229 protein-coding genes, 4 pseudogenes and 2 riboswitches (1 of these 235 cut by a window edge) are annotated in these 230,686 nt (G+C 41.4%); of the genes and pseudogenes, 78 read left to right on the top strand and 155 right to left on the bottom strand.

Annotation, left to right across the window (positions count from 1 at the left end; genetic code table 11):
- The 3 genes in view from ACPUYX_RS07640 to ACPUYX_RS07630 are tightly spaced (at most 16 nt apart) and all read right to left on the bottom strand, a layout consistent with a single transcriptional unit that may run on beyond the window.
- Positions 1 to 637, bottom strand: partial view of a hypothetical protein gene (locus ACPUYX_RS07640; RefSeq protein WP_426379135.1) — the 5' portion only. Its footprint begins 221 nt before the window's first position; 637 of the gene's 858 nt are visible here — the first part of the coding sequence; its start codon is at positions 635 to 637; its stop codon lies off the left edge, out of view.
- Positions 634 to 1,134, bottom strand: a complete 501-nt coding sequence (locus ACPUYX_RS07635) for a zf-HC2 domain-containing protein (RefSeq protein ID WP_426379134.1) — start codon at positions 1,132 to 1,134, stop codon at positions 634 to 636. Before ACPUYX_RS07635 ends, ACPUYX_RS07640 begins: the two co-directional genes overlap by 4 nt.
- Before the next feature lie 16 nt (positions 1,135 to 1,150).
- Positions 1,151 to 1,672: an RNA polymerase sigma factor gene (locus ACPUYX_RS07630; RefSeq protein ID WP_426379133.1), complete on the bottom strand. Its 522-nt coding sequence runs from the start codon at positions 1,670 to 1,672 to the stop codon at positions 1,151 to 1,153.
- 196 nt (positions 1,673 to 1,868) lie between these two features.
- Here ACPUYX_RS07630 and ACPUYX_RS07625 point away from each other — a divergent pair, with 196 nt between their 5' ends.
- Complete coding sequence (locus tag ACPUYX_RS07625) at positions 1,869 to 2,483, top strand: undecaprenyl-diphosphatase (protein ID WP_426379132.1); 615 nt, start codon at positions 1,869 to 1,871, stop codon at positions 2,481 to 2,483.
- A gap of 171 nt (positions 2,484 to 2,654) precedes the next feature.
- Positions 2,655 to 3,152 (top strand): GNAT family N-acetyltransferase, encoded by a 498-nt coding sequence (locus ACPUYX_RS07620; protein ID WP_426379131.1) that lies wholly within the window; start codon positions 2,655 to 2,657, stop codon positions 3,150 to 3,152.
- Positions 3,153 to 3,187: 35 nt separating this feature from the next.
- On the opposite strand, the gene nagA is transcribed toward ACPUYX_RS07620, so the two are convergent.
- The 6 genes from nagA to ACPUYX_RS07590 all read right to left on the bottom strand — a co-directional run bounded on the left by nagA (position 3,188) and on the right by ACPUYX_RS07590 (position 7,993).
- A complete protein-coding gene (nagA, locus tag ACPUYX_RS07615) occupies positions 3,188 to 4,342 on the bottom strand; it encodes an N-acetylglucosamine-6-phosphate deacetylase (RefSeq protein ID WP_426379130.1) in 1,155 nt (384 codons plus the stop codon).
- A 107-nt stretch (positions 4,343 to 4,449) separates the two neighbouring features.
- Complete coding sequence (locus ACPUYX_RS07610) at positions 4,450 to 4,944, bottom strand: rubrerythrin family protein (RefSeq protein ID WP_426379129.1); 495 nt, start codon at positions 4,942 to 4,944, stop codon at positions 4,450 to 4,452.
- Between the two features lie 154 nt (positions 4,945 to 5,098).
- On the bottom strand, positions 5,099 to 5,308 hold the full coding sequence (locus tag ACPUYX_RS07605) for a DUF3006 domain-containing protein (RefSeq protein WP_088228236.1): 210 nt from the start codon (positions 5,306 to 5,308) through the stop codon (positions 5,099 to 5,101).
- 55 nt (positions 5,309 to 5,363) lie between these two features.
- Positions 5,364 to 6,284, bottom strand: a complete 921-nt coding sequence (locus ACPUYX_RS07600) for a ComEC/Rec2 family competence protein (RefSeq protein ID WP_426379128.1) — start codon at positions 6,282 to 6,284, stop codon at positions 5,364 to 5,366.
- Positions 6,285 to 6,630: 346 nt separating this feature from the next.
- Positions 6,631 to 7,305, bottom strand: a complete 675-nt coding sequence (locus tag ACPUYX_RS07595) for an SOS response-associated peptidase (protein ID WP_426379127.1) — start codon at positions 7,303 to 7,305, stop codon at positions 6,631 to 6,633.
- A 139-nt stretch (positions 7,306 to 7,444) separates the two neighbouring features.
- Positions 7,445 to 7,993 carry an isochorismatase family protein gene (locus ACPUYX_RS07590; protein ID WP_426379126.1) on the bottom strand — a complete coding sequence of 183 codons (549 nt, stop codon included), beginning with the start codon at positions 7,991 to 7,993 and terminating at the stop codon, positions 7,445 to 7,447.
- 401 nt (positions 7,994 to 8,394) lie between these two features.
- Here ACPUYX_RS07590 and ACPUYX_RS07585 point away from each other — a divergent pair, with 401 nt between their 5' ends.
- From ACPUYX_RS07585 to ACPUYX_RS07555, 7 genes are all read left to right on the top strand, one after another.
- Positions 8,395 to 8,616 (top strand): hypothetical protein, encoded by a 222-nt coding sequence (locus ACPUYX_RS07585; protein WP_047808549.1) that lies wholly within the window; start codon positions 8,395 to 8,397, stop codon positions 8,614 to 8,616.
- Positions 8,617 to 8,899: 283 nt separating this feature from the next.
- Positions 8,900 to 10,249, top strand: coding sequence for a YeiH family protein (locus ACPUYX_RS07580; protein ID WP_426379125.1), 1,350 nt, complete (start codon positions 8,900 to 8,902; stop codon positions 10,247 to 10,249).
- A 665-nt stretch (positions 10,250 to 10,914) separates the two neighbouring features.
- On the top strand, positions 10,915 to 12,264 hold the full coding sequence (locus tag ACPUYX_RS07575; RefSeq protein WP_426379124.1) for a YeiH family protein: 1,350 nt from the start codon (positions 10,915 to 10,917) through the stop codon (positions 12,262 to 12,264).
- A gap of 183 nt (positions 12,265 to 12,447) precedes the next feature.
- Positions 12,448 to 12,816 (top strand): hypothetical protein, encoded by a 369-nt coding sequence (locus tag ACPUYX_RS07570; RefSeq protein WP_426379123.1) that lies wholly within the window; start codon positions 12,448 to 12,450, stop codon positions 12,814 to 12,816.
- A 223-nt stretch (positions 12,817 to 13,039) separates the two neighbouring features.
- On the top strand, positions 13,040 to 15,175 hold the full coding sequence (locus ACPUYX_RS07565) for an ATP-binding protein (protein ID WP_426379122.1): 2,136 nt from the start codon (positions 13,040 to 13,042) through the stop codon (positions 15,173 to 15,175).
- A gap of 5 nt (positions 15,176 to 15,180) precedes the next feature.
- Entirely contained in the window at positions 15,181 to 16,578 is a 1,398-nt protein-coding gene (locus ACPUYX_RS07560; protein WP_426379121.1) for a sigma-54-dependent transcriptional regulator, read from the top strand.
- Between the two features lie 245 nt (positions 16,579 to 16,823).
- Positions 16,824 to 17,681 (top strand): pyridoxamine kinase, encoded by an 858-nt coding sequence (locus tag ACPUYX_RS07555; protein WP_426379120.1) that lies wholly within the window; start codon positions 16,824 to 16,826, stop codon positions 17,679 to 17,681.
- Positions 17,682 to 17,765: 84 nt separating this feature from the next.
- On the opposite strand, the gene ACPUYX_RS07550 is transcribed toward ACPUYX_RS07555, so the two are convergent.
- Together ACPUYX_RS07550 and ACPUYX_RS07545 are read right to left on the bottom strand one after the other, a co-directional pair.
- On the bottom strand, positions 17,766 to 17,930 hold the full coding sequence (locus ACPUYX_RS07550) for a hypothetical protein (protein ID WP_161796410.1): 165 nt from the start codon (positions 17,928 to 17,930) through the stop codon (positions 17,766 to 17,768).
- Between the two features lie 200 nt (positions 17,931 to 18,130).
- On the bottom strand, positions 18,131 to 18,688 hold the full coding sequence (locus tag ACPUYX_RS07545) for a DJ-1/PfpI family protein (RefSeq protein WP_426379119.1): 558 nt from the start codon (positions 18,686 to 18,688) through the stop codon (positions 18,131 to 18,133).
- Between the two features lie 333 nt (positions 18,689 to 19,021).
- On the opposite strand from ACPUYX_RS07545, the gene ACPUYX_RS07540 reads away from it, so the two are divergent.
- Genes ACPUYX_RS07540 through ACPUYX_RS07530 form a run of 3 tightly spaced genes read left to right on the top strand, consistent with a single transcriptional unit; the run spans position 19,022 to position 20,879 of the window.
- Positions 19,022 to 19,390: a GntR family transcriptional regulator gene (locus ACPUYX_RS07540; RefSeq protein ID WP_426379118.1), complete on the top strand. Its 369-nt coding sequence runs from the start codon at positions 19,022 to 19,024 to the stop codon at positions 19,388 to 19,390.
- Complete coding sequence (locus tag ACPUYX_RS07535; RefSeq protein WP_426379117.1) at positions 19,390 to 20,088, top strand: ABC transporter ATP-binding protein; 699 nt, start codon at positions 19,390 to 19,392, stop codon at positions 20,086 to 20,088. The genes ACPUYX_RS07540 and ACPUYX_RS07535 overlap by 1 nt, the downstream gene beginning before the upstream one ends.
- Positions 20,082 to 20,879: a hypothetical protein gene (locus tag ACPUYX_RS07530; RefSeq protein ID WP_426379116.1), complete on the top strand. Its 798-nt coding sequence runs from the start codon at positions 20,082 to 20,084 to the stop codon at positions 20,877 to 20,879. Before ACPUYX_RS07535 ends, ACPUYX_RS07530 begins: the two co-directional genes overlap by 7 nt.
- 181 nt (positions 20,880 to 21,060) lie before the next feature.
- Here ACPUYX_RS07530 and ACPUYX_RS07525 read toward each other — a convergent pair whose 3' ends face one another.
- The 3 genes from ACPUYX_RS07525 to ACPUYX_RS07515 are packed head-to-tail and all read right to left on the bottom strand — an operon-like array spanning position 21,061 to position 23,798.
- Complete coding sequence (locus ACPUYX_RS07525; protein ID WP_426379115.1) at positions 21,061 to 22,542, bottom strand: SPFH domain-containing protein; 1,482 nt, start codon at positions 22,540 to 22,542, stop codon at positions 21,061 to 21,063.
- 17 nt (positions 22,543 to 22,559) lie between these two features.
- Entirely contained in the window at positions 22,560 to 23,084 is a 525-nt protein-coding gene (locus tag ACPUYX_RS07520; RefSeq protein WP_426379114.1) for a protease, read from the bottom strand.
- 39 nt (positions 23,085 to 23,123) lie between these two features.
- Entirely contained in the window at positions 23,124 to 23,798 is a 675-nt protein-coding gene (locus ACPUYX_RS07515) for a PspA/IM30 family protein (RefSeq protein WP_426379113.1), read from the bottom strand.
- Between the two features lie 269 nt (positions 23,799 to 24,067).
- Here ACPUYX_RS07515 and ACPUYX_RS07510 point away from each other — a divergent pair, with 269 nt between their 5' ends.
- Positions 24,068 to 24,676 (top strand): DUF1836 domain-containing protein, encoded by a 609-nt coding sequence (locus ACPUYX_RS07510; protein WP_426379112.1) that lies wholly within the window; start codon positions 24,068 to 24,070, stop codon positions 24,674 to 24,676.
- A 1,032-nt stretch (positions 24,677 to 25,708) separates the two neighbouring features.
- Here the strand turns inward: ACPUYX_RS07510 and ACPUYX_RS07505 are convergent.
- From ACPUYX_RS07505 to trmB, 3 genes are all read right to left on the bottom strand, one after another.
- Positions 25,709 to 26,188, bottom strand: a complete 480-nt coding sequence (locus ACPUYX_RS07505; RefSeq protein WP_426379111.1) for a hypothetical protein — start codon at positions 26,186 to 26,188, stop codon at positions 25,709 to 25,711.
- Between the two features lie 150 nt (positions 26,189 to 26,338).
- Positions 26,339 to 26,761, bottom strand: a complete 423-nt coding sequence (locus ACPUYX_RS07500) for a hypothetical protein (RefSeq protein ID WP_426379110.1) — start codon at positions 26,759 to 26,761, stop codon at positions 26,339 to 26,341.
- Between the two features lie 11 nt (positions 26,762 to 26,772).
- Positions 26,773 to 27,411, bottom strand: a complete 639-nt coding sequence (trmB, locus tag ACPUYX_RS07495; protein ID WP_426379109.1) for a tRNA (guanosine(46)-N7)-methyltransferase TrmB — start codon at positions 27,409 to 27,411, stop codon at positions 26,773 to 26,775.
- A 119-nt stretch (positions 27,412 to 27,530) separates the two neighbouring features.
- On the opposite strand from trmB, the gene ACPUYX_RS07490 reads away from it, so the two are divergent.
- Positions 27,531 to 27,785, top strand: coding sequence for a hypothetical protein (locus tag ACPUYX_RS07490; protein WP_426379108.1), 255 nt, complete (start codon positions 27,531 to 27,533; stop codon positions 27,783 to 27,785).
- 79 nt (positions 27,786 to 27,864) lie between these two features.
- Here ACPUYX_RS07490 and ACPUYX_RS07485 read toward each other — a convergent pair whose 3' ends face one another.
- Positions 27,865 to 28,482: a TetR/AcrR family transcriptional regulator gene (locus ACPUYX_RS07485; protein ID WP_426379107.1), complete on the bottom strand. Its 618-nt coding sequence runs from the start codon at positions 28,480 to 28,482 to the stop codon at positions 27,865 to 27,867.
- A gap of 115 nt (positions 28,483 to 28,597) precedes the next feature.
- On the opposite strand from ACPUYX_RS07485, the gene ACPUYX_RS07480 reads away from it, so the two are divergent.
- Complete coding sequence (locus ACPUYX_RS07480; protein ID WP_426379106.1) at positions 28,598 to 29,167, top strand: cysteine hydrolase family protein; 570 nt, start codon at positions 28,598 to 28,600, stop codon at positions 29,165 to 29,167.
- 5 nt (positions 29,168 to 29,172) lie between these two features.
- On the opposite strand, the gene ACPUYX_RS07475 is transcribed toward ACPUYX_RS07480, so the two are convergent.
- The 9 genes from ACPUYX_RS07475 to ACPUYX_RS07435 all read right to left on the bottom strand — a co-directional run bounded on the left by ACPUYX_RS07475 (position 29,173) and on the right by ACPUYX_RS07435 (position 38,282).
- Positions 29,173 to 30,165: an ABC transporter ATP-binding protein gene (locus ACPUYX_RS07475; RefSeq protein WP_426379105.1), complete on the bottom strand. Its 993-nt coding sequence runs from the start codon at positions 30,163 to 30,165 to the stop codon at positions 29,173 to 29,175.
- Between the two features lie 35 nt (positions 30,166 to 30,200).
- A complete protein-coding gene (locus tag ACPUYX_RS07470; protein WP_426379104.1) occupies positions 30,201 to 31,013 on the bottom strand; it encodes an ABC transporter permease in 813 nt (270 codons plus the stop codon).
- 2 nt (positions 31,014 to 31,015) lie between these two features.
- On the bottom strand, positions 31,016 to 31,822 hold the full coding sequence (locus tag ACPUYX_RS07465; RefSeq protein ID WP_426379103.1) for an ABC transporter permease: 807 nt from the start codon (positions 31,820 to 31,822) through the stop codon (positions 31,016 to 31,018).
- Positions 31,823 to 31,873: 51 nt separating this feature from the next.
- Positions 31,874 to 32,731: a damage-control phosphatase ARMT1 family protein gene (locus ACPUYX_RS07460; protein WP_426379102.1), complete on the bottom strand. Its 858-nt coding sequence runs from the start codon at positions 32,729 to 32,731 to the stop codon at positions 31,874 to 31,876.
- Positions 32,732 to 33,033: 302 nt separating this feature from the next.
- Positions 33,034 to 34,593: a DUF4153 domain-containing protein gene (locus tag ACPUYX_RS07455; RefSeq protein ID WP_426379101.1), complete on the bottom strand. Its 1,560-nt coding sequence runs from the start codon at positions 34,591 to 34,593 to the stop codon at positions 33,034 to 33,036.
- Positions 34,580 to 34,819, bottom strand: coding sequence for a helix-turn-helix domain-containing protein (locus ACPUYX_RS07450; protein WP_426379100.1), 240 nt, complete (start codon positions 34,817 to 34,819; stop codon positions 34,580 to 34,582). Before ACPUYX_RS07450 ends, ACPUYX_RS07455 begins: the two co-directional genes overlap by 14 nt.
- 16 nt (positions 34,820 to 34,835) lie before the next feature.
- On the bottom strand, positions 34,836 to 35,297 hold the full coding sequence (locus ACPUYX_RS07445; protein ID WP_426379099.1) for a DUF2975 domain-containing protein: 462 nt from the start codon (positions 35,295 to 35,297) through the stop codon (positions 34,836 to 34,838).
- Between the two features lie 337 nt (positions 35,298 to 35,634).
- Positions 35,635 to 37,575: an endonuclease MutS2 gene (locus ACPUYX_RS07440; protein ID WP_426379098.1), complete on the bottom strand. Its 1,941-nt coding sequence runs from the start codon at positions 37,573 to 37,575 to the stop codon at positions 35,635 to 35,637.
- Positions 37,576 to 38,033: 458 nt separating this feature from the next.
- A complete protein-coding gene (locus ACPUYX_RS07435) occupies positions 38,034 to 38,282 on the bottom strand; it encodes an AAA family ATPase (RefSeq protein WP_426379097.1) in 249 nt (82 codons plus the stop codon).
- 117 nt (positions 38,283 to 38,399) lie between these two features.
- On the opposite strand from ACPUYX_RS07435, the gene ACPUYX_RS07430 reads away from it, so the two are divergent.
- The 3 genes from ACPUYX_RS07430 to ACPUYX_RS07420 all read left to right on the top strand — a co-directional run bounded on the left by ACPUYX_RS07430 (position 38,400) and on the right by ACPUYX_RS07420 (position 41,848).
- Entirely contained in the window at positions 38,400 to 39,476 is a 1,077-nt protein-coding gene (locus ACPUYX_RS07430; protein ID WP_426379096.1) for a GTP pyrophosphokinase, read from the top strand.
- 339 nt (positions 39,477 to 39,815) lie between these two features.
- Positions 39,816 to 41,567: a hypothetical protein gene (locus ACPUYX_RS07425; protein ID WP_426379095.1), complete on the top strand. Its 1,752-nt coding sequence runs from the start codon at positions 39,816 to 39,818 to the stop codon at positions 41,565 to 41,567.
- A complete protein-coding gene (locus ACPUYX_RS07420; protein WP_426379094.1) occupies positions 41,564 to 41,848 on the top strand; it encodes an EscU/YscU/HrcU family type III secretion system export apparatus switch protein in 285 nt (94 codons plus the stop codon). Before ACPUYX_RS07425 ends, ACPUYX_RS07420 begins: the two co-directional genes overlap by 4 nt.
- An 81-nt stretch (positions 41,849 to 41,929) precedes the next feature.
- On the opposite strand, the gene ACPUYX_RS07415 is transcribed toward ACPUYX_RS07420, so the two are convergent.
- From ACPUYX_RS07415 to ACPUYX_RS07395, 5 genes and pseudogenes are all read right to left on the bottom strand, one after another.
- The gene (locus ACPUYX_RS07415; RefSeq protein ID WP_426379093.1) at positions 41,930 to 42,343 is read right to left on the bottom strand and encodes a type II toxin-antitoxin system VapC family toxin; all 414 of its coding nucleotides are present in this window, start codon (positions 42,341 to 42,343) and stop codon (positions 41,930 to 41,932) included.
- The gene (locus ACPUYX_RS07410; RefSeq protein WP_426379092.1) at positions 42,327 to 42,554 is read right to left on the bottom strand and encodes a type II toxin-antitoxin system Phd/YefM family antitoxin; all 228 of its coding nucleotides are present in this window, start codon (positions 42,552 to 42,554) and stop codon (positions 42,327 to 42,329) included. Before ACPUYX_RS07410 ends, ACPUYX_RS07415 begins: the two co-directional genes overlap by 17 nt.
- Positions 42,555 to 42,702: 148 nt before the next feature.
- Positions 42,703 to 43,314 carry a 3'-5' exonuclease gene (locus ACPUYX_RS07405; RefSeq protein WP_426379091.1) on the bottom strand — a complete coding sequence of 204 codons (612 nt, stop codon included), beginning with the start codon at positions 43,312 to 43,314 and terminating at the stop codon, positions 42,703 to 42,705.
- Between the two features lie 273 nt (positions 43,315 to 43,587).
- A pseudogene (locus tag ACPUYX_RS07400) lies at positions 43,588 to 43,791 on the bottom strand (hypothetical protein); the annotation flags it as partial.
- Complete coding sequence (locus ACPUYX_RS07395; protein ID WP_426379090.1) at positions 43,755 to 44,195, bottom strand: hypothetical protein; 441 nt, start codon at positions 44,193 to 44,195, stop codon at positions 43,755 to 43,757. The pseudogene ACPUYX_RS07400 and the gene ACPUYX_RS07395, both read right to left, overlap by 37 nt.
- A gap of 400 nt (positions 44,196 to 44,595) precedes the next feature.
- Here ACPUYX_RS07395 and ACPUYX_RS07390 point away from each other — a divergent pair, with 400 nt between their 5' ends.
- Positions 44,596 to 44,865, top strand: coding sequence for a type II toxin-antitoxin system RelB/DinJ family antitoxin (locus ACPUYX_RS07390; protein ID WP_426379089.1), 270 nt, complete (start codon positions 44,596 to 44,598; stop codon positions 44,863 to 44,865).
- Positions 44,858 to 45,130 carry a type II toxin-antitoxin system YafQ family toxin gene (locus ACPUYX_RS07385; protein ID WP_426379088.1) on the top strand — a complete coding sequence of 91 codons (273 nt, stop codon included), beginning with the start codon at positions 44,858 to 44,860 and terminating at the stop codon, positions 45,128 to 45,130. Before ACPUYX_RS07390 ends, ACPUYX_RS07385 begins: the two co-directional genes overlap by 8 nt.
- A 5-nt stretch (positions 45,131 to 45,135) precedes the next feature.
- Here the strand turns inward: ACPUYX_RS07385 and ACPUYX_RS07380 are convergent, their stop codons facing one another.
- Both ACPUYX_RS07380 and ACPUYX_RS07375 read right to left on the bottom strand, forming a co-directional pair.
- Positions 45,136 to 45,291 (bottom strand): hypothetical protein, encoded by a 156-nt coding sequence (locus ACPUYX_RS07380; RefSeq protein WP_426379087.1) that lies wholly within the window; start codon positions 45,289 to 45,291, stop codon positions 45,136 to 45,138.
- A 274-nt stretch (positions 45,292 to 45,565) separates the two neighbouring features.
- Positions 45,566 to 45,733, bottom strand: a complete 168-nt coding sequence (locus ACPUYX_RS07375) for a threonine/serine exporter family protein (RefSeq protein WP_426379086.1) — start codon at positions 45,731 to 45,733, stop codon at positions 45,566 to 45,568.
- Positions 45,734 to 45,957: 224 nt separating this feature from the next.
- On the opposite strand from ACPUYX_RS07375, the gene ACPUYX_RS07370 reads away from it, so the two are divergent.
- Positions 45,958 to 48,129, top strand: coding sequence for an ATP-dependent helicase (locus tag ACPUYX_RS07370; protein ID WP_426379085.1), 2,172 nt, complete (start codon positions 45,958 to 45,960; stop codon positions 48,127 to 48,129).
- Here ACPUYX_RS07370 and ACPUYX_RS07365 read toward each other — a convergent pair.
- From ACPUYX_RS07365 to ACPUYX_RS07330, 8 genes and pseudogenes are all read right to left on the bottom strand, one after another.
- Positions 48,109 to 48,396 (bottom strand): annotated as a pseudogene (locus ACPUYX_RS07365) (Rossmann-like domain-containing protein); the annotation flags it as partial. The gene ACPUYX_RS07370 and the pseudogene ACPUYX_RS07365 sit on opposite strands and share 21 nt — an antisense overlap.
- 37 nt (positions 48,397 to 48,433) lie before the next feature.
- The gene (locus ACPUYX_RS07360) at positions 48,434 to 49,831 is read right to left on the bottom strand and encodes a S26 family signal peptidase (RefSeq protein WP_426379084.1); all 1,398 of its coding nucleotides are present in this window, start codon (positions 49,829 to 49,831) and stop codon (positions 48,434 to 48,436) included.
- Entirely contained in the window at positions 49,815 to 50,786 is a 972-nt protein-coding gene (locus ACPUYX_RS07355) for a hypothetical protein (protein ID WP_426379083.1), read from the bottom strand. Before ACPUYX_RS07355 ends, ACPUYX_RS07360 begins: the two co-directional genes overlap by 17 nt.
- Positions 50,787 to 50,811: 25 nt before the next feature.
- A complete protein-coding gene (locus tag ACPUYX_RS07350; protein WP_426379082.1) occupies positions 50,812 to 51,351 on the bottom strand; it encodes a signal peptidase I in 540 nt (179 codons plus the stop codon).
- Positions 51,352 to 51,517: 166 nt separating this feature from the next.
- On the bottom strand, positions 51,518 to 52,048 hold the full coding sequence (locus ACPUYX_RS07345; RefSeq protein WP_426379081.1) for a hypothetical protein: 531 nt from the start codon (positions 52,046 to 52,048) through the stop codon (positions 51,518 to 51,520).
- Between the two features lie 233 nt (positions 52,049 to 52,281).
- Positions 52,282 to 53,235, bottom strand: coding sequence for a cellulose binding domain-containing protein (locus ACPUYX_RS07340; RefSeq protein WP_426379080.1), 954 nt, complete (start codon positions 53,233 to 53,235; stop codon positions 52,282 to 52,284).
- A 458-nt stretch (positions 53,236 to 53,693) separates the two neighbouring features.
- On the bottom strand, positions 53,694 to 53,873 hold the full coding sequence (locus ACPUYX_RS07335) for a Spo0E family sporulation regulatory protein-aspartic acid phosphatase (RefSeq protein WP_426379079.1): 180 nt from the start codon (positions 53,871 to 53,873) through the stop codon (positions 53,694 to 53,696).
- A 185-nt stretch (positions 53,874 to 54,058) separates the two neighbouring features.
- Positions 54,059 to 54,259, bottom strand: coding sequence for a helix-turn-helix domain-containing protein (locus ACPUYX_RS07330; RefSeq protein ID WP_088228301.1), 201 nt, complete (start codon positions 54,257 to 54,259; stop codon positions 54,059 to 54,061).
- Positions 54,260 to 54,408: 149 nt separating this feature from the next.
- Here ACPUYX_RS07330 and ACPUYX_RS07325 point away from each other — a divergent pair, with 149 nt between their 5' ends.
- Entirely contained in the window at positions 54,409 to 54,984 is a 576-nt protein-coding gene (locus ACPUYX_RS07325; RefSeq protein WP_426379078.1) for a helix-turn-helix domain-containing protein, read from the top strand.
- A gap of 41 nt (positions 54,985 to 55,025) precedes the next feature.
- Here ACPUYX_RS07325 and ACPUYX_RS07320 read toward each other — a convergent pair whose 3' ends face one another.
- A complete protein-coding gene (locus ACPUYX_RS07320) occupies positions 55,026 to 55,367 on the bottom strand; it encodes a winged helix-turn-helix transcriptional regulator (RefSeq protein ID WP_426379077.1) in 342 nt (113 codons plus the stop codon).
- A gap of 112 nt (positions 55,368 to 55,479) precedes the next feature.
- On the opposite strand from ACPUYX_RS07320, the gene ACPUYX_RS07315 reads away from it, so the two are divergent.
- Positions 55,480 to 55,872 carry a pyridoxamine 5'-phosphate oxidase family protein gene (locus ACPUYX_RS07315; protein ID WP_426379076.1) on the top strand — a complete coding sequence of 131 codons (393 nt, stop codon included), beginning with the start codon at positions 55,480 to 55,482 and terminating at the stop codon, positions 55,870 to 55,872.
- Between the two features lie 66 nt (positions 55,873 to 55,938).
- On the opposite strand, the gene ACPUYX_RS07310 is transcribed toward ACPUYX_RS07315, so the two are convergent.
- The 10 genes and pseudogenes from ACPUYX_RS07310 to ACPUYX_RS07265 all read right to left on the bottom strand — a co-directional run bounded on the left by ACPUYX_RS07310 (position 55,939) and on the right by ACPUYX_RS07265 (position 65,180).
- A complete protein-coding gene (locus tag ACPUYX_RS07310; protein WP_426379075.1) occupies positions 55,939 to 56,442 on the bottom strand; it encodes a PaaI family thioesterase in 504 nt (167 codons plus the stop codon).
- Positions 56,443 to 56,693: 251 nt separating this feature from the next.
- Positions 56,694 to 57,017, bottom strand: a complete 324-nt coding sequence (locus tag ACPUYX_RS07305; protein ID WP_426379074.1) for a thioredoxin family protein — start codon at positions 57,015 to 57,017, stop codon at positions 56,694 to 56,696.
- A 155-nt stretch (positions 57,018 to 57,172) separates the two neighbouring features.
- Positions 57,173 to 57,988, bottom strand: coding sequence for a nitroreductase family protein (locus ACPUYX_RS07300; RefSeq protein WP_426379073.1), 816 nt, complete (start codon positions 57,986 to 57,988; stop codon positions 57,173 to 57,175).
- A gap of 150 nt (positions 57,989 to 58,138) precedes the next feature.
- On the bottom strand, positions 58,139 to 58,744 hold the full coding sequence (locus ACPUYX_RS07295; protein WP_426379072.1) for a TetR family transcriptional regulator C-terminal domain-containing protein: 606 nt from the start codon (positions 58,742 to 58,744) through the stop codon (positions 58,139 to 58,141).
- Between the two features lie 52 nt (positions 58,745 to 58,796).
- Positions 58,797 to 58,992 (bottom strand): annotated as a pseudogene (locus ACPUYX_RS07290) (Uma2 family endonuclease); the annotation flags it as partial.
- A 93-nt stretch (positions 58,993 to 59,085) separates the two neighbouring features.
- Complete coding sequence (locus tag ACPUYX_RS07285; protein ID WP_426379071.1) at positions 59,086 to 59,484, bottom strand: rhodanese-like domain-containing protein; 399 nt, start codon at positions 59,482 to 59,484, stop codon at positions 59,086 to 59,088.
- Positions 59,485 to 60,025: 541 nt separating this feature from the next.
- Entirely contained in the window at positions 60,026 to 60,628 is a 603-nt protein-coding gene (locus tag ACPUYX_RS07280; protein WP_426379070.1) for a flavodoxin family protein, read from the bottom strand.
- Between the two features lie 267 nt (positions 60,629 to 60,895).
- Positions 60,896 to 61,462, bottom strand: a complete 567-nt coding sequence (locus ACPUYX_RS07275; protein ID WP_426379069.1) for a hypothetical protein — start codon at positions 61,460 to 61,462, stop codon at positions 60,896 to 60,898.
- A gap of 95 nt (positions 61,463 to 61,557) precedes the next feature.
- The gene (locus ACPUYX_RS07270; RefSeq protein ID WP_426379068.1) at positions 61,558 to 61,941 is read right to left on the bottom strand and encodes a hypothetical protein; all 384 of its coding nucleotides are present in this window, start codon (positions 61,939 to 61,941) and stop codon (positions 61,558 to 61,560) included.
- 791 nt (positions 61,942 to 62,732) lie between these two features.
- Positions 62,733 to 65,180: a DsrE/DsrF/DrsH-like family protein gene (locus ACPUYX_RS07265; protein WP_426379067.1), complete on the bottom strand. Its 2,448-nt coding sequence runs from the start codon at positions 65,178 to 65,180 to the stop codon at positions 62,733 to 62,735.
- 389 nt (positions 65,181 to 65,569) lie between these two features.
- Between ACPUYX_RS07265 and ACPUYX_RS07260 the strand changes: the two genes are divergently transcribed.
- Positions 65,570 to 65,995 (top strand): MarR family winged helix-turn-helix transcriptional regulator, encoded by a 426-nt coding sequence (locus tag ACPUYX_RS07260; RefSeq protein WP_426379066.1) that lies wholly within the window; start codon positions 65,570 to 65,572, stop codon positions 65,993 to 65,995.
- 224 nt (positions 65,996 to 66,219) lie between these two features.
- Complete coding sequence (locus ACPUYX_RS07255) at positions 66,220 to 66,939, top strand: DUF169 domain-containing protein (protein ID WP_426379065.1); 720 nt, start codon at positions 66,220 to 66,222, stop codon at positions 66,937 to 66,939.
- A 233-nt stretch (positions 66,940 to 67,172) separates the two neighbouring features.
- On the opposite strand, the gene ACPUYX_RS07250 is transcribed toward ACPUYX_RS07255, so the two are convergent.
- The 4 genes from ACPUYX_RS07250 to crcB form a co-directional block, all read right to left on the bottom strand.
- Positions 67,173 to 67,343 carry a hypothetical protein gene (locus ACPUYX_RS07250; protein WP_426379064.1) on the bottom strand — a complete coding sequence of 57 codons (171 nt, stop codon included), beginning with the start codon at positions 67,341 to 67,343 and terminating at the stop codon, positions 67,173 to 67,175.
- 584 nt (positions 67,344 to 67,927) lie between these two features.
- Complete coding sequence (locus ACPUYX_RS07245) at positions 67,928 to 69,040, bottom strand: MFS transporter (RefSeq protein ID WP_426379283.1); 1,113 nt, start codon at positions 69,038 to 69,040, stop codon at positions 67,928 to 67,930.
- A gap of 175 nt (positions 69,041 to 69,215) precedes the next feature.
- Entirely contained in the window at positions 69,216 to 69,545 is a 330-nt protein-coding gene (locus ACPUYX_RS07240; protein WP_088228320.1) for a DUF190 domain-containing protein, read from the bottom strand.
- Positions 69,546 to 69,613: 68 nt separating this feature from the next.
- Positions 69,614 to 69,985, bottom strand: coding sequence for a fluoride efflux transporter CrcB (gene crcB / locus ACPUYX_RS07235; protein ID WP_426379063.1), 372 nt, complete (start codon positions 69,983 to 69,985; stop codon positions 69,614 to 69,616).
- A gap of 287 nt (positions 69,986 to 70,272) precedes the next feature.
- Between crcB and ACPUYX_RS07230 the strand changes: the two genes are divergently transcribed.
- Entirely contained in the window at positions 70,273 to 70,425 is a 153-nt protein-coding gene (locus ACPUYX_RS07230; RefSeq protein WP_426379062.1) for an RAxF-45 family protein, read from the top strand.
- 94 nt (positions 70,426 to 70,519) lie between these two features.
- Positions 70,520 to 71,176, top strand: a complete 657-nt coding sequence (locus ACPUYX_RS07225) for an ATP-binding cassette domain-containing protein (protein ID WP_426379061.1) — start codon at positions 70,520 to 70,522, stop codon at positions 71,174 to 71,176.
- 398 nt (positions 71,177 to 71,574) lie between these two features.
- Here the strand turns inward: ACPUYX_RS07225 and ACPUYX_RS07220 are convergent, their stop codons facing one another.
- Positions 71,575 to 71,988, bottom strand: coding sequence for an Lrp/AsnC family transcriptional regulator (locus ACPUYX_RS07220; protein ID WP_426379060.1), 414 nt, complete (start codon positions 71,986 to 71,988; stop codon positions 71,575 to 71,577).
- A 148-nt stretch (positions 71,989 to 72,136) separates the two neighbouring features.
- Between ACPUYX_RS07220 and ACPUYX_RS07215 the strand changes: the two genes are divergently transcribed.
- Positions 72,137 to 72,691, top strand: coding sequence for a cysteine hydrolase family protein (locus tag ACPUYX_RS07215; RefSeq protein WP_426379059.1), 555 nt, complete (start codon positions 72,137 to 72,139; stop codon positions 72,689 to 72,691).
- A gap of 526 nt (positions 72,692 to 73,217) precedes the next feature.
- Here ACPUYX_RS07215 and ACPUYX_RS07210 read toward each other — a convergent pair.
- From ACPUYX_RS07210 to ACPUYX_RS07185, 6 genes are all read right to left on the bottom strand, one after another.
- Positions 73,218 to 75,002: a methyl-accepting chemotaxis protein gene (locus tag ACPUYX_RS07210; protein ID WP_426379058.1), complete on the bottom strand. Its 1,785-nt coding sequence runs from the start codon at positions 75,000 to 75,002 to the stop codon at positions 73,218 to 73,220.
- Positions 75,003 to 75,331: 329 nt separating this feature from the next.
- Positions 75,332 to 75,865 (bottom strand): rubrerythrin, encoded by a 534-nt coding sequence (gene rbr / locus ACPUYX_RS07205; protein ID WP_426379057.1) that lies wholly within the window; start codon positions 75,863 to 75,865, stop codon positions 75,332 to 75,334.
- A gap of 262 nt (positions 75,866 to 76,127) precedes the next feature.
- A complete protein-coding gene (locus tag ACPUYX_RS07200) occupies positions 76,128 to 76,292 on the bottom strand; it encodes a hypothetical protein (protein WP_426379056.1) in 165 nt (54 codons plus the stop codon).
- Positions 76,293 to 76,744: 452 nt separating this feature from the next.
- A complete protein-coding gene (locus ACPUYX_RS07195) occupies positions 76,745 to 77,335 on the bottom strand; it encodes a hypothetical protein (RefSeq protein WP_426379055.1) in 591 nt (196 codons plus the stop codon).
- Positions 77,336 to 78,012: 677 nt separating this feature from the next.
- Entirely contained in the window at positions 78,013 to 78,651 is a 639-nt protein-coding gene (locus ACPUYX_RS07190) for a nitroreductase family protein (RefSeq protein ID WP_426379054.1), read from the bottom strand.
- 19 nt (positions 78,652 to 78,670) lie between these two features.
- Complete coding sequence (locus ACPUYX_RS07185) at positions 78,671 to 79,363, bottom strand: DNA alkylation repair protein (protein WP_426379053.1); 693 nt, start codon at positions 79,361 to 79,363, stop codon at positions 78,671 to 78,673.
- A gap of 295 nt (positions 79,364 to 79,658) precedes the next feature.
- On the opposite strand from ACPUYX_RS07185, the gene ACPUYX_RS07180 reads away from it, so the two are divergent.
- Positions 79,659 to 79,970, top strand: coding sequence for an MGMT family protein (locus ACPUYX_RS07180; RefSeq protein WP_426379052.1), 312 nt, complete (start codon positions 79,659 to 79,661; stop codon positions 79,968 to 79,970).
- A gap of 175 nt (positions 79,971 to 80,145) precedes the next feature.
- Here ACPUYX_RS07180 and ACPUYX_RS07175 read toward each other — a convergent pair whose 3' ends face one another.
- Both ACPUYX_RS07175 and ACPUYX_RS07170 read right to left on the bottom strand, forming a co-directional pair.
- Positions 80,146 to 81,489 (bottom strand): VWA domain-containing protein, encoded by a 1,344-nt coding sequence (locus ACPUYX_RS07175; protein ID WP_426379051.1) that lies wholly within the window; start codon positions 81,487 to 81,489, stop codon positions 80,146 to 80,148.
- A gap of 65 nt (positions 81,490 to 81,554) precedes the next feature.
- Positions 81,555 to 82,082: a DUF1456 family protein gene (locus tag ACPUYX_RS07170; protein WP_426379050.1), complete on the bottom strand. Its 528-nt coding sequence runs from the start codon at positions 82,080 to 82,082 to the stop codon at positions 81,555 to 81,557.
- A 256-nt stretch (positions 82,083 to 82,338) separates the two neighbouring features.
- On the opposite strand from ACPUYX_RS07170, the gene ACPUYX_RS07165 reads away from it, so the two are divergent.
- Both ACPUYX_RS07165 and ACPUYX_RS07160 read left to right on the top strand, forming a co-directional pair.
- Positions 82,339 to 82,707 carry a hypothetical protein gene (locus tag ACPUYX_RS07165; protein WP_426379049.1) on the top strand — a complete coding sequence of 123 codons (369 nt, stop codon included), beginning with the start codon at positions 82,339 to 82,341 and terminating at the stop codon, positions 82,705 to 82,707.
- Between the two features lie 332 nt (positions 82,708 to 83,039).
- Complete coding sequence (locus ACPUYX_RS07160; protein WP_426379048.1) at positions 83,040 to 83,312, top strand: hypothetical protein; 273 nt, start codon at positions 83,040 to 83,042, stop codon at positions 83,310 to 83,312.
- A gap of 125 nt (positions 83,313 to 83,437) precedes the next feature.
- On the opposite strand, the gene ACPUYX_RS07155 is transcribed toward ACPUYX_RS07160, so the two are convergent.
- The 4 genes from ACPUYX_RS07155 to ACPUYX_RS07140 all read right to left on the bottom strand — a co-directional run bounded on the left by ACPUYX_RS07155 (position 83,438) and on the right by ACPUYX_RS07140 (position 88,176).
- A complete protein-coding gene (locus ACPUYX_RS07155) occupies positions 83,438 to 84,280 on the bottom strand; it encodes a site-2 protease family protein (protein WP_426379047.1) in 843 nt (280 codons plus the stop codon).
- Positions 84,281 to 84,550: 270 nt separating this feature from the next.
- A complete protein-coding gene (locus ACPUYX_RS07150) occupies positions 84,551 to 85,468 on the bottom strand; it encodes a ketopantoate reductase family protein (RefSeq protein WP_426379282.1) in 918 nt (305 codons plus the stop codon).
- 140 nt (positions 85,469 to 85,608) lie between these two features.
- The gene (locus ACPUYX_RS07145) at positions 85,609 to 87,234 is read right to left on the bottom strand and encodes a PstS family phosphate ABC transporter substrate-binding protein (protein ID WP_426379046.1); all 1,626 of its coding nucleotides are present in this window, start codon (positions 87,232 to 87,234) and stop codon (positions 85,609 to 85,611) included.
- Positions 87,235 to 87,528: 294 nt separating this feature from the next.
- Positions 87,529 to 88,176: a flavodoxin family protein gene (locus ACPUYX_RS07140; RefSeq protein WP_426379045.1), complete on the bottom strand. Its 648-nt coding sequence runs from the start codon at positions 88,174 to 88,176 to the stop codon at positions 87,529 to 87,531.
- A gap of 223 nt (positions 88,177 to 88,399) precedes the next feature.
- On the opposite strand from ACPUYX_RS07140, the gene ACPUYX_RS07135 reads away from it, so the two are divergent.
- Positions 88,400 to 89,338 (top strand): DMT family transporter, encoded by a 939-nt coding sequence (locus ACPUYX_RS07135; RefSeq protein ID WP_426379044.1) that lies wholly within the window; start codon positions 88,400 to 88,402, stop codon positions 89,336 to 89,338.
- A 76-nt stretch (positions 89,339 to 89,414) separates the two neighbouring features.
- Positions 89,415 to 90,239: a hypothetical protein gene (locus ACPUYX_RS07130; protein WP_426379043.1), complete on the top strand. Its 825-nt coding sequence runs from the start codon at positions 89,415 to 89,417 to the stop codon at positions 90,237 to 90,239.
- Positions 90,240 to 90,678: 439 nt separating this feature from the next.
- Here the strand turns inward: ACPUYX_RS07130 and nuoB are convergent, their stop codons facing one another.
- The 7 genes from nuoB to ACPUYX_RS07095 form a co-directional block, all read right to left on the bottom strand.
- Positions 90,679 to 91,539 carry an NADH-quinone oxidoreductase subunit NuoB gene (gene nuoB, locus ACPUYX_RS07125; RefSeq protein ID WP_426379042.1) on the bottom strand — a complete coding sequence of 287 codons (861 nt, stop codon included), beginning with the start codon at positions 91,537 to 91,539 and terminating at the stop codon, positions 90,679 to 90,681.
- Positions 91,540 to 91,585: 46 nt separating this feature from the next.
- Positions 91,586 to 93,295, bottom strand: coding sequence for an NADH-quinone oxidoreductase subunit C (locus ACPUYX_RS07120; RefSeq protein WP_426379041.1), 1,710 nt, complete (start codon positions 93,293 to 93,295; stop codon positions 91,586 to 91,588).
- 66 nt (positions 93,296 to 93,361) lie between these two features.
- Positions 93,362 to 94,831, bottom strand: coding sequence for a hydrogenase 4 subunit F (locus tag ACPUYX_RS07115; protein ID WP_426379040.1), 1,470 nt, complete (start codon positions 94,829 to 94,831; stop codon positions 93,362 to 93,364).
- 9 nt (positions 94,832 to 94,840) lie between these two features.
- The gene (locus ACPUYX_RS07110; RefSeq protein WP_426379039.1) at positions 94,841 to 95,515 is read right to left on the bottom strand and encodes a hydrogenase; all 675 of its coding nucleotides are present in this window, start codon (positions 95,513 to 95,515) and stop codon (positions 94,841 to 94,843) included.
- Positions 95,508 to 96,464, bottom strand: a complete 957-nt coding sequence (locus ACPUYX_RS07105) for a respiratory chain complex I subunit 1 family protein (RefSeq protein ID WP_426379038.1) — start codon at positions 96,462 to 96,464, stop codon at positions 95,508 to 95,510. Before ACPUYX_RS07105 ends, ACPUYX_RS07110 begins: the two co-directional genes overlap by 8 nt.
- Positions 96,465 to 96,499: 35 nt before the next feature.
- A complete protein-coding gene (locus ACPUYX_RS07100) occupies positions 96,500 to 98,557 on the bottom strand; it encodes a proton-conducting transporter membrane subunit (protein WP_426379037.1) in 2,058 nt (685 codons plus the stop codon).
- A gap of 43 nt (positions 98,558 to 98,600) precedes the next feature.
- Positions 98,601 to 99,149, bottom strand: coding sequence for a TetR/AcrR family transcriptional regulator (locus tag ACPUYX_RS07095; RefSeq protein WP_088228341.1), 549 nt, complete (start codon positions 99,147 to 99,149; stop codon positions 98,601 to 98,603).
- A 338-nt stretch (positions 99,150 to 99,487) separates the two neighbouring features.
- Here ACPUYX_RS07095 and ACPUYX_RS07090 point away from each other — a divergent pair, with 338 nt between their 5' ends.
- Both ACPUYX_RS07090 and ACPUYX_RS07085 read left to right on the top strand, forming a co-directional pair.
- Entirely contained in the window at positions 99,488 to 99,796 is a 309-nt protein-coding gene (locus ACPUYX_RS07090) for a carboxymuconolactone decarboxylase family protein (RefSeq protein ID WP_426379036.1), read from the top strand.
- Positions 99,797 to 100,206: 410 nt separating this feature from the next.
- Positions 100,207 to 101,499, top strand: a complete 1,293-nt coding sequence (locus ACPUYX_RS07085; RefSeq protein ID WP_426379035.1) for a homocysteine S-methyltransferase family protein — start codon at positions 100,207 to 100,209, stop codon at positions 101,497 to 101,499.
- Positions 101,500 to 101,663: 164 nt separating this feature from the next.
- Here the strand turns inward: ACPUYX_RS07085 and ACPUYX_RS07080 are convergent, their stop codons facing one another.
- Entirely contained in the window at positions 101,664 to 102,548 is an 885-nt protein-coding gene (locus ACPUYX_RS07080) for a LysR family transcriptional regulator (RefSeq protein WP_426379034.1), read from the bottom strand.
- Positions 102,549 to 102,692: 144 nt separating this feature from the next.
- Between ACPUYX_RS07080 and ACPUYX_RS07075 the strand changes: the two genes are divergently transcribed.
- Both ACPUYX_RS07075 and ACPUYX_RS07070 read left to right on the top strand, forming a co-directional pair.
- Positions 102,693 to 103,937, top strand: a complete 1,245-nt coding sequence (locus ACPUYX_RS07075; protein WP_426379033.1) for an MFS transporter — start codon at positions 102,693 to 102,695, stop codon at positions 103,935 to 103,937.
- 71 nt (positions 103,938 to 104,008) lie between these two features.
- The gene (locus ACPUYX_RS07070) at positions 104,009 to 104,260 is read left to right on the top strand and encodes a hypothetical protein (protein WP_426379032.1); all 252 of its coding nucleotides are present in this window, start codon (positions 104,009 to 104,011) and stop codon (positions 104,258 to 104,260) included.
- 163 nt (positions 104,261 to 104,423) lie between these two features.
- Here ACPUYX_RS07070 and ACPUYX_RS07065 read toward each other — a convergent pair whose 3' ends face one another.
- The 4 genes from ACPUYX_RS07065 to ACPUYX_RS07050 all read right to left on the bottom strand — a co-directional run bounded on the left by ACPUYX_RS07065 (position 104,424) and on the right by ACPUYX_RS07050 (position 107,608).
- Entirely contained in the window at positions 104,424 to 105,092 is a 669-nt protein-coding gene (locus tag ACPUYX_RS07065; protein ID WP_426379031.1) for a hypothetical protein, read from the bottom strand.
- A complete protein-coding gene (locus ACPUYX_RS07060) occupies positions 105,073 to 105,615 on the bottom strand; it encodes a flavodoxin family protein (RefSeq protein ID WP_426379030.1) in 543 nt (180 codons plus the stop codon). Before ACPUYX_RS07060 ends, ACPUYX_RS07065 begins: the two co-directional genes overlap by 20 nt.
- 88 nt (positions 105,616 to 105,703) lie before the next feature.
- Positions 105,704 to 106,267 (bottom strand): PadR family transcriptional regulator, encoded by a 564-nt coding sequence (locus ACPUYX_RS07055; RefSeq protein ID WP_426379029.1) that lies wholly within the window; start codon positions 106,265 to 106,267, stop codon positions 105,704 to 105,706.
- A 513-nt stretch (positions 106,268 to 106,780) separates the two neighbouring features.
- Entirely contained in the window at positions 106,781 to 107,608 is an 828-nt protein-coding gene (locus ACPUYX_RS07050; protein WP_426379028.1) for a DUF1906 domain-containing protein, read from the bottom strand.
- Positions 107,609 to 107,996: 388 nt separating this feature from the next.
- On the opposite strand from ACPUYX_RS07050, the gene ACPUYX_RS07045 reads away from it, so the two are divergent.
- Genes ACPUYX_RS07045 through ACPUYX_RS07035 form a run of 3 tightly spaced genes read left to right on the top strand, consistent with a single transcriptional unit; the run spans position 107,997 to position 110,723 of the window.
- Entirely contained in the window at positions 107,997 to 108,557 is a 561-nt protein-coding gene (locus tag ACPUYX_RS07045) for a ubiquitin (RefSeq protein WP_426379027.1), read from the top strand.
- A 35-nt stretch (positions 108,558 to 108,592) separates the two neighbouring features.
- Entirely contained in the window at positions 108,593 to 109,270 is a 678-nt protein-coding gene (locus ACPUYX_RS07040) for a response regulator transcription factor (protein ID WP_426379026.1), read from the top strand.
- On the top strand, positions 109,260 to 110,723 hold the full coding sequence (locus ACPUYX_RS07035) for a sensor histidine kinase (RefSeq protein WP_426379025.1): 1,464 nt from the start codon (positions 109,260 to 109,262) through the stop codon (positions 110,721 to 110,723). The genes ACPUYX_RS07040 and ACPUYX_RS07035 overlap by 11 nt, the downstream gene beginning before the upstream one ends.
- Before the next feature lie 113 nt (positions 110,724 to 110,836).
- Here ACPUYX_RS07035 and hydE read toward each other — a convergent pair whose 3' ends face one another.
- From hydE to ACPUYX_RS06980, 11 genes are all read right to left on the bottom strand, one after another.
- A complete protein-coding gene (hydE, locus tag ACPUYX_RS07030; protein WP_426379281.1) occupies positions 110,837 to 111,913 on the bottom strand; it encodes a [FeFe] hydrogenase H-cluster radical SAM maturase HydE in 1,077 nt (358 codons plus the stop codon).
- A 73-nt stretch (positions 111,914 to 111,986) separates the two neighbouring features.
- The gene (gene hydF, locus ACPUYX_RS07025) at positions 111,987 to 113,231 is read right to left on the bottom strand and encodes a [FeFe] hydrogenase H-cluster maturation GTPase HydF (RefSeq protein ID WP_426379024.1); all 1,245 of its coding nucleotides are present in this window, start codon (positions 113,229 to 113,231) and stop codon (positions 111,987 to 111,989) included.
- Positions 113,232 to 113,250: 19 nt separating this feature from the next.
- Positions 113,251 to 114,657, bottom strand: coding sequence for an aspartate ammonia-lyase (locus tag ACPUYX_RS07020; RefSeq protein ID WP_426379023.1), 1,407 nt, complete (start codon positions 114,655 to 114,657; stop codon positions 113,251 to 113,253).
- Between the two features lie 17 nt (positions 114,658 to 114,674).
- Entirely contained in the window at positions 114,675 to 116,093 is a 1,419-nt protein-coding gene (gene hydG, locus ACPUYX_RS07015; protein ID WP_426379022.1) for a [FeFe] hydrogenase H-cluster radical SAM maturase HydG, read from the bottom strand.
- A gap of 101 nt (positions 116,094 to 116,194) precedes the next feature.
- Positions 116,195 to 116,449 carry a TM1266 family iron-only hydrogenase system putative regulator gene (locus ACPUYX_RS07010; RefSeq protein WP_426379021.1) on the bottom strand — a complete coding sequence of 85 codons (255 nt, stop codon included), beginning with the start codon at positions 116,447 to 116,449 and terminating at the stop codon, positions 116,195 to 116,197.
- 253 nt (positions 116,450 to 116,702) lie between these two features.
- Positions 116,703 to 118,445, bottom strand: coding sequence for an NADH-dependent [FeFe] hydrogenase, group A6 (locus tag ACPUYX_RS07005; RefSeq protein WP_426379020.1), 1,743 nt, complete (start codon positions 118,443 to 118,445; stop codon positions 116,703 to 116,705).
- Positions 118,446 to 118,467: 22 nt separating this feature from the next.
- Entirely contained in the window at positions 118,468 to 120,354 is a 1,887-nt protein-coding gene (locus ACPUYX_RS07000) for an NADH-ubiquinone oxidoreductase-F iron-sulfur binding region domain-containing protein (RefSeq protein WP_426379019.1), read from the bottom strand.
- An 84-nt stretch (positions 120,355 to 120,438) separates the two neighbouring features.
- Positions 120,439 to 120,927 carry an NADH-quinone oxidoreductase subunit NuoE gene (nuoE, locus tag ACPUYX_RS06995; RefSeq protein WP_047808484.1) on the bottom strand — a complete coding sequence of 163 codons (489 nt, stop codon included), beginning with the start codon at positions 120,925 to 120,927 and terminating at the stop codon, positions 120,439 to 120,441.
- Between the two features lie 445 nt (positions 120,928 to 121,372).
- The gene (locus ACPUYX_RS06990) at positions 121,373 to 122,536 is read right to left on the bottom strand and encodes a cache domain-containing protein (protein ID WP_426379018.1); all 1,164 of its coding nucleotides are present in this window, start codon (positions 122,534 to 122,536) and stop codon (positions 121,373 to 121,375) included.
- A gap of 383 nt (positions 122,537 to 122,919) precedes the next feature.
- Entirely contained in the window at positions 122,920 to 123,345 is a 426-nt protein-coding gene (locus ACPUYX_RS06985; protein ID WP_426379017.1) for a hypothetical protein, read from the bottom strand.
- Positions 123,342 to 124,451 carry a ParM/StbA family protein gene (locus ACPUYX_RS06980; RefSeq protein ID WP_426379016.1) on the bottom strand — a complete coding sequence of 370 codons (1,110 nt, stop codon included), beginning with the start codon at positions 124,449 to 124,451 and terminating at the stop codon, positions 123,342 to 123,344. Before ACPUYX_RS06980 ends, ACPUYX_RS06985 begins: the two co-directional genes overlap by 4 nt.
- Positions 124,452 to 124,626: 175 nt before the next feature.
- Here ACPUYX_RS06980 and ACPUYX_RS06975 point away from each other — a divergent pair, with 175 nt between their 5' ends.
- Positions 124,627 to 125,019, top strand: coding sequence for a hypothetical protein (locus ACPUYX_RS06975; RefSeq protein ID WP_426379015.1), 393 nt, complete (start codon positions 124,627 to 124,629; stop codon positions 125,017 to 125,019).
- A 61-nt stretch (positions 125,020 to 125,080) separates the two neighbouring features.
- Here ACPUYX_RS06975 and ACPUYX_RS06970 read toward each other — a convergent pair whose 3' ends face one another.
- Both ACPUYX_RS06970 and ACPUYX_RS06965 read right to left on the bottom strand, forming a co-directional pair.
- On the bottom strand, positions 125,081 to 125,914 hold the full coding sequence (locus ACPUYX_RS06970; protein ID WP_426379014.1) for a deoxyribonuclease IV: 834 nt from the start codon (positions 125,912 to 125,914) through the stop codon (positions 125,081 to 125,083).
- A gap of 2 nt (positions 125,915 to 125,916) precedes the next feature.
- Complete coding sequence (locus ACPUYX_RS06965) at positions 125,917 to 126,657, bottom strand: metallophosphoesterase family protein (RefSeq protein WP_426379013.1); 741 nt, start codon at positions 126,655 to 126,657, stop codon at positions 125,917 to 125,919.
- Between the two features lie 276 nt (positions 126,658 to 126,933).
- On the opposite strand from ACPUYX_RS06965, the gene yyaC reads away from it, so the two are divergent.
- The gene (gene yyaC / locus ACPUYX_RS06960) at positions 126,934 to 127,542 is read left to right on the top strand and encodes a spore protease YyaC (RefSeq protein WP_426379012.1); all 609 of its coding nucleotides are present in this window, start codon (positions 126,934 to 126,936) and stop codon (positions 127,540 to 127,542) included.
- 71 nt (positions 127,543 to 127,613) lie between these two features.
- On the opposite strand, the gene ACPUYX_RS06955 is transcribed toward yyaC, so the two are convergent.
- Entirely contained in the window at positions 127,614 to 127,835 is a 222-nt protein-coding gene (locus ACPUYX_RS06955; protein ID WP_426379011.1) for a hypothetical protein, read from the bottom strand.
- A 402-nt stretch (positions 127,836 to 128,237) separates the two neighbouring features.
- On the opposite strand from ACPUYX_RS06955, the gene ACPUYX_RS06950 reads away from it, so the two are divergent.
- Together ACPUYX_RS06950 and ACPUYX_RS06945 are read left to right on the top strand one after the other, a co-directional pair.
- Positions 128,238 to 128,609, top strand: coding sequence for an Hpt domain-containing protein (locus tag ACPUYX_RS06950; protein ID WP_426379010.1), 372 nt, complete (start codon positions 128,238 to 128,240; stop codon positions 128,607 to 128,609).
- A 73-nt stretch (positions 128,610 to 128,682) separates the two neighbouring features.
- Entirely contained in the window at positions 128,683 to 129,342 is a 660-nt protein-coding gene (locus ACPUYX_RS06945; protein WP_426379009.1) for a response regulator transcription factor, read from the top strand.
- Between the two features lie 118 nt (positions 129,343 to 129,460).
- On the opposite strand, the gene ACPUYX_RS06940 is transcribed toward ACPUYX_RS06945, so the two are convergent.
- Entirely contained in the window at positions 129,461 to 132,208 is a 2,748-nt protein-coding gene (locus ACPUYX_RS06940) for a response regulator (RefSeq protein ID WP_426379008.1), read from the bottom strand.
- A 204-nt stretch (positions 132,209 to 132,412) separates the two neighbouring features.
- Here ACPUYX_RS06940 and ACPUYX_RS06935 point away from each other — a divergent pair, with 204 nt between their 5' ends.
- From ACPUYX_RS06935 to ACPUYX_RS06905, 7 genes are all read left to right on the top strand, one after another.
- Positions 132,413 to 133,345: a dimethylarginine dimethylaminohydrolase family protein gene (locus tag ACPUYX_RS06935; RefSeq protein ID WP_426379007.1), complete on the top strand. Its 933-nt coding sequence runs from the start codon at positions 132,413 to 132,415 to the stop codon at positions 133,343 to 133,345.
- 187 nt (positions 133,346 to 133,532) lie between these two features.
- On the top strand, positions 133,533 to 133,883 hold the full coding sequence (locus ACPUYX_RS06930) for a YojF family protein (RefSeq protein WP_426379006.1): 351 nt from the start codon (positions 133,533 to 133,535) through the stop codon (positions 133,881 to 133,883).
- A 75-nt stretch (positions 133,884 to 133,958) separates the two neighbouring features.
- Positions 133,959 to 134,627, top strand: coding sequence for a bacillithiol biosynthesis deacetylase BshB2 (bshB2, locus tag ACPUYX_RS06925; protein WP_426379005.1), 669 nt, complete (start codon positions 133,959 to 133,961; stop codon positions 134,625 to 134,627).
- 273 nt (positions 134,628 to 134,900) lie between these two features.
- Complete coding sequence (locus ACPUYX_RS06920; protein ID WP_426379004.1) at positions 134,901 to 136,649, top strand: ABC transporter ATP-binding protein; 1,749 nt, start codon at positions 134,901 to 134,903, stop codon at positions 136,647 to 136,649.
- A gap of 104 nt (positions 136,650 to 136,753) precedes the next feature.
- Positions 136,754 to 137,356: an FMN-dependent NADH-azoreductase gene (locus tag ACPUYX_RS06915; RefSeq protein WP_426379003.1), complete on the top strand. Its 603-nt coding sequence runs from the start codon at positions 136,754 to 136,756 to the stop codon at positions 137,354 to 137,356.
- A 196-nt stretch (positions 137,357 to 137,552) separates the two neighbouring features.
- Entirely contained in the window at positions 137,553 to 137,831 is a 279-nt protein-coding gene (locus ACPUYX_RS06910; protein ID WP_426379002.1) for a hypothetical protein, read from the top strand.
- Positions 137,832 to 138,330: 499 nt separating this feature from the next.
- On the top strand, positions 138,331 to 139,947 hold the full coding sequence (locus ACPUYX_RS06905) for a (Fe-S)-binding protein (protein ID WP_426379001.1): 1,617 nt from the start codon (positions 138,331 to 138,333) through the stop codon (positions 139,945 to 139,947).
- 198 nt (positions 139,948 to 140,145) lie between these two features.
- Here ACPUYX_RS06905 and ACPUYX_RS06900 read toward each other — a convergent pair whose 3' ends face one another.
- The 10 genes from ACPUYX_RS06900 to ACPUYX_RS06855 all read right to left on the bottom strand — a co-directional run bounded on the left by ACPUYX_RS06900 (position 140,146) and on the right by ACPUYX_RS06855 (position 148,603).
- A complete protein-coding gene (locus ACPUYX_RS06900; protein WP_426379000.1) occupies positions 140,146 to 141,000 on the bottom strand; it encodes an ATP-binding protein in 855 nt (284 codons plus the stop codon).
- Positions 140,978 to 141,835, bottom strand: coding sequence for a 4Fe-4S dicluster domain-containing protein (locus ACPUYX_RS06895; RefSeq protein WP_426378999.1), 858 nt, complete (start codon positions 141,833 to 141,835; stop codon positions 140,978 to 140,980). Before ACPUYX_RS06895 ends, ACPUYX_RS06900 begins: the two co-directional genes overlap by 23 nt.
- Before the next feature lies 1 nt (position 141,836).
- Positions 141,837 to 142,205 (bottom strand): NifB/NifX family molybdenum-iron cluster-binding protein, encoded by a 369-nt coding sequence (locus tag ACPUYX_RS06890; protein WP_426378998.1) that lies wholly within the window; start codon positions 142,203 to 142,205, stop codon positions 141,837 to 141,839.
- A 151-nt stretch (positions 142,206 to 142,356) separates the two neighbouring features.
- Positions 142,357 to 142,719 carry a DUF134 domain-containing protein gene (locus tag ACPUYX_RS06885; protein WP_426378997.1) on the bottom strand — a complete coding sequence of 121 codons (363 nt, stop codon included), beginning with the start codon at positions 142,717 to 142,719 and terminating at the stop codon, positions 142,357 to 142,359.
- Between the two features lie 358 nt (positions 142,720 to 143,077).
- On the bottom strand, positions 143,078 to 143,545 hold the full coding sequence (locus ACPUYX_RS06880) for a DUF892 family protein (RefSeq protein ID WP_426378996.1): 468 nt from the start codon (positions 143,543 to 143,545) through the stop codon (positions 143,078 to 143,080).
- A 107-nt stretch (positions 143,546 to 143,652) separates the two neighbouring features.
- On the bottom strand, positions 143,653 to 144,354 hold the full coding sequence (locus ACPUYX_RS06875; RefSeq protein ID WP_426378995.1) for a response regulator transcription factor: 702 nt from the start codon (positions 144,352 to 144,354) through the stop codon (positions 143,653 to 143,655).
- A gap of 15 nt (positions 144,355 to 144,369) precedes the next feature.
- Positions 144,370 to 145,794 (bottom strand): ATP-binding protein, encoded by a 1,425-nt coding sequence (locus ACPUYX_RS06870; RefSeq protein WP_426378994.1) that lies wholly within the window; start codon positions 145,792 to 145,794, stop codon positions 144,370 to 144,372.
- An 11-nt stretch (positions 145,795 to 145,805) separates the two neighbouring features.
- On the bottom strand, positions 145,806 to 146,558 hold the full coding sequence (locus ACPUYX_RS06865; RefSeq protein ID WP_426378993.1) for an ABC transporter permease: 753 nt from the start codon (positions 146,556 to 146,558) through the stop codon (positions 145,806 to 145,808).
- Positions 146,530 to 147,270, bottom strand: coding sequence for an ABC transporter ATP-binding protein (locus ACPUYX_RS06860; protein WP_426378992.1), 741 nt, complete (start codon positions 147,268 to 147,270; stop codon positions 146,530 to 146,532). The genes ACPUYX_RS06865 and ACPUYX_RS06860 overlap by 29 nt, the downstream gene beginning before the upstream one ends.
- Positions 147,271 to 147,352: 82 nt before the next feature.
- On the bottom strand, positions 147,353 to 148,603 hold the full coding sequence (locus tag ACPUYX_RS06855) for a hypothetical protein (protein WP_426378991.1): 1,251 nt from the start codon (positions 148,601 to 148,603) through the stop codon (positions 147,353 to 147,355).
- 806 nt (positions 148,604 to 149,409) lie between these two features.
- On the opposite strand from ACPUYX_RS06855, the gene ACPUYX_RS06850 reads away from it, so the two are divergent.
- The 4 genes from ACPUYX_RS06850 to ACPUYX_RS06835 all read left to right on the top strand — a co-directional run bounded on the left by ACPUYX_RS06850 (position 149,410) and on the right by ACPUYX_RS06835 (position 153,684).
- Positions 149,410 to 150,198: an electron transfer flavoprotein subunit beta/FixA family protein gene (locus ACPUYX_RS06850; RefSeq protein ID WP_426378990.1), complete on the top strand. Its 789-nt coding sequence runs from the start codon at positions 149,410 to 149,412 to the stop codon at positions 150,196 to 150,198.
- A gap of 13 nt (positions 150,199 to 150,211) precedes the next feature.
- A complete protein-coding gene (locus tag ACPUYX_RS06845; RefSeq protein ID WP_426378989.1) occupies positions 150,212 to 151,420 on the top strand; it encodes an FAD-binding protein in 1,209 nt (402 codons plus the stop codon).
- 185 nt (positions 151,421 to 151,605) lie between these two features.
- Complete coding sequence (locus ACPUYX_RS06840) at positions 151,606 to 153,006, top strand: FAD-binding oxidoreductase (RefSeq protein ID WP_426378988.1); 1,401 nt, start codon at positions 151,606 to 151,608, stop codon at positions 153,004 to 153,006.
- A 303-nt stretch (positions 153,007 to 153,309) separates the two neighbouring features.
- The gene (locus ACPUYX_RS06835) at positions 153,310 to 153,684 is read left to right on the top strand and encodes a response regulator (protein ID WP_426378987.1); all 375 of its coding nucleotides are present in this window, start codon (positions 153,310 to 153,312) and stop codon (positions 153,682 to 153,684) included.
- Between the two features lie 18 nt (positions 153,685 to 153,702).
- Here ACPUYX_RS06835 and ACPUYX_RS06830 read toward each other — a convergent pair whose 3' ends face one another.
- On the bottom strand, positions 153,703 to 153,882 hold the full coding sequence (locus ACPUYX_RS06830) for a hypothetical protein (RefSeq protein ID WP_426378986.1): 180 nt from the start codon (positions 153,880 to 153,882) through the stop codon (positions 153,703 to 153,705).
- 258 nt (positions 153,883 to 154,140) lie between these two features.
- On the opposite strand from ACPUYX_RS06830, the gene ACPUYX_RS06825 reads away from it, so the two are divergent.
- The 4 genes from ACPUYX_RS06825 (at position 154,141) to ACPUYX_RS06810 (ending at position 158,300) form a co-directional block, all read left to right on the top strand.
- Positions 154,141 to 154,464, top strand: a complete 324-nt coding sequence (locus tag ACPUYX_RS06825) for a DUF2680 domain-containing protein (RefSeq protein WP_426378985.1) — start codon at positions 154,141 to 154,143, stop codon at positions 154,462 to 154,464.
- A 168-nt stretch (positions 154,465 to 154,632) separates the two neighbouring features.
- Positions 154,633 to 155,127: a 4Fe-4S dicluster domain-containing protein gene (locus tag ACPUYX_RS06820; RefSeq protein ID WP_426378984.1), complete on the top strand. Its 495-nt coding sequence runs from the start codon at positions 154,633 to 154,635 to the stop codon at positions 155,125 to 155,127.
- Between the two features lies 1 nt (position 155,128).
- Positions 155,129 to 157,036: an anaerobic carbon-monoxide dehydrogenase catalytic subunit gene (gene cooS / locus ACPUYX_RS06815; RefSeq protein ID WP_426378983.1), complete on the top strand. Its 1,908-nt coding sequence runs from the start codon at positions 155,129 to 155,131 to the stop codon at positions 157,034 to 157,036.
- A gap of 13 nt (positions 157,037 to 157,049) precedes the next feature.
- Positions 157,050 to 158,300 (top strand): NAD(P)/FAD-dependent oxidoreductase, encoded by a 1,251-nt coding sequence (locus ACPUYX_RS06810; protein WP_426378982.1) that lies wholly within the window; start codon positions 157,050 to 157,052, stop codon positions 158,298 to 158,300.
- A gap of 287 nt (positions 158,301 to 158,587) precedes the next feature.
- Here the strand turns inward: ACPUYX_RS06810 and ACPUYX_RS06805 are convergent, their stop codons facing one another.
- The 5 genes from ACPUYX_RS06805 to ACPUYX_RS06785 form a co-directional block, all read right to left on the bottom strand.
- Complete coding sequence (locus ACPUYX_RS06805; protein ID WP_426378981.1) at positions 158,588 to 159,154, bottom strand: NUDIX hydrolase; 567 nt, start codon at positions 159,152 to 159,154, stop codon at positions 158,588 to 158,590.
- 399 nt (positions 159,155 to 159,553) lie between these two features.
- Positions 159,554 to 160,315, bottom strand: a complete 762-nt coding sequence (locus ACPUYX_RS06800; RefSeq protein ID WP_426378980.1) for an ABC transporter ATP-binding protein — start codon at positions 160,313 to 160,315, stop codon at positions 159,554 to 159,556.
- Positions 160,316 to 160,318: 3 nt separating this feature from the next.
- Entirely contained in the window at positions 160,319 to 161,401 is a 1,083-nt protein-coding gene (locus ACPUYX_RS06795) for an ABC transporter substrate-binding protein (protein WP_426378978.1), read from the bottom strand.
- 66 nt (positions 161,402 to 161,467) lie between these two features.
- Positions 161,468 to 162,250, bottom strand: coding sequence for an ABC transporter permease (locus ACPUYX_RS06790; RefSeq protein WP_426378977.1), 783 nt, complete (start codon positions 162,248 to 162,250; stop codon positions 161,468 to 161,470).
- Between the two features lie 4 nt (positions 162,251 to 162,254).
- Positions 162,255 to 162,548, bottom strand: coding sequence for a thiamine-binding protein (locus tag ACPUYX_RS06785; RefSeq protein WP_088228399.1), 294 nt, complete (start codon positions 162,546 to 162,548; stop codon positions 162,255 to 162,257).
- A 154-nt stretch (positions 162,549 to 162,702) separates the two neighbouring features.
- Positions 162,703 to 162,812, bottom strand: a riboswitch (TPP riboswitch).
- Positions 162,813 to 163,031: 219 nt separating this feature from the next.
- On the opposite strand from ACPUYX_RS06785, the gene ACPUYX_RS06780 reads away from it, so the two are divergent.
- Together ACPUYX_RS06780 and ACPUYX_RS06775 are read left to right on the top strand one after the other, a co-directional pair.
- Positions 163,032 to 164,528, top strand: a complete 1,497-nt coding sequence (locus tag ACPUYX_RS06780; protein ID WP_426378976.1) for an IMP dehydrogenase — start codon at positions 163,032 to 163,034, stop codon at positions 164,526 to 164,528.
- Positions 164,529 to 164,796: 268 nt separating this feature from the next.
- Complete coding sequence (locus ACPUYX_RS06775; protein WP_426378975.1) at positions 164,797 to 166,671, top strand: hypothetical protein; 1,875 nt, start codon at positions 164,797 to 164,799, stop codon at positions 166,669 to 166,671.
- Between the two features lie 60 nt (positions 166,672 to 166,731).
- On the opposite strand, the gene ACPUYX_RS06770 is transcribed toward ACPUYX_RS06775, so the two are convergent.
- Complete coding sequence (locus tag ACPUYX_RS06770) at positions 166,732 to 167,601, bottom strand: DMT family transporter (protein WP_426378974.1); 870 nt, start codon at positions 167,599 to 167,601, stop codon at positions 166,732 to 166,734.
- 295 nt (positions 167,602 to 167,896) lie between these two features.
- Entirely contained in the window at positions 167,897 to 169,261 is a 1,365-nt protein-coding gene (locus tag ACPUYX_RS06765) for a citrate/2-methylcitrate synthase (RefSeq protein WP_426378973.1), read from the bottom strand.
- Between the two features lie 111 nt (positions 169,262 to 169,372).
- Positions 169,373 to 169,517: riboswitch (cyclic di-AMP (ydaO/yuaA leader) on the bottom strand.
- A gap of 262 nt (positions 169,518 to 169,779) precedes the next feature.
- Between ACPUYX_RS06765 and ACPUYX_RS06760 the strand changes: the two genes are divergently transcribed.
- A complete protein-coding gene (locus tag ACPUYX_RS06760) occupies positions 169,780 to 171,546 on the top strand; it encodes an ATP-binding protein (RefSeq protein ID WP_426378971.1) in 1,767 nt (588 codons plus the stop codon).
- 97 nt (positions 171,547 to 171,643) lie between these two features.
- On the opposite strand, the gene ACPUYX_RS06755 is transcribed toward ACPUYX_RS06760, so the two are convergent.
- From ACPUYX_RS06755 to ACPUYX_RS06700, 12 genes are all read right to left on the bottom strand, one after another.
- A complete protein-coding gene (locus tag ACPUYX_RS06755; protein WP_426378970.1) occupies positions 171,644 to 171,823 on the bottom strand; it encodes a rubredoxin in 180 nt (59 codons plus the stop codon).
- A gap of 277 nt (positions 171,824 to 172,100) precedes the next feature.
- Positions 172,101 to 172,841: an acyl-CoA dehydratase activase gene (locus tag ACPUYX_RS06750; protein ID WP_426378968.1), complete on the bottom strand. Its 741-nt coding sequence runs from the start codon at positions 172,839 to 172,841 to the stop codon at positions 172,101 to 172,103.
- Positions 172,838 to 174,106 (bottom strand): double-cubane-cluster-containing anaerobic reductase, encoded by a 1,269-nt coding sequence (locus ACPUYX_RS06745; protein ID WP_426378966.1) that lies wholly within the window; start codon positions 174,104 to 174,106, stop codon positions 172,838 to 172,840. The genes ACPUYX_RS06750 and ACPUYX_RS06745 overlap by 4 nt, the downstream gene beginning before the upstream one ends.
- Positions 174,107 to 174,142: 36 nt before the next feature.
- A complete protein-coding gene (locus ACPUYX_RS06740; protein ID WP_426378965.1) occupies positions 174,143 to 174,481 on the bottom strand; it encodes a DsrE family protein in 339 nt (112 codons plus the stop codon).
- Between the two features lie 200 nt (positions 174,482 to 174,681).
- Complete coding sequence (radA, locus tag ACPUYX_RS06735) at positions 174,682 to 176,094, bottom strand: DNA repair protein RadA (protein ID WP_426378964.1); 1,413 nt, start codon at positions 176,092 to 176,094, stop codon at positions 174,682 to 174,684.
- Between the two features lie 240 nt (positions 176,095 to 176,334).
- Positions 176,335 to 176,925, bottom strand: coding sequence for a DUF6789 family protein (locus ACPUYX_RS06730; RefSeq protein ID WP_426378963.1), 591 nt, complete (start codon positions 176,923 to 176,925; stop codon positions 176,335 to 176,337).
- Between the two features lie 236 nt (positions 176,926 to 177,161).
- Positions 177,162 to 179,603, bottom strand: coding sequence for an ATP-dependent Clp protease ATP-binding subunit (locus ACPUYX_RS06725; RefSeq protein ID WP_426378962.1), 2,442 nt, complete (start codon positions 179,601 to 179,603; stop codon positions 177,162 to 177,164).
- Positions 179,604 to 179,681: 78 nt separating this feature from the next.
- The gene (locus ACPUYX_RS06720) at positions 179,682 to 180,722 is read right to left on the bottom strand and encodes a protein arginine kinase (RefSeq protein WP_426378961.1); all 1,041 of its coding nucleotides are present in this window, start codon (positions 180,720 to 180,722) and stop codon (positions 179,682 to 179,684) included.
- Complete coding sequence (locus ACPUYX_RS06715; protein WP_426378960.1) at positions 180,712 to 181,227, bottom strand: UvrB/UvrC motif-containing protein; 516 nt, start codon at positions 181,225 to 181,227, stop codon at positions 180,712 to 180,714. The genes ACPUYX_RS06720 and ACPUYX_RS06715 overlap by 11 nt, the downstream gene beginning before the upstream one ends.
- 13 nt (positions 181,228 to 181,240) lie before the next feature.
- Positions 181,241 to 181,711: a CtsR family transcriptional regulator gene (locus tag ACPUYX_RS06710; RefSeq protein WP_088224739.1), complete on the bottom strand. Its 471-nt coding sequence runs from the start codon at positions 181,709 to 181,711 to the stop codon at positions 181,241 to 181,243.
- A gap of 236 nt (positions 181,712 to 181,947) precedes the next feature.
- Positions 181,948 to 182,250: a hypothetical protein gene (locus ACPUYX_RS06705; RefSeq protein WP_426378959.1), complete on the bottom strand. Its 303-nt coding sequence runs from the start codon at positions 182,248 to 182,250 to the stop codon at positions 181,948 to 181,950.
- Between the two features lie 222 nt (positions 182,251 to 182,472).
- Positions 182,473 to 182,901, bottom strand: a complete 429-nt coding sequence (locus ACPUYX_RS06700) for a universal stress protein (protein WP_426378958.1) — start codon at positions 182,899 to 182,901, stop codon at positions 182,473 to 182,475.
- A 186-nt stretch (positions 182,902 to 183,087) separates the two neighbouring features.
- Here ACPUYX_RS06700 and ACPUYX_RS06695 point away from each other — a divergent pair, with 186 nt between their 5' ends.
- Entirely contained in the window at positions 183,088 to 184,296 is a 1,209-nt protein-coding gene (locus ACPUYX_RS06695) for an MDR family MFS transporter (protein WP_426378957.1), read from the top strand.
- Here ACPUYX_RS06695 and ACPUYX_RS06690 read toward each other — a convergent pair.
- The 10 genes from ACPUYX_RS06690 to ACPUYX_RS06645 all read right to left on the bottom strand — a co-directional run bounded on the left by ACPUYX_RS06690 (position 184,288) and on the right by ACPUYX_RS06645 (position 198,710).
- Positions 184,288 to 184,608 (bottom strand): nitrous oxide-stimulated promoter family protein, encoded by a 321-nt coding sequence (locus tag ACPUYX_RS06690; protein WP_426378956.1) that lies wholly within the window; start codon positions 184,606 to 184,608, stop codon positions 184,288 to 184,290. The genes ACPUYX_RS06695 and ACPUYX_RS06690 overlap by 9 nt on opposite strands.
- A gap of 102 nt (positions 184,609 to 184,710) precedes the next feature.
- Positions 184,711 to 185,214: a DinB family protein gene (locus ACPUYX_RS06685; protein ID WP_426378955.1), complete on the bottom strand. Its 504-nt coding sequence runs from the start codon at positions 185,212 to 185,214 to the stop codon at positions 184,711 to 184,713.
- A 216-nt stretch (positions 185,215 to 185,430) separates the two neighbouring features.
- Positions 185,431 to 186,660, bottom strand: coding sequence for an NAD(P)-dependent malic enzyme (locus tag ACPUYX_RS06680; RefSeq protein ID WP_088224730.1), 1,230 nt, complete (start codon positions 186,658 to 186,660; stop codon positions 185,431 to 185,433).
- A 248-nt stretch (positions 186,661 to 186,908) separates the two neighbouring features.
- Complete coding sequence (locus tag ACPUYX_RS06675; protein WP_088224729.1) at positions 186,909 to 187,802, bottom strand: HpcH/HpaI aldolase/citrate lyase family protein; 894 nt, start codon at positions 187,800 to 187,802, stop codon at positions 186,909 to 186,911.
- 591 nt (positions 187,803 to 188,393) lie between these two features.
- Positions 188,394 to 189,770, bottom strand: coding sequence for an FAD-binding oxidoreductase (locus tag ACPUYX_RS06670; protein ID WP_426378954.1), 1,377 nt, complete (start codon positions 189,768 to 189,770; stop codon positions 188,394 to 188,396).
- 18 nt (positions 189,771 to 189,788) lie between these two features.
- The gene (locus ACPUYX_RS06665) at positions 189,789 to 191,093 is read right to left on the bottom strand and encodes an FAD-binding oxidoreductase (protein WP_426378953.1); all 1,305 of its coding nucleotides are present in this window, start codon (positions 191,091 to 191,093) and stop codon (positions 189,789 to 189,791) included.
- 86 nt (positions 191,094 to 191,179) lie between these two features.
- Positions 191,180 to 192,430, bottom strand: coding sequence for a (Fe-S)-binding protein (locus ACPUYX_RS06660; protein ID WP_426378952.1), 1,251 nt, complete (start codon positions 192,428 to 192,430; stop codon positions 191,180 to 191,182).
- Between the two features lie 225 nt (positions 192,431 to 192,655).
- On the bottom strand, positions 192,656 to 193,432 hold the full coding sequence (locus ACPUYX_RS06655; protein ID WP_088224725.1) for an IclR family transcriptional regulator: 777 nt from the start codon (positions 193,430 to 193,432) through the stop codon (positions 192,656 to 192,658).
- A 323-nt stretch (positions 193,433 to 193,755) separates the two neighbouring features.
- A complete protein-coding gene (locus ACPUYX_RS06650) occupies positions 193,756 to 197,370 on the bottom strand; it encodes an AAA family ATPase (RefSeq protein WP_426378951.1) in 3,615 nt (1,204 codons plus the stop codon).
- Positions 197,367 to 198,710, bottom strand: coding sequence for an exonuclease SbcCD subunit D (locus tag ACPUYX_RS06645; RefSeq protein WP_426378950.1), 1,344 nt, complete (start codon positions 198,708 to 198,710; stop codon positions 197,367 to 197,369). Before ACPUYX_RS06645 ends, ACPUYX_RS06650 begins: the two co-directional genes overlap by 4 nt.
- A 479-nt stretch (positions 198,711 to 199,189) precedes the next feature.
- Here ACPUYX_RS06645 and ACPUYX_RS06640 point away from each other — a divergent pair, with 479 nt between their 5' ends.
- Positions 199,190 to 199,855, top strand: a complete 666-nt coding sequence (locus ACPUYX_RS06640) for a uracil-DNA glycosylase (protein WP_426378949.1) — start codon at positions 199,190 to 199,192, stop codon at positions 199,853 to 199,855.
- A gap of 124 nt (positions 199,856 to 199,979) precedes the next feature.
- On the opposite strand, the gene ACPUYX_RS06635 is transcribed toward ACPUYX_RS06640, so the two are convergent.
- From ACPUYX_RS06635 to ACPUYX_RS06620, 4 genes are all read right to left on the bottom strand, one after another.
- Positions 199,980 to 200,534, bottom strand: a complete 555-nt coding sequence (locus tag ACPUYX_RS06635; RefSeq protein WP_426378948.1) for a chromate transporter — start codon at positions 200,532 to 200,534, stop codon at positions 199,980 to 199,982.
- On the bottom strand, positions 200,518 to 201,084 hold the full coding sequence (locus tag ACPUYX_RS06630; RefSeq protein WP_426378947.1) for a chromate transporter: 567 nt from the start codon (positions 201,082 to 201,084) through the stop codon (positions 200,518 to 200,520). Before ACPUYX_RS06630 ends, ACPUYX_RS06635 begins: the two co-directional genes overlap by 17 nt.
- A gap of 104 nt (positions 201,085 to 201,188) precedes the next feature.
- Positions 201,189 to 201,896, bottom strand: coding sequence for a GntR family transcriptional regulator (locus ACPUYX_RS06625; RefSeq protein WP_426378946.1), 708 nt, complete (start codon positions 201,894 to 201,896; stop codon positions 201,189 to 201,191).
- A gap of 308 nt (positions 201,897 to 202,204) precedes the next feature.
- On the bottom strand, positions 202,205 to 202,780 hold the full coding sequence (locus ACPUYX_RS06620) for a class I SAM-dependent methyltransferase (protein ID WP_426378945.1): 576 nt from the start codon (positions 202,778 to 202,780) through the stop codon (positions 202,205 to 202,207).
- A 236-nt stretch (positions 202,781 to 203,016) separates the two neighbouring features.
- Between ACPUYX_RS06620 and ACPUYX_RS06615 the strand changes: the two genes are divergently transcribed.
- The 3 genes from ACPUYX_RS06615 to ACPUYX_RS06605 all read left to right on the top strand — a co-directional run bounded on the left by ACPUYX_RS06615 (position 203,017) and on the right by ACPUYX_RS06605 (position 205,105).
- Positions 203,017 to 203,202, top strand: coding sequence for a ferredoxin (locus tag ACPUYX_RS06615; protein ID WP_426378944.1), 186 nt, complete (start codon positions 203,017 to 203,019; stop codon positions 203,200 to 203,202).
- A gap of 359 nt (positions 203,203 to 203,561) precedes the next feature.
- Positions 203,562 to 203,852: a PadR family transcriptional regulator gene (locus ACPUYX_RS06610; protein ID WP_426378943.1), complete on the top strand. Its 291-nt coding sequence runs from the start codon at positions 203,562 to 203,564 to the stop codon at positions 203,850 to 203,852.
- A 65-nt stretch (positions 203,853 to 203,917) separates the two neighbouring features.
- Positions 203,918 to 205,105 (top strand): MFS transporter, encoded by a 1,188-nt coding sequence (locus ACPUYX_RS06605; protein ID WP_426378942.1) that lies wholly within the window; start codon positions 203,918 to 203,920, stop codon positions 205,103 to 205,105.
- A 5-nt stretch (positions 205,106 to 205,110) separates the two neighbouring features.
- On the opposite strand, the gene cbiM is transcribed toward ACPUYX_RS06605, so the two are convergent.
- From cbiM to ACPUYX_RS06580, 5 genes are all read right to left on the bottom strand, one after another.
- Entirely contained in the window at positions 205,111 to 206,136 is a 1,026-nt protein-coding gene (cbiM, locus tag ACPUYX_RS06600) for a cobalt transporter CbiM (RefSeq protein ID WP_426378941.1), read from the bottom strand.
- A 49-nt stretch (positions 206,137 to 206,185) separates the two neighbouring features.
- Positions 206,186 to 206,968, bottom strand: a complete 783-nt coding sequence (locus ACPUYX_RS06595; protein WP_426378940.1) for an energy-coupling factor ABC transporter ATP-binding protein — start codon at positions 206,966 to 206,968, stop codon at positions 206,186 to 206,188.
- A 17-nt stretch (positions 206,969 to 206,985) separates the two neighbouring features.
- Positions 206,986 to 207,921, bottom strand: coding sequence for a cobalt ECF transporter T component CbiQ (gene cbiQ, locus ACPUYX_RS06590; RefSeq protein ID WP_426378939.1), 936 nt, complete (start codon positions 207,919 to 207,921; stop codon positions 206,986 to 206,988).
- Positions 207,922 to 207,969: 48 nt separating this feature from the next.
- Positions 207,970 to 208,182: a CooT family nickel-binding protein gene (locus tag ACPUYX_RS06585; RefSeq protein ID WP_426378938.1), complete on the bottom strand. Its 213-nt coding sequence runs from the start codon at positions 208,180 to 208,182 to the stop codon at positions 207,970 to 207,972.
- Positions 208,183 to 208,436: 254 nt separating this feature from the next.
- Positions 208,437 to 208,967: a hypothetical protein gene (locus ACPUYX_RS06580; RefSeq protein ID WP_426378937.1), complete on the bottom strand. Its 531-nt coding sequence runs from the start codon at positions 208,965 to 208,967 to the stop codon at positions 208,437 to 208,439.
- 518 nt (positions 208,968 to 209,485) lie between these two features.
- On the opposite strand from ACPUYX_RS06580, the gene ACPUYX_RS06575 reads away from it, so the two are divergent.
- Entirely contained in the window at positions 209,486 to 209,854 is a 369-nt protein-coding gene (locus tag ACPUYX_RS06575) for a hypothetical protein (RefSeq protein WP_426378936.1), read from the top strand.
- A gap of 129 nt (positions 209,855 to 209,983) precedes the next feature.
- Here ACPUYX_RS06575 and ACPUYX_RS06570 read toward each other — a convergent pair whose 3' ends face one another.
- Entirely contained in the window at positions 209,984 to 211,495 is a 1,512-nt protein-coding gene (locus ACPUYX_RS06570; RefSeq protein WP_426378935.1) for a PLP-dependent aminotransferase family protein, read from the bottom strand.
- A gap of 118 nt (positions 211,496 to 211,613) precedes the next feature.
- Between ACPUYX_RS06570 and ACPUYX_RS06565 the strand changes: the two genes are divergently transcribed.
- Both ACPUYX_RS06565 and ACPUYX_RS06560 read left to right on the top strand, forming a co-directional pair.
- A complete protein-coding gene (locus tag ACPUYX_RS06565) occupies positions 211,614 to 212,339 on the top strand; it encodes an AzlC family ABC transporter permease (RefSeq protein ID WP_426378934.1) in 726 nt (241 codons plus the stop codon).
- The gene (locus ACPUYX_RS06560) at positions 212,329 to 212,646 is read left to right on the top strand and encodes an AzlD domain-containing protein (RefSeq protein WP_426378933.1); all 318 of its coding nucleotides are present in this window, start codon (positions 212,329 to 212,331) and stop codon (positions 212,644 to 212,646) included. The genes ACPUYX_RS06565 and ACPUYX_RS06560 overlap by 11 nt, the downstream gene beginning before the upstream one ends.
- Positions 212,647 to 212,778: 132 nt before the next feature.
- Here the strand turns inward: ACPUYX_RS06560 and ACPUYX_RS06555 are convergent, their stop codons facing one another.
- The 5 genes from ACPUYX_RS06555 to ACPUYX_RS06535 form a co-directional block, all read right to left on the bottom strand.
- Positions 212,779 to 213,465, bottom strand: a complete 687-nt coding sequence (locus tag ACPUYX_RS06555) for an alpha/beta hydrolase-fold protein (RefSeq protein ID WP_426378932.1) — start codon at positions 213,463 to 213,465, stop codon at positions 212,779 to 212,781.
- A gap of 505 nt (positions 213,466 to 213,970) precedes the next feature.
- Complete coding sequence (locus ACPUYX_RS06550) at positions 213,971 to 214,390, bottom strand: hypothetical protein (RefSeq protein WP_426378931.1); 420 nt, start codon at positions 214,388 to 214,390, stop codon at positions 213,971 to 213,973.
- Between the two features lie 687 nt (positions 214,391 to 215,077).
- Positions 215,078 to 216,166: a cell wall-binding repeat-containing protein gene (locus ACPUYX_RS06545; RefSeq protein WP_426378930.1), complete on the bottom strand. Its 1,089-nt coding sequence runs from the start codon at positions 216,164 to 216,166 to the stop codon at positions 215,078 to 215,080.
- 927 nt (positions 216,167 to 217,093) lie between these two features.
- The gene (locus ACPUYX_RS06540; RefSeq protein ID WP_426378929.1) at positions 217,094 to 217,330 is read right to left on the bottom strand and encodes a phosphopantetheine-binding protein; all 237 of its coding nucleotides are present in this window, start codon (positions 217,328 to 217,330) and stop codon (positions 217,094 to 217,096) included.
- 115 nt (positions 217,331 to 217,445) lie between these two features.
- The gene (locus ACPUYX_RS06535) at positions 217,446 to 219,590 is read right to left on the bottom strand and encodes an ATP-dependent helicase (RefSeq protein ID WP_426378928.1); all 2,145 of its coding nucleotides are present in this window, start codon (positions 219,588 to 219,590) and stop codon (positions 217,446 to 217,448) included.
- Between the two features lie 145 nt (positions 219,591 to 219,735).
- On the opposite strand from ACPUYX_RS06535, the pseudogene ACPUYX_RS06530 reads away from it, so the two are divergent.
- A pseudogene (locus ACPUYX_RS06530) lies at positions 219,736 to 219,878 on the top strand (ABC transporter ATP-binding protein); the annotation flags it as partial.
- Between the two features lie 88 nt (positions 219,879 to 219,966).
- Complete coding sequence (locus ACPUYX_RS06525; protein ID WP_426378927.1) at positions 219,967 to 220,941, top strand: leucine-rich repeat domain-containing protein; 975 nt, start codon at positions 219,967 to 219,969, stop codon at positions 220,939 to 220,941.
- 299 nt (positions 220,942 to 221,240) lie between these two features.
- Here ACPUYX_RS06525 and ACPUYX_RS06520 read toward each other — a convergent pair whose 3' ends face one another.
- From ACPUYX_RS06520 to nrdR, 3 genes are all read right to left on the bottom strand, one after another.
- The gene (locus ACPUYX_RS06520) at positions 221,241 to 221,558 is read right to left on the bottom strand and encodes a hypothetical protein (RefSeq protein ID WP_426378926.1); all 318 of its coding nucleotides are present in this window, start codon (positions 221,556 to 221,558) and stop codon (positions 221,241 to 221,243) included.
- A 637-nt stretch (positions 221,559 to 222,195) separates the two neighbouring features.
- A complete protein-coding gene (locus ACPUYX_RS06515) occupies positions 222,196 to 224,592 on the bottom strand; it encodes a vitamin B12-dependent ribonucleotide reductase (protein ID WP_426378925.1) in 2,397 nt (798 codons plus the stop codon).
- Positions 224,593 to 224,612: 20 nt separating this feature from the next.
- A complete protein-coding gene (nrdR, locus tag ACPUYX_RS06510; protein ID WP_088224690.1) occupies positions 224,613 to 225,101 on the bottom strand; it encodes a transcriptional regulator NrdR in 489 nt (162 codons plus the stop codon).
- A gap of 221 nt (positions 225,102 to 225,322) precedes the next feature.
- On the opposite strand from nrdR, the gene ACPUYX_RS06505 reads away from it, so the two are divergent.
- The 6 genes from ACPUYX_RS06505 to ACPUYX_RS06480 form a co-directional block, all read left to right on the top strand.
- Positions 225,323 to 225,457, top strand: a complete 135-nt coding sequence (locus ACPUYX_RS06505) for a hypothetical protein (RefSeq protein WP_282432738.1) — start codon at positions 225,323 to 225,325, stop codon at positions 225,455 to 225,457.
- A gap of 215 nt (positions 225,458 to 225,672) precedes the next feature.
- Positions 225,673 to 227,250: a spore germination protein gene (locus tag ACPUYX_RS06500; protein WP_426378924.1), complete on the top strand. Its 1,578-nt coding sequence runs from the start codon at positions 225,673 to 225,675 to the stop codon at positions 227,248 to 227,250.
- 40 nt (positions 227,251 to 227,290) lie between these two features.
- Positions 227,291 to 228,391: a GerAB/ArcD/ProY family transporter gene (locus ACPUYX_RS06495; RefSeq protein WP_426378923.1), complete on the top strand. Its 1,101-nt coding sequence runs from the start codon at positions 227,291 to 227,293 to the stop codon at positions 228,389 to 228,391.
- On the top strand, positions 228,388 to 229,560 hold the full coding sequence (locus tag ACPUYX_RS06490; RefSeq protein WP_426378922.1) for a Ger(x)C family spore germination protein: 1,173 nt from the start codon (positions 228,388 to 228,390) through the stop codon (positions 229,558 to 229,560). Before ACPUYX_RS06495 ends, ACPUYX_RS06490 begins: the two co-directional genes overlap by 4 nt.
- A 430-nt stretch (positions 229,561 to 229,990) precedes the next feature.
- A complete protein-coding gene (locus ACPUYX_RS06485) occupies positions 229,991 to 230,185 on the top strand; it encodes a hypothetical protein (protein WP_426378921.1) in 195 nt (64 codons plus the stop codon).
- 291 nt (positions 230,186 to 230,476) lie between these two features.
- Positions 230,477 to 230,686: hypothetical protein (locus ACPUYX_RS06480; protein WP_426378920.1), on the top strand; the 210-nt coding region annotated here is incomplete at its 3' end.

Here is a 230,686-nt window from a genome sequence, read left to right as displayed (position 1 = left end):
GTACAGGTAGTATTCCCAATAAGACAGCTCCTGTTGCAATAATTAAAATTAAAATTGCCAACGGAATACCAATAACAGTCAGAGAAAGAGTAATAACCAGCCCCAGGATAATAAAAAATGCTGCCAACCCGATACTCATTAGTCTTAAGGGGGAAGTTGTTAGAAGGCTTTCTCCTCGTTTCAAGTGGTTACGGGATAAAAAACCTAATCCGGTAAGTAATACAATACCAAATATACTGACGATCAAGCGCACGAGCCAAAGGCCTAAAACCATTGCAAAACCGATAAATAACTCATTCATAAACTTTGTCGTTAAACTGAGCCGAAATATTCCCGTTTTGACTACGACATTGGAAGGGTTAATAACCTGCCCCCCCAAGTCGATAACGAGATCAGTCTGAGCCGTAGGTTCAAGATAGACGTCGCCATTGATGACTAAAACAATATCTTTGACGGCCCCGGCAATATGAGCGTCTGTGCCGAGAACCAAAACAGAATCAACAAAATGTCCAGTCGGAACAGTTAACGGGGTAGTACCGCCAAATTGGGAAGATAGTTCATCCGCCAGGGCATTTCTAGGCAAGAAAAGGAGCAACGCAAGGATTAAAACGATACTGAATTTATAGCTCCTCTTCATTGGAACACCTCGTTTAACTGAAAATCATGGATTAGCTTTTTTATGACGAAGGCACTAGTGATTACGACGATCACCGAGAAAATTCCCAGAGAAAGAATGAACCATGGAGATACAACGCTAAATAATGTCATTAAGGACCGCCCGATTGCGGTACCGATAACGTATAGCAAATAAAAAACTCTGGAAAAGGCGCGTGTGAGCAACAGCAGAAGAGGACTTGAGAGGAGAAGTAAAAAAATTGCAGTAAGCCATTGATTTTTAGATGTCCTCTGTTTTTCCGCTTGAATACTTAGGATAATTTTATCTGTTAAGCCTAATGGGACAGGGATACTTTCAATACTCAGCCTTGTTGCCTCGCATAAAGTATTAAGCTCATTTTTTAGATTTAGGCAATCAGAACATTCCACAAAATGATCTTCTATATCTTCGCATTCGGTCATTGAAAGCTCATGATCAAGATATTCTGATATTCGTTCCATACATTGCAGGCATTCCATGGGTAACCCTCCTTCTTTAAGTCTCATCAGACAGGATTTTTTTCAAATGTAGTCTTGCTGCATGGATTCGAGATTTAACCGTTCCTAGTGGAATCTTTAAGATAGCTGCGATCTCCTGGTAATTATAGCCTTGCCAATCGACCATCAGAACAAGTTCACGTTCCTCTGAGCTAAGCAGACCGAGAGCCTCGCGAAGCTCAATTCGAATATCTCTTGGATCGTTGAAGGACGAGCTTAGTGATTCAATCTGTGATTCAGGTACAATATCAAGTTTTTTGAGTTTGATTCGATCGAGACAGACAGACGTTATAACTTTTTTAAACCAGGCAGGAAACATATGAACATCTTTAAGATGATGGATTGATCGGTATACTTTTAAGAAGATTTCCTGAGATGCATCCTCCGCCTCCGACTTATCATGAAGAAAAGCAAATGCTGTACGGTAAACGTAAGCGCTGTAGTTCTGTACAAGTCGGTTAAACGCTTCTGTATTCCCAGATAGAACCTGCTCTATGAGAGAAATGTCGAGTTCCGCCACAGCATTCTCCCTTCTTCTTTCTTGGTGAATTCCGCGATATCCTCCCTATAGTTCTAATTTGAACTCTCTAATATTAAGACGATGCTCCAAAGAAAAAGTTCATTTAAAAAAATATTTTTCAGACGTGAACTTTTAACATCTTCTCTCGTCTTATCAATTAGACAGTTTAAACGAACGACAGGAGGATAATAATTCGATGAATTCATTTGATCGTTTCGGCTACCATTTTATTAATCAGTGGGCGGGCCACCACCCAGTATTGGATAAACTGATGGCTTTCTTTGCCCAATATGCCTTAGAGTTATATGCTGTTTTATTTTTAATCGCTTGGTTTACTTTGGCTAAGTCTGATTCAGATCGGCGACACGCCTTAGTCGTCGCCGGTTTTTCAGGCGTATTAGCATTGATCTTTAATGTTATCATAGGCCATTTTTTCTTCCGGCCCAGACCTTTTGTTACGCTCTCTAAGGGAACCTTTACCCAACTTATTCCTCATTCGCTGGATTCATCGTTTCCAAGTGATCATACTTCGGGGAGTTTTGGTTTTGCCGCCGGATCATGGGGTAAAGCTTCTATTTGGGTAAGATGGTGTTTTACACTCTTGGCCATTATCGTAGCATTTGCCCGTATATATTGTGGCGTGCATTGGCCTACTGATGTGATTGCCGGTGTTATAATCGGAATTGCAAGTTCTAGGATTGTCTGGCTTATTAATCCGGTCTTAAGGCCCTTAACAAACTTGGGACTACGGTTATTTCGATATGGAAGATACTCAGAAGGACATATAGAACTAGTTGGAAAAATGAGGTAATTAGATTCGAGTTAGTTAATGTAAAGAGGACAGCAAGAGGCTGTCCTCTTTACATTTTATGGTATAATATAGCAATAATAAGAATCTTATAAGGATATTTTCTATACCGAACCTATTTAGTAAAGGAACACGCAAGTCACCAAATAATCTAGAGAAGGGTTGTTCATTACATTGAATGAAAATTCGATAAACCTGTTGCCGTTGGTTGAATTCCAACCGGTCACTTCGAATCGTCTTGAACTATTAAAACAAATCGTTAACTCAAATAAAGATTATAACCTATTGTCCAAAAGTCATGCTGAACTTACTGATGCAGAAATCCTAGAGATGTACGAATCATCTAAAAGAATCGGCGCAGTCATGAGTTATATCATGGTTAATGGTTCCCCTGTAGGAGTGATTGATTACCTCATCGAGAATCCATCGGATAAGCTGCCTTGGCTTGGGTTATTAATGATACATACCCAGAATCATGGCAAAGGGTATGCCTTGGCCTCACTGGAAAACTATGAGTTTTTGATGAGACAAGAAGGTTTAAAAAAGGTACGCCTTGGCGTTATTAAGGGAAATGACCACGCTTTAAAGTTCTGGGTTAAGAGGGGATTCACCTTTTACCAGCAGAAACTAAGCGATAAATTAACGATCATGTGTTTCGAAAAAGAGCTGTAATAACACCCAGTATTTGTTCGGTACTGTTAAAGCGTCTATCGTTGGTAAACTATTTTGCCGCCGACTATTGTCATCTCAACTCTGAGCAGCTCATCAAGGACGACGAGATCGGCATCTTTGCCTATCTGAATAGAGCCCTTATGCTGTTCCAGATTCAACATTGATGCAGGATTTGCTGTCAGCAGCAAAATAACCTCTTCTAATTTTCGACCGGTATAATTCATCAGATTTCTTAAAGCAATTGATGTGGTAAGAGTACTTCCCGCTCGCGTGCCGTCGCTGATAAGTCTGGCATCCCCGTCCCTGACCTGGACTCTGCTGACTCCAAGATTATAAAATCCATCAGGCAATCCGGCAGCCATGATGCTGTCTGTGATGGCCACAATTCTATTGAGGCCCTTCGTTTTGAGGAGCAATCTTATTATTCCCGGATGAAGATGTTTTCCATCACAAATAGCTTCGCAATAAACATCCGTCTCTAGTACAGCTCCGCAAATTCCGGGAGCATGATGATCCAATAATCTCATAGCATTGAACGTGTGAGTCGCGCTCCTCGCTCCATTGCGAATACAAGCTAAGGCAGTCTCATAATCTGCCCCCGAATGACCAATTGAGACAATGACCCCTTTCGCCGATAGTTCTTTAACCAACTCGGGCGCTCCCTCCACTTCGGGGGAAACCGTTATATAGTTAATCAAACCTGCCGCTGACTTCTGATAGGTTTCAAACAAGGAGCTGTCGGCTTTTCGCAGCCAACGCCTATTCATTGCTCCCTTATAAGCCTCGCTGAGAAAGGGTCCCTCCAAATGAATGCCCAGGATTCGGGCCCCGTCCTTTATCTCCGCTTTAGCCCGGCAAACCTGTTCTATACACTGGACGGTCCTTTCATAGGTATCGGTGAGGATCGAGGCAAGCCATCCGGTTGTCCCTTGAGTGGCAAAATAACGACTGAGCCGAAGCAGATCTTTCGTCGTTGCATTGTTAATATCGACTCCATTTCCTCCGTGAGTATGAACATCAATAAAGCCAGGAACTATTCTTTTACCGGCAGCATTCCAACGCTTAAAGGCTTTCTGATCAGAACTGTTCTTCTCTAAACTTACGATTTTTCCATTGCTGATACCGATATCGCATGTTTCAAAACGACCGTTTATAAAGACGTTACCCTTCTCAATAAGGAGATCCTGCATAAACCTAACCACCTTAATTCAACAACATTGACCTGATAGCAAAAAGCTGCTGCAAAACAAACCTATTCGGCTCATTCGGCAGCAGCTCTTGCTTTCTAAAGGATATTCTAATACTTAATAAATTTAGATCCCGGAACCCCACAGATCGGACATTTTTCCGGAACGAACTTTTCAATGTTTCCACAAACGGGGCAGAGATAATAAAAGACTTCTTCCTCCTGCTCCAAGTTATCTAAGGCTTCTTGATAGAGTTTAGCATGGGCTTCTTCAGCTTTAAGAGCATAGGAAAATGTTCTTATGGCAGCTTGGTTACCCTCTTCTTGAGCAACTTTCAAAAATTCCGGATACATAGTTTGAAATTCATAGTTCTCACCCTTAACCGCATCATTTAAGTTTTCCGTAGTTGACTTAATCTTTTCGGCGACCTCAAAATGTTTTAAAGCATGAATTGTTTCTGCATCTGAGGCAGCCTTAAAAAGTTTCGCAGCATTCTTTTTCCCTTCAGACTCTGCTTTTTTGGCATAAGCCAGATATTTCCGATTGGCTTGAGATTCTCCGGCAAAAGCGCTCATCAAGTTTTCCAATGTTTTTTGGCTATTCATATACGTTCCCTCCCATTTCACTAAGCATCATGATTGGCCGCTTAACATAAGACCATTACAAAAGCACGCAAGAATATATATATCACTACTTCTACTGTTTTATGACAACTCCTGCCGTATGGGGTTAAAAAATAATTACAGTTCACAGGTTATATCACCACAAATCTTGGGTGAGTTTGGCAGCCTCGTCCCTAAGCCGTTTCGTTTCCTCACTATCAATTTCATACTTGCCGTTGACAGGCCGAAGTACATCGCCTTCTCTAGCCCCAGCGGGAATATCGGATTTAGGGATATTTTCCATAGATCGTCCATCAACTTCAACGACTGCAAAATCGCCCTCAAAACGATCGATGATCATTGCCATAATATGATCCTCCCTCAACAATTTAAGGTTTCCTCAATAGTTCCGACTCGTTTTTCTAATCTGCAGCTTTAAGAGGCGGGGTATTCGATGGAATTGTTTCTCCAGTTTTAGTAAATGTTATGGTGTCTCCGTTGCTTGTTGCTATGATTGTTCCATCTTGATCTGTTCGATATACTTGAACCCCGGCACCCGCTAATTTTTTTAACGTCGTCTGAGCGGGATGACCATAATCATTATTAACCCCCACAGATATAACAGCATATTGCGGAGAAACTGCTTTTAGAAAAGCTTTGGAAGTTGAACTGCTGCTGCCATGGTGTCCAACTTTGAGCACTGTTGCCCTTAAATCTTCCCCGTTTTTTAACATCTCTGCCTCGGAAATAGATTCAGCATCTCCTGTGAACAGGAAGGAAACCTTACCATAAGTTAGCTTTAAAACAGCACTATAGTTGTTAAGATCTTCATAATGTTCACTATATGGTGCCAGAAATAAACCTGTGATCCCGGAAACATCGAGCTGAGTATTCGCCTTAACTCGAATTTTCTTGGCCCCGCTGTTATTGACAGAAGTCATAAAATCTTTAAAAGCTTGAGTGGTTGCCGTTCCATTGCTTAGATAAACTTGTTGGGGCGGAAAACTGCGAATGACAGCAGCAAGTCCGCCAATATGATCTTCATGGGGATGAGTGGCAACAATCGCAGTAAGTTGTTTGACTCCCTGAGATTTCAGATAACTGATAACCCCAGGTCCATCCTCAACATTTCCCCCATCAATAAGAATTGTCTGACCGTTAGGTACCATCACCAAAATACTGTCTGCCTGGCCGACATTAAGAAAATGAACCTGTAACAAGCCGCCCTGTTTTGTTTGAATGTCTGAAGGATTTGGCTTTGTTACCGCAGGGCTGCACCCGGAAAAAACCATCAACATGAGGATAACCAAAGGGATGATAAAAAGTTTTCTGCGAGATAACAATTAAGGTAACTCCTCTCACTATTTAGTCTTTTGACTCATTTGACTCTAATTATGCTTTTCTTTTTAATCGTTTGCTTTGGGGTTCATATTTAGTATAACATTTACCTTCGACAAAAAGTTTTTGCTTGTGAACTCGTTCGGCTAAAACTGACCATCGGGGCTGTGCAAAACAGCCTTCAGAAAATAATATGCAAAAAAATAAGGCCCATAAGGACGCTTTAACGCCTTTTTGGCCCCTTCTTTTACCATATTCTAAAATGCTTGAGCAAATTGCTATTGCAAGTTTTATTTTGCAACAGCCCCTGGAACGAACAACTGCCGCGATACCGATAGCTTCTAGGATACTCTAAAATAGTTTATTTACCGGTATTACACACTCAGGGCCTTCATAACTCGGCGAATTAACGTAGGGCAACACTTCGTAGGCAACCATCTCTTCTGACGGATACGGCGTCAGAAGACCCTGAACATCGTGACTGGAACATGACTCAACATTGAGCCAAAGGGATTCCTTGTCTGCCGGCAAGATCACAGGCATACGCTGATGTATGGTCTCCATAAGCCTGTTTGAAGCCGTAGTAATGATGGTACACGAGTTTATCTTCTGTCCCGATGGTGACAGCCAAGTATCCCAAAGGCCAGCAAAGGTAAAGGGTTTACCGTCTTGCAAGGTAATCCGGTAAGGCTCTTTAATTCGTCCTGCCTTTTTCCACTCGTAGAAACCATCAGCTAAAACCAGGCAGCGTTTTTGCTCGAGGGATTTGCGAAAGCTTGGCTTTTCGCCTAAAGTCTCTCCTCGAGCATTGATCATCTTACTTCCCAAATGTTCATCCTTAGCCCAAGAGGGTATAAGACCCCAGCGAAACATCCGGAGATGGTTGCAGTCGTTGTCTCGTACAATTACAGGAACCAGCTGAGACGGTGCTATATTGAAGCGCGGCTCAAACTCAAATTCGAGTTGGACAAAATCAAAACGTTTTTCAAGGTCTTTGACCTGGATCAAGTAAAATCGGCCGCACATCCTGACATTCAACCTTTCTAATCTAACAGGATCCTTCAATATTCTTAGGAAAGCCACATACCACTCTTGTCCAAACTTATTTTAACCCACATCGTAAGACTCCCACTTACAAGAAGTGGGAGTTGTTTCTTTAATCCCCTTATTTAATCAGCTTAGAGAGTTCCTTGAAAAGAGGCGTCCCCGATTGCTTCAAGATATCAAAAAGCAGGGTTTCCGTATTTGATATAACTGCTCCCATATCTGACATAAGTGATAGTCCGTTGCGGTAATTTTCTTTAGTTCTCGAGCATACGGCATCACTAGCTACAAAAACCTGATAACCTTGAGATAATAAATCCCTTACAGTTTGAAATACGCAAACATGAGTTTCCATTCCGGTAATGATGATCTTTTTTCTTCCAAGAACTTGGAGAGCAGAAGTCACTTCGCTGGTACAGCCACTAAACGTACTCTTTTCGAAGGTTGAGGAACCATCTAGATTGCTGCTTACATCAGAAACTGTTTTCCCCAAACCCTTAGGATATTGTTCTGTTGCAATGATTGGCGCTCCAATTTTTTTCATAATCGAAATTAAGATATTCGTGTTTTGAATAACCTTTTCTCCATATTTCATCGAAGGTACCAATCGTTCTTGAATATCAATAGCCATCAACACTGCTTCTTCTCCGTTTAAACAGTACTTTTCCATTAAATCACTCCCCATTAATAGTAATAGTAACTATAAAGAATATCGCCATCCTTGGCTTCTGGGACATTCGGCCAATCCACACTGCAAGAACATGCGTAATGAGCTGCAGTATGGCGATAAGCTCGTCCGCTTATCGTTATTGGCCAGCGGTTCACATTAGGTATTACCTGGAGATTTGGAGGAGCACTTATATACGTTTCATTCTAACCTTACGTGCTTTCATGTCTTTTCAGTATTAACCTGCTCGTAAAGTTTTATTAATATTGCGTTAATACTCAACGTATATAATTAAGGAAGGGTAGCACTCAGGAAAAGAGGTGAGGCTATTACTGCGTATTGGGTCCGAGACGTCGTTACTTAAAATGAGCTGTTTATTTTAGCTTATAAAGGAGGCTGTATCAATGACCCCGCAATACAGGTATTCTCTCTTAAATACGACGGAAGCTACATATTACCTTGAAGTATCAAGGTTCAAATTTAAGAAACTCATTAAAGAAGGACATTTAAACCCCCAAATTTGGACCATCCGAAACGGAAAAGAACTTCAGTTTTTTGATCCGCTGGAATTAACTAAGGTCAAAAAGATGCTCAAAAAGGAAGGATACCACTACCTTAACGCCTAAAAAGTCAGCTCTCCTCTCTTAAAAGAATATCACAATGCAGGCTTTCCATAAATCCTGGAAGCCTGTTTCTTTTTATGATTTTTCTTAATAGTCACTCCAAGTAAACTCGTTCAGCTAAAGCTGAACATCGGGGCCACTCCCACTTGTAGAAGTGGGAGTCTCACGATTAGATAAATTCATTAAATTTATCTAAGCCAAAAGATTATGTCCATATAAGCCCCAGACTTAGTATATAATGATATTAAGTTAAAATTCAGGTCGGTTGAGAAAGGGAGGGATGCTATTGGGCTATGTATCAGCCAAAAAACCAACTGCTCCGTCCGGAGGTTGGTCCGACCTTTGGAAACAGGAAGATTATTGGGCAATGTGGTTGGGTCTTACAATTGTAGTATTAGCCATCGCGTTTTGGAGTCTAGGAAATAACTTTCTGAACCGGATTGTCCTTAAAGTACCAAACTATAGTGATTATAGAACTGCTGTTGCTTACATCAGCAGTCATAAAAGTGCTCTTTTTACCCTCTACTTATTTTTTCTTGGTTTATTTTCAATTGCCGTTAAGGCGCTCACTGGAGAAGTTAAACGCTTTATAGTAGGATTCAGCTTTCTTTTTTTGTTGAGTGTTCTTGTTTCGGTTTGGGGTTCTTGGGATGTGATGAAGCGCTATAACTTTGAAACTCCCCTTCTCGCCCTCGTCGTAGGCCTTATCATTAGTAATTTTCTAAAGATACCTTATTGGTTAAGTACGGCACTCCAGACTCAGTTTTATGTAAAAATCGGGATTGTGTTAATGGGAGCTTCCCTGCCGTTTATTTTAATTCTTCAAGCCGGTTCCACCGCTTTTGCTCAGGCAACAATCATTGCTGTTGCTACCTTCCTCACCATATACTGGACTGGGACACGCCTTTTCTCCCTTGATAAACGCTTCGCTGCAACGCTGGCAGCAGGAGGCTCTATCTGTGGCGTTTCTGCTTCTATTGCCATGGGAGGAACTGTTAAAGCTGAAAAGCAACATGTATCAATGGCAATTTCATTGGTAATTCTTTGCTCCATCATCATGATTTTCATTCTTCCCCTGGCCATTAAAGCCTTGAATATTTTGCCCGGTCCGGCAGGAGCTTTGATCGGAACCGCAGAATTTGCTGATGCCCCCGGCATGGCAGCAGCGGCAGCCATTAATGAACAAGCCATCAAAACCTTCACACTCATGAAAGTCGTGGGCCGTGATATGTTTATTGGGATCTGGTGTTTTATTATGGCTCTTACGTCGATCACAAGATGGGATAAACGGTATCGTAACACAAACCCAAATGCTCTTGATATTTGGATTCGCTTCCCAAAATTCGTTTTAGGATTCATTATTGCCTCGATTATCATAACCTTTTTAGCAGCGTCTTCTAATGTAATGACTGCCAAAACCCTTGATGAAACTATTATTAGTCCGATTATCGAATTACGAAATTGGACATTTATCTTTACTTTTCTCTCAATCGGTTTGTCCAGTCGCCTGAAAGAACTTGCTTCCGTTGGCTGGAAACCGTTTGCAGCGTTCACCGCCGGTGTATTGGTGAATATTCCTCTAGGCTACTTGTTGTCGGTGGTAATCATGGGGAATTATTGGACAACTATTAAATAATAATTAGTGGCCATAACATAAAGAATAGTTAAAAAAGATACTTGATGTTAAAACATCGACTTTTGCTTGAAACTCTCTGCAGATACTTATCTGCGGGAGTTTTTTTTATCCAATCGTAAGACTCCCACTTCAAATGTTAATCATTACCATATTTCGCTTCGGTGGGAGTGGAGTCCATCCTTCAGCGCGATAGCATTTGTTATGGGCAAGGTGCTTTCGGCGAAAGTGTCCACAAGACGCTTTCGTCACCGAAACCCCAATGTTCAGCTTTAGCTGAACGAGTTCACTACTACTATAAGACATTTTGACAGGACATTTTGGCACAAGTGACAAATTGTCACGATTCCAGCAAATCAAAAGCTTCCATACTAAAGCAATAAGAGGCCTATCTAGGCGAATCTTTCTCCAGAAGAAACTTGGCATAATTATTGCTTATATGATTATATCGAAATCAAACTAATAGATTTCATGTATCCAGTAATCGTTTTAAACCACTTCAGAGAACAGTCCTCATTATTCTTTATGAAATGAAGCTTTGAACGATGGGAAAGTATTACAGTTTCTGGATACAAAAAATGCAAAGGGAGTGATTTTTAAAATTCCACGACAATCTAACTCAATGATAATTAAAAGATCATACCAAAAGCAAAAGGAGTGAAGAACCAATGAGTACTAATATGAAGACCCAAACAAGGCCATCAGGCGGATTGGGGGATTTATTTAAGAAAGAGGATTATTGGGCAGTATGGTTAGGCCTCGGTATCGTCGTCGTTGCTCTTTTATTATGGACCTCCGGCAACACCTTTATTAAATCCATCTCTGTAAATTTCCCGGGAAACTGGACAGATTTTAGTAAAATAGCTGCCTTCCTTTCAGCCAATCTCATGAATCTTTTCCTGTTATGGTTAGTATTTACCGTGATTTTCACCGTTGCCATTAAAACCCTGGGACATAAAGTTGGGGAATTTATCTTCGGTTTTACAATTATCTTTATTGCCAGTATCGTCATCTATATTCTAGGAGCAAGCAAATTTTCCAATCACTATAATCTGGAGGCTCCCCTTTGGGCTTTGGTCATCGGAATGATTATAGCTAATCTGTTTAAACTGCCGGAATGGTTTAATACCTCATTAAGAACGGAATTCTATGTCAAGACAGGGATTGTTCTCTTAGGAGCAACTCTTCCTTTTACAATGATTGTGCAAGCCGGACCGGCCGCCTTTCTGCAAGCAACGGTTATCGCTGTGTCTACTTATTTAACGATTTATTTTGTGGGAACACGCGTTTTGAAACTCGATCACCGTTTTGCTGCCACCTTAGCTGCCGGCGGATCAATCTGTGGTGTTTCGGCTTCTATTGCCATCGGCAGTGCAGTCAAATCTGAAAAGCAGCATGTTTCTGTGGCTATTTCCTTGGTTGTTGTCTGGGCTATCGTTATGGTTATTGGCCTGCCTTTTGTCATTAAAGCCTTTGGAATTCCTGATGGCCCCGGTGGAGCATGGATTGGAACCTCCGAATTTGCTGATGCCGCCGGAATGGCTGCGGCTGCGGCCATCAGTGAACAAGCTATCAGAACCTTTACGCTTATGAAAGTCGTAGGCCGTGATATGTGGATTGGAATCTGGTGCTTCATTATGGCTTTGATTTCCGTAACAAAATGGGAAAAAGACGAAAGTGGTGCCAAACCCCAAGCCGGTGAAATCTGGTACCGTTTCCCCAAATTTGTTATTGGTTTCTTCATAGCGTCTATACTATTAACAATTATTGTTGCAACATCCAGCCCTCATGCAGCCGCCTCTGTAACGGCGGATGTTATAAACCCCATAAAAGTATTAAGAAGTTGGACCTTCATTTTCACCTTCCTTTGCATCGGTTTAACAACTCGTTTTCGCGATTTAACATCCGTAGGCTGGAAGCCTTTTGCAGCTTTTACAGCCGGCGTTTGTGTCAACGTTCCTTTAGGATTCATCTTCTCCACCATCATTCTTGGTGGTTTCTGGCAATTAGTTAAGTAATTGCACTGATGCTAGAGGCAAATATTCAGCCGAAGGTTATAGTTCGATAGGGCAAAAAAACATTCGCAAAGGTCTTTTTGCCCTATACCTATGTTCGGAAAAACGTTAAAATAAACAGAGAGCAAGCTTGTTTACAGGTTCAGTGTAACGATATAGATTGATTGGGGAATAGGAGTCAGACCAATGAATATTAACAACGAGACCTGTGTACAACGAGTAATTATCCAATTCTATCATCAAAATTTCCCCAAACTAAAGAACAAAGAAAACAAACTTATAACCGAAGTGACACTGGGGAAAGACATCGGTCCGGAGGATATCAGATTATGGAAGAACTATTTGACGGAACGCTTAGAACGAATTGCCCAGATGATGGAAGTACTCCTGGAAGCTCATGAAGATTGGGCCATCACCGGAAGGAAAGGCTTTGTCCAAATGGAAACCCAATCCTTTGAGGTTAATAAAGTCATTAATGTTTTGAGCAGCCATGGCTTCCACAACGATGAGTACATCATTAAGTTGGAGTATACCCGCAAATGGGGAGTCCTTTAAGCCTTGTTCTGAAAATCAATTATGTCTTACCTATAATGCGAATAATTGTTCTTACCTGCTGAAACGGCTATGGGTGTTGACTGAAAAAGGTCTGCATCCTTTTTTAATGACTTGTTCTTTTTTTCTTAAAACTCATGGCAGGGAGACAAAACTATCCGGACTCGTGCTACACTAGAAGCAGATAGTCATTGTGGGAATTAAGACAGCGGATGGGGGCCAAAGGATGAAAAACAGCTCAATTCCTTGGTGGATGCGGATCAAAGTTCACTTTTTGTTATTTGGTGTTACCATGTCCATTCTCCCACTATTCTTTCTCGGGTATTTAGGTTTTACATCCGTAAGTCAAAATCTTGAAAAAGATATTTACGCGCAGAATTTTGAACAGGTGACAGTCCTGGCACATGAAATAAAAGATACGTTTACAAATCTCGAAAACAGTCTTATCCTTACCAAAACAACAAGCGCCTATGCCCTCGTCGGAAACGATAAAACGTCACGGCAGATCATTCTAGAAACTCTTTTGCAAAAGGAACCCTTGATTGAAGAGATAAAGGTTGCCGACGCAAATGATAAGGTCATTGATCAAATTTCTTTTCACGGAGGAATAACACAGCCTTCTCCTGCGCTTAAACTTGAGAACCCCATTTCTCCGGAAATGTTTTCGAACATCAGTAACGTGTTTTTCTCTAATGACAAGCGCCCGAAAATCTATTTAACAGTAACCGTTCAGGATCCTGCAACAAAGCGAAAAATCGGCTATCTCCAAGCCAAAATTGACGTTACAACCATTATCAACAACTACCACAATCTCCAATTAGGTAACGGCGAATACATATTTTTAGTTGATCAGACCGGAAATTTAATTGGAACGACAGATTCAGCACGCATGTCGCATCCCGAAAAAATCCGCGAAAATCCCGCTGTCCAAAGCTTTATAGAGGGAAAAACCTATTCTCAGGGAAGCGAGTATAAAAATCTCAGCGGTGTTCCTGTTGTTGGAGCCTATGCCTCCGTGGGGATACCAAATTGGGCAGTGGTTATTGAACAACCCACTCAAGAAGCTAATAAACCAATTTATGATTTTGCCTTACGTCTCATCATGATCGCCATCCTGATCATGGCTTTAGTCATGATTTTAAGTATTGCCTTTGGCTTACAGGTCGTTCATCCCATTGAAAACCTTGAAGCCCAAGTCCAGCAGATCATTTCAACCGGAAACTTAGAGTCCCATATTCCAATAGAAAGTTGGGATGAAATCGGAAGATTGGTTAAATCCTTTAACCAGTTGTTAAACTCTCTTGATGAGAAAAACGAAAACTTAAAAAATGAAAAGGAACTTTTGACTACCGTTGTCGACGGAATTGGCGCCGGGATGGTTCTCTTGAACCCGGAGAAAAAGATTATATGGTGGAATACGAAGTTTGCTGAATGGTTCGGAGAACATTTAGCAAACCTTCCCTGTGACCAAGTTGTTAACAGTCAAAGTATACAGGACGTCCAACCGGAAAACGGCCGTACTCTTTCTGTGTTTGTGCACGAAGAACGCCGGCATTTTCGTCAAATGTATTACAATTTATTACCGGATAATCCGGAGAATGCAGCTTACTTATTATTGCTTGAAGACGTTACTCAGGAAGTGGAAATGGAAGCCCGCATGATTGAAACCGACAAAATGGCCGCCATTGGGTTATTGGCCTCAGGGGTAGCTCATGAGATTAACAATCCTCTGGCAATTGTCGCTGCCCATTGTGAAGACTTGCTGGACCGTATGACTGAAGATGACCAGGAACCAACTTATGAGGAAATTAAAACCGGCTTCAACATCGTCTTAGAGCAAATCGTTCGCTGCAAACAGATTACAGATCGTTTGCTTGGGTTTGCCCGTAAACGCAATGAAAATGCCACTGACCTCATTGATATAGCCGCCGCCAGCCTTCAGGCATTGGAACTTATAGCCCATAAAGCGAAGCAAAAACAACTGAAAATCAAACTCCAAATAGAAAATAGCCTTTACTCCCTAGGCAATGCAAATGAATGGCAGCAAGTTGTCCTCAATCTGCTTACCAATGCCTTGGATGCTTCTTCTGAAGGCGGAATAATCGAGGTCAAAGGCTGCCGCGCAGGGGAAACTATCAATTTCATGGTACAGGATTATGGCGAAGGAATCTCTCAAACCAATCTGAAGAAAGCCTTTGACCCCTTCTTTACAACGAAATCCGTTGGCCAAGGAACGGGGTTAGGGTTATATGTCAGCTACGGAATTGTTCTGAAAATGCAAGGTAAAATGTCATTAGAAAGTACAGAAGGTCAAGGAACATGTGTGAGAATAACCTTGCCCTTCCATAAGGCGGGTGATTAAAACCGATGAAATTTCGGCAAAAAGTACTGATCTTAGACGATGAGGAAGCATTGCGAAGGATAATAGCTCAGCGCTTAAAACGTAAAGGCTACGAAATATTGGAAGCCGGCACCGCTCAAGAAGGCATATCATTTCTTAAGGATACTCTGCTTGATGCTGTCCTTCTGGATATCAAGCTGCCGGATGGCGATGGACTTACCCTTATACCGACCTTTAAACAAATCCAACCTGATCTTCAGGTCGTTATGTTAACCGGGAATGGTACGATTGAATCGGCCATCGAAGCGATGAAGCTGGGAGCATATGATTACCTGACCAAACCTTGTAACTTGTCCGAACTTGAAATTACGCTGCAAAAAGCTCTTGAAAAGCGAGAGTTATTGCGTGAAAATAAAGGATTGAGACAAGCAGTAAACCGTCAAACTCCGGAGCTGAAAATAATCGCCGAAAGCGCACCCATGACGGCGCTTCTTGAAATGACCGAAAAGGTTGCTCAAACCGATGCCTCCGTCCTCATTCAGGGAGAAAGCGGGGTAGGCAAGGAGTTAATCGCTAAAACCATCCATCTCTGCAGCTCACGAGTCAACATGTCTTTCATTCCGGTAAACTCAGGGGCCATTCCAGAGTCTTTAATTGAGAGTGAACTTTTCGGGCATGAAAAGGGAGCTTTTACCGGTGCAGGAACTCAGAAAATTGGTTTAGTTGAAATGGCCGATAAAGGAACCCTCTTTCTCGATGAAATCGGGGAAATGCCTTTATCCATTCAGATTAAATTATTAAGGTTCTTAGAAAGCGGTGAATTCCGGCGGGTCGGAGATACTCGTCTGCGGCAGGTAAACGTCAGGATTGTTGCGGCAACCAATCGAGACCTTCGCCAAGAAGTCAGTCAAGGAAGGTTTCGCGAAGATTTGTTTTACCGTCTAAACGGTTTAACCTTAATTGTTCCTCCTTTGCGTGAACGCCGAGACGATATTCTTCCTCTGGCAAACTATTTTCTTGAGAACCAAAGCAAAAAATCCCGCCAACCTGCTTATAGCTTGTTACCTGAAACCAAGGAACAGCTTCTCAATTATAGTTTTCCCGGTAATGTTCGTGAACTCTTCCATCTCATTGAACGCGGACGAATTTTAGCCGCCGACGGAACGATAGCCTCTAAAGACATTTGGGGGGACTCAGAACAAATTGTGCAAACTTCTTCTTCCTTAGATTCGGATGAAGAATTTTTCAATCTTTTCCGTAATAATCATTATCCAACTTTAGAAGAAGTTGAAAAGCACTACATCGCTGCAGCTCTCAAAAAGACCAAAGGCAATAAAACTCAAACAGCCGGCTTATTAGGCATCAGTGTACGAAACCTGTATCGAAAGTTACAGAGTTATGAGAGTGAGCCATCTAACCATTAAGTATGATTCAATTTAAACTTCTCGAGAACATTAACTTTATTTGAAGCCGCTTGAGAGGGAGATAAATGAACTCGTTCAGCTAAAGCTGAACATCGAGGCTTCGGTGACGAAAGTGTAAGGTATGGGTATGGGAACCAATCCCACTTGTAGAAGAAACAGGAGTCATACAATTGGATTAATATTTGGGACTAAAACAAACTTTGCTTTAATTATGGCATTAATACAAAGGAGGATTTAATCAACAGATGAACAAACAAAAAAGAGTCGCGGCAATTCATGATATCTCTTGTGTCGGTAGGTGTTCACTAACAGTAGCTCTGCCAATTCTTTCGGCAGCCGGGTTTGATACCGGAGTCTTGCCAACAGCGATCTTATCCACCCATACCGGAGGTTTCGAAGGTTTTACCTATAGAGATTTAACAAATGATATTGAGCCAATTTCCAAACATTGGCAGTCGCTTAATCTAAAATTTGACGCTTTATACAGCGGATTTTTAGGTTCCTTTGAGCAAATTGATTTAGTGGCTGGCCTCTTTGACACATTTAGAAGCAACGAAACTCTAGTCATGGTCGATCCGGTTATGGCGGACAATGGAATCTTATATTCCATTTACTCGCCGGAAATGGCCAAGGGAATGAGCAAATTATGTGCTAAGGCAGATATTATCGTGCCGAATCTAACGGAAGCTGCTTTTCTTTTAGAAGAGGAATACATCGGGGAGGATTACTCTCAGGAGTATATTGAAGCACTATTAAAAAGACTCTCCGCTCTGGGAGCGAAAAAGGTTGTTCTAACGGGTGTTTCCTTTGAAAAGAGCAAATTAGGAGCCGCCTCCTTTGATAGCGACACAGGAAAAATCAGCTATGCCTTCAATGAAAAAGTTGACGGCTACTTCCACGGCACAGGAGATATTTTCAGCAGTGCCTTATTATCGGGGCTGTTAAATGATTTTCCCCTTAAAGATGCCTTGCAAATTGCCGTGAACTATACTCTTAAGTGTATACGCTTGACGGAAAATTTAGGGCTGGAGAAACGCTACGGCGTATGCTTTGAAAGAGCCATCCCCTATCTTATCCAACAATTGGGACTGCATGCAGACTAATCTCTTCTCTTATTCTCATGACAAAACCCATTCAGCGCCTTCGTCCATAATGACGAAGGCGCTTTCTATCTTGCAATGTCTATTTTAAATGTTTCCTTCAAACGCATCCAACAAACATTCACATTCTAATTTACGTCCTATCGCTTGTTCTTTCAGTTTCCCTCTTAATTCACTAGCCCTCTTTTCCCATGCTGCAATTTCCTCTTTTAGCAAGATTTTGAATTGTTCCTTAGTCGGTCCTTTTGCCATTCCTTTTAACCTCCCAATAGTATTGGTAAAATATGGTTTGTTGTATTGCTAATTAGACATCACCTAAGCAATTTCCTGCTTTGAGAAAAATTCTATATAAGCCATTAGAATTAATAAACACTAAAAAATAGCTCTCCATGCAGTGGAGAGCTTCTTTGATCAGTTTACATTCAGTAGAAACGTCCTTGACCTTTATCACTTTATTTCCTTACTAACTTAAGAAATTCCCTCATAAAGCCAGGTAGATCAGGCCAAGCGTGACCGGAAACGATATTGTTGTCAACATGAAGTGTTTCTTTAGTATACGTTGCACCTAAACTTTCTACATCAAGGCTGCAAGCCGTGTAAGCCGTCATGGTACGCCCTTGGAAATACTTTTTATCGTTTAAAGCACTCAGTACAAGAGCTGCGTGACAGATTACCCCTACTGGCTTGCCAGCCTCCAAGAAATGCCCAACAATACGGGGAATATTCTCATCAAGTCGAATATACTCCGGAGCGCGGCCGCCGGGAATAATCAAACCATCATATTGGGTTGGAACAACATCAACAAAAGAAATATGAGATTCCAGCTGATATCCAGGTTTCTCAGTATATGTTTCCCAGCCCTCAAAATCATGGACAACGGTATGCAGCACTTTCTTGTTCGGTGAAGCAATAACAGCTTCAAATCCTTCTTCTAAAACGCGAAAATAGGGATAGTAAACTTCGAGAGCTTCTACCGCATCACCGGCAATGATTAGAATTTTTTTAGACATCTAAAATCCTCCTTCAGTAAGATATATCATACATTTCCATTATATAACATAAGGGCTGAACCTAGGACACAACCATGTGCGAATTTATCCAATCGTAAGACCTGTTGCAAAATGCATAAACGCCCCTCATTAAAGAAAACCTGCATAAATAGTGGTTTAAATCCTCCACTGATATGCAAGGTTTTGTTTATAAAAACGGATATATATTTATTATGCAACGGCCTTACCATACCTTGCTTCACATTATTCTAGAGAATCTTATATCTTGACAGCAGTTCAAAAAGGTGTATTATTGTATTAAGCGCTTAATACAATAATACACGAGGTGATCGCATGCCATGGGATTTGAAATCTGACAGACCCATTTATACCCAGCTTGTCGAACAAATCAAGCTGATGGTGTTTTCCGGAACTTATCCGCCAGGGTCAAAACTGCCTTCAGTACGGGATATGGCACAAGAAGCTGCGGTAAATCCCAATACCATGCAAAGAGCTCTGGCAAAATTAGAGGAAGACGGCCTCATAATAACCCACCGCACCAGCGGTCGGTCGATAACGGAGGATGCGAGTATGATTGAACTTGCTAAAACTAAGCTAGCCCGGGATCAAATCTTTGAGTTTTTAGAAAAAATGCGGCTAATGGGCTTTGAGCAAAAAGAGATTTTAACCATTATCACCACTATGGCAAAGGAGCTGAAGTAATGAGCACGATTTTTGAATGCAGCGGCCTGACAAAGAAATTCGGCAGCAAAACCGCCTTATCTGGCGTTGATCTAAAAATTGAACGTGGGCAAATAGTAGGACTTCTTGGCCCCAACGGCAGCGGAAAAAGTACCCTCATTAAACTTGCAAATGAGCTCTTAACTCCCACTTCCGGAAAGATCCTCATTGGCGGCCAACAACCTGGCATTGAAACCAAGAAGATTGTGTCATACCTACCGGAAAGAACTTATCTAAATGATTGGATGCGCGTTCAGCAAATCATTGAATTTTTCTCAGATTTCTATGATAATTTCAAACCCGAAAAGGCTTATGATATGCTTAAACGTCTGAATATCAGCCCTGATGATCGGCTGAAAACCATGTCTAAAGGAACGAAGGAGAAAGTACAGCTGATTCTTGTTATGAGCAGAGAAGCAGAGCTTTACTTTTTAGATGAACCCATAGGCGGGGTTGACCCGGCGGCAAGGGATTATATTCTGGAAACAATTCTAAGTAATTATAATGAAAATGCTACGGTGATTATCTCCTCCCACCTTATATCGGATATTGAAAAAATATTAGACTATGTCATCTTTCTCAATCAAGGCAAAGTTGTTTTGACATCCACAGTCGACGATATCCGCGATGCCAAAGGAAAATCTGTAGATCTCTTGTTCAGGGAGGTATTCAAATGCTAATCAAACTTTTAAAATACGAGGTTAAGGCAACAGGAAGACTATTCCTTCCTATATTTCTTTCTCTGCTGGTCTTAGCCGCCATTAATAAAATTCTTTCTGCTTTTAACCATCCAACATGGACCACTCCTGCAGTTATAACCATGATCATTTATAGTATTATTATGGCTGGAATGTTCGTAATGACCTTTACCGTCATGATTCAACGTTTCCATAAAAACCTGTTAACCGATGAAGGTTATTTGATGTATACGCTTCCCGTAAAGTCCTGGCAGCATATTATCAGTAAACTTCTGGTATCTCTGATGTGGATCATTGCCAGCGCCCTCACAGCCATGCTTTCAACTGAAATAATCGCTTACAAGCCAGGAACTCTCGGCAAAATCCTGCAGGCTTTAGCCACGATTCATAACCAAATAATCGGAAACTTTGGAGTTTCAGCCTACCTTTTGCTGCTTGAGATGATCTTAGGTGGTCTGATAACCTTAGCTTCGGGTATTTTAATTGTTTACGCTTCCATAGCTATCGGACATCTGTTCAATCGCCATAAAATACTGTCATCTTTCGGAGCCTTTATTGGTCTCACTACACTAAGTCAAATCTATCTCGTCGTTGCCTTTCAGATTACGAGAATAGCCCATTTCGCTAATTTTTCGCTCTATAATATTACTTCCAATGAGTTCGTCCGCTCCGAACTAATCTTTGCTAGTGGATTCATTCTGATCGCAATTCCTTGTGCAGCCTACTTTGCGGTAACTAACTACATTTTGAGCAGACGACTAAATCTGGAGTGAACTCGTTCAGCTAAAGCTGAACGTCGGGGCTTCAGATGGGGACTCTACCCCACCTGAAGTTAACGAAGTACCCACCCCCACTTATAGAAGTGGGGGTCTTAAAAACCGGATAAATATTCAAATGATACAAAACCCTCCCGCAGCTTTTTTCGGCGGCGGGAGGGTTTTCTTTATTGAGCTATTAAACTTCTGACCCCTTCGTGAGTTGTTTCACCATTTTTTCCAGATCAATCCCGGATACATTCTTTAACATCTCCGGAGCGGTTGCCATGATTGAAGTGACATAATTGCTGACCCTGGCAGCGCCTTCGCCGTGGCCTGTATCAACAACTGTCAGTTTGTCAATGGCTTTCAGCGGTTCGGCAACCTTGCCGGCCAATTCAGGCAGCATTTTAACGATAATGTCAAGTACAGCGGCCTGGCCGAATTTTTCGAAGGCTTCGGCCAATTTCTCCTTAGCCTCTGCTTCAGCTAACCCTTTGAGCCTCACAACTTCAGCTTCAGCAGTACCTTTAGCCTTTTCGGCTTCAGCAATTGCCAGACCTTCAAGACGTTTCTGTTCAGCATTTGCTTTAGCTTCAGCCTCAATTTTATACTTAAGAGCATCAGCTTCCCTCATCATTTTAGCCTTTTCTGCTTCGGCGGTCTGTTCTACCGCATATCTGTCAGCATCGGCTTTTTTCTTAACTTCTGCATCATATTGTTTTTCACGGCGCAGGATTTCTTTCTCTTCAATTTCGATTTCTTTTTCTTTCTTGACAAGAGTAACTTTCATTTGTTCTTCCGTCACCAACTGTTGAGAGCGAGCTTCCTGAATATGATAGGCCTGATCAGCCTCAGCCATCGCCGTATCTTGGTCTTTCTTAAAGGAGGCTACTTTTAGTTCCTTTTCCTTGGTTGCTTCAGCAATATTGGTATCTCTAAGCAACTCAGCTTTCTGTCCTTCTTCATGGGCTTTCGCTTTCTGAATACGGGCATCGCGGAGGGCTTCAGCCTCCGCAACCTCTGCATCCCGTTTCACAGCGGCAATTCTCGGTTTACCTAAGGCTTCCAAATAACCGTTTTTATCCCTAATATCTTTAATAGTGAAAGATACGATCTGCAGTCCCATTTTCTTGAGATCCTTAGCAGCAACTCCCTGGACTTCCTGAGCAAATTTATCTCGGTTGCGATAAACTTCCTCGACAGTCATAGTCCCCAAAATCGCTCTCAGATGTCCCTCCAGGACTTCCTGAGCTTCCTGCTGCAAGGCTTCAGTGGGTTTACCCATAAATTGCTCCGCAGCCGTAGCCACATCTTCTACGGAACCGCCAATTTTAATAATCGCTACTCCATCAGCCATAACCGGAACGCCTTGTTCTGTATAAACTTCCGGTGTTGTTACCTCAAGCTTGTGAGATAGTAAGGAAATATACTCAGCCTGCTGAAAAATAGGCAGAATAAACGCTCCGCCGCCACGAACAATTTTAATTTTCCGCCCTGACTCGTCGGTATGGACATTTTTGCTGCCCAAATAAGAACCGGTGACAATCATCGCCTCATCAGGTCCCACGGTTTTATAACGAGCCCAAAATGCCAAACCAAGAACAACAATAACACCCAACACAATTATAGGAATAACCAGAATTCCCAAGCCAAAATTACCCAGCATAACTTCCGGCATAAAACTCCCCCCTTTTCTTATTCATAACGGAATACAAAAAGTATGCTGTCAATTTCTTTTCCAACCACAACCCGAGTTCCGGACGGTATTTCTACCGAATCGAGATTGCCGGCTATTTGGTTGGTATTACCCGCTCCGACTTTAAGGACAACCTCTCCATAGCCTTCGACAGGGATTGGTACCGTGACCACAGCGATTTTACCGACAAGGTCTTTCATCGAGAACCCTGTGGAGTTTTCACTATTCTTCATGGGCTTTATATAGGAGAAATAAACCCCGATTGAAACTAAACTTGAAATCACTAACGAAACAATAGCGGCTGATACGGGCTCCAGATGTGTATATTGATTTAACATGATCCCGGAGCCTCCAAAAACAGTGATTCCCCCAACCAAAACCATGGGCTGCAGCACATCAAGATGATCCATGGAGAGGGAGTGAAAAAAGCCGCCTAAAAAGTCTCCTAGAATATCCCCAACAATTAAGGTAACCAACGCAAACAACACACCACCACTGAAACAAATCCAATAAACCTCAAGCATTCTATCTCCCCCTCCAATGGATATACCCCTATTGAGGTCCTATTCCGTTTTTGCTAATTCCTCCTTTAATTTAGCTAATTCCTTTTCAATGTCATTTTCTTCACTGCCCAAGTCTTCTAATTCCTGATCAAGGCTTTTATCCGTCCTGCCTAATTCTCCTGACGCCTTAACTTCGGCTTCCATACGCAAAACCTTATCCACCATTCTGTCAAAATTCCAGCGGGCACTGCTTGACCCAAATCCGCTTTTTACGTCGTTGATTTCTTTTTGAGCCTTGGCAGATTGAAGCCTGGCCTCTAAATCATCCCGTTTAAAACGCAATTTTTCGTACTCAGTTTTCATTTCTTGCAGCTGGGACCTTAATTTTCCCGCTGCTTCGTTACATACTTCATACTGCCTGCGGTAGTCCTCGGCCTTGGACCTATGAAGTTTCTTGTCTTTAAGAGCCTTACGGGCCAGATCCTCACGATTCCTCTTTAAAGCTTCAAGGGCCTGATAGTCACGTTTCTCGGCCATGGCGAGACTATCGCTCAGCTGAGCTCTGAATTTCCAGGCAACAGCCAGCTGCCTTGCTACAGCGGCCTCGGCATCTGCTATATCCTCTTCCATATCCCGCAAGTATTGATCCAGCATTTTTTCAGGGTCCTCTGCTTTATCCAGCAAGGAATTTAAATTGGCTCTGATATTATCACTGACTCTCTTAAATAAACCCATAAAACCTCCTCCTTAAATATTAATGGATAACGGTATTTATGTACCTCCTTTCCAACAACACCAAGGTTTATTTAATAAAAATATATCATGAGGTTAATATATCTACAAATAGTAGTTTTTATTACTACGTTTATTTTGGCTTTAGATTCCATCTCTTTCCTAAGGATTTCTATGCCTCTCGCAATCTGGCTTTTAATACCACGTGTAAATGCTATACTATATTGAATACTAGAAATCGATACTATATAATAAAGATGAGGTGAATAACTATGCAGCAATTCAATGAAGATGAGCTCAAACAACTTATTGATGAACTCTCTTTAAACCAGGACATCAAGATTACAGAGATTCCTGATATCGATCTCTACATGGAACAGCTGACTTCTTTTATGGACAGTAGTCTGAAAAGCCAAAAGCGAGATGACCAGGACAAAATCCTTACTAAGACAATGATCAACAATTATACGAAAGCAGGGCTTCTGATGCCTCCCATCAAAAAGAAATACAATAAGCGTCATATAATCCTCTTGACCCTAATCTATTATCTGAAAAATATACTGTCCATTAACGACATTAAACGTTTGTTTGAACCCGTTCTTAACAATATAGCCACACCTGAAGATGATCTGATTTCCCTTGAAGATATTTATTCGACGTTTCTCGATGTAAAAAACATTGAATTATCTTCTTTTCATGAGCACTTAATTGAAAAATCAACAATGATTAAAGAAAAAACCAGTATTATGGACAAGGATGGTAAAGATACCGCCGAGTTGTTCTTAATTGTAATCATGTTAATAGCCCAAGCAAATGCCCAAAAAAGACTTGCCGAAAAAATAATAGATACATATTTTCATAAACCGGAGAACCCCGCTTAAATACTAACCCTCCCTTTCTCTGTCTCTCCACTTTTCTCAAGGTTAATATCTCCATCACCTCTCTATGCAAGGAAAGACTATTTATTACCGATTAATCCTTAAGTTTAAGTCCCAGGGATTTTCATAATTCGCAATACCCCCCTCGCTCGTTACTCATGTGACGAATAAGCTTGGCGTTACCTTGAGCAACAGAATTCTTGAGAAAAATCAAATTATTATTCCCTATTCATTTAGAGGCTCAAAGTCAACTAGGAATCTATCGTTCTCTCGAACCACACCAGAGTTAATCCCCATGTAGTTTGGATTCACTAATTCCTTTGAAAGAGGGGCAAACCCTAGTTCCTTGCATCTGTATAGATATAAAGCCAGTTCGGAGTCATTGGCCCTTTGGGCATACAAGTGACATAATAGTCGCTTTGTCCTGTGGTGTTAGAGCTGATAATAATTAGCTGGGTGTTAATTCTCCAGTGCTTTTCCCTACTACAGATAAAGCTGCTTGTGTCATAAATTTCGCCCAGCTAAGTTTTAGCCAGACTCCCTCCTTTTTTATAAACACAAAAAGGGACACGCTTACCTCATTTTGGCAATACGTGTCCCTTTAATATTACTCATTTACTGTACATCCGTTGTGGTATGTACGAATTACTACGCCCTCCTCCACAAATAATATGTTGCTTCATCAATGCTTAAGCCGTCATTTCCATATTATTAATTTTTTCTTGTTTTGCTTCTACTTTTAAGTTTGTCGGATTCGGATTTGCCATTACTGAAGATGTGAACGCTAACGTAATCATACATGTTGGGGTAGTGGTAGCATCTGTGTCATGTACTCCTCCTTGCTCTTGTCAGGGACCTTGGCATAACGAAAAAGGATAATTCATCATACTTTTTCTATTTTATAGAATATGTACCATCCGTTATTATTTAAAATATTCCGAGTAAGCCCACAATAAAAGCCATATTCTTTTTTATAATAAATCATCTTCCAATTAATTATTTTGTCTCCATTAGGGGTAGGCAAATATGGTAAAATTAAATCATTTTTTTGATAATTACAGCCTTTAATTCTAAGCCAATAAATAACAAGAAAGACGGTATAAATGAGAAAATGGATGCTACGTTTGCATTATAAAACGAGCTGGTATTGTTAAAGAAACCAACCATCCAAATTGAGTCGCATGTGTAGAGAGCATACGCCAGTGGCCATCCTGATGGATGAGCGTTGTTATTAAAATTGTCCGGCCAATTGACATAACAATAAAGCCATACCAAAAAACCAATAATGGCTGGTAATGTACATGATAAAAATTCCTTATATTTTGTATCTTGTGAAGTTAACAATAATCCTAAGCAAATACATAACACTATAGATAATAGTCCAAATAATCTTTGTACCACTGTGGACCAAGGCATTGGGTCAAAAAACTTGCCCATAATAGGAGAAAGGAGGAACAGTACCATGCCGTCTAAGCCTAAATGGAGAAAAAAAGCTTTTATATTATTTAGAACCATTCATTTCCCCCCTAGTAAGCGTTGCAATTATCTCAATAGGAATTCTTTCTATCCTCGACCTTTTGTACACTCATTATCAATCGAGAAAACTTAAAATAAAGGTAAAATCCCCTCAAACTATTTATAAGTTTTACCAAAACTACAAGATAATTAGTTATTGTTTTCAGCCAATAACGATTTTGAAAGTATATCAAAATGTGGAGATCCTAGACCAGAAACATAATCATACCCATCCTTTGCAAAAAACTCACCATTGTTTTCTTTAACTATATCATTAAAATTAGTATGTTTCTTGTCATTTTTCGCTATATCATATAATTTCTCATGAATATTTCTAATCCTCATACCAGCAGCTTCATCAAGGATAGCTATAAAAGCGGACCAACATGGTGCCCCCAAGCTAGTGCCTGCTAAATTAGACCAGCCATTCTCTTTTATTAATGGATTACTACAATATATAGCTACACCATTTGATATATCACCAAAAAACGAAACATCTGGTACTGATCTATAAAGAGAAAACGATGATCGCTTCTTTATAATCTTTATAAAAATGTCGAGGTGCGCCAGCATCTCGACATTTTCTATTTAGAATTTTTAAACCTGCCAAATTTAATTTTAATTCCTTGAGTGCAAAATTTCTCTTCATATTCAGTCATAACGTTGCCCTGGAAATCGCTCTGATGTAAATCGGAGGTCTTATAAAGTTCTTTAAACCCCGCGGCTGCAAAATATTCAAGACTATCCGTGAAAAGAAATTCGCTATCAGTTTTAAACCAGATTTCCGATCCACTTTTTAAAAATGTTTGATATAATCCTAAAAAATTGGGATGAGTTAATCTTCGTTTATGATGTCGTTTATTAGGCCAAGGATTACAAAAATTAATATAGAGTTTCTCAATTTCATCTTGAGCAAAGATGTCTCCAAGATTCTGAGCATTTATGGAGATCACTTTAAGATTATCTAAGCGGCTTTCATTGGCTTTTCTCAGAACATAAACTAAAAGCTCATCATAAACATCAATAGCAAGGTAATTTATATGCGAATTCATCTTAGCTAGTTCATTGATAAAACGTCCCCGCCCGCAGCCTAATTCCAGATGAATCGGACGGTCGCTGCCAAAAAGTTCTTTCCATGTTCCTTTATAACGCATAGGATCAAAGACAGCCTTATCATCCTTTTCTAATTCAGGCCTTGCCCACCACTTTCTTCTAAGCCGCATTAACTTTTCTCTCCTATAAATAGATCAATGAGTTTAAACCAAATCAGATAAACACATAATAACAGCATCGTAAAACCCAGACAACGATCAGTTTACAATTAAACACTGGAGGTATTTACATGAATATCACCGCTGAAAATCAAAGGGCAGTTTTTGAATTACTATATAAATATTGGGTTGATCAGGAATCCTATTCAAATTTAGAACAAGAAATCTCCTATTTTGACCCCCGACATTTAGGTTATTATGACAATAATGCCGAAGCTATTGATATCGCCAAAGATATTGCTCAAACTGACCCAGTTCTCTTTCAGGATAACCTTGCTCAGGAATGGCAAAAATTTGTTGATGACCGTCTTTCCGGAATCGAATAATAAGGATTAACCTAAGGGACATACACAGGTAAGCAAGGTGTTTTGTGAAGGCCGTCAAAACACCTTGCTTTTATATACTTCAATTGTCTCTTTCAGGTGGGATAAAGGTTAAACAGATCTGTTCCAAGATCGTCTCCGGAGAATAACCTCGCTCTTCTCTCTGAAATAAATAGGCATCTCTGCTTAAAGCCATTAAAAGCATATCGGCTCTAAAAGCACTCTCAGGATGAACTGTCTCTCTTTTATTCATCTCATCGAAGAGCTGAACCAATAGCTGATGCAATTCGTCATGAATTGGACTTCGCGTTCGAGCCTTGGATTGACTTGATGATGAAGCTTCGACACCTGTAAGCAATTGCGCTTTCTTTTCTCTGAAACGGATAAATACACTAAGAACTCCCTTCAAGCGCTGACTTGGTGGTTCAGAACGATTCTGTTCCAGGTAGGTTTCAATATCCTCGAAGAGCAGAACGACGTTATCTTTTATCAAATCAAGACACAATTCACTTTTATTTCTATATCGGCGATAAAGGGTTCCTGATCCAATCTGTGCTTCCGCGGCGATTTGATTCATACTGACATGTTCAACCCCATGCTGTTCAAAGAGCCTAATAGCCACATTCAAGATACGTTGCCGATTCTCGGCGGCATCACGCCGTTCAGAACGAACGCTGCCTGCCTCTGCATCCTTAACCATACCATCACCTCCTAAAATAACTTCAAAAACCATCTTGACAAGTGGAGACTACTCCACTTAATATAAGAGGAGGGTTCTCCACTTAATAGTAACATACTAAAAAGGAGTGTACAACATGCCAGATCGTTCCAATAAGCCTGCCTTGTTGATTATGGATGTGCAAAACGGCATTGTCTCGCGTTTTGCGGAAAAAGAAGAAATACTGCGTCCCTTCATAAAAGCTGCGGAAGCCGCTCGTCAACACAATATTCCGGTAATTTTCGTACGGGTCGCCTTTCGCGATGGTTATCCTGAAGTAAGCCCCCTTAATAAGGCCTTCTCAGCAATTTCCGGATACGGCGGAATGACGGTTGCCGACACGGCAACACAAATTCATGAATCCCTCAATCATCAACCTAATGAACCCATCGTCACAAAACTTCGCATTAGTGCCTTTGCAGGAAGCGATCTTGAAGTTATTCTTCGGTCCCGCCAAATTGACACACTGATTCTTTGCGGTATTTCCACAAGCGGGGTTGTTCTCTCAACCTTGCGCCAAGCGGCCGATATGGATTTTGCCCTGACCGTCCTTTCCGACGCCTGCCTCGATCCTGATCCGGATGTTCAACGCGTTCTTACGGAGAAGGTGTTCCCTCGTCAAGCCGAAGTAGTGACGGTTGACGCTTGGATCAATACAATAGATTGAAGTAATTAGGTGGTTTCATCAAGTCCATGTTCATAGATATTACGGATCATGACCTCGATTTCCGGGTCTTGGATTGTTAAATCCTTGATTTCCCAAGACTCGGAAATCCGGCTAATCAATTGGGAGGCACTCATCACATCACGGTTAAATTGCAGCCATTTTCGATTGCCTTCAGTTTTGATAACTTCGGCCCCCTCGACGGAAAACTCAGGAGTTTGCTCTTCCAGATCAATGATTAAAACCCGCTCCTTACCGAACCGTTCTTTAATCTTGGCAATATCTCCATCATACATCACTTGCCCATGATCAATTAAAATCATCCTCTGGCAGAGCTTTTCAATATCAGACATATCATGAGTCGTAAGAATTACCGTGACCCCTCTCTCCCGGTTAATTTCCCGGATAAAGCTGCGCATCCGTTCTTTTGCCACCACGTCTAAGCCAATGGTCGGTTCATCAAGAAAGAGGATTACCGGATCATGGAGAAGAGAAGCTGCAATATCTGCCCTCATTCGTTGGCCCAAAGACAATTGCCGAACAGGGGTTTGCAGGAATTCCTCAAGGCCTAAGATATCGGAGAAGCGAGCCATATTCTTCCGATACTGTTCAGCGGAAATTTGAAACACCTGCTTTAGCAGTTCAAAGGATTCAATGGTCGGCAAATCCCACCACAATTGTGTTCGCTGTCCAAAGACAACCCCAATTTGACGCGCATTTTTTTGACGTTCTTTAAAGGGTATTATCCCGTTAACTAGGATATCACCGGAGGACGGCACAAGAATTCCCGTCAGCATCTTAATCGTGGTAGATTTTCCGGCGCCGTTGGGGCCGATGTAGCCAACAATTTCCCCTGAGTTGATCGCGAAGGAAATATCCTGGACAGCCAATTTTGTTGTATATTCTCTGTGAAAGAGACTCCTCAGTGCTCCCTTGACTCCCTCTTGTCGTTTAGCAATTTGAAACTCTTTCGAGAGATGGTTAACTTCAATTAAACTCATGAACTAGATAATCCTCCCTATCTAAGATCCAAACCTTAGGAACCAGCGCTCTTATACCGATTTAAACCCAACATCCAAAATTGAAAACAGAGCCAAAAGAAAATAATTCCTACCAGAATACTGAAGAGGCCCAAGTAAGCCGGATAACTATCACTTGTTTTCCCTAACAAAATAAGGGAGGGCAGGTAATTAACAAAGGCAAAGGGCAAAACGAAAGTCACCAATAATTGAACGACCTTCGGGTAAATGGAGAGAGGATAGTTCATAAGGCTTTTAGCCGGCCACATAACTACCCAATAAACTTGTTCCGAGCGCGTGGTCCAAAAGGCTAAGGCCGAAATTGCAATAATAAGCCCCCCTTGGATAAGCGTTCCTCCGACTACAGCCCCGAAGAAAACAAGCCATTGCCCTATATACCAATGAAGATTAAGCTTGTTGTAAGCCAGAGCGACGGCAGCAATACTAAAAAGAAATTGTCCAAAAGCACCCACATCAAACTTCATGGACATATAGTGAAAAAAGGGATGGATGGGCCGCACTAAGAAACGATCAAACGTTCCTTGAACAATAAATTGATCCAAGGTTCGAAAATGGAAAAAGAAAACGACACAGACTCCCCAGGATAGCACCGAAAGGGCAAAGAGAAAGAGGACTTCCCAAAAGCCCCAGCCCCCGATAGCTCCAAAAGAATAAAGCAAGACCCACATGGTAATCGCTGTTCCGGCGTAAGTCATAGCCCAACCTAAAATATTCATGACGAAGGCATAGCGATATTGCAATTGGGTCCGAATACTAACCCCAATCATGTAAAAGTACATTCTCATTCCTCTAAGCCAAGCCTTAAGCACAACTATCCCCCCTGAACAACAATTCTCTTGGACGCTTTAACCCAAACAAACCGAAGTAAGGCATAACATAGTACCAACCAAAGAACCTGGGTAAAGAGCCCCGCCCAAAGAGCATGTCCGCTTAATTGTCCTACAAAGATGGAATTAGGCACAAAGTAAATTCCTTGAAAAGGTAAGTACAGAGCCACATGTTCCAGCCAATTGGGGAAAAACCACAAAGGTACTACCGAGCCCGAAAATAATGAGATGGAGAAATAGAAAACGTCCTCCACTCCGCCCGTTTCAACCAGCCAGAAAGTAAACAAGCCAAAGGTCAGCTCAATACTGTAACGAATGAGATAACCTAGTATTACGGAAACAATAAACAAAACCCCTTGGGAAAAGGTTGAGGGCATTATGGGCTTAAAAACAAGAAAAATAATCGTATAAATTGGCAGTATAGCCGTTAAAAAATAAAAAAGGATACTTCCAAGGTCAGTAAAAAGCATACGCAGAGGATAATCATAAGGTCTGAGCATCTCCATAGCGATATCGCCGGTACGTACCCGTTCCTGGATCTCCCACAGCGGAGTACCAGCCCCGTGAATTCCTTGGAGGGCCTGGCTTATAAGGATATAGCTTAACATCGAATGAAAGGGAACATTTTCAACCGAACCTTTCCCTCGATAAAGAGCATACCAAATTACCCCCCAAAGAAAAAGCATAATGACATTGCCCAGAATTCTTGTCCAGGCATCAAAACGGTAAGCCGCAGCCCTTTGGAAGGATTTACAAGTAAACACCCCGTACATTCTCAAGGTTCCAATCATATCTATCTTCCCCGCCCATTTATAACCGAAATTATGTAAATTCTTACCCCTTTAGCTGCAGCAAAATACCATTTCGCCAAGTTGAACCCCCAAATTCTTCGCCACAATTTCACACTTTGCCCGCAGCAGAAAATACAGTCGTTGGTCCTCTTTACCCAGGGACTCCAGTGATTCGTAATTGGCCTGCCCTTTACAGATTATTAAGTCGGCCATTTTATAGGCCTCCAGGAACTCATCTGAACAATCTTTGATAATGGTCCCCAAAAAGATGCTGCCATTAGAAATAACGCGGGCTTGTTCTGTCATGCCTACATATTCCGCGTCCTCCATCGTAGCATCATTCAAGATCGGCTGATCCTTAACGGCGTAGGTTACCTTAGCCCCCAATTCGGACAGCTGTTCAGCCAAAAGACGGTCAAAGGCAATTTCACCGCTGTTATCTCCCAGAATTAGGATTTTCTTGGCATCGTTTAATTTTCTTTGGAACGATGAATAATCGTCCCGGGCAAAATTCTTCTCCATAGCCTCCCGAATGCTTCCTTCGACGTCAAAGTCCTTGAGAATGCCCATATCGATAATATTTCCGGCAACAGCGATTTTCAAAGACATCAAGAGGGGATCTGAACTTTGCTTAATTCTCTCCTTTAGCTGGGGAAGAAGTCTAAGCGCCAATTCATTGGACTCCTTCTTAGCCTTATGAAAGGGATCTTTGTTTCCCAATAACTCATTGACTTTTCTCAGAACAATCGTCGAATTCTCAGCGGGAGTTCCTTGAGGATCTAATTGCGGCAAGAGAGGCAGCGTCTGATGAATAATTTCTCGCATTTCGTCCTCAGAAATATCAATTTGGGCTAAGGTATTAATGGTTTGTTTGATATAACAGGGAATACAATCCAAGACAACGTTCAATGTGGGAGCCTCCTTGATATTTAGCTTTAAATTGGTTATTTGACTTTAAATTATTATTTATCCATTACAATAAAGCGATTCTCAATTTAAGTTATCCCATTTCAGGTAAATATATTGTGTTAATCTATAATTTTGCTTCGTTGTACAGAAGTATAAAATCTACCTCTGGTTCAATTTTTTTCTAAATCATTATAATTATATCTATTTAATCGGTTTATGTGGCTCACAAAATATAGTACACCCTTTAAAAGAAAATAAATACTATTGCAGTATCGACTGCAGTAGCGTTGAGAGTTTCTAAGTCAGTGCCGAGCATATTGCTGTGATAAGACGTTACTTGCCCTATACATTGAAATATTAAACGACTGCCAGGGCCTCGGTTGAGCCAACACTTGCTTTTTATGGGTAAGCCCTTTCTCCAGCTGGTCAGCCAACACCTGATCAGAAGTGCTGTTGGCAAGGTCCACAAGCTTGGGCACAACATCATAGGAAAGGGTGGTTAAATATATAATGTCTATTGGATTTCCCTTGTTGTAACGTTCAATATTATTTTTGACAATGATATTGTCGATATTAACATAATTAATCAGTGTATAGGCAACCACTGATATTATTAAGTAAGATTTAAGCAATTGCGTCCTTTGGCGCCATATTTTGCATAAGGTAACAACTAACAAGACAAACAGATATCCCATGAAAGCGTGGGTTAGGACTCTCAGATAAGTAAAACCGTACACCTCTTCATATAAAGACATTCTAAAATGGGCCGATAACAATATAATGAGGGTACAAGCCACCAAAATTGTGTTTAATAGTTTTACAACCTTATCTAGTTTAGTACCCGACGACTTCAGAAAATTCATGTTCCCCAAGAGAATTATCAGATTGATTAACGTGATTACTACCAGTTCAAAGAATCCTTTTCTTGCATATTGGGCGTATGTGAAATTTTGCGGAAGGCCAAATCTCAAACTGCCAAAAAGGTAGGAAAACTGAATTGCTATAAAAACGGCATAAAGTAAGTCAATCAGCACCAGCATCGATGTAACCGTAATAGGATCAAGAAATGCTCTGGATTTTTGCCGACTGTCAGTCTCTGAAGCTCCCTCGCTTAACGTGTTTGATGATCCCTTGTTTAATCTTACTTTAGAAATTAATATACTCCAAAGATAGCTGAACACAAGGCATGTAACCAGTGTGACGACAATCAATCTGGGAATAACATCATCAATGTTTACGAACTTGAAAACGTTGGGAATTCGTTCAATTAACTGACGAAATATATCATCTGCAGAAGCTAAAAGTGGAATGATTATAATTAGCAATGCTGTTGCAGACAATAAACCTATAAATATCTTGCTGGCAACACTATACTTATCTGGATTTACCCCACGCCTTGCAAAGGCTAAGATCACGAAGAAAGGCTTGAGGAAGTTCTCCAGAGGACGGACAACCATACCATAAATTATTTCCCCCAAAAATTGAGATTTGAACCACTCGTATCGGTTGTTTGCAGTCAGAAGCAGTGTATGGGCAACTACGAGAATAGGAATTACAAAGAAATTCAGAACAGCGAAAACCTGATTGGAATATAGGACATAAGAAAACGAAAGAAAAATAATCGGGATACCCATAAGCAAGTTCTGATCAAATTTAAAGGGTCGCTTATTTCGCATATTCCAAAATAATACGAGATATAGAGCTATTATGTATAACGGATAAGATACTCCTAGAGGTTTTCCATAGAAAAAAAGATCAAACAGTAAACCCAAGCCTAGAGCAGAAATTAAAAGAATGCTATTCTCCCTCTTGGCAAGGAGTTCATCCTTACATACGGATGGATAAACATTAATTTCGCTCATCTTCAATGTCTCCAATCTGCCCTTCCGGCGTGAATTCTAAAATATCTCCTGGCTGGCAGTCTAAAGCACGGCAAATCGCTTCCAAGGTCGTAAACCGAATGGCCTTGGCCTTATTATTTTTTAAGATTGAGAGATTCGCTAAAGTAATATCCATTTTAGCTGCTAATTCGGATAAACTTATTTTTCTTTTTGCCATTACTACATCTAAGTTCACAACTATAGCCATCTCAAGCATCCTTTCATCATACTGTCAGATCATTTTCTTCCTTAACGGCAATTGCTTGTCTAAAAACTTCTGCCAGAACTACGGCAAACAGTCCTGCAATAATAAACACCATTGTAATAATCGCAGTTAGGACTGAATTATAGAAAAAAATCTTAATGAGATAAGCCGCGGCAATGATAAAACAAGACCCTCCAACTCGGTTCAGACTTTTTACATTATCCATCATAAAAGGGTTTCTTCTGTTGAGGGTTTTAAATATCTTTCTCATCTCGTTAACCAACCCAAGGCATACCAGTCCTGTTATGTATAGAAATCCAAGCAGAAAATAATAATTTTCCGTGCTCGTGCGGTAAATTACATTCATATACCATCTCAGGGCATAGGGAAGAGTAACAAAGATTCCAAGCCCTCCCAGGAAAATAAAATCCAGAATTCGTTTTGTAAAGCCCGACAAGCCATTTTTGTCCAAAATAACCATGATCCACTAAATCCTCCTTTATAACATCTTCTGCTGTCTTATAACGTTCCCTTACCATAAGAGTATAAATGAGATCTGTACATTTATCAATAAATTCTTATTAATAAACGCTAAATATTTATTGTTTTTCAATAAATATTTGCATCCCGCAACTTAATTGAAAGGTGAGATGCCATTTTGTAAACGAAACGCAGTTTTGGTAGCTGAAAATCCTGTTTTGGAAACCAAATGCAGCTTTCCGATGAGGGCAAAAGAGCCGGATCACCTTGTGATCCGGCCACTTAAGAAGGGACTTGCATTCAGCAATGATTGCATCACTGCACTTCGTTAATTTCTTTTAATCCTCATCATATTCAATCACTACATCGTGCCCTTTTTCTAATTGGTGTCTGGCCTTTCGGTTTTCCACCGTATCAAAAATAATCGAAAAATCATAATCCTCAGGGTAAAGTTCACTTGCAGGAATAAAAAGCTTAATCCGCTTGTGATTGATAAGCTGTTTCTTATCTTTTATCTGTACTCCCAGTTCGCCCTTTTCATTGGCCCTCTTGTAAATAATACCAAGCAGCTTTTGCGGGTAAACCGTTACACAATCACCTATATTAAAGCTTTCACTCCGTGAGGGCGATTTTTCTTTCGGAACTTCTTTTTGAATTTTACTATAGGAAACGGTATCAGCATCCATCTTAGTCTTGTCCTCGTCAAACAGAATAGTATTTCTGTCGCCTGACCCCGAAGATCTGCTTCGATATGCTTCCATTTGGGCCCGCTTTAGCATATGCCCCGGGAATCCTAATCTTTGGGCAATAAATAAGGCACAGCTTTCTCCAGCCTCGCCGATCTGCAGCTTGTATAAAGGCTGTAAGTTTTCACGATCAAACTCCATGCGTGCATTCATAAGTCCTTTAGTATGCTTGGCAAAATCCTTTATTTCCGGGTAATGGGTGGTCGCAACAAAAAGACAGCCTCTCTGAATTAATTCGTCTAAAATTGCAATTGCCAGTCCCATTCCCTCAGCAGGATCTGTACCGGAACCTAACTCATCAAGCAAAACAAGACTTTCGCTGGATACACCTTTAAGAATAGAAACGATGTTTTTAATATGGGCCGAAAAAGTGGATAGATTCTCGGAAAGGCTTTGCCCATCACCAATATCGCAGAAAATACTATTGTGCATACATAAGACGCTGCCCTGGGACACAGGAACATGAAGTCCGCTTTGAGCCATCAATGACAGCAAACCAATTGTTTTTAAGGCCACGGTCTTACCGCCTGTATTGGGCCCGGTAATCACAACACCGTTAATTACTTCATCGCGAATATCCCCTCCTAGTTCAAAATCAAGAGGGACGCATTGATCTTGCCTCAATAGTGGGTGCTTTCCCTGCTTTATGACAATTTTCCGTTCTGTTGTCATGGAGACGGGAATTGCTTTCATTTCCACAGACAGCTTGGCCTTAGCAAATATGAAGTCCAATGTTTCCATGCAGTCCTTGTTGATTTTCAGCTCATTCATATGCTCATCAACGAGGACAGTAAGGGTATATAATATTTTTCGAATCTCATTCTCTTCATCAATTCTTAAAATGGCCAGTTCTTCCTGAAGTTTTCTAACTGCTGTAGGTTCAATAAAATACGTGCCGCCTGAACTTGAAGTATCAACGACTGTGCCGCTTAACTGATTTTTATAGCCCTTTTTAACCGGCAAGACAAACCGTCCGTTACGGATGGTGACATATCCATCGGTGAACCATTCCTTTTTACTGTGAAGGATAGCGTCAAGCTTTAGATTAACGGCAGATTTTGTATTCTCTATTTTTCTGCGTATATCCCGAAGAGCAGGAGAAGCGTTATCGTCAACCGCTTCATTTCTGATGCAGCGCTCAATCTCCTCAAAAAGCACCTCGAGCGAACTTAAAGACTGACCATAAAAGGCGATCCCCGTATTGAACGCTTCAGCCTTTTTAAGATATTTCTTCATTCTTTTGCAGGAAGAAATAAAATCACAGATACCTGTAAACTGTTCTGGAGTCAGCATAGAGCCCTTCACGGTTAAATCTAAACTTTTATCAAGCTCTTTCATGACTGCAAGCGGCGGCGTGCCAATGCCCTCTAACATTTTCTTAGCCTCTGTCGTTTCCTGCATTTTAGATTTGCACTCCCGCTCACTTAAAAATGGCTTTAGGGAGAGCAATTTTTCTTGTGCCCTTTGAGAAAGTGCGTATTTCGCCAAAGTTTCAAGTATAATATTAAATTCCAGCGTACTATCGGTATTCATCAATAAATCCTCCTTATAACAATGAAATTGCCCACAAAAGAGACTGCCTTATTTCAAAGATCTTTAAGATCCCTAAAATACGCAGACTACTCCTGTGGGCAATGATTTTATCTGACGTCTAAAATCACATAACAATCTTGAGAAAATAAATAAAGTGCAGCAGGACATGCCTGTTACACTCTACATTCTATAACGATATCTTCGCCATAGTTTCAATGTCAGCTTGCTTGACCCTATCATCAAAGGCTGACACTGTTATAACTCAAATGGTTATTGTAGGCAGTAATCTGTAAGGCGTTATCCAAAAGCGCAAACGTTGCGCTTTCAGAAAGGCACACTTAAAAATGTGGGTGCAACACCCACGATTTATAAGGCAGCCTCTCTCAACTGTTTAGTTGAAAATCACCATTACAGACACATTTAACAAACAAACCATCCTCTCGTTTTTAAGGTATAACCTAGTTTATTACATTTCTATGGCAAATGTCAATTATACCACAATATGGACAATGATCAGCTATTGATTCTAAGATCGTTGACTTCCCGGAACCATTTTCCCCCACAATAAATGTAACCTGCGGATGAAATGATAACCTCTGCAGATTCTTGATTGCCGGCAGGTTAAAAGGATATTCCGAGAATGATGGGACTCTTTCTCTATCTAATTCAATATATCTTATGTACTGTTTAACACTATTTGCGTCCATTACATCATCTCCTTAATTTCCTGTACATTCTGAGTGATGACGAGACGTATATATGGCAAAATAAATATGATAACATAATAACTAAAATAAGATTAAGGAATCGAAGGGAAATTTAAGATGGCCAATCAAAATTCAGCCGACATTATCGCTAAATTTGATCAAGTTTATCCAGTATATTCTGATTTTACAAATGTCACCGAAAACTTGTTAAAAGGAATACTTCAGCTTAAGGGCATCAACGTTCACTCAATCACTTCCCGGGTAAAAAGCCGGGAAAGCTTAAAGAGAAAAGCAAATCGGGAAGATGATAAATACTCAAAACTAGAAGACATCACCGATTTAGCCGGAATCCGGATTATTACCTATTTTGCTGACCAAGTGGACCTTATCGCAAGTTTCGTGGAGGAGGAATTTGAGGTAGACCGGTCAAATTCCGTGGACAAGCGAGAGCTGATTGACCCTGAGAAATTTGGCTATCTATCCCTTCATTATGTCGTCAAACTTCCCTCCTTCAGACTTCAGCTTATTGAGTACCAACGCTTTGAAGATTGTAAAGTGGAAATTCAAATTCGCTCCATTCTTCAACATACATGGGCTGAAATCGAACATGACTTGGGTTACAAAAATGAACACGCCGTTCCCAGAGAAATCCGGAGAAGCTTCTCGCGACTGGCTGGATTACTGGAATTGGCGGACGAAGAGTTTATTAAAATTCGTTCCAACCTCGCTAATTACGAAGCTGAAGTTGAAGCTCAAATCGAGAATACTCCCACTATGGTACTTATCAATCAGGCATCGCTAAAATCCTATGTTCAGAAATCCCAACACATCCGCAGCCTCGACCAGAAGATTAGTCATATCGTCAACGCTGATCTGGAATTAAAGGACCGTTTTTTTGGCTATCTCACGACAGTCTTTAGTTACCTGGGAGTGAAGACCATTGGGGAACTCGATGAAATCGTTAAAGACATTGGCGATGATCTCTTAAACTTCCCTCGCAATGGACTCAAAAACAAACAGGGCGAGAAAGTCAATTGGGGCACCTCTTTATTCTACTTAGCTTATGCAATCGTCGGTCGAAGAGGTTCTCCCAAGCAAGTATCTGATTATCTTGAACACTTCAAAATCGAAACCCCTGAAAGCCGGCAAGAGCTCGTCCAACAAATCCTGGCAGCCTATTCCACGAAATCTTAAAGAACGTTCACAGCCGAAAATTGGCGGTACTTCATTAATAGTCCAAAACCATCGCTCTACCTTTTAGGCTTACTTCATATGCAGATTTTTCAGGACACGATCTGTAGTCTCAATCTTTTAGCACTTTAACTTCGTCTTCCGTCATACCTGTTGCTTTAGCTACCTTCGAAACGACCCTACGCAAGTTTAGATGGAGCCCCCAAAAAAACGGCGGCCGCGTGGCCGCCACTTCTAGACCTAATTGTAGAGACCACGGTAAAAACGAGGTCTAAATTTGTCTAAAAGGGAATCAAAAACTGGTATAATTAAAAGTAAATGTATAAGTTTCGAGGTGTTAACGTGCAAATCGGATCAATTCCTAACGCTATTGTAGCAATGCCTGGTAATGATTTGTATCAAATAGGGCAAAAGATAATCATTGAAATATTAAGCCAGTTAGAAGATGGCAAAGCGTCTATTTTGGCTAATGGAAAATCAGTTCAAGCTTTTTTAGATTTCCAAGCAAAACCTGGGGATAAATTTCAGGCTGTTATTAAAAGCTTTGTGAACAATACCTTAGTTTTAAGCCGAGATACTGAAGTTCAGAAACCTATTATAGCTATGCCTGACAAGGACACATTTCAAATAGGGCAAAAGATAATAGTTGAAATGTTAAGCCAGATAGAAGATGGCAAAACGTCTATTTTGGCTGATGGAAAACCAGTTCAAGCCTTTTTAGATTTTGAAGCCAAACCTGGGGACAAATTTCAGGCTGTTGTTAAAAACTTTGTGGGCAATACGTTAGTTCTAAGCCGGGATACTGACGTTCAGAAACCTATGGCAGCTATGCCTGGCAAGGACGCGTTTCAAATAGGACATAAGATAATAGTTGAAATGTTAAGCCAGGAAGATGATGGCAAGGCGTCCATTTTAGTTAATGGAAAATCAGTTCAAGCCTTTTTAGATTTTGAAGCAAAACCTGGGGACAAATTTCAGGCTGTTGTTAAAAACTTTATGAACAACACGTTAGTTCTAAGCCGGGATACTGACGTTCAGAAACCTATGGCAGCTATGCCCGGCAAAGGCACGTTTCAAATAGTCCAAAAGATAATAGTTGAAATGTTAAGCCAGTTAGAAGATGGCAAAGTGTCTATTTTAGCTAATGGAAAATCCGTTCAAGCCTTTTTAGATTTCGAAGCCAAACCCGAGGATAAATTTCAGGCTGTTGTTAAAAGCTTTATGGACAACACGTTAGTTCTAAGCCGGGATACTGACGTTCAGAAACCGGTGGAATCCGCTCTATCAAACACGTCAAACACGTCAAACATGGTATTGGCTAATCGAGGTTTACCTAATAATGAGTTATTTGCTTATTTATTAAACGATGCGCAGACCGCTTCCTATCCAGAAATCCTCAGAAATTCTGATCTTCCGGAAGAATTAGTACAAAAATTTAATGATTTAATACCCAGCTTAAAAGGGCTGTCAACTCAAGAAACAGCAGAACAATTAAAATCCTTTTTAAAACAACTTGGGATAAATTATGAGCACCGATTGTTTGGTAGTTTAATCAAAGGACAAGGGGGAGATTCTGAGGAACTTACTCAGTTAAAAGATACCCTAAAAGCCCAGCTTCTTAGCCTGACGAACACTCATTCCTCTTCATCGGTTATTAATCAATTATTAGATAAGATCACAGGCCAGCAATTATGGCACGATACAGGTGTGGATGGTAATGGTTATATGTTAGCCGAAATTCCTATTAGACAAGACCAGAAAATCAAATCAATTAAACTTGCCATTCAGGGAAGTCGTAAAAATGGTAAGCTTGATCCCAACCATTGTCGCATCGCATTACAAACTGAAACACCTAATCTCGGCCCGATTGGCATTGATGCTTTCTTTTCTATGAATCAACTTTCGTTAAGTCTATTAACGAAAAATTCGGACACTTTATCAGTACTTATGGATGGTCTGATGGCCGAAGTAAAAAGAGACTTTCATAGGATAGGCGTTAGCTTAACCTCTATTCACCTCAAACCTTTAGATAATTCGGAATTCCATACATTGCTCAAAGGAGAAGCAAAAAACGGAGTGGATGTATTGACATGAAAGAAAAAGCAGTGGCATTAGCTTACGATCAGATCGGGGCCACGAAGATAGTAGCCTCCGGACAAGGTGAAGTTGCACGTTATTTGATCGAAGCTGCTCAGGAACTAGGTATTCCCATACAATCGGATGCCCAATTAGTCGAAGCTTTAATTAAAATTGATATTGGTCAAGAGATCCCACCAGAACTCTATAAAGCCGTGGCTGAAATTCTTGTGTTCATTTATAGATTGGATTCTGAATGGAGTGTATATTACGATTCGACGGAACCACTAATTCGATAATGATCTATAGAGCTTTTGTATCCTCGCTGTTCAACTTGATGTGGCATCACTGTTTTGCTAATAACAAGATGTACTTTCCAACTAAAAGTAGTTATTAAAGAAATCATCAGGTGTAATAACAGTTATTGGAGCATTTTTAAAATCTGAAGGATTACGCGTAATAATAAGTTCAGCTTTTCTACGCTTAGCACATGTTACAATAAGTGCATCTTCATAATCACCTAAAGGCAAAGTAAGTGCTTTTTCACAGTCTGTTTGAGTAACATCTAGTATCTCAAACAGACTAAATAAATTCGATAAAGCTTCTCTGGCCTTAACAGTATCATGAATATGTTTATTAAATAAATAATAAATATCAGTTACAGAACTGGCTGTAATACTGCCTTTTAGCTTGTCCTCCGCCACCGCTAAAAAAAGTCGCTCTGCAAGCACATTGAATGGAGTTCGTCTCATTAGCGCATCGAGTATAACATTCGTATCAATCAACACGTTCATGCTTACTAAGACGTTCCTTTCTTGCTTCTTCTAAAGATGCGTCACTTGGGAGAATTCCAAATAACGATTTTGCAATTTCTACCTTGTCTTCTTTGGCTGGTATAAGTTTGGCGACTTTCTTACCGTTTTTTACTATAATGATTTCTTCTTCAGCAGCCATTTCCAAATACTTTCCCATCTTGCTTTTTAACTCAGTCGCGGTGATATACATAATGGTCTGCCTCCTCATAAAAATAAATTGTACAATCTCATTATATCACAATCGAACGAAATCATTTAATTGTTCCGTACGAAATCTCAAGAAAGAGTCAACACTTTGGACGTCCAAGAACTTAATCCTATATCTATTAGACGAGATTCTAAGCCTTTTTAGATGTGCGCTTCGCTATGCTGCACGGTTTATATCCTCCTGTGTACAATTTACCAAGCCTCATTCCCACAAGAGCCGCGAGCTCTTTTACTGTGGTCACTCCCCTGGCAGATAAGGCTGATAATAGAACATTGCCACAAGCTACGGCATCTTCTAAAGCGTTATGATGGGCAAAATCATGGTTTAGAAATTTGCAAACCGTATCAAGTTTATAGTTATCTAAGCCACTCCACGTCTTAAGTGCCGTTTTATAGGTACATAAATAGTCTACTTCAGGATAAGGAATTTCGTACAGGTTCAAAACATGACGCAGCACCGACATGTCAAAGGAAGCGTTGTGAGCAATAACATAGGCATTCTCAAAGAGAGGACTAATCTGACCATAAATAAGATCGAATTCCGGAGCGTCCTTTACATCTTGCGCTTTAATTCCATGGATTGAGACATTCAAAGGGTCAAAGTAATTATACCGGGGATGAGGTTTTATAAGCCAATAGTTAGTATCGACAATATGTCCTTCTTCTAAAACTGCAATTCCAACCGAGCAGGCACTGCCAATAAATCCATTCGCAGTTTCAAAATCTATGCAAACGGCTCTCATTAAACTCTCCTCCTATTTCTCTGGATCTTTGAGCAAGCCAATCAGAAAATTGTCTTTTGCACAGGTTTTTAGCACTGTTTACTCATACATAATTTCTGCTTTTCTCTACTAAACCCTGCTGCTATTTCTTACAGAATGCATAATAAACGACTTAAAGATAACCTAAGAAAAGCTGTAAAACAAAAGGACTGACGTGTTGCTTGCACGCCAGCCCAGCAGATTGTCTAACCAAGCGGTTAGTGCGTTATTAACTCAGTGTGCTGCGCCTTCCGTTAGTGCTGCAGCCAGCAACCGTTCCCTCTCGTCATCCACCTGATAGCACTTGAGCAGACCGGCTTGAGCCGCCAGTCCCACAACCGTCGCTTTTTTGCTGTAAACGTCCTTGGGTGTCACATGATAACCCTCGAAAAACTCTCTGACCTTGAGCTCCTGTTTAGTCTCTATAAGATCATAGAGCTTGCTGATAATATTACACTTAAGAGATCACAGGCACATAGATTTTCTGATTTGCCGTCTGGAACTTCCATCTCATCTATTACAGGAATAGTAATGAGGCCATCCCGATCATCGCCGACCACCTTTCCCTTATGATTGGCGAGCCAATAAGCGGCGTAAGCACATAAAAAAGCATCCAGCCTGTCCTCAAGGTTCTTATACCCCTTCTTAGACATAGCCTGAATGCTTGATGAATGATTAAAGAAATCTTCTATATTATGAACGGAAGGATTAAAGTCGCCCAGCCTTTGCAAAAGGCTGACCATCCGCCCCATTTCTGTCTTGGTTGTTTCAAAGGCAATCTTATGTTTGATTTTATATTTAACTGGAAAAGCGTCGGGAAAAAGGCCTAAGGTTATTCCCGTGGGAAAGGTTTCGATAATCACATGCTTTTCATTGCTTAAGCTTCCTCAACACGCCTATTAAGCTTAGAAATTGCCCTAGGTCCGGCAATAAATACTTTTATTTCGAATCACCCTTGTTACCCATTTTTTCTCCTCCACATATGACCTTCAATATTGTATTCAGGAAACAGCAGCTTGGATTTATCTTTCAAATTATTTTTGCCCAACTGCTACTGGGCTGAAAACAACATAGACGATGTGGGGAACTGGAAAAACTATAATGGTTACAACTTTAATCTAAATCAAAAATGTCTCCATTAATTCCAATTCCGCAGTTTTATAGAATCGTAGATTTGTAATGACATCGTAAAGCAAATCGGTGCATTTTTTGAATAACTGTATATAATACTATATAATCAAGGTATCGAAAGGAGTTGGTATTATGGCTAATACAACTAACTTAAATATTCGTGTGGATGAAGAATTAAAGCGCAAGGCTGAGGCCATATTCGCCGAGCTAGGGCTTAATATGTCCACAGCTATGAATATTTTCCTGCGTTATTCCGTTCGCTACGGCGGCATTCCTTTTGACCTCCGTATTGAACAACCAAATGCTGAAACCTTAGCTGCTATTGATGATGTCAATAACAATCGCAATATGAGCAAAGCCTTTGACAGCGTCAGTGCTTTAATGGAGGACCTGAATGCTTAGAATTAGGTACTCCAGCCGATTTAAACGAGACTTTAAAGCTGTTATTAAGCGTGGCTATGATGTTCGTCTGCTTGAAGAGGTCCTTAACCTTCTTGTTCAAGAAAAGACTCTTCCTCAGCAATACCTCGACCATCCTCTTACTGGTAACTATACCGGGCATCGGGAATGCCATATCACTCCTGACTGGCTGCTGATTTATAAAGTTGAAAAGGGCATTTTGATATTGTCTTTGACACGAACAGGAACACATAGTGATTTATTTTAATAAGCTTACTCATTAGCAACGAGCTGGCCGCGATACGGGATATCAGGATGGTCGATATGACCACCAACGATCTCTACGATCCGCCGATGACATAAGCGATTTGCCCACAGAAAAAAAGGCGCCTTTTGAACGGAACTCAGTTCAAAAGGCGCTTTTTTCATTTTGTCCCCTTCGTTAACCTGGTAGACCCAAGGGATAGAGCCCCCCCTGCGCGCTTAGACCAACCTTGTCTAATTATTTGCCATGATATTTTCTTTTAATGTAACATTGGCATTCTAATAACGCGCATTTGGATTATTTTAAGCTTAGGTATTGCCCTAGGTTCAGCAATAAAAAGCATTTGCCAGACCGCAGATTAAAACGATCTGGCAAATATACTTTCTAACGATCTTCACCTATTATTTCCCCTGTGAAGCCGTTTCCGATCCTGATTTTTTACAACCTACTATTGATCGCATAGCTCATTGTGTTGTATAAGGCCCGGCCAGGAACTAGTGGAATAATAGCTGCTATTAAAAAAGTAGTAGCAGGCGTTTTCTCGATTCGGGCGCATATCTCCGAGTAAAAGGTTACTATAATAGCCGCTACGAAGTACTGCGTCATATCGCCGCTTAGCCAGAGACCACACCCAGTAAGTATATCACCCACGCTAACATACCACTTAAAGCACCTTCAAGCAAAGGTTCAAGTTATAGATGGTTCTTGCAAAGTAATGTATAATTAAGATAACAAACGCACGTTCGATAGGCAAGCTTAATTTTGGATGCTGGCACCTGGTTAAACAAACGTATTCATGAATTTAGTTGAAGAAAGTGGTGACGAACAGGATGAGTGACATCTTGGCGGGACTTAATGAACAGCAGCGACAGGCAGTAACTGCCACGGAGGGCTTCATACGCGTGATTGCGGGTGCGGGGTCAGGTAAAACCCGCGCGCTGTCGCATCGTTTTGCCTATCTTGTCAATGAGATTGGCATTATGCCGTCCAACATCCTCTGTGTCACATTTACCAATAAATCCGCTCAGGAGATGAAGCATCGCATCCGCCGGCTCTGTGGCGACAACGATACCGGCTATATCAGCACGTTCCATAGCTTCTGTGTAACAGTTTTGCAGGAGGACATCAATGCTGTCCACTATCCGAAAAGCTTTCTTGTTCTTGACAATTCTGATATCAACGATATGCTGAAGATCATTTACGAAGAACGGGGCCTCACCTTGCGGCATATGACCTTCTCTAAGGCGAGAGACATGATCGAAATCCGCAAGCTGTTTAAAGATCCGGAGTACTACAAATTTATGGTTTCTCTTTCCCTTGAAGAGCTGTACCTCAAGTATCAGAATGCCGTGGAAGCGGAGGACATTATTTTCTGGGGATACCTGTATCAGGAAAAGAAATGTTTCGGACTCGACTACAACGACCTGATTAAATATGTACTCTACATCTTCAGTGTGGACGCTGAGATCCGGCTGAAGTGGCAGCAGCGGCTGGAATACATCATGATTGACGAGTATCAGGATATTGACGAGCTGCAGTACCGGCTGATGAAGGTGCTGTGTGATTATCACAAAAACCTTTTTATCGTAGGCGATCCGGATCAGACGATCTACACCTGGCGCGGTGCCCGGCTCAAATATCTGCTGGACTTTGACCAGGAATTCCCCCAGGTCCGCACCATCATGATGATGGAGAATTATCGCTCAACACCACAGATTCTCGCTGCAGCGAATTCTTTAATTAGAAACAACAAAAAACGCATCGACAAGGTCTTGCTTCCTACGCTGCCGGACGGGGTTCCGGTTGTTTACCATCATGCCAAAACAGCGGAGGCGGAGGCCGAATGGATTGCGCTGCAAATCAAGGAACTGCTTGCTCAGGGCGCAGAACTAAGCGACGTGACAATCCTCTACCGCGCCCATTTCATCTCCCGTACGCTGGAGGAGGTATTTCTGAAAGAAAAACTTCCCTACACGATCTATAGCGGCGTACAATTTTTCAGTCGAATGGAGATCAAGGATACTCTCGCTTATCTCCGGCTCATTCTCTATAAGGACGATCTGTCCTTCCTGCGGATTGCTAACGTGCCGAAACGCAATATCGGCGTGCGGCGCATGAAATTTTTGCAAGAGTATGCCGCCCAAAATCAATGTTCCCTTTACAACGCTCTCGAACGAACCATCGACCAGGAAATTTTCAAGGGCACGAAGGCCAAGGGTTTTCTCAATTTAATCGAGCATTTTTCCGCAGGTTATCAGACGATGCCGATTTCCGACTTGTTAAATTCGCTCCTTGACCAAAGCGGCTATGAGGCAATGCTCCGGACGGAAGGAAGTCAGGAGCGGCTGGACAATTTGGCAGAGCTCAAACAATCGGTTTATGAATACGAGACCACAAGCGGAGAGGAAAACACCTTAGAAACCTATTTGTCTCATATAGGGCTGCTGACAACTACCGATATAGCTTCCAACAAAAATACGGTTAAACTGATGACCGTACATACGGCGAAGGGCCTGGAGTTTCCCTATGTGTTCCTTTGCGGTCTTGGAGAAGGCGTGTTTCCCTCAAAAAAGACCAAGACGCTTGAAGCCATGGAAGAAGAGCGGCGGCTTGCCTTTGTCGCTTTCACCCGTGCGGAAAAAGCTTTGTACCTGACTGATGCGGAGGGACGGAACTTGGACGGTTCCTATCGCTATCCGTCCCGTTTCATTTTCAATGTAGCCAAGGATCTGCTGGTTTACACGGCAGAACTTGATGAAGATCTGGTCAAGGAATCAAATTGGCATATCACCAGCAGTGAGAAGCTAATAGAAGCGAAGTCTTCCGAGTTCCCTTTCCGACCCGGCGACCGTATTGTGCACGACATCATGGGTGCCGGCGAAGTCCTTGAAATCAATCGTGACAAAGCTGCCTACTTAATTAAGTTCGACGGCCTTGGAACGGTGAGGAATATAAGCCTGAGAGCCAAAATCAAAGCAGAAAACGACAGAGAAGGAAGTTAGATAGGCATAATCCGCTTCGGGTAGCAGATATTCAGAGTCCGGCATAGGGTAGTCTCCCTCTAACGGTTCCCATTCGATGATGAAAAAATCGCAGACCGGTTCCAGCAGATTCTCCAAGTATGGAAAATGGCCGACGACCACCACAACCTTTTTCCCCTTGCCTTTATTCTGGGACATAATAAAGGGATCATAGCGCCGGTCTTCCACGCGCCGGACATCCGAAAATTCCACACCATCGGCTCTGGCCACCTGAGGATTGTTATAATAACACCTTCAAAGTATTTGATTGCCACATTCCTGCCCATTACGAATTCTCTTTTCTAAAATATTTATAAATTTGCCCCTGATAAAAGATCAGAACAGCGGGAACCAGTAAGAATAGAATCCTGCCCACAATGGTATTGGCGAAGAGAATCAGTGCTCCCAACCAGCGGTTCCTGCCGCAATATAGTCCATGGACCGCCTGTCGTGCGACGGTTTTCTTCATGGCTCCTATTTGGGACATAGGGGGATAATTGTCGATATCCACGGTTAGTGGATTTCCTGCCTTGATAACCCGTTCTACAAAGAGTACATTATTTTCTTCAAAAAGGATGATTTGTCCTTTTACAATCGGGTACTGGACATCGACTTTCTGAAAATAGGCCAGATCATTGATCATAATCCCCGGTTCCATAGTGCTGGTACTAAACACAAAAGGGATTACTCCACGTATGGTGACCTCTTGACCTGGAGTGGAAGAATTAATCAGGATAATGATGACATTGAAGGCCAGGGCGGCACAAATGAAAGCAATCAGGAATAAGGTGGTCACCGTATCGACAATTCTGCCGCGCCATCCTTCCTTCACCTTGCCGTTAATCAATTTCTGCCTGCCCGTTCTAGAATCGATTTCCACCAAATTCACACCTGCCGGGATAATAGCTGAGTCGGAAGGAAGATTATAATACTTAGCCAGATTTTGGCATCGCAACAAACATATCAGCCCGCAGACCAGCATAGCCGCCGCCTCGACCGGCCAATACAATGAAAGTTTCAGATCGAACAGGATAAAAATATTCTGCATTAATACACGATTAGAAATAATTGCATACTGTCCCAACGTTATTTTCATCACGAAAATAATCACTGCAGTTAAGAAGGTCCAATATCGGCCGTTAATTACTGTCTTGGCGTAAAGGGAAAACGTCATGGCAAGGATTGTCATAAGGAGCAAGTCTCCAAACCCCACAAGGTAGAGGGTTGGCAGATAAGCGACTATGAAGGTGTATTTCAGAAAAAAAGTGAGGATTATCGTAACCGCAAAACCAACGGTATAAATTAGCAGTACAGAATACATTAAAGCAGCGAACTTGGAAACAAGCATGCTCATTGGCCGATAGCCCATTTTAATCAGAAGATACCAGGAGTTTTTTCTGATCTCTGAGAAAAAAAGATAATCGTAGTAAACAATGAAATAGATAATGTTAAAAATGACTGCTATGTGAATATAAAGGTAAACTGTGGAAAAGTAACTGGCTTGCATGATTTCGGGAACGACATCAGAAAGTACGCTTTTCTGTAATGTTTGAAACACAAAGTAAAGGGCAAATGAAACAAGACCCAAAAACAAAGCCGAGGCCATTTTTCGATTCGTGCTGATTTTATTTCCCATGTAGGCTTGGCGAAGTTCTTTTTTGAAATAGCTATTCTTGTAAATCATGCTGCCGTATAAGCTCCTCATAGGCATTTTGCACTGTTTTAGAATTAATCTCTATAGAATCTGGTGTAAAGCCAGACTCTATGATTTTTTTATAAATAATACCATGGTCACTGACTTCTGAAGTTTTGCGGCTAATCATCAGACTTCCGCCTTTAACGTCCAGCACATGACCTGGAAGCAGCAGGGTAAGTTTTTCTTTCATTGACTCAACGGCTTTATCCCGGATAATCACTTCCACCTTGTCAAAACTCAAACGAAAACTCTCAACAGTGCCACTGTAGATTAATAGTCCATTTTTCATTATTGCCGTATGCGAACAGGCCTTCTCGATCAGAAGGCAGTTCTGTGTGGCGAAGATTAAGGTTTTTCTTTTCTCCTTAATAAAACTTGTGATTCTGGAGATTGCATCAATAAGTACTTCATCCCAAACGTATTCAGGAAGATTAAAGACGATCATCAAGCTGTCGGAGTAAGCAGCTGCAATTAAGGTAATGACGGCTTTTTCCTCTTTGGTCAGCATATAGTTGGGCGTCAAGGAAAGGTGGCCCAATCCGATTGCTATGATTAATTCAAAAATCTCTTCCTGCAGCTCCACCCGATTGATCTTAGATTTAGCGGCAGCGAACATCAAAAATTCCAGCACATTCATATTGTTATAAAGCATCTCAGAGCCCCCGATATAAAATACATGCTTGAGAATCACCCGTTTGAGCCTCATCATGCCACGCTCGATCAACACGCATTTTCCCTTGTCATAGGGTCGGATATTTGCCATAATTTCCAACAACAGCTTGATTTCAAACAGTGAAGTCCCATTGATACCCCAGATTTCCGCACTTCTGATCAACAAGTTGATATCATCCAGCACCCGCCGGGGCTTCTCTCCTTCAACCAAAAAATGTTCACTTGATGCAACGCCTTCCATTACTACAATCTGCTCCGGAACATGTTCCATGTTTATTTCTCCCATTACGTCTGCTTTATGTTAACGGTATTTTAGCAAAAAATACCCCGATCACCCGATTGGGCGTGAGCAGATCCTGATCCGGTGAATTTATCGGATTATCCCCCTTTGTGCGGTAAGCTTTACTGCCGTTGTTATTAATAACCTCTATAATCCGATGGGTAACAATAGCGTTGGATAAGGTTCTGAAGGTCACGATTTGATTGACTTTAAGATTTCCCGGGTCTCTGGGTATGCGGCTGACAATCATTGTTCCGACTTCCAGAGTAGGCTCCATACTGCCAGACTCCACGGAAAAAACCTGAAAACCCAGGACGTTAGGAATTCCTCCCCTGCCCTTGGTAATTTGGATGGAAATAATAGACCACACCAGAAGCAGACACAAAGCTAAAAATACCGCTCCACTCACTGTTTTCAGAGCCCTTCTTCCATGGGGCAGCCGGCTTTCAGACGGGGCTTTTCCAGAAGATATTCCCGCCAGTTTTTCTTTTTCATGCAGTATTTCCTGGCGCATTGCTTCGATTTGTTCCTGGGTCGTATACCTTGTTGGTGTCATGGATTCAACCTTCTTTTAGGGGAATAGTGCCCAGCTCAAACGATTGATTTTCTTATTATGTCCTATGGCTATGTAAAAAATCAAAGCATTGCACGTCGAAAACAGACAGGGCGCGAGAACTATACTACCTCTCGCGCCCTGTTGAAATATTAATAAATTATCTTATTTATTGCTGAGTCCCGGTAACAGACACCTTAACGTCTGTTCCATAATTTGCTCCCGCATAATTGATATCTGAGTTATTATCGCCAGGCCAGTTCACTGATACTGTATAGGTTTTCTCTTGTCCGGTAGGGCTCAGCGCAAAGGCATCGTTAAATACAATTCTGCCACTTGAGTTAACTGTACCAACAGTATCACCGTTAGAGTTTTTGACAGTCACTACCAACGGGGCTATCACACTCTTACCAGCCTCTGCTTCAACATCCACAGCAAAATTCAGGCCCATGGCAGTCTCACTTATTACATCACCGTCATAGTTTTTAACGCTGAACTGCCAACTCGTTGTTTCAGACGGGGCTATTTTTACATCCTTCGTAAACGTATCTGTTCCGCCTTTTATTAAGGTAAATTCCTTGGCAACGACACTGCCTTCAGCAACATTATCGATCGTTGTCGTATACATAGCCAAGGTTCCGGCGACTACAGACGTGGATAGAACCAAGACAAGGGCGATAATTATCAGTACCTTTTTCATCAGATCATTTCTCCTCCAACCTCAATTGATTATTGATTAAATTCCGGCTCAGTGGTTATTTATCTTGTGCAAATCAGGGTAAATAGTTGTACCGAAACTGGTAACGCTCGTATAGTTGGAAAGAGTGCCCACGGTTAAAGAAACAAATGCTATGGCACACAATACAAGAATTAAGAAAACTTTTTTTCTCATTTTCCCTCCCTCATCTTATCCATATAATCCAGCCAGGGGCCTTAGTTCAAGGATGCCTCGCCAAATTGACATGTTAAATCCACATTCGTAATATCGCTGATATTGCTTCCGCCAACACTAATACTTTGGATTGCTGCAGTACCCATACCCAGTGCCGGACCTCCAAAGGAAACGCTCTGTCCCGGCAAGATATCATCTGTCGCCTGATTGTTATAACCAGGGTTAAGGAATCGATAGTTTCCCGGCGGCGAGGTGGACACTAATTTGGCATTACTCCAGACGCCGGTCAGGGTATCCGTGGGAAGGTAAAAGCCAATGCTCCAATTGTTGATTGGCTGAGAGGTATTATTAGTGATTGTAACTTTATAATTATATTGATAAACACCGCTTTGTCCGTTTTGCCATGGAGTTGTCGTTTCATAGTGAACGCTGACCTGCTTCCCCTGGGATGGAGATGTACTAAAAGGAATCTGAGAAGCAACAGCATTAACATTGATCATCGTTCCATAATTACTGCCTGCATACTTTGCGTCAGAAGAACCATTATCCGGCCAATATATCTGCACGAAGTAGTCCTGCTCCTGTCCATTAACTGCAAGAGGAAATGATCCTAGAACATCAAAGGTCCCTACACCAGTCACACTGTTCAGCGCATTACCTTTCGAGTCTTTGACGATCACATCTAAAGGGGCTATTGCCTTTTTTCCTGACGAGGCTTGTACATTAAAAGTAAGTTTATAGTACATATCAGTTTCAGATACTGTATCACCCTCATAGTTTTTAACTTTGAACTTCCACTGAGTTGTCTCAGACGGCGCTATTTTTAATCCCTGCTGAAAGGTATCAGTACCTCCCCCTACAAAGATGAACTCTTTAGCAACGACACTGCCTTCAGCCAGATTGTCAATGGAGACAGTATACATAGCCAAGGTTCCCGCCACAATTGAACTTAGCATGACTAAAACCAAAGCTAAGATAAAAAGAATTTTTTTCATGGTTCACCTCAATGCTTCAGTGAAAATCAAGGTTATTGAGAATTACTTATAATTTTATTTGTTTTATCCTATCTTTTGTTGCTTCGCTATAATAACATAGTAAAATATAGCGGTCAATTTGTAGATTAATCCAATTTTATCAATGGGCATTGCATCATAGTTATTATTTATACGGATTTACTGCCAAATTATTTAAGTAAACTAATGCCGTTTGTTGTAAAAACAGGTTTACAAGTTTGTTTAACCTCACAAATACAAACATTAGTTAACTATCAGCAAAAAGGCATCTCATAAACAGATGCTTACCATTGATATATACAGTTTGAAATAACAGATAATACAATTTAATGATTCTCTCACAAACTAGAACTAGGTTCAGCAGTAAACTGCTGAACCTAGTTCTAGTTGTAAATATTCACTTACCCAGTGTCTGTTCAGATGTAGTTCATCGGCTATTATTAAGCATTTGTTGGTACCGCTTTTTCCATCAGCAGCTCTTGATACCTGTTTAATACTTCATCCAACTCCTGACTTGCCGTTACAACTACCGGATCTGTATAAGCCCTTCCCTCTTTTGTATTAATCAGGTTCAAGCGTAATTCTTCAATTTGCTTTATTAATTCATCGATCTCAGACATACTATCCTCCGTTAATTTTTATTTGGGGATTAGTGCGCCCAAAAAATCAAGTCCCCGGCAATTCCGAGGACTCTATACTATATATTTTTTTACGTTCTTCATCATTAAGTCCAGTTCAACCTATCCCCTTATTCAGATGAGATTTTAGTTTAATACTATGAGAACCTTACTATGATACATAATTCTTACGATTTATAAAAAATAGTCCAATCAAACATTAAAACGCTGCTAAGTCTTTTCGCAGTTTTGACACCAGGGTTTTTGTTGCCTGACTCTATTTCTGCATAATATGATCTACTTATTCCTGCTTTATTTGCAACTTGTTGCTGTGTTAAATTCCCCCGATATTTTATTAGCCACAGCCTCGTCTTGCCAAATTCAGCCACAATTCCCCCCCTTAATCCCGTTGCATAACGCGACTTAAATTTATCTTAATAATACAGTCGCGATTCGCGACTGTCAATGTTTTTGTTGAGATTCGCGACACTCATTTTAAATGTCGCTTATTGCGACTATACTATAGAGGAGAGGAGGTATGCTTGAAGTGTTAGGAAAAAGGCTGCTATATCTAAGAAATAAGCTCGAACTCACACAAGAGGAGCTGGCAAAAATACTTTGTATGTCTCGAAGTACGTATGCACAATATGAAGTAGATAGACGTAAACCTGATTATGATACTCTGCAAAGAATTGCGGATTATTTTAAGGTCTCTACTGATTTCTTATTAGGACGGACAGAACATTCTGTCCTTGAAGAAAATAATTTTCCCAGCAGGCTAAAGATGATACGTGAACTAAATGGTATCTCCCTAAACCAATTAGCCGAAAATCTTAACATATCTCCAACCGACATATCCCAATTTGAAACAGGCGAAAAATACCCCAACCCCTCTACGTTGAACATCTTGGCAGAAAGCCTGAATTGTTCTGTTGACTTTCTTCTTGGGCGAATCTCTGACCCAAGACCTTATTTACTTGAAAGCCAGCAAGATTACAGTACTTTAGCCGCCGACCGTTTAGACGACTCCCTGGATGATCTGCCCGAAGAAGCGAAAAAGTCACTTGCAGAATTCAAGGAATTCATTCTTAATAAATACCGTAAAGACAATTAAAGGGCGTAGATGTTTGACCTTTATGATTACAGGTATTAAATTTATAAATTCTTGTCCTTCAAGGTTTTGATATATTCGTTGCCCCAAACTTCCAATTCAGCTAACACTTTCTTAAACTTTATGCCTATATCACTTAAAGAATATTCAACCTTCGGCGGGACTTGAGGATAAATCTTTCTTTCGATCAATCCATTCTCTTCCAAAGTGCGTAACTGCTTCGTCAGTGTTGACTGGGTTAAATCAGGCAACTGCCGCTGCAATTCTCCAAAACGCATGGTCCTTTTACCGAGATGGTAAAGAATAAGCATTGACCATTTACCCGAAAGAACCTTCTGTGCTGTTGTATAAGGACATTTCCCAAATAAGTCTTTCTCAGTCTCCATAATCTCCTCCCAATAGTATCTTTTCGAATACTATATATCATAAATAGTCGTACTTGCCATTTCAAGACTTTTATTATAAATTTATTGTAATGAATTTGAAAGGGGATAACTTATGCAAGAAGTTTTGGATTTTCTGAAAAAGTGCCAGACTTATTACTTAGCAACCCTGGATGGAGATCAGCCACGTGTTCGTCCCTTCGGAACTGCCAATATTTTTGAGGGTAAGCTTTATATTCAGACCGGTAAGGTAAAAGACGTTGCCAAACAAATCATGGCCCATCCCAAAATTGAAATTTGCGCTTTTAACGGCCAGGAATGGATTCGTATCAAAGCCCTTGCTGTAGAGGATGAACGTGTTGAAGCAAAGCAGAGTATGCTTGACAGCTATCCTTCACTTCAATCCCGGTATTCCGCAACCGATGACAACACACTGGTACTGTATTTGAAAGATGCCGTAGCTACGATTGCTTCCTTTACAGGCGAACCCAAAATTATTAAATTTTAACTGCTGATTTAAGAGCCTGGAATTTCGACAAGCCACCGTTTTCTGTGAACGGTGGCTTGTTTATTGTTAGATCTCTATTTCATTGGGGTCATTATCTGAGGACACAACTTGCCATTCTTGTTCATCTTCGTTAAAGTCTGCTATTTTCTCGATTGGCATTTTCATGTACTTACCCCAAGCTGTAGCAGCAATATCCCCGTTACGCAATACTATTTCTCCGGTGCCTTCAAACAATCGTTTGGAATCCTTCGTAATTCTGCCCGCAACCCGTAATTCTTCATCCAGGGGAATAGGCTTTTTATATTTGATAGTCAATTCAACGGTAACTCCCCAAATCGTATCATCCTGGATCATGATTGCTCTGCCAATCGTTTCATCCAGAATTGCTCCGGCAATTCCGCCGTGCAGCCTTCCCGGATAACTTTGGTGCTCTTCAAGGGGGTTAAAGATGGCAATCAATTCATTCATGTCGGTTTCGTAAAAAGAAGCTTTTAATCCGAGGTCATTCTTTAAGCCGCAGACCAAGCATTTCTTACTGTTTTGTTGCTTTTTTTGGACTTTCTGTTTCATAGTTCTCCCTCCATGGTTTACCATTTCCTCAATTATACCTCGTTTTGCAGCTCTGCTGAAACAACTTTCGGGGATTCTGTCATTTTCCGGATAGAAATGATGACATTCATTACACTATCTCCGAAAACCTTCGGGAAATAGGCCCTTTTTCAGCTCAAAACTATCAATGCGGGTCCCGAAGAACCCGCATTGACTAACCAGATAAGAATGTCTGATTGAATTTTAAGCCGATTATGCTCGTGCACGCAGCTTCAGGTAACGTGATTTAGGGTTCTTTCAATATTCCGAAAATCAACAAATCTACTCTCCCGCAGAATTTCCCGGCCTTCGTGAACTATCAAAACCGTCGGCACTGTAAATACCAAGGCTTGCCCGGCTATTTCCCTCTGTTCATCAATAGATATCGTGACGACCTTAACCGGATACCCCTCAACGAGATTCAGCAGCTTAGGAAAAACAGCCCGGCAAACATTACAAGTCTCCGAGGAAAAATAAAGAATCATCAATTCTTCTTCAGACTTTAACTGTTCGAGCTGCGCTTCTGTTTGAATTTGAACCGCAGATTCACTGCTCATACTAATTACTCTCCCCTTTGATTGAGCACTATTAAAGTTTTGTTAATCTTCCCTCTCTTGCAGAGAACAACCGCCAAAATTTTCTTCAAAAAGGGAATTTAATCATACGGCTGTGAGACATGGGAAACCGGGCAATATCGGAAAATCCTTCACCTTTACTCCCACCACGACACTTGCAACGGGTTTCTGTCCACTAATCGTTTATAAGTATACTTTGGGAAACCTACTAACAATCCACCGGTGACAACCCTGTTTTCCGGCAGCTTCAAAATATCTAATAATGGTTTATACTTGGCAGAGGCGCACCCTTCAAAGAATCCAGCCCAACAAGTTCCCAATTCAATAGCCGGCGCATAGAGTTCAGCGTACGCGAGTGAGAAATGTGTATTATCACGTCCACGGGGTTGAAAGTTCTTGGGGGTTATGGCCACAATCAGACACGGAGCGTTTCGTAAAATAACATCTTGACCGGTTTTACGATAAGTATCCACTACTCCAGAATAATACTGCGCCCAGGCAGAACCACTTTTTACTTGCTCTTCCATCCAATCGACGGTAGCCGCCGTTATTTGGCGCAGCGTTTCAGCGTTATCAATGACAATGTAAGAAACACCCTGAGTGTTGCCTCCGGTTGGTGCCAATCGCGCGATATCGAGGAGCTGCACTATTTTTTCCCGGGGTACAGGATTTAGTTTGTAGCGGCGAATAGATCGTCGGGAACGGAGAAAGCGGGCTGCAGTGTCAGCGTCAAGGACAGGCACCTTTTCCAGCGGCAACTGTTTGGCGAGGGGTGCCTTCACATTGTCCATTGCTGCCACAGGACAGACAGCCACGCAGTGTCCACAAACAATACAATTTCGTTCTGTGGCCTGCGGCACTTGATTCTCCATAATGATACATCCTGAGGGGCAGACTTCGGCACAAAGTCCACAGCCGATACATTTCTCTTGGTTAACTTGAATCAGGTCCATATTCTTCACTCCTACTTTCCACTTTTTCTAGTCTTCGGCAAATTCATCATAATTAACAAATTCCACACTTAAAATGACCATTCGTTTAAAAATGTTTTAAAAAATACCTTTAGCAAGGGCTGCATATTAGTATTAGTATAAATTACTTTTTTACGGTATGAGTATCCTTTCAAATAATGTCTCAATCGTATTTTTTACCGGTTTCGTTGATTTTTCGATCTTCATTCGTAACAAACTGCCTTGCCAAGCATCCCAGAACAAATCAGCTAAACATTCTGCCGATAAATCGATCCTAACTTTACCACTCTTCTGGCCACTTAGTAAACGTTGCGCTAATATCTCTTTGAATTCACCGACAGCAATCTTTAAGGCCGCACGACATTCTTCACTAGCTTCACTGATTTCACCTGCTAAGTTACCCAACAAGCAACCCTTCTTGGGGTCAGCAGATTCATATGCTGCAGCGAGCTTTACAAAAACTGTACTTAACGCCAAATACGCATCGCCATAATCTTCTGCCTCCAAAAAAGTTTTCCATTGCTCAATATGAGTTTCGGTATAAAAACGAATAATTTCTACGCCGAACTCTTCCTTGCTGGCAAAATAATTATAGAATGAGCCTTTAGGAATACCAGCAATGGTGGCGATTTCTTGAATACCCGTGGCATTAAAGCCTTTTTGCTCCAAAAGAGCTAAGCCGGTTTCTAATAGTTTCTTTTTCGTTTGTTCTAAGTCTTCGCATTTTTTTCTAGCCATGCTTTTAATTATATAACCGGTCATATTAATTGTAAATATTCAAAGTTTCATTTTACAGACCAGCAAAAACCGGATTAAGATCAATTATTAAGTCGGGTAAGGCGCTTACCTTTATTTTCTTCATCAGAATATACATCCGGCCGTCCATAGCGCTTATTGTTCTGTAAAGTAAATACGCTCACAAACTTGCCATCCGGTTCAATGATCCAATATTCTTTAACCCCTGCCTTTTCAAATCTATTAAACTTCTTCATGATCATAACAATGAGTGTCGCAAATGCAATCATGAGATACATCGCCTCCAGCATTTACGGGTAAAGCAGGTGAGGGTGAAAGAGATTCTACTTCTTACCGGATACAGTCTTATACGGCCAGCGTATTATACCGCCCAAATTGTAAAGATTAGAATACCCCAGCTTTAATAACATCTTTACTGCAGCTTTGCTTCGATTGCCGCTCCTGCAATAGACAAAAATAGTAGCTTGCTTGTTGGGAAGTCTTTTGCCGGCTTCTCTAGCCAACACGTTCAAAGGAATCAACGTGCTTCGAGGAATGTGTTTCTCGGCATATTCATGTTCGGTCCTAACATCCAGAAGAATGATATTCTTTTCAGTATCCAGTCTCTTTTTTGCTTCTGAAGGCCCGATCCGTAATTTATTAACCTCTTTGTCGGAGTACTTGCCGTATAGCCAGATTATTATTACTCCAACTATAATGGATATAGTTATTGTCTGGTTCATACTGTATCCTTTCCCCTTTATACTATTAATAAGGACCCAATATACCCCGTATGGGTATATTGGAATTGTAGGTCAAATTATTACTTTTGTCAATCAAAATAATCTGTATATCCTGTCATACTATTAATGGACGCTGCTTCTCTTTTAATAAAATCGTCGATAATATCTGAGCCAAAGTGACTTCCTCGGCCATCGAGAATTATAGTTATTGATAAGTGCTTTCTTGCCGTCGCATTGCTGTATAGTAGCTAAGCAAAAAACAAATTAAGCATCAATTTTTGTCACAATGCTCGGACATATTACGTAAATTATTCTAGGAAATCTTATCTTCTGTCATCTCAGATGAAAGGAGATGGCAAATATGTATCCTTGGTGCTGGGGCAATAGAATCTTTGGCTACAGATGTTTTTATCCATGTTATTGCCGCCCTTGGTATTGGTAAGATTATCTGGTGAAACAGCCCCTAATGCCGTTTTCGGTATTAGGGGCTGTTCTTATCTGTCTCTATTGGTTCCTATTACTCAAGCCAATTAGCCTTCTCTCATGACCGATAACGAAGTGATTGAGTTGCTCCGGCTACCTCCACAACGCGTCGAACCATAATGTGCACCCGTTCTATCGCATTAACGTCTTCCCTAGACGGCTGCTGAGCGCAGACTCCTTGATGCCCGCAGTCGAAATCCCGGTGCCCGTCTCCGACAATGATCATCCCCTGCACCAGCATTAGGTCATGGATTGCCTTCAGAGTGGTCTCCTGGCCGCCGAAGCGAGCCATCGCAACCGTTACCGCTCCCCCCACCACATTTAGAAGTGCCTTGCTCTGCCATAGCGTATTGGTTTTGTCCCAGAAAGCCGCCAGCTGTCCGCTGATGGTGCCGTAGTAGACTGGGCTTCCGATAATCAATCCGTCTGTCCGTTTGAGTAGTGCGAGCGCCTCGCCCAGCTTGTTGCCTTTGGCGCAGGCAGCATTGCAGGGATAGGTACAGCTATTACAGAAAGGCTGGGCAAGATCATTCAACACCTCAGCCACATTGATTAACTGGGTTTCCGATCCTAGTTTCTGAGCCGCCGACAGGGCCTCCCGAAGCAGCAGGGCCGTGTTGCCATCCCGGTTGGGGCTGCCGTTGATTGCCGCTATCAACAATGATACCACCTCCTTAAAAGAACGCTTCTATATATCCTATATTCGCCACTCATGGAAAATTTACTTCATTTTTCTTAGAGCCTAATACCGAAAGTTATAGAAAAAGCTGCCGTAAGGCAGCTCTTGAATTCTATTTTATGAGGTACAACTATGAATAATGGGAAGTAGAAATTAGGTGTTATTAAAAAACACAAATCCATCAATCAACTTTTCGTTAGAATTGAGTATATTTTGTTCACCTTATCAATAATTTCGTTTTACATACATTTATTCTTTTATCTTGCCGACACTTTTTAAAGCATCGTAGATTTTTTGATTGCCTCTTGGGTCGGATTGGCTATTTGTAGTTTTACCAGGATACCCTGATATAATATGTATTGTATTTTGTGGAGACATCGGCAGCACCATAACTGACGGTATACTAGATGTTTGTGATGAAAGCGGTGACCAAAACGCTCCCAAATATACTCTTTCATCATTTGCTACTACAACAAAAGGTAACCCAGAGAGTGGCACATAGTCTAATACCTCGTAAAGGTCAAAGTCTTTTCTAAGTTCTAGTTCATGTTCCTTCCATTTATATACTTTCAAGTCTTTATCCGTTAACACAGGTTGCGTTTCCAACCGCAACTCTTCAAGTTTAGTGTTCATTGCGTTTCCTGCTTGCTCTCCCTTAACTAAAAATATTGCGAAATGATTAGCAACCTTATTGTATTTCATACTACTAACAGCTATTTTATTTGGATCATTTGACTTTTCAATACAACCTGCCAAAATAAGTATGAAAAAAAGTAAAAATAAAGGAACCATTTTTATTAATAAACTCTTCTTCATATACTCACTCCACTCCCGAACATTAAAATAGTTCTCCCGAATTCGAAGTAGTAAGCTAGTTGAATCTTGGGAATAATCCCTGACACTCTTTTTGTCTATTGAGTTAACTTATCTAACAGCACTTTAATATCCTTTTGGGTTGCCCAATACGAATAAGTTCTTCCTGATTTATCATGACGTTGGACTTCAAAGTCCCTCCCTGAACGAATAATGCTAAATTCCTCACCATCCTTTTCGTTTATAACTATCCCTGAGTCAGGCGTCTCACCTGCAAAATCTTTGTTTTCCCGAATATCTGATGCTGAATTGAACCAATCGACTATATCACCAACTTCCTCTTGAGTTGCCTCTCTACCACGGTTATTTCCAGCAAAATGTCCCCCCCATAAGTTTATACTTGAAATCTCCTCAACCTTCAATGGCCGGTGTAGATTTGAGACTTTGAAATAATTCCAGATGCCTAAAATTGATAGAAACAATAAATACAGCAACACCTGTAACTATAAATTTTCTTAAGATACTCCAAATAAAATTTTTATCCTTTTTAATCCTCTTGGTAAGAAACACTATATTAACAAATAATAGAAAGAACAATACTGATACCAACAGTAATAAATCCATACTTCCCCCCCTTCACAAATTCCTTAGCCAGGAACCAATCTAAAGGTTACAAGCTTATTAACAAGATTCGGTACAAAGTCTGGATAAATGTGAAGCCATCAATGCTGCTTCTCTTTATAGATAATTGGCTCTAAGCCTTCTCTACTTGGAATACTTGGAAATGACCTTTAAAAGGTTTGCGACGCCATTAATTCCTCTAACTTAGAATTCAACAATTTGGACTAAGCCCCTGCCATATTTGTGATATCAAGAAAATAATAGCTAGAACTTAAAATACGTTCTAGCTTTCGTTATACTGTAGCGACCATTGCATCTGTATTATCCACTTCACCCATTAATGTCGTCTCAACATGAACTGTTATATTTTTAAGACATTTGTTGATTGCTCTCTCTAATTAAATTATTACTTATTCGTAATTAATACCGTATAGGTCTGATTTTGTACCTACCATCTCGTTATAAACTATAAACTTAAAATGACCCCAAGTGCTTTTAGGAACGTTCCATATATACTCAATTTCTTGTTGGAATGTTATGTCAATAGTATAAATCCTCTTAACGTGGATCTCTAAAAACAGCCCCAATTCGCAGAAAAGGCCCGACTGTCATATATAATGACGGTCGGGCCTTACAGCTTTAAACTGCAAGCTTAGATAAACAAATTCACGTTAGAATCCTCTGCTTCTCCTAAATAATAACCAACTCCGCCAACTTTAATGCCGTCGAGTAATTCCTCTTGTTTGATCCCCATGACATCCATTGACATTTGGCAGGCTACTATCTCTACTCCATTGCACATTGCGGCCTTGATGAGGTCTTCGAGGGAAGAAACGTTTTTATCCTTCATAACTTTTCTGATCATTTTTCCGCCCAAGCCCAGCATATTCATCTTCGATAACTTAAGGCGTTTGCTTCCTCTCGGCATCATCAGACTAAACATCCTATCCATGAAACCCTTCTGAGTGTTTACTTTTTCATGTTTACGCAGGATATTCAGACCCCAAAAGGTGAAAAACATCGTTACTTTTTTTCCCATAGCCGCAGCCCCATTGGCAATAATAAAGGATGCTATGGCCTTATCTAAATCTCCGCTGAAAACAATCATGCTCTTATTGTCCTTTAAAGCTGCTGCCGGCTCTTGCTTAAGCGGGTCCTTTTGCGTGCCCTTTTTGATGAAGGCTGAAATGACACCCCCGGCCTTGGCCACATCGATCAATTGATTATTAGTTCTTTTCGTCCAAGCTTTAATATCCTCATAAAAACCCGGATCAGATGCCAAAATCTTGAGTACCTGGCCCTGCTGTAAAGTGTCCATAGCGGCTTTTACCTGCATCAATGGTCCAGGACAGCACAACCCGCAGGCATCAATACTTTTATCAAAATACCCCTGAGGCGTATTCGCCTCGCCGGCTCCCGGAGCGGACTGCCGGTTCTCAGAACCTGGGTTTTGAGGCTGGAATTCTTGCAGGGAGACAGTTTTATAGCCGCCGGTAATATTTAATACCTTATAGCCATTTTGGCTTAAGATCCTGTCAGCAACATAACCCCTTAAACCTACCTGACAGTACCCAATGATCTGTTTGCTCTTATCGAGCTCACCCATCCTGTCTCTTAAGCTATCGAGAGGAATGTTGAGAGAACAGGGTATGTGTCCATTGCTGAACTCCTCTTCCGTTCGGACATCCAAAAGGATTGCATCTTTAAGTTCAGGCAGCTCTATATCCTTCCAGGCTACCACATGAGTTCTTCCGGACAGAACGTTTTGAGCCAGAAATCCAGCCATATTTACAGGGTCTTTGGCCGATGAGAAGGGCGGAGCATAGGCTAATTCCAATTCTGCTAAATCGTCTACTGTGCCTTTTAAGCGAATGACAGCAGCAATAACATCGATTCGTTTATCAACGCCATCATAACCGATTCCCTGCGCTCCCAATACTTGGCCTTGATCATTAAAAATCAGTTTCAAGGTTAGCTGTAAAGCAGCCGGATAATAGGATGCGTGAGCCACAGGATGAACGTAGACGACCCGGTAAGGCAGATTTGCTTTTTGCAGAGTGCGCTCATTTGCTCCTGTGCTGGCCGCCGTTAAACTGAAAACTTTGAGAATCGAGGTTCCCTGAGTACCTTTGTAAATCGAATTCAATCCCGCAATATTATCGGCAGCGATTCTTCCTTGCTTATTTGCCGGCCCAGCCAAGGGGACAGCCGTTTTTGCTCCCGTGATAAAGTCGACAACCTCTATAGCATCTCCTACTGCGTAAACTCCCTTGACATTGGTTTCCATTCTTCCATCAACGACAATATGACCTTTCGGCCCTAACTCTATACTCGAGTCTTTCAAAAAAGAAGTATCAGGAGCCACCCCGATGGCCAGAATGACCAGATCGGCAGAAACCACTTTTGTGCTGTTTAAGGTTACTTCGATTTGGCTCCCAACCTCTTTAAAGGCTTTAACGCCGTCAGCCAAGATAAGATCCACGCCATTTTCGACTAATTCCTTTTCAGCCATGACCACCATATCTGAATCAAAAGGTGCTAAAATGTGGGGAGCGGCTTCAACTAAAGTAACCTTCAAGCCTCTCTCGACCAGGTTCTCAGCCATTTCAACCCCGACGAAACCTCCGCCGATAACTATGGCACTATCTATGCCCTTGTGATCAACATAGGCCTTAATTCTGTCTGTGTCCGGAATATTTCTTAAGGTAAATATCTTTGTGCTTTCTATCCCTGGAATATTCGGTCGGAGAGCTTTAGCTCCCGGTGAAAGTACAAGATCGTCATAAGATTCTTCGTAAATCCCTTGCCCCTTACTTCTGACGGTAACCAGTTTCTTTTCCGTATCGATACCAATGACTTCACTATTGATCCTTACATCAATATTAAACCTTGCTTTCATAGCCTCAGGAGTTTGAACGAGAAGCTTCTCTCTTTCCTTGATGGTTTCACCGATATAATAGGGAAGACCGCAGTTGGCGAAAGAAATATAGTCATCTCTTTCAAACAAGATGATTTGAGCTCTTTCATCCAGTCTTCTCAACCGTGCAGCAGCCGAAGCTCCCCCGGCCACTCCACCGACTATGAGTACCTTTTTCATCATAAATTCCTCCATAAATCTTACATAGTTTTAGTTTGATCTTCTTTTAAATGCAAACTTTATAGCCGTTTGCGATTTTCCATGGACGTACTTGTGATAATAAGCACTTAAGATATTTATATTATACCCCTCCAGGGTAATGGGGTCAATGGGAAATATATAACAAAGTATTTGCCAAATAACTACCTCATTAACTGAGATAGTTCTCCCGATTCAGCACCTCTTACCCAGTGAACTCGTTAGCCAATAAATAAATGCTATCGCACTGAAGGATGGACTTTTCCGCTGAAACATTAGATTTGATGAAGGCAAATGGAGGGGATGGCTTACTATTGACTGAAAATTACGACGCGTATATAATATAGTTGTCGTAACAACTGAGGTGATAGCAGATGGAATTTAAATTAGAAGATTCGCTGGGGTTTATTCTAAATAAGACGAATGCAAAACTTAAAAATAAGTTGTTTCAACGATTTAATGAATATAATATTACGCCGGAACAATGGTCTGTACTCAACTGTTTATGGGCACAAGAAGGTCTTACCCCTAAAGAGTTGGCAGATATCATCTTTAAAGATAAACCAAATACTAATCGCATTCTTGAAAAGCTACAAATGAAAGATTTGATTGTCCGAAAGCCTCATCCCGTCGATAAAAGAGCTTATCAGATCTTCTTGACAAATAGTGGTTGGGCATTAAGAGATCAATTAATTCCTAAAGCTATGCAATTACTAGAGGAAGCTACTATGGGAATAGAAAACAAGAAAGCAGCAGAATTGATAAAACTATTAAATCAAATCTATGATAATCTCGATTAGTTATTATTTATCATTATAGTTGTTGTGACAACTATAATGATAATGTCTTTGGTAACAAGTCTTATTAAAGGAATTGAGAAAGGAGGAACTAATAACGAAACTGATTTGACGTAATTAAATAAAGTTTGCATGATCAACTGGTAGTTGTTTTAGCTTAGCAAGGAATAACCTAATTTCTATGACCTGCCGAATTAATAACCGAAATAAGATTAAGGAGGGTCACTATGAAAAGTAAGATCGCCGATGCTATTAAACTTAAGAATCAACCTGTTGCCGTATTTCGTTCCGACTCTAAACCAGAAGGAGCATTGCAGTTTAAGGAAGGGAAATGGGGCTGTACAATCTCTATGTTAAATGCCGCAGCCAAAGGTCGTGTTGCCGCATTTGAGAACAAGACCACGACATGCAGCGGCGGGAAAGTCGGCTTAGGTTTTCAACGGTTTCAATTAGGTTTTATTGAATATTTTCTCTCAACGGGCGGTGTAGGAGGCAGAGAAGGAGAATTCTACAAAAAAAATCCTGAACTGGCCGCAAAATTTGCTGCCGGATTGCCCGACGTTGAGGCAAAAACTTATCTTATTTTTAAGCCTTTAGCTGAATTAACTCAGGATGAAACACCGGAAGTCATTATCTTCCTGGTAAATGCCGACCAACTTTCCGCTCTGGTACAGTTCGCTAATTACGATAAACCAACCCAAGACAATGTCAAAATAGAATTTGGTGCCGGTTGTCATCAGTCTGTGCTATATCCTCTGGCCCAAGCCGAGGAAAAAGAACCAAAGTGTGTTATAGGACTAACCGACCCCTCGGCAAGAAAATATATCGACAAAGATATTCTTTCATTCAGTATTCCCTATCAACGATTTTTAGAGTTAGAAGGGCAAGTGGAAGAGAGTTTTTTAACCAAAGAAACATGGCTCGGCATAGCGTCACGAATTGAATAATAGGATTGAACTTTTGCCAACCAAAGACTTAGTAACTATCTGCCGATCTTTAAGTAAAAGCAGCCGAAAGCCCACGGTTTCAATCGCGGGCTTTCGGCTATTTCTCTATTTCTCTATATCTCAAACCATATTGGGAAATGCTTCACCTTTAGTCCCAGGTACTACGCTCAATTCTTCCTTGTAAGAATCAGAGGAACTTAACTTGTAAAACTATAAGAATGTTACCCAACAATTCACGAATGAGTGGCGATAATAGCTCCGGTCATCAAAAGAAGTCCAAGGGTTGAACCAATTGTGTTAAAACCAGTATTTTTATCATCCTTATGCACTTTCTCAATAATAGAAACTAGATTATTTACAAAAAGGAAACAAGAGACTGGCAGTAGATACACTAAAAAAGCCATTGGAACTCCTCCTCTATTTGGCACATTTCGGGCTTCCGGCTAAATCAATTTAACGGTAGAACTTCTGTACCAAGTGCTTTGGTTGATTCCTCCAATTCATTTAATACCTGTTTGTTAATTATCCAGTAATAACCGTTAATATCGAGTATAAGATTTGACCCAATATTCCATACAGGACCGCCATAAGTATTGCCTTTTTGAGTTAGAACATCAACGCTAGATATATGTAGACTTGAGGTATTGGTGAATTGACCATATCTGGCTTCTTGTACTTCATCAGTTTTGACAAAGAAATAGCTAGTTCTTGTGTTACTTGGGTATCATGAACCCAGTACTGTTTATTATCCATATAGATAATCGCGTTACTCAAGTCACGTTTTGTCACAGTAAAACCAAATAGCTGAATATACTCTGTCTTAAAATAGGTTAACGAGCCAAACAGTTACAGATCCTTCCCACTTTTCTTCCGCCAATCGTCAAATCTTTCAAGATTGAGCATGGTTATTCACTATCCAAAATAGGAGTAGCCAAAATGAAAACCATCAGAGACAGGAGAGCTGACAAAGGAGTCTGTTGTCTGCATCCTATTCTTTCAAAATCACGAATAACCCGACAGCTGCCAACAGGCCCATGCTTGCTCCAAAATAGAAAGGCGCTGAAGCGCCTAGAATATCCCATAAGAGTCCAGCGAATAAGGAAGCGGGTAACAATGCCAAGCCAACCAAAGTTGCATGCAAACCAATGACAGTACCTCGTAAGTGGCTAGGTGCTATATCCGTCAATAAAGCCTTTTCCACTCCTTCAGTAAAGGCAATATAAAATCCATAAACAACAAACAGTGGCCAAAGAGCAGTAATATGAGTTACTAAGGCAAACCCAAGGTAGACCAAAGCATAGATGAAGTAACCACCAACAAGAATACGCCTGCGGCCTATGAAATCAGATAATCTGGCCATAGGATAAGCTAAAATGCCGTAACTTATGTTATATGCCAAATATAGTAAGACAACTAACGGTGCAGAAGCACCCAGCTTACTGGCTCTAAGTAAAAGAAATTGATTGGATGAATTACCCAGATTAAATATAAAAGCTAATATTAAAAAGGCTTTAAGTTTAGCATCTAAAGATGACCATGCAAAAGATAACTTCTTCTTACCAGTATTTAGTTCACGAGGTTGCCGGACAATAAATAGTGCAACTACTCCCAGGAAAGCCGGTATCATTGAGAATAAGAAAATTCGTTTGTAGTTGCTTATATTTCCGATTAAAAGAAAATAGGCAATCGTGACTCCTAGTGCCGCTCCGAAGGTATCCATCGCTCTGTGTAAGCCGAAGGCATGGCCACGAGCTTCGGCTTTAGCGGATTCAGCAATGAGGGCATCGCGCGGGGCAGTCCTTATCCCTTTACCCAAACGATCAATCACTCGTGAAATTAATACCCCACCCCAGGAACCAGCAAAGACAAGTACAACTTTTCCCAGGAGTGAACTTCCATAGCCGACAATAGCCAATTCCTTTTTCTTCTTAGTCTTATCTCCCCAATAACCTGAGAATACCTTTAACAGGCTGGCGATGCTCTCAGCTATTCCTTCAATTACACCAACGATTGCCGGACTAGCTCCAAGCGTAGCAGTCAAAAAGATCGGTATGAGTGGATATACCATTTCCGAACTTATGTCTGTCAATAAGCTAACGATTCCTAAAACTACTATGTTAAACAGACGTTATCCCCCCTTATTTCGAGCGATTAACTCATGAATTTAATGAATTTTCCCCCGACCAAGGCAAATAAATGTCCACCAAGTTTATGACTCTCTGATGAATTACATGCGATGAAAAGTTGAATCCGGAAACCAAGACTAACCTTCTTGACTACTGTTCTTTTCCATGTTTATAAACTTGTATATCTGTAGAAAAAACTAACCCTTTCGGAACCATTGAACAAATTTCAGGAATTAGAGGATCAATTTTTTCAGCTACATCTACAATTTCTAATATCATTGGTAAATCGGAGGATAACTCTAATAAACGTGCAGTTCGAAGTACTTTATCCTGTCCATAACCTTCGATACCTCGACTGACCGTGACCCCTCCTATCCCTTTTTCTTTGAGCCAGTAAACTAAATACTGATAAAGAGGTTTATGTTTATACCGTTCACTTTCTCCCAGATAAACTTTTAATAATTTGGCTTTCCCTAGCATATTTAAACAAGCCTCCTTTTTTAATTAAGGTATTTAGAATTATAAACATCAAACTGCGAAAATAAGAATTAAACTAAACGGGCAAGTCCCACTCCTAATGCAGCTCCAGCAAATCCAATGATTACAGTTAAAACTGTATATAAGCCTGCTGTAAGTAAACTACCACCTTCAAGTAACATAATAGTTTCATAACTAAATGTTGAAAAGGTTGTGTAAGCTCCCAAAAATCCTATGCCTATACCAAGACGCCATAATGGACTTATTGATAATTTTTCTATAAATAATATGTTCAGAAATCCTAATAAGAAAGCCCCAGTAATGTTAATTATAAAAGTACCTAATGGAAAACCCTGGCTCCATTTGCCAGATACCCATAATCCGAGGCCATAGCGAGACAATGCCCCTAAAGCGCCCCCTAATGCAATGACTAAAATATTCAACGTCTTTACTCCTTCCTAAAAAATAAAAAGACTCCTACTGAAATAGTTTCAGTAGGAGCCATCAGCATTATGCAATAGCGAGCTCCATCGCAAGTAAGGTTATCTCAATCTACCTAACTCATTAATATCATAACTGAAATTATAAATTAAAGCAAATCATAGATAAAGAAAGACAGGCAAAAAAGATACTGCCTGCACCTTTTTTATTAGGCTAAGGATTTGGTTGATTCTTCCACAAGGATTATGTTACTATATTCATAGTAATCCAGTAAAGGAGGTGTGGTAGGATGAATCGCGATTTTGCAATGCTCCGTCTTGAACAGTTGCCAATAGCAATCTTTGGAATCATGCATGCAGTTTCATTTAACGGGATAGCTATGCCCATTTTTAAGCACCTGAGTATGGATCAACAAAATTGCGAAATGACACACCTACCATAACCGCAACAAAAAATTTGAAGCTGCGACCGTAGGGACATTTCCCTACGGTTTTTTTATGCTTAAATCGGTATAAGTGTCATTTCCCCGGAGGAGAATGAACATGATTATTGATTTTCAACACATCAAACTATCTTTTGGCTCCAATGAAGTGCTTACCGACGTCTCCTTTGAAATCAAGCAAGGAGAACGAGTAGGTCTAATAGGGCGTAATGGAACAGGAAAGTCCACAATTTTGAATTTAATCATAGGATCCCTTCAACCTGAACAAGGACAAATCGCCATACGCAAAAATACCAGGATTGGGTTCTTAGCTCAGGTCCCTGAATATGACGCCGAAATGAGCGTCTATGACGTATTGGAACAGTGCTTTCAAGAAGTAAAGAAGTGGCAGCAGCAACTAGAACGATTAGAGCAAAAAATGTCTGACCCCATCAACGCAGAGAATAATAACCTTAGTCAGCTTATGCTGGAATATGGCCAACTTCAGGAGAAGTTCGAAGAGGCGGGTGGATACCAAATCTCCTCCCGCATCGACGGCATTGCCAACGGACTTGGTATCACGGCGGATTACTATCCACGGCCATTTTCTTCTTTATCCGGCGGAGAAAAGACGAAGATAGGTTTAGCAGCCTTACTATTGACGCAGCCTGATGTTGTATTGCTGGACGAACCAACCAATCACCTGGATATGACCTCCATTGAATGGAACAACGAATTCTTGATATTGAGGCTCAAATATCTGACCCTGTAATTTCTTGCGACTCATCAGTACTTGCTTCGTTTCAGCATGAACGGGAGACTATCGAAGGACAGCTTAATTTATTGTATGACAAGTGGGTTATGATATCTGACAAGTCCTAGAAAATGGGGTTCCCTGACTAAAGAAAGCTTTTATCAGGGAACATGAAACTAATCTTCTACTCATTCAACTATTCATTAAAATATGAATACTTTTTTAAAGGGCATACTTCTCATTATTTGATTAACTGACATATGGCTTAGCGGAAGTTTATAAGGCCCCATGTTCAGGGTTGCTGAAGGTTTATCCATGAATTAGTCTCCTTTAGTTCGCCTTTTGTAAATCTTCAAATGAGTTATAATAGTGGCCTTTTATCCTACCTAATCGCAGTTAAAAAGAATCATCGAAAGCTATTTTATTTTTCCGATAGAAATATTTACACGGTAATTTCCGTATTTCAAAATGGAATCTAAGAAAGCGTTCAAATCTTCTTGTGAATTAACTTGGATTTTTAGCATATAACATCCCTCTCCACTGATTCGATGTGCTTCCACTACGGTTTCATTTTTAGATAAAAAGTCCCAAAAAGCTTCATGGTTAGTTGTTTTCATAAATATGGTGATGTAAGCAATTATAGATTTATTTAGCATCATTTCGTTAAGCAAAATAGTATAACCTTTTATTAGTCCCAAAGATTCCATTCTTGAAATTCTATTGGAAACTGCTTGCCCGGTTAAATGAACAATTTCTCCAATATCTCTATATTGCATTTTACAGTTTGATTTTAATAGTTTCAAAATTTCTAAATCAGTATTGTCAAACATTTTTCAATAAATCCTTTCTCGGAGAAAGCAATAAAGGTCTTATACTTTCCCGGCGTAATTATATTAGTCTGTATAATGATTATAGAGCTGACTTCGCATGAATACACAAACTAACTAGATTCAAGGGAAAGTTTGGAGGGATTATTTAATGAAAAGAGTATTACTTGTAATTGATGTACAATATGAATACTTTACAGGAAAGATGCCGGTCACATACCCTGAAGGTAGTTTCGAAAATATTCTTAAAGCTGTGGATGCGGCCAATCGAACCCAAATGGGTGTAATTCTAATAAGACATGAAGCTCCACAAAAGGATGCTGCTACTTTTGTTAAAAACAGCAGGGAATGGAATATTCTTGAGGAGCTTCTCAAAAAAGAACATTTATACATCATTGACAAGAAAATGCCGGGGAGTTTCACAGGGACCGAACTTGAAGATTTATTAAAGAAGATGGGTATTGATACAGTAGTCATAAGTGGATACATGACTCAGATGTGCTGTGATTCGACTGCAAGACAGGCAGTTCATCTCGGTTTCTCAGTCGAATTTTTGTCAGATGCCACTGGAACTTTAGATGTATCAAATTACGCTGGACAAATAACAGCGAAGGAACTTCATAATGCCATTCTCGTTACTCAAGCTATGCGGTTTTCCAAGGTGATTTCAACAGCCGATTGGATCGAAGGGTTAAATGAAAAATAGATTTCCTCCATTACCGTTTGGATAATACTCAAAATTCAAACCATGTTCAGTGTTAGGAGCATACCCAGCATTCGGCAGATTTTTTTCAAAATATTCTGTCCAGGCGTCCACTGCTGTCATAGTTCGCGGCAAATTAGCTATAGCATAATTAGTTCCCGGTATGCACTTATAACACCCACCCGTTGGTGTTTGAGATAAGGAAGTGAAGAATTGTAAAATTGAAACCTTGTATATTAATTTGTTTAGTCTCTGCTCTTATGCTGAATGGTTGTAGTGGAGATATTATTAAAACAAACAAACCTCAAATAATTAAACAAGGAAATAAGACAACGGACTCACATAATACAATATTATATGGTGACATGAAGATTGGGAATATTACCTCTTTCAAGGCCCCATTGTGTCAAAATAAATGATTTTGGTAATCAGCCATATATTAGCGAAATATAACTTTGAAAAGATACCCCAAAAAAGGACTGAAATCAAAATTCAGTCCTTTTTCCTGATTGCATTCATACAACAGATTTTAAACTTGAAACGTTTCTGTAGCAGCTTTTAGCTCTTGGGCCATATCAGAAAGCATTTTGCTCCCTGTTGCGATTTGTTCTATCGAAGCAGCTTGTTCTTGTGTAGATGCAGAAACCGTCTGTGATTGGTTCACAATGGTTTGGCTCACCCTATCCAGTTCTTGAATTGCATCGACGATTTGAGTGCTTCCAGACGCTGTACGCTTTATTTCTTCAGAAATTTCCCGTATTTCAACAGATGTTGAACTCACTAGTTCACTGATTTCTTTAAATGTTTGCCCGGCACTTCTTACGACATCCATACCCGCAGACACTTCTTTGGTCCCCTGCCCCATAGTTGTTACTGCTTTTTGAGTGTTATTTTGAACCGCTGAAATTAATTCCGCGATTTGGTGAACGGCTTGACCGGATTGTTCAGCGAGCTTTCTTACCTCTTCAGCTACTACAGCGAACCCTTTACCATGTTCTCCTGCCTGTGCCGCTTCAATAGCGGCATTCAGTGCCAGTAAATTGGTCTGTGAGGCAATACCCGATATCATTTCCACAATCTGGCTTATCTCTTTCGATTCGTCGCCCAGTTCTTGGATGACTTCTGCAGAGGCACCCACTATTATTTCAATTGTATTCATTTGTTCAATCGTTTGGTCAATCGCATGACTTCCCTGGAGAGCTGCTTCAGCGGCTCTTTCTGATGTGCTCACTACTTCTTGGGAATATGATAGCATTTTATGGATACCATCCATAATGTTGTTGACAACCTCTCTTGATTTTTCGACGACTGCAAGCTGCTTCTCAGTTCCATGGAAGACATCAGTTATGGCCAAGGTAATTTGGTTGGATGCCTGAGCCGATTGTTCTGCTCCAATACTCAACTCGTTTGATGTTGAAGCAACTTGTTCTGACGATAAACTAACTCTTTCAACAAGTTCTCGTAATTGTTTTGACATTGTGTTCAAAGAGTTACCTAAATGCCCAATGGCATCGTCACCTTCCGCTTTAATTTCAGGAACGTTAAGTTTTCCATTGGCAACTTGAATAGCAGTTTCCACCATTGGCTCTAGTTGTTTTGTTAATTTACGGTTAACGATCAATGAAAAGCCCACGGAAACAAGTATTACTAAAAACATTCCTGCAATTGTATATGTAATCGATAATCGATTTTCCTGATCCACTGTCGCTTGGCGCTGGGCTATTGTCTTTTGAATATCATCAACATAATTTCCTGTTCCAACGATCCATTGCCAAGGCTTAAACTCCAATGTATACCCTCGTTTAGGATATTGAGTTTTATCGTTAGGGTCTGATTTAGGAAACCAATAATTTACATAGCCTCCACCAGCGATAGCGGCTTTTCGGATCTCCTGAATATAGTAATTGCCCTTGGAATCTTGGGCATTATTTCGATTGGTTCCTACTAGTGATTGATTTGTTCCATGAAAAACGCAAAGGCCGTCGATAGTGTCTCCCCAAAAATAGCCTTGATTCTTATCTCCATAACGCATCTGTGTCATAACGGTTGTCGCTAGATATTTAGCTTGTGCTTCCGTGAGCTTTCCTTGCTGCTCTTGAGCATAAATCCCATTCAAGATACTAATGGCTTGCTGTGTTACAAAGCGAATATTTTGATCATAACTTTCATTAAGAGCCTTTGTATAAATATCCATACTATTTTTACTGTTCGTTTCAGTTTTATAAATGTTTATTGTGCCAACTCCTATGGCAACTAAAACAGATACAATAATTAAGGCTAAGATATTCCGGTTAAGTTTTTGTCGCTTGAACATACTACGGCTTCCTCTCTGTTTCAGTTAGTTGTATGTATTATCTATTTGTTATGCATCTCCGATATTCTCTGGATATTCAACATTTTTTTCATAAATCCTCTCTATTCTGCCAAAATGAGTCTTTTATGGCATGATCAAGTGCAATTCTGAAATATCAAAATTTAGCCTCTGTTTCCTATGAAGCATTATCTCCATGCTACTATTAGTGTAGTCGCAGGCAACATTATTACTGAAGGATATCCCCTGGATATTGCTCAACACGAAAGGGCCCGTATGCAACGGGCCTTGAACCTAGCCAAACCTATATTGTAACGATATCAGAGTATAGATTAATAATTTTCCTTTCTAACTTCAAAAAAGCTTTGAGGATGTGCACAAACAGGGCAAACCTCAGGTGCCTTTTTGCCCATCACCAGATGTCCACAGTTCCGGCATTCCCAAATGGTTTCGTCTGATTTTTCAAATACCTTTTGCATTTCTATATTGTGAAGTAGGGCACGGTATCGTTCCTCATGAGCTTTCTCAATTTTGGCAACCATTCTGAACTGTGCTGCGAGGGCTGTAAAACCTTCTTCCTCAGCGTCCTTAGCAAAACCCTCATACATATCGGTCCATTCGTAGTTTTCGCCTTCGGCAGCATGAAGCAAGTTAGTCGCTGTGTCTCCTAGCTCACCTAGAGCCTTAAACCAAAGTTTGGCGTGTTCTTTTTCATTGTTGGCAGTTGCTTCAAAGATTGCAGCGATTTGTTCAAAACCTTCCTTTTTAGCGACTGATGCAAAGTAGGTATACTTGTTCCTTGCCTGAGATTCGCCAGCAAATGCTGCCGTTAAATTTTTCTCCGTTTTTGTTCCTTTGATGTCCATAGTATCCTCTCCTTTGTTTCCTTCGTTGATTTATGTTTATTAATTGCTTCGAGGCGTTTCATGTATCCAGATTCCCTAAGCAACTTGATCTTCTCTATTATTTTATAATTATTCTAATTCTAAAATAATGTTTTGTCAAGTAGTATAAAAACAAAAACCAATAAGTACTTTCACCGATGCGTCGTCGGCTGAATAAGAAAAAAGGGGCGTTGTTCCACGAACTACTCAAGTTCGTTTTGCAACCCCCACCCGATAAAGAAATTTAGAATATGACACCTAAAGCGATAAGAATTAAAACAGCTATGGCAATAATCCCTACACCTACGCAACCACCAAAGCCACCAACGGGAGCGCAGCATGCTCCACCCATGCCATAACCCATGCCATAACCCATGCCATAACCCATTCCATAACCCATTCCGTACATCAATTTTTCCTTCCTTCCTTAATTAAAATACGATGCCCATTGCAATAAGCAAAAGAATAATCACAACAACTATACCGATTCCTGCTCCAAAGCCAACACCTGTTCCGCAACCAGCTGCTCCAAAAGCCATTACATTTCCCTCCTATCAAAATCGAAGTAATAACAAGAAGTTAGAATCGAGTTTCGGGGATTACCACCAAAAACCGCCCCAGAATGGACGCCAAAACGGACGGAAACCAAACCCCCAACCCCAAGGTCCAAAACCAAACATAATTATCACCTCCAACTATCCCATTACCATATTATGGAATATGGGCTTGTCTGGTTCGTAATAACAATATTCGCACATAGTTATGGCCCTTTATGTTTGGGAAGTAGTAGTAGAAAATCAAACCCTTGAACACCTGTATTACGCTGTTTCAAGGGTATTTGATAAATTTGAACAATTTAGTTCATCGATGACTACCTTTAATTACCGTCAGGCATTGAGTTACAAGTGAACTATTCAAGTGCAGTGATGCAATAATTGCTCCAAAAAAATCACAAATCAGGTCTAAATCCGTATCCATAAGGCTAGATTGATAAGGTATTTTAGGAGTTAAAACTATATCCAGTAAAAACTCAAATATCTCAAAAAGCGCCCCTAAAGCCATACCCATTGCAGCTATAAATATAAACTCCCGGCTCTTAGAAACACTCCCCTTTGTGAATATCTGTTTTATTAATAAATAACTATAGTATGTAAACGAATATGTACCAAAAAAATGAAGTATTTTATCAAATATTGATGAAGTATTGTAAAGACCTATGTATTCGCCAAATAGACTATGACAAACTAACGTTATAAATACCAATACAACACCATATGTATTCGTATTAATAATGTATTTCCATCCAAAAATAATTGAAAGAGTAATTAAAACAGTAGTAAAAGCCACATCAGAAACATATTCAGAATTACCTTGCTTAAGCATGCCTAAAATTGTTACCGTTTGCAGCACAAAAAATATAATAATTATTGTCTTTAAACCAATTTTGTTCAAATTTTTATACTCCTATTTTTATACTATATTAATTATAGTCCACAGGCACTCTCTGTATTGATCTTCAATAGTGTACGTAATATCAATGACATACCGAGTGCGCTAATTATTATCTCAGCAATTTCGGGAAATGACTTGGCGATGCCCTTTCCATTCGAGCCTCTCCAATCCTCAGTGTTGTCCAATTGAATCAAATTACAAGAATATGAGATTCTTTTTAAGATTTTGTCCCATTTAATGCTCATTATCCACATACAACGCTCTCATCAACACCTTAAGTTAATTTACATTTTTTAACTGGTATTGCTTGGCCATAACTTAGAAAACCTAAATTATAATATTGTAAGGAGGTTTTATGATGTTCGGTATAAAAATGAGAACTAGAAAGCCTAATAGTTTATTCAGTCCTCCTTCGTTATTCATCATTGGCCTTGCTACAGGAGCTGCAATTTGGATAAGCAAAACAAAGGAATGCGAAGAAGATTCATAAGAATTAGAGCCGTCCGAAAAGGACGGTTTTTTTATTATCTTGGGCAGCTGAAAAAGCACCTTGCTGAAAATGCATCGGACCATAAAAAAGAAGACTGCGTTTAGCAGTCAACTTTACTTTCTTTATGGCAAATTCCAATTTGGCGGCATCATAATCCTTGTAAATGACCTTTTACAATTAATTATATCTAAATAAACCAAGTCGTTACTTCTTCAAACGAAGCTATTGCTGGCTGAGGTGGATTTTTAGCAGGGTATCCTATTGCACAACCGTCCAATCTATACTCACCCATAGGGAGATTTAACAAGCCGCAAAACTCACTGTCCTGCTCCATTTGGCTTGTTATTGATACTAGATGGAAGCCAAGTCCGAGCGATGTAGCCTTTAACCACATATTTTCCATACAGTAGGAGATGGACTGGTGCTGTACATCTGGGATACCTTTCTTTTCAGCAACAACAATATAATATGGTGCACTGCCAATACCTAAAGGGCCTTGTTGTGCGGTCATTTCTAAACGTTTTAAAAATCCTTGACCTTGAGTTTGCAGAAATGGATTGGTATTCATCTGCGACTTGAATTGTTCGGCAAGGACAGCAGCCTTCTTTCTAACAATGTTCGCTAGTTGAGTAAGGAGCTGATTATTACGAGAAATTACAATAAATTTGCGCCCATCCTTTCCGGTGTTAGCTAAGGCAGCAAAAGGTGCTAAGATACCTGCTTGAATAATTGCTTCGATATCCTCTTTAGCAGGCATTTCGGCAGTAAACATACGAATTGAGCGGCGGGATTTCAAGACTTCATCCAAATTTTGATCGCTGGGCATTACTATTCCTCCTTGGGCCTTATTTTACTTTCAGTGTCCGCAGGTACGTCTTTGTTTCGTCACTGATCCGGTAGCTCTCAATCGCCTTCTGGATAGCTTTATTGTGCGTCCACTTCTCCAAACGCTGTTCCTGAATATACGGCAAAGACGCTTCATACTGCTTGGCCAATGCCGTTGCGAAATACCAGGCAATCATCATGTTGACATAGTATTCGTCCGACCGGACACCCGCCACAAGCTCAAGCATCTCTTGCTGGAAAGCATCATCGAGATAAAAGCTCATCAGCATTCCAATCCCGAAGCGCACTGTATAGGTCCGGTCGGATAACAGCCAGACTTTGATTTTTTCGAAGAGTTCCGGCAGATGCTTTTTAAATATCTTTGGTGAAATCAAGTCACAGGTTGCCCAGTTGTCTATGTACGGCAGAAACTCATCAATGGCGGCAACAACGGCATTATAATCCTTGATCGTTTCAATCAAGAATCCGTGCAGGTTATTTTCCTCATAATACGCGTGCGGCAGGATTTTAAGGAACTCCAAAGCCTCCGGCCTTTTGGAAAATTCCCTGGCGAGCTTCCGCAGGTCCGGCGTACGGACGCCGATCACGGTTTCCGGGTTCACTGTCGGCATAAGTTTGCTCGCAAACTCTTTGTATTTCAGATCCTGCATCTCGAATAGCCGATGCCGGATCTCTTCTTCAACATTGCTCATATCATTCTACCCTTCATCAACGAATGTTATAATAACCGTAACTAAACTAATCAACCTGATCACATTAACCGAATAATTGCTTAGAAACAAGCCAAGGGCTATTCGCTAGTTTATCTAATCGTAAAACTCCCGTTTCTCCAAGTGGAGTGATTTTCCATTCGTTATTTTACCACAACAAGAACGGATTTGGAACTAGTGTTCGGTTATAATACGGGGACGGCTATTCATCTCGACACCTAAAGAGAATAGGAGTCCTTCTCTCCGGAAAAAGATAAAATTGGCCAGGTGAATAAAATTGAACAGGAAAGAATTTTCCAATAAAGTTTATGAAATTGTCAGAGATATCCCCCCTGGTAACGTCGCCACTTATGGAATGATTGCCTTTTTAACAGGTTACCCACAATGTTCAAGAATGGTTGGGCAAGCATTGCATCATGCTCCGGATTCTCATGATATCCCCTGCCATCGGGTTGTGAATCACCAAGGTCGTTTAGTTCCAGGATGGACAGATCAAAAACGGCTCCTAGCCAACGAAGGTGTTCACTTTAAAGAAAACGGGTGCGTGAATTTAAAAAAGTATCTGTGGGACTTTGTATCAAAGACTTAAAGCACTTATATGTAAACTCGTTCAGCATAAGCTCAGCATCAGGGCTTCAGATACAATAATGTCCAGTGGACATTATTGCCGAGCCGCCTTTCCCAATAGGAATACTTAGCGGTGAAGGAATTGGGAGGGCTTAAAAAATGGATAAATTCGGCATGATTGTTTAGCCTCTAGATGATTATAAGATAGATTTTTGCCTGGCTTCTTCCAGCCAGTTCGGATACTCATTCATCAACAAATCATATAAGTGATCATCGGATATCTGAGAAGGATTTTCCACACTAAAGAAATTAGCATTATCTACATATCGCCCACTCATCGTGTCCAACTCTTCTAAAAAGGTAAAATCACTGGCGGCCAGTCTGGCAAAAAATCTTCCGCCATTAGAAATGACATCTTTTTTAGACTTTCCTATGGCCATGAACTGCCAGAAAATAGGCTCATGAGAAGCTTCGCTAAGTTGTTTTTTAGTATAATCTCGGTCGAAGGGTGCCCCATCTGTAACAAACATAACATAAACCGGCAGATCAGATTGTTTAAATCCCGGAGCATAAAAATCTCTGATCATTTTTATAGCTTTGCCATAATGTGTTCCGCCTTCTAAAGGATACTTTTTCAGAGTTCTGCTTACAAACCCGTCAAAATTGTCGATGGACATATCTCCTGCCTCATGGGCTTTGCTGCCAAAAAGGAACAAATCTATGGACCCATCATCGTCAAATTTGCAGCCTAACGCAAGTATTTTTTCAGCAAACTCCTGCATTTGACCGCTTCTATATAAAGAACTCATTGATCCGGATATATCAAGGCATAGAGCTACCTTGGCACAATGGCTTTCCAAGCCTACCTTTTTGAGAGATATAGTTGCCTTTTTGGCTAACGATAGGATAGCGGGAGCTTTTTGCTCCATCTTCTTCTCTAAGCTAATTTTTCGGGAAGATACCTCAGGTGCAGCAACCGGAGAATTGCTTGTCTGGAGATCATTCTGTAATGTTTCAGCAGTTTTGGCTTCCTCTCCTCCGAAATGTTTCAACAGGGCACTGAGGCCTCCGTCAAAACCGCTGCCAATAACATTGATACGCCAAGAATCCTTGAAATAAAGTTCAGCGAAAATTATAGCTCGTTCCTTATTAAAATTCAGACTAGTAAAATCATATCTTAATTGTTCGCCATTCCTGTCAGCAAACGAAATAAAACCGCTCGATATTTGGGACATTACTCCCTCCCCATCAATTGCAGCCGTAAATACCATAGTTTTAATAGAACTGGGAACCTTATTTAAATCGACTTTAAATCGGCCTTTACCACTACTATTTGTGGTCATCTGAAGGGAATTCTCCGGAGAACTCATTTGGTTGTAAAAAATCATATACCGGTCATCAGAAAGCTGCCTTTTTTCATCGAGACCGAAGCAGCTAATATCGATGGTCATTGCTGAGTTTAGTGCTATCGTTATTTCGATTTCCCGCGCGGATATGTAATCTTGGATTTTTACCTTTTCTCCTTGTATTAAACTCTTCATATAAAACGAGCTCACTTCAGTTGAAGAGTATGCCCTTGCTCCTTTCAAAAGAATTCACCGTTAATCTACCCTCTGTATTTTTTCGTTAATCCTTTTAAGAAATTTCGAGCATATTTATCGCCGCACTCTTTATAATTCTTATGCCCTTCTCTTCGCAACAGCGCTCCCAGTTCTCCTTTTGTTACGATAATTCCTGTTTCGGCAAAGATATCTATCATCTCTTCACTTGTAAGGGAGAGCGCAATTTTCAATTTCTTAAGCAGGATATTATTAGGATTTTCATTGTTCTTAAGCACCGTACTTTCAGAAGACTCTGGTTTTTCATCCTGCTTTCCTCGCTTATATGTAATTAAACCATTTAAGAATGACTCTAACATACTATTTTTGCATCTGATTCTTTCTTCCTTGGATTCCACATCACCCTGATCTTCAGCCGTATCATTATGACGATAAGGGTTCATTGATTTAATGAGCATCTTTTTTACCATGTCTTCCGTTAGTTCAAGGCCGCCAAACTTAAATATCTCGACCATTTCAGTATCTCTTAAATTCAGCGCATATCTTATTCTGACTAAAATATCATTATTATCCATCGTAATCCTCCTAAATCTTCCCTAGACTATCCATTATAGCATGAATATTTGATTAGCAGAGCTGACGATACCGTCACCATCAGAGAGTTTTTAGTGAAATAGTTTTCGATAAAACATAACCTATCGACAGCCCAGTTACTAAAAGGTAACTGCCCCCACCTAAACTTCCGAAGTTTCTGCCTTAACGTATTATGCCCCTCTATTTCCATATACTAATCCAGATAATATGTTAAAGACAGAGGAGTGCACAAAAATTATGACGATAAATCTAACAAATCCAATTACAGAAAATCTGACGATCGAACTGCTTGCGGGGCAAAATGATGATTGCTTTGGTAAGCGTACCGGGTATGAGGTTATTGCCGATGACGAAGTTTTTGCTCTTATTCCCCAAGCTGAGGAAGAGGAAACCGCTCAAATTGGCGAGATTGTAACGGTTAGTTCCTTTGGGTTACCGAGAAGAGCTCAGGTAGTAAGGGTACTATCCGGCTTCGAAGACGACTATACAGATCAACGAATTATAGAAGAAAATGAAGTAATGTACAAAGTTCAAGAATATACCTATAGTCCAGCGGAAGGTAAAAAGGAGTGTAGTTATGAGATTAAGAAAGAGATTTTAAACTGAATATCGAAAAACTCCCAATCAACCCAACTCAAAGATGTGACCGAAACCCTATTCGAGCCTCTTAGCAGCCACACGCCTGGGCATTATAGACGAGCGTTATAATATTCTCAAACTATACCAATATAACTGCAAAATTTAACTGGTAAATCGTTCACTAAAAAGCAACTGAGTACATATCTTAAGAACGTGCGTGAGTTTGCATTCTTTTTACAAAAATTTTACACCAGTTATCTTGAGAATTAACATTATTCCTATAAAATTGATTTAGGCAATCCGTTAAACCTCTTTTAGAAAACCCCATTCCAATTAATTGGTTAAGATAAGGAGGAACTATGTTTCTACATTCCTGTAAAGAACTATCCCAATTATCTCATGAAATTGATCGACTTTGGGTACCCGAACTACGCGCTGCCAGTGATAAGCTGACATTTGGCGCTATTAAGGAAAAAATTCTGGAAATCCTGGGAGATTTATATGGTAAAAACTCCAGGGAATTTAGAGTAGTCAAGCTGACTAATTCGCCGGCCACCGTTGTTAAAGTAGTAAACCATATTATTGAGCGAAACGACCAGAGCTCACCCCATATTAATGTAGTTAACACGTAAGTTATGCGAATAATTCATAGAGTATCAGTAATCAAAAAAGCGTTCTCCTCACTGTTGTCAACGTGAAAGGAGAGCGCTTCTGTTTCATTGTGCCAAGTTGTATGGTTTGGCTGAGTTATCTCTAATTAAAATCTTCTATATGTCTCAAGTATTTGGAGAGTATACCAGACACCTGAGCCTAAACCGGCAAGCAAACCAAAGTAGAGAACTGCAAAAATATTCCGTGTTTCAGGCGATACTTCGTAGAACTCTTTATCGGTTCCTTTCCAGTGTTTATAGATTTGAATACCCCCTAAGATGATGATCAAAACGAGAATTGGATTGAAAGAGGTAATAGTAAAATATATCAAGATCGGTATTCCGATCAACCATAAATAAGGCGAAATTGCAGTAGTTACCCGGCCTCCATCCAGTGGATGAACCGGTATCAAGTTAAACAGGTTAAGAAGGAACCCCGTATAGGACAGTGCTAAAACAAGTTTAGAGCCGGTGGCTAGGTAGAAAAGGAATAATAGTCCCGCAGCTAAGGAACCTGCAAAAGGCCCTGCATAGCCAACTTGAGCATCCATTTTAGCATTGACAGGTGGTTCTTTAAGCTGTATTAAAGCACCGACAAAGGGAATAAAAATCGGTCCTGAGACCGGCAGTCCTACCCATTTGGCCATAATATAATGACCCATTTCGTGGGCAAAAAGTAAGGCGACAAAACCTACGGCATACATCCAGCCAAATGTCCAGGCATAGATCACTATTGTAATAAGCATTGAAAAAGCAGTTGTGCCAAATTTACCGAGCTTTAATAAAACAAAGACAAATTTAAGCTTTGGCAAAACCAATAATAATCCTGCTTTGAATTTTATCAATAGACCTATGATGACAGCAATTACACCGGCTAAACCTTTTTTCTTTTTGGGGGATAGTTCCGGAGGTACATAATCTTGTTGTTCAACATGTAGATTGTTATCCATCTTCTTCTCCACCTCTCTTTTAGCCTCCAAGTTCAACCTAATACCACATGCTTATAATTGACTCTAAATTAGTCTCTAAACTATTTTCTTCCAGGCTATCACTGATAAATACTTTACGCAATAACTCAGAAGGTAGGACTTCATTTTTCCCAAATAATAGCCGCAGTCTATTGCTTTTTTTAACTAATCCAAATAACAAAACAATGGCAGAGATTATCTTCGTATTCCCTCCGCCATTGTTTTACAAACTTTCTTCATTTTTTCATTAAATTAATATTGAGCTTCAATCGTTTTTATCCGCTGATAAAGTTCTTGGTTTACTGGTGTTGCTACACCGTATTTCCCCCCCAATTCCAAAACTGCTCCCGAAAATAGTTCCACCTCGCTGAAACGTCGGGCTTCCATGTCTTGCCGCATGGATGGTTTGCCTTCCGGATTTAAGGTATCTAAGAGATTCAGCCAATAGGTTAAATCCGTCACTGTCAAATTAATGCCTTCCTTTTCAGAAAGAACCATAACTTCTCTCATAGCGGCAATCATTGTATCTCTCGCCGCACCCTCTTTTTGAATCCCGCCATAGTTGCTTTCATACACTGCAACAGTTTGGTTGACACCGACATTGAGCATAAATTTGCCCCACATGCGCCGGTTCATATCTGTTACTGCTTCATGAGGCACTGCCATGCCTTCCAAAAATTGAGCAACCCGTTTCACTCGTTCTGAGATGAGCCCCGGTTCCCCTTCGCCAAAGACCAGCATCCCCATATGGGCATAAGTTAATTGATTGCCAACTTTAACTGCATCCATGCCCTGGGCTACACAGTAAAGAATTTTGTCCATCCCGTAAGTCTGCCCGATAATTTTTTCGCTGCTGATTCCATTCAGTGCTGATAAGATGATCGTATGTTCCCCGACCTGATTTTTAACGGCTTCGACAGCCTCCTGCAAACCATTGTACTTGACGGCAAAGATCAGCAGATCGGCCGGCTCTCCTTTGTCCTCAGGTGTCAGATAATTGAATTGGCAGCGCTCACCATTGCAATAAAGAGAATCCTTTTGATACCTTCGGATTCTTTCTTGGTCAGCAATAATCCTTAAATCCCCTTGAGGCATTCTCTTGCTCAAATGATCACCAAACAAAATTCCTAAGGCTCCTAAACCGATAATTGATACTTTTTTTATCTCCATCACACATTTACCTTTCTCTCTATTAAGTGCATAGGTATATCCCAATACTTCTACACTAGATATTGCGCAAGATTCTGATCAAAATAGGCAATTATCATCGAAATTATAAACGTAAGTTTCTTCTCAGAAGAAAATAAAACCTAGGAACTGCAATTTTTTGAATCCACAGCTATGGCCGGCACATAGCCTGTTTTTTCGATAAGACTTTGACCTTCCGCAGATACAACCCATAGTAAAAAATCACAAACTCGTTCCTTCGTATTCGATTTTAAAGTCACAGCGTACACCGGAACTGTAAAAGGATAGGTTTTGTTGCGTACAGTTTCGGGGGTTGGTTTAATCCCATTAATCGCCAGGTACTTAATCTGCTTGTTTTTAATCATTTGGGTCGCGTAATACATAAAGGTATAACCCAAAGAATTTTTGGCATTTTTATAGCTCGCAACATGACTTATCACCTCGCCCATACCACCCGCATAGGTTTCTTTCGTTGGTTCCAGCATTTTAATGCCCTTCATTACTCTATTCTGCATAATCGTTTGACTCCCAGAATTTTCAGGGCGCTGATATGGCAGAATTTTACTCCACGGCCCGCCAACGTCACGCCAGCGGGTGATTTTTCCAGAGTAAATATCTTGAATCTGTTTTAAGCTTAAATTGTCGACAGGGTTTTGAGCGTTAGTAAAAAAGACAAAGGCCTCACTCCCAATAGGTGTTAAGACAAAATCATCTCCTTTAGCCTTAATCTCTTCACTCTGAGCCTTCGACGGTTCCGCAACAAAAATAATATCAGTCTGACCCGCTATTAACCGCTCGTAGGCTCCGTCAGTTTTGGTGCATTTCACGATATCAAGAGGGAACTTATCGCTGGACACAAAAGCATCTGAAAGATCTTTCCCTTCATTGATATTGCTGGTACTCGTATTGACCTTATAGTAATCACCTAGCCCCTTATAAACCGCTTCCGCAAACGCCGCATAAACCGGATAAGCTGCTGTCGCGCCGTCAAGACGCGGCATGGTATTGAGGTCGGTAAATTGTAAACTGGCTGGTTTACTTAGCTTGGCAAGCCCGTTGTTAACCTTGAACGGGGCTTTCTGCAGCAAGTCAAATTCCGTTAAATCATTGCCAACAGTTGACTTTCCATAAAGCAATTCTGTTGAGCCATTATCAATTACAGTTCTTGTCGCAGTGAGAGAAAAGGCAAGGACTAATAAACAAAGCAATCCTACGGCGCCTTTAAAGTTTCTTGACAGAGAACGGTCTTGCATTTTCTTCAGGTTTCCTTCATATATAAGGATTCCCCCGAGAAACCCGGTATACCCCATAAGTTCTGAGACTGGGATGATGAATCCGAGTCCTGTAAGAGCAAGACCTACATCAAATATGAAAAACACTGGGTTCTTGAGACTATACACTCCCCACCAGCCGGAATTGAAATTACCATGGGAGAAAGACAGGGCCGGAATTGCAAAAATCAAGGCATAAATAATCGGCACAAGGGCTGGAAGATACCTTTCCTTGGCTGAGTCGGGCTTATGCTTGGACAATCTCTCAAAACTATAGCCTACACAACCGCCCACAATCAGCGAGCCAAGAGCAGCAATCATTAAAAGGATCAAATTGTTCCCATCCTGACCAAGCTCATACAACCTTAGTCTCTCCGTGATTGACGAAACAACGATAAGCCCTATTGTAAGCAAGATAGGAACCAAAATCATCTGTGCCGCCAGTGAGGTCCCCAGATAGCGTTTATTAGCCAGCAATTGCAACACTCCTCATTTTCTTTTCTCCCCGGGGAAACAACGTTACATTCGTCATCCTTCCTTCTTCGCCAGATCTTCTTAAGTTCCCTCCCGCCCATCGCTATTTTTGTCAAAATAACAAATGTGACGCCATTACAGGTGATTGGCGTCACATTTGTTATTTCTATTCGTTTCAAATTCAATCCAAAGATAAGTTCTTACAAATTACAATCTCTGAAATGGCTATGATAACGAGAACATTTAAAAGAAACTATTTTTTCTATGCAAGTGAACAGAATAACTAATCCCTTAAATTTAGCTCCTTACTAAGCGAACTCCCATGTCAAAAGCTTTCTGGCAATCAATTGGGAATCGTTCGGCTTTCACTTGAGCCTTGTGTTTGACATTAAACATAGAGGCCTCGTACTTGGAATAATCATCAAATTGGTAGGTATCCGCAGAAATCATGAATTCAGAGGGTCCTCCAAGTAATTGCAGCAAGTTTTTGTTAGGCTGAAAGACATTTTCTTCGTACTTAACTTGTTGCAAAACTTCCTCGGGAACATTCATGGTATAGATAAAACCCGATGCTAACTTACCTTGAAAAACAGATCGATGCCCTTCATTATAGGAAAGGTTGGAAAATAACAGGCGTTCCAAAAAAGCACGTATCTCGGCGGTAACATTCCCAAAATAGATGGGGGAGCCGATGAGGAGGACGTCGGCTGCTAAGACTTTCTCCAGAACATTTTTTAAATCATCTTGTACGGCACAATGTCCGGCGTTCTTGGTGTTTTTCCGTTTACAGGCAAAACAGCTGATACAACCTTTAAAATTCAAGTCATATAAATGTACGATCTCCGTTTGGGCTCCGGCCGACTCAGCACCTTCAAGAGCTTTATGCAATAGTGTAGCAGTGTTCCATGTTTTTCTTGGACTTCCATTGACGGCAATTACTTTCATGGTATCTAGTCACACCCCTGATTAATTATTTTAGTTAGTTAACTAATTATACTCTCAAACAATCAATTGACAAAATAGTTCCGCCGCTGATTTGTCTCAAAGATGAGAACGATGCCTCGCTTGATGAACAACTATTTGCATCTCGTTCCTTGATATTTTTCAAGCTTAGTCTATAATTGGTTTATTATTTAAATCTGAAGTCAGTTAGAGAGGAGCGCTGGTATTGTCTGATAAAAAGGTTCACCTTTTAATGGTGCTGACATCTATTTTTTGGTCGGGTGCTTTTATTACCGGTAAAATAGCCGTAGGAGAATTTCCACCCTTTGCCCTTACATTCTTTCGTTTTCTCTTTGCCTTGCCATTTATTTTCGCAATTCTCTACCTCCGAGAGCCTGGCAACCGCATACCCCGCGGCAAACAATGGCTGCCGCTTCTTCTGCTCGGCTTCATCGGGACATTTTGCTATCACTCCTTATTTTTCACATCCTTGAAATATACCTCAGCTATAAATTCATCACTTATCGGGGCTATGAATCCCATAGTCACAACCTTTTTAGCCGTATTGTTCTTTGCTGAACGATTAACGCCTTCCCGGTTATTGGGTTTAATTTTATCGTTTTTGGGAGTTTTCCTTGTCATTACCAATGGAGACCTGCAATTAATTTCCCAAATGCGTTTCAATAAAGGTGACATTGTTATGCTGGTCGCCGTTTGTTGTTTTGCTGTTTATTCATTACTCAGCCGCCGTTTTATGAAACGATATAACTTATCTCCGCTGATGGTAACTGCTTATACTTTTTTGATCTGCGTAATCATTTCCTTCCCTTTCTTCTTGTGGGAAAAGCCTTCTGCTTATCTAGCTTCAACCTCAGCTAGCGGCTGGCTTTCTATTCTCTATATGAGTATTTTCGCCTCAGTGCTGGGCTATCTCATTCAGATGGTCGCAATTCAACAGATTGGGGCCCCCCGAACAGCTATTTTTGTGAATCTGGTACCGATCTTTACGATTATTCAGTCTGTGACCATCTTAGGCGAATCTGTCACTCTCTTTAAACTTATAGGAGCCGCCATCGTCATTTCAGGCGTTTATTTAACAACACGGCCTGAAGCAAAAAGCAAGTATACAGAAAGCTCTAAGAGCAGCTCTAAAAGTATAGCCTAATTGAAATTCGTTTAGGCTTATTGTAAGGATAAAGTTTTCCGTGAAAACATTAATTGAACTATGAGAGAGATAAAAAATGGAACAATTATTAGCGGGAGCCCTTAAAATCAGCTTCCTTGAATTAATCAGTCTTGTCGGACCGTTGCTTGTCATCGGACTGATATTAGGCATCCTGGAACGTAAAGCAAACCAAAATTTCTTCACTGCCTTTGGCTATAAAGCAATTTTAGTGACTGCCTGGCTGGGCACTCCGGTGCACGAACTGGGACATGCCTTAATGTGCCTTATTTTTGGTCATAAAATTACCGACCTGAAATTACTAAAAATTAATCGCACAAATGGTACCCTCGGGTATGTCTCTCATTCTTATAATCGCAGGAGTATCTATCAATCAGTTGGCAATTTTTTTATTGGCATAGCACCTCTCCTTAGCGGGATTGGCGTTTTGTTTCTTTGTCTGCACTTTTTCTTGCCAAATTCATTTAAGGCCTTTGAACTTTATTGGAAAACAAACGGACTGTCTCAACCTTCTGACCTGACTTTTTTCAAAGAATTCTTCAAGGGCACTCTTGTGCTAATGAAGAGCCTTTTTACCCTAAATCATGTATTAAGCCTAAATTTCTGGATTTTTTTGTTCATTGCCATTTGCATTTCATCTCACATGGCTTTAAGTTGGGCAGACATTAAAGGAGCAACCCAGGGACTCGTTGTTCTTTACTTAATACTTTTTATGCTTTCAATTCTCGGAATCTCTCTGGGTGTTAATACCTACGGTTATGTCGAGAAGGTAACCCATTACACTACCTATATAGTCGCTCTCTCAGAGTTGGCTTTAATCTGTTCTATATTGAGTTTGAGCTTAAGTTTTATTCTGTCTGCCGCCGGAAAAATTAAGTTTTGAACATCACGAAAGATATTTAAAAACAGATTTTAATCTTTCGGCCGCTCATTTAGTGAACTCGTTCAGCTAAAGCTGAACATCGGGGCTTCGGGGACGAAAGCGCCTAGCCCATAACAAATTCTATCGCGCTGAAGGATGAATTCTATCCCTACCGAAGCAAGGTATGGGGATTACTCCCGCTTATAGAAGTGGGAGTCTTACGATTAGATAAATCTATTCAAACACGGAAGGAAGATCCGGCTTCTTCGAATCTGAGCGGCTTTGAAGTGATTGGTTCTACTTATACCGGGGCAAACGTTAATAGATGGTCATAATTTCTGATCGGACAAAAGAGCCGTTGAAGAATGAACGTTTCGTTCGTACTTTAACGGCCCTTTCTATTATTTATAAACCCGGTCATGGAATTCTCTCTATTCAATTCTCTTTATATTAACTATCTTTACTTAACTCTATCTATGGCTTTTAGGATTCCATAGATGATCGCCTGCGGTCTCGGCGGGCATCCCGGGATATAGACGTCCACAGGTACCAGTGAATCAATGCCATTATTTGTGGCATAAGTATCTCTGAAAATTCCTCCGCTGCAGGCACAGGCACCCACGGCGACAACAAGCTTGGGATCAGGCGTTGCTTCATAGGTTTTAACCAAAGCCTGCTGCATATTTCTAGTTCCGGTTCCTGTTACCAACAACATATCAGCATGCCGCGGCGAGGCAACAAAGCTTATCCCGAGCCTTTCCAGATCGTTAAACGGATTATTCAAAGCATTAATTTCGTAATCACAGCCATTACAAGATCCGGCATCGACCTCCCTGATTTGGAGACTTCGGCCAAAAATCTTCTTGATAGTTGCTTGTAAATCACTGCAAATAGTTTCGTAGGAGGTGTTTCCTAAATTATCTTCTTTAATTACAGCAGTCTTATTAACAGATTCATCGTTGTTCTTATTACTTAAAGGCGTATCCCTTAAGGCATTAGTACATAAAGCATGATTATTCAGCGTTACCTTATCCTTTACGGCCAGTTCAAATTTGTTAGTCGTTTGGACTGCACCAACCGGGCAAATCTCCTCGCACTGAATACAAAAGATACACTTTGCGTAGTCGATGCCAATGCTTCGGGCACTTTTATCAAGGCCAATGGCATGAGAAGGACAATGTGAGGCACATTCACCGCAGAAATTACATTTCGCCGTATCTATCTCCGTTTGGCCCAGAAACGAAGCGGGATTAAGGCTTCTATTGGGATAATCCTGCGTCAGCCTTGGATATTTGATAATTTTCTTCAAAGTATTGAACATATCTATCTTCCTTGCTTTTTATAAAATTCCCAGGGTAGCAAAATGACTACAAATCATTTCCGGCATAGGAAAGATTGAAACTCTTATTAATCAGTGGAAAATCCGGGACGATATTTCCCTTAACAGCATGGCAGAGAGCAGGCCAGTTGCAAAAGGAAGGCGTTCTGATTTTATAACGGTAAAGGGTATTATTCTCTCCGGTCATCACCCAGTGAATAGTTTCACCCCGCGGAGCTTCGGTTAGCCCGAAAGCGAAACGATAGGGCTTAACCTCCGCGATCGGTTCACAAACCTTCCCCTCCGGCATCCCTTCAATAGCCTGAATCATTAAGTTTATTGCTTCAAAACACTCTTCAATTTTAGTATTCATCCTGCAGTTGATATCACCATTGTTGTGTTCAGGGACCTTAAATTCCAGGCTCGGATAAGCCGCATAGGGGAACGCTTTGCGAACATCGTAACGTATCCCTGACGCCCGTCCTCCCGGTCCGACAGCATTCAAATCCACGGCTATTTTTGTTTCCAAAATACCTGTGTTTTCTACCCTGTCGATAAACATACTATTTGATTTAATAATATTTACGGTATCTTCAAGTTCGGACCGGATGTTTAACAGCAGCTCTATTAGCCTAGCTTCTTTGCCGGACACGAAATCCTTTCTGACTCCGCCCAGTTTATTGACACTTCTTAAAAACCGCATACCGCAGAGCTCATCGGCGACGGAATAAGCCCAGCCTCTCATCATTTGAAACTGAAAGTTGGCAAAACCGTAACCTGCGTCGAGACAAATTCCGCCAAGATCGCCTAAGTGACTGGTGAGTCTCTCCAGTTCAGCAAAGAGAACTCTGGTATATGCTGCTCTGACGGGAATTTTCATCTCAGAGATTTCTTCAATCGCCTGGCAATAGGCCAGCGAATTGGCAAAGGTCTCATCTCCTGAGATCCGTTCGGCAATGAACAGGCACTTTTCCATACTTTGACCTTCAGCTAATTTTTCAATCCCTTTATGAACATAATACAACTGGGCTTCGAGATTGATGATCGGTTCACCCGCAACACTAAACCGGAAGTGACCGGGCTCGATAATCCCGGCGTGTACCGGACCGACGGGGATCTCATAAACACCTTCGCCCGCTACTTCCTGAAAGCGGATTTTTTCCTGAGCAAAATCTGGTTTCTGACCAACAGCAAAATCCTTGCGCAGAGGATACACTCCTTGGGGCCAATTGCCGTGAAAGACGAGTCGTTTAGCGTCGGGATGCCCAACCGACACAATTCCAAACAAGTCCTGAATTTCACGTTCATACCCTGAGGCAGCATGGACATGATTGCTAATTGAGGGTATCTCCATATTTTCCGGGTCTGCTTTAGTTTTAATCACTAGAAGCATTCCCTCTTCTCTAACCGCAAAGACATAATATACAGCATAACCCGCTTGGAAACTTCGTTCGTCATTGGCAAACATTAAGACGAGCGGACAGCCAAGTTCCTGAATATAGCAGCAAATCTCTTTGATCTTTTCCAGAGGTGCTTCAAGATAAAAGACATTATCCTGTTCCTGCGAAACTTTATCATCGTGGTCGCTGAAGCTGACATGCTTCCCATTATCTTTATCAGAACCCAATGTGACTTGGGAATTATTAGTTGATCCTTTCACAGTCAGCGGAAAGGCGATCTCTGAAAATTGCTGGCCGGAAAAAAACTTGTGAGAAAATTTGCGCTCAAGGTCCCCTTTAAAATTCGATGTCATCACCATTCGTGTCCTCCTATTCCGGCATTCCTCCGGTATACTTTTGAAGTGTACTGCCAGCCCCTCATAAACCTATGTTCCAAGAATGATACCTTGAGCCTTTGTGATGAGTTCTTTTAGATCTCCCGGCAGATAAAGGCCGCTGACTGCAATACCAACCAGCAGAATGACCAGGCAAACGATCCCCGGTAGATTTACTTCACCGGCCTGCAGGTTCTCGTCACCCGGTTCACCATAAAAGATCTTCAGTAACGTTACGGCAATCCCTGCAAACACTGCGGCCAAAAGCAAGACAAAAATCACCCCAACCCATTTGCAGGGACCGCTGAATACAGCAACCACAATGCTTAACTCACTAGCAAAGACACTGAAGGGCGGAGTGCCGGCAATGGCAAACAAGCCCAGCAGAAAGACCGTCCCCGTTACCGGCATTATTTTCAGGACTCCTTTGAGCTTGGAAATCTGTTTGGTGTCATATTTTTGCAAAATATTACCCGATGAAAAAAACAGCATCGATTTGGTCAGAGAGTGATTGATCATGTGCATGAGCCCTCCGAAAACGGACAAGGGAGAGTATAGGCCCATGGCAACAACAATAATTCCCATATGTTCGATACTGGAATAGGCCAGGAGTCTTTTGTAGTCTTTCTGGGTTAGAATGAAGACTGCCGCCGTGGCAATGGATAAAATCCCAATACCGATGAGAAGCCTTCCGGTAAAGCTGCTGCCTCCCTGATTATGATTGACGATAACTGCCGCACGAATAATCCCGTACAGGGCAGTGTTCAAGAGGACCCCGGACAGCAAAGCACTGATTGGGGAAGGGGCTTGACTATGTGCGTCTGGAAGCCAGTTATGCATCGGAGCAAGACCGGCTTTCGTACCAAAACCAATGAGAATAAAAATAAAGGCCAGCCGCAAAACAGAGCTTTTTAGCGAAGATGCCTTAGCATATAAAGCAGTCCAGTCTAAAAATGAGCTACTGTTCAGAACACCGGCTGAGGAGAGATGAAGCAGGATGATCCCCAGTAAGGCTATGGCAATTCCCACCGAACAGAGGATCACATACTTCCAGGCAGCTTCCAAAGCATGTTTATCATTATAAAACCCGACCAAAAAGGCTGAAGATAAGGTTGTAGCCTCAATGGCAATCCACATCAGGCCCATATTTTTCACTGTTAAAGCAAGCACCATTGTGAAAATGAAGGTATACATCAGACTATAATAGAGGCCCAGTCTTTCGCGTTTAAGTTTAGCGTGCTTGATTTCCTCCTCTAAATAACCAAGCGAAAAAATGGCTGCCATAAAACCAATGATCAACACAATGTCCAAAACAATCACACTTAAAGCATCAACGTAGAAGAAACCGTAAGAAGTGTATTGAACACTGCCGTGAAGCAGCACCTCACGATTCAGGCTTAAGGCCAGGATCAGCATCAAACTTGAAGCCCCAACGCTTATGGCATGCCGGAATTGGCTTTGTTTGACAGCTAATAACAACAGGACTGCAATTAAAGGTACGATCAGGAGTAAAATGCCCATCTTTGTATCTTATCCTTTCAGGTTATTCAGTTGATCTGTATCAATGGAATCAAATTTTTCATTGATACGAAACGTCATAACACCCATAATCAACACAAAGGTAAGAAGGTCAATAAAGATACCCAGGTCAACGATAAAAGGCATCCCTTGAGTTGAGTACATCGCGGTGATATAAAGACCGTTTTCGATGACCAAAAAGCCAATGATCTGGCCGATCGCTTTCTTACGGCTGATCATAAATAATAGACCAATCCAAATCACAGAGACCGAGTTGACAAGCTGCATGTTTAAAACGTCCTGACTAATCCCGTCAACCCCTGACAAGGTGAAGTAAGAAAACACAACGAGTCCGCAGCAGAGCAGGACGAGGATAGGAATATTTAAAATGAAGTCTTTTTCAACTTTGTAGCTGACATTCTTATACGTTTTGTTCAACATGCTAGGAATATAAAGAACCTTAAGGATCATGATGAGCAGGCACACCACCAGGAAATCCCACCGCCCCTCGCTCATCAGACTTTGGAGCCCCATGATGCCGGCGGCTAAAGCGATCAGGAACGACTGGATCCGAAAGGTTTTAATGTAGGAATTGATTCTTTTATTAGCCATCAGGACGAAGGAAGATAATAAGATTAAGACCGATAGAGTTTCTAACAAATTAGAATTCACAGCCAAATTAGACATGCTTACCTCCCAGGATCAAAAACTGTAAAACACCTAAAAATGCAAGAATAAAGGACAGGGCGGCCAGATTAGGTATGCTGAAAAGTTTTAATTTTACCGTATTGACCTCAATAATTCCCATGACCAAAGCCAGCAGGATAACCTTTAGTAAATAAATAAGAAGTGAAAGGATCAGAGCCCCCAAACCCATGAACCCAATCATCTGATCTTGGGGGATTAAAATATTCACAAACAACGTCATAAAAACAAGCTGTTTAACTGCGGCACCGTATTCTAATAGGGCCAAATGTCTCCCGGAATACTCCAGAATCATTGCCTCATGAACCATTGTTAATTCCAGATGCGTTGCCGGGTCATCAACCGGTATGCGGCAGGTCTCGGCAAGGATAATAATTAATAAGGCCAGGCCGACCATGATATAGACCGGATGGGCTAAGGGAAGCCCAACTTTCTGAACTGTTTCCATGATCTGAGGCAGCGAGGTTGAGCGGGAAATAAGGGCAACCGTGAACATCGAGATCAGGATAGACGGTTCAATGAGTGCAGAGATCATGGCCTCCCTGCTGCTGCCCATTCCGCCAAAGGTACTTGCCGTGTCCAGAGCAGCAATCATCAGAAAAAACCTGCCGAGGGCCAAAATGGAAACAACCATAATAAAATCTCCAGGAATTTGCGGCGGCAGAATCTTCGTAGTAACAGGAACAAGCAGGGCCGCAGCCAGGGCCGTCGCAAAGACAATATAGGGAGTCACATGAAAAATCCACGAAGAAACGTTCGAAACGACGGGCTTCTTTTTAACAAGCTTGTACAGATCAAAATACATCTGAAAAACTGAAGCACCTTTTCTTTTTTGGCTCAAGGCCTTAACCTTTTTGATCAATCCGTTAACGAAAGGTGCAACGAGTAAAATGACTAATAATTGAATCAAGAGGTAAACAATACTGTTCACTGCGCAATCTCCCCCTTCCTAACAAACTTTAATCCTTAAGCAAAGCGGTTATATAACATTAGCAACAAGACCATTGCAAAAATGTACAAGAGATAGTTGTGAATACTGCCGGTCTGAACTCTAAACTTTGTCCTCTTGGAAAACCTGAGCAGCGCCCTATAGAGAGGTTCATACAGGTAATCTTCAAAAATTGAAGTAACGGTAGTGGAATAAATAATCGCTTCCGGATGATACCGCGAATCCCCTTCAACAATCGTTTTGCGGATCGGCCTGAATAAGGCTCTAAAGACAATCTTAATCGGTTTGGAAAAACCTGTAGCACTATATTGCATGCGGGAATTCAAAGCCTCAAAGCCACAATCCCAAGTCCCGTATTTACGCTCGATGTATTTTCCACCTACAATTCTAATCACGATGAGCGCAAGAAGAATGATAGCGCCCAATGCGAGGATAAAAGCAAGGGGAGATATGCTGTTGACTGAGATCGTTAAGGGGTAATAGGCCAGCAAAAACCCTCCTTGAAGCTGACCGTAGATGGAACCGCCGCCTAAACTAAAAACGACCTTGTCCAAAAGCTTTATCATCGTTAATGGAAAAAGGCCAATGCCCAGGCAGAGGGCTGCAAGTATTCCCATCCCTAGCGTCATCGTTGCCGGAACATCTTGAGCTTTAGCTGCTTGCTCGCTTCGGGGCAGACCTAAAAAAGATATGCCGAAAAGTTTGACAAAACAAGCTGCAGCCAAAGCCCCTGTCAAAGCAAGTGCCGCCACAGCTAAAACAGCTAAGAAATTCAGTCCGATATGTTCAGGAAGGATATTGGCAAAAAGTGATTGATAGGTCAGCCATTCACTGACAAAGCCATTGAATGGGACAATAGCCGATATTGCCAGCGAAAAACATAGGACAAACAAGGCTGTCAGCGGCATTTTTTTAATAAGGCCGCCTAAATCCTCAATATTTTTAGTATGGGCTGCGTACTGAATAGCACCGGCACCGAGAAACAAACCGCCTTTAAACAACGTATGGTTAAAGGTATGCAAAAGAGCTGCCGTCAGGGCCAGCCCGCCGACAATTTGATGATGCTGGGCAAAGGCGATAAAAGAAACACCCAAGCCGATCAGGATAATCCCGATATTTTCCACGCTGTGAAAAGCTAAAAGCCGCTTGATGTTATGCTCCATCAAGGCATAGGCCACGCCGAGAACGGCAGACAGAATGCCGAGGATTAAAATCACAATTCCCCACCAGGTATTTTGGATACCCAGATAACAAAGCACAAAACGAACCAGTCCGTAAATCGCCGTCTTAATCATGATGCCCGACATCAACGCCGAAACATTGCTGGGAGCCGCCGGGTGGGCGTGAGGCAGCCAAATATGCAGCGGGATAACACCGGCCTTCGTTCCGAAACCAATCAAGAAGAGCACAAACACAATATTTTTAACTATCCCAGGGGTTGCCATCGTGTTTGCGTTTAACGCAAAGGACTTTGTATAACTATAAATGATAACAAACCCAATGAGGAGCAGGGCTGTGGCTATATGAGTCATGACGATATACACTGTCCCTGCTTTGGTGTTTTCCTCTTTCTCCGCTTCGAAAACTACTAAGAAGTAGGAAAACAGAGACATGGCTTCCCAAAAAATGTAGAAGCAAACTGTATTGGCTGAAGTCAGGACTCCAATCATCGCAAGAATAAACATTGTATATAACAAATTAAAAAGTCCAATATTTCTTTTTCCGCTGTAATGGGAAAGATAGCCGATAGAATAGACGGAAACGCTGAACACTAAGACAGATAGGGCCAAAACAAAATAGGCCGAAAGGTTATCCAGGTTCATCTCTAGAGATATGAACGGGATAGCGGACGATAGGTTAATCAGTTTAAGTGGGTTAACTGCAAACAAAATTTTAGCCACAGCAGCGGCTCCTCCCAGACCGGAAGCGACAATACAGACGGCATTTACCATGAAGCTGCCGGTCATACCAGTTTTATCCGGTTTCCTGAAGAAATAGATAAGAGCCGAAGCAGCGGCACCCAGTACATACAATAAAACAGACATCAAAAATAAATTGCGAACATATAGCTCCATGAATAATTAGACCTCCAAAAATTTACGGATTTTCTCTTAGTACTTAGCAAATCCCCTTCCAGAAATTTTCCCAAATCTCTTCCAAATGAACTGTAACATTTTCAGCTTGATAGATAATGACGCTTGATAAGATGCCATGAATCAAAGCCATATAGGAAATAGCCACTGTTTCCGGATTTTGATTGCGAATAATCCCCTCCTTCATATTGGCCCGAATGATATCTTTGACGATTTGAAAGCGCTCCTCAGATAAGGTATGTATTTTGGCAATCAACGTTTGCGCAAAGGCTTGCGGCGGAAACAAAAGCAGCCTTTTCCAAAAATACAGCTTCGTTTGAGATCTATCATAATAATTCAAAATCATAAAAAACATGCTTTTTAAATCCCGATAGTGCTCATTGATTTCTAAAAAATATTGATTGATCTCTTGATCAATCACCTCATACAACAGCTCTTCTTTACTGGCAAAATGAGCATAAATAGAGGCCTTTTGTATCCCAACTTCGCTTGCCACTTCGGATAAGGAAAACTCGTTTCCTTTATAAGCAAACAATTTGAAGGCAGAATCCATAAGTCTTTTCTTTGTTTCCATTGCAGCAACACTCCTGACTAATTGCCTACCAAACGTTAGGTAGTCCTGCAAAGTATAGTCTTTGACCTTTATTCTGTCAATGTAGTCGCGATTAATTTTGCTAATAACTCAATTAATGCCTCATTTAATATAAATAACATGATTAAAGCCTTGTTCGGAAATTTTATAAACTAATATGTCAGTGAAGCGGGAGTCTTACCATTGGATAAATAACGGATACTCTTTCAGACATTCGTTCTTAATTTTAGGGAATAGCAGAAAGGTTCAGCCTTTATTATGGCTTCCACCTGTTTTGTGATAAACTAATTAAAATCAAAACACATAAAGGAGGCATTTTCATGTCACTACCTGTCTATCTGAAGTTTTTAGAAACCAGTGATCCGGACTTTGCTCAAGCGATCGAAAAGGTTTTTGCGTCTGCCATGACACCGGGGGCTTTAGATCAAAAGACAAAATTATTGATTGCTCTCGCTTTGGATGCTGCTCATGGAGCGAGTCAAGGCGTATCATCAATTGCCAATCAATTAAGGGCCCAAGGAACTAGTGATGCTGAGATTGCCGAAGCTCTAAGGATCGCTTATTTCGCTTTTGGAAATTCTATTTTAGTAACATCCTCAGCTGCGTTTGCTAACAATGATAAGTCCTGATCAACAAGTTCGCTTTAGCTATCTGAGTGAATTCCTTCAGCTCGCGCTTGCTGTGAAACAAGAAACGGAGATAAGCCGGAAAGTTAACCAATAATTTAATGATAGGAGTCTAACTATAAAAGAGGAAGATTAGATAACCTAGTCTTCCTCTTCAGCTATTTTATTCAGGCACTATGAAAGTCCAACGAAAATTGCCGGATCCATCGTAACCTTTTCTGATGAAACTATTATTAAGTTGAAGCAAATATAATGAGTCAAAAAATGAGTGAACTCGTTTAAAATGGGAGCCACTTCCACTTGAAGTGGAAATCTTACAATTGGATCAAATATTAGTTGCCTAAAGAGTCAATTTTAGTTAGTATTGAGATTATTGACGACCGTAAATTTGATCTATGAAGGGGGTTAAATCCTTGCATGACTTTCTGAAATCAATTCAAGAAAGGGTTTTATTATATGATGGCTCTAAAGGAGTTATGCTCCAAAAGAAAGGCCTAACCGGACATGAGGCTTCCGAAGAGTGGAATATATCACATCCGGACGTTGTGAAAAATCTCTATACTGAATATCAGCATGCCGGTTCAGACATAATTCAAACCAATACATTTCCGGGCAACAAAATTACTCTGGGCAAACATGGCCTGGAGGACAAAACCTCTGAACTTGTGGCAGCAGGCGTTAAATTAGCACGGGAGACTGTAGGCGACCATACCTATATAGCCGCATCGTTGGGCCCTACCGGTTCAATAATGGAACCTGCCGGTGATTTAAGTTTTGATGAAGCTTACAACGTCTTCCAAGAATCCTTAAAAGCCATCGAAGATGCCGGAGCAGACCTTGTGAACTTTGAGACCTTTATTGATTTAAATGAATTAAGGGCAGCCATTTTGGCAGCAAAAGAAACAACAAAACTTTCAATTATTGCTTCGGCGACCTTTGAAGCCAATGGACGGACAACCTTTGGTAATTCACCGGAAGCCTGTGCCATCGTCTGCCAGTCCCTCGGTGCTTCAATCGTTGGGGCTAATTGCTCAGGTGGTCCGGAAAGTTTAATTGAACCTATAAAAAGAATGTATTCTGTTGCCTCCGTTCCCCTTTGCGTAAAACCTAACGCCGGCATGCCGGAACTCATCAAGGGAGAGCTGGTTTATCGTCAAACACCGGAACAATTTGCCTCCTATACAAAAGATTATCTAGAAAATGGCGTCCGGCTTATTGGCGGATGCTGCGGAACTACTCCGGAATTTATTTGCGAACTAAGAAAATCTCTTACTAGCCTCCAAATCCCGGAAATCAACCTAAAATCCGCACCGACCCTTGCGTCAGCCTTTAATCATCTCGTACTTTCCCCTGACCAGGAACACACAGTTAAAAGACTATCTCAAGAAGAGATGACTTCAGTAATTGATGGTAACTTCTCCGGCTTAGCCCGCGAATGTCGGTCCGATGCTTTTGATTACCTCCTGCTGGACTTTGGGGATATCCAAGAAACCTTTGATATTGAGGATTTCGCTGGTCAATTTGGATCATTTATTAGAAAACCGGTGATAATTAAAGCCAAGTCTCAGGAAATCATTGAACAATTCCTAAGATATTATCCCGGAAGAGCAGGAGTTGTTCTTTCTGCGGACTCCAGCATCTCGCTTTCTCCCTTGCAGCATTATGGTGCATTAATCGTCAATGACAGCTTAGAAGAGGCTGATTAGAAACTTATCTCTAAAAATCCAAAGTGAGTGGTAAATAGCCAAAGGCGTTCTCGCATAACTAGTATAGTGGAGCGGGAACGCCTTTATTAAAGGATTAAGCAAACGAAAGTGGGAACTCAATGAGGGCGCCAACAAGTTTGGGCAGTCCCTTTAGCCAGTAGAACCTATTTTTCATGGAGAAAATGCTCCATCACAAATTCTTTGAAACGTTTGGCGGCAGGTGAAAGGTATCGTCCCTCAACCCAGGCCATTCCTATGACTCTCTGGCACAGGGGTGCTGACACATGGACTTGGGATAGTCCGCTCATATCAAAGGCCTTGACCTTGGGAATAAGGGCAATCCCAAGTTTTGCCGCCACTAATCCCATAATCGTTCCAATCTCTTCACCCTCAAAAGTTACCTTGGGGGTGATTCCAGCTTCCTGAAAAAGTCGATCAATAATCTCTCCTAAGGATACATCTTTTTTAAAAGCAATGAAAAGTTCTTCCGATAATTCGGCAAGCTTAACCGTCTTTCGTTGGGCTAGAGGATGTTCACGGGGAACAATAAGAATAATCTCTTCAGTGAACAACCGAATCCAATGAACATTTTCACGGGCTATAGGCCGAGCACAAAAGCAGAAATCAATATCCCCAGCTTCTAATTGATCTAAGACTTGACTCGTTAAATTTTGGTAAAGCATGAAACGGACCTCTGGAAAGTTTTTGCGAAAAGATCCCAGTAAGTCCGGGACAAGATTCGAACCCTGAGAATGGATGAATCCCAGAGAAACACTTCCTTGAAAAGGATCGATCAAATCCTCAATTTCCTGCTGTCCTAAGGTAATCTCCTGAATCGCGCGGTTCACTCGATTTAGAAAGATCCTGCCATAGCTATTTAGAACTACAGTGCGTCCCTGTCGTTCAAACAAGGGAACACCCAGTTCCCCTTCAAGTCTGGCAATCGAGCGACTCAACGCCGGCTGGGAAAGATTCAGGGTCTCTGCGGCTTTTGTAAAATGCTGTAGTTGAGCTACAACTTGAAAATATTGAAATTGTGTCCATTCCATGAAAATCGCCTCTCCGAAATCATCCGAATTACCGTCTTATTATTCATTACCGATAGTTATTAATTTAATGCAAATTATAAATTAGACGTAATAAGGTGTCAAGGTGTAGGATAATAAGCGAAATAATTATTGGAGTGAACGTTCATGAATGAAATACCTTATATTAAAAAGGGAACGAAAACCTTTCGCAGAACAACCTTAGCCATGTTTTTCGGTGGTTTTAACACCTTTGCCATTATGTACAGTACACAACCGCTACTGCCAGTGTTTTCCCGGGAATTTCATATCTCCCCGGCAATAGCAAGTTTATCCCTTTCTTTAACAACCATGGCGCTTGCCATTAGTATGCTTTTTGTTGGATCCTTGTCAGAAGTCAAAGGGCGTAAGCCGCTGATGATTTTTTCTCTCGTCTCGGCTTCGGTTTTAGCCATGTTCACCGCTTTTGTGCCAAATTATCATATGCTTCTTCTCTTTCGCGTTCTTCAGGGCATCGTACTGGCAGGTTTGCCCGCTGTAGCCATGGCTTATCTCAGCGAAGAGATTGAACGTGGGGACTTAGGAATTGCCATGGGGCTCTATGTCAGCGGAATCTCAGTTGGTGGGATGAGCGGACGGATTATAATTGGAATCTTGACTGATCTCTTCAATTGGCGAGTGGCCCTTGGCGCCGTTGGTATTTTAAGCGTTCTGGCCAGTTTGCTTTTCTGCTATCTCTTGCCGCCATCAAAACATTTTCAACCACGCCCACTGGAAATTAAAATGCTGACAAAATCCATGATTGACCATCTAAAAGATCCCAGCCTTCTTTGTCTATATGGAATTGCCTTTTTTATTTTAGGAAGTTTTGTAACACTTTATAATTATATCGGATTTCAATTAATGGCCCCGCCCTATTCCCTGAGTCAAACCATCGTTGGGTTTATTTTCATCTTATATATTGTCGGCACGTTTAGTTCCACTTGGATGGGCCGTCAGGCAGATATACACGGCCGAAACAAAATGCTTTGGATTGGATTATTGCTTATGGCTTTAGGAGCTTGTCTCACCCTACAGACATCTTTGGCCATTAAAATCCTCGGGATTGCATCCCTCACCTTTGGTTTTTTTGGCAGCCATTCTATCGCCAGCAGCTGGGTTGGCCATCAAGCCCTTCGTGACAAAGCCCAAGCCTCGTCGCTCTATCTCTTTTTCTATTATGCAGGTTCGAGTACGGGAGGAACCGTCGGTGGTACCTTCTGGCAAGCATTTGGCTGGGGGGGCGTGATTAGCCTAATTTTAGGTTTCGTAAGCTGTGCTTTCCTGTTGTCACTTTACCTGAACCATGTTGCTTCCAAACACCAACAGCTAAAGACGAATCTTACTTCCAGAAAACAAACAGTTCATGTGTGAAAAAGTAGTCCACACTTTTACCTATCGGAGCATATGATGGACTAGATGTATTCTTTGATAGGGTGAAGATAATGATAGACATCAGTGTCCTTATAGTAATTATTTATAGTATCGTAGAAACTTTGGAAAAATATGGAGTTAGCCGAAAAACAGCCCATCTCTTTGCGATCCCTTTGGGCCTTATCAGCAGTTTTTTGCTTTTACAGGGTACTATAAAGGAACGTCTCCTCGAAGGGTTATTAATTGGGTTTGGGGCTGTCGGGGTATGTGATACCGCTAGTAACCTTTTGGACCGGGTAAAGTCAAAATTGCTTAACAGTTAGTCCCTATACCGACTCTGACGAGTCGGTTTTTAAATTCATAGATAACGACCCATCTATTCCAAGAATAGATATAAATAGAGAACGTCAGATCGTCAAAATTAAACGATCTGACGTTCAGCGTATTGAATAGTTTAAAGGGAAACGTCCAGGAGAGTATTTACAATCATTCAGATATATAAGGCTGGACATAGCTTTCTTCAAATACCCCATTCTTCTTAAGCTCTGCTCCCCAGTAATATTTATTGGCAAGCTTGACAAAGGATTTCATCATGATTCTTGAAAGCATCGTCTGAGTCTCAGGCTTGGAATATTGATCCAGAAGATCTCGACTGAACTTGCCTGTTTCTCCAAAGACTTTGCCGATGTCAGAGATTCCATTCAGTACTTTTTTAGTGCGGGAAGAATTTAATTCTTTCGCCAGTCCGTCACAACCGCCTTTAATAATGGTTCCTAAGTATTCCCCTTTTAAGAGAGAAGTTACCTTCTCAAGATATTTCTCCAATGCCCGAGCGTGTATGGCCTCTCTAAACCCAAATTGCACTAGAAATCCTATCTTCTTATTGCCGCAATTCCCACATAAAGGTTCCAGTTCTTCAATCAATTCCTTAACACCTGCCGGCATGGAATAAGAATACAAAGGAAAGGCCAGAAATATATACTCCGACTCTTGAATTATGCTTACAGCTTCCTTCACAGATTTTAATTGATTAAGTTTTAACACCCTGGACCCATTACCCAGTGTCTTCTCAAAGCCTTCAAGAAACCCATTCACCATTAGCTCTGTATTACTTTTCCCAAGCTTTGGTGATCCGTTAAATACTGTTAATTGCATAAGCGACCTCCTCAGGACTATTGTTCATCGTTTTCGTAAAAAGAAACTTACGACTGTTACTGCTCCGGAAGACCTTTTCTATGATTTCGGCGCTGACCTGATCATAATCTTCCGAATGGTCAAGAAGCAAGGCAATTGCCGGATACTTCTCATACCTGGATATATGCTGCATTCTATCATTCTTAACATACAAAAACGGAAGCACCAGGGGCAAGCATCGTTCTTGTACACCTTTCAACAAACTGCTGATAAAACCCATAATAATAGGCGAAGCAAATAGTACAAAATCCGCTTTCAAATATTCCTTTAATATTTGGGGACCATCATCGTTAAAAATACATTTACCGGGGGTTTTTAGCCAACAAGAATAACAACCAATACAACGGTTTATTTCCATTTCCTTTAGATTTAACACAATGGTATTATGACCATTCTGTTTCAAATCAAGAGCCAATTCCTGAATGTATTCCTCGAACCTCTCGTTCTTTGCTTTTGGGTTTCCATTAAGTATCAGCACTTTCATAGCCCACACCCTCCTATAATCCTTATTACGTTCCTCTATGTATTTTTCTTTTCTAAAACATCCCGAAAACATGGCATCATAGTCAATCTCATTCTTTAGCGAAGCCATTTGTCAGGGATCTTATCGTCTCCTGGCACCATTTAATCCTTGCTTCAGAATTGTATCTTCCACAACTAAGGGTCGCCAGCCAAAGCGGAAGATTTTTGCTGTCTTTTACCTGCTCATCTGCTTTCAGAATTTCTTCCATCTGCAAATAGTCAGCAATAAGTTTCTCGTGCTTTACTTTTTCTTCCTCAAGCTTCTCGATGATAGTTTCCTGAGGCACTTCAGAGGAAAAGAATAATTTAAGAAGAAGCTCATTCCTCCCCATGATGCTTTGAACCGGTTCCAAAAGCCAGACATCCAATTCATGTTTACCTGCTTCAGTGATCGAATAAACATTCTTCAGGGGTCTTCCTTCGGTTTGTTCCGTTTCCTTAACAACCAGCCCTTCTTTCTCCATCTCCTTAAGTACAGGATAAATCCGTGCATAATTTTCATTCCAAAAATGGGATATGGAAGAATCGCAGAACTTCTTAATGTCATATCCAGAACAAGGCATTATGTTTAAAACACCAAGAAGTGCATATTTAGTTTTATTAACTGTTGCCATAAATTGCTCACCTTACCTCATAGTTTTATACAAGTATAACCATTATATATAACCGTGATATATATAATGGTATTATATATTGTAAATATATTTTTCATGTGAGTCAATATAAGCCAAAGAGATTTTTTCTGATAGCTTAGTATTACCCTTTAATAGTTTCATTTTCGTAAGAGTAATAATACAAAGGTTCACAGGCAAACATTTAATAATAAAACTATATTTAGGGCAAAAAAAAGCCCCTCATGGTGAGGGGAGTAAAGGAAGGACGACGGAAGAAAAGTGAGAATATGTTAACCGCTTAGCGGATAACAGTTTTTTGCCTGCTTCGGTATCAAAACCTCAAGCTCTTGCCTTTATCATAGATTATTTTTGTTATAGTTCCATGAACTTTAATTAAAAAATATGTTAAACCTAAAGAACATCTTCTGATATGCAACTATGCAAAAAAAGCCCCCTCAGCATGGAGGGGTAAAATGAAGGGGATGTAAAGAGTAGATTAAACATTTTTAGATCTTAACCCAAATATTTTTTTACTGCTGCAGCTGTGTCATACTTGTCATTGCCGCTCAAAAGCACCTCGTTTGGATGTCCCGTCGTAGGTCCGCCAACCACAATCAGTGTTGCTGCGCTCATGGCAGTCTTGGGGACAGAATGATCGTCCGGTCTCACAAATAAGGCACAATTTCCATTTTTAACAGCTACGTCGTTTCCTGCCCAAAAGTCTTCCTTTGTATATAATAAGACCGCTATATCTAAGCCCATATTGTCACTCCTCTTCCATAAGCCTGCGTCTTCATTCACATAATCCTGATCGACAAATACACCTGCCAAATAAATATTGTTATTATATTGATAAATATGGTTTGGTGCTTTTTGGCCATTTGACCAAGCATAGGTTTGAAAATATTTATCTGCCTGAATCGCCTTCACAACCGCATAGGATCCATAGACGCCCGTTAGAAACTGTCCGCCCAATCCATCTTTCACGCCATTGAAATAGTCTTGGATAGTGGTCATATCTCCAGCCTGAGCATCATAATCAACTGCAAAATAGATCGCCGTTCCCTTGGGAGCACTGAGAAACTCAGCTTCTATAATGGCTTGTTTGGCATCAGCGGCCCCTTGGTTATAGCTGAAATAACTCTTATTGATTGGATTGGACTCCCAAATAAAGAAGATGGCTAACCCGGCCGCTTGAATTAATTTAACTTCATCAGGAGTCAGTGATTTAGCCCAGCCTTGTTTGTAGCCAAGGTATCGTCCAACCGCTAATACTCCCGCTATTTTTAAGCTTTGAACATTGGTCAAATTTAACCTTGTAGCGCAGTCAATTCCATTCATCTTTCACCCCTCCTTTCTCTTTCGTTAAAGCAGCATTGGCAAGGATATCACTGCCTGCTCCAGCGCAGAAAAGGTTTCTGCACAGTAAGTTACGCTCGTTTAAAACCAATAGTTACAACTTCAAAGGCGAAAAAGGGAGACGCATACTTTAGTGGACTATTGACAAAATGGACTTCGTTGATAGTATTTATATAGCTAATCATGCCAGCGAATTTTTAGACCTCTGCAAGTCCAGCACTTTAACTTTTTAATCAAATTTTAATTTTTATCAAATTATCCTTGAAGTTTTCGAGGTTAGAATATAAACATAGTCAGTTGCGGCACCACCGACATACATTGAAATTTTGCAAAGAGGTATTCTAACAGAACACAAGGAGGAATTCTTAAAATGACAACCCTGGAACAAGTCGAAAAATTATGTACGATGGCAAATATTAGTTATGAAGAAGCCAAAGCTGCCCTCGATGCAGCAAATGGAGATTTGCTGGATGCCATTATCTATTTAGAAAAACAGGGAAAGGTTTCTGCCCCGACCGGTGGCGGTTATTACAGCAGTGAAAAAACGATTGACCCCAATGCCGAGACTTATCAAGACAATTGTTGGGGAAAGCAGCATTATCACCAACATCATCATTGTCACAACGGAAAAACCTTTTTCTCCGTCATAAAAAAAATCGGGGAATTTTGCCTGAAAATTATCCGCAAAGGAAATACCAATTCCTTTGAAGTGCTTAAGGGAGAGGAAGTCAAAGGCGCTTTCCCGGTTACGGTACTCGGCTTGCTCTTGATCTTCGCTTTCTGGGTTACCATTCCACTGCTTATCATCGGGCTCTTCTTTGGTTTACACTATCGCTTCAATGGACCTGACTTAGGCAATAATACTGTCAATAGGGCAATGGATAGCGCAGCCGACGCTGCCGAAAATCTCAAGAAATCTATTAACATCTAAGTCTCTAGAAAATTCGAGAAATGACGTGAGGTTTCATGAGTTCTAAAATATTGATTATTGAGGATGAGGAAAAAATTGCCCGCTTTATCGAACTGGAGCTCGGTTATGAGGGCTATATCACAACAAAGGCCTTCGATGGCAGAACAGGGCTTGAACTCGCCGAAACAGGCGAGTTCGACCTTGTTTTGTTAGATGTTATGCTGCCAAAATTAAGCGGCATGGAGGTCCTGCGCAGACTTCGTCGAACCTCCTCCGTTCCTATCATTATGCTGACAGCTCGGGACAGTGTGATGGATAAAGTGTTCGGACTTGACAGCGGAGCGAGCGATTATATCACGAAACCCTTTGCCATTGAGGAGCTATTGGCCCGAATCCGTACCGCCCTGCGCAAAACAGCGATCGAAAATGCCGAAGTATTGTCCGCCTCCGGCCTGTTGCTGGATACCGGCCGTCATAAGGTTACGATGGAGGGGACACCTATCGACCTGACAAAACGAGAATTTGATCTTCTGCACTATCTGCTCAAAAATAAGGGAATGGTCGTTTCGCGGGAAGCGCTGCTGGAGAATGTCTGGGGCTTTGATTTTACGGGGGAAACTAACGCTGTTGATGTTTACGTGCGTTTTCTTCGCGGCAAAATTGATGAGGTCTTCAATGTCAAGCTGATTCATACTGTTAGGGGCGTGGGATATGTGATTAAGGATGAAAAATGAATCCCTAAATGATTCCTCGAATTCTTCCAGTAGTATTAGTACCCGAATCCGTTTTTCCATCGTCTGGAAGCTCAACATAACCTTGTTTTTTCGTATGCTGGGACTTTTTCTTGTCCTGGATATATTTTTATGTCTGCTGGCAGCCGCAGGCTTATTTATACGCGCCGAACAATCTGTGACATCGGCAGCACAACTAATCGCCGAATCAGGTTTACCTACTCCGGAGGCGGAACAATGGCTTGCCATCAATGAATGCAGTATAGCTCCCCCAACGGGAGAACCTAGAGGTATCCAAATCCCCCCGCCTTTGAAGGCTTACTTCTCAAAACAAACCGCCTCAGGAATTCGGAGTATTGACCTGCCGAATTCCAAAGGCTTAACTGAATGGGGACAATTTTTAGGAATCACTTATAATGTGACCATTAAAACCGGTGATCAGTCTTTTCGAATATCTTTCAACTTGCAAAATACACTTCAGATCCTTGTCGTAATGTTTGCCATAGTAGTAATCCTTGAGCTTTTGATGCTGATGCGTAGCATTTTTACGGGTGCAAGAATAATCCGCAATACCTTCCGACCAATTCAGGAATTAGCTCAAGCAGCCCGAAACCTGAGTACAGAAGGCTTTTTTTCTCCAGGACAGTTGGAAGTTCTAGCCGGCAAGTTAGATGATATTAATGCCACTCGTCTCGACACAAGAATCTCTGTGGAAGATACGCAAAGCGAACTTAAAACCCTCGCAGCGGCCATCAATAGCATGCTGGACAGAATCAACGAATCCTATCGTTCCCAAGTACGGTTCGTCTCCGATGCTTCCCATGAATTAAGGACACCAATTTCGGTTATCCAAGGGTATGTCAATCTCCTGGATCGTTGGGGAAAAAACGATGAAAAAACGTTGCAGGAATCTATTGATGCTATCAAAGATGAAACTGCGAATATGAAGGGCTTGGTAGAACAGCTTTTGTTTTTAGCTCGAGGGGACAATAATACGATGGCTCTGCAAATTGAGCAATTTGAGCTATCTGCCCTGGTCGAAGAAGTACTGCGGGAGACGCAGATGATTGATGAAGGCCACGATTATGCTGCGAAAATTACGACAGTTTTGATTAACGCGGACAAAAGTCTTATTAAACAAGCCCTGAGGATACTGATAGATAATGCAATGAAATATACTCCCACGGGTAAAAAAATTATAATTTTAGTTTCCAATTCAGATAATCTGGCCCGCCTGACCGTTCAAGATGAAGGAATAGGTATTGCCCCTGAAGCAGTCCCCAAGATCTTTGACCGTTTCTTTCGAACCGATGAATCCCGCGCCCGAGCCACTGGCGGAACGGGGCTGGGCTTATCGATTGCTAAATGGATTACCGAACGTCATGGCGGGCACATGGAAGTTTTAAGCAGACAAGATATCGGCACAAGGATTTCTATTGTCCTTCCGGCTGGATAATACAAGGGACAGCTTCTGTTTAAAGTACAGAAGCTGTCCCTTATTGATTATAATTGGGTGTATTAAATAAACATATCGTATCTTGAGCTAAGAATTAATTATCCAGGAAGAAATTAATCCGTGACCTCTTTGTAACTATCACCATGAGAGATAAACTTCCAGCTATCACCTTTGCCTAAATCCACTTCTTGTCCCACCGCCTGAATTCTTCGCTCAATACAATAACGGCAATCCTCGGGATGATCATCGCCGCAAATCTTATTTTCATAAAGTGCGTACTGTTTCCTTACCGATGTCGGGGTGATAATAGGCATAACAACATTAGCACCTGCTTGCAAGGCCAGCTCTCTTCCAAGGGGATGGAGAGTGCCCAAGGCTGTTGTGGCTGGAATAAGGCTGTCCGGAACAAGGAGTCGTGCTAAGGCCACCATTACTAAAGTATCGTCTACCGTCCCACCCTTCTCTCTTCCCAGAGGCGTTTCGCTGTGGGGAATGAAAGGCCCGATTCCAATCATGTCGGGATGAAGTTCTTTTAAATAATGAAGGTCTTCTGCCAAATCAGCTGGAGTCTGTCCGGGGAGTCCAACCATAAACCCTGCTCCCACTTGATACCCGATCTCTTTTAAAGCAGTTAAACAAGCCCTGCGATTGGTAAAGCTCATCGTCGGATGCAGTAATTCATACAATCCCTTCGTGGCAGTTTCATGGCGCATCAAAAAACGATCAGCTCCGGAAGCAAAAAGGCTTTGATAGATTTCCGTTCCCCGCTCGCCGATGGATAGGGTGACAGCCACCTCTTGATCATAACGTCTCTTAATCTGACGAATCAGCTCACTTAGTATCTCAACAGTGTACCAAAGATCCTCACCACTTTGTAAAACAAAGGTCCGATAACCTAATTCGTAGCCTTTATCACAACAAGCCAATATTTCCCCCGGTGTCAGCCGATATCGTTCTACCTTGGTATTGGAAGCCCGAAGACCGCAGTATAAACAATCTTGACGACAAATGTTGGAAAACTCAATAAGCCCTCTCAAATAAACTTTGTTCCCATAATAGTTTTGTTTTGTCTTAAGGGCGTTTTTATAGAGAATCTCCCTTTCCTCGGGTGTTATAGTTTTTATGAGAGCTATTATTTCCTCTTTTGAGAGATCATTGGTCTGATAGGCTTTCTCGATTAAATTATGCATAGTCACTACTCATTTCCTCCATCATGGGCAGCATTTTTTCTGCTTGAATCTCTCAAATGCCAGATTATAACGATTAACCGAACTCTTCTTCCAAGACCATCTTGGCTAAGGGGAACGGTTCAAGAGCTCTGCTCATCAATCCCTGTACATAAGCAATCAAAATTCCGTAGTTAACAATAGGTACTCCCAGAGCTTTAGCACTCGCTATTCTGCTGAGCATGCCGGTTCGGTTCATCATACAAGCTCCACAGTGAACGATAAGGGCATATTTCTTCACATCCTCGGTAAAAGTTACACCGGATGTGAATTCAAACTCTAGCTGTTTACCTGTTCTTTGACGTATCCACCTGGGTATCTTCACACTGCCGATATCATCTGATTGCCGGTGATGGGTACAACCCTCGGCAATTAAAACTTTGTCTCCATTCTGGAGGCGGTCGATGGCTTTCGCACCTCGGATAAATTCGGTGAGATCTCCTTTTTGCCGGGCAAACAAGATTGAGAAGGAGGTCATTAAGATATCCTTAGGTGTATCTGCTGCAACCTTTAGAAACACTTGGGAATCCGTAATAACAAGTTTGGGTTTTTTAGCCAGATTGCTTAAGGTTTCTCTCAGCTCATATTCCTTAGTCACAATTGCCATCGCATCGCTCTCTAAGACATCGCGGATCGTTTGCTGTTGAGGAAGAATCAGCCGTCCTTTGGGAGCAGCTTTATCGATAGGAGTAACCAAGACAACAAAATCGCCGGGATTGATCAAATCTCCCACAATTTTGAAGGTATCCTCGTTCTCCGGGATCACCGAGATAATTGCGCTTTTTAAATCTTTGATTCCTTGTTTCGTGAGAGCCGATAGGGCAACAACTGGAGTATTTAAGGTTTCCTGTAGTTGAGCCGCTTTTTTTCCTGCCTCTGACTTGTCCAGAGTATCCATTTTATTTAAGACAACAATGACTGGCTTTTTCTTATCGCTTAAGGTTTTAAGAATTATATTGTCATCGTCACTGATTCCAAGATTAATGTCTATGATAAGCAGGGCAACATCTGTCTTATCAAGAACCTCCAGGGTCTTTTTGATCCTTAGCTCTCCTAATTCTCCTACATCATCGAAGCCGGCCGTATCAATGATCACACAAGGCCCTATAGGTAAGATTTCAATCGCTTTGAAAACAGGGTCTGTGGTAGTTCCTTTTACCTCGGAAACGATCGCTGTCTCCTGTCCAGTCAGGGCATTGATCACACTGGATTTTCCAGCATTTCTTTTACCGAAAAGCGCTAGGTGAACTCTCACCCCTCTTGGTGCATCATTTAAGCTCATTTAAAATTCCTCCGGCAAATCATTTTTCCAGTCCTCCCGGTATACCCGGTTTCGTTACTTCCCAAGGATTGAGAATTTCAGCAATCCGGGAGTCCGATAATGTTGTTTCTTCTTTTAAGACGTCGCATATAGATTTATTGTCCCTTAAGGCTTTTCCTGCGAGCTCAGAAGCCCGGTCATAACCGATATGATGAACAAGAGCCGCAGCTAATGCTGTTGACCTTTCAAGATTGGCTTGGCATTGTTCTTTTTGAGCCTGAATTCCCTCAATACATTTTTCCCGGAAGATGATAACTCCCTGATTCAGCAATTCGAGGGATTCCAAAAAGCTTTCTGCAATCAAGGGCATAAAAGAATTAAGTTCCAACTGTCCGGATGAGGCTGCTAAAGTAATCGCATAATCATTCGCCATAACCTTCATGGCCACTTGACCAATCATTTCCGGTATGACGGGGTTTACTTTGCCGGGCATTATGGTTGAACCTGCTTGCCTTTGAGGAAGTTCTATTTCTCCCACCCCCCCTTTAGGCCCGGAAGCCAGTAGGCGCAGGTCATTGGATATTTTTAGCAAATTTGTACTGCAAGCTTTTAAAAGGCCGGATACTTCAACGAAAACATCATTATTTTGGGTTATGTCTATCGGATAGTCAGACCGGGCTAAGCCCAGTCCTGTCAGTTCCTGAATAGTATCCGTGATCATAAAAATATAGTCATGCGAAGCATTCATACCGGTGCCAATAGCGGTACCACCCAAGTTAATTTGCCTAAGCCGCTCTTCGCCTTTGTAAACTCTCCAGCGGTCCCTTTCGATGCCCTTGGCATAGGCACCGAATTCCTGCCCCAACATCATTGGCAGAGCATCCATCAGCTCTGTCCGGCCAAGTTTAAGGACATCACTAAATTCATTTTCTTTCTTCTGGAGGGCTTCCTGCAAATCTGCCAGCGAATAGCTTAACCTTCGCAGCAGACGTATGGCTGCAATTCGCAGGGCAGTAGGGTAAACGTCATTAGTCGATTGAGACATATTCACATCGTTTAAGGGGTGGATAAGATGATAATCTCCTTTTTTCCCGCCAAGAATCTCAATAGCTCTGTTGGCGGCGACCTCATTGACATTCATATTCGTGGAAGTTCCCGCTCCCCCTTGCAAAGCATTGACGACAAATTCCTGATCGCATTTACCCTCAATGATTTCTTCGCAGGCTTTAATGATAGCTTGTGCCTTGTCCTTCGTCAATTTCTTCAAACGATGATTGACCATTGCTGCTGCTTTTTTAATTAAGGCTATTTCATAGATCAGCTTTCGATTAACACTTCTCGTCCCTAAATCGAAATTTTCAAGAGCCCGTTTCGTATTAACTCCGTAATAACTTGATTCTGGAATTTCCAGTTCACCGATATTGTCCTTTTCAATTCTAACGTTCACGTTACATCCTCCAGGAGTTAGAAGCGGAAATCTCGCTTTCCATCCTTAATTTCGTTCAAATGCGTTGAAGCAATTGTTCGAACCTTCTCATTAGGTATATTGGGAATTTCTTTTTCAATGACTGCCTCACCCTTTTTCTTGGTATCCGGCGAAGCATAATCCTCCAGATATTCTTTGAGAGTCATTAAAGCATTGGGCTGACAGCAGTTGGCAATCTGCCCGGACTTAACAAGTTTCATAAAACGATCCCCTGTACGCCCTTCACGATAACACGCAGTACAGAAGCTGGGGATATACCCCATTCCCAGGAGCCAGTTTAAAATCTGATCCAAGGTTCGGGTATCATTAACTTCGAATTGAGCTGAGTTATCATCCTCTGCTTCCGGCTCGACATATCCGCCAACACTGGTGCTTGAGCCTCCGCTTATCTGGGATATACCCAAGCCTAGTACACGCTCACGGGTTGCTTGCGATTCACGGGTGGAAATAATCATTCCCGTATAAGGGGTGGCAATACGAATTACGGCCACAATCTTTGCAAAAATATCATCTGAGATGGCATTGGAAAAGTTTTTAGGATCAATATCATCGGCAGGACGGATGCGCGGAACGCTGATAGTATGCGGCCCCACGCCCATTGCTGCCTCTAAATGCTCAGCATGCATGAGTAGACCTACAAAGTCATAACGATACATATTTAAGCCGAACAAAACTCCGATTCCCACATCATCAATACCGCCCTCCATGGCACGATCCATCGCTTCAGTATGATAGGCGTAGTCGTGCTTTGGTCCTGTGGGATGCAGTTCCTCATAGCTTTTTTTGTTATAGGTTTCCTGGAATAGAATATACGTACCGATACCTGCTTCTTTCAGCTTGCGATAGTTTTCCACGGTTGTTGCAGCAATATTAACATTGACTCGACGAATAGCTCCGTTTTTATGCTTAATACCATAAATAGTCTTGATACTTTCCAAAACATATTCAATGGGATTGTTCACAGGATCTTCTCCTGTTTCTAAAGCCAAGCGCTTGTGTCCCATATCCTGTAAAGCGATGACCTCTCGCTCAATATCCTCCTGTGATAATTTTTTACGAGATATATTTTTATTTTTATGGTGGTAAGGGCAATACACACAGCCGTTTACGCAGTAGTTTGAAAGATAGAGCGGAGCAAACATGACAATACGGTTGCCATAAAGCTTTTGCTTAATCTCCTTGGCGAGTTTAAACATTTTTTCATTCTCATCTTCCAGATCGCATTCCAGCAAAACTGCAGCCTCTCGATGAGTTAAGCCCTTGCAGTCTTTGGCACGTTCTATTAGGGCATCAATCAGTTCACGATTTCTTTTGTTTTCCTGAGCATAGGCAAGGGTGGCCAGAATCTCACTGTCATCTATAAACTCCGTTGCAATTTTTGACTTACAATCATACATCGTCTTAACTCCCTTTTATTAGTTATTTTTAATTATCTTATCTATCAACACTCAACCGAGATTCGGATGGGGTCCAAACTCCACCTATATCAAGTTTCACGTTACTTCCCCGACTTTTTAGTTAAAGCTGATTTGACGTTAACGCCTTTAATTTTCCCAAGCTTTCCTGTAAGAGCACTAATTTCATCAGTAGTGCCTTCAACAATCAACGAAATAATTGCTATTCCTCTCTCCTTGCGCGGAACGCCCATTCTCCCAACAATAATACTCGCTAATTCATGCAGCGTTTCGTTAACTAGATTTGCGCTTTCAAATTCTTCGATAACAATCCCTACCACTCCGATTCGACTATCCATGCTTTCATTTCCTCCAAAAAAAGAAAGCCTTCCCCAAAAGTAAGAAGGCTTTCCAACATTAGCATTAATTTCACCCTTCTCCTCTTGCTCAGATTAATCTTCACAATTAGATCATTGTTTTTATGAATCCACTATGGCGGAAAACTTCCAACACAGTCGATGATTATTATGAAATTGATCTAAGTTCTATGGAGTATTATGCCAATAACAAGTTAAAAGCACTCCAAGGCATGGCTATGATCGGGAACAACCATTAGATTTTTCTGCGTGCCGTATAACTGGTATGCAGTAATTGGTGAGCCCTCTCTCCGTAGGGTTCGCCCAAGTAATCCTTATACAAGGCAACAATCGCCAGGTTTTCATGGGACTTACGCAAAGGCTTAGCACGATCTTCGCGGTAAATAGCAGCCGCTCGGGATTTAAGGATTTCCATATTGCCATGATGATAGGGTTGACCACCGCCGCCAATACATCCTCCCGGACAAGCCATAATCTCGATCACATCATAATCGCTTTCTCCGGCCCGTATTTTCTCTAGTACAGTGCGAGCATTGCCCAGACCATGAATAACTGCAATTCGATAGTCTTTTCCTGCAATGGGGATAACTGCTTCTTTAATTCCATTCATACCTCTGAGAGCTTCAAATTCTACTTTTTCCAGAGCTTCTCCTGTCAGCATTTCATAGGCCGTTCTAAGGGCCGCTTCCAGAACTCCGCCTGTAGTTCCAAAAATAATAGCTGCACCTGTTGATTCACCTAACGGATGATCAAACTCTTGATCCTTAAGATGATCAAAATGGATGCTGGCTTCACGGATCATGCGAGCAAGTTCACGAGTCGTGATAACAACGTCTACATCAGCAGTATCAGCACTTTGGGCTAATTCAGGACGAGCCGCTTCGTATTTTTTAGCGACACAGGGCATTACAGAAACAACCGTGATGGATTTGGGATCAATACCTAACGTCTTAGCATAATAGCTCTTGATCAAACTTCCCATCATTTGATGCGGAGATTTACACGTTGAAGGGATGTCTAAAAGATCAGGAAATTGATGTTCGAAGAATTTAACCCAGGCTGGGCAGCAGCTTGTCAACAAAGGCAAACGACCGCCATGTTTTATTCGGTGTACAAGTTCGCTAGCTTCTTCCATAATCGTCAAGTCCGCCGCGAAATCCGTATCGAAAACTCGATCGAATCCAAGGCGTCGCAGGGAAGCCACCATTTTGCCTGTAACAATCGCCCCGGGTTCCATACCAAATTCCTCTCCCAGAGCAACCCGTACAGCCGGTGCAGTTTGAACAACCACAAATTGATTGGGATCATTAAGAGCTTTCCAAACTTTATCGACTTGGTCCACTTCAGTTAATGCCCCTGTCGGACATACCGCTAAACACTGCCCACAAAACGTACAGGCCGTTTGACTAAGCGGTAAATCAAAGGCGGTTTTGATTACAGTCTCAAAGCCACGCCCCATGGCAGAGTATACCCCGACTGTCTGAACTTCATTACACATTGTTTCGCAGCGGCGGCAGCGAATGCATTTATTCGGATCACGGACAATTGATGAACTGGATTGATCAATTTCAAACTCAGATTCTACCCCTTCATAGCCGATCGTCCGCACACCTAATTCTGCAGCCAGCTTTCTCAGGTCACAATCCATGTTCTTGGCACAGGTTAAACACGATTTCGGATGGTCCGAGAGCAGCAGCTCAACCATGGCTCTTCGAGCTTGAATGGCTCGCAGGGAATCCGTTTTTACGACCATTCCCTCCATGACAGGAGTCGAACATGAAGACGCTAAATTGCGCCGCCCTTCGATCTCAACAACACAGACCCGGCAAGAAGCTATATTATTATTATAATGCATTTCGTGGAGTTTCATATGGCATAATGTCGGAATATCTATATTTATAGTCCTTGCTGCTTCTAAAATTGTCGTTCCCTCTGGAACTGTCAAGGTTATATCATTAATAGTTAGATGTATATCCATAGGAAGTCCTCCTTTACGGGCCTTAATGACGAATAATGGCGCCATCAACCCGGCATTGTTCCATACAGGCCCCACACTTTAGACAACGTTCTTGGTCAATAACATGGCGTTTCTTAGGCGAACCGCTGATGGCGCGCGTTGGACATTGTTTTGCACAACGGCCGCAGCCAACACATTTATCAGTAATTTCATATTTTAATAAACTTTTACATACTCCCGCCGGGCAGGTTTTATCAACAATATGAGCAATATATTCATCCCGGAAATATTTTAAGGTTGAGAGAATTGGGTTAGGAGCACTTTGCCCCAAGCCGCAAAGGGCAGTATCCTTGATAATATTGCACAGTTTTTCTAAGTTTTCCAGATCCTCTAAAGTGCCGCGGCCATCAGTGATTTTTTCCAATATTTCATGCAGCCGTTTCGTTCCCACACGGCAAGCGGTACAGCGTCCGCAGGATTCATCCATGGTAAATTCCAAGAAAAACTTGGCGATTTCCACCATACAGTCATCTTCATCTAAAACAATAAGCCCTCCGGAACCCATCATGGAACCAATAGCCATTAACGATTCATAATCTATGGGTGAGTCCAAATATTTTGTCGGAATACATCCGCCGGAAGGACCCCCGGTTTGAGCCGCTTTAAAGGTTTTATGCCGTTTAATCCCCCCGCCGATGCCAAAAATGATTTCGCGCAGGGTTGTTCCCATAGGAACTTCCACTAAACCAACATGATTTACTTTTCCGGCCAGAGCAAATACTTTTGTTCCTTTGCTTTTTTCTGTCCCGATTTTGGCGAACCATTCCGCACCGTTCAAAATAATTGGGGGAATATTAGCTAACGTTTCCACATTGTTGACACAAGTAGGCTTACCCCATAGTCCCTTTTGGGCAGGGAATGGTGGTTTGACCGTAGGTTCTCCCCTTGATCCTTCAATAGAATGAATAAGTGCAGTTTCTTCACCACAGACAAAAGCGCCGGCTCCATATTTAAGTTCAATTTCAAAGTCAAAATCGCTGCCCAAAATCTGTTTGCCAAGCAAACCGTATTCACGTGCTTGATCAATAGCGATTTTTAAGCGATGGATAGCGGCAGGATATTCTGCCCGAACATAAATGTAGCCCTGTGAAGATCCAATCGTTGCACCTGCAATAAGCATTGCCTCAAGAACACTGTGCGGGTCCCCTTCCAAAACCGAGCGATCCATAAAAGCACCCGGATCACCTTCATCGGCGTTGCAGATAATATATCGTTGATCTGCTTCGCTCCTGCGGGTAAATTCCCACTTTACACCTGTTGGGAACCCAGCCCCGCCGCGTCCTCGCAGCCCGCTGACTTTAAGAGTATCGATAACATCCAGAGGAGTCATGTGGAAAAGAACTTTGGCTAATGCTTGATAACCATCTGCAGCGATATACTCCAGGATATTTTCCGGTGCAATGCAGCCAACGTTGCGCAGGGCAATGCGCAGTTGGTTATTATAGAAAGGAATATTCGCAGCAAAGCGTTCTTTAGTATTGGGGTCCATATAAAGAAGGCGCTCAACTTGCTTTCCTTCAAGCAAATGTTCTTGCACAATAGTTGAGACATCTTCGGGAGAAACTTCACAATACGTAACATTATCAGGATGGATCTGTATCATAGGACCTTTTTCACAAAATCCGAAACAACCGGGTTCAAAAACCTTTACTTGATCCGCTAATCCTGCACGATTCAGTTCTTCTTCCAAAACTTCAGCAATTCGCGGACTGCCTGAGGAATGACACCCAGGTCCCCCACAGACCAAAATATGTCTGACTAAACCGGGGGCATTTTTGGTATCCACCGCTTCTTTGGCTCGGCGTGTCTCAATTAGCTTGAGACTTTGAGCTTTCAAAACATTTAATTCTTCGGTATCTTTAAGTTTCATTTGGTTTCCCTTCCTTCGATGACGCTTCTCACACATCCATCTACTTTGTCAGCATACAACTGAGTTGGTGTTGGTTTGATTCATTTAACCTTCCGGACGGTACTTCGCCAGAACCTCATTAATTTCTTGGGGCTCATGCATTTTTCCATGGACTTCTCCGTCAACGATCATGACAGGGGCAAGACCGCAGGCTCCAACGCAGCGCAAGGTTTCTAATGTAAAGAGATTATCTGGAGTAGTTTCACCGGCTTTGATTTTTAACTGATTTTCAAGTTCATTTTTTAATTTTTCTGCACCACGTACGAAGCAGGCTGTGCCCATACATACGTTAACAACATGTTCTCCTCTAGGTTTCATGGTGAAATATGAATAAAAGCTCACAACTCCATAAACCTTGGCCGAGGGTATATCAAGCTTTTGAGCAATATGCCACTGAACATTATCTGGTAACCAGCCATATATTTCTTGGGCATAATGTAGAATAGCAATCAAGTTTTCCTTCTTATTTGGCAAGCTATCGATATAATTATCCAACTTTTGCGCGAACTCATTGGGCGAATCGCTGTTGCACATTTAAATCCTCCTCCTCTAAAATTTATTTCAAACAAAGTAGTACTACCCTCATCTGCCTCCCTTAATCACTTTTTAGTTACATGTCTCGCTCATCGAGCAGCCAACCAATAGATTGAAATTACTGAAAAGTTTTACTGTAAATATAGTTTAGCGTGATTAGTTTGAATTGTCTTGTTTGTTAACATAATTAAAATAATTAAAATGCTTTATTAAAGTGACTTTAATTATTAAAGTCACTAGGACACGCGTGATTCATTGAGATTCTAGGATCTCTTTCATACTACTACAAATCAATTTTATTTAATCATTAGAAGAAAAGTCACAAAGCAATCCACAAATAAAAAGACGAGTAAAAAGAAACTCGCCTTTTATTTCTGAAATAAAATAACCAGTTTTATTGAAAGAATACCTTCGTAAACTCTTAAAAAGGATTCTGTGTTCATTATTAGAGAGGGATGAAAATTTTCACTGGTCTTCCGACCGTACCGCATTTCTGTTCGGACCTTAAAACTCCACACTGTTCCAGAAATTCGAGGTAACGACGTACGGTAACTCGAGTCAGCTTAACCCCTTCTGCAACCTCTTCTGTGGAAATTGGCCGACGATTTTTTTCCAGATAATGAACGATCTGGTTGAGAGTTGCCTTGTTTAGACCTTTGGGTAAGGCATCTGCTCCATTGTTCCAAGGAGTATCCAGTCCAAATAATGGTTCAAATTCTTGAGAAACAGTTTCAGCCGAGGAAAATTCATTGCTTGGTTCAAAATCCTTGAGTTGCTCAAGCATAGCATTGAGGCTCCCTTTTGGCGGGCTGCTTTCATGAATGGTAGTTGCTGACCTGTTAATTTCACCTGTTAAGGTTTGAATTTGCTCTGCCATCTGGATAAGAGCATCCTCAAGTTTCTCGATCTCCGCAGCACCAGGAGGACTTTGAAGATTTTGCTCAGCAGTTTCCGGCTGCCTTCCTACATCCTCCAGGAAAGGAGAGCTAACCAATTTTCGCAGAAAAAGCCCAGCGAGGAGCGCTATTAAGGACGTTAAGGCTAGACCTATACCCCCCATTGTTATCAAGGATCTTTTTAAAGATTCCTGCTCTGAGGCTTGAGAAATCCCAACATAGAGCATCCCAAGAATCACACCATTTTCCGCTCGTAAGGGAGCATAAGCTGATTGGTACGGCTGACCAATGACATCGGCATTCCCAACATACACTTGGCCATTTTTTAGAACTGTTGCGGCCACATTCTCTGAAGCCTTAGTTCCGATGGCTCGATCACCATTTAAACTGCGAACTGTTGTCGCTGCTCTCGTATCTCCTAAGAATACTGTGACATTATCCCCCGTTATCTGGGCGATATGATCCACCATATCGCTGTTGAGACTCATTTTAGCAGTCCCTTTATACAGCTCACCATCTCTTACAACCCATGAGCCGGGATATTTCAAATCAATAAATTCCTTACATATTGTCAAATCTGATTGGGCTTTTGAAGAAGCTTCAACTATTAGACGATCCTTCATGTACCAGCCAAAAGTCATTACTAAGCTCGCTGCCAAACTAATAAGCGAAACCAGCATCAAGATTGACATTTTATGTCTGAGCGAACGCACGAGTGCACCTCTTTCGTTGAACCTAAAAAACTTTATACTTTATACAATATATTCACGAATAAATCAGAAAAACCTCTTTTTTTAAGAAAATAATAACTAATTTTTTAGAAGGACAATTATTATTTAAGATTTAATCTTAAAATTTAGACGTTCACTTAATCCACATGATCACTTCATTATCTGCAACACACCACTAATTTATAATAGCTGCTTTAACCGAATCTCAATATAGAACAAATAATCATAGAACTAATTTATCTGTCATAGTTTAAAAAGATGTATAGATGCAAAGGACAGGAACACTGCTTAATTTAAACAGTATACCTGCCCTTTGCCATTGCCGGCAATCATATTGACTATTCTTAGCTTATAAACCCTGATAATTATTTAGTTTTCTGCTTCGAAAGATCATGAACCGCCTTTAGTACCTCTTCATCATCTTCAAGTCCAATAATATTATTCATAAGATGCTGATATCCCAGAGATGATTTGGATTGGGTTTCACTCTTGCTTAGGGCCGGCCCTTCAGTAAACAATGCCTCCAAAGAAAAGGAGTCTGCTTGGGAATTAATTCGAGTATCTTCCTCAATCTCTTTTGAGCCGTTATGTTCATGAACATCGCTGCTTCCTATCATGTCTGACTGTGGCAGGAACCTCTTCGCGACGTTACAACCTTTGAACATCATGCGCAAGGCTTCTTTAATAAAATCATTTCGTATATCCGGCTCTATTTGTTGCAAATCCTGCCAAAGGTCAATGTCAGCCTCATTAAAATCCAGAGGAATAGAGGACGGTAAAGGCGTTATCATACTGTAGAATTTTCCTTCTTAGTTAGTGAGTTGATTAAGGTCGAAGCCATTATTCTAAATCCCGTAGCATTCCCAAACTGTGGATTGTCAATTAAGACTTTGTTTTCTATTTGAATATGGTTAAATACCTTTTCGCCAACATTTCCGGCAACCAGAACCGTGTGTATTTTGCCAAGCATTGGTTTCAGGGTTTTCTTTACTTCTCGGGTAATGTCTGCTCCCAACTGAGCCAACATGGTTTGCATAATTGGATTGAGATTTAAGGACCCATTATTCCATGGATATTGTCCTTGATTAACGCGGAAAATTTTATCCAGTTCTTTATCATCCGTCTCAATAGAATTTGCGTGAGAACTTGTCATTTCTTTAAGCTTTTCCGCCACACCGGTGTATGCCCATTTCAAGCCTTTCTCAATACTGAAGGAGTTTGGCGGATCAAGCATAACACCATCATAAAATGTTGCGATATCCGTTGTCCGAAAACCGGCATCAATGACAACAACATAGCCGTTAAAAAGCTTCTCATTCGTCGGAAGTCCGTATTCATCGAGAGTTTCTTTTATAAACACGCCATAACTCTGTGGAAGCACCCGTGAGCGAAGAATATTCAGATGACGTGTCGTTCCTTCTAAAGGACCGGAGAGGAACTTTACAGAAAAAGACCCCTTCAGCTCAGCTTCATATTTTTCCTTCAAGCTCGAATAGTATTTTACCGGCACACCTGTCCCCAGATAGACATTAACCTTTGGATTTTGTTGAGCTAGGGCTAAAGCAACTACTAATAATGAGGTAGCCTCCTCATCAGAAGATTTATCTTCATCCCAACAATAGTGAGCTTCGTTAGGGTTTAAGCTTTCTGCTAAACTCCCCATAAAATAATGGTTTTCTACACCTGTTGAATTATTTTTAACAATCACATCAAGCGAAGAGACTTGGGTTTCAATATCTGAACCCTTATCCATTAAAATGTTCCCTAGGGTTGAGAAAATCCGTTCATTGCCTTTACAGATTACCGCAGGAAATAAGATCTTCATATCGCGGGTGTCCAGTTTAATTGCTCCAAATCCCGGATCAGCTCCGGCAATGAGAATATCACTGTCAAGCACACTCGTTCCTCCTCGCCAAGATTCTATTAAAATCCACATATTCTTTGTCAAACTACTAATACCTACCATTATATATGAATTTTTGACGCTTGTAAAAACGAATGTATTTAATTTTGTAATCATTAAAAAATGTATTAAAATAGTAGTGATAAAATTGTTTTTGGGGTGACTGAGAATGAAAAAAATAGCAACGTTTATTCTTCTTTTTCTTCTTGTAGTTGGATTAACCGCCTGTAATTCAAAACCGCCATCGGACACTTCTCAAAATACGGTTACTTATACGAAAGAATTTTCGTATCTTCCGGCTTACAACAATATGCAATACCAGAATTTAACCCAAACCGGCCAAAGTCAAACTGCTAGGTACCTAATTAAAAATACAACTGTCGATAAAGTTCTAAAGGACTATGGGGATATCCTCAAAAATGACGGCTGGACTCTAAGCTGGAGTTATACGAAAGATAAAAAGCCCGCAAGCCTTGTTGCTCAGAAAGACAATCATACCGTTGCCTTACTGCCGCGGCAAAGCAATAAAAACGTTTTATTAATGATCTCAGGTCCTAGGTAAAGTCAATCAAACATGCCCTCGACAAAGCATCTTTGTCGAGGGCATGTTTGACTCTCTGCTATTATTCCTTATAAAGATCTCTCAAGAGGGCTATCTCTTGAGCGTAACCGTTCGAATCGTTTGGTGTTTCAAGGAAAAAGGGCAGATGCCGAAGTTTGGGATGATTGATAACTCGAGTTATAGCTTCCAGACCAATCGAACCCTCACCAATTTTGGCATGGCGGTCTTTGTGGCTGCTCTTAGGATTCAGACTATCATTAAGATGAATGGCATACAGTCTCTCTAAACCGATAACTTTGTCAAAGGAAGTAAGCACGCCGTCAAGGTCATTGACAATATCGTACCCGGCGTCATAAACATGACAAGTATCTAAGCAAACGCCCACTTTTTCAGTGAGAATTACGCCCTCCAAAATCTGCTTAATCTCTTCAAAAGTACGGCCCACCTCTGTGCCTTTGCCCGCCATGGTTTCCAGCAGTACTTTAGTTGTCTGTTCGGGTTTCAAGAGATTATTTAGTTGGTCAATTATTTGTTGAATACCAACATCACTACCTTGTCCTCCATGGCTGCCCGGATGAAAATTATACAGGTTGCCCGGTATATATTCCATTCGCATCAAATCGTCAGCCATTACTTCTGCCGCAAATTCTCTTGTTCTTCCCTCCGGCGAGCAGGCATTAAGAGTGTAAGGGGCGTGAGCCAAAATTGGCGCAAATTGATTTTCCTGGATTATCTTAAGTAATCCCTCAACATCCTTGGGATCAATTTCTTTAGCTTTGCTGCCTCTTGGATTACGGGTGAAAAATTGAAAGGTATTAGCGTTGATTTTCAGTGCCTCATTTCCAATCGCCTTGAATCCTTTGGAAATTGAAAGATGGCAGCCAATGTTCAGCATAGTTATCCTTCTTTCTTATGTTTGGTTAGACCGCGATAAATCCCTGTTCTCAATTCCTGAATGTATTCCTCTTTCTCAGGCATGTCGGTTAAGCCGGCCTGGTTAATAGCCAGATCGATATCATAAGGTACTCTTACAAGAACTATAGAAAAGGAGGATGGATGTTTTCCATTAAACATTCCTTCAATTATGCCATAGGAAGCTTGGGTTATATCAAGAGGATTGCCCACACTTCCAACATTAAAAATTGTCTTTCCAGCGAAATGATCGATGTGGGCTCCGTGAATATCCCCATATCCAACCACATCTGCTTCTATATCAAGGGTAGGAGTGGCTTCAAATAGTTTTAGTCGTTCTTGGCGCTTTGTAGAAAGATAAACTCTATGAAAAAGATCATTAGGGGAAGCATGACAGAGCCTTAGGAGCTTACCGCTAATATAAAATTCTTTGTACATCGGCAAGTCTCTCAGATACTTTAATCGTTCTGCTCCCAGCCTGCTCTGATGCCAGGTTAATACTTCCTGCCCCTTGTGTTCGGTTAAGAAATGATCCCAGTTGCCTTTAATGACGACTTCACAGTTTTCCCTAATGGTATCGACTGCTTCTGCCGGGTTAGGGCCCTTCCCCGCTAAATCACCCAAGCAGTAAATGCTCTGAATATTCTTGTTTCTAATATCAGCCAACACCGCTTCTAAAGCAGGCATATTACCATGAATATCCGATATTATTGCAATTCTATCCATATTGTCTCCTTGCATCATCTTTTATACTACTTACTTTACACCTTTTTATAGTTACATAGAAGTATTGGGATAAGAAAACGTGGGGACAGGCATTACTGCTGTGAACAATAAGCCATCCCCACGTTTTTTCTTTGTTGGCCGATTTTCCTTCCTCCAGGAATATATTTTATCCTTAACTATACAATGATTAATAAGGGCTTCCGGTGCTCCTTTTTACCCCTGTTATGTCAATCGCTAAAAACAAACAGGATAGATTAGGCGTTAAATGTAGAGGAGGTGGAAATAATTCCAGAGCTTTCAAGGAAAAACTTCGTCTCAGTTAATTCCCTTGTCTATAATTTTGGAGAAAGACAATCATTCATCTCCACGTTAAATGATCTTACCTTCGGGAAAAGTGTTCTCTTCGCCTGTATAGGTACGGACCGAGCAACGGGTGATTGTCTGGGACCACTGGTCGGCACAAATTTAAAGCGTTTAGGGTATACAGTATTAGGGACATTAGCCGAACCTCTGCACGCACAAAACTTAATTTCAGAAATCAATAACGTCCTGGCAACCCAGCGGCCCGATATAGTGATTGCTGTTGATGCCTGCCTTGGTAGGACTGAAGATATTGGCATGATCACCCTCGCTGATTCTCCCTTAACTCCTGGTTCTGCGGTACACAAAAATTTGCCCTCAGTAGGTGATATTTCTATTTTAGGGGTTGTGAATGTCGGAGGTTTTTTTGAATTTCAGGTTCTGCAAGGAACCCGTCTACATACGGTTATGAAACTCGCTGCTGATATTACCCATTTAATTTGGCGGGCAATGCCAGTCTCCTCTGGGGCACAAACAAGCTATCAACAGACCCAAGCCTACATGCCATTTATTTCACAAAACTAAATACCCCTATGCTTACATTCTAATCAATCCGTTAGCACGAACTAATTTTTGCTCAATGTCAATGGGGGGATTTATAAACCCGAAACTGACTGTAAGATATTAACCCTTTCTTCGAGCTCTTTACTGAATCTGAATCTATCCAATATTTCCGATTCTAAGCCCAGCTGATCCAACGTTGATTTCCCCCGCAGGAACCAATAGATGCATCTGCAGTCTTGAACTTTGCAGCCCATTTCTAAGAGCTTTGAACCTTCTTCAATTAAGGTCTTTAGATCCTCTGCCTGAATCTCCATTCTTATCCTCCTTAGCTTACTTAAACTAAATGATAAGTAAACAGTCAAATAGAGCTAACTTAAAATAATTTATTGAACCTGAACTTGTTTTAAGCCACTTAAGAAGTAAGAAGGCCATAAATCCTGATTTCATCTCAGAGTACTGGCCCCTTAAGCATACTTAAATTCGTGGATCTTGAAAAGTGACTAATGGCACAAAAACAGTATGCCAAAAGCACAATTTTATGGGACTAAAGATTTAAGCTGATTGGGAGGAACTAGACGGTTTGTGGTCGACAACAAGAGACAAAGAGTTATCGGAGCTTTTAAATTCTAAAGATAAAGAAAAAATTAGAGAATTATATTACACATTGTCGTATATTGAGGTATACTAAAATTAATTCGATAAAAAGGAGTGCCTTAATGAACCCCTCCTGTAGGTACGATCTTAAAAGTTTTTCAGATGAACTTGGACTTCCTTTAAAAGATACAGCTGACCTGTTCTCTGAGTTTATTACAGAAATCAAAGATGAACTGTCTAAAGCAGAAAACGTCTTGACAAACAATAACCTTGAGGAACTTCAACGAATTAACCATAACATCAAGGGAATATCCGCAAACTTTAAGATTTTAGACCTATATGAACAAACTTGCAAAATAAGTAAGGTCTTAAAGAGCGGCTGTGATAATCTGTCTCTGCAATCCCTATTAAATAATCTTTTTATCATTTATGAAAATGCTGTTCAGGAAATAACAGCTTTCTTTGCGTATCAAGGTATCGAAATCAAACAATAATTCTAGTTCACTAGCTAACTTATTTCAATTTAAAAGAATTGATTATCTTTATACATACTAAAGAGGTAATTAAATGTTGAAGGTTCTAATAGCAGATGATCAAAAGCTCTTAAGAGAAAGTTTCAAAACGATTATTGAAAAAAATAGCGAAATGCAGGTTGTAGCCTGTGCTGCCAATGGCAAAGAGGCCTACGAATTATGTACTAAACTTAAACCGGATGTTGTACTCATGGACATCTCGATGCCTTTATGCAATGGAACTGAAGCAACCAAATTGATTAAATCAAACTATCCCGACATTAAAGTTCTAATAGTTACTGCCTCCGACGACGAAAGCGATGTTTCACAAGCGATAATCAATGGGGCTGACGGTTATATTCTCAAGACTGTTGGAACTGAAGAATTAATTCTTTCCATAAAAAGTACATACCTTGGCCTGCAAATTATTCACAAGGATGTTTTTAAACCCGCAGCATTCGCCGGCTCTTCCGAAAAACCGAATACGCTAAGACACAACCAAGTAACCATTGAGGGAATTGACGTAAAACTAACAGATCGAGAATTAGACATTGTCCAAATGATTGTTGAGGGGAAAGATAACAAAGAAATAAGCGCCACCCTGTTCATTGCCGAAGGGACCGTTAAAAATATAATTACCACAATAATTTCTAAACTTCACCTTAAGGACAGGACACAACTTGCAGTGTTCGCCCTCAAAAATTTATTAGTGTAATCTAAGCGTGAACTCTTCAGCTAAAGCTGAACATCGTTGCTTCGGTGACGAAGCAAGGCATTGGGACCACCCCCACTTGTGGAAGTGGGAGTCTTACATGTAAAAAGCTTTGTCTGTTTTAGTTCAATTCAATGATCCTTATTTCCAAATACTTGTGAATTTTTTCTCTAAGAATGGATAGGGTAATTGGTTTACTAATATAATCATTCATTCCCGCCGCAAGGCACTTTTCTCGATCACCTTCCATAGTGTGAGCGGTCATTGCAATCACCGGAGAGTTCTTGTTTAATAAACTCGATTTCCTTATTCTATCCGTTGCTTCGTAGCCATCCATCACGGGCATTTGACAATCCATAAGAATAATATTGTATTTTTTAGTATCACATAGTTCAACGGCCTGCTTTCCATTACTTGCTAAGTCTGCAGAAAAACCAAGCTTATTCAGCATAATCATTTCCAGCCGTTGATTGATCACCTTATCCTCAACAAGCAGAATGCAGCTATCTGAAGCTTGCTGCCGGTCTTCCTTTATAGTATGGGGCATAACTTGCTCTTTCCTCGTTGCGGCAGCTTCTGGAAAGGCAAAATCAGAAATCACATCAAACAGCTCCAACTTTCGGACAGGCTTAGAAATATAACCATAAAACCCCATTGTTTTGGTTAATCTTACCTCTCCTTGCAGAACGGCAGAACTAAGTAAAATTAGTTTGATCTTCCTGTACCTTTCATCTCCCATCACCTGTTTACCAAATTCAAAACCGTTCATTCCGGGCATTAAATAGTCAACAAGAATAAGCTGCGGTAACAAATTCTCATCGTCCAGCCCCTTAAGAAACTCAAAGCCCTCAATACCATCTGTAACACTCATGACCTCACAGCCGATCTCTTTCAAATATTCCTGAAAGATCATTCTACTGCTTTCATTGTCATCAACAATCATGATCTTTAATCCTTTTAAGCTGACAGGCAGAAGTTTTTGTTTTTCATTTCCAACGGCAGTGTTACTTTTCACCACTCCAAGAGTTATGGTAAACGTACTGCCTTTACCGAGCTTACTATCTACTGTAATACTTCCGCCCATAAGCTCCAAAATTCTGCGGGATATGACAAGTCCAAGCCCGGTTCCTTCATACCTCCGTGTTGTAGAAGTATCTGCCTGAGAGAACACTTGAAATAAACGCTGCATGTCCTTCTCGGAAATACCTATGCCCGTATCCAGAATTTCGATTTGCAAAAGAAAATTATCATCACCCTCCATTAGTACTCTTGCTTTGAGGGTCACTTCACCTTGATCTGTAAATTTAACAGCGTTGCCAATAATATTATTCAAGACTTGCCGCAATCTGGCAGGATCTCCTTGAACATGACTTGGAACTCCTGCCGCAATAAAGGATAGAATTTCAATTCCCTTACCATGAGCTTTCGGTGAAAATAAAGAAACGACATCTTCGATCAGTCTGGGTAAGTTAAAGGGAATGTTGTCAATCACCATTTTACCGGCTTCGATCTTCGAGTAATCCAAAATATCATTGATCAGTACAAGAAGAGCGTCCGTTGATGCCTTAACCTCAGCTATATAACTTGCCTGTTCTCTTTCCAAAGGCATGGCGGAGAGAAGCTCTATATAACCAATGATCCCATTCATAGGGGTCCTTATTTCATGAGACATGTTGGCAAGGAACTGACTTTTGGCTATATTCGCCGCTTCGGCAGCTTCCTTAGCCTTTACCAGTTCTTCTTCCGCTTTTTGCTTTTGTTCGAGACTTTGCAGAAATACATTAAACCATTTATATAAATCTCCCATTTCGTCACTTAATGTAACTGGTAAGCGAGTTTTAAAATCGATGCTGTCCTTTTGGATTTCCTTAAAATAATTAGTGACTTTCTTAATACGGCTTACAAATCTTCTGCCAATTAGGAAAGCAGAAAGGAATACGAGGATGATAGAAATGCCAAACAGCAGTCCCAGACTTGTATCCTTAATTTTGTTGATAATGCTTTGTTCTGAAATAAGTGAAAGAAGGATCCAGGAGTTCCTCTTTGATTTTTCATAAAGAACCACCTTATCATCGCCATCAAAATGTGTTTTGAAACTTCCGGAATCAGCATTAACACTTCGCAATAAATCCTCATTCACTTTACTGCCGATTTTTGACTTATCTGGGCTGTATACGATTCTGTTTTCCTTATCCAGAATCAAATACTCCGTATCATTATAAGTGCTCGTAAAATGATTGTAGAAAACGTCAATATTATAATTCAATACAAGCAAACCGACAGGCTTTTCTATGCGGGAATTCGGATCAACTGTTTTAAGAATTGTCCCAATGACAATAACCTTTTTAGAGCTTGATTGAAGGTTAATATTGTCTTCAAGGCCCTGCCAAAGAATCGGGGTTTTAGAGTTCAAGACCTTTTGGTATATAGCAGCTAACGCTTTTTGGTTAATTTCTTGTCCACCCAAAACATCCCCGGCATGATAATGCTGACCGTTTAAAGAGAATAGATCAATCGAAACGAGACCTTTAAGATTGGTAAAGCTGCCGAGAATAGAATTTATCATAATTTGTGTTCTTTGCCTCTCCTGCTGAGAGACTATCTTTTCATCCTTTGCCAACACCATTTTGATAACGTTAATACTTGATATATTGGCGAACAGCCCTTCAACATCATCCATTAGATCATTCAAGCCGCGTTGTTTCTCCATCATCAAGTTTTGCGCAGACATGGTCATTTCGTTTGTCATTGCCGCCTTCGTTTTAACATAAGACATCCTGCCTAAAAGAGCCAAAGGAAGTACACAAGACAATACTAAAAAAACAGCGAGCTTTTGAGTGATGTTTAGTCTGATTGGTCTTTTTAACATAGACTTATCCTTTCGCTCCTATTATTACAAAGGCATAGGTAGTACCTCTGTCAATTCTGCGTTTTTCTAATATTTCCTGCAAGATTTTCATGTACCACCCTGGTAAATTGCTTCTAAAACCAGATTCGCAAAGCTCCCGAGTATCTAAATAGGACAGAGGTAAATAATAGAGATTAACAAATACTGCAAATTAGGGTGTGAAGAATGAGCGAGTCGAAAACGATGTTTGGAACCGAAGAACTTGGCCGGTTGAGAAAAGTCTTACTCCATAACCCCATCGAATCCCTCTCTGCAGTTTCTGAAGAGAATTACAAGTATCATTTGTTCAATTTTGTTCCCAAGGTTGATCAATACCTGAAAGAACATGAACAATATGCTCAGATGCTGCGAGAACACGATGTCGAAGTCCTGTTTGTGAGAGATTTTGTCCGACAAACTAAGGGCTTGTTGGCAAAACTCCCCAATTTACCCTATCTCCACGATACCGCTGTCATCACGAGCAAAGGTGCCATTTTATCCGAAATGTGTTCCGGCACCCGGGCCGGAGAGGAACAGGTCGTTAAAGAGGCTCTCACGAATATCGGCATACCTATCTTTCATGAATTTAAAACCCAGGAACAGTTTGAAGGTTGTTTAATACTATCTCCCTCAACCTTAATGATCGTAAATACCGAACGATCAAGCCCCAATACTATTGAGGGTTTTTTTAGCAAAGCCCTGGAGATCTTTGCGGAAGTCATTTATATTGAGGCACCACAGGCCCGCCGGTATATGCATGCAGATATGATTTTTAACAGAATTAGTGAAGACTTGGCGCTGTATTTTCCCCCGGCATTTCTTCATGCTTACTTAATTAATCGGCAAACGAGAAAAGAAATTAACTTTAAGACTTACTTAGGGAGAAAGTCTATAGAACTGATACCAATCAGTGATGAAGAACAAAGAAATTGGGGCTGCAGCTTTGTCCCTTTAGAACCTAAAAAACTTATTCACTATGATTTGGCATTAAATATTAAGACAAAAAAGTTATTGAAGGAACGTGGGGTTCAAATCCATGAATTTCATCCTGCTGCTCTTTTAGCCGGCGGCGGCAGCCTTCGCTGCCTGACCTTAAGGCTATGGAGAACCGCCTTGTAAACAGCGAGGCCAAACTATTCATTCTTCGGCAAACAGTATATAATGGGAAAAACACATGATAATTGGCAATCCATGGCCAGCTGAAGGTTAGCAGCAGTTATGTTAGGGGAAAGTAGACAACCGAAAGTTATACTTTATATAGTCTAACAAAGTCGAGAATGATCCTTTGTTAAGGTGGCTGATATTCATGAATCCAATCGATAAATCAATAGTACAACCGGCACTGAACAGTTTTCTCAATCAAGAGGTTTACCTCCACCTTGAGACAACCAATGGGGCCTATGCCGCACATAGACAAGAGAGCAAGATGACAGTAGGGGCCTACATCCGCAATGGCCGTATTTCTTTTATCCGGGGAACCATAACGGGTGAGGGACCTTATCGGGTGGGACTGAAGATGAAAGACGGCTGGGTTTACGCCGAAGGGCTGACCGATTTTGATCTGGAACAAGAAGGAAAACTTTTGCTCGCCGGTCATGATGAAGAGGGACGGCTGGCTGTAGCTCTGGAACTCAGTATGGAGCCCTTTGAATTGTAGCACCCCTGAATTGTTTTGGGGTTAGAACCTTCAATGCAGTAATTAATTAGTAAATTAACGTGGGAGGAGTATTCTTTGGACCAACACGTTCTAGTAGTTTTTCCTCATCCAGACGATGAAACCTTTGGATGCGGCGGAACTTTAGCACTCTTTGCCAAATCAGGAATTCCGATCACATATATATGCGGTACCTTAGGGCAAATGGGGCGAAACATGGGAAAACCCTTTTTCGCTAACCGAGAGACATTGCCTAAAATTCGGGAAGCGGAGTTGGAGGAAGCTTGCAAAGCTATTGGGATTCGTCATTTGATCAAGCTTGGCTTACGCGATAAAACCATCGAGTTTGAAGACCCTGAACCTATTGTCACCGGAATTGGGCGGATTCTCCGGGAGGTTCGGCCATCCCTGGTGCTTACTCATTATCCCGGATATGCAGTACATCCGGATCATAATGCCCTGGGGGAATTGACCATCAAGGCTGTATCTCGTCTTTCCGCGCAAGATCGCCCTACCGTCTATGCCCATGCTTTTGCCCGAAACTGTCAGGACGTGATTGGTCCCCCGGATATTGTCAACGATATTTCAACAGTGGCTGACGTCAAATACTCTGCCATCCTGGCACACCGCTCACAATCCCAAGTGATGTTTCCCCGTGACGACAAGACAGGAGTTAATGAACCGACGAAAAATGCTTATAGTCACATGCTCCAGCGAGAATCTTTTTGGATCTATCGTTGTTTTTGAAAACGCTTCCAAAGGGCTCAGCCGTACAGCAACGGCTGAGTCTCTTCTATAGATTGCAGTGAACTCGTTCAGCTAAAACTGAACATCGGAGCTTCAGATACGATAATGTCCAGTGGACATTATTGCCGAGCTGCCTTTCCCAATAGGAAAACTTAGCGGCGAAGGAGGACTCTACCCCACCTGAAGTTAACGAAAGACTCACCCCCACTTATAGAAGTGGGGTCTTAAAAACTGGATATAAAACTTACTTTGAGAGGAGACCCTGCCGCATTTATGAATATCTTCAAACAATTTATCGGCTATTATAAACCTCATAAATTCCTTCTGTTTACAGACTTATTCTGCGCACTTATTGTGTCGGTCATCGACCTGGCTTTTCCGCAGATACTTAATTACCTGACTAAAACTCTCTTTACTCATGACGCACCTGCGATTCTACATGCCTTACCTTTTATCGGTATAGCCTTAGTGGCAATGTATGTTATCAAATACTTTTGTCAATATTTCATCATTTCCTGGGGACACATCATGGGAGCAAGGATGGAGAACGCAATGAGAAACGATCTCTTCGATCATTATCAGCGCCTATCCTTCTCCTATTATGATCAAAACAACACCGGCGAAATGATGTCTAAACTGGTCTCAGACCTATTCGATATTTCTGAATTGGCACACCACGGTCCAGAGAACCTCTTTATCTCCGCTCTGAAAATTCTTGGTTCCTTTATCCTCTTGATGCTGATCAACAGCAAAATGACGCTGATTTTGTTAATTGTCACGGTTATTATGGTGCTCTACACCGTCCATAACAATATAAAAATGGCTCCTATCTTTACCGATAACCGTGTGAAAATCGCCACCGTTAATTCCAGCGTCCAGGACAGCCTTGCGGGAATCAGAGTTGTTAAATCCTTCGCAAATGAAGATGTAGAACGCGAGAAATTTCACCAAAGTAATCAGGGGTACCTGGTTTCCAAAATCAGAACCTACAAAACCATGGGCAAATTTTTTGCTTGGGATTCTTTCTTCGAAGGAATGCTCTATGTCGTTGTCATTGTCTCTGGCGGGTTATTTATCGCCCAAGGATCGCTCAAAATCACGGATCTGGCGATTTATGTCCTTTACATAAACATCTTTATTAATCCTATTGATGTCTTAATCAACTTTACAGAACAGTTTCAAAAAGGATACGCAGGTTTTAAACGTTTTGTTGAAGTATTGGAAACACAGCCGGACATCAGAAATAAACCAAAAGCTAAGCCTCTAACCAAGGTTTTAGGGGATATTGAATATAATGACGTGTCCTTCCGCTATAATGATGATTATAATGTTTTAAATAATGTCAGTCTGTCAATAAAAGCGGGCAAAACGGTTGCTTTAGTTGGGCCATCAGGTGGCGGCAAGACAACCTTATGCTCACTTTTGCCGAGATTTTATGATGTAACCTCAGGTTCAATAACGATCGACGGAAAGGACATTAGAGATATTACTCTAAAATCTTTAAGAAACGCTATTGGCATTGTGCAGCAGGATGTCTATTTATTTGACGGCTCCATTAAGAAGAATATTGCTTACGGAAAAATGGATGCAACGGATGATGAAATAACAGAGGCAGCGAAAAACGCCAATATTCATGAGTTTATCATGTCACTTGAAGAAGGCTATGATACTTATGTCGGAGAACGCGGCGTCAGGCTCTCGGGCGGCCAAAAACAAAGACTTTCTATTGCTCGGGTGTTTTTGAAAAACCCTCCAATCTTAATTTTAGATGAAGCTACCTCAGCACTCGACAATGAAAGTGAACTCTATATTCAAAAATCGCTGGAAAAGCTTTCAATTAATAGAACTACTATTGTAATTGCTCACAGATTAAGTACCATCAAAAATTCAGACGAGATTATCGTCGTTACCGATGAAGGGATTCAAGAAAGGGGCAGTCATAGGAAGTTAATTGAAAACAACGGAATCTATGCTCATTACTATAATATGCAGTTTGAAGGTCTGGAACCGCTGACAACATAGAATACCATCTTCCTGTATATGGGGATGTTTTTTTGAGCATTTTATCTACGATGGTTTAGCGAAGCTAAAATTCAGTAATTCCAGGAAAGAAGGCGGTTCACTCGATGACTCAAACGTTACTTTATGTTAAAGCCAATCCTAAAGCTGATTCTCAATCCAATACCCTTACTCTGGCAAATGTCTTTGTGCAGGAGTATCAAAAGAAAAATCCAGAATCCGAAATCATCGTCCTCGATCTTTACAAAGAAGGCATTAAACCTTTAGATGCCGATACTCTGACAAAAATGTTCAGCGGTGAGAGAAATAAGGCCCTTGACTATGCCAATCAGTTTGCCTCCGCTGATAAATACGTTATAGCTGCGCCCATGTGGAACCTTGGGATTCCAGCTATCTTAAAGGCTTATTTTGATTATGTTTCCTATGTTGGTGTTTCCTTCAAATACACACCAACAGGACCTATCGGGCTGCTTGCCGATAAGCCTCGTAAAGCGGTTCATATCAGCTCCAGAGGGGGTTCATATAGCGAAGGAGCCGCTAAAGAATTTGATCTCAGTGACAAATATGTCAGAACTATTCTTGGCTTCTTTGGCATAACTCAAGTAGAATCCCTGTTCCTCGAAAATGCTAATGTATTACAAGGCGATGATTTACAAAAAGCCATCGACCAAAGTCATCAAGCAGCACGAAACCTCGCTGCGAATTTTTAAATACGGGCTGTACACTTAAAGGGCGTCTTACTTGGACACCCTTTATATTTTTGATAAATATTGATTGAAATTTTAATCTATTCCCTCTCTTGCATATTTTCGGACTCTATCAAGAAGGGCCAACTACTGAGTTAAACGTAGTATAATAATAGCGTTATTTGTAAACATCAATCCAACTTAAGCAAGGTGATTTTCGATGAGTGTTTTTGAAATTATTATGTTAGTTTGTTTTGGTGCTGCCTGGCCCCTGTCAATCTATAAATCCTACACTTCCCGATCCACCAAAGGTAAAAGCGCTTTGTTTCTAGTCGTCATCTTAATCGGTTATGCCGCCGGGATTATGCATAAAATTTTTCATCAATATGATGGAGTTGTGTATTTATACTTGCTTAACTTTCTCATGGTCTTGACCGACCTTCTTATTTACTTACGAAACAGTCGTTTAGCCGCTAAAACCTTAGAAATGCCCCAGTGAACTCGTTCAGCTAAAGCTCTGAATAGCCCATAACAAATTCTATCGCGCTGAAGGATGGAATCTACCCCCACTGTAGCAAGGTATGAGAACAACTCCCACTTGTAGAAGTGGGAGTCTGACGATTGGATTTAAAAAGACATGCAGACATTAAATGCATGTCTTTTTCTTTTGCTCTTTTTCTTCTGTCTTCTGGAATTATCGACTTAATTAAATGGGGGTATATGAAATAGGCTAATTGACATATGCCCGATATTTAGTATAATTAACCTGAAAAGGACATATGCCAATAACTAAAAAGGAGGTTGAAACTTAACTTTATTAATTTGATACTTTATTAACCTTATTGCCTTATTATTTTTTTACTTTACTCTATTACTTTATTACTTTATTCACATATAGTTTTTTATGATTACATAGTCCAGCCAAACTAGATCAAGAGACAGCGGGAACCTCACCATGAGTTTTTGAACGTTAACGTTGTGGAAGAGGAGAGTCGAGTATGATAGATCACAAAAATTTACGCCCCAAGGATATGGGACGATCGGATGAGCAACTGGTCAGAGTGAATCCCCGGCAGCTCATGCCTTTACTGCCGCCTTATGATAAACCGGGAATGGAACCTCCGCTTACAGATCCTAAACCTGCCTGGAGAGAAAAATTCTGCACTTCTTTGGATGGCTATGTGGGCATTGACACCTTAACACGGCCAAAAACTAAAGAAGAAGAGGACAAATTCGTTCAGATGTTCCTCAAGGGCTTAGAGAAAAGTTTTTCGGATGGTAACAATGGGGCGCTGCAACCCTTCTTATTGTCCTTTGAATATTGTGCCAAGTGTGATACCTGTTCTTCAGCGTGTCATATCTACGAAGCATCAGGTAAGAATGAATTATATCGTCCAATTTTCCGTTCCGAAGTTCTTAGAAAAATCGTAAAAAAATATTTTACCAAAAGCGGGAAACTGTTGGGAGGTTTTGTCGGCGCAGATATCGATGTAAACTGGGAAACCATAGCCCGGCTCGGCGAATTAGCTTATCGCTGCAATCTTTGCCGTCGTTGCGCCCAAACTTGTCCCCTAGGTTTAGATAATTCAATTCTTACCAAAGAAATTCGTAAGATCTTCAGCCAAGAAATGGGCATTGCCCCCCTGCCGCTCCACACTAAAGGCACTGTCCTGCAACTCAAAACAGGCTCATCGACAGGAATTACCAAACCCGCTTTTTTAGATACCATCGAATTTCTGGAAGAGGATATCGAGGAAAAGTATGGTTATAAAATCAAATTCCCTATTGACAAAAAAGGTGCCGATATTCTTCTCATCCACAATGCCGGTGAATTTATGGCTTGGCCTGAAAACCCTATTGCCTTTGCCATTCTTTTCGAAGAAGCAGGTTTAGACTGGACGCTTAGCAGTGAAATTGCAGGCTATGATAATGTAAACTACGGTATTTGGTATGATGATTTTCAGGCCAAGAAGCTTGCCTTACTGCAAATGAAAGCCGCAAAGGAGCTGGGGGTCAAACGAATTGTTATTGCTGAATGCGGCCACGCTCATAAAGCTTCAATGATTGTAGGCGACCGCATGACTTACGGTGATGACAAGATTCCAGTGGAAAGCTGCCTGCCTCTGCTTTGGGATTTGGTTAAGAATAAGCGCTTAAAATTAAACTCCAACAAAAATAATTTTCCGGTGACCCTTCATGACCCATGTAATTATGTTAGAGGCATGGGGATTGTTGAACCACAGCGCAATGTCTTGAAAGAGATTTGCCCTCAGTTTAGGGAAATGACACCTCACGGGGTTAACAATTATTGCTGTGGCGGGGGCAGCGGTTTTGCTATTACAAATTCCGTCAACTTCAGCGAATGGAGAAATAAAGTAAGCTCACGCATGAAGTTTAATCAGATTCTTGGAGCCTTTCGGGATACAATGGCGGATTCCAATCAACCTAAATATGTATGTGCTCCTTGTTCTAACTGTAAAGGAGCAATTAGAGATATTCTGGAGTTCTATGAAGCAACGACAAAATTTAATGTTCAGTATGGTGGTTTAGTAGAATTAATGGTTAATGCTCTTGTGAGTATGAAAAAACCGTTTATGGAGTTTTTAGAAGAATAGTGCCAACGTTTTCCGGCGAACCATTTAAGCAAACGCCTTCTGGAGCAGATTACCCTAATCGACTCCAGAAGGCGTTTATACTATAAGATTATTCCCTATTAAATTGTATAGTTAAGTTACATACCTATCGTTATACAATATGTGACCAAACAACAGTGTCTCTTTTCAAAGACTTGCTAATGATCCGGTTAATGTCCTTTACAGTAAACTTATTGTCTGATCAAAAACATCCTTGACCGCACGCCCAGAAGCACAATCCATCTCGACAATGCTCTTCCCCTCATTGATTGCTCTGACAGCGGCAGGATCAAAGGGTATTTTTCCTACGATAGGAAGTTTAAGTCTTTGACAGAAGGATTCGATTTTTTCCGTATTATCCTGACTTGTATCATATTTATTAATACAAATCGCAATTCGCGTTTGAAATTTCTCGGCGGTTTTAATGATTCGTTCCATATCACTAATGCCTGAGATGGAGGGTTCTGCCACAACCAACACCATATCAACACCATTTAACGAGGCGATTACCGGACAGCCGATCCCCGGTGATCCATCAACGATCGCCAGGTCAGCGTTTATTGCAGTATACTTCATATTCCTTTTTACTTCGGTTACCAGCATCCCGGAATTACCGCTTCCCATTTTAAGCCGCGCAGTGGAAAACACGTTATCACCAGAATAGAGCATCAGGTCGCCTGCTGCGGAAGGTTGAAAGGATATGGCTTTTGCAGGACAGATCGCTTCACAGACGCCACATCCTTCGCAGGCTAAACTATCAACGTTATAAGGATCACCCGCCTGAATTGCCTCGAAACGACAATGCTGCTGACACAAACCACATTGCACACATAATTCCGGATCAATCGCTGCCTTGGCCATTCCGTAGAAGTTGGCTCGTCTGGCTTCCGAGGACTGATGTAAAATCAAATGCAAATTGGGAGCATCGACGTCACAATCTGCGAAGGCCCTGGCTTCAGATAGCTTAATAAAAGCGCTGGCAACCGTTGTTTTACCAGTACCGCCTTTGCCGCTAAGGATGAGTAATTGCTTCATTTTGTACCCCCTTAGACACCATTTGAAGCATAGAAGAGAACATTCCCTGATACTTCTCATTTTTTCTAACAGCAATGAGCCCTTGCGCATTTAGGGTTCCCAGCTCATTTTCAAAAGGGATCTTGCCTATGATACTGATACCCTTTTCCAAGCAAAATTCTTCTGCCGGATTGTCTCCGTCCTGGCACTTATTGAGTACCACACCATGTGGCTTACTAAACAAGGTTACCAGTTCATAGACCATCTTTAGATTGTGAACTCCAAACAACGTAGGCTCGGCCACCAACAAGCAATAGTCCGCATCCTTAATACTTTCCATAACCGTGCAGGCGCTGCCGGGAGGACAATCAATCACTGTGAATTTCTTATCCCCATGGAGATTCTTTAAAAGTGTCTTAATAACCGGAACGCCCGACTCTTTACCGGTATGTAATATTCCTGTAATAACTTCAACATTTCCGGAAACACCTCTTTGAACCTCGCCAATAACGCTATCTTTCTCCGACAGAGCTTTTTCTGGGCAGAAGAGCACACATCCGCCGCAAGAATGACATACTTCATCAAAGATAAGTAAATGATTTTTGATATAGGCTAAGGCGTTAAATCTGCAAAAATCGATACATTCGCGGCATCCGCTGCAGAGCTTATCATCAACTATAGGAATCTTAACGGAAACGTTTTCTGTTTTTATATCCTTGGGGTTAAAAAAAAGATGCCCATTAGGCTCTTCAACATCACAGTCAATATAACAGGAATCTACAGCAGAAGCTGCCAAATTAACGGATACCAATGTTTTACCTGTGCCGCCCTTACCGCTGAGCACAGCTATCTTCATCTTAGTTTCCTCCATGGCCATGAAATCCGGCATGAATTTCTTCCAATATAGCTAACTTTCCTTCAATTAAAGCCGCGAGATTATCCTTAATTGAGTCGTTGATGGTTTTAAATAGTTTAATATTGGCCGCTTGAATTATTTCTGCTGCATTTTCACCGCAGCGAGGAGTAATCAAGGCATTAACCCCATGATCAACAACGATTTGTGCAGCCTTTATTCCAGCGCCGCCTTGACTGGCAATTGCGCTATTATCGAGAAACACACTTTCCTTTGAATCTGTATCATAAATCAGATAATAGGGTGTCCGCCCAAAGGATTCACTTACACTTGCTTCCATTGATTTGTCATTGACCGGAATTGCGACTTTCATAAAGAATCCTCCCAAATAAAATATAGCTAGATCATTTACTAATTACTAATTATTATTATTAAATGACATAAAAACTTCATTCCTTCGTCTAGGATTATTAGCCTAGGCCAGTACTTTGGAACTCTAAGTTATATTTTCCAGAGAAATTTTGTCATTCTTGGAAGGCTCGGCCACATCGATGTTTCTGACAACCGCCACAACCACAGTATGGTTCAAGGCCGTCACAAAGTTTATAATCTCCGCCTTCAATCCTTAACATTTTCCCTTTGACTAAAGATTCCGCAAGCTTTTTTCGAGCATCATTATAAATACGCTGTACTGTTGTACGTGCAATCTTCATTTGGTCTGCAGACTCTTCCTGAGTAAATCCTTCTAAATCAATCAGCCGTATCGTCTCATACTCATCAACGGTCATAGTCAGAAAATGATCTTGATTAATCGGAGCGTTAAGTGGCCCAAATTGGTTTCTTTCCGGCAAGCAACATACTTTTCTCCATTTTCTTGGTCTTGGCATAATTCGTTCTCCTCTGCTTGTGACGTAAGGAACAGAAGCGTCCTCCTGTTACTTTTCTTATATCATTATTTTACGATTATGTCATCCCCTTGCCAATATGAAAGCAATTTCGCAGAAAAGGTATGCACCTTTGGTTATGCATTAAGAATAACGACCCATTAACCTCTATCGCTGATTGTCTCCTTTCAGATTATTGACATATACCCTTTTTAAACCTATTATACATCATTATAGGCATATGTCAATAATAACTCTTACTCAATGGTGTCCTCTGGAAAACAAAAGGCCTTCTGCCAAATTGTCGTCGTACAATCTCTCAGAAGGCTTGATGAAAAGCTATTTTGCTGCCACGAGCAGGTTACTGAATAGGATAGGCTCCTCTGCTGCTAAGGTAATTAAATAAGTCTTCGCCATGCTGCTGCTCTTCCTTTTGAATATGATTTAGGGCCTGGCGAATATTATGATCTTGGCACTCGAAGATAACTGTATCATAGGCACCCGAAATATACTTCTCTGTTACGAGCATATCTTTGGTCAAGGCAACATCATTTTGATTTACTGTTTGCCCGACAGGGTTTGTTTGCATTGCTTGATTCTGCCCTCCGGTTTGCTGACCTTGGCCCTGACCGCTTATGGTTGGCGTTTGACCGTTCAATATTTCGTTAAGAGTGTTGAAATGTTGTTTTTCATGAGAGGCATGATCATTAAATAATTGTTTGAGTTGTTGATCCTGGGCTTCATTAGCATATTTTGTATATTTCTGAACACACATTTCTTCATGGCTTTTTTGATCTTGAAGCAGCATCCGTTCTTTTTGACTGATCATGGGGAATCACCTTCCTATGTATACGTATAGGCGCACCTACCTGTTTAATATTATTCCTCATGTCGGACCGAACTATGTATTAAAACAACAAGAACGATTAACTAACTTTATACTCTAAAGCGATAGCCTGCACCCCAAACAGTTTCTATATATTGAGGATTGGAGGGATCGCTTTCGATTTTCTCCCGCACTCTTGCAATATGTACCGTCACTGTCGATGAGTCCCCTAGGGCTTCTAAACCCCAAACACGTTCAAATAACTCTTCGCGTCCGAACACACGATTTGGATTTTGGGCAAGATATACAAGCAAACTAAATTCTTTCTGAGCTAAGCATACTTCCCGGCCGAGCACAAAAACTCTATGGGATTCTTGATCGATCTTCAGCCCACGAATCGTTAACGTATTCCCCTTTGTGACACTGTCTCGGAATCTCTGTTTTAACCGCTCATAATTCTCCAGATGGGCTTTTACTCTAGCGACTAATTCGCCGGGACTAAAGGGTTTGGTAATATAATCATCGGCACCCAGGCTGAGGCCTTTAATCTTATCGATTTCTTCCTTTTTGGCAGAGACTAAAAGAACGGGAATATCTTTATCCACTTTCATGCTCTTTAAAATTTCCAAGCCATCCATTCCCGGAAGCATGATATCCAAAATCAACAAATCAATATCGCTTTCCTGAAACATTCTTAAACCCTCTGAGCCGTCTGAGCACACAAGAACCTCAAAGCCGGCAACTTCAAGATAGTCTCTTTGTAATTCTGCGATACTCAAATCATCTTCAATTATCAAAATCTTTTTCTTCATTGAACCTTCTTAGTATTATGATTTACTTAGGGAAATCATAATACTCGTTCCCTCCTCCCCATGACTAGTAGCCCAAATTCTTCCTTCATGGCCTTCGATAATTTGCTTAGCTATTGCCAATCCCAGACCGCTTCCTTTACTTCGAGCCCTATCAGACCTATAGAATCGGTCAAAAATATAGGGCAAATCCCCTTCGCTGACACCCGAACCATTATCCCGCAATTCAATAATGATGCTGGTCGACGTATCTCGAAGAAGAATTTCGATTTCGCCCTGCTCTTTGTTCATATATTTACGAGAATTATCAAAAATGTTCACAATGACTCGTTTCATTCTCGCACGATCCAGAAAAACAAATTGCTTTTGGCGCAGATCATTTCGAAAAGAAACCTTGATCTGACTCCTTTCCAATTCCGGCTCGCTTTCAAGCAGGCAGAGTTTAAGATAATCTTCAATATCTGTTTTTTCAAAATCAAAAGGAAGTTGGTTTAAGTCAAGTTTAGCATAAAGAAGTAAATCATCAATCATTTGGTCAACTTGATGGGCCTTCAAAGATATTGTTTTGAGATATCGTTCCCTTTTCTCGGGTGTATTGGCAATCCCGTCTAAAATCCCTTCAATATATCCTTTGATAGAGGTTACAGGGGTTTTTAAATCGTGAGATATACTTGAAATTAACATTTTACGATTATCCTCATACTTCAGTTGAGTATGAACAGAATCCTTTAGTCTGAGGCGCATAACTTCAAGGTCGCGGCATAAAGCCTGAATTTCTTGATCCCCTTCTTCTACGATAGCCTGATTGAGATTTCCTCGGCTAATTTCCGCAGCGGCACTTTGCAAATTACGGAGTGGTTTAAGAATCGTGCGCGAAAAATGATACGATACAAGGCTATTCGTTAACATAAAGACAAGCACAAAGGTTACTCCAATGATGATTATGAATCTCGTAAAATTTGTTGCCGCTTGATCTAAAGGTGCTAGCAACGACACGTTTCCCTTCGTACCATCCTTGAACTGCAGGCTTATGGATTGAACGGTATAAGTGTTGTCTCCAATCACAACGGGTTCTGTTCTCTTCATATTCCCTGCATCCAAAGCCTTTTCCATATCAATTTTACTTAGATTAAGGGAAGAAAAGATTACCTTTTCGTCTTTTACAACCACAAGCTGCCCATGAATTTCTGCCAGCTGTTCTTGAAGATGTTTTTGAAACCCCTCGTCTTCGATGACTTCCGGGGTTTGTTGAAGAATATTTGTTTCGGTATTTAAAAGCTCAAACTTAATTTCTGACAAACGTTGATAATTTTTAAAGGATAGATCATCACCGGAAAGCTTGCCGTAGATAAAAAGAAAAGCCACGGCAATAAAAACAGTAATCACCGTTGGAATGATGACTGTTGAAGCGTTGGCTAAAATCATCCGTTTCTTGAGGTCCATTAATCGTCACCCTATAATTCCTTTTTATCAAATAAATAGAATCCAGCTGTAAATAACATAACGCTTGACCCCAGCATAATCAAGAATTGGCGAATAATTTTTGCCAAAGGAAAGGATTTCATAAGAAACAAATTATACCAATCCAGTTGCGTTGTCATCAATATACTTGAGTACTGTGAAAAGAACACTCCCAATACTTTTAGGCCTAAAAAGATCAAGATTGATACAAAAAAAACAGAAATTCCACTCTTAAGTAAATTTGTCAAAAGAACAATTCCTAAGGCTAAAACGACCATGGGAAACAAGCTAACGATATAAGAGAATACAGTTCTAACTAGGGAATCCAGAGTTGCTGAATTGGTATTAAAAACAAAACCAGCTATGATCGAAAAAATTAGCAGCAAGAGAAGAGTTGCTAAAATGAATAGACTGATAGCCGTAATTTTAGCTGCAAAGATTTTCAAACGGCTCACGGGCCGGGTTAAAGTTATACGCATATTATTATGTGCAAACTCTCCTGAGAAACTATCAATGGTTACTAACGCAGTAAACAAGGGCAAGATAGTGTTGACAACAACTGACAATACAAGCATGGGAAATTCCATACTGCCTGCCGTTCTGAGTCCAAAGCCGCTCCTTACCCCTACAATAATAATTTGGCCTATAACAATAACAGCCAGCGAAAGCAAAAAGGCGGCCAAAGCCTTTTTCTTTTTATAGAGCTTCTCTAGTTCATTAACCAACGCTGCTTGAAAGACGGCCATTTCGTTCTACCTCACTTACAAAATAGTTCTCAAGTGTCGCATAGTTTCTCAAAATCGTCTTAGTGCTCTCGACATTAAGGATTTCGCCATTATAAATCACCCCAATACGATTACACGTCAACTCGACATCATGAATCAGATGACTGGAGATAAAAAATGTGGTCTTTTCTTCATCGGCTAATTTCTGAATCAGCTTACGGATATCAATCATTCCCTCGACGTCAAGACCATTTAACGGTTCATCCAGAATAACGACTTTAGGCCGGGATAAAATAGCTGCCGCTAAACCAAGTCGCTGCTTCATTCCTAAGGAGAATTTCTTCGGTTTCTCATGTTTATAGTTAGACATACCCGTTAGCTCCAGAACTTCATCAATGCGTTGATAATCCACATCCGGGTAAAATCTTGCCAGCTGTTTCAAGTTATCAAAAGCACTAAGATAAGAATAAGCTTCAGCGATTTCGATCAGGCAGCCAACCTTAGCCATCGCTCGTTCATAGTCTTCCGTTATGCTGTGTCCGAAGATCTTTACATCCCCATAATCAGGCCGAATAAGTCCTGTCATAAGTTTCATGGCGGTGGTTTTTCCGGCACCGTTGGGCCCCAGGAAGCCAAAAATATCTCCTTCGGAGATTTCTAAGTTAATATTCTTAATTCCCCGCCCATTTTCATATTGTTTCGTTAGATTCTTGATCTCTATAATCGGTTCCATACCTGCCTCCTTCAATGGTAAGAGGACTGCCGGGGTAACCGGCAGTCACAGCTATTTTACACAGTAGTTTAAGGCAAATGGGCTATTCCAAATCCGGGCTGAAGGTGGAATCGAGGATAATGCCGCCCTCAGAGAATGTAGTGCTTTCATTTAGATATATTTTCCCCGAATGTTCGTCGAGGAAGAAAGCCTCATTTATTCCTGCATCTGTTCTAAACCTATATTCTGGAGAATTTTTATCCTTTGACTTCGCGGCATTGAAGCTAAAATCCCGTTTCCTAGTGGCATATTGATCAAAACCTGGTTTATACACCTCGTAATATCGTCCGGTTGCCGATGTTTGATCAATTTGTGTAATCTCAATAATTCGTTCCCCGACTTTAACAAACTTACCGTCTTTCATGATTAGAATGTTGTTTTTAAACTTACCCATAAACTCTTGGGGGTTCGAAATTTCAGGTCCCGAATTTTCATTTTTAACGACATCTTTGACAACTTTCTTCCCACTTAGATCAGGCTTAGTTACTACCGTGGAGTTTACACCGGTCAGTTTCGCCAAAACCTCGATCGTTATGTCATGAACGGTCCCCTTCTCATCCTTCCCGGAGACCACAGCAGACCCCAAAATGCTCTCCATTACACCATCTTTATTAACCTTCGCCGTTCCGTCAACAGTCTTGACAAAAACATCCTTGCTGAGGTGTGGCACATTATCTTGTTGCCCGTCTTGCCCATTAAATCGTTGTTTCATTTCAAAGGACGCAAGTGCATTGATCAATGAAGGAATCTGTACTTCTGTGAGTGAGCCGGAAAGTACTTTGCTTCCGTCCGGGTTCTCCGTAACCACAACATTATCCTTCAGATTTCCGACAATAGCATCCGCTATTTTTTCAGCATCTTCGGCACTATTTTTTTTGAAGGGATCAGAAAACGCCTTGTCTTTACGCACTTGGGTAAATTCCGTAACATAGTAGGTAGGATCATCATTAGTCAACCTAATATTCGTTGTACTATCCGAATAGGTTTGATTACTATATTTATTTCCATTGATGGTTTGTTCGGAATAAATCTCTTCTCTTGCATGCTTACTTCTATCGTACTTCTCGGTTTGATTCATGTTAGCTATTGTTTTCCCATTATCTTTTACATCATAGGATATATCCATTGTGAAGCTGTTTAAATTATCACTGCATTGAGCAGCAGTAACTTTAAGGGTATCTTTCAATTGATCATATCCGCTCTTGGCTGCGATATCGGCCAGGGCCGTCGTGGCAAGCAGCATTGCCCCCAGGGTAAAGCTCAAAACCATGGTCGTTTTCTTGGTTAATTTCATGGACCCAACTCCTTATCCGTTTTCTAGAAGCTTCCGTAACTTTATTTTAGCAGTTTGCCCTTGAATTTCTCTTAACGATTTATTAACAAATTATTAACTGTTCATGCCAATATAAGTAGATATACCAGAAATCCTTTTGGAAAATTATATCATAGGATTTCATTGATTCGCTTGCACTATTACTTAATCAACTGATCCAACTCAATTTTCTTGCATGACTATTATGATTAGAGATATAACAAAAACAGAAAGAGCATCATGTGCTGCAAACTCATCATGCTCCCCGTACAAATATCAACACCATCAACGTTGCAAACGCGATCATCAATAACATCACATGATATTCATCCATTGGCCTCACCTCCTTTCCATCGGAGGCTTGACCGCCCACCCTTTGCCCTATTCATTATACTATTAATATTATACTATTACTTAAGGATATATCATTATAGAGAAACTGTCTTACCTCTAATAAAGGAGCAATGACCGTTTCTTTTTTTGTATAATTCTTCTCTTCTTTCCAAGTCTCAGGATGGTAAATTCAGTCCTTTGTAGCGCAAATTCCCTCAAATTGATTTAAATCTTCCCTTAACGAAGGAATGAATTAATTTAGCTTTTAGTTATAAGAAATATTTCACAAATGCTTGTGAATAAATAGATTTTGAACAAAAATGAATCTTATGCTATATTAAAATTAATCGGTCTGATGGTCTGACCACATACCAAATTTCACAAACTTTTATTTTCCTTCCTTTCATTATCGATCTCTTTTTTAACCATCTTAAATCAACAGGGAGGTTTTACTCATGGAAATTCTCGTATGTATTAAGCAAGTTCCAGGAACCTCGAAAATTGACGTGGACCCAATTACAGGGGTCTTGAAACGCGACGGCGTTGACTCCAAAATGAATCCCTACGATCTATTCGCCCTTGAAACCGCTTTAAGACTTAAAGAACAACATGGTGGAACTATTAAAGTCATTAGCATGGGACCGCCACAGGCTAAAGACGTTATCAGAGAAGCTTATATGATGGGAGTCGACGAAGGGGCTTTGGTTTCAGATCGTAAATTCGCGGGAGCCGATGTCCTGGCAACCTCTTACACAATTTCCCAAGGAGTTCGCCAACTGGGCGACTTTGATCTTATACTTTGCGGCAAGCAGACAACGGATGGAGATACAGCCCAAGTGGGCCCGGAGATGGCAGAGTATTTGGGCGTTCCCCATATAGCCAATGTCTTAAATATTATTGAAGTCAACGATACGTCCATCCTTGTTGAAATGGATATGGCTAATACCATAGAAGTTGCCGAAATTAACTTTCCCTGTCTTTTAACTGTAGAAAAGGATATTTTTCAGCCCAGACTTCCTTCCTATAAGAAAAAACTAAGCACCAAGGACAGGGAAATTAAAATCATTTCTTTTAAAGATTTCGAAGATCAAAATGAACACAGATATGGACTCGCAGGTTCTCCCACCCAAGTAGAACGCATATTTCCTCCGTCCGCTAATACTGACAGACAAACCTGGACAGGCACTCCAGAAGAGTTAAGCTCTCAAATCGTCAATAAACTTAGACAGTTAAAGTTTGTTTAGAGGGGGAAGATTCATGAGTAAATTAATTTGCCATCAAGAAAATCTGGACGAATCCAAAATTCAAGAATTAGTGAAGATTTGCCCCTTTGGAGCTCTTGAAGCTAAAAACGGGACCCTTGAAATCACAGCCGGATGTAAAATGTGTAAGTTATGCGTTAAAAAAGGTCCGCAAGGGGTTATGGAATTCATCGAAGAAGCCGTGCCTTCCGTCGATAAAAGTTTATGGAAGGGTATTGGAGTCTACGTTGATCATATCGAAGGAGACATTCATCCTGTGACCCTGGAATTAATCGGCAAGGCCAGAGAACTTGCCTCTGCCGTCAATTTCCCGGTTTATTGCGTTTTTATCGGCTGTAACATTAAAGATAAAGCTCAAGAATTACTTCATTATGGTGTCGATGAAGTCTTTGTCTATGATTATGAAGAATTAAAACATTTTCGTATTGAACCTTATACCGCAGCCTTTGCAGACTTTATTCAAAAAGTAAAACCATCGTCTTTGCTCGTCGGTGCAACTACCATCGGTCGTTCTCTGGCTCCCAGAGTCGCGGCAAGATTTCGGACCGGATTAACCGCTGATTGCACAACCCTTGAAATGAAGGAAAACACTGACTTGGTGCAGATCAGACCCGCTTTTGGAGGCAACATTATGGCCCAGATCATTTGCCCTAATACAAGACCTCAGATGGCAACGGTGCGCTATAAGGTAATGACTGCTCCGGAAAAGCAATGTGAGCCCAGCGGTAAGATCACGCTTTGTGAATTAGACCCTGCAAAATTAGTGTCTGGAATTAAAGTCTTAAAAGTAACTCGCAAAGAGGTCGAAGAAAATATCTCTGATGCAGAAGTAATTATCGCTGTCGGACGAGCCCTCAAATCCGAAAAAGATTTGACGATGATTGAAGAATTAGCTCAGTTATTAGGCGCCCAAATTGCGGGCACGCGCCCCTTAGTTGAAGCAGGTTGGTTAAATGCCAAACGGCAAATCGGCTTATCCGGACGAACTGTTAAGCCAAAGCTGATCATAACCCTCGGAATTTCGGGTGCTGTCCAGTTCTCTGCCGGCATGAACGGTTCAGACCAAATTTTTGCCATCAATAAAGACCCCCAAGCGTCAATTTTCAATATTGCTCATTATGGAATCATTGGAGATATCTATGAGATTGTTCCTCAACTAATTGAAAATCTGAAAAGCTTTAAGGCCCTGGCTTGCGCGCGTTAAGGAACAGAGCGGATCAACTCAAGAGAGAACTATACAGGCCGTCTCTTCTCGTCCTCCCTGTCTTCAGAGACACTTGGCTAATATACAATGCGTAATGCGTTGCAGTGTGCCGATAAGCTCGTCCGCTTATCAGCATGGACAGAAGCTGTTGTACTTTCGGAAAGTAAAAAAGCGGAGGTATTTTCATGAATAACTATAAAACGCTGAATGCTAATGATAGAGAGTTTTTAGTTTCATTATTAGGTGAAGAACGAGTTTTCACGGGTGAAGCAATTAGTGATGACTTCAGCCATGATGAATTAGGAGGCATTAGTAAACTTCCGGAGGCTTTAGTCAACGTTTTGACCACCGCTGAAGTCTCTGAAATTATGCGCTATGCCTATGATAACAATATTCCTGTTGTAGCACGCGGTTCGGGAACAGGTCTTGTTGGGGCTTCGGTTCCTATCTTCGGAGGTATCATGCTGAATATGTCCGGCATGAACAAGATCCTGGAACTGGATGAAGAAAACTTAACCCTCACCTTAGAACCCGGAGTACTCTTAATGGAAATCAGCAAATATGTCGAAGATCATGATTTGTTTTACCCGCCGGATCCTGGTGAAAAGTCAGCTACCATTGGAGGAAATATTAATACTAATGCCGGCGGCATGAGAGCTGTTAAATACGGCGTAACCAGAGACTATATTCGTGGCCTGGAGATTGTCCTGCCTAACGGCAGCGTTATTAATGTCGGTGGAAAAGTTGTCAAAAACTCATCAGGTTACAGCATAAAAGATTTAATATGTGGATCAGAAGGAACACTCGGCATTGTCACCAAAGCAACCTTGAAATTGATTCCACTGCCGAAAAAAGCGATTTCTCTCTTAATACCCTTTCCTGATCTTGATAAAGCCATTAGTACTGTTCCGAAGATTATTAAGTCCAAAAGTGTTCCTACGGCTATAGAGTTTATGCAGAGGGAAGTTATTCTTGCAGCCGAGGAATTTCTGGGCAAAAAGTTCCCTGACAACTCTTCAGACGCCTATCTCTTGCTGACTTTTGATGGCAATAGCACCGAAGAATTAGAAAAGGACTACGAGAAAGTGGCTGATATTTGTCTCGAGGAAGGTGCTCTGGATGCCTTTATTATTGATACCGACGAGCGAAAAGAAGCTGTCTGGTCTGCCCGGGGTGCATTCCTGGAGGCAGTAAAAGCTTCCACCACTGACATGGACGAATGTGATGTTGTCGTTCCGCGTAATAAAGTTGCTGAGTTTATTAAATACACCCATCTCCTCCAGGAACAATTTAAGGTTAGAATTAGAAGCTTTGGTCATGCCGGTGATGGCAACCTGCACGTCTATGTCTTAAAAGATAACCTTTCTGATGAAGCTTGGCCAAAGAAACTTGCGGAAGTTTTTGACGCAATGTATCGAAAATCTCAGGAACTTCAGGGACTGGTATCTGGAGAACACGGTATTGGCTATGCCAAAAAGCAATATATGTTCGACCAATATGAACCTGAGTATGTAGAGCTGATGAAAAATATCAAATTAGCCTTTGACCCCAAAAACATCCTCAATCCCGGTAAAGTGTGCGAGTAAGATACTACTATGATTAAAAGAGTTGCAGCAAACAACAAAAATTGTTCGCTGCAACTCTTTTTGTTTTCATAGGGATAATTTTCATTATTCCTGAATCTCCGCTTGAGTTAGTCCGATTTAAGTAGTTACATCGCAAACCGAAATATTCGACTCATTTTCAACGATTTATAACTTTTTGTCCCAGTATTTGCCAAAACCATTGTTCAGGTAAATACAAAGCTCAACATCTTTCGCCTGACTCCAGTAGTATACTAGACTTGTTCGATACTACTTGTTCGATAATGACTGAATTGGAGGATTTTCATGGCTAAGATTTTAGTGATTGAAGACAATCCTGCGATCGGGTTGGTTATTCAAATGACTTTAACAGACCAAGGACATCAAGTGGAATTGCGAAAAAATGCCTTAGATGGTTTGACCTTAATGAGAAATGGGACAATTCCAGATTTAATATTAACGGACCTTATAATGAAGGAAATAACCGGAAAAGATTTAGTGAGAATAATAAGGGGGGATCATCTATTACATGATCTCCCCGTGGTAATCGTTACGGGCTGCTTCCCCGATTCTAAAATCTTACCAGATGCTGACGAATTTCAGGGTCTACTGATGAAACCCTTTGATATTAATGACCTGGTAACTATTGTTGCTAATCTTACGTCAACAAGAGCGGCCTAAAGACTATTTGATCTTGCCCTAATGTACGAGAAACGGTCTAACTTCTTCAAGGGCTTTTCTTAATTCCTCAAGAGCATGTTCATCCATTCTTCCAGAATTACGCATTCTTTGAATTAAGTCTTCAGGAGTAATCCCTTGCATTCGCATAGCTGAAACAATCTCTTTTTCGTCTTTCGTTAAATCCTTCCATTCTCGCACAGGAAACACCTCCAAATATTAAAACGGTCGTCGTTTGGAATCTAGTCTTTGAATTGCTGTTTGGTTCTATTCATAGATTTTAAAGTCAGTAATATTATGAAAAAAACCATTTCTCAACTTATGATTTTCTTGAATTTTAAACAATTTAATCCAAACGGCTAATTTTCACAATTTCTTGACATTTTCTTAAAATTATCTCCTCCGAAATTGGGCATTCTAAGCACGTTCCAGTTAAACAACTACAAGGAGGAGTGCAAATTGTTAAGAAAGTTTGCAGTGACTTCATTAACCGTAGCTTTCCTGGCCTTTGGTGCCGGAACTTGTTTAGCTGCTCCGGATCCTGCGAAACTTGATGAGCTTAAAGCCTTAAACCAGCAAATGTTCACGCTGAAAAAGCAAATGGTGGATAAACAATTGGAAGCCGGACTCCTTGATCAGGAGAAAGCAGCCAAAATAAAAACCTTCATTGAAGAGCGTCAAAAGCAGGTTGAAGATGATTTTGCTAAAGGACAATATTCCGGCTTCGGAAAGAAACATGGTCATGGCTTTAGTAAAACAAGCCCTTCTCCAAGTAACAGTTAGTCTTAAGTAACCTTACAGATTATCAACTGGAACAGCCCCTCGGCTTATAAGCTGAGGGGCTTGCTTAATTTATTGGTAACAAAGAATATGGGTTAACTCCTTGAAAAAATGCCATAAAATGTAAACTTCTATCGTAAGATAACTTAGGAGTATTAAGGAGGGATAAATGTGAGACATATTCTTGCCAGAAGCGAACTTTGTCTCGGATGCAAGAGCTGTGAACTGGCCTGCGCAGTTGCCCATTCGACCAGTAAAACCCTGTTTCAGGCACTTGCTGAACCCAAGTTACCTCAAAAAAGAATCTTTGTCGAGTCCAATGGTGAAGAAAATTTTCCCTTGCAATGCCGTCAGTGTTTAGATTCTCCTTGTGTTCATGCCTGTATGAGTGGAGCAATGCGAATTGACTTAAAGACTGAGCTTATACAAGTTGACAGCCAAAAGTGTGTTGGATGTATGATGTGCGTCATGGTCTGTCCCTATGGAGTTATTGCTGAGATTCGATCAACCCGCCAAGTGGCAAAGTGCGACCGCTGCCTTGACTTAGATTATAATCCCGCTTGTATCTCAGCTTGCCCCACAAAAGCTTTGCAATTTGTGGAGGTTCAGGAATTCACTCACAGCGGGAGAAAGGCCTTTCTAGAATTAGTGAAGGGAGTTAATTAAGATGAAGTCATCAAAATCAATCGATCCTGCCGTTATAGAATTGTTGCCCAAAGCCTTTCGAGATGGAGTCGAAACTGTTTGGGATCGTTACGAAGCTCAACAACCTCAGTGCGGCTTTGGAAGTTTAGGAGTTTGCTGCCGGCACTGTGTTCAAGGCCCTTGTCGAATTGATCCCTTTGGCAATGGCCCGAGCAAAGGGATTTGCGGAGCTAGTGCGGAAACCATTGTAACGCGCAATTTGCTGAGACAAGTAGCAGGCGGGGCGGCAGCTCATGTCGACCATGCCTATGAGGCTGTTGAAGCGTTAGAGTTAGCCGCCAAAGGAACGATTAATTACTCCATCACGGATGAAATGAAACTTAAGCAACTTGCCCAAGGTTTAGGCATCGATGTCTCAGATAAAGAAAAACAGAAACTTGCTCTGGAGATCGTTGAAGTTGCTTATAGCGATCTGGCGAACCATGAAAATAAGCCTGTTCAGTGGTTAATGGCTCATGCCCCCAGAGAAAGAATCGAGGTTTGGGAAAATCTTGGGATTCTTCCACGCAACCCGGATCGAGAAATTCGTGAAGCCATGCACCAAACGACTATGGGAATGGATGCCGACCCCGTAAATCTCGTTTTGGCGACAGCTAAACAAGGTCTCGTAGATGGCTATTCCGGTTTAAAACTAGCAACAGACATGCAGGATATTCTATTTGGAACTCCTACACCCGTTATCACTGAAGCTAATTTAGGGGTTCTCAAAGAAGACTTTGTCAATCTTGTTGTCCATGGGCATGTCCCCCTGCTTTCGGAAAAAATCGTTTATTGGTCGAAGAAGCTTCAAGCAGAAGCTATTGCTGCCGGAGCTAAAGGAATTCAAGTCGCGGGAATTTGCTGCTCAGGCAACGAAGTCTTAATGCGCAACGGCATTCCCCTTGCCACGAACTTCTTAGCCCAGGAATTAGCCATTGTTACAGGGGCAGTTGATGCTATGGTCGTCGACGTTCAATGTATTATGCCTTCTTTAGCCCAAGTCGCAGCTTGTTATCATACGGAGATTATTACAACTATGCCGATTGTCAAAATACCTGGAGCGAGCCACATACCCTTTACTTTGGAAAATGCGGATCAGGCTGCTCAAGAAATTGCCCGCAGGGCAATTACAGCTTATAGCCGAAGAATCGAGGAAAAAGTTAAAATTCCGAATCACAAATGTAAAATTATGGCCGGATTTAGCGTGGAGGCAATCATTGGAACATTGAAAAAAATTGATCCCGAGGACCCACTTAAACCCCTCGTAGATAATATTGTTAAGGGCAATATTTTAGGAGTGGTGGGCACAGTGGGCTGCAACAATGTCAAAGTTACTCAAGATCTGATGCATGTAGAACTTGTGAAGGAACTTGTGAAAAATAACGTTTTAGTCGTTGCCACGGGATGTTCTGCCCATGCCCTGGCGAAAGCGGGGCTTATGAATTCCGAGGGAACGGAAAAGTATGCTGGGGAGGGACTAAAGACTGTCCTATCGACCTTAGGCCAAGCTGCCGGTCTTAGTGCTCCCCTTCCACCGGTGCTGCATATGGGAAGCTGCGTTGATAACTCAAGAATCGGGGATTTAGTCACAGCTATTGCCGCCTATCTGAAAACGGATTCTGCCGCATTGCCTGTGGCTGCAAGCGCTCCTGAACTCCAACATGAAAAGGCCCTAAGTATTGGGACTTGGGCCGTAACCTTGGGACTCACAACTCACCTTGGTGTTGTTCCGCCTGTTCTCGGGAGTAAAATGGTAACCGAGTTTCTTACCAAGGACCTCAGTGATGTAATTGGCGGAAAATTCTATGTCGAAACCGATCCACTTAAAGCGGCTGAAGGACTTCTTGAGGATATCCGGGCCAAGCGGAAAAAGCTCGGACTTCCTTGTTAAGGAAGGTAGAAATATGAGGTATATCGTAGTTGGCAACAGCGCTGCTGGCCTGTTTGCTGTCGAAGAAATTCGCAGGCATGACACCCATTCAGAACTCCTCGTTCTCACAGCTGAACAAAAGCCAAGTTATTCCCGCTGCCTTACCACCTATTTTTTAGCAGGTGATATTCCCGCTTCCCGACTTTACTTACGGGATGACAATTTTGCTGAACAATTGAACTTGAACATTATCTATGGAGTCAACATTAACAGGGTTGACCCGGTACGTCAGCTGATTCAGAGCACGGACGGGCGGGAGTGGCGTTATGATAAACTTCTGTTTGCTATGGGATCTTCGGCAAAAAAGCTCACCGTTCCCGGCAAAAATCTTCCGGAAGTTTTTACTCTGCGTACCCTAGAGGATGCGGAAGCCATTAATAAAGTCATAGAACAGGGATCAAAAAAGGCAGTCGTCGTGGGAGGAGGATTAGTCAGTTTAAAATGTGCTTACGCGCTGAGAAAACGGGGACTTGAAGTCATTGTAGTAGTCTCCTCCGGACAAATCCTCTCTCAGATGCTTGACAGCAAAGCTGCCGGTATCATCGAAAATCATTTAAGAGCAAACGGGATTCAATTTCTTTTCAAGACTGAGGTGATAGCTATTTCAGGCAAGGACCATGTGCAGGTTGTCCTGCTCTCACCTCAAACAGAACTTGCCGCTGATCTCGTAATCGTCGGTAAAGGCGTATGTCCTAATATTGGAGAATTACGGCATTGCGGCTTTAATATTGGCAAGGGGATTCAGGTAGATGCTTTTATGGCCACCAACCTGCCCAATATTTATGCAGCCGGCGATATTGCCGAAACCTGGGATATAGTTCGCCAAAAGTTCGCAGTAAACGCTACCTGGCCGAATGCAGCGACTCAAGGTAGAATTGCCGGAGCAAATATGTGCGGAGTCCATAAAGTTTATCCGGGATCATTGAGCCTAAATTCGGTTGACTTTTTCGGCCTCTCAGCCATGTCTGCCGGTATTACTAAGCTTAGTAAAACCATGGGAGGAGATTGGGAAGAAGAACTAGCGCAAAGAATCATTGATGGCAGAACCATCTACCAAAAACTAATTTGGCAGGGGGACACCCTCAAAGGCTTCATCCTCGTTGGTGACACTTCCCAGTGTGGTGTTCTGACAGCTTTAGTCAAATCAGAGCGGCCTTTAACTTGGGCCCAAAAGAAAGTCGCATTGAGGAAACGCGGAGCCTTAGCAGCGGAACTGATAATGTGAACATGCTCCCACTACTGGCTTGTTCACCTCCCTTGTAAGTTTATTATACTAAAACGAAGAGACAATAATTTGTTGAGAAACGCAATTCATTCCCTCCCTAATCGTTGCGACGATTTGAGGAAGAGGACGATTTGCTGACGGGTTAAACATTATCTGCGAGCTCCTTCTTAGGAGCTCGCGGTTCCATTTGAAGATTATAAAAAGGCCTATCAGTTTCATAAAGTGCAGATGTATTAAGAAACTGTTTGCTTCACGAAGCAACAAGCCTTCAATACTTTGTTTACAAATTAAGCGGGAAAATTCGGCAAATCCTTGATTTTAGCTATTAGTTTCGTATAGACCTTATGCATATGAGGTTCGGTACTATAGGTGTTGATTTCAGTTAACGGAATCCATTTAACGCCGCTGTTTTCATCTTCCTTAACCCTAAGCAAATCCTTTTCATCCCCTTCGATTAAGAACGCAACGGATAAATGCAAGTGAGGGGATACATAAAGTCCGCGTTTTATGTGCCCTAAAACAGTTAATATATCCAAGGAAAAAATATCGTTGGAAACTGGACGAATAGTCTTTACGCCCGTCTCTTCCTGCAGTTCTTTTATTGCCACAGCCAATAAATCTTCATCCCCGTCAGCATGGCCTCCTATCCATGACCAGGAGTTATAAATATTATGATGGATCATAAGCACTTTATCTTTGCGACTGTTGACCGTAAAGGCTGAACAGGTAATATGTGCTACTTCATTGTTCCTTGTCAAAATATCTTTAAATACTTCAGCGCAAAATAAGAAGACCTCTTTATCCTTCGCTTCTTGTTCATTATAGGGAGAATATTGTTTTATTAATTCAAGCATGGTCCCCACTCTTTCTTTATAACTTCTAATAACTAATTCTGATAACTAAAACCAGATTAATCTTCCTTGCCAAAAATACCCCTTATTTTTCCTTATCCTAACACAAAGCGGTTTCAATTATATAAACATTGCATTACATCACTTAAAATTGACACAGCGTCGAGACATTCGGCATGGCCAGGGGCTGCCTTCGCTCAGAAGGTTTATTCTTCCTGATAGTAAAAGAGACCGGGATTAAACCCGGTCTTTGGCAACATCTTTTCCAATTTTATCAGAATCAAAGGGAAGGGGAATCTTCTCAGTGTTATCTGGCTTCCGTGACTTGTTGTTCGTTTTTTTAGCCATAGCCAATTTACCCCCTTTAACGTTTCACAAATAGGATTCTCTGATTAATAAATTCTATACATTCCTTTTTCCATTCAACAAATCCAACAAGTGTTTTTTAATATTAATGGCTTCACCGGAAAGGAGAAGGTCCTGCTCACGAGGCCTGGAGAAGGGAACTTGAATCTTATCTAAAATTCGAGCAGGGCTATGACTTAAAACAACAACTTCATCGGACAAAAGAATTGCTTCTTCAATATCATGGGTAATAAAGACAACCGTCGGACGGCTTTGACTCCACACATTAAGAAGCCATTCCTGCATTTCCCGCCGGGTCAAGGCGTCCAGTGCTCCAAAGGGTTCGTCGAGGATCAGAGTGTTCTGTCCAAATAAGAAGGTTCTTAGAAGTGCTCCCCTTTGCCGCATTCCACCGGATAATTGATGCGGGTAATGATCCGCAAACTTACCCAAGCCAAAACGATCGAGCCAGTGACGTGCTGTCTCTCTGGATTTACGTTTATCCTCACGCCGTATGTCGCTGCCTAAGGCGACATTGTTCAACAACGTACGCCAGGGCAATAGTAAATCTTTTTGGGGCATATATCCCACTTGACCCGGGATACCCTTAATGGAGCGACCCTCTAAGAGAATATCACCTTGGGCAGGCATCCCCACTCCGGCGATCAAATTACAAATCGAACTCTTTCCACAACCGGAAGGACCAATCAGAGACACGAATTTTCCCGTTTCTACCTCAAGGTTAATATTTTGCAAAACATCCAGAACAGATCTTCCGCCGTCCTGATAAGACAACGATACGTCTTTAAGTACTAGCATAATCTAAGCCTTGGGCAGGAAGCTATTAGTAAACGCCTTATCTGTGTCGATCATTTTATCCAGTAGTTTGTGATCAAACATCCATTGGGCATAATTGTGCCAAACAGAGGATTTCTGGACACCCCATTGTGAAGCATCAGCCTGATACTGCTGACTAATCCAGGCTTGACTCTTCTTGATAAGCTGCTTATCTTCTTCCGGTGCGTTCTTAATCAGAATGTTAGCCGCATCATCCGGGTTTTTAATAGCATATTGGTATCCTTCACTAACGGCTTGAGTGAAGCGGCGAACAACATCGGGTTTTCCCTGAATCATTTTTTCACTTGTAACTAAAACAGGCGTATAATCGTCAAGTGCCGGATTGATATCTTTCAGCCATATCATATTGAGAGGTGTTCCGGCCAATTCAGCCTGAATCCCTTCCCAACCATAAAAAATCCAGGTCAGATCGATAGAACCTTTTGACATACTGGCAATGGGATCAGCATCTCCAATGTTTATCATTTTGACTTTATTAAAATCTGCATGTTCCTTTTCCATCAAGGCTTTAATGGTTTCTGTCTCCGACGGCAGACCCCAACCGCCGTAAGTCTTGCCTTCAAAATCCTTCGCAGTTTGGATATTCTTACTCTTCAGTGAAGCAAAACCCGATGTGTTATGCTGCAAGATTGTGGCTATAGAAACTAAGGGCAGCCCTTGGACGCGGGCGTCGGTGACTTGTTCCTGGGCGCTTATTCCGAAATCGGCTTTGCCGGTCGCCACTAACTGTTCCACCGTTCCTTGGCTCGAAGGAGGAACGATTTGGACATCCAGGCCCTCCTTGCTAAAATACCCTTTGTCTTTAGCCACATAGAGGCCCGTATGATTTGTATTTGGTGTCCAGTCCAACATAATTGTCACTTTGTCTGGCTGAGCTGCCGGCTTTGTCTGCGCAGATTCTGTTGCTTTCTGCGTGCTTGTGCTGCATCCGGTTAACAAAAGGAGAGCACATAAACTTGCCGCCAGCGTTACACTTAATACTTTTTTAACCTGCTTTATTTTCTTTCGTCCTCCCACAATTTCTGATTTAAACAATGGTTTAATCATAATTCCTACTCCTTTTCCGCGACTTCTTTAAAACCCGGGAATATTACAAGGTTCTACTTGACGATTTTAATCTTCCTTAGTATGTAACCAAGGTAAAGCAAGGTGCCGAATTACCGCGATTAAGACAAAATAAAATAGGCTTAATACTGTAATAGCAACAATTGCGGCAAATACCTGATCCGTTCGAAATGAATGCGACGAACGTGTTAAATATACTCCTAAACCGGAACTAGCTCCAAGCCACTCCCCAATCACTGCTCCCATAACACTATAGGTTGCAGCTATCTTCAATCCTGCGAAAAATGACGGTAAAGCATTGGGCCAGCGAATCATATACAAGATTTGCCAACGTGTTGCTCCCATACTCTTAAGCAGATTAAGCAGGTCATCATCACTGACTTCTAATCCTTCTATTAAACTCACAGCGATTGGGAAAAAACATACTAAGACAACAGTGACAATTTTAGGCAGCAGGCCATATCCCAACCAGAGAATCAAAAGTGGGGCAACCGCAATAAGAGGCACCGTTTGGGACACAATTAACAAGGGGTAAAACAAACGCTTAATTAGAGGCGAAAGTACCATTGCCACCCCTGCCACTAAACCCAAAGCTATTGCCAAAACGAACCCTGTAGTTGTTTCAAAAAGTGTCGTCAACGTATGTGTCCAAAGCAACTCTCTAGTGTTCCAAAAGGCTTTCATAACTGCTATAGGAGAAGGAATCAGCCAGAGAGGCAATTTAAAATAGTAGACAATGATTTGCCAAAGGGCCAAACAGATCAACAAAAATACGATTGTCGGAATACTATCATGCCATTTTCTCTGGAACCGTCCTGATTTCAATGGCATTTCCTTACTTCTCCCGGTATTTTTTGATCTTTTCTTCGATGGTCGTTTTACCAGGATTATAGTCCATCTTAATATACGTCATAACCCTAGAGGCACCAGCTTTTATACAGGCATCCTGTGCCTTTCGTACAATAGCCCACAGTTCATCGGGTTCCCCTTCCATGGTTGTTTCCATCGGTCCAACCTCATAGGTTACACCACTGGCTGCCACAACAGCGATTGCTTCATCGACAACTTCAAAAAGCCGATCGTCTTCAACTTTTGGCAACACCTGAAATGCCATCATAATTTTAGCCACTCCAGACCACTCCTTATAATTAGTATCATTTAGCAATCAGACGGAAACCTTATCGATACAGATTTCCTTCGGCATATCAACTAGATACTTCCCATCCGAAAATTCTGCCCGTTTTCTGGAGAAATTACGAAAACCGCACATGACATGCGCGGTTTACTTTATCTCAACACGTTTCCTCCGCTGGCATTATCCAGATCAGGTTCGGTCGGCAGTAACTCTAACCACCCTCTCAGCCTAATTTCTTAAGCTCCCGTTATATTCAGTTTATGCCTTCCCTTTAGATTAGCACACATGGGGGGATTGCACAAGCATGTTTATTAAAACCTGCTTCAAACACTTTTAACATTTGCTCAACCATCCTCACATCTTGATATGGTAAAATAGATCATGTCTTCAAGGGTTTTAGGATTGACAATACCTAACTCTTCATATAGACTAGTAAAAATTCTTCGTTTGAAACCTTTAAAACAGGGAGTGTTTAAATTGGCTTATTACTATGAAGATGCGTCAAGAACGTTTAGCGAATATTTGCTCGTTCCAAATTTGACAAGGACAGACTGTATTCCCAGTAATGTTAATCTCAAAACACCTTTGGTTAAATTTAAGCGCGGCGAGAAATCCCCTCTGGAGCTAAATATACCCTTTGTATCTGCAATCATGCAATCGGTATCTAACGATAGTTTAGCCATTGCTTTAGCAAGATGCGGGGGACTTTCCTTTATTTATTGTTCACAGTCCATAGAGGAACAAGTCGAAATGATTAAGAAAGTCAAACGATTTAAAGCCGGTTTTGTGGTTAGTGATGCCAACCTTACGCCTGAACATACGCTGAAAGATGTTATACAGCTTAAGAAGAAGACCGGACATTCGACCATAGCCATTACTGAAGACGGCACTTCCTCAACAAGATTAATGGGACTCGTGACAACTAGGGACTATCGGATTAGCCGGGACGTTCTGGATAAAAAAGTTTCCGAGTTTATGACCCCATTATCGAAGCTAATCGTAGGCCAAGAGGGAATTAGTCTCAGTGAGGCCAATGATATTATATGGGAGCACAAACTGAACAACTTGCCCATTATTGATAAAAATCAAAACCTCCTCTATTTTGTATTCCGGAAAGATTACGACGATCATAAGGAAAATCCTTATGAATTATTGGACTCGGAAAAACGCTTTGTCGTTGGGGCCGGAATTAATACGAGAGATTATGAAGCAAGGGTCCCCGAATTAGTGAAAGCCGGCGCCGATATTCTGTGTGTTGATTCCTCCGACGGGTTTACCGAGTGGCAGGGGAGAACCATTTCCTATATTAAGAATAAATATCAGGGAAGCGTCAAGGTTGGCGGCGGCAATGTCGTTGACCGTGAGGGATTTATGTATTTAGTAAACTCCGGAGCTGACTTCGTTAAAATTGGAATCGGTGGAGGCTCTATTTGCATTACCCGAGAACAAAAAGGCATCGGGAGAGGCCAGGCCACTGCGGTTATTGAAGTCGCTAAAGCACGTGATGACTATTATAAAGAAACAGGGATATATGTCCCCATATGTTCTGACGGCGGAATTGTTCACGATTATCATATTGTCCTGGCCTTAGCCATGGGCGCAGACTTTGTCATGATGGGAAGATATTTTGCCCGTTTTGACGAAAGCCCCACAAAGAAGGTCAAACTCGGCAACAATTATGTCAAAGAATATTGGGGTGAAGGCTCTAATCGAGCCCGCAATTGGGAAAGGTATGACTTAGGGGAAGGGGATAAACTCCATTTCGAAGAGGGCGTTGACAGTTATGTCCCTTATGCGGGCAGATTACAAGATAATTTAGAGGGAACTTTAAGCAAAATCAAATCAACAATGTGCAGCTGCGGAGCAATCAGCATTGAGGAATTACAGCGAACAGCCCGTATGTCGTTAGTTTCTTCTACAAGTATTATTGAAGGCGGCGCCCACGATGTAATCCTAAAAGAGAATAATTATTAAGATTTTAGGCAACTTATAAAAAATACTACAAAGCAAAAGACTGGGGTGACTCGGTCTTTTGCTTTGTTTTTTTACGGCCCATCAATTATTGTAAAGTGTTAATATATAGAAAATTATCGGCTTAAGTATTAACGAAAATTGAACTCGTACAATACAATAGAACAAGGATTGTAAAATGGATATGCTTTGAATTTAAGCTATTGGATCTGATAGTGATAAGGAACTTATTTTATTATTATCAATAAATTAAAGGTAAGGAGACGAAGCTATGGCTTCATTAACTACCGGATTGATTGAAAACACACCGGTCTCCGGTGGAAGACCCACCTCAACTTTCACTGTAAAAATAACCAATGATGATACAATTTCTGCTAACATTGAAATATTAGGTTTTTTCGTGATAGGAACTATGAAAACACTGTATGTGCAGGAGTTGTTTGCTTTGGCACCGGCGGGGGTTGCAACTAGAGATTATACTGCGCCGTTTGATGAATTTGAATTTCAATTTATAACTAGCTCTGATGCTATAGAAATCTCTGCTTGGGGAAAAGATGCTGCTGGGGATTTGGTTGCAGCCCATCGCGTGCTACCAGCTGAACTTAATCCAATAGGTTCTGTTGAAATAACAGGAACCACAGGGGCAACTGGAGCAACTGGAGCAACAGGAGCAACAGGAGCCACCGGGGCCATAGGAGCAACGGGTGAAACCGGTGCAACAGGAGCTACCGGGGCCACCGGGGCAACAGGAGCTACCGGGGCCACCGGGGCCATAGGAGCAACGGGTGAAACTGGTGCAACAGGAGCTACCGGAGCTACCGGAGCTACCGGAGCTACCGGAGCTACCGGGGCCATAGGAGCAACGGGTGAAACTGGTGCAACAGGAGCTACCGGAGCTACCGGAGCTACCGGGGCCATAGGAGCAACGGGCGAAACTGGTGCAACAGGAGCTACCGGAGCTACCGGGGCTACCGGGGCTACCGGGGCTACCGGGGCTACCGGGGCTACCGGGGCTACCGGGGCTACCGGGGCTACCGGGGCTACCGGGGCTACCGGGGCTACCGGGGCCATAGGAGCAACGGGTGAAACTGGTGCAACAGGAGCTACCGGGGCTACCGGAGCCACCGGGGCCATAGGAGCAACGGGTGAAACTGGTGCAACAGGAGCTACCGGGGCTACCGGGGCTACCGGAGCCACCGGGGCCATAGGAGCAACGGGTGAAACTGGTGCAACAGGAGCTACCGGAGCAACGACTCCGGTTTCCGTAAACCGAATTTATGTTTCCAATTACAACGATAATACTGCCTCGGTCATTGATGGAAATACCAACACGGTTATGACCACTATTCCGGTAGGTATTAATCCATACGGTATTGGGGTGAACCCGACAACAAACCGAATTTACGTTGCTAATATTGGTGATAGTGATGTTTCGGCTATTGATGGAAGTACCAACACCGTTATAGCTACCGTTCCAGTAGGCGCTAACCCATTGGGCGTTGCTGTAGTTCTCTCAACAAACGAGATTTACGTGACTAACAATACTGATAATACTGTTTCGGTCATTGATGGAACTGCCAATACTGTCATAGTTACCGTCTCAGTAGGTACAGGTCCGACTTTCGTGGACGCAAATTCGACAACAAACCGAATTTACGTTTCTAATTCCGGGGATAATACCGTTTCGGTGATTGATGGAATGACCAATACCGTTATGGTTACAATTCCAGTAGGTACTAGCCCCTTCGGTATCAGTGTGAATCCGACAACAAACCGAATTTACGTGGCAAATGACAGTGATAATACTGTTTCGGTCATTGATGGATTTTCCAACACTGTCTTTGCGACCATTCCGGTAGGTACTTCTCCATTGGGTGTCGCGGTAAACAATTTAACAGACACGATATATGTGGCGAACCTCGGAAGCAACAACGTCTCGGTTATTAACGGTAACACAAATACAGTCTTAACCACCATCCCCGTGGGTACTTCGCCATTGGATGTCAGGACAGACCCTTTAACGAATGGGATTTACGTTTCAAATGCTGGTAGTAACAATGTCTCAGTTATTAGTGGGAATACCAACACTGTTGTTAGCACTATTCCAGTTGGGAGTTCACCACATGGTATTGGAGTAAATCCTTAACTTGATTGAGGAAATTAGGGGTTAGCAAAAGGGGCCCTTCGACAAAGGGCCCCTTTTGCTTTAGCTTTGCGACCTGATATCCAACCTCTCACTTAAAAAGGTAGAACCTAGGATCAAAACACCACCAATGATTTGCATAGGACTCATTTTTTCTCCCAGAAAGACAGCCGAGATGATCACTGCCGTGATTGGGTCAATATAGCTTAATGCGGCGATAGTCTGTCCTTTTAATTCTTTGATCGCCGTGAAATATAAGAAATAAGCAATTCCTGTATGAAGAATACCCAGAATAAGGATGAAAACTATTGAGTGTGAGGTTAACCCAGAGAAATCTACTGTATCACCCAAAATAATATAGGGCAGGAGCACCAAGCTTGATACCATCAATTGCACAAGGGTAGTTTCAAACCCTGTTAGGTTTTTAATAAATTTATTCATGATGATGACGCTCGCGTAGAGTACTGCTGCTGAAAGGCCATATGCTATGCCGAGAAAATGATTACTCCCGCTGCCTGTATCGCCGCCTCCCAGGTTAACTAGAAACAATCCGGCCATGGCAAGAATAATGCATCCAACCTTAGTGAACGTTAATCGTTCCTTAAGGAGAAAGGGAGCCATTATCATGACAAATATTGGAGCAAAATAATAACTTAAAGTTACCTTGGATATGGTCGTGTATTTATAGGCTTGAAACAAGAAAATCCAATTACATCCGATGGCGGCACCCGATAAGACTAAAAGTAACCCATTTTGTTTAATCGCCTTAAAGGATGGCCTTTGTTTAACAAGAATACTTGCCAAAATCAAAAAAGCGCTGCCTATGATTCCTCTAAGAAAGGCGATTTCACTGGAAGGCAAAGCAATATTGCGAACAAAGACACCGATGCTGCCAAATATCAACATGGTAGTCAGGATTCTTAATTTTCCCATCAACGTTCCACCCCGTCTTATCTCTTTATGTCAGGTTGCTGAATCTATACAATTCTCTCTTTTTCGGCGAATACCTTTTTCTTCTCGTTCTATCCAAACGAAAGACTCCCACTTCTACAAGTGGGAATGGTTCCCATACCTTGCCTCTCGTTTACTTACTCTTAATAACTTTTCCAAGACTCAAAACCGTTACATAAAAAAGGCACCGGTTATTACACCGCTGCCAAAGCCCTTGCCTTATGATTAATGCATATTTAGTTCTGTATAAATGAGAATAACTTCTATATTAAAGGGACTAATTTCTCTCAATCAAATCAAGGTACTTTTGTTTTCGCGCCACACTTTTATAAGCCGGCCGGATAATTTTCCCGGCATTAACAATTTCCTCAATACGATGGGCACTCCAGCCTGCGATTCGAGCAATAGCAAACATAGGTGTATACATTTCAACAGGAATATTGAGCATTTTATATACGAATCCGGAGTAAAAATCGATATTGGCACTGACTGTTTTATACATCCTATTAAACTTAGCGATTACTTGAGGAGCTAACCTTTCTACTGATGTGTAGAGTTTAAATTCATCATCCAGTCCTTTTTCCTGGGCCAGTTTAGCTGCATAATCTTTAAGAATAACAGCTCTCGGATCTGAAATGGAGTAAACGGCGTGGCCTATCCCATAGATCAAGCCGGACCGGTCAAAGGCATCTTTTGTCAAAATCCGAGTTAGATATTGCTCAATTTCTTCATCATCATTCCAATCCTTGAGTTGATTCTTGATATCTTCAAACATCTTGATTACTTTAATATTAGCTCCGCCATGACGCGGCCCTTTGAGAGCACCTATAGCTGCCGACATCGCCGAATAGGTATCTGTGCCGGTAGAAGTCACGACATGAGTAACAAAGGTCGAATTATTTCCCCCGCCATGTTCAGCATGCAGCACCAGAGCGAGATCCAGGAGCGCAGCTTCAAGTCTGGTGTACTTGCTGTCCGGTCTCAGCATTGTCAGAATGTTCTCTGCTGTGCTTAACTCCGGACGCGGACTGTGAATAAAGAGACTTTGATTGCTGTGGTAATGGGATAAGGCTTGATAAGCATACACCGCTAAGGATGGAAAACAGGCTATTAGCAGCAAGCATTGTTTTAAAACATTGCTGATGGAAGGATCGTCGGGGTTATCGTCAAAAGAATATAAGGCAAGAACGCTTCTCGCAAGAGCATTCATAATGTCTTTACTGGGTGCCTTCATAATAAAATCGCGGGCAAAATCTTCCGGCAGCTTCTGATAACCAGCCAGAATCCGTTTGAAATCCTCTAGACCTTTCTGGTCAGGAAGATGGCCAAAAAGCAATAAAAAGGCAGTCTCTTCGAAGCCAAATCGGCCGTCTCGTGTGAATCCATTGACCATATCGGAAATATCATAGCCACGATAAAGTAATCGGCCTGGAACTTGTATAATTTCACCTTCGTCCAGGATATATGAGTGTACTTCACCAATTTCGGTTAAACCGACGAGGACACCTCTTCCGTCAAGATCCCTAAGCCCTCGTTTAACTTGGTATTTGCTGTATAATTCAGGATTTATGAAACTGTTCTTTTCGGCAGCCTTGCTCAAAGTAACAAGCGTTTTCCCTTCGGTCAGTTCGTAATTTAACATCTATAATATCCTCCCTCAAATAAAATAAAACCCCAAGACGCAGTGTCTGGGGTCAGCTAAGTCGAAAAAGCAAAAGAATAATAAGGCAGGGCAATAAGAGCCTAACCTATCGTTCTTTCCTTTCAACGCTTACGAAGTTAGCTGACGGATTCGGGTCGAAAGTAACCCTACCTCTTACAGGAAAAAATTCCTTTGGAGGATTCACCCCAGATTAATGGTTCCCCCGCTTCTAAAAAGAATTAAGCGATTTAGGATATTTAGATAATCTTGAAAGATTATCATTTTAACCATATTGCAAAATACATTTATTGGAACCTATTATATCACATCTATAGATTATAATCAATTCTATAATAGAGCAGCATTGATACTAACGCCAGCCCTGATGGTAATGTATATATTAAATAATTGTTATTAAAAAGGGATTAAGGTTAATTTGTAGAACTACTATTTATTGATTAGTACATATTAGAGTTATAAGGGCATTTGATACGATAGATGCAGAAAAGGAGTTAGCTTTGGATACAAATATTCCAGAGGTTTCCTTAAAGGAGCTTCTTAAGCTGAAAAAAGTCTTCTTAAATTTCAATTATGTCTTTATTATCAATTCCTTAGATGGACGGATTCAATACAGCAATCCAGTTCTGCCAACACTTCTTGGAATTACCCAAAAAACCATAAAAAAACTAACAGCAGTGGAGATCATCCAGCAATTTGTTCATCCTGATGACCAAAATTCTTCAATCCAAGCGATCACAGAAGTGATGAAGGGAAATCGAATTCATGGCTTAACGAATCGCTACTGTCTTTCCAATGGCACCTATCAGCAATTTTCCTGGATGCTGATCCCCATTCCTACGGAGGGAGTTTTTTATGCGATTGCTTGCCCGACTGCTGACGGTACCATCCCTAACAATAAGGCTGCTGATCAACCGGATATCAGAATCCACAGCATCTTTCACAATATATCCGATTACTTTTATGTTCTGGATAATTCCTGGAAATTCGTTTATGTCAATGGGTCCGCCGCCCAGCTTTTCTTATCTTCAAAAAAGGAAAAAATTCTCGGGAAATACTACTGGGATATATTCCCTGAATCAGACGATCTGTATTTCCTCAAATTTACAGAAGCTAAACTTACCCAAAAACATATTTATTTTGAGGCTTTCTCAGTACTTTCCTGCGGCTGGGTTAGAGTAAACGTTTACCCTTCTCCGGAAGGTCTCTCTGTTTATTTTCGGGATATTTCCGATCAGAAGTGCTTGGAGAAATCCCTGGCAGATGAGCAAAAACGTCTTCATGCTATTTTAGATGGACTCCCCGGTTTAGTTTATCTGCGTACCTCTGAGGGAAACGTTGTTTTTGCTAATCATAAGTTTAAGGAGATTCAGGGCGAACCTGCTAATAAGAAATGTTTCGAACTCCTTTTTAACAGAAATCGTCCTTGCAAGGACTGTAATATGGAATCTAAAACCCAAACCTACGGGCCCCTGCAATGGCAGTGCATTATTAAAGATGTTATTTATGAAGTATATCAGCATCCGTTTGAAGATATTGACGGAACCCAACTATTTCTAATGCAACTCCTGGATATTACCAAACGCAAGCTTGCCGAAGAAGAAATAGGCCGTTTAGATCGATTGAATCTCGTTGGTGAGCTGGCAACAAGTATTGCCCATGAAGTAAGGAATCCCATGACAACAGTTCGCGGCTTTTTACAGCTCTTAAAGAGTAAAAACATTTCTCAGGAAAACGCAGAATATTTCGATCTTATGATCAGCGAGTTAGATCGGGCTAACGGCATTCTTAATGAATTTTTATCTGTTGCTAAAACAAACGCCAAATTGCGGACACCAGTTAAACTCAACAACTTAATGGATTCTTTATACCCTCTAATTATGTCTGATGCAACCAACCAAGATAAACATGTCGTCCTTGAGGCAGAGAATGTCCCTGAACTAATGTTAGATGAACGCGAAATGAGACAGCTAGTCCTTAATCTCACAAGAAACGGCCTCGAAGCAATGAGCCCAAAGGGAACTTTAACAATAAGGACCTATCAAACCAAAGATAGTATTGTACTGGAGGTAAAAGACCAAGGATCTGGCATCAGTCAGGAAATTCTGGAACGTTTGGGCACTCCTTTTCAAACAACGAAAAAAGGCGGAACAGGGATCGGCCTGTCTACCTGTTTTAATATTGCCGAAAGACATAATGCTAAAATTGAGGTGATAACTTCTCCTTCCGGCACAAAATTTATTGTGCGTTTTAAGTCCCGGCCTTAAGGAAATACCCTCTTAGTAAAAATCTCTACCAACACTCCAGCCCCAAGAAGAATGATTATAAAACCTTTAGATCTTTCTTGATGCTCTAACCTTAAACTTATACGGGTTTGAATGCTTTCTTACTGGCTCCGCATAATGGGCATCTCCATGTATCCGGCAGTTCCTCAAAGGGCACACCCACAGTTACTTTACTTTTTTTACAACCCCTGTCAGGATTATAGATATACCCACAACTTTGCATTTGACATTGCCATAGTTTACTCTCTTCGCTCTTCATTTCAACTCTCCCTTCCTGTTTAATTTTATTACTAAATAATAATAATTAAAATATAATAGATAAACCTTATGCGTATTATTTAAATCTTACGCATAAGGTTTTTACTGATTGTCTCCAGAGACTAAAAGGGCTGTTGCAGATTAAATCTGCAACAGCCCCTATTACTATAATCAATCTTATAAGTTATAGTCTTTAAATTACCAGTTCAAGGGGGTAAACCATTTTTTCGCCGTTAGTTAGAGCCTTAAGCCTTACCCTTACTTATGCCCGCAAAGCACTAGGCAAGCAATGCTGCACCTAAAGCAGCGGTCAGTTCAGGTTCTGGAGGAATCACAAGGTTTACCTTTAGTTCCTTTTCAAGAAAGCGGACCAGGAGATCGTAGTGAGCACCTCCTCCAGTGAAAATCAATGTTTCCGGATGCCCCACGGACTCGACAAAATTGGCCAGACGCTTGGCGGTACTTTTAAAAAGACCTGCAATAACTTCAGGTTTAGGAATCCCTTTCGCCAGCATTGTGATCACTTCCGACTCTGCAAACACCGTACACATGGAATTAATAGGCATTGGGCTGGCTTCAGCTGCCGAACTGAATTCCTCCGCTGTCAGGTTTAATCCTTTGAGGATGACATCTAAAAAACGCCCGGTACCTGCGGCACACTTGTCATTCATGATAAACTGAACAACTTTGCCATTTCCATTTTTTCTGATGACTTTGGCATCCTGTCCTCCTAGGTCAAGCATATACTCCTTATCTGAAAAATAATGATGACACCCTCTGGCCTGACAAGAAATCTCGGTAATTACCCGTCCTTCAGGAAAGTTTACTCTTCCATATCCTGTAACCACGAGTTTCTCGGGTTTTTTTCCCTCTTTAGCGACATAGGTTTTAAGTAAAGCAATGCCGGCCTGTACCGAGTCAAACCGAGAAGGAATGATCTGTTGATAAACCCGTTTTCCATCTTCCAGAACCACTAACTTTGTATTCACTGAGCCGAGATCTAAGCCGGCTTGCTTCATGCACGAATCATCTCTAATAAAGCTTCAATCCGAGTTAAAAGCTGACCTTGATCTTCTTCAGAAAAGTCGCTTTCCAGCCGCAGATATGGAATTTGTTTTTTCTCCATTTCTTTGCCCACAAAATAACTTTCCACACCATAGGGCTGACAGAATTGAAGCGAGAAATCGATTACAGCATCCGCTTTTAAGTTCTCAGCCATGTACGCAATATCTTCCAATCGTCCCTGATTTGGAGTAAAGCAAGCGCAATTCACTTTTAAAGGCCGTTTAGCAATATTAGCAAGCATATTTTCGACATCATCAGCAGGTTCAGTAACATCCTTATAATAACGTTCTCCGGTGCAGGTTTCCTCCCCAACTACAACAGCCCCCGCCTGTTCAATTAAAGCGTGAAGCTTCCATGCCGGTAAAGGCTGGGGAGTCCCCGTTACTAAGATCCTTGGGGCATTGGCCGGTGCTACCCCAATACCTTCTTTGACTCGCTGATCAAGTTCATCGCACAAGACATTCACTTGGGCAGCAAAACGAACAGGATCATCAAAGAAAGAGAGCTGATTAATTAAGAGGACATCCAAACCGTGAATCGGTGCCGGAGTATGTTTTCTTAAGTCAGCTAATCTTTGTAGGGCAAGGCGTTTATTGTTAATCGTTTCAATCCCCTGAGCAAGATTCTCAGCAGTTAATTTTACCTTTGTTTCGCGTTCAATAAATGAGGCGAATTCCTGCACTTCTTCTTCCCAAAGGGAAACATCCTTGGTTTCCTTTTTTTGCGGCAGTTCCATAACGTATGTAGGAATATACTTGTTGAGAATTTCCCAGGCCTTCTTCTTTCCATCACAGGTAGTTTCCCCAATGACCCAATCAGAAACTTGGAAATAGGGGCATATGCGGTCTAATTTGAAACCCATTGTCGATTTAATCAAAGGGCAAAGATTGCGGGGCAGAACCTTTTCCCCCGAAGAAACAGTAAACTGGGCCCCGGCACACAGGCCAATGCTGGCACTCCCCGTCGCCACGATAATTTCCTCCGGAACATATACGCAAAAGGTTGAGAACACTTTTTTGCCGGCCTGTTTCATGGCATAGAGTTCATGAACACGAATTCCATGAACATCTCCAACCACTGCATCAAAATATCCCATTCCTTTGGGGCGATTAGGCCGATCTAAAAATAAGCTCGTGAAAATTGCGGGTACCGGAGCCAAAAAATCATCATGTTTCTCTAAATCCATACCCAGTGCTGTCCATAATTCCCGGTTCTCCATTAGTCTTTTCCCCTCCTCAATCTCTCTAAACCAAATCTAGATATGTATCACTTTAGCACTTTGATGCATGACAGCTATGATCTCCGGCATAGTCGATACTTTGCCGACTTTGATTTTATCCTTAATGCCGTAATAATCCAGACAAGTCACACAAGCCAAGAGAGTAACACCCCAGTCCTTTTCTAAAATCTCCAGAGCATCAAAGGCCGAGAATTCCGGCAGTAACAAGTTCACTCCCTTTTCCAGAAATACAATATGGGAAGGTTTTTCTGCAGCTTCCGAGAGCTTTAAAAAGAAACTGTGCATCAGACGTTTACCCAATTCCGGGTCTTGATGACCGATGGTATCTGAGCTGACAAAATAGGTAAAAGACATTGAAACTCCCCTCCGTCATAACTTTCTACTTATTATATATTATCATTAAATGTCTATGACTAGAAGGATAATTTTAAGATTTTCCAGTGCATAAAAAAAAAGCCGGAACGCATTGTGTTTCCGACTTATCGTTAAAAGCCCCATAAAGGTTTCTGAAACCATAATTTTAGTCTGGTTACCAGAGGATGCTAAACACTCTATCAAGTAATCTCTGGCGTACAAGGTTCAATTCTGCCTCCAGTCCTCATCCCTAAATGTTCTATGACATCATATAACGTGTTAAGCTCAATTATATCAAGATTCTTAAAGCGAGAAGAATCACGTACGGTATTTCTCGCCACGTAGACACGTCGGAATCCCATTCGGTCAATTTCTCGTATCCTCGCTTCAATAGCCGGAACTTTCTTCAGTTCTCCAGTCAACCCTACATCAGCTACGAACACGGTATCATTGGGAATTGTTTTATCCAAGACCGAAGAAACCATGCATATAATAATTGCTAAATTAACCGCCTGTTCTTTGAGTTGAAGACCTCCTGTTGTTTTTATCACAACACTTTTATCGTAAAGGCTAATCTTACCACGCTGTTCAAGAATAGAAACAAGAGTATTTAGTTGGTCCCGCCTTAAACATTCGGCAATTCTGGAAGGATAGGGTGTAAAGGATTTTGAAACAAGGCTTTCAACTTCCACGATAATCGGACGTGTCCCTTCTTTTATAACGGCTAAAGCACTTCCTGATATGGTTTGGCCTTCTTCCCTCTGGGTCATGAAGAATTCCGAAGGGTTGTCGATGGATAACATTCCCTTTTCTGTCATGGAGAAAAAGCCAATCTCTCCTGTGCTTCCAAACCTGTTTTTCGAACACCAGGCTCCCCGTAATTCTTCCCCATTTTCCCCATTCAAGATCAACACAGCATCAACTAAGTGCTCTAACGCTCTTAACCCGGCAATTTCATCGTCCTTTGTCATCTGACCAACCATAATTACTGCTCTGGGGCGTTCATCGTTTTTGGCAACTTTTAAAAGTTCATTGGCGCAGCCCATAGTCTGAATGGGAGAACCTGGACGTGAATGGTGTTCTTCCAGGGTAAAGGTTTGAATACTATCGATAATAACCAAATCCGGATCCAATTCATTGACTGCCAGAAGTACATGATCCATACTTGTATCAGAGTATATCCAAATATTGCTATTAATTCCCTTTAAGATTCGATCTGCTCTATTTTTTATTTGTGTATCGCTTTCTTCTGCAGATGCATATAGCACCTTGTATCCTTGAGATGCCACATCGTCAGCTACTTGTAACAACAAAGTTGACTTTCCGGCTCCCGGTCTTGCTGTGAGTATAATAATCGAGTCTTTAACGATTCCACCGCCTAGAACCCGGTTAAATTCAAGAATACTCGTAACAATTCTGTCACTATTAGCGGATGAAACTTCCGATAACCTCTTGACAGAACTCGTCTGTTTCGCTGTCGAAACCAGAGTTGAGATTGGCTGATTAATAAGTTCTTCAAAGGTGTTCCATTCTTCACAGTTTGGACATTTCCCCATCCATTTCGGGCTTTCACTGCCACAGTTTGAACAACGATAAATGATCTTAACTTTCATAAAAAACCCCATTTCATATCCCTTCGGATGCTCACGAGTACCTCAAACGTATCACTGTTTCCTATACAATATATGGATTCCGTCTCTCACTTTTGGATCTTACTCTTATTATAATGCTTTATGAGAAGGAGAAGTATAGTATCAGCTCAGAAATGCAAGTGAATCAAAAAACCGGGTAAGATCTGTTGGCACATGACAGGTCTTATCCGGGGTTATTTCTACAATCGTTTTTAAAGTTAATCAATGTAAATAGGTCTGTTTTTGATCCGTACTCATACCATTTTCGATCAAATACTGGTAATCACCTTTCGAGTCAAACGTTGTTGGATTTATACGATCACGTTTTTCAAAAACATTCGAATCAGCCATCATTAACATAGCCTTTGCCGAAGTTATTCCATAAACCAAATTATTGAACATCGCCGAATACTGAGATTTTGTTAGATGGGTCTTTTTATATAAGCCTACTTTTTGACCACCCGTATATAAAACACCCCAGGTTATGATAGATGATACTAGCCCTTTGGCCACATAATGGTCCTTACCTGTCTTCTTTAAAATGTACATTAATGGAAGGCCAAAAATCGAACCCGTTGCCAAATGTAAAACCTGGCCTAGAATGAAATTCTTTTTTTGCTTCGTTCTCATTGGGCTCACAAACATCTGACCTGCCATTGTTGCATAACGGCCTTCCGTTTTCCCAGCTCGATAGATTACTTCATTGGATATATCCATAAAGATAGTTCCAACCAGACCTCCCAATAATCCTGTCAAAATGGAGTCTTGAGTTTTACCCATTTTATTGAATAAACTTATTGCTCTCATGATCATTGAAAACACCTCCTTATTAATTTTTAGTATGTTCACTTTCTAAATAATCATTTAGCAATAATCTGGTTTATTTAGTTGCTATTTTACAGTTTTTTTTATTTTGAACATTAACAATCGCTGAAGGGCCCTTCATTAGCACATATCACAAACACAACCTACTCTATTAGTTGTTTCCGGCTGAAGTTTAAAAAAACGGGGTTGTAATCAAAGTTACAACCCCGTTTCTCATAAATCAATTAGCATTGCGAGAAGACTATTTTATCCTCATCTGCTCGTACACAAATTTTGTCTCCAACTTTAAACTCGCCTTGAAGGATCTTTTCAGACAATGTGTCCTCAATTAATCGCTGTATTGCCCTGCGTAAGGGTCGTGCTCCAAAGGTCGGATCATCGCCTTCTTTGGCAATAAGTTCAATGGCACTTGGATCGATCTGAAGTTCCAGGCCATACTCCTTCAGGCGTTTATTCATCTGCAGAGCGAGTATTTCCGTAATTTTCGCCAGATGCTCTTTCTTCAGAGAATGGAAAACCACCAGTTCATCGATACGATTCAGGAACTCAGGACGGAACGTACGTTTTAATTCTTCCATGACCTGACCGCGCATATTTTTGTATTCTGTTTTCTCATCTTTCTGAGCAGCAAAGCCCATGGCTTCCTTACGCAAGAAGGATGAACCAACATTGGAGGTCATGATAATAACTGTATTGCGGAAATCAACAGTCCTGCCTTTCGTATCCGTCAAACGCCCATCCTCGAGAACTTGAAGCAAAATATTGAACACCTCAGGATGCGCCTTTTCAATTTCATCTAACAAGACAACGCTGTAAGGCTTTCTTCTAACCGCTTCGGTGAGTTGTCCGCCTTCGTCATGTCCCACATAACCGGGAGGAGCTCCCACTAAACGGGAGACAGCGTGTTTCTCCATATATTCCGACATGTCAATGCGAATTAACGCTTTTTCGTCCCCGAACATAGCTTCCGCCAGGGAACGACCAAGTTCTGTTTTTCCGACGCCTGTGGGGCCAAGGAAAATAAAGGAACCGATTGGCCGTTTAGGGTCCTTTAAGCCTGCCCGTGCCCGTCGAACTGCCCGTGCGACAGCGGTCACTGCATCGTCTTGTCCTATAACCCTCTGGTGAAGAATTTCCTCGAGATTCAGAAGCCGTTCACTTTCCGCTTGAGCCAACTTTTTGACAGGGATTCCGGTCCAGCTGGCTACAATCTGCGCAATATCATCCTCTGTTACCGTAGAGTTTTCTTTCTGCCGCTTGCTTTCCCATTCTTCCCGTTGTATGGCAAGCTCTTCCTTTAGTTTGTGTTCCTGGTCTCTTAATTGAGCAGCCTTTTCAAATTCCTGACCTGTAACAGCAGCCTCTTTTTCCTTCTTCAGTCGTTCAATTTCCCCTTCAAGGGTTTTTAAATCAGGGGGTGCAATATAACTGGTAAGCCGAACTCTTGACGCAGCCTCATCCATTAAGTCAATAGCCTTATCCGGCAGGAAACGATCTGATACGTAGCGATCAGACAGCCGTACTGAGCTTTCAATGGCTTCATCGGTAATTTTAACCCTATGGTGGGCTTCATAACGATCTCGTAAGCCGCGCAGAATCAAGATTGCTTCCTCCACCGTCGGCTCGCTGACCGTGATAGGTTGGAAACGGCGTTCCAGGGCTGAGTCTTTCTCAATATATTTACGATACTCTTCTAAAGTCGTAGCACCTATACACTGCAATTCTCCGCGAGCTAAAGCAGGTTTTAAAATATTAGCTGCATCAATGGCCCCCTCAGCTGCACCAGCTCCAATAAGAGTATGCAATTCGTCAATAAAGAGAATGATATTCCCGTCTGCCCGGATTTCATCCATCACTTTTTTCAAACGTTCTTCAAACTCGCCCCTATACTTGCTGCCTGCAACCATAGCCGAAAGATCCAATGTTATTACCCGCTTATTGCTGAGGATCTCCGGTACTCGATTGTTGATAATTCCCTGAGCTAAACCTTCAGCAATTGCCGTCTTTCCTACCCCCGGCTCGCCAATTAAAGCCGGATTATTTTTTGTTCGGCGGCTTAAGACTTGAATTACTCGTTCTATTTCTTGCTCTCGGCCAATAACGGGATCCAGTCTGCCTTCGCGGGCTTGCTGCGTGAGATCCCGTCCAAATTCATTTAAGGAAGGGGTATTGGCTGGCCCGGCGTTTTTGCCGACTGGAACCGAGTTGGAAGACGGAACAGCAGATTCATCTAATTCTCCGCCCAACAACTTAACCACTTGCTTCCAAACTCTTTCCGGATTGACGTTTAGATTAGCCAAGATTCGGGCGGCAATTCCCTCTCCTTCCATGATAAGACCTAAAAGAAGGTGTTCTGTACCAATATAATTGACGTCCTGGCGATGGGCTTCCTCATTGGCTAACTCTAAGACCTTTTTTACACGCGGTGTCAGTTCTACAGCTCCCATATTGGGTTGGCCTACACCTGTGATTTCTTCAACCACAGTCCGAACCTTTTCAAGATCCAGGCCCAAATTTTTCAAGGCTTGGGCAGCAATTCCCTCCCCTTCTTGAATAAGCCCCAGCAAAATGTGCTCAGTACCTACAACCTTGTGTCCCATGCGTTTGGCTTCGCTCTGAGCTATCATTAAAACCTTTTCTGCGCGTTCTGTATAGCGTCCTTTCATTGCGTTCATCCTTTCATTAACAATAAAATAGAAATTCTAGTTTTTTGTAGTTTTTCTCGCTGCATGTTCATGCCTGGATCATGTTGTCTGTTCGCGAATCAAACAGGCTCTTTCGCCATCTCGCTGACTGGGATCCAATTCCCGATCAAGAATGTATTGCAAACATCCCGGACGGGTATTGACAAGCAACGTTGCAAAACTCTCTTTGTTCTTAGGCAATATTCCCATATCTGTTCCCAAACGATCTTGGGATAATAGCTGCATTGCATCCTCAGAAGTAAGCAGACGGGCATTTTTCAGGATTCCCCGGGCCCGCCAAACTTTATCCTCTAAGAATAAGGGCATCTGTCTGCGAAGATATTCACGGGCCTGAAGTTCATGTTCCAAAATTTGTCCAGTCACTGCTTCTAAATGAGTGAGAATATCTTCTTCGCTTTTTCCCAGGGTAATCTGATTAGAGACTTGGAACATCTGCCCATAGGCTTGAGATCCTTCCCCATACAATCCTCGGATAGCTAATCCTAAATTCGTCAAAGCCCCTAGAACCTGCTGTACCTGTTTAGTCATCACTAAACCGGGCAAATGGACCATAACCGAAGCTCTTAGACCCGTTCCCACATTGGTCGGACAGGCCGTAAGGTATCCCTGGTTTTCCCGATAAGCAAAATCGAGTTTTTCCTCCAGAGCATCATCTAAGGTCATTGCTAAACGATTACACTCCAGCAATTGTCTTCCCGGGAGCAGAACTTGAATTCTTAAATGGTCTTCTTCATTGACCATAACGGCATATTTATGATCCTTGGCAAGAGCTACCCCGCTTGATCCGGAAGATCCTCCCAAACTTGGACTGATTAAATGCTTTTCAATCAGCACTTGATGCTCAATACTGGTCAGATTCGTCAGAGACATATATTGTAAAGGGTCCTGATCCGCCTGAATCGTTGTAAGAGCTTGAGCTAGAATCTGTTCGACCTGACTTGCCCCTTCAATATTTAAAACGTGAGGGAAAGGATAGTTCTCAAGGTTACGGGCCAGCCGTACACGGCTGCTAATCACGACAGGGGAATCCGATTCAGCCATCCAGGCACTAGTTTGTAAAAGAAGTTCTTTACGTGTCATGGTTTTCCCCTCCCATGCGCTGTTCGATCTCGCGAATTTGATCCCGGACCAGGGCTGCCTCTTCGAAATTTTCTTGCTGAATTAATAGTTGGAGCTTTTCTTTAAGCTTTCGCTCTTCCAAACGGTTTTTAATAGCACTTCCTCGTCTGACAGGAACCTTACCTACATTTTGCCCTCCGCCATGTATCCTGCGAAGCAATGGTTCAAGCTGTGTTTCGAAGGTTTCGTAACAAGTGCTGCAGCCAAGCTTACCGGCCTGAGTTATTCTGGAGAAAGATATGCCGCACTTCGGGCAGACCTTCTCAGATGGTTGTTCCGGCAATTTGGGATTTAAACCAAACAAAGCTTGAAGAAACTCCGGGACAATAACAGGATGAAAAATAAAACTGACTTCCTTAGTTTGTTTTGCACAAACTTCACAAAGATAAACTTCGCGGGTCTCCCCATTTTCTGTCTTCATTATCTGTACTTTAGCTTCTCTTTGCTGACACTGTTGACAAAGCATATCAAATCCCCCCTTAAAGCAAATCATCCCTGCTCAACGTGGTTAAAATACTCTTCATTAATTGAGCACGAAGTACATTCCAATCGGTAAATTCGCCGCTCAAAGCGCCCCCTGAGAGAATCCCTTTAATTAGAGCCGCTTCGCGAACCGTCACCAGCTGTTCATCAAGCAATCGCTCGACCAGCCCATTGCAGCGCACCCGTGTAAGCTGCTCACCTATTAATTGACGCATGATCTGTTGATATTGACCTTCCATGCCTAATCCCAAACGGACAATACGCAAGTATCCTCCGCCCCCTCGGCGGCTTTCCACTAAATAACCCCGTTCAACGGTAAACCGAGTATCCAATACATAGTTAATCTGAGATGGAACGCAGTCAAATTCTCCCGCCAGCTCGCTACGTTGTAATATAATATAACCATCTGGCGTTTGTTCCAGAATTCTTTTAAGATATTCTTCAATGCGGTCCGCAAGATTTCCCATATTTGATGTACTCCTTGTCAAATATTCTTTGCCTAAGCCTGCCCCACAAACATTGACCTTCTCTGACCTTCTAACTATATGATACCCATTTTCCTCAAAATTTGCAAAGGATTTTTCTAAAAAACTTTAAACTCTTAAAAATTTAAAGCTTAATGGTAAACTTATTAGTTTAATGTTATGCAAAATAATTAAAGACCGTCAATAGACAGTCTTTAGATAAGCTTCATTGTTTACAATTATTTCGAAAACAAGACAAAATAAAACCAAGATGACAACGTTAACAAGCCAATACTGCCAAGCAGCCAAACAACAGGCTGACCTTCTAAGGCCTTATTGTCATCGGTGTTATAAATAACTTTTGGTTCCAGAAATTGAGCCGGTTCTTCAGGAACAGGTCTTGGCTCCCAAGCTGGTTCTTCTGACCTTCGCATTCCAATCCGAGACGTCGACGTGCGTGATGCAATATCCGCCCAATGTAAGGAGCCATGCAACATCCTTTGGAGTTCTTCTTGACTCAGCCAAATATTATGCTCTTTCATGAACGTAAAGCGATAAACCCTTTCTTACAAAAGGACCCCGCTTGGCACCTCCAAATCGTTAGTTAGTTGCCCAAGAACTGTGTAATTACTTCTCCAATTCTGCTATTCGCTCTTAGACTAAAAATCCCTGCCATGAATGCAGGGATTTTGTCTTTCTTGCTCGCTATAAATCATGGAATTGCAGCACAATTTGCACCAAAGGTTCACAATACTTCCTAAATTCTACTTAATGATCAGAACTGGACATCCAGCTCTTTGGAGCACCCGTTGACTAACACTTCCTAATACTGACCCAGTGATCGCCCCATAACCATGACTCCCCATGATTATCAAATCGATTTGTTCGTTTTTAATCTCATCGAGAATCACCGTTACGGGGTGACCTGATTTCAGCGTCTTCTTGATTACAACATTTAAAGTATCGATACCCGTCAGAGTTGCTTCGAGAGCCAAGTCTCCACTTTTGTCCAATTGATCCTGAGTTACCGTAATACCATATGAAATCGTATACCCCCAAAAAGCCTGGGGGGTAAAATTAACATGTAGAAGTTCGATCTCAGCCTGAACAGTTTGAGCTAAGTCTATGGCAGCCTTCAGAGCACGCCGCGAAAATTCAGAGGCATCCGTAGGGACGAGAATTTTTTTAAACAATCCTATCACTCCCTTACATAAAATGGACATCTTTCCTTTATTATATCCTATTCTCAATATTTCCAATACGATAATATAATTTCTGATAGTTAAGGGAGGATAGCCTACTCGAGAGTTCCGAGTAAAGGGTTTTTTATTCGTTTGTCGAAGTATTTACCTACTAGCTCTTAGAAGGTGGTTTTTCATTTGAGGTTTAAACGTCCGGATATTCCCCAAGCCGTTGTGATCTTAATTATCGGAGGATTCATCCAATCCATTGGAAATTCTCTGATGTGGCCTTTAAATAGCCTTTTTATGCATAATATTTTGGGTCGTACTCTAACAGAGGCAGGCAGCCTCTTAGCCCTCCAGTCAGCAGCCTCTTTGCTGGGACAATTCTTAAGCGGGTTTTTAGCAGATCGCTTTGGTTCTAAAAAAATAATGATTATCGGTCTTGTAGGTGCTGTTTTATCCATAGGATCTATCGGGATTTTCCCTGTCTGGGGAGTTTATATGCCCGGATTTGTCCTTTTTGGCTTAGCCCAAGCATTTATTTTGGTCCCGTTAAATGCGCTCATTCATGCCGCCTGGCCTGAAGGCGGGAGACGCGGTTTTAATATGCTGTATGTTTCTAACAACGCCGGCGTAGCAATCGGTACAGCAATTGGAGGGATAATCGCTCAAGTATCATTCCGGCTTACTTTTTCCTTAAATGCCTCAGCCTTTTTCATTTACTTTCTTCTCGTGTCCTTTGGGATTTCAGAGCATAAGATATCTACTTTCTCGACACCTGCAAAACGTCGCTCGGGAAGTTTGTATAAAGATCGTGGCTTTAAAGTGCTCCTTACCTTAGGAGGAGGTATTTTCTTTGTCTGGGGAGCTTACATCCAACTTGTATCTATTTTGCCTGTGGTCATGAATCAATTAGGTTTTTCCCTTTTTTCTTACAGCATTCTTTGGACACTGAATGGTATTTTTATCGTTACATTACAACCCCTCATTAATTGGGTGATTAGAACTTATGCTCAATCCTTTCAGCGACAGTTTTATCTTTCGGCGATACTTTTATCGATTGGTTTCATTATTATTTGGGCGAGACTGCCCTATATATCCTATATTATCGCGATGCTCATCTTAACGCTTGGCGAAATGTTAATTTTACCGGCAGTTCCTGCAGCCTCTGCTCAACTCGCCCCGCAGGGAAAGACCGGCGCATATCAGGGTATTGTTGGAGGGGCTTCTGCCGGCGGACGCATGATAGGTCCTTTCCTTGGTGGTGTGTTTTTTGACCACGGGGGAGGATCCTACGTTTGGATTCTTGCTCTCACATTCATGGCGATCTCTATAGTTATGTTCTTTTTTTACGGTAAGTATAGTCGTTCTATGCTCATGAAACGCAGCGAAAGCTCATTTTGACGGCTTTTTAATACCGGTGATTAAATGCCTGAAGGCCATGAGAGGATGAGAAAACACCATCTTAGGTCCTGCATAACGCATAATCTCAATCATTCTTTCTCGCATATCCGGTTTATAGCAATGTACGGGGCATTTCCCGCAGGATGTTTTTTGATCTCCAAACCTGCAGTGGTCCAGACGAGTCATAGCATATCTCTCAAGCTCTTGACATTCCGGACAGAGGCCCTCTTGAGTATGATGATGATCTTTACAATAGAGTCTAAGCATTGTTCTTACTGTTTTCTTCTCCTGATCCAGCATTTTTGACATCATCCTCAACTCCTTGCTTAACCCATCCTGAATTTAGACTTAATGCTATTGTCCTTTAATGATGTTATAAATCTTTGTTTTATGAAAATTAAACTTCTTTTCTCTTTATATTAAGGGAGGCTCCATGCCGAATTTACACCAATCCTCCCGCGCAGGGCCGTAAATACCCGGTACTTTTAAACCTGCTTGCCTCATCAAAACGGTCATTTGCCCGCGGTGATGGATCTGGTGATTAACAAGAACGTTTAAAATCATGGCAATTGTCCAACTCTCCCCATACATGTTACGGTCTTCTAAGAGCGTTTGATCATTCCACTGATGTATAATTCCCATTTTCATGCTCTCACTTGCATTTTCATAATAGTTTATAATATCTTTAACTGAGCTTGGTACCGGAGCATCTTCCAGAAATCCTTCAAATACCAACCCCGTCTTAGACATCATCTCAAGGATTGTTATGGCTATGTGCCATGCCAATCGTCCTAAAGTACGGTCCTCCTTCGTGACTCTTTGATCCAGTGAATCATCTGTTAAGGCTTTGAAAATTTCCAGGGTTAGTTCTGATTCTCTTTTCCAAGTTTCCAGAAATGAAGCAATTGACGAAAACACGCAAGTTCCTCCCCTAATTATTTAATTTTCCCCATCTTATCAGTTAGCCTATAGTTCGGTCAATGAGGTAACTTGTTCAGCTAAAGCCTGGTGCCTTACAATTGGTTAAACTTTAAAAGCGGGACCCGCTTTTGAGCAGATCCCGCTTGTTCTTCATATTTTAATGAACCATTAGAAGGTACTAACATTATTTAAATCGCTATTAAAAAGCCTGCATTATTTACTTTCGTAATATTTACGCAGGTTAGCTGCAACTTGCTCCGGATCAACCTTGTGAGTTGCAACTCCCGTATCCATAGCTGCTTTAGCAACAGCAGCAGCAACGGCAGGTCCAACACGTAAATCAAAGGACTTAGGTATTACGTAATCGGCATTGAGTTCTTCGGCACTGACGATGCTGGCAATAGCATAAGCCGCTGCAACTTTCATTTCTTCATTGATCACTTTAGCACCGGCATCAATAGCACCACGGAAAATCCCAGGGAAAGCTAATACGTTATTGACTTGGTTCGGATAGTCAGAACGGCCTGTTCCTACAACTGCAGCACCTGCTTCTTTAGCATCAGCAGGCCAAATTTCCGGAACAGGATTTGCTTGAGCAAACACGATCGGATTCGGTGCCATGGATTTTACCATTTCTTTGGTGACAAGATTTGCACCAGATACGCCAATAAAGACATCAGCGCCTTTTAAGGCATCCGCTAAATTACCCTTGAGTAATTCACGGTTTGTCTTAGCAGCAATCTCTTCTTTATACTTATTCATGCCTTCTTTACGGCCTTCGTATATCGTACCCTTTGTATCGAGCATAATGACATTTTGAAGTCCCATGCTCATTAAGAGCTTAACAATGGCCATGCCAGCTGCGCCTGCGCCATTGGCCACGATCTTAACGTCCTTCAGTTCTTTCTTGACTACTTTCAGGGCATTGACCAATCCAGCCATAGTCACGACAGCTGTTCCGTGTTGATCATCATGGAAAATCGGTCCATCATATATTTCTTTAAGTTTTTCTTCGATATAAAAGCACTCAGGAGCCTTAATATCTTCCAGGTTAATAGCACCAAATGTTGGCTCGAGAAGCTTAACGGCTTCAACCACTTTGTCACTGTCTTGAGTATCTAAGCAAATGGGGAAAGCATCTACATTGCCGAAGGTCTTGAAAAGGATTCCCTTTCCTTCCATAACCGGCATGGCAGCGCGGGCTCCAATATTTCCCAGGCCTAAAACTGCAGAACCAGTAGATACAACAGCCGTTAAATTTTCACGATTTGTATAAACATTAACCACAGCAGGATCTTTAGCAATTTCCAAGCAGGGTTCAGCGACTCCTGGGGAATATGCGAGACTTAAATCTTCTCCATTACGAACAGGCACTTTACTTACAACAGCAATTTTGCCTTTATTGTCTTTATGGAGAGCGAGAGCATCTTCACGAAGGCCCATATCTACACCAATCCTTTCAACATAAGATTATTTTTTATAACAAAACTTAACTGGCGCAGGAGGAACAGGTTAGCTGCATTTATGCTAAAGGAAAGTATCAACCGTAGACTATACTTTCTGATAGTATAAAGAAAAACCGGCTTCTCCGAGCCTTAGCGAAAGCGAAGTCGTTGTTGCATGCAATTTATAATAAATAACTTGTAAGAAAAAGCCTGGCCACTCAAATAAGTGACCAGGCTTCACTTACCTTAGGCTTTTTTGGATGCGTTTTTGGCGTCGATCTCGGCTTGAGCTGCTAAGATATCTTTAGCATTGAGATAAACCGGGGTATCAACCATTTTGTTATTGTAAGAAACGGAAGCTTTGCCTTTGGCAATTCCTTCTTCTTCGAAGACTTTTACAACACCGCGTGCCCATTCTACGTCAGCCGGATCCGGTGCATACATACGGTTGGAAGGTTCGATTTGTCCTGGGTGGATAATCATGCGGCCTTCATAACCCATTTGACGGCCTTCGGCAACGTTTTTCTCAAAGGCTTCGATATTTTTGAAATCTACGAAAGGAGCGTCGATAGCGACGATTCCTGCTGCGCGGCAGGCAACAGCCATGTGAGCCCGAGCATATTGTTGCTCAACGGATTCATTGGTCAATTTTACGCGCATATCACGGCAATAGTCTACAGCACCGAAGATAGCATTAACATTACGTTTACTTGCTAAGCAGCATTCTGCAGCATGTATAATTCCTTTAGCAGTTTCCAGAAGCATGGAGATTTTCACGCTTCCTACTTCTAATCCACGACGACGCTCGAGTTCTTCAAGTTTCCAATCGAGACGTTGAACGTCTGCAGCGCATCCGGTTTTAGCTAAGGTTACGCCTGCAAGTCCTTCATAAACGATAGCTTCGAGGTCATCATTGGTTAATTCAGTTTCCCAGTTGTTAATACGAACAAATACTTGTGCTCCGTTGGAGCCAGCATATTTGAGGTTTTCAGCAACTAATTTCCGGGCAGCTTCTTTTTCAGCAGGTGGTACGGAATCTTCGAGGTCAAGAGTAATGATGTCAGCAACAAACTCCGGAGCCTTTGCCACCATTTTTGGGTTGTTACCAGGAATATACAGAATTGATCTCATGATAGCCATAACGTTTTATACCCCCTAATAAATATAATTTATTATTGATTCCCAGATTATCCAGGAAAGATTAACGAAGAAAATTAACCACGGTTATCTCTGCCATGCACAAGAGAATCTCAGACCAACCATCGAAACCCAGACTGGAATAGCTGCTCAATTAAACTTATCGAAGTCCCTCCCTTCTCCGCAGTTACGTTACTGGCATCAGGGCTCGCTATGTATAGTACTTCAAATAAGCAATGTCTTTGGGTTCAATCGTTATTAGATTCGTTTCATTCTTCAAAACTTGGTTTCATTATTATCCCTATTTCATTATCGTACGTATCTCCAGATTAGTCAACCATTTAATTAGCTCTCTCGCCATGACTTACAATAAAATTAATTTATGGAATGAAACAGGGTTTTATTCTTTTACTTTTAGGAATTAGCCCTTCTCAGGTTAATATATCACTATTGGAATGTTCTTAGTAAATATGAAAGCAGGCGTTAGAATTTTTTGACCAACATCCTGCTTTCACCAAAGTTCTATCATAATTCTATAATTGCGAATTATCTTAAGACTACCTATTAAGTTGTTGAATACCCTTCCTAAGGCCCTTATAATTCAAAGACCTTTCCTGGGTTAAAGCGATTGCTTGGGTCAAAGCTTCTCTTAATCTTTCTAAAGGCTTCCATAGCAGCAGGCGTAAACTCCGAATCGAGATACTTCTTCTTAACGAGCCCAATTCCATGCTCTCCACTTACTGTACCATCAAGATCAAGAGCCATCATACAAAGTGCCTTTTCTGCAGCATGAACGGTTTCAACTTCCTCTTTATTCCGTTGATCGAAAAGAACGAGAGGATGTAGATTTCCGTCGCCGGCATGAGCCACAACCCCAATAGTGACACCATAATCTTTGGTAACTTTGATAACTCCCTCAATAGCTTTGGGGAAATTACTCCTCGGAACCGTAATATCATTAACGCCATATGACGGTCTAACGCGAGCAACAGATCCGAAAGCACAGCGACGGGAAGTCCAAATTTGATCAACTTCAGCTGCCGATTGAGCAATTTTAAACTCTTTGGCAATTTTATTGCAAATCTCACTGATTGTCTTAACTTGAGGATCCATATCTTCGGGATATCCGTCAACCTCAATAATGAGAACAGCCCCGGCGTCACGGGGGAGCCCGGCATGGCTAAAATCCTCAGTCGTATTGATAAGCAAATTATCCATCAATTCCAAAGTAGTAGGAATAATACCGGCAGCAACTATATCAGCAACAGTTTGCGAAGCATCTTCAACCTTGTCGTAAATTGCCAGCATTGTTTTCTTGGCTCTGGGCAAGGGTATAATACGGACGAAGACTTTGGTAACTAATCCCAAGGTTCCTTCCGCGCCAACAATAATTCGAGTTAAATCATAGGCTGGCTCACTTTGGAAATTACGCCCACCCGTTTGAATAACTTTGCCATTGGGGAGAACGACTTCCAAACCCAGAATATAATCCCGGGTAACCCCGTACTTAAAACATTTCGGTCCGCCGGAACATTCACCAACGTTCCCTCCGATTGTTGAAGCTTTATAGGACGACGGATCGGGAGGAAAATAGCAGTTTCTCTTTTCGAGTTCGACTTGAAGGTCAAAGTTGATTACTCCAGGCTCAACAACTGCCACAAAGTTTTCAGTATCTATTTCATGAATTTTAGTCATTTTAGTAAAACTAATGACCACAGAATCTTGAGTTGGAATTGTTCCGCCACTTTCATTCGTCCCAGCACCCCGAGGCACAAGTTTAATATTATGCTCGTTCATCAATTTGACGATTTCAACAACTTCTTCAGTCGTATGAGGAGAAACGACTCCTAAAGCCTCACCAGATAATAACGTGCCGTCATAGCCATAGGTCAACAAGCCGACTTTGTCTGTAACTACGTTTTTTTCTCCAACGATCTCCTTCAACCGATTAACAACTGTTTGGCTTAACATATTCAGACCTCCTTCTTCTTAAGCCTCTAGACTTACCCCAGGACTGAGAATCCCTTTGGGGTCAAATTGTTGACGCAGTTCCCGAAGCAAACCTATGGTTTGCTGCCACATTTCCGCATCATTATAAGCTTCAGCTTTGAGCTTGTGACCCAAGAGGCCCTTTATATTTCCGCCCAGGGACATTGCCAGTTTATTCACTTTAGCGGCTAAAGCAAGTTTATCGGTTCCCTCGGGCAGAGCCAAACAAACATATCCGAGAAGTCCTTCGACAACTACACCGGGGTAAGCCCCTAAATCTCCCGTAATTGCTTCAAGCTGAGTTAAGGCTTGGGGCATTTTCGCCGGGCCAACCAGAAACTCCAAGATTCGCTCCGGTTTCCCATTGAGATCGGCACGGACCTTAAGCCAACCGTTGATCACTTGATCATACTCAGCCTCATCCTCAATGATTTTGACATCAGTGCCTCCGCCCAATGTGAGAACTGCAGCAATTTCATTAGCAATATTTTTACCCGACTCTTTAAAGCCCTGTAAATCAATTATTACCAGTTGCCCCTCAGTTCCAGGTATGGCATTTTTAGCAAGGGAGGCATTAAGGAGGTTCATTCGGGTCGGCTGTACATTACGCTTAATCAACGTATTGAACGTTGCATTAGCCTTGTGGATTGATGTAAATGTGCCAATTACTGCTCTTTTAGCTTCCTGTACAGGCAGGAGCTTCACCAAAAGTTTGGTGAAAATCCCAAACGTTCCTTGGCTTCCCACAGCGAAGTGAATGAAGTCTAAACCTGAAACGTTCTTAATGCATTTATTTCCGATTTCCAGAATCTCCCCTGTCGGGAGAACCATTTCAAATCCCAAAAGGAACGTTCTGGTAGGACCATATTCGAAAGATTTTGAATCTGAATCCCCAACTGCAAAGCAGCCGCCAATGGAACTGGTTTCGACTTCATAGGGCTCAGGAGGAAAGTTTAAGCCGGCTTCCCCAACCTTAAGCAGAAATTCCTTATGAAGAAGTCCTGGTTCGACGTGAGCTACAAGGTTTAGATGATCCATTTCTAAAATACGGTTCATCCTGGACATAACCATCGCAATTCCGCCATTAAGGCCCTTGGTCCCGGCGACTGTCCCGCCTACTGCTATTTTTACATTTTGCTCATTGGCTAGTTTAACGATGCTCGAAACTTCTGAAGTATTTCCTGGTAAGACAACGACTGCAGGCTTACCTTGACCTTTTAGGTATTTTGCCATTTCGGAAGGCGAATCAATGACATTATTATCACCGACAATCGCCTTCAGCTTACTGATATTGACGTTACTCATGACTACCCGCCCTTCCACTAATTTACTAGAACTTGCGGTCAGCATGTTCCGCAAATATACAAAGTCAATGTGATTCTTTTGGTTAATTAGTCTTTGTAAGCGTTGGCCATTAAATCGGCAACATGCATAACTTTTTGTTTTTGACCGGCTTTATTTATGCCGCCTTGAAGTCGCAACATGCAAGCAGGGCAACTTGTAGCCACCAAATCTGCATTCGTATCTTTGATGTTTTCTACCTTCTGATCCGTGATATTGGTTGATACCTCATGATAGAAAGCTTGTATTAAACCGGCAGCTCCGCAGCAGCGGCCTGCTTCAAACATTTCCTTAAATTCAACCCGTGGAATCATTTGCAGCAATTGCCGAGGCTGTTTTGTCACCTTGAGGCCCCGGATCATGTGGCAAGGATCATGATAGGTAACTCTGACAGGGCTTGAATTATGAAGTTGGCTTTGATCGACACCAATTTTCGCCATATATTCTGAAAACTCAACCACTTTTTCACAAAATAATTCAACTTTCGGAAGATATGATGGTTCATCAGCAAAGAGCTTTAGATAGTCGTGCTTGAGCATTGAAGCGCAGGACGCACATGCTGAAAGAACAACTTCGGCATCTTTATATTTATCTAAAAATGTATCAATAGTTTTACGGGCATTTTTCTTCGCTGTTTCAAAGTCGCCATAAGCATATTGCGGAAGGCCGCAGCACACTTGATCTTTAGGAATAATAACATCACAGTCATTTTTCGTTAGCACTTTAACAACAGAATGAGCAGTTTGATCTAACGAGTAATTCAGGAAACAGCCCACATAAAATCCGACTTTGTGTTTCGGATGCTGCACCGTAATTCTCTCCGGAACCTGCTCCAAAAATGGTTTTTTTGCTGTTGGGAAGTTGCGAATATCAATACCGCGGAAATAGTCCATTCCATCGATTTTATTAAGAACACTTTTGCCCATTCCTCCGAAAAGACTGAATCCCATTCCCAACCTCTTCGGACTTGCTAATGTTTTTAAAGCGAAAGACTTTGCAAATGGCTTAATTCCTTTTCTTAATTTCAAGTCTCGACGCGCTGCCATGACAAGCTCATTGCCTCGTACACCGTTTGCGCAAGCTACTGCACACTCACCACACAACAGACAGCTCATGATAGCATCTTCATACTCTTGATTAGGCTCTAATTTCCCGTCGGCAACAGCTTTGATGAGTTGAATTCTTCCGCGTGCAACCATTGTTTCCTGACCAGTCAATTTATAGGTCTTACAGGCTGTATGGCAGCCACCACACTTGTTACACGTGTTTAACATTTCGTATACTTCTGTCAAAACCCCCACTGATATTTCCCCCTTCTCTGCCAGATTATCAGACCACATGACGGATAGACTGATACTTGCAACACAACACCCTTTGCTCGTTTAGATTTCTCTAGGACTTGGCCACATGTTTTTACAAGTGAAACCATGTTTCACAATTTTATGACTCTATTATCTACCTGAGGTTTAAAATCGTCAAGAGCAAATTTCTGAAAAGTTCGTTTAAATGTCAAATCAGAAAAGTTGTTATAGTTTTTGGAAATAGTTAAATCCCAATTTTGCAGAAACTTCTTCGCCGGCTTTTTTCATTTCCTGTCCAATTCGCTCGATACCCTTTTCCTGTATTCTGCTGGCAGGGCCTGAAACGCTGATTGCTCCAATGGCTCGTCCCGAATAATCAAAAACAGGTGTTCCCAAACAAATGATTCCGATCTCATTTTCTTCCTTCTCAACAGAAATTTTACTTTCCTTAATTGACTGCAGCTCCCTAAATAAAACTTCCGGATCAACAATTGTATTCGGCGTATAACGAGTCATTCCTTTGACCTCTAAGATGTGTCGAACCTCCTCCTCGGGCAGTGTAGAAAGAATAGCCTTACCCACAGCCGTACAATGCATAGGTGCTCTTCGCCCTACCTTAGAGTGCATACTTACAACATGAGAACTTTCAGCTTTGTCAATATATACGATCTCACCATCGTCAGGTAGTACTAAATGAACAACCTCATTCAATAATTTTGCTAAATCATTAAGAACAGGTCCTGCAACTTTACGAATCTCAAGATCATTAAAGAAGCGAATTCCCAGTTCTACAATTTTAATTCCTAATTGATAATGTTCGTTTCCTTTTGTTCTCTCGACATAACCTCGGTAACATAATGTCTGTAAAATACGATGAACTGTACTTTTATGCAACTGAATACGGTTGCCTATTTCTGTTACCCCCAAAGGCTCTTCCGCGTGAGCAAGCACCTCCAGAACATCCAGCGAACGTTCGAGAGTTTGCACATATTTTTCTGCCACTATAGGTCCTCCTTCTGAACACCTTTTCCTATCACCCATTAGGGGATACCATTTCTTGGTTCCGAAACATTACATTTTCAAAGAACCAACATACTCACGTACTAAGTGAACTTGTGTACGGGGTACCACTCCCACTTATAAAATGGAAGTATTATGATTGGATAAAGATTTGTAATTATGACTACATCTCGAAACAACTTCGATTACTGAGAAACCTTGTTTCAAAATATCTTCTTACTTTGAATAGTATGACTTCTTTAAATTATAGTCAAGCATTAAATACTGGATAATTCGATGGATTACAAAATAAAAAAACAATTCTGTTACTCTATCTCTAATTTGACCTTGCTCCCGACTCCGCCGGCCTCAGCGGGTGAAACAATCAAACGCCTTGCCAGTCGATTCCTTAATTCCGGAACATGGCTGATAATCCCAATAGCTATGTTTTGAAAACGTAGTTTTTCCAGAGTATTCATTACAGTTTCCAGCAAATGGGGATCAAGAGTTCCAAAACCTTCGTCCAAGAAGAAGAATTCCAGGGGAGATTCTCCGCGCAGTTGAATCTGCGTAGATAAGGCTAAGGCCAGGGCAAGGGCGGTAAGAAAGGTTTCCCCGCCAGAAAGGCTGCTTACCGGGCGGCGTACTCCCCCATTGGCATCGTCCCTCATTACAAACCCTCCCTCAGTATCAACTTCCAGAGCGTAGCGCTGATTGGTCAGTTGTTTCAAGCGTTCTGAAGCATCCCGGGAAACATTTGTCAGCTGCTCCTGAGCGAGGAACTCAATAAAGCCATTTCCTTTGAAAACATTCTGCAGGATTTTGAGCAAATTGAGACGATGAGCCAAAGCCTGTCGTTCGCCTTCCAAGCGCAGCCACTCTTCATGTTCTTCTTTGAGCTTATTTAGTTTCTGCAGACTGGCGCCGCGCTTTTCAACGGCTTCCGTATGAACTTTTTCTGCCTCTTTTAACGCTGCCGGCCAAGCTAACCATTCCTCAGATGTAAGGCCTCGTCCCTGAAGACACTTTTCAAGATCTCCTCGCTTTTGCTCAAGAAGCAATCCCTCCTGGTGAAACTCTGAAACCCTCTGTTCCATGTTCCTTCTGCCTGAGAGTTCACAAAGGGCACTTTGAACTGCTTCGACCGACGAAAATTGCGACGTTATAAGAGACTGCTTTAATTTAAGTTGAATTGACGCTGTTGCCTCATGGGCTAGCTCCAATGACTTCCCGATTACTGCACAAGTTTGTTCTGATTGCAGCCAAGCTTCTTTCCCTTGTTCATAGTCCTTCTTAAGTTGTTCTTCAGCAGTGACAACTTGAGTTAACTCCTCCTTAACCATCTCTAACCGCTCTTGTGCCGATTTTCCTCCTGTAATAGCATCACACTGAAGTTTTAGTTCTTCCAAAGTTCGAACCGCTTCACTTCCTAAGGTTCTAAGATTCTGCAGGTCAAGCTCACAAGCTGTCTTTTCACCGAGAAGTTTATCCTGATCCACATTTATTTTTCCCAGTTCTGATTCAACTTGTGTTAACTCTTGGCCTAAATTTCTAGTGGCTTGATCCCAACGAGAATATTGGTCCTGCAATAATCGGATCTCCGAAGCAGGGATATTTTCTCGCAAATGGTCTAAGTCCTTTTGCCGCTTAGACTGTTCTTGTAAAAAATAATTGAGTCTATTTTGAATCTCTGAACCCATACCCGTAACCGCAGCGATCCTAGCTTGAAGCTTATGCCATGCTTCTTCAACACTGTCCAGATTATGCTGAGCACTCTCTAACTGATGCGTAAGCTGCTCTTGTTCTCGCCTCCAATCTTTCAAACACTGTCGCTGAACCTCTAAATTCTCTTCTTGTTTCTGTAACAATCGGTTTAATTCTTCTACAGTCAGGTTTTTATCAGCTAATGTTAGCCCCTCGCGATAATTTTTCACCTCAGTTAATTTATCTGCTAAAAGCTGGGACTGATTTTTTTCGAGGTCTTGTTTACTGGTCAACTGAGCTCGTACTACTGCAAGTCTTGTCGCCTTCTCGGCCTCCAGTTTCTCAAGGGCATGCAATTGTTTAGCGGTTTCCTCAAGATCCTTGCTGGCCTCCTCCATAATCCCATCCTGAGCTTTAAGAGCCGGGGAAGGATGATGCAGGGAACCGCAAACAGGGCAAGGCTCTCCTTCCACTAAGGACTCAGCAAGTATTTTAGCCCGATAGTTCTGCTCCAGTTCTTTAACATAGGTCTTTTTAGCCTCCACAGATTCTTTTAGGCGGCTAATTTCTTCGTCTAACAGTTTTTGCTCCTGTTCATAACCATTTAAATCATCACCGGCTCTTTGGCAATCCAAAGAGATCGCTTGTAAACGTCCTTCAGCTTCTTGTCTCTCCACTTCAGCCCGTCCGACATTTATAATTCCATGGCGGCTGCGTTCCAGGTCTTGAGCTTGCCTGCTTAGAATCTCTTCTCGAATGGGAGGGTGTTCGGCTCTCATCGTCAGAGTTTCTTTAAGTCCTGTAACGACTTCCCGAGCCGTTTTGACTTCCAGAGCTAAATTAACTTCCTGGTTTTTTACAGACTTTATTTCCGTCGTATTTTCTGCAAAGTCTCTTTGCAAATCGCTCACTTGTTTAGAGACAATTTCATAAGCTTCTAAGGCTTGGACTGAAGCATTGACTTTTGCCCGCTGGGCAGGGTCAACCGTTATTTGACTCAGTCTGCTCCTTCCCTCTTGTAACCGCTTTTCAAGCGTTCTTTTCTCTTCCACAGTCACTTGAAATGCTTGTTCCAATCCTTTACGCTTTCGATCAAGATCGCTATACTGTTGCCTTGTCTGAGATAACTTCAGACTGCGATTATGAATCTCTGCTTCCAGACGTTTCGCCTGTTCTAGTTGTTCTAATTGGCGAAGAAAGCATGGCTCCTTCTCCAATCGCTGATGATTAATCTCCAGCCAAAGCTGCTCTGCCTGTTCTTTTTTCTCTCTTGCTTCCGCAAGTCTTTTTCTTGCTTTTTCCTCATCGCCCTGGGCTTCTTGCAGCCTTTTTTCTGCCAGGCCCAAATCTTCTAAAATAGGCCGTAATGTCTCCGCCCGTTCTGCCAGGGCGAGATTTTCTGAAAGCTTGTCCATTTCAGGTTTAACAGCCGAACGGCGGGATTCCCGTTCTTGAACTTGACGCAATTGTTCTTGCAGTCCCCACAGTTCTTTTGCCTGTTCAAACTCTTGCTTGATACGCTCTAAGCAGCCAAGGGATTGCTCCGAGGCAATTCTCGCGGTTTCAAACTCCTTTTCAGCCATAGCAACCTGTTCTGCTGAGGCATCTCCCAAGCCTTGTAGCCGCTGCTCAACACCATTAAGATGGAAGCGGGTATTATCAACTTGTTCCGAAAGACGGGCCGTAAGATTTCGTCCATAGGCTTCAAGGGAAAACAATCGTTCCAACATTAAACGTCGGTCCTTCGGTTTTATCGTTAAGAATTCAGCAAATTTCCCTTGAGGCAAAACGACTGCCCGGGTAAAATCTTCAACCGTCAGGCCTAACACTTCCTCAACTTTTTTAGTCATCTCATCGGCTTTAGAGGCCAGAACTAATTCCGTATCCCCTTGAATTTCTACGAGCCGACATGTTGAGGCTTTAACAGTACGGTCTCCTGAACGTCGATAAGCGCGTTCTGCCCGGTATGTGATCCTCCGATTTCCTGCTGCTAAAGAAAAGATATATTCTACCGTGAGTTTATCTTCCCCTTGATTAAGTATCCCTTGGGTATTATTGGCGGCTCTTTCCACAGTACCATATAGGGCTAGAGTCATAGCATCGAGAATTGTAGATTTTCCACTCCCGGTCGACCCGAAAATCCCGAATACTCCCGTCTCGCAAAGTTTGGTAAAATTGATCTCCTGAACCTCACGAAAACTATTTAAACCGGCAATCCTTAAACAGATCGGTTTCATGCAGTCTCTGCCCCCTCCTTGTCAGTCATCGCTTTCACTGTACTGCCTCGTAAAGAAATCTCGTATTCCACCCGTTCCTCGATGTTCTGATCTTTGGAACAACTCCCTTTATCTTCATTCTTATCAGCATCAATCAATGTTAAAAACATAGAGACTAACTCTTGATCCGGCTCAGCTCCACCTGTTTTTTCCTGATAGAACCTGCGAAAAAGTTCATCAAGAGGCAACTTGGAACGAGCCTCTGAGGTTATCTGCTCCATTTCCGGAAAGACCGGCCGAATATTAATAAGACGTTCTCTCTGACGGCGCAAGCCGTGAATATCCTGAGAATTGAGGACATTCGTTACATGAACCTCTAAATCGATCCAAGCTTGCTCATCTTTCCCTTCATCAATCCACTGCTGTACTTGAGCTAAACCTTCTTTAGCTTTCCATTTAACCAGGGGGTAACCCGAACCAAGGAAAATCTCCCGAGTTACCATGGGCTGCCCCGGAAACCCTTCAATTAAAATAACAGATTTAGCATACCCCGTTTCGGAAAAGCTGTAAGCCAGGGGTGACCCGGAATATCGAGTCGGGACCGGTGCCCCTTTGACAACCTGAGCCCGATGCAAGTGACCTAAGGCAACATATTGAGCACATCCAGGCATTGCCTCTGCTTCAACAGTCGGGGCGCTGCCAAGTTGAATGGGACGCTCAGATTCTGATTGCATTCCTCCGCGTACAAAGAGATGACTCATAGCCAAGTTCACGGTATCAGGTCGAAAAGGTTTACTGAACAAAGCTAATAATTCTTGGACACGTTTTGAATAATCTTGCCTCAGAGTTTCCTCGTCAAGACTGGAATTTAAAACCTCATTGAGCCGTGATTCTGAGGGATAGGGAAGAAGGGCTAATATTACAGGGTCCGAGCACTCAGGCAGATGCAGCTCAACCCATCCTTGCCCTGCTGCCCTTCGTACAACTTTACTATTATTAGAATGCCCCAAAAAACTCGGCTGCAAAACATCTTTAGGAAAGCCATATAAAGTTATCCCCTGCCGCCCTGCCAAAGGACTCGCCGCACAGAGCCGTTCCGGGTTGTCATGATTACCGGCAATTGCGACGACCCCTCGCCTTCCCCCTGATGTTAAACGATTTAAGGCATCATAAAACAACTCTTCGGCAATTGCCGGAGGGTTCACTGTATCAAAAATATCTCCTGCAATCAGAACAAGATCAACTCTCTCGTCTTCAACGATTTGGCAAAGTTCATCAATAAACTTAATTTGTTCCTCGATTCTGCTGCGTCCTTCGAGCATTCGTCCGAGATGCCAATCTGAGGTATGCAAAATTCTCATGGATGGAATCCACCCCTTTAATATTTAACGTTTTAGGTTCCAATTCCTATTATAAATCATGTCCCAGACAAAAGGCTGTCTAAAAGATTTATAAATATTTTTTTAACCTCGTGAGGCAAGAAGCCTCCCACCTCTCCAGTTGGAGTATGAATTGCCGCCTTTCTTTTTGAGATATTCTCATTGATAGAGCCCTAAAATTATAGCAAAATATAATCAGTAATAATAACTACGCAGTTAAGAGTAAATCAATGGAATTAGACAAAGTTAACTCGTTCAGCTAAAGCCGAACATCGAGACTTCGGTGGGGGACTCTACCCCCACCGAAGCAGAATACGGGGGACCCACTCCCACTTAAGAAGTGAAATCTTACGATTGGATCAAAAACTTCACCCTTCTTAGTTAAAGATAATAGCTTTCGTTTGATTTTCTGACACAAGTTTGTGAGAATAAGTATAAGTGAAGAAGAAAGGGGCATCATTATGGCAGTTCAAGCAGATTGGAAACGACTCCTTGAGGATGAGATACAAAAAGATTACTATCTTAAATTACTGGAATGGGTCAAAAACGAATATCGCACAAAACGGGTTTTTCCCAAAAAGGAGGATGTATTTAACGCTTTGGTCTACACCTCTTATAAAAACACTAAGGTCGTGATTTTAGGGCAGGACCCTTATCCCAATATCGGACAAGGAATGGGGCTTAGTTTTTCTGTAAATGTTGGGGTCCCTTTCCCCAAATCCCTACAAAACATTTTTACTGAGCTCCAAACAGACCTCGGATGCACCATGCCTCATCATGGCTCACTCAAGAAGTGGGCAGAGCAAGGAGTTCTGCTCCTTAATACGGCGCTTACCGTAGAAGAAGGGAAACCCAATTCGCATCAAAATAAAGGTTGGGAAATATTCACTGACAGAATTATTTCTTTAGTTAACGAAAAGACGGACCCTGTGGTTTTTATCCTCTGGGGTAACAATGCCCGGTCCAAGAAAAGACTAATAACGAATCCCCGTCACTTAATCATCGAATCTGCTCATCCCAGCCCTTTATCAGCAAGTAGAGGCTTCTTCGGCAGTAAGCCCTTTTCACGAGCTAATAAGTTCCTGGTCTCTCAAGGCAGAGAACCGATTGACTGGCAAATTGATTGATCCTTAAGCATTTTCTCAGACGTAAATAGCTAACACAATGTTATCCGATACCTACAAAAAAAACGTGCGAAGATTGAATCGCACGTTTTTAATGAAATAAATTCAATGTTATGCTTATTGGAACTTAAAATAATAAAATACCAACCACTGCTGTGGCAGCAATAAATGTGAAGGTCCCCACTTTTACTTTTTTCTGGTTGAGTACAAAATATCCGGCTACCGCCATGATAACGGCTTTGAGCATCGTTAAGGACATGAAAGTATGGGTAGTTTGATATAATGGCTTAAGACCAATAATGTAAGCTGCACTGAGAAGGAGACCAAGAACAGCAGGTCGAACTCCCTTCAAAAGAGCGTTTACGTACTTATTCGCTTTAAACTGAGTATAAAATTTAGTAATAATAACTGAGGCAACAAACGAAGGGATACAAAGAGCTATGGTAGCAATTATGGCACCGACGATTCCAGCAACTTTAAAACCGATATAGGACGATGAATCTACGGCGAAAGGTCCCGGTACGACCTGAGCAATGGCGATAACTTTTACATAATCAGCTAATGATACCCAATTATGAGACACCATTTCTGTTTCAAAGAAAGGAATCATGGCGTAGCCGCCGCCAAAGCTAATTGCCCCAATTTTTAGAAATACAAGAAACAAATCAATGAACGTTGTCATGTTGCTTTTCCTCCTTCTTTAAAAAGTAAATATTCTTGGCAAAGCCCAGTGCCGCAAGAAGTAAAAGAACAAGAACAACGTTAATATTCGTAAAGAGCATTAGGGCAGCAGAGAGAAGTGCTAAAATTACATCAGAATAATGTTTAACCGCTGTTTTCCAGGTTTTCTTAACGGAATTGAGGATTAAAGCAGTAACACCCAGAAGAATCCCTATAAAGGCCTTATGAACAATAGGATTATCGGTAAATCCCCAAATTACAAAAGTCAGAAGCAGAATCAGCAAGAACGTTGGCAGGCAGGACGTGATTGTAGCAACCGCTGCTCCCAGGAGACCCTTCTTTCGATAGCCAATCATCGTCGCTGAATTGACGAAAATAATCCCAGGCAAAGTTTGTGAAATAGCCATGATATCGGTCAATTCATCATTGGTAACCCATTGTTTTAGTTCAACTACTTCTTTTTGTAATATGGCAATGACAGCATAGCCCCCGCCAAAAGCCAGACAGCCTATTTTAAAGAAGGTAATAAACATCTCTAAATATATTCCCATACTATCTCTCCTGCCTTATGAATTTTTCCTTAGAATAAAATTGCTTATACAAGCATACCCTATTTTTTATCTCAATATTTTGGTATACGGTATACCAAAACAACTCAAAAGGAATTTATCGTTATATTTGATTCGTGATCTTCCTTAAAGGCCATCTCGAGAAAAGCCTTATTGGAATTTTGCACATGATGCTTTGCCGCAATTTCAGCTCTCGAACTATCATGATCACGTAATGCTTCTATGATTTCATTGTGCTCCTGCCACACTTCTTCCGGACGCCCCGGTTTAGAGTAGGCAACTTGGGTGAATTTTGTTATATATTCTTTAAACGTACTAAATAAGTTATATAATCTCGGACTCTCCGCGGCCCGATAGACGATTTCGTGGAAAGTATCATTTAATTGATTCGATTTTTGAATGTTTCCCTTCCTCTGTTCATCGGAGATCTGCTGAGCAAGCATTGCTAAACGCTCTACCTCTTTGGGCTTAATTTTTGTCGCTGCGATACTGCCCATCAACGCTTCTAAAGAGGCTCGGATAAGGAAAATTTCAATAATATCGGCCTTCGTAAATTCGGAAACTACAACTCCTTTCCGTGGAATATGAGTGACTAACTTCTCTAATTCAAGCTTGCGGATTGCTTCGCGCACAGGAGTTCTGCTAACTCCCAGTTGTTCGGCAATGTTCCGCTCTACTAGTCTCTCCCCTGGTTCCAGTTTCTTCTCAAGGATGGCATTCCTCAGAATGGAAAACACTGAATCCCGGATATTGCCCATATCATTAAATTTAATGGGTGGAAATCGATAGTCCATTGCTTTGTCCCCTTAGAATAAATCTTCATCTGAAATCCATTATAAGTCTACTATACATTAAAGGCAAGAGAAAAATGGTATACCGTATCCCAAAAAAATCGGCTCTATCCATTGCGGTATAAGACTTTTTCCCAATCGCAAGGCTCCAAATTCTAAAATAGAGTAATGGTATCTCGTACTATCTTCGGCGGGGGCGGAGTCCATCCTTCAGCCCGATAGAATTTGTTATGGGCTAGGCGCTTTCGGCGAAAGTGTCCACAGGACACTTTCGTTACCGAAGCTCGATGTTCAGCATTTGCTGAATGAGTTCACTTCTTGATAGCCACTAAACCATAAAATGTTTCAGCAAATGACATTTCCTTTAAGAGCTCAAAACTTGCTGTTTGCAGCAAACCTTTAGCATCTTGACTGCTTATTCGATGATCTAGGGGAGGGCCCATTTCCGTTGTTTTCTTCTCCCAATCAATTAGGGCTATTTTACCATCAGTTTTTAATATGCGATACGCCTCGCCGAGAAATCTTTCTTGGTTGTCAATTTCGTGAAGTACATTGACTAAAAGTACAAAACTTACAGATTGATCAGGAAGCTTTAAATCGTATTCTTCGGTCTTGACTGAAACGATATTTGATATACCGGCATCATCTGCTCTTTTTTTCACCTCAGTCAACATTTCTTTGGAAGTGTCCAAAGCAAATACGTTATTGGCTGATTTGATCACCTCGGCCGCTGGAATAGTAAAATATCCTATCCCACACCCAATATCAGCAAGAGTATCATCAGAATTTAGACCTAGTTTTTCTAATGTAAGTTTTGGAGGGAGATTCTGTCGACGCCACTGATCATCAAGCTTTCTTTTGTTTGCAGGATTAAATTTATGTGCCATGGTTTATTCTCCTTAAAAAAGTCCTTTATTGAAATATTGGATTGATTATAACCATTTTCCTCAGCAAGTTCAACTTTAGTTCAATACCTCTTACCCGGCTCAGTCGAAAGTTCAAATCAGCCTCAGCTTTTACCATCTGAGCTAAAATCTATGATTGACTATGAAGGGATTCTCAAGTTATTCTTAGGTAAAATGAAAAGTCAGTCCGATAAGACTACTGAAAGGAGGCAACGTTGATGTATGCTTCTGTAAATTCTGATTGCATTGGATGCGCTTCCTGCGAGTCAATTTGCCCACAGGTTTTCAGAATGAACGGTTTCGGGATTGCCGAAGCCTATTTGAATCCTGTTCCCCAAGAAATTGAAAAATTGGCTAAAGACGCTCTGAACAGCTGTCCTGTGGAAGCAATAACTTTAGAATAATCTCAAAGCCCCCGGTTTTATGGCCGGAGGCTCAAATTTTAGTTCCCATATCTGAATACTTTCCCGTTCCAAGACTCGCCGCCAACTGGATAATCAGTTGTTATTAAGCCGGTGAACTCGTTCAGCTAAATCTGAACATCGGGGCTTCGGTGGTATTGAATCAACTATTTATACTTGACTGTTTGACATCATGTGGTTACATTATATCTATGATACTGTTTTAAACAGCATCCTGGATCTAACAGTATAACATTTACTCTAATTCCAAATTTCCTTTTAAATTGTTTCTGCTAAATACGCAAAATTCAGAGAAATCGGGGTGAATAGCGATTAAACACGGACGACATACTCCAGCCTTTTTGCTTCTCTTCTTAACTGAAGGACCTAGCTATGGAGCGTTACTCTTAGCAAGATTACAGAAAGAGCTTCCTTTTTGTTTTAGTGATAGCTCAAATGTTTACCGCAGCCTGCAGGACATGGAGAGAAACGGTTCCCTGGAAACCTATTGGGAAATAACTGAGAGCGGCCCGCCTCGAAAATGGTACACTATTACGTCTATGGGAAAACAAGAGCTGAGAGAACAAGCCGAAGACATTCGTAAACGACTTGCCAATTTTGAATTCTTTCTATCGCGCTACGAAGATCCGTAACCCAGGGAGTCATGAAAAATAACTTATCCGCCAATATGTACAGCTATTTAGAGAGGAGTCTTTCCATGAGTGAGAATCAAAGAATCCAGTATTCAAAAATCGGCGTACTTTCTTTAGCTCATATGCTAAATGATTTATACAGCAACTATCTTCCCCAAATGCTCCCTTTTCTAGTGGCCCTTAGGCCCGATTTTTCAGCTACACGGGCAGCCATTTTAGTCTCAGCCTTCACGATCACCTCGTCTTTAGTTCAACCACTTTTTGGATATTTTCTTGACCGTCAAGGTAAACGTTGGCTGGTCTATGTTGGAACTCTCTGGATGGGAATTATGCTTAGTTTAACCGGAATAGTCCAGAATTACTTGCTGCTTGTCATTCTTGCCGCCCTGGCCGGGCTTGGCACGGCGGCTTTTCATCCCCAGGCATCTACGATGGTCAATGTTTTAAGCGGCGATCGCAAAGCGGTTCTGCTGTCCGGTTTTGTGGCCTTCGGGAATTTTGGTTTTGCCTTAAGTCCGCTCCTCCTGGTTCCCTTATTTCAAACCTATGGTTTACACGCCACCCTTGTCACTGTGATTCCCGGCATTCTCGTGGCCATTTTGCTGCTGCTCTATGCACCCAAAAACAATGTTCTAGTCGGCTCAAATACTCCGCTTTCTGTCGTTTTACGCTCTCTTAAGTCAGCGGCTCCGGAACTTGCGGCTATTATTGCCGTCATCGCAATTCGATCTCTGGCCTATACAGGGATGTTAACAATCCTCCCCTTGTATTTTAAAGCTGAACATCTATCAAATATTGCCGGAAGCCAACTCGTAACGATTATGCTTGCTTGCGGAGCAGTCGGCGGTGTTATCGGCGGATTTATCTCTGATTATTACGGACGAAAACCTCTGATTGTTGGTTCCCTGGTCCTTTCAACTCCTTTATTCTTTGGCTTTCTCTATACTCAAGGCACGTTAAGCACAATCTTTTTAGGGCTTGCCGGAGCGGCGTTATTGTCTAGCTTTTCGGTAACAGTTGTCGCTGCTCAGGAAGCAATCCCGGAAAATAAAGCCCTGGCCGCAGGACTAACCATGGGATTTGCCGGTGGATTAGGCGGCCTTGCCGTCATACTTATCGGTCGTATTGGTGATACCTGGGGACTAACATCAGCTGTTACCGTTATTTTCCTGCTTCCCATTCTGGCCGGTCTTTTTGGCCTCTTTATGAAAAGCCATCCTGCGGCCCGTACGCAACGCATAGCAGCACGCTAGATCGACTAACTTGTCCGTCCCTGAGACCTGCCCAGGAAACGCTGAACGATTAAAGCAATCATACCAATGACCAACAAGCCGAAAAACGCCGAAAGAAGATAACCGAGAGCTTGTTGCCAAAAGGTGTGGTCGTAGCCTGAAATGCCATAGTCTTTCAGAAAGGCATGGTGCCAGAAATCTCCAAATTTTTGCAAACCGTTGGGAATAAAACCGAACTTTGCTTGCAATTCTTCACCGCCCCATTCACCCCAAGCAGTCCCAGAAGCCAACAATCCTAAAGGAGAGAGTACTGCCAGAACCAGTAAACCGATAATCAATGTTCTATACCTGAAGCTGCCGGCCGATTTTTCCCTATTCGACTTTAGTTGGAGCATTGCCGGATTAGTACGTTGTAAGTATGTAACGACCAAGGCACCAACCAATCCTTCAACCGGACCTGCAATCGTTAAATGAGCAAAAAGCATAGCCGGTACAGCAACGTTCAAACCATAGGGACTATACAGCGGAGTGCCATTGGCAGTATGAAAGAGCAAGGGCTGTAAACCAAATTCGATCCCGGCGCAAAGAGCTGCAGCTGATAGACCGACATACCCTGCTATGGCCGCTCCAATCCAATGGCGCTTCGATGAAACAACGCTTTTTCCCGCAACGAGCCGGTAAATACCATAGCTGACAAAGGGCAGCACAACAGCCATATTCACGATATTGGCCCCTAAAGCCAAAATCCCGCCGTCTCCGAAAAAGAGAGCCTGAATAATTAAAGCAATGGAAATACTGATCATTGCGGCCCAAGGGCCAAGCAGAATCGCCAAGAGACTCCCTCCGACTGCATGGGCCGTTGTTCCATCAGGAATGGGGATATTAAACATCATAATTGTAAACGAGAAAGCCGCTCCGATGGAAAGCATGGGAACATATTTGGCACGCAGAGTATGAGCCGTTTTATAGGCCGCTCCTGCCGCAGCAATCACACTGGCAATACCTAAAAGGGCATCGGTTTGTGGACTTAGATATCCGTCCGGAATGTGCATAAAAAATTCCTCCTCCCACGATTAAGTCAGGTGTTCGTTCCTCTTAACATTAACCATGCTGCCGACTGCCACCCAAATGAAAATGAGACCGTTCATGGATCAAGTTTACCTCCAACAATAGTTGACGATTCGAGAGCACTTGAAGCGGTGCACCATCCGCAGCAATTGTGTGATCCTCCCGAAAAATAATGACACGCTGGGCTAATTCTTCAACAATTGATAGATCATGGGTTGCCATAATGACCGTCTTGCCGGCTGCTTGCAGCGCCTGAAGAAACTCAACCAGCCAGAATTGGGTGCGAGGGTCAAGGCCGTTCGTCGGTTCATCCAGAAATAATACCTCCGGATTAACCGTGAGAACACAGGCCAGAGCAACCTTTTTCTTTTCACCTCCACTCAGTTTATAAGGAGCCCGGTCTAAGAGATTACCAATACCAACCAATTGAGCAATGTCTGCAACTCTTTCTTCTACAGTTTCTTTGGATAACCCGGCCTGCAAGGGAGCAAAAGCCAGTTCATCCCGCACAGTGGCTGAAAAAAGCTGAGCGTCCGAGTTTTGAAATACAAAACCTACCTTTTGTCTAAAATCCTGCAAAAACTTAGGATCACGAAAGGCGTCTTCGGTCAGCTCCTTTCCAAAGGCCAAAATTTGACCTCCCTCAGGATGGATAAGGCCACAAAGCATTTTGAGCAAGGTGGATTTACCACTTCCATTGGCCCCCAAAATTACTAAGCCTTCACCTTCCTTAATACTTAAGGAAATCCCAGAAAGCACGGGATAACCGGGAAGATATGAGTAAGTTACATCAAGAATATCGAAAATCTTGTCCAAACAGAGATCTCCTTTCATCAGCCCATGACTTTGTTGGCAACAATTAAGATAAGTCCCGCTAAGACAACCAGAGACAAAACTAGAACATCTGACCAACACAGGCTAGAACCTTTTAGGAGGCGTATTTCTCCGGAATAACCGCGTGCAGTCATGGCCCAATAGACCTCTTCACTCATTTTCAGCGACTTGCCAAACAATCCTCCCACTGCTGAAGCTATGAATCGCCGCTCTTCTTTAGGGGCCGATTGACCAGCGTCACGGGCCTTTCGAGCAAGAAACATTTCTTCCATGGCGCTTACTAAAACAAAAATATAACGATAGGTCATCTCAAGGGTCATAATGAAAATTTTGGGAACAAAGAAGGTACGTAAGGCACGCAAAAAGTCCATCCAGCGGGTGCTCAGCGTAAGTACCACTGCTAAAGAAACAGAAATTCCCACCCTGCTGATCAGCATTATCCCTCCCCACAATCCTTGCCTGGTAACTGCCAAAACCGAAGGGAACGATAAATAACCCAGGTAAAGAGAGTGATGGAAGTCAGCGATAACCCATAGCGGGTCACCGGGTCGAACCCAGTTAAAGATTGAAGGCAGTACCATAATCCCTGTAAACAATGGTATGACCAGCCATACCCTAGCAACCACTTGACGCAGAGGGAGTTTAGATAACATCGCTATGGCCAGTAAAACTAAGTAAAAGCCCCATAATAGAGAAAAGTGGGCACATAAGTTAACAATAATCAAAAGATATATAAGGGAGATCACTTTGATTCGCGCGTCCAATCTTTGTAGGAATCCCGGCCGCCGGGCAATTTCCTCAGAAAAAACCGCATCTTGAATAATCTTGACTATGTCTCGCAGTGTTTTCTCAATAAAGTTTCCTTTCCGTCTGCCACCGCAACCGCAGCGACATAACGCAGGACTTGCTTCGCTTAACCAGTTAGGCAGTTCCATTTCGGTTAGCCCCCTTCGCTAATGTCGCTGAGCTTTCTCTCTTTTTCCTCAGTCCGAATCATGCTTAAACCCGGCAGTCTCTTCCAAGACGATTCGGTGATTAAGCAGCGTCATGTCTTTGATCCTAGCCTTAACAAACTTTTGTCGTCCGAAAATATCCACCAACTTTAAGCCATCTTCATAAGGTTCAATAACATCAACCGCTTCCATAAACAAGACCTCTTGACCATTACTGTTAAAGTACGCATTAGCTTCGCACATTGTTTATCCTCCTCTTCAAATAAAAAAGACCATAGAGCGACCCTATATGGGTCAGACCTCCATGGTCTTATATTAGTATTAAAATATAGTTAGTTAATAATAATGTAGCTGAATAATTACATCAACGCGAGCCTTCTAGCCAGCTATTCGGTTATTATTTCGATATATTCGCTGTGTTCGGAGCAAATACCTTCTTTACTTATAATAATTTTTCAATTTTTTACCGATTAACCGTTCGACTATTACTCTTCACTCTACTCATCAATCATCAAGCTGCTTAATTTCCATTCGTTATTGACCAATGAATACGTTACATTTAGAGTATATATCCTGTCATCATATTTGTTACCTGAAATATACCCCGCATCATAGATCTCATAGGTTGCATTAAAAGTATTTCCAGTCCTCGAATAGACTCTTTGCCTTAAGTTCATCATACGGTCTGGAATAATAAATTCGTAATCACCGGAGCTTAATTTCGCAATCAATTTGTGGTTCTCAATGCGCATTGAGGAATCAAGGTACTTTTCTGCCGTTGTGTAATCTCCCTTAATAAGGGATGTTAAAATCAAATGAAGGTTATTATCCAAATTATTTCTTAAGTTGTATAGCTCCTCCTGCTGTTTAACTTTATTATTTGCGGTATCAACTTGTTGTTTTAGCGATTGTATCTGTGTTTTAAGCTGAGAATTTTCCTTAGCCAATTCAGAACTCTGAGTACTGCATCCCAGCAAAAAAAGGATACATATCAGTATGGAGCCCACTAGTTTAGCTTTACGAGCCATTCCTTATCCCTCCTTGTTATTAATTGTTATTAATTGTTATTAATTGTGCTATTTATCATTTACGTCCTTCCCTTTACTCTAGACCATACTACAAAGAGTTTGGGCATCAAAAGGTGCTATTTTACACAATTCCTTATTATGTATTTCCCATGCGAAGATAATCAGGGTTTCTCATGATAAAAATAATCGAAACGCTCATTTTAAAAGTGAACTCGTTCAGCTGAAGCTGAACATCTGGACTCTCCCTCCACCGAAGCGAGGTATGGAACCACTCCGACTTGTAAAAGTGGGAGTTCTACAATTGGATAAACTCAAATCGGTTAAAAATTTTCTCTTTTAAAAAAGCTATCTTATTTCTATAATAAGAGTGAATCATATATATGAGAAAATATCAATAGGTAAATGGTCAATATCAGCGTCACATAGATTGAGAAGAATCTTATCACTTTGTTTTTTGTTTGTCCGCAGCCAGCTCTAAACTATATTAATTCAAGAACCACAGAAAGGTGTTGAAGAAAGTGCCAAAGCCAGAACGTTCCAGGTATTGTATCTTTTATCCCGGCAAGGAAGGAAATCTTATCATTCGCGAAGATATAGGCGTTGATGATCTGGGCAAAATCTTTAAGGAGGTCGAAGCAGTATCCCAAGAGAATGAATTATTTGCCTTTAACATGAAGGGGATTTCTCAGCTTTCAGATATTGACGATTCTCCAGAAAAGACCTTCATCCTGATCACCATTAAAAATGATGAGTTAACTGCCTACACAGAAATGAGGCGAGCAGAAGCTGAGGAATTAATCGCCGGCGCTCAGCACTATTACCTCATCGACGATATCTATGTCGTCAGTGATACTGCTCTTCGACAATTCCTCAAAGAAAAAAAGTAGGCCGATTCTGCTGCCAAAGCCAATAACCGTAATCTTTGGTTATTGGCTTTAATGTATCTGGGATGATATTATTCTATTTTCATGTTTTTACAAGGTAAAACTTGCAGTTTGCAGCTCAGGGATGATCTATTAAATAATCGGCCATAACGAACTCGGCAGTACATCGCTTTCTTTATTCCTTTTTGATATCTGGGCTAAAGTTTTGGCCAAGCGTTGTACGCTTTCAAGCAGAATAGCTTCATTGTGACTCGTAAAACAGAGGCGAAACTCATTATCATTAGTGGGCACCGTATAGAAAGCTTGGCCAGGTACAAAAGAAATTCGATGTTTGGCAGCTTCTTGCAGAAGTTGATGGGAAGTGGCCTCATGCTTTAACTTACACCAAAAATAAAAACCGCCCTCAGGTACACTAAATTCAATATCGTTTGCACACAAACGCCGGAGAGCCGTAGCCATCGTATCCCGGCGTTTTTTATACTCCCTGCGCACCATGGTCAGATGTTGAGCAAGCTTCCCTTCATTTAAAAACATCGTCAAAAGCCATTGGGCTATATTGTTTGAATGAAGGTCAACTAACTGTTTTTCCAAGGCCAGCCGGTTGATTAAAACAGGCGGACCCACAAGATACCCTATACGTAAACCAGGAAATAAAGTTTTCGAAAAAGTCCCCAGATAAACGACTCCTCCATAGGAATCCAGAACTTTTAAAGCCCGAGGAGGCTGCTCACCGTAAAACAAATCGCTATAGGGATCGTCTTCAACGATAACAAGACGATAACGTTTTGCTAGTTGTATTAAATCTTTACGCTCTTGTTCAGACAAAACCCTGCCGGTCGGGTTTTGATAAGTAGGTATAAGATATAACAATTTTGGCCGATAGCGAATCAGAAAGTCCTCCAATAACTCGAATGAAAACTTTCCTGTGCAGGGCAGACTTAAAACCCTTGCTCCTGCAGCCTGAAAAGCCTGAATAGCACCAATAAACGTTGGTACTTCCATCACCACATAATCGCCGGGCTCTAACAACACTTTGCTAAGCAAATATAATCCTTCTTGGGACCCTGAGAGGGCAATTACATTCTCCTTCGAGGCAAATATGCCCCTCTCGCTCAACATAGTGGTGATTGCCTTTCTAAAGGGGTCGTAACCTTCTATAGGAATATGTCCAAAATCGGAAGGTGGAGTCCTTCCAATATTGCCGTTAAACAACTCGGCAAAGGCATCCATCGGATAAAAGGCCGGATCAGGCATGCCCGGGGCTAAAGATATCGAACCTGGAGCAGGAGCAGCAACTATTTTCCTTAAAATTGAGGCCAAAGGGTTCTGGGGAAAGGCAGTAAACAATTGAGGCCAGGGCACTTCGGAGACCAGCTCCCCCTCGCCTTCTTCTGCCACATAAGTCCCGCTGCCCACTTTTGTCCAGACCAATCCCTCTTGCTCCAACTTGCGATAGGCATTGATCGCAGTTGTGCGGCTTACGTCAAAAAGATCAGCTAATTCTCTCTCAGGGGGAAGTTTAGTACCCGGAGGAAGGATTTGCTTTTGGATTTTGTCTGCAATCACTAAAGCAATTTGCAAATAGAGCGGCCGCTTATCCGAAGTATTCAGCTCTGAGCTATTTAGGTAATTGGATATGTCCATTTTCTGTTTCTCCTTATTTAATATCCAATTTTTATCTTATATCATTAATTGGATATTTACAATGCTTTGTCTGCTCGTTAATATTTAGAGAAATATTAACGGGATAGGTGGAATGACTATGCAGCAATCCAATCTCCTCTTAGGCAAGGAACAACTTGCTGAAGAAACATGGGCGGCACTTCGCGATTGTACTCCAGTCGTGCTCGGGGTAGTGCCCTTTGGTATCACCTGCGGAATTATGGGACTTACGACTAAAATGTCAGGAGTTGAAACTATTTCCATGTCGGTCTTTGTTTTTGCAGGTGCTTCACAGTTCATTGGTATTACCATGCTGGGCGCAGGCATAACGGGTTCGGGAATGATTATACTTACTACCTTGTTGGTAAACATGCGCCACTTAATTATGGGATCATCTCTGTCTCCTTATATGATTGAACTGCCGTTTCCCCTTCAAGCAATTTTGTCATTCTTTTTAACCGACGAAGCCTATGCCCTGACTATAAGCCGAATTCACAAGGCTAAATACAGCGCGCATTATCAATTGACCGTGAGCACAATGCTTTATCTGGTTTGGATATTGGCTACAGCAGCCGGGGTAGTTTTGGGCAGCTACATTTCCGACCCCTTAACCTGGGGGCTTGATTTTGCCATGCCGGCAACTTTTCTGGTATTGCTGATACCCCTTTTGGCAAACCGCATCAGCCTAATTGTATTCGGTGCGGCTGCAGTGGTTTCGGTACTTGCCGCCCTGAATTTACCTGGTAAGTGGTATATTATTATCGCCTGCCTTACCGCCAGTTTAATAGGAGGTTTATTAGAGGGGGACAGCAAACATGCGCAGTGAAGTTTTATATATCATTATCGGAATGGCTTTAGTTACTTATTTTACTAGGATTGGCGCTTTGGCTTTGTTCCGGTTTACCGGGGTGCCAACCTGGTTAAACAGGTGGTTAAAATATGTCCCCATTGCCATCCTGACCTCCTTAATCGTACCGTCATTACTTTTACCTAAAGGACATTTGGATATTAGTTTAAACAATCACTACTTAATTGCGGGCATTGTTGCTGCTTTTGTAGCCTATAAGAGCCGTAATATTATCGCCACCCTGGGTTTCGGAATGTCGGTCATGTTTCTTCTCAAGCTCTTGTAGATAGCTCTTCATCCTCAATGTCGTTTCACTCTATCTATTGTGCTGTATCCTCAGCAAAAAACCGATAACCGAAATATTTCAGTTACCGGCAAAGATGCGATCTGGTTTGTCGTGATGAGATCGAGTCACTATTCACCTTTGAATCGGCTCCAGCAGCCATAAAATGGCCCTGCCGATTCTCTGGGGTATTTCCCGAAAATGGCCGCCGGGCTCTTTTACATAAGTCGCTTTGGCAGACTTTGCAATCAGTTCTTTGGACTTCTGTGTGGCTTTGCCCACTTCACACATCAAAGGATCTTTAGTCTTTTCCTCTTTGCCGCCCAAACTCAGGTAAACTTTACCGGAGGGCTGATGCTTCTGTAAAAATTCCAGCCACCCTGGAAACCAGAGCGATCCGGAACAGCTGCCACACCCGCTAAAACACAACCTGCAGTGGGCATACAAAGCAGCCAATCCTCCCAGAGAATAGCCTACCGGATATACTTCCCCGCTGAGGGAAAAAGTGCTCTGCAACATTGGCGTCAGGGTATTTTTCATAAAGTCCAGCGTTTCATCGGCCTTCCCGGCAAAAATCCGGCCGCCTTTACCTTCCAGATACCACGGTGAAAAGTCACGGTCCCAGTCGATGGGGCCAAATCCCGTAATTAGAAACGGCCGGCACTCCCCAGCTTCGATCCGGAGCAACAGCATTTCACGGATTTCCGACAACTGCTGTACGCCGTCGTCACCGGTCAGCAAAATCACCAATGGCACCGGCTGATCCGACGCCCCCAACTGCTCAGCCCAGCAATATTTTTGGTCCAGTACAAATTTCATCATCAGCATTCCGTCCCCTGCATCAATTCAAAATTATATTTTTAACTAACAATCCAAGTTCCTTGATGAAAAACAATTTGCCAACTTCCGCCTGTGAACCTCCAAATTGAACTGCGTAATGAACTCCTCATCTCTTCTCTAGATTCGTTTGCCTTTACTGCACGATAAGTAGCTAGTACCACATATGGCGATAAGGCTTTTATTTGAAAATCCTCAATAATTGTTGTAACAGGAAGGGAATGTGGCAATTCCTCAACAACTTGTATTTAGTCGTACGTGCGCCCAGAGCTTCCAAATTCAACAAAATCGTCGGCTAAAAGCATTGAGATTTCCACTCTTGATCGACGAATCTCAGGTTGTAGTAGTCTGTCTTCTAAATCGTATATTTGTTCGTGGAGTAATGATCTCATTTTAAATATCCTCCTTTCTATAAATGACTCAAATAGTTTCCCCGTGTTCATCACCCTTTGGCGGCTCTGGTTATTCAGGAACACACAGTACACCCCCGTTACCGGAAAACGTGTAACAGACCTAAAATAACTAGAACCACTAAAACCAATAGTATTGGGAGTGCAACTCCAAACAAAGCTAAAGATAACTCTTTACAATTTTTTCTTATTAAATAGCACTCATTAGATAGTTCCCCTTTATTGAATTTAATTGATAGTAAATCCACACCCTTATACTTATCTCCAAAGAATCCCACAACTCCAATAAAACCAGCTATACCGAACAAATCCTGCACTGAAATATCAATATAATTGGTGGCTCTAAATAAAGATGCTATTCCGATAATTCCGAGACACATTGTAACCCCCATTATCATTTTAGCTAGTATTCGCTTGCTTCCATTTCTCGCGATTTTCCTTCCTATGAATAATGCACTTGGCCATACTAAAAGTGTAATCAGTACAAGAATGAGCGCCATTTCCGTTTCCCCTTTTTATTAAGTATCTAAGACTTACTTAGGTTGTACAATATATTTTTAATCTTATCGGAGTAGATTTTGGAAACAGCAAAAGACACCATAAAGAGCCTTGTAGTTTTAGTATCATATTAATTTTCCGCTTGTTATTGATTTATTATGCTACGAAAGCCGTCCAACGCCAAGGTTAGACGGCTTTCGTAATAAAAGTTTTGGGAATAATCGGCAAACTCTTAGGAGGAAATTAAAAATGCAATGCCCCAACATTAGAAAATGATTAAAGACAGCCCTAGATAAACTGGTTACCGCAGGAACGATTACTTAAGCTCAAGAAGATGCTCTCTTTACAAATAGCGTAGTATAAAAATCGCCCTGATTTTCAGTTGTTGAAAATCAGGGCCAATTTGCATTCTTAAAAAATCCTTCACTCGAAACATCCTTGATATAATTATACTGTTTACGGATTAGCTTCGTAAACTGGACATCGGTTAATCATCGTACTTCCTGGTTCCTTGCTTTAGCAAATAATCTAAAATAAGTTCGGCATAGTTTCTGTCTTCCCGAGCCATCTTCTGATAGCGCTTTTCTAACATCATTGCCCCTAATATAGTGTCATCGGCTGCCTGAAGTCCCTTGTGAAATTAGTTAAGTCTGGCAAAATCAACACTACTCTCTCACTAAGCCTTTTAATTACTCCCCTGAATATCCGTTGCTATTAAGAATTTGCGCAATCTGATTAATAAGATTATCCGAAACTACGCCCGTTCCTCCTAAAACAAAAATGTTAGGAACGTTAACGGCTGGAATGGTTACAGATTGCCCTTCGGAATTTTCAACGGTTCTCGATTGTTTGTCATAATAAGCAGTTTCATTTAATACTTTTTCGGTTTCGGTTTGAAGCTGATTTTGAGTTGTTAAAATAATAGGAGAGCAATCTGTTACACCAGCTAAAACTGCTCCAGCAAGAGCGTCAGGATAGTTTTCTCCTGTTGCGATAAAAATATTAGGTGCTCCAACAAACTGACGAGTCCATAAAGCATTAGTATCATACTTATTATGTCCATTAATTCCAAGTGCCTTTGGATAGCTCGTTGCAACCTTGGGAGCAATCTCTCCTAAACTCACGACCTCCTTTTGAGAGTCACAGAATGCTGTTTCATCGGCATTTAAATTATCGGGAACAAGTAAAATAGGGGCATCATCAGCGACACAAGCCGAAGCAACTGTTAATGCATCGTAGAAATTTGAATCACTGACCAAAACAACTTCATTCTTAGGATTATTTATCATTTTAGCAATCATGAGAGAGGTATCATCTTTTGTTACTCCCCCAATCTGATGAATGTTATTTGAACTAAACCCCAAATCTTCTAAAGCATTCGTAAAACTAAGGGGGATAATTCCTGTACCTCCAAGAATATAAACGTTACCCGACATATTGACGTGTTGTTTTACATAATCGAGGGTTTCTGCGCTTGCCTCTGGTGTAGAATCAACAAGCAAAATAGGAGCTTTAAGTTGAGCAGCCAAAGGTGCTCCCGATAAAGCATCGGGATAGTTGTTTCCAGAAACTAAAACAACTGAATCAAATTTTTCACCCTTACTAAAATCTACTTCATATACCGTTGACAATTGGTTAGCAATAGCAATCGCGGTTTCAAATTTGGTTTCTCCTGCTAAACGAACAACCTTTCCAGCAGCAGAATTATCGGCTAAGGCAAATGTGGGCAACGAAAGTAATAGAACTACGGATAGAAAGAAAACTAAGAACTTTTTCATTATCTGCACCTTTCTTTTTGCTTAGATTAAGAGTAGTGTTAATCTTGATAGACTTAACTAGCTTCACAAAGGGCTTCAAGCAGTTGATAACACTACAGTAGGGGCAACGTTGCTCAGAAAACTGATGATTACAGGGATTCATTACCCTACCAAAATATCAAACACTGAAGTTTAACAAAGCCTATAACGTGTTTCTCAATTTTGTATTAAAATATTAACATATTATTATGCAAGAATTTGTCGAAATATAGGGTACTGTGATATTATATATGAAAATTCGCTAAATTTAGGTCTAAGGTCCTACTTTCGACGGCAAGATATTGAATTTTTTACAACACGGATTATAAACATACCTTAGTAAATGTCTTGTACCATAATTACCTTTACCTATTAATGTTAATTCAAATATAATAGACCACCATATTTTTTGCGAGGAAGCAACCTGTAATTTCTTTTCCCTTTTTACCAACTTCCGCTAATGAATAATTCATCTGCCGGGAGACACTAATAATCAAAACAAAAAGCCAATAACCGTAATAATTTCGGTTATTGGCTAAGATGCGTTTTAGTTATTCCCAATATTTATTATTTTTTGAATCCAATACCTGTTGCCTAATCGTGACAGACTTTATTATCTGTGAACACCTTTGTTAAAGGATAATAAAGTCTGTCACTTTAGCTTCCGATAATTATGCTTTATATTGTCTAATTAATTGATTACCCAGGGAGTGTACCCCCGATGGGGACTTCCATAACCGGTCGCAGTTTTCACATAACTTCCATTTCCTTACCAGTATAAAAATTGGCAGAGCTCAAGCAATTAGTTTATGAATACAAGACCAAAAGCGGAGAAGAAAACAGCAGAAATTAAGCCGTCAGTCGAACTGGGAACGACAGGTTATGAAATTACACCGAATTTATAATCGATCAGTAAGCGGATAAACCTCTAGCTTTCAGTTTTTCTACAATATCATTGACGCTAACCACATCTGCAAACTCGTCATCAGTAATGGTTATCTCGAATTCATCCTCCAGGTCCCCAATAATCATCGACATATCTAAAGAATCCACAAATAAGTCTTCCCGCAAACGGCTCTCCAGGGTTATCTTTCTCTTCTTCTTTTGTAAAATATGATTCAAAGTGAATAATACTCTGTCTTCCATTTTTAGTCACACACCTTCCATCAACGCTTATGTACTATATGTGGGCTGAATCAAATTCAAATTCGACTTTTAAAACCAATAGACTATGGTATGATTTTACAACGAACATCCCGAATTAGATAGCCCAAATTAACCTCTGCTTGGCACAGATATCTTTCATGAACGAACGCTGTGAACCGTTCTTAAAACGAACGACAATTACATTTCCCTCATCGTTAACAATAACTCCCTCTCCAAATGATTTATGTTGAATAACCAACCCTGCAACGAAATCGCTCATAGGGCTTGATACTTCCTGGGGAATCACCTCTTGAGGGTTTTTACCTTGCATCACAAGATTAACCTCACGGATAAAACGGGAAGCTTTCACTCGTTTATGATGATAATAATTCATAGAGCATAAGGTTAACTGGCGTTTAGCCCTGGTCATGCCGACATAGAAAAGACGTCTCTCCTCTTCTAATAATTCGTTCTTTCCCCCTTGTTCAGCTTTGATCGTCTCCCGTTCAGGAATAATCCCTTCGACAAGATCAATTAGGTAGACCTGTTCCCATTCTAAACCCTTGGCCGAATGGATGGTTGAAAGGGTCACGGCATTTTTGTGCTTATTTTTATACGAAGAAGTCATCTGCTCTTCAAGATACGTTAATCGATTGGCAAACTCCACAATTGTACATTCGTTCTGTGCAATTGAACTCAGAATGTCCAAGAGACTTCCGACATAGTCTTCAGAAAAACCTAACGACTCACATATTCTTTTCATTGCTTTATCATAATCCAGTCGGTCTCGGATATAATGGATCGCCTGAGCAGGTGAAAGAGTATTAAGCTCCTTAAACCACTTTTTGAGGTCTAAGTACTCTGATCTTTCCTTTAAGGTCACGCCTGGTTGTTCAGCCAAGATTTCAAAGATTGAACGATCAATTGGCATTTGCTTTAGTAAATCAAGATGTTGCTTACGTAAAGGACAACTCAACTTAGACCAAATCCGCTCCAAAACGGACAAGCTTTTATCGTTAAATGAAAAGCGAAGGAAATTTAACATATCGTTAATGGCCCAGTGGGTGAAAAACCTCTGTTTACCTGATTCACGCATGTGAAAGGAAATATTAGCCCGATCTAACGCATCTGCTAAACAAATGGCGGATAGATTATTTCGGTACAAAACCCCTACCTTTGCTAAATCCTTTTGACCCTTGAGTTTCTGAATTATAAATTGATTTTGTTCTTTAATTCCTTCAAATTGCCCAACCCGAAGAACGTCTCCCTTGGGATTCTCAGTAAACATATCTTTATCAAATCGCAGTTTATTAGAACGAATAAAACCACAGGCTACATCCACAATCTGCGGAGTCGAGCGAAAGTTCTGCTCCATGCGAAGGATCTTTGCACCGGGGTAAGTCTGTTCGAACTCTAAAAGATACTTTGGTTCAGCCGCTCGAAACCCAAAAATTGATTGATCATCATCCCCCACTACAAAAATATTACTCTTGGGTTTAACGATCATTTCGATGATTTTATGCTGTAAAAGAGACGTATCTTGGCTCTCGTCCGTAAGAATATAATCAAATCGCTTTCGATAATACGCTAAGTACGTCGGATTTTCCATTAACTCTTGAAAGGCAAGGGAAAGCATATCGTCATAATCAATCAGACGGGGCCGGCTGCTTTGCTTATAGTTCTCATAATCCTTATAAATAAGGGGGAAATTCTTAATATCACAATTTAAAAGCTCTTCAGGTTTGCTTAACGTATTTTTTACGTAACAAATACAATTCTGCAACCCTTCCAGCTGCTCATCGGTAATTGCGGAAGCATTATGCTTTTCGTAGATTTTACGAAGAACTCCCGTCTTGCTTTCAGCACCTGTTTGTTCCTCAATAATTTCAAATCTAATACCGCTTTGTCGAAAAGCGGTTCGAACCACTTCATAAGCAAAGCTGTGGATCGTAGAAAATTTAATTCCCCCACGTCCTTCATTTTGACCGCTGACCATTGCCCCAAAATTCGTAACAAACCGTTCACGCATTTCCTTGGCTGCCGCCCGTCCGAAGGTTAGACAAAGAATCCTTTGAGGGTCTATGTTTTTAACAAGAATCAAATAGGCTAAACGAACAGTGAGAACCGTCGTCTTGCCTGCACCGGGAACTGCTAACAGCAAAAGAGGGCCCTGGTCATGGACCACAGCCCGTTTTTGCTGTTCAGTTAAATCAAAACCTCTAGCTTTGATCTCTGCAAAGAAATCCTTCTCGCTAATCACCTTAAATCTCCCACATTGTATTTGCAACGCCCTTACTACTTCCAGATGTCTCAAAAATTAAATTCATGCACCAAGAATTATATCATATGGACGCATGGTTTATTGTTTTTCAAATGTCAGTATGCTCATTATCAGCAAACACACTATTAAGCTGCTGAAATTAAGCCATAGAAATATCGGCAGACCCTTATCGTTGTCACACATGATGAAACTATCGCCTTGTAAGCAGACCGCATTATCGGTATATCAGACGGCAAAGCAGTGCGAGGCGAGAGAGTGAGATCATGAACATTATCCACAAAAGGCAGAATTCCCCTTACTTCGCAAGGAAATTATGGGATAATATGGCTTAAAATAGAATTGGAGGTCCTAAGCATTGAAAATAAAAAAAGTACTTACCTTATTAATTACTTCTGCAATGTTATTGCAATCAACATTGGCTTTTGCAGGTACAATTCCGAGATCGCAAGATTCGCATAATGTAATAATAGAGACATCAGTATCTTTAAATAAAACTTCAGATGTACTGAAGGTAGGTGAAACAGAAATTTTAGTACCTAAAATACAAGCGCCCTCAGACTTTGCAATGTGGTCATCGTCAGATAACAGTATAGCAACAGTAAATATGAAAGGGAAAGTAACTGGAGTAAGTCCAGGAACCGCAACAATCACTATTACTTCATTTCAGTTTAAAACTGCAACATGTAAAATAAGGGTAATAGCTGATAACAACTCTGATTTAGTTAAATTCAAAGATAAGAATTTAGAAAAAATAGTGAGATATATTATTCATAAACCTAAAGGAGATTTATATAAAAGTGACGTTAGGAATATTACCCATTTAGAACCTCCCAAAGATCCACTTAATGGATCGTTTCCACTTGCAGACAGCAGAGATTCGATCGAAAGTATTATAGTAACTCAACTAAATGGAATAGAGTATTTAACCAATTTATCATATCTTTCGTTAAAAGGTAATGCAATCAGAGACCTAGGTCCATTAAAGGAACTTAAAAATTTAAAATATCTTTGTTTAGACAATAACCATATTAATGATATTAGCGAGTTACATGGTCTAACCAACCTCAAAATAATTTCGCTTTATAATAATGAAATTGATGATATAAGCCCATTAGAAGGACTATATAATCTAAAAACTCTGGTATTAAGTAAGAACGAAATTAAAAAAATAAACTATTATCAATTAAGCAACATTTGTGCATTTGAAGGTGTCCCTCATATGAAATCCATGTATTTAGATCATAACTTATTTGAGGATGCGGCTATAAGAACCATAAAAGCAGTTAATGCAAAATACCCATTTATTACAATTGACTTGGGTGAAAAATAAGAAACGAAATCCACAAGGACATGAACGAGGTAAAGAAAAGAGTATCTCTAGGGAGTATAAGAAATTTAGTGTAATTGGTTTCTAACTTTAAGAAATATAGATTGTAATTTCTGAGCTTATTTTGCCAAGGGTAGGGGTAACGGTTAACATACCGGTTACCTCTTTTATTACCCTTGGGATCTTATACCGGTCAACAATATCTGTGATGGTCTCCTTTAAATCAACTTCCAATAATCCTACTTCGCTCTCTTTAGCCCTGCTTTTAGCAGCTTACCATTATTAGCCTTATAATTCTCTTATTATAAAAAGGGATTTTCCGCATCGGCCACTTCTTGCAAAATCACAATCGGATCTGATATCAGGCCAAATTGCTCGTCATCCGGGTAAGTTACAGCTATTGTCGGTTTATTTCCTGCATATGCAATCACGCTAGCCATTGTATCCCATTTTGTACATAAAAAGAAATGTGCATATTCCCCTTGTTCAACTATCTTCAAATATGCTCCCATGTTTCCTTTTATTGTCGTTGTATCTCTTATCCCTGTTTCATATTCATATTTTTCAAATGCATCCTTCATATGAATAGGTACAATACCATGCCATGTTCTTGAAATCATCTTATTTTCATCACCTTCTTTGTATTAATTAATGTTCTCATTATTAGCCTAATGCGAAATCGTCGTTTAACGTCTCAGCAACATTCATCTATTCGAAGTGTTGCATTACTCTGTATGATAACGTTCTCCAGCCCTAAAACTCAATTTTCAACTGTACGACTTTCCTGAGAAAATACCCTACATACTCACGCAAGTTGATATTAGAAATATTTGTATTCGCACCCTGTAGAATCATCATACTGGTGAAATAGCCGAAATCTTCCACCGTGGGGTCCCATGTCAAGTCTTACCCCAGAGTTATTGTAGGTCAATGGATAGTTTAAGAAACAGGAATGCTGGGTCCTGGGAAAATATTTATAAATTAGTGGTTGATTTTTATTAGCAGGATTATAGACAAAACGGTTATAAATGCATAATAGTAAAAACAAAAAGCCAATAACCGTAATATTTCAGTTATTGGCTAAGATGCATTTTGGTTAGTCCTGATAGTTATTAATTTTTCAAAGTCAACATCGGTTGTCCAATAGTGTCCGACTTTATTATTCAGTGACAGACTTTATTATCTATTGTCCGAGTTTATTATTCAGTGACAAACTTTATTATCAGTGAACAACTTTATTATCAGTGAACAACTTTATTATCCGCACTTCGAATATCCGCAATGGGTGCAGACAACGCAGCCGCTTTCATGGTTAATCGGCATACCGCACTCTGGGCAGGCATTCGCTGGAGCTACGCCCGAAAGGGGTTTCTTTGCAGATATCTTTGAGGGACCCGTAACATTTAAAAGTCCGCTTGCATTTTGCCCTTCAACAGCCTGTACTTGTGTAACATTGATGCCAACTTCGTTATATTTCTTAATAACGCGGGCAATTGCATCCGGACAGGAAGTGACGCTGACCCCTTCACGTCGCATACAAGCAGGGCAGCGAATTCCTTTGACTTGCTCAATAATGGCATCAACAGACAAACCGGAACGTAAAGCGATAGAAATCAAGCGAGCTGTAGCCTCTGATTGTGAAGAACATCCTCCGGCCCGGCCGGTATTTGTAAATACTTCACATATTCCTTTTTCGTCAGCATTAACACTAACATATAAGTTGCCGCAGCCGATCTTAATCTTTTCTGTAACCCCAATAGTGGTGGTTGGTCTCGGACGAGGCATTACGGTATTCACTTCAGGAACAAACGGGGTAATGGGGGCAGTTATTTGCTCTAAAGAGGTCTGGGCCTGGCCCTTATCCCCTTTGGCAGCTTGTTTGGAGGCATCAGCGGCTGCCGGTACTGTAGTCCCAGTAGAAAGTACTTGTTCCTCCCTGCTTCCATCCCTGTAAACCGTCAAACCTTTGCAGTTCAACTCATCTGCTAAACGATATGCTTCTGCAATATCTTCTCTTGTTGCTGCGTTAGCAAAATTAATCGTCTTAGAAACTGCGTTATCGGTATATTTTTGAAAAGCAGCCTGAATGCGAATATGCCATTCCGGAGAAATTTCTTGAGCTGTCGTAAAGACTTCCTGTACCCAGTTAGGGACTTCCGGCAGACCAAGAACGGTTCCTTTCTCGGCAATTTTGCGCATAAGTTCCGGCGAATAAAACGTGTAATCTTTCGCGAAGGCTTCAAAAAGAGGGTTTACCTCAACTAACGAAGTTCCATCCATGACAGTTTTCGTATAGGCCACTGCAAAAAGAGGTTCGACTCCGCTCGAAGCAGCACAAATCATCGATATCGTTCCCGTCGGGGCAATTGTGGTTAGTGTAGCATTACGCAGTTTCATAACTCCATCATAAATAGAACTTTCATAATTGGGGAAAGTTCCTCGTTCTTCGGCCAGACGTTGGGATTCAATGCGTGCCTCTGTCTGAATAAATTTCATGACTTTTTCCGCATAGTCAACGGCTTCCTCCGTAGCATAAGACGTTTGCAGCAAAATCAACATATCAGCAAAGCCCATTACTCCAAGGCCGATTTTACGATTTCCTTTTACAACCTCATCAATAATCTTTAGAGGATACTGATTGGCATCGATAACGTTGTCTAAAAAGCGTACCGCCAGACGGGTAACATAACTTAAACGCTCCCAATTGATGACCATTTTACCATTTTTCTCAGTCACCATGAGTTTAAGATTAATAGAGCCTAAGTTGCACGCTTCATTGGGAAGCAGGGGCTGTTCCCCACAGGGATTCGTCGCTTCAATTTTACCAAGTTTGGGGGTAGGATTGCTTTCATTTAAACGATCAAGAAAGACAATTCCCGGCTCTCCATTTTGCCATGCATGATCAACAATTTTATCGAAAACCTCGCGAGCAGATAATTGACCTGCTGCTTCCCCAGAATGGGGATTAATGAGGTCATAATCCCGCCCCTCACGGACAGCCTTCATAAATTCTTCCGTAATTCCAACCGAGATATTAAAGTTCGTAATTTCCTTATTGTCCTCTTTGCATTGGATAAAGTCCAAAATATCCGGGTGGTCAACTCTCAGTATTCCCATATTGGCTCCGCGTCGAGTTCCGCCCTGCTTCACGGCCTCCGTAGCTGAATTAAAAACTTTCATAAAGGAAATCGGTCCCGAAGCTACGCCGCCTGTTGAACGGACCATACTATTTTTAGGACGCAGACGTGAAAAACTGAAACCCGTTCCTCCGCCAGACTTATGAATAATTGCCGCATTTTTTATCGCATCAAAAATATCCTCCATACTGTCTTCAACCGGCAGAACAAAACAGGCGCTCAGCTGCCCCAAGTCCCGTCCCGCATTCATCAAGGTTGGAGAATTAGGCATAAACTCAAGATTGGCCATAATTGCATAAAATTCCTTCGCCAAAGCTCGTGTTTCCTTCTCACCTTTGCCATACTTTTCCTCTTCAATGGAGGCAATCACATTGGCGACTCGATAAATCATATCCTCTGGTGTCTCGATAACTTGTCCATCGACTTGTTTTAAATATCTCTTTTCCAAAACAACACGGGCATTGGGCGCTAAATTTACCTTTGGCCAGTTTTTTGGTGCTTGTCCTTCGAAAATCAACTAGAATCCCCCAACTTTCCTTATATCTCTTTTCTTTCCTTATCTGTTAACGTTCCCCGTTTTTCAATAAGTTCATGTAACTCTTCCAGAAAACGTTGTATATCCCCAAATTGACGATATACAGATGCGAAGCGTATGTAGGCCACTTCATCTAAACTGAATAATTGCTCTAAGACTGCCTCCCCGACTTCAGCACTCGTCACTTCACGCTCATGCGTATTGCGCAGGGTCTTTTCAATGTTATAGGCGGCTTCTTCAATTTGTTCTGTTGAAATTGGCCGTTTTTCACATGCTCTTCGCATGCCGGCCATCATTTTAGAACGGGAAAAAACATCACGTCTCCCGTCTTTTTTGACAACTACGAGCGGTGAATCCTCAAACTTCTCAAAGGTAGTAAACCGACGCATACATCGATCACATTCTCTGCGTCTTCGTACAGTCGTTCCTTCGTCAACCTGACGCGAATCAAAAACCTTCGTGTCCTCGTTTCCGCAGAATGGACAACGCACCCCTTCACCCCCAATATATAGTGTGCTTTTACATTTAAACACACTATATGTAGTATGTCAACTGGCCATTAGTCATGTTTTGAGTCCAACTTTCTAATCATTGTTTGTTTCTTCTTGCTCTCTTCGTCTTTCTTGTTTTTTTATTCCGTAGTATTACTTCTGAAAAAGGACAAAATAAATTAGAACCTAAACCATGATCTGAGAAAGGATGTGACAATACTGTGATAAAAAAGATGCCTTCTGAAAAAAATCCTAACCCCAATACAAAACCAGCGCCGCCTAATCATCAGCCGAGCATGGATTCCAGGGATAACCATGGCCTTTCTCAAGAGGAAGCTTTACGAGCTAAGAAGTAACCCCTTCCTGCTTTCTAAGAGGGGCTGCAGCACCTTATCTGTAGCCCCACCCTTTTGCGAAGAATCCTATCAGGATGTATCACTTCAGGAGTTACCTTATAATGTCACGAAACAGGCAGGGATATCGGATATTTTCGATATCCCTGCCTGTTTCGTAATAAATCTACCTCTTTGCGCAAAAACTATTTAAACAACTGAGGAACAGGAGGTGGATCATGCTCACAAAAATTATTAGAACATCTACAAGGAAGAAACGCCGCCAATCCCCTGAGCCTTTCTTACCAAATCCTTCGGAAAATTCTACAACTCTATCTAAAAAACTAGAGGATAACCGGCAGGCCATTCTAAAGATCTTTCCCAAGGCTGACGATCTGGTAATTCGAGAGTTCACTATCGGAACCGAAACTCCCGTTCAGGCCTTTGCAGTTATGATCTTCGGTCTGTTTAATGAAGATTCCGTTAACGAAAATCTCTTTAAGCCATTACTATCTGTACACAATAATCATCGTACAGGAACTACCTTAGAAATTGTTAAGGAACGTATATTGTCCGTTTCCAGTGTTGAGGAAGTTCAAACCCTCGAAGATGCCGTTACAGGAATTTTGTCAGGTGATACTGCCTTATTCCTTGATGGAACCGATAGTGTACTTATTGCTTCAATTCGCGGCTTTGCAGCACGTAGTGTCGAAGAACCAAGTACTGAGTCTGTGATTCGTGGTCCCAGAGAAGGATTTGTTGAGTCTCTGGGCACAAACATTTCTCTTATCCGCAGGAAAATAAAAAATCCAAATTTAATGGTTGAGAAGATGACTGTAGGCAGACAGACAAAAACCTCATTAGCCATCGTCCATATTCAGGGTATTGCCAATGATGAAGTCGTTCAGGAAGTCAAGAAAAGAATAGGCCGAATCGAGACAGACTCTGTTCTCGAATCAGGTTATATTGAGTCCTTCATCGAGGATGCTCCTTATTCCTTATTTCCTACCGTTGGTAACAGCGAAAAGCCTGATATTGTCAGTGCGAAATTATTGGAAGGGAGAGTCGCAATATTCACTGATGGAACTCCCTTGGCCTTAACGGTACCTTACTTATTCATAGAAGCGTTCCAAAATAGTGAAGATTATTATTCACGTCCTTATCTTGCAACGTTTATTCGTTGGCTGCGGTGGCTGGCCTTTTTTATTTCTACATTCGTACCCGCTCTTTATGTTGCTATCACAACTTATCACCAAGAGTTGCTGCCGACTTCACTCTTGATTAGCATTGCCAGTGCAAACGAAGGTTCTCCTTTTCCTACGATTGTCGAAGCACTTTTGATGCAAATAGCTTATGAAATTTTAAGGGAAGCCGGCCTTCGCTTGCCCAAGGCAGTTGGGCAGGCTGTTAGTATTGTCGGTGCACTGGTCATTGGAGAAGCCGCAGTATCCGCCGGATTAGTGGGTGCTCCTATGGTTGTCGTGGTGGCCCTTACAGGAATTTCTTCCTTTGTCGTCCCAGCTTTTACAGATGTCACTACTATCGCCCGCTTTGCTCTCCTTATATTATCAAGCTTTTCGGGTCTATATGGAGTAATGCTCGGATTTGCAGCGTTTGTTATTCATCAACTCTCACTTCGCTCCTTTGGGGTGCCTTATATGTCTCCCCTTGTACCGCTTAACGGTGCTGGTCTTAATGATGTCATTATTCGCAAACCCTGGTGGGCTATGACTTCAAGGCCTCTAAGTTTAAGTAGAAACACAACGAGACAGGCCGATTCATTAGCTCCCAGTCCCCCAGAAAATCCCGGTAATTAGGCCATAATTAATCAATATACCTCTCCATAAAGGAGATCCTATGTTAGAAGATGCAAAAATCACCCCCAAACAACTTATTTTCCTTGTAGCAATAAGCAGACTTATCGTTTCGATTACGTTTTTCCCTGTGTTCACTGGACCTCCAGGAGATCAGGATGTATGGATATCGGAAATTTTAAGTCTGCCTGCCAGTCTATTGTTAACAGTTCCATTTTATCTATTATGGAAGCGCTTTCCGGAACAGTCACTCTTTGAATATGCAGAGACAATCCTTGGCAAAACTGGTAAAGCAGTTAGCCTCCTTTATATCTTGTATTTTTTTCATGGACTATCGCTATTTTTGTACGAATGGAGCGCCTTCTTAACAACTGCCGTTATGCCTGAAACTCCGGTTCTTTTCGTTCTTCTCTTTCTTTTCGCGTTTTGTGCTTATGCAGTTCTCAAGGGCATTGAAGTAATTTCACGGTTTGCAGAATTTCTAGCGCCTTTAGTCTTCGGTGGAATTCTGGTCATATCTCTCCTCCTAGCCAAAGATATGGATCTCAAGGTCTTTATGCCATTCATGGAAAAAGGCATGATATCAATCGGTATGGGTGGATTCGTGGTTGCTTTGAAAACATCCGAGATAGTAGTGCTCGCTATGCTGCTTCCCCATTTAAAATCTAAGAAAGAGAACGCAAAGCTTGTCCTGATATCCAGTTATTCTCTTATAGCACTTTTGTGGCTTATTACAACCGTAACTGTTCTGGCAACTCTAGGGCTCGATTTAGCTAAGATGCTTCAGTTTCCTTATTTTAGCGCCGTTCGTTTAGTGAACATTGGTGATTTTATTGAACGCATAGAATCTATTCACCTCTCAATATGGATTCTCAGTGGTTATCTAAAAACCATCTTATATCTCTATGTTATTCTGATCGGATTGAGTCACTTAGTTGGGATAAAGGATTATAGGCCCCTTGTTATCTCAACTCTTACCATACTTCTTCCGGTATCTCTATCCGTCCAAAGCAACATTGCCGATCTCAATGATTTTTTGTCTTATCCTATATCCGTTTGGATTAATATTATTTTCATAATTGTTATTCCCTATCTACTTCTAGCTATAGCCTTCTTTCGGAAGCAAGGTGAAAAGAACATATGAGAAAAAGAATTACTTATATAATCTCAGCTACTCTTCTATTACTTCTTCTGCCAGGCTGCTGGAACCGAAGAGAGCTTAATACTATGGCAATTGTTGAAGCTATAGGTGTTGATCGGACTGAAGACGGACAAATCGATGTCTCGCTGCAGATTTTAAAACCTAGCGCCATTAAATCTTCAACATCAGAAAAAGCTAGTGGCTCAAAAAGCATTTGGGTCGTCACCAGCAAAGGAGAAACAGTTTTTGATGCCATACGAAATGCTTCACTACAAACGGATCGCAAAGCATATTTTTCTCACAACACTGTTTACGTTTTCTCTGAAGAACTCGCCCGGAATGGAATCAGCGCTGAACTGGATCTATTCAGTCGTGATTCTGAATTTCGTAAAACAACTTATGTTTTTATTACCAGGAAAAAAGCTGAAGATATTATAAGAAGTGACTATGAACAAGAAAAAATACCCGCCCAAGCAATCGAAAAGCTTGCAAAAGTAACATATGCAGCCTCTAAAGAACCCAAAGTCCAGTTAATTGATCTCCTGAAAAACTTCGCCAGCAAAACTAATGACTCAATCGTTCCCGGGATTGACATAATCCAAACTGATAATAAAAACCCAAACGAAGAGAGCCTAAAGCTCGATGGAACGGCGATCTTAAAACGAGATCGTATGGTTGGATGGTTTAATGCACAAGAAACTAGAGGCGTCTTATGGGTTCTTGGCAAGGTAAAAAGCGGAATCATTGATATTACAACTCCCGGAGATGAAAGCAAAAAATCGGGTATTGAAATTATTAGAGCTAACAGCAACGTTGTACCGGAGTTGGTCGACGGCAATCTCAAAATGACAATTAATGTTCATATGGATGGTAATCTTGGAGAAGAAATGGGAAGCAGCGACTTAGTGAAACCTGAATCCTTTGATGAGCTCGAAAAAAGGTTGGACACAGTTATTGAAGAGGAGATCAACAGCGCCATTAGCAAAGCTCAAGATTGGAACGTGGACATCTTCCAATTTGGTCCAGACGTACATCGCAAATATCCTCAAGAATGGCCCGAATTAGAAAAAAACTGGCCAGAGGAATTTAGAAAAATTCAAGTCAATATCGTTGTCGATGCCAAGCTCCATTGGTCCGGGTATCTTAAAAAGCCAGTTCAACCTACTACATAATGAAGGAGAAGAGGCTTGATGAAGGTTTTTATTTATATTATGGTCCTGATTTTTCTCTTCGCACTTATATCGCTTTCACAAATCCCTCCCTTAATAAAAAATAAACAGCGTAAAGAACTTATCATGGTAATAAGCCTCTTGTGTATTGGGTTCCTCCTGAATTTTTTGCTTATTATCGGTATCAAATTACCTAATCCCCTTCAAATCCTGGCCACAGTTATTCACTCACTGCTTTAAGCACTGACCGGTTAACAACTTCATTAGGGATTGCTAATAGAAATTCTTTTAAGCAGATAATTATATTTCTAGTAGATGTTGAAGTATTAAACCACAATTCTCATTCCCTTATGGTATAATATGTAATATAAATAGCCATAAGCTATGACGCATTTGCGGGATTAAATGCAATAGTTATGGAAGGAGAGTGAATATGCCATTTCTTTTGAAAGAACTTATTAAAGCCGGTATATATATCAGTATATTGACTATTATTTTATACTATTTTGTAGACAATAAGCTCTCTACAGCTTTTATTGTTGCATTGGTTAATCAAGTGATATTATCTATTTTAAACTTTAAGAAAATTAAAAATGACTATAAAGCTAGTAAAAAAATAACTGTATAAATGCATTCCTGCATATTTATAAAATGTGCAGGAAAAGGCATAAACAATAGAGATAATGAATACGAGATAAGAAAAGAGGAAGACCGTAAGAAATGGTCTTCCTCTTGAGTTTCTGGTCGGTTTCGAGTATTGTGATTACCACTACGTACCGTTACGCATTCTCCTGCAATGTGGATCGAACGGGTGGGACCCCGGTAGTGTACTTTCATTTCTTTCATGAAACACAGATAGACTGCCAATATGGCAGTCTATTGCATGTTTACCTGGCGATGACCTACTTTCCCAGGGGCTATGCCCCAAGTATTATCGGCCCTGGAACGAAAGGCGGATGAGCCTTTCGCCACACTGCGTCCCGTTACGCATTCTCCTGCAGTGTGGATCCTTAACTTCCGTGTTCGGTATACGAAAAGCACGAAAGCCTCCGGTGGAGGGTTTCGCCGAGCCACCAGCCCCAGAGAATCACTTTGTGGCGAAGTACGAGCTTTTCGCCACGCTGCGTCC

The organism is Desulfosporosinus sp. SYSU MS00001 (assembly GCF_049943955.1).
In the GTDB taxonomy this organism is placed as follows: domain Bacteria; phylum Bacillota; class Desulfitobacteriia; order Desulfitobacteriales; family Desulfitobacteriaceae; genus Desulfosporosinus.
This window is presented reverse-complemented; position numbering and strand designations above follow the sequence as displayed.

What these genes read in the sequence shown, in the direction of transcription:
- ACPUYX_RS06670 (WP_426378954.1), bottom strand. Translation starts at nt 189,770, where the DNA reads ATGTTAAGCCAAACAGTTGTTAATCGGTTGAAGGAGATCGTTGGAGAA.
- cbiM (WP_426378941.1), bottom strand. Translation starts at nt 206,136, where the DNA reads ATGCACATTCCGGACGGATATCTAAGTCCACAAACCGATGCCCTTTTA.
- ACPUYX_RS06580 (WP_426378937.1), bottom strand. Translation starts at nt 208,967, where the DNA reads ATGGCTCGTAAAGCTAAACTAGTGGGCTCCATACTGATATGTATCCTT.
- ACPUYX_RS06645 (WP_426378950.1), bottom strand. Translation starts at nt 198,710, where the DNA reads ATGAGAATTTTGCATACCTCAGATTGGCATCTCGGACGAATGCTCGAA.
- ACPUYX_RS07275 (WP_426379069.1), bottom strand. Translation starts at nt 61,462, where the DNA reads ATGAAGAAGAGTTTATTAATAAAAATGGTTCCTTTATTTTTACTTTTT.
- ACPUYX_RS06605 (WP_426378942.1), top strand. Translation starts at nt 203,918, where the DNA reads ATGAGTGAGAATCAAAGAATCCAGTATTCAAAAATCGGCGTACTTTCT.
- ACPUYX_RS07190 (WP_426379054.1), bottom strand. Translation starts at nt 78,651, where the DNA reads ATGCCCAGCGATCAAAATTTGGATGAAGTCTTGAAATCCCGCCGCTCA.
- ACPUYX_RS07480 (WP_426379106.1), top strand. Translation starts at nt 28,598, where the DNA reads ATGCCAGATCGTTCCAATAAGCCTGCCTTGTTGATTATGGATGTGCAA.
- ACPUYX_RS07170 (WP_426379050.1), bottom strand. Translation starts at nt 82,082, where the DNA reads ATGGATAATAATGATATTTTAGTCAGAATAAGATATGCGCTGAATTTA.
- ACPUYX_RS06490 (WP_426378922.1), top strand. Translation starts at nt 228,388, where the DNA reads ATGAGAAAAAGAATTACTTATATAATCTCAGCTACTCTTCTATTACTT.
- ACPUYX_RS06500 (WP_426378924.1), top strand. Translation starts at nt 225,673, where the DNA reads ATGCTCACAAAAATTATTAGAACATCTACAAGGAAGAAACGCCGCCAA.
- ACPUYX_RS07305 (WP_426379074.1), bottom strand. Translation starts at nt 57,017, where the DNA reads ATGAGCAGTGAATCTGCGGTTCAAATTCAAACAGAAGCGCAGCTCGAA.
- ACPUYX_RS06740 (WP_426378965.1), bottom strand. Translation starts at nt 174,481, where the DNA reads ATGTCTTTTACCTATTTTGTCAGCTCAGATACCATCGGTCATCAAGAC.
- ACPUYX_RS06930 (WP_426379006.1), top strand. Translation starts at nt 133,533, where the DNA reads ATGAATCCAATCGATAAATCAATAGTACAACCGGCACTGAACAGTTTT.
- ACPUYX_RS07490 (WP_426379108.1), top strand. Translation starts at nt 27,531, where the DNA reads ATGAATATCACCGCTGAAAATCAAAGGGCAGTTTTTGAATTACTATAT.
- ACPUYX_RS06870 (WP_426378994.1), bottom strand. Translation starts at nt 145,794, where the DNA reads ATGGACCTCAAGAAACGGATGATTTTAGCCAACGCTTCAACAGTCATC.
- ACPUYX_RS06880 (WP_426378996.1), bottom strand. Translation starts at nt 143,545, where the DNA reads ATGATCAGTCAAAAAGAACGGATGCTGCTTCAAGATCAAAAAAGCCAT.
- ACPUYX_RS07315 (WP_426379076.1), top strand. Translation starts at nt 55,480, where the DNA reads ATGCAAGAAGTTTTGGATTTTCTGAAAAAGTGCCAGACTTATTACTTA.
- ACPUYX_RS07355 (WP_426379083.1), bottom strand. Translation starts at nt 50,786, where the DNA reads ATGGAACATGTTCCGGAGCAGATTGTAGTAATGGAAGGCGTTGCATCA.
- ACPUYX_RS07260 (WP_426379066.1), top strand. Translation starts at nt 65,570, where the DNA reads ATGGAATTTAAATTAGAAGATTCGCTGGGGTTTATTCTAAATAAGACG.
- ACPUYX_RS06635 (WP_426378948.1), bottom strand. Translation starts at nt 200,534, where the DNA reads ATGACAACGTTCATTGATTTGTTTCTTGTATTTCTAAAAATTGGGGCA.
- ACPUYX_RS07055 (WP_426379029.1), bottom strand. Translation starts at nt 106,267, where the DNA reads ATGGCAACAGTTAATAAAACTAAATATGCACTTCTTGGTGTTTTAAAC.
- ACPUYX_RS07090 (WP_426379036.1), top strand. Translation starts at nt 99,488, where the DNA reads ATGTCACTACCTGTCTATCTGAAGTTTTTAGAAACCAGTGATCCGGAC.
- ACPUYX_RS06805 (WP_426378981.1), bottom strand. Translation starts at nt 159,154, where the DNA reads ATGCTTGAATTAATAAAACAATATTCTCCCTATAATGAACAAGAAGCG.
- ACPUYX_RS06570 (WP_426378935.1), bottom strand. Translation starts at nt 211,495, where the DNA reads ATGGACATATCCAATTACCTAAATAGCTCAGAGCTGAATACTTCGGAT.
- ACPUYX_RS06840 (WP_426378988.1), top strand. Translation starts at nt 151,606, where the DNA reads ATGAATAACTATAAAACGCTGAATGCTAATGATAGAGAGTTTTTAGTT.
- ACPUYX_RS06920 (WP_426379004.1), top strand. Translation starts at nt 134,901, where the DNA reads ATGAATATCTTCAAACAATTTATCGGCTATTATAAACCTCATAAATTC.
- ACPUYX_RS07625 (WP_426379132.1), top strand. Translation starts at nt 1,869, where the DNA reads ATGAATTCATTTGATCGTTTCGGCTACCATTTTATTAATCAGTGGGCG.
- ACPUYX_RS06865 (WP_426378993.1), bottom strand. Translation starts at nt 146,558, where the DNA reads ATGGCCGTCTTTCAAGCAGCGTTGGTTAATGAACTAGAGAAGCTCTAT.
- ACPUYX_RS07465 (WP_426379103.1), bottom strand. Translation starts at nt 31,822, where the DNA reads ATGATTGGAACCTTGAGAATGTACGGGGTGTTTACTTGTAAATCCTTC.
- ACPUYX_RS07375 (WP_426379086.1), bottom strand. Translation starts at nt 45,733, where the DNA reads ATGACGCAGTACTTCGTAGCGGCTATTATAGTAACCTTTTACTCGGAG.
- ACPUYX_RS07040 (WP_426379026.1), top strand. Translation starts at nt 108,593, where the DNA reads ATGAGTTCTAAAATATTGATTATTGAGGATGAGGAAAAAATTGCCCGC.
- ACPUYX_RS06965 (WP_426379013.1), bottom strand. Translation starts at nt 126,657, where the DNA reads ATGGATAGAATTGCAATAATATCGGATATTCATGGTAATATGCCTGCT.
- ACPUYX_RS07505 (WP_426379111.1), bottom strand. Translation starts at nt 26,188, where the DNA reads ATGGTTCTAAATAATATAAAAGCTTTTTTTCTCCATTTAGGCTTAGAC.
- ACPUYX_RS07035 (WP_426379025.1), top strand. Translation starts at nt 109,260, where the DNA reads ATGAAAAATGAATCCCTAAATGATTCCTCGAATTCTTCCAGTAGTATT.
- ACPUYX_RS07010 (WP_426379021.1), bottom strand. Translation starts at nt 116,449, where the DNA reads ATGGATAGTCGAATCGGAGTGGTAGGGATTGTTATCGAAGAATTTGAA.
- ACPUYX_RS06910 (WP_426379002.1), top strand. Translation starts at nt 137,553, where the DNA reads ATGAGTGTTTTTGAAATTATTATGTTAGTTTGTTTTGGTGCTGCCTGG.
- ACPUYX_RS07185 (WP_426379053.1), bottom strand. Translation starts at nt 79,363, where the DNA reads ATGAGCAATGTTGAAGAAGAGATCCGGCATCGGCTATTCGAGATGCAG.
- ACPUYX_RS06665 (WP_426378953.1), bottom strand. Translation starts at nt 191,093, where the DNA reads ATGAGTAACGTCAATATCAGTAAGCTGAAGGCGATTGTCGGTGATAAT.
- ACPUYX_RS07115 (WP_426379040.1), bottom strand. Translation starts at nt 94,831, where the DNA reads ATGGGCATTTTACTCCTGATCGTACCTTTAATTGCAGTCCTGTTGTTA.
- nuoB (WP_426379042.1), bottom strand. Translation starts at nt 91,539, where the DNA reads ATGTTCAATACTTTGAAGAAAATTATCAAATATCCAAGGCTGACGCAG.
- ACPUYX_RS06765 (WP_426378973.1), bottom strand. Translation starts at nt 169,261, where the DNA reads ATGTTAAATTACGAACTGACCGAAGGGAAAACGCTTGTTACTTTGAGC.
- ACPUYX_RS07525 (WP_426379115.1), bottom strand. Translation starts at nt 22,542, where the DNA reads ATGCCGGAAGTTATGCTGGGTAATTTTGGCTTGGGAATTCTGGTTATT.
- cooS (WP_426378983.1), top strand. Translation starts at nt 155,129, where the DNA reads ATGAAGTCATCAAAATCAATCGATCCTGCCGTTATAGAATTGTTGCCC.
- ACPUYX_RS07430 (WP_426379096.1), top strand. Translation starts at nt 38,400, where the DNA reads ATGGCCAATCAAAATTCAGCCGACATTATCGCTAAATTTGATCAAGTT.
- ACPUYX_RS06485 (WP_426378921.1), top strand. Translation starts at nt 229,991, where the DNA reads ATGCCATTTCTTTTGAAAGAACTTATTAAAGCCGGTATATATATCAGT.
- hydE (WP_426379281.1), bottom strand. Translation starts at nt 111,913, where the DNA reads ATGCATAATTTAATCGAGAAAGCCTATCAGACCAATGATCTCTCAAAA.
- ACPUYX_RS07570 (WP_426379123.1), top strand. Translation starts at nt 12,448, where the DNA reads ATGAATATTAACAACGAGACCTGTGTACAACGAGTAATTATCCAATTC.
- ACPUYX_RS07265 (WP_426379067.1), bottom strand. Translation starts at nt 65,180, where the DNA reads ATGATGAAAAAGGTACTCATAGTCGGTGGAGTGGCCGGGGGAGCTTCG.
- ACPUYX_RS06745 (WP_426378966.1), bottom strand. Translation starts at nt 174,106, where the DNA reads ATGGAGAACCGGGAATTATGGACAGCACTGGGTATGGATTTAGAGAAA.
- ACPUYX_RS06520 (WP_426378926.1), bottom strand. Translation starts at nt 221,558, where the DNA reads ATGATTTCAAGAACATGGCATGGTATTGTACCTATTCATATGAAGGAT.
- ACPUYX_RS07255 (WP_426379065.1), top strand. Translation starts at nt 66,220, where the DNA reads ATGAAAAGTAAGATCGCCGATGCTATTAAACTTAAGAATCAACCTGTT.
- ACPUYX_RS07515 (WP_426379113.1), bottom strand. Translation starts at nt 23,798, where the DNA reads ATGGGTTTATTTAAGAGAGTCAGTGATAATATCAGAGCCAATTTAAAT.
- ACPUYX_RS07150 (WP_426379282.1), bottom strand. Translation starts at nt 85,468, where the DNA reads ATGGAGATAAAAAAAGTATCAATTATCGGTTTAGGAGCCTTAGGAATT.
- ACPUYX_RS06705 (WP_426378959.1), bottom strand. Translation starts at nt 182,250, where the DNA reads ATGAAAGAGCATAATATTTGGCTGAGTCAAGAAGAACTCCAAAGGATG.
- ACPUYX_RS07335 (WP_426379079.1), bottom strand. Translation starts at nt 53,873, where the DNA reads ATGTCTGAGATCGATGAATTAATAAAGCAAATTGAAGAATTACGCTTG.
- ACPUYX_RS06585 (WP_426378938.1), bottom strand. Translation starts at nt 208,182, where the DNA reads ATGTGCGAAGCTAATGCGTACTTTAACAGTAATGGTCAAGAGGTCTTG.
- ACPUYX_RS07485 (WP_426379107.1), bottom strand. Translation starts at nt 28,482, where the DNA reads ATGGTTAAGGATGCAGAGGCAGGCAGCGTTCGTTCTGAACGGCGTGAT.
- ACPUYX_RS06720 (WP_426378961.1), bottom strand. Translation starts at nt 180,722, where the DNA reads ATGACACGTAAAGAACTTCTTTTACAAACTAGTGCCTGGATGGCTGAA.
- ACPUYX_RS06775 (WP_426378975.1), top strand. Translation starts at nt 164,797, where the DNA reads ATGGCTTCATTAACTACCGGATTGATTGAAAACACACCGGTCTCCGGT.
- ACPUYX_RS07000 (WP_426379019.1), bottom strand. Translation starts at nt 120,354, where the DNA reads ATGAAACTTAAAGATACCGAAGAATTAAATGTTTTGAAAGCTCAAAGT.
- nuoE (WP_047808484.1), bottom strand. Translation starts at nt 120,927, where the DNA reads ATGTGCAACAGCGATTCGCCCAATGAGTTCGCGCAAAAGTTGGATAAT.
- ACPUYX_RS06565 (WP_426378934.1), top strand. Translation starts at nt 211,614, where the DNA reads ATGCAGCAATCCAATCTCCTCTTAGGCAAGGAACAACTTGCTGAAGAA.
- ACPUYX_RS07050 (WP_426379028.1), bottom strand. Translation starts at nt 107,608, where the DNA reads ATGAATGGAATTGACTGCGCTACAAGGTTAAATTTGACCAATGTTCAA.
- ACPUYX_RS06770 (WP_426378974.1), bottom strand. Translation starts at nt 167,601, where the DNA reads ATGGGAAAATTAAGAATCCTGACTACCATGTTGATATTTGGCAGCATC.
- ACPUYX_RS06690 (WP_426378956.1), bottom strand. Translation starts at nt 184,608, where the DNA reads ATGATGTCAAAAATGCTGGATCAGGAGAAGAAAACAGTAAGAACAATG.
- ACPUYX_RS07500 (WP_426379110.1), bottom strand. Translation starts at nt 26,761, where the DNA reads ATGCTGGCGCACCTCGACATTTTTATAAAGATTATAAAGAAGCGATCA.
- ACPUYX_RS07415 (WP_426379093.1), bottom strand. Translation starts at nt 42,343, where the DNA reads ATGAACGTGTTGATTGATACGAATGTTATACTCGATGCGCTAATGAGA.
- ACPUYX_RS06495 (WP_426378923.1), top strand. Translation starts at nt 227,291, where the DNA reads ATGTTAGAAGATGCAAAAATCACCCCCAAACAACTTATTTTCCTTGTA.
- hydG (WP_426379022.1), bottom strand. Translation starts at nt 116,093, where the DNA reads ATGTATGATTGTAAGTCAAAAATTGCAACGGAGTTTATAGATGACAGT.
- ACPUYX_RS07070 (WP_426379032.1), top strand. Translation starts at nt 104,009, where the DNA reads ATGATAGACATCAGTGTCCTTATAGTAATTATTTATAGTATCGTAGAA.
- ACPUYX_RS06950 (WP_426379010.1), top strand. Translation starts at nt 128,238, where the DNA reads ATGAACCCCTCCTGTAGGTACGATCTTAAAAGTTTTTCAGATGAACTT.
- ACPUYX_RS06900 (WP_426379000.1), bottom strand. Translation starts at nt 141,000, where the DNA reads ATGAAGCAATTACTCATCCTTAGCGGCAAAGGCGGTACTGGTAAAACA.
- ACPUYX_RS06790 (WP_426378977.1), bottom strand. Translation starts at nt 162,250, where the DNA reads ATGCCATTGAAATCAGGACGGTTCCAGAGAAAATGGCATGATAGTATT.
- cbiQ (WP_426378939.1), bottom strand. Translation starts at nt 207,921, where the DNA reads ATGGAACTGCCTAACTGGTTAAGCGAAGCAAGTCCTGCGTTATGTCGC.
- ACPUYX_RS07175 (WP_426379051.1), bottom strand. Translation starts at nt 81,489, where the DNA reads ATGAAGAGTTTAATACAAGGAGAAAAGGTAAAAATCCAAGATTACATA.
- ACPUYX_RS07590 (WP_426379126.1), bottom strand. Translation starts at nt 7,993, where the DNA reads ATGGAAAAGTACTGTTTAAACGGAGAAGAAGCAGTGTTGATGGCTATT.
- ACPUYX_RS06630 (WP_426378947.1), bottom strand. Translation starts at nt 201,084, where the DNA reads ATGGGAATATATTTAGAGATGTTTATTACCTTCTTTAAAATAGGCTGT.
- ACPUYX_RS07220 (WP_426379060.1), bottom strand. Translation starts at nt 71,988, where the DNA reads ATGTTTGACAATACTGATTTAGAAATTTTGAAACTATTAAAATCAAAC.
- ACPUYX_RS07435 (WP_426379097.1), bottom strand. Translation starts at nt 38,282, where the DNA reads ATGGACGCAAATAGTGTTAAACAGTACATAAGATATATTGAATTAGAT.
- ACPUYX_RS06625 (WP_426378946.1), bottom strand. Translation starts at nt 201,896, where the DNA reads ATGGACTATCGATTTCCACCCATTAAATTTAATGATATGGGCAATATC.
- ACPUYX_RS07155 (WP_426379047.1), bottom strand. Translation starts at nt 84,280, where the DNA reads ATGGATAACAATCTACATGTTGAACAACAAGATTATGTACCTCCGGAA.
- trmB (WP_426379109.1), bottom strand. Translation starts at nt 27,411, where the DNA reads ATGCGGCTTAGAAGAAAGTGGTGGGCAAGGCCTGAATTAGAAAAGGAT.
- ACPUYX_RS06555 (WP_426378932.1), bottom strand. Translation starts at nt 213,465, where the DNA reads ATGATGAAATTTGTACTGGACCAAAAATATTGCTGGGCTGAGCAGTTG.
- ACPUYX_RS06750 (WP_426378968.1), bottom strand. Translation starts at nt 172,841, where the DNA reads ATGAAGCAAGCCGGCTTAGATCTCGGCTCAGTGAATACAAAGTTAGTG.
- ACPUYX_RS07080 (WP_426379034.1), bottom strand. Translation starts at nt 102,548, where the DNA reads ATGGAATGGACACAATTTCAATATTTTCAAGTTGTAGCTCAACTACAG.
- nagA (WP_426379130.1), bottom strand. Translation starts at nt 4,342, where the DNA reads ATGCAGGATCTCCTTATTGAGAAGGGTAACGTCTTTATAAACGGTCGT.
- ACPUYX_RS07130 (WP_426379043.1), top strand. Translation starts at nt 89,415, where the DNA reads ATGGAACAATTATTAGCGGGAGCCCTTAAAATCAGCTTCCTTGAATTA.
- ACPUYX_RS06855 (WP_426378991.1), bottom strand. Translation starts at nt 148,603, where the DNA reads ATGAAATTAACCAAGAAAACGACCATGGTTTTGAGCTTTACCCTGGGG.
- ACPUYX_RS06545 (WP_426378930.1), bottom strand. Translation starts at nt 216,166, where the DNA reads ATGAAAAAGTTCTTAGTTTTCTTTCTATCCGTAGTTCTATTACTTTCG.
- ACPUYX_RS06850 (WP_426378990.1), top strand. Translation starts at nt 149,410, where the DNA reads ATGGAAATTCTCGTATGTATTAAGCAAGTTCCAGGAACCTCGAAAATT.
- ACPUYX_RS07420 (WP_426379094.1), top strand. Translation starts at nt 41,564, where the DNA reads ATGAAAGAAAAAGCAGTGGCATTAGCTTACGATCAGATCGGGGCCACG.
- ACPUYX_RS07285 (WP_426379071.1), bottom strand. Translation starts at nt 59,484, where the DNA reads ATGAACCAGACAATAACTATATCCATTATAGTTGGAGTAATAATAATC.
- ACPUYX_RS07215 (WP_426379059.1), top strand. Translation starts at nt 72,137, where the DNA reads ATGAAAAGAGTATTACTTGTAATTGATGTACAATATGAATACTTTACA.
- ACPUYX_RS07565 (WP_426379122.1), top strand. Translation starts at nt 13,040, where the DNA reads ATGAAAAACAGCTCAATTCCTTGGTGGATGCGGATCAAAGTTCACTTT.
- ACPUYX_RS06885 (WP_426378997.1), bottom strand. Translation starts at nt 142,719, where the DNA reads ATGCCAAGACCAAGAAAATGGAGAAAAGTATGTTGCTTGCCGGAAAGA.
- ACPUYX_RS06810 (WP_426378982.1), top strand. Translation starts at nt 157,050, where the DNA reads ATGAGGTATATCGTAGTTGGCAACAGCGCTGCTGGCCTGTTTGCTGTC.
- ACPUYX_RS07535 (WP_426379117.1), top strand. Translation starts at nt 19,390, where the DNA reads ATGAGCACGATTTTTGAATGCAGCGGCCTGACAAAGAAATTCGGCAGC.
- ACPUYX_RS06875 (WP_426378995.1), bottom strand. Translation starts at nt 144,354, where the DNA reads ATGAAGAAAAAGATTTTGATAATTGAAGATGATTTGAGTATCGCAGAA.
- ACPUYX_RS07610 (WP_426379129.1), bottom strand. Translation starts at nt 4,944, where the DNA reads ATGAATAGCCAAAAAACATTGGAAAACTTGATGAGCGCTTTTGCCGGA.
- ACPUYX_RS07200 (WP_426379056.1), bottom strand. Translation starts at nt 76,292, where the DNA reads ATGTACGGAATGGGTTATGGAATGGGTTATGGCATGGGTTATGGCATG.
- ACPUYX_RS07320 (WP_426379077.1), bottom strand. Translation starts at nt 55,367, where the DNA reads ATGGAGACTGAGAAAGACTTATTTGGGAAATGTCCTTATACAACAGCA.
- ACPUYX_RS06725 (WP_426378962.1), bottom strand. Translation starts at nt 179,603, where the DNA reads ATGAAAGGACGCTATACAGAACGCGCAGAAAAGGTTTTAATGATAGCT.
- ACPUYX_RS07575 (WP_426379124.1), top strand. Translation starts at nt 10,915, where the DNA reads ATGAGTACTAATATGAAGACCCAAACAAGGCCATCAGGCGGATTGGGG.
- ACPUYX_RS07450 (WP_426379100.1), bottom strand. Translation starts at nt 34,819, where the DNA reads ATGGCTATAGTTGTGAACTTAGATGTAGTAATGGCAAAAAGAAAAATA.
- ACPUYX_RS06560 (WP_426378933.1), top strand. Translation starts at nt 212,329, where the DNA reads ATGCGCAGTGAAGTTTTATATATCATTATCGGAATGGCTTTAGTTACT.
- ACPUYX_RS07005 (WP_426379020.1), bottom strand. Translation starts at nt 118,445, where the DNA reads ATGGATATACATCTAACTATTAATGATATAACCTTGACAGTTCCAGAG.
- ACPUYX_RS06945 (WP_426379009.1), top strand. Translation starts at nt 128,683, where the DNA reads ATGTTGAAGGTTCTAATAGCAGATGATCAAAAGCTCTTAAGAGAAAGT.
- ACPUYX_RS07350 (WP_426379082.1), bottom strand. Translation starts at nt 51,351, where the DNA reads ATGACACCAACAAGGTATACGACCCAGGAACAAATCGAAGCAATGCGC.
- ACPUYX_RS07585 (WP_047808549.1), top strand. Translation starts at nt 8,395, where the DNA reads ATGACCCCGCAATACAGGTATTCTCTCTTAAATACGACGGAAGCTACA.
- ACPUYX_RS07250 (WP_426379064.1), bottom strand. Translation starts at nt 67,343, where the DNA reads ATGGCTTTTTTAGTGTATCTACTGCCAGTCTCTTGTTTCCTTTTTGTA.
- ACPUYX_RS07230 (WP_426379062.1), top strand. Translation starts at nt 70,273, where the DNA reads ATGAATCGCGATTTTGCAATGCTCCGTCTTGAACAGTTGCCAATAGCA.
- ACPUYX_RS06890 (WP_426378998.1), bottom strand. Translation starts at nt 142,205, where the DNA reads ATGAAAGTCGCAATTCCGGTCAATGACAAATCAATGGAAGCAAGTGTA.
- ACPUYX_RS06710 (WP_088224739.1), bottom strand. Translation starts at nt 181,711, where the DNA reads ATGGGAAATCTTGCGGACCGCATTGAAGAATATCTTAAAAGAATTCTG.
- ACPUYX_RS07530 (WP_426379116.1), top strand. Translation starts at nt 20,082, where the DNA reads ATGCTAATCAAACTTTTAAAATACGAGGTTAAGGCAACAGGAAGACTA.
- ACPUYX_RS06650 (WP_426378951.1), bottom strand. Translation starts at nt 197,370, where the DNA reads ATGAAACCGATCTGTTTAAGGATTGCCGGTTTAAATAGTTTTCGTGAG.
- ACPUYX_RS06940 (WP_426379008.1), bottom strand. Translation starts at nt 132,208, where the DNA reads ATGTTAAAAAGACCAATCAGACTAAACATCACTCAAAAGCTCGCTGTT.
- ACPUYX_RS07550 (WP_161796410.1), bottom strand. Translation starts at nt 17,930, where the DNA reads ATGGCAAAAGGACCGACTAAGGAACAATTCAAAATCTTGCTAAAAGAG.
- ACPUYX_RS06915 (WP_426379003.1), top strand. Translation starts at nt 136,754, where the DNA reads ATGACTCAAACGTTACTTTATGTTAAAGCCAATCCTAAAGCTGATTCT.
- ACPUYX_RS07410 (WP_426379092.1), bottom strand. Translation starts at nt 42,554, where the DNA reads ATGTATATCACCGCGACTGAGTTAAAAAGCAAGATGGGAAAGTATTTG.
- ACPUYX_RS07635 (WP_426379134.1), bottom strand. Translation starts at nt 1,134, where the DNA reads ATGGAATGCCTGCAATGTATGGAACGAATATCAGAATATCTTGATCAT.
- ACPUYX_RS07210 (WP_426379058.1), bottom strand. Translation starts at nt 75,002, where the DNA reads ATGTTCAAGCGACAAAAACTTAACCGGAATATCTTAGCCTTAATTATT.
- ACPUYX_RS07100 (WP_426379037.1), bottom strand. Translation starts at nt 98,557, where the DNA reads ATGGAGCTATATGTTCGCAATTTATTTTTGATGTCTGTTTTATTGTAT.
- hydF (WP_426379024.1), bottom strand. Translation starts at nt 113,231, where the DNA reads ATGAGCTTAAATGATGCACCAAGAGGGGTGAGAGTTCACCTAGCGCTT.
- ACPUYX_RS06985 (WP_426379017.1), bottom strand. Translation starts at nt 123,345, where the DNA reads ATGATAACGCCTTTACCGTCCTCTATTCCTCTGGATTTTAATGAGGCT.
- ACPUYX_RS07455 (WP_426379101.1), bottom strand. Translation starts at nt 34,593, where the DNA reads ATGAGCGAAATTAATGTTTATCCATCCGTATGTAAGGATGAACTCCTT.
- ACPUYX_RS07545 (WP_426379119.1), bottom strand. Translation starts at nt 18,688, where the DNA reads ATGTCTAAAAAAATTCTAATCATTGCCGGTGATGCGGTAGAAGCTCTC.
- ACPUYX_RS07560 (WP_426379121.1), top strand. Translation starts at nt 15,181, where the DNA reads ATGAAATTTCGGCAAAAAGTACTGATCTTAGACGATGAGGAAGCATTG.
- ACPUYX_RS07165 (WP_426379049.1), top strand. Translation starts at nt 82,339, where the DNA reads ATGACGATAAATCTAACAAATCCAATTACAGAAAATCTGACGATCGAA.
- ACPUYX_RS07225 (WP_426379061.1), top strand. Translation starts at nt 70,520, where the DNA reads ATGAACATGATTATTGATTTTCAACACATCAAACTATCTTTTGGCTCC.
- ACPUYX_RS07605 (WP_088228236.1), bottom strand. Translation starts at nt 5,308, where the DNA reads ATGGCAATGATCATCGATCGTTTTGAGGGCGATTTTGCAGTCGTTGAA.
- ACPUYX_RS06970 (WP_426379014.1), bottom strand. Translation starts at nt 125,914, where the DNA reads ATGCTGAACATTGGCTGCCATCTTTCAATTTCCAAAGGATTCAAGGCG.
- ACPUYX_RS07360 (WP_426379084.1), bottom strand. Translation starts at nt 49,831, where the DNA reads ATGATTTACAAGAATAGCTATTTCAAAAAAGAACTTCGCCAAGCCTAC.
- ACPUYX_RS07345 (WP_426379081.1), bottom strand. Translation starts at nt 52,048, where the DNA reads ATGAAAAAGGTACTGATAATTATCGCCCTTGTCTTGGTTCTATCCACG.
- rbr (WP_426379057.1), bottom strand. Translation starts at nt 75,865, where the DNA reads ATGGACATCAAAGGAACAAAAACGGAGAAAAATTTAACGGCAGCATTT.
- ACPUYX_RS06835 (WP_426378987.1), top strand. Translation starts at nt 153,310, where the DNA reads ATGGCTAAGATTTTAGTGATTGAAGACAATCCTGCGATCGGGTTGGTT.
- ACPUYX_RS07300 (WP_426379073.1), bottom strand. Translation starts at nt 57,988, where the DNA reads ATGGACCTGATTCAAGTTAACCAAGAGAAATGTATCGGCTGTGGACTT.
- ACPUYX_RS07295 (WP_426379072.1), bottom strand. Translation starts at nt 58,744, where the DNA reads ATGGCTAGAAAAAAATGCGAAGACTTAGAACAAACGAAAAAGAAACTA.
- ACPUYX_RS06935 (WP_426379007.1), top strand. Translation starts at nt 132,413, where the DNA reads ATGAGCGAGTCGAAAACGATGTTTGGAACCGAAGAACTTGGCCGGTTG.
- ACPUYX_RS07510 (WP_426379112.1), top strand. Translation starts at nt 24,068, where the DNA reads ATGCAGCAATTCAATGAAGATGAGCTCAAACAACTTATTGATGAACTC.
- ACPUYX_RS06540 (WP_426378929.1), bottom strand. Translation starts at nt 217,330, where the DNA reads ATGGAAGACAGAGTATTATTCACTTTGAATCATATTTTACAAAAGAAG.
- ACPUYX_RS07045 (WP_426379027.1), top strand. Translation starts at nt 107,997, where the DNA reads ATGACAACCCTGGAACAAGTCGAAAAATTATGTACGATGGCAAATATT.
- ACPUYX_RS07555 (WP_426379120.1), top strand. Translation starts at nt 16,824, where the DNA reads ATGAACAAACAAAAAAGAGTCGCGGCAATTCATGATATCTCTTGTGTC.
- ACPUYX_RS07110 (WP_426379039.1), bottom strand. Translation starts at nt 95,515, where the DNA reads ATGTCTAATTTGGCTGTGAATTCTAATTTGTTAGAAACTCTATCGGTC.
- ACPUYX_RS06845 (WP_426378989.1), top strand. Translation starts at nt 150,212, where the DNA reads ATGAGTAAATTAATTTGCCATCAAGAAAATCTGGACGAATCCAAAATT.
- ACPUYX_RS06675 (WP_088224729.1), bottom strand. Translation starts at nt 187,802, where the DNA reads ATGGCTATCATGAGATCAATTCTGTATATTCCTGGTAACAACCCAAAA.
- ACPUYX_RS06800 (WP_426378980.1), bottom strand. Translation starts at nt 160,315, where the DNA reads ATGCTAGTACTTAAAGACGTATCGTTGTCTTATCAGGACGGCGGAAGA.
- ACPUYX_RS07385 (WP_426379088.1), top strand. Translation starts at nt 44,858, where the DNA reads ATGCTTAGAATTAGGTACTCCAGCCGATTTAAACGAGACTTTAAAGCT.
- ACPUYX_RS07390 (WP_426379089.1), top strand. Translation starts at nt 44,596, where the DNA reads ATGGCTAATACAACTAACTTAAATATTCGTGTGGATGAAGAATTAAAG.
- ACPUYX_RS06755 (WP_426378970.1), bottom strand. Translation starts at nt 171,823, where the DNA reads ATGAAGAGCGAAGAGAGTAAACTATGGCAATGTCAAATGCAAAGTTGT.
- ACPUYX_RS07160 (WP_426379048.1), top strand. Translation starts at nt 83,040, where the DNA reads ATGTTTCTACATTCCTGTAAAGAACTATCCCAATTATCTCATGAAATT.
- ACPUYX_RS07095 (WP_088228341.1), bottom strand. Translation starts at nt 99,149, where the DNA reads ATGGAAACAAAGAAAAGACTTATGGATTCTGCCTTCAAATTGTTTGCT.
- ACPUYX_RS06795 (WP_426378978.1), bottom strand. Translation starts at nt 161,401, where the DNA reads ATGATTAAACCATTGTTTAAATCAGAAATTGTGGGAGGACGAAAGAAA.
- ACPUYX_RS07405 (WP_426379091.1), bottom strand. Translation starts at nt 43,314, where the DNA reads ATGAGAGCCGTTTGCATAGATTTTGAAACTGCGAATGGATTTATTGGC.
- ACPUYX_RS07370 (WP_426379085.1), top strand. Translation starts at nt 45,958, where the DNA reads ATGAGTGACATCTTGGCGGGACTTAATGAACAGCAGCGACAGGCAGTA.
- ACPUYX_RS07240 (WP_088228320.1), bottom strand. Translation starts at nt 69,545, where the DNA reads ATGCTAGGGAAAGCCAAATTATTAAAAGTTTATCTGGGAGAAAGTGAA.
- ACPUYX_RS07140 (WP_426379045.1), bottom strand. Translation starts at nt 88,176, where the DNA reads ATGAAAGTAATTGCCGTCAATGGAAGTCCAAGAAAAACATGGAACACT.
- ACPUYX_RS07065 (WP_426379031.1), bottom strand. Translation starts at nt 105,092, where the DNA reads ATGCAATTAACAGTATTTAACGGATCACCAAAGCTTGGGAAAAGTAAT.
- ACPUYX_RS07325 (WP_426379078.1), top strand. Translation starts at nt 54,409, where the DNA reads ATGCTTGAAGTGTTAGGAAAAAGGCTGCTATATCTAAGAAATAAGCTC.
- ACPUYX_RS06620 (WP_426378945.1), bottom strand. Translation starts at nt 202,780, where the DNA reads ATGGCACATAAATTTAATCCTGCAAACAAAAGAAAGCTTGATGATCAG.
- ACPUYX_RS07440 (WP_426379098.1), bottom strand. Translation starts at nt 37,575, where the DNA reads ATGAATACCGATAGTACGCTGGAATTTAATATTATACTTGAAACTTTG.
- ACPUYX_RS06905 (WP_426379001.1), top strand. Translation starts at nt 138,331, where the DNA reads ATGATAGATCACAAAAATTTACGCCCCAAGGATATGGGACGATCGGAT.
- ACPUYX_RS06615 (WP_426378944.1), top strand. Translation starts at nt 203,017, where the DNA reads ATGTATGCTTCTGTAAATTCTGATTGCATTGGATGCGCTTCCTGCGAG.
- ACPUYX_RS07520 (WP_426379114.1), bottom strand. Translation starts at nt 23,084, where the DNA reads ATGCTTGAGGTTTATTGGATTTGTTTCAGTGGTGGTGTGTTGTTTGCG.
- ACPUYX_RS07595 (WP_426379127.1), bottom strand. Translation starts at nt 7,305, where the DNA reads ATGTGCGGCCGATTTTACTTGATCCAGGTCAAAGACCTTGAAAAACGT.
- ACPUYX_RS06730 (WP_426378963.1), bottom strand. Translation starts at nt 176,925, where the DNA reads ATGATCATGAGAGCAATAAGTTTATTCAATAAAATGGGTAAAACTCAA.
- radA (WP_426378964.1), bottom strand. Translation starts at nt 176,094, where the DNA reads ATGAAAGTTAAGATCATTTATCGTTGTTCAAACTGTGGCAGTGAAAGC.
- ACPUYX_RS06975 (WP_426379015.1), top strand. Translation starts at nt 124,627, where the DNA reads ATGAAAAAAATAGCAACGTTTATTCTTCTTTTTCTTCTTGTAGTTGGA.
- ACPUYX_RS07445 (WP_426379099.1), bottom strand. Translation starts at nt 35,297, where the DNA reads ATGGTTATTTTGGACAAAAATGGCTTGTCGGGCTTTACAAAACGAATT.
- ACPUYX_RS07060 (WP_426379030.1), bottom strand. Translation starts at nt 105,615, where the DNA reads ATGAAAGTGCTGATACTTAATGGAAACCCAAAAGCAAAGAACGAGAGG.
- ACPUYX_RS07075 (WP_426379033.1), top strand. Translation starts at nt 102,693, where the DNA reads ATGAATGAAATACCTTATATTAAAAAGGGAACGAAAACCTTTCGCAGA.
- ACPUYX_RS07310 (WP_426379075.1), bottom strand. Translation starts at nt 56,442, where the DNA reads ATGAAACAGAAAGTCCAAAAAAAGCAACAAAACAGTAAGAAATGCTTG.
- ACPUYX_RS06895 (WP_426378999.1), bottom strand. Translation starts at nt 141,835, where the DNA reads ATGAAGATAGCTGTGCTCAGCGGTAAGGGCGGCACAGGTAAAACATTG.
- ACPUYX_RS07120 (WP_426379041.1), bottom strand. Translation starts at nt 93,295, where the DNA reads ATGGTGATGACATCGAATTTTAAAGGGGACCTTGAGCGCAAATTTTCT.
- ACPUYX_RS07340 (WP_426379080.1), bottom strand. Translation starts at nt 53,235, where the DNA reads ATGAAAAAAATTCTTTTTATCTTAGCTTTGGTTTTAGTCATGCTAAGT.
- ACPUYX_RS06860 (WP_426378992.1), bottom strand. Translation starts at nt 147,270, where the DNA reads ATGGAACCGATTATAGAGATCAAGAATCTAACGAAACAATATGAAAAT.
- ACPUYX_RS06640 (WP_426378949.1), top strand. Translation starts at nt 199,190, where the DNA reads ATGGCAGTTCAAGCAGATTGGAAACGACTCCTTGAGGATGAGATACAA.
- ACPUYX_RS07475 (WP_426379105.1), bottom strand. Translation starts at nt 30,165, where the DNA reads ATGAGTTTAATTGAAGTTAACCATCTCTCGAAAGAGTTTCAAATTGCT.
- ACPUYX_RS07540 (WP_426379118.1), top strand. Translation starts at nt 19,022, where the DNA reads ATGCCATGGGATTTGAAATCTGACAGACCCATTTATACCCAGCTTGTC.
- ACPUYX_RS06955 (WP_426379011.1), bottom strand. Translation starts at nt 127,835, where the DNA reads ATGGAGATTCAGGCAGAGGATCTAAAGACCTTAATTGAAGAAGGTTCA.
- ACPUYX_RS06550 (WP_426378931.1), bottom strand. Translation starts at nt 214,390, where the DNA reads ATGGCGCTCATTCTTGTACTGATTACACTTTTAGTATGGCCAAGTGCA.
- ACPUYX_RS06680 (WP_088224730.1), bottom strand. Translation starts at nt 186,660, where the DNA reads ATGGGCCTTCGTGAAGATGCTCTCGCTCTCCATAAAGACAATAAAGGC.
- ACPUYX_RS07380 (WP_426379087.1), bottom strand. Translation starts at nt 45,291, where the DNA reads ATGAAAAAAGCGCCTTTTGAACTGAGTTCCGTTCAAAAGGCGCCTTTT.
- ACPUYX_RS06715 (WP_426378960.1), bottom strand. Translation starts at nt 181,227, where the DNA reads ATGCTTTGTCAACAGTGTCAGCAAAGAGAAGCTAAAGTACAGATAATG.